We start from the raw sequence: 230,686 nt of genomic DNA, 5'->3' as shown, positions 1-230,686 counted from the left end.
TCACCTTCCAATGGATGGGTGCGCACCAGCTGCAATTCGTCACTGCTCAGCCGGCCGGGCTTGTTGAGGATGGCGCCCGGTATGGCCATTTTGCCGATGTCGTGCAGCAGCCCGGCCATCCCGACGCGCCGAATCACTGCGGTGGACAGCCCCAATTGATTACCCAAGGTAATCATCAACGCACACACGGCGACCGAATGCATGTAGGTGTAGTCGTCGATGCTTTTCAGGCGTGCAAGGCTGATAAAGGCATCGGGATGGCGGGCGATCGAGCTCGAAATGTCGTCCACCAGTGCACTGATGTGTTCAAGCTCCAGGGCCCGGCCCATGCGGACATGGCCGAACATTTCGACAACGGCGGTCTTGGCGCGGCTACAGATTTCCTGTGCGGCGACCAACTCGTCTTGCATGGATGTTTGGATGACTGGGTTAGCTGGCGCAGCCGCCGTGGCAGGCGCGGCCGGCTGAGCACCGCAGCCCAAGGCGCACGGCGCCTCAGACTTTGCGCCGCCCCGCCAAAATGGCTTTTCCTCGCCGTCAGGCGCCTCAAGGTTGAGCTCATTGCACTTCAACATGGTATGCCCTCTGTTGATGTTTTTGTTATGTGTTTCCCATCAGCCTCCTTGGCTTGAATCTTGTTGTTTTGCGCTTCAGATAGGGCTCGCAGCCTTGATACGCGCGACTACGCGGCCTGCCAGGTCATCCGGGCGAAACTTCGCCAGGAAGTCGTCGGCCCCGACTTTCTTGACCATGGCCTGGTTGAAACCGCCCGACAGGGAGGTGTGCAGCACGATATGCAACTTGGCCATGCGCGGGTCGCTGCGGATTTCGGCGGTCAGGGTATAACCGTCCATTTCCGGCATTTCGATGTCTGAAATCATCATCAGGAACTCCTCGTCCGGGTTGCGCCCCTCGTCGAGCATGGCCCGAAGGTAATCCAGCGCCTGGCGCCCATCGTTCAAGGCGACCACCTCGACGCCTACCGTCTCCAGGCAGCGGGTCACCTGTTTACGCGCCACCATCGAGTCGTCCACGGTCAGCACACGCAGGTGCCTGGCCTGCTGGGTGACCGCGTCATCCACCACGCCAATGGATATTTCTTCGGACGAGGGCGAGATTTCCGTCAGCACCTTTTCCACGTCGATGATTTCGACCAGACGATCATCGGCACGTGTAACGGCCGTCAGGTAATTGTTGTCACCGCTGCCCTTGGGGGGCGGATGAATGTCTTCCCAGTTCAAATTGACGATGTGCTCAACCGCATAGACCAGGAAACCCTGAACGCGGTTGTTGTACTCCGTAAGTATAATAAAGGCGCTTTCTTTATCCGTGATGCCGGGCAGCCCTGTTGCCATCGCGAGGTCTAGAATAGGGATACAAGCGCCGCGGATATTGGCAACGCCACAAATGTTGTTATTAGACTTTGGTAGTAGAGATAACTTAGGGCAGCGGATAACTTCCCTGACTTTAAAGACGTTGATGCCATACAGCTGGTGGTCATTGAACCGGAATAGCAATAACTCGAGCCTGTTCTGGCCTACCAGTTGTGTACGGCTGTTAACGGATGCCATTACACCTGCCATACACACCCCTTAATTCTGGTTGGAACAGCGTTGATGTCGTAATGACATTAGCATATGTAGGGGGATGTAAAATATATGTGAAATAAAAATTATCGAGAGGTTTATCGTTAAAGCAATAGCGACGCGGATGATTAGCTATTCAGGCGGATGTTTGAAATTAGTTAGTTGGCTAACTTGCTGGTTTGAGTGTTGATAATGATTAAGATTGGAAACCCGTTTGCGGGGGGCTTGAAGCACTCGACACGGTCGGCCTCGCTGAACGTCAACGACCTGCTCGACAAGAAATATTTCGATGCCATCAAAAGGCCGAGACGCGGAATGCGCCTCGGCCTTTTTGGTTACTGGAATGTTTGCGCGTCTTGAGTGAGTACCAGCACTCGCTCGACCAACAGTTCACCCAGCACGATCAATTGTTGGGCGCCCAGTAACTTGTGACGGTTGGCGCCTTCGAGTTCGAAGGCCAGGTCGGTGGTCATGGCGTTGAGTGAGGCGAGGGTTTCGCTGGCCTGGATCAGCAGGGTTTCGGGGGAGATGTCCTGAGCAAGGGTGAAGAGGGTAGCAGAAGGGGGGTTGGAGGTGATTTTTGTCATGGCTGAAACTCCTTGATTGATGGAGTCGCCAGACATCGCTGCTAAACGAAAAGGGTGGCGACTGAGCGCGGGTTAGCAGACCAGGAATCAAGGAACCCGGCGCACCCGAAAGTGCCCCACGCACAGCCGCCATAACGCGAACCAGCCGACGCGAGAAGCATCGTTGGAACGGAGGGTGGCTTTGCCGGCCTTGATATTAACCGAGCTGCTAAACCCGGTCGCTGATTTTGCAGCGACTGGGGGAGGCTATCCGCGTCAGTCACAGCGCGCCAGTTCATCAAGCGCGCGACATCTTGCGGGAAAATTCCGAAGGCCCGTCCTGCGGTGCCGCCAGCCCCGAGTTGAAAGTGACGACTTCCGAGTTCGCCTAACTTGAGTGCTGTCTTTCTACTGCAACGCCGGTTGTCATGCAGCGCACGTCGTAACTGATAAGGCGAGCGTGCATTGAAGTTCACATGCCCTGGGGTTTTGTGACCCGGCATAATGATTGGAAGACGAACCTGATTGGAGTGCGTCCCTCACTGGAGATAAACCCGGCTTTGGCTTGAGAAGCACAGGCAAGCAGGCGGTTTGGCGACGCTCGCGAACGCTGTCGCCAGTCGGTTAACCTTCAACGTATCTGGACGATGTTTCGGCCTTCGGCTCGCCGAGTATGATGTGTCCGTGGATATCTAACGTAGAAGGTGTCGAACCCACCCGCGCAGCGCCGGCAACGCGAGTGGCTTCACCATGACTCAGCAGTGAACAGGGATGGACATTATCGATGGTCAGCTCAGCCTTGCGGATAGGGTGTGCAGTCAGTGTGCTGTGTATGGCCTCGTTCACGATGGTGACGTCCGAGTTCGCCCCCATTGGTTTGTTGTCGCAGATATCATCCGACCTGGGTCAACCCCCGTCTACCGTCGGGCTGACGGTGACGTTGTACGCATGGATCGGCGCTGCCAGCGGCTTGTTATCCAACTGGCTGAACCGCTGGATTCCGCGCAAGACGCTGCTGATCGCGTTGATGCTGATACTGGCCGTATCCAACGGCCTGGCGGCGTTATCCCCCGAATTTTCGACGTTGCTCGGCGCCCGCGCCGTCGGCGCATTGGCCCATGGTGTGTTCTGGGCAATCGTGGCTGCCACTGCCGCGCATATTGTGCCGCTGCATCGCATGGGGCTAGCCACCTCGATCGTGTTGGGCGGCATAACGATCGCCACGGTCATGGGCGTTCCGTTGATCAATCTGGTGGGTCAATACGATGGCTGGCGCACGGCCTTTGTGTGTCTGGCCTTGATGTGTGTTGCCAGCGCCGGTGCGATAGCACTGGTGCTTCCCAGCATGCAGATTCATTCGCTTGCCAGGGGTGTCGGGTTCGCAGCGGTGCTGCGGCGTAAGGATCTGTTGATCACTTACGTCATTACCGGCCTGACAGCGGCTGCGCATTTTGGTGCCTACACTTTCGTCGAACCGTTTATTGGCCAGATACCTGGGATTACGGCGTACTTGATTGCTGTCTTGCTGTTCGCCTTCGGGGCCGCAGGTTTCCTCGGCAATCTGCTTAGTGCGCTCTTTATTGATCGCTACTTGAGCGCTTTCATTCTGATAGCGTTGATTGCGATGGCATTGGCCTTGGTGACCCTGGGCATTTACGGTCCTCTTCTGGGCATCGCGCCGGTGGTTATCTTGCTGGTGATCTGGGGGGTGGCCATTTCCGCTTTGTTTACTGGCCTGCAGACCTGGGTGTTGAGGATTGCCGGTGATCACACGGTTCCGGCCACGGCAATCCATACCGCTGTACTGAATAGCGCGATCGGGCTGGGTGTGATTATCGGTGGAGGTGCGTTGAATGTGGCCGGATTCAAGGGGGCGATGCTATCGGCCAGCGTGGTTATTGTGCCCGCCATCGTCCTGATGGTTGCCGCAGGCGTTCGCGCTCGGACAGAACCAGTCTTCTCGTGAAGCAGGAGGGGGGGATTTCGTTGGCTAATATCTGCGTTGATAAGGCTTAGGCGGGCAGATTGCATCATCAAAACGGCCACCAGCCTGCAAGTGGCCACCGGCGTGTGCTTAGGGATCATCCGGGCTATTACGACCCTGACTGGAATATCACTGGGAGTACCAAATCGCCTGGAACACTAAAAGCCTCGAAAGCCCTCAATGGCCCCGAAACCCTTGTATTTACTGAATTTCGGGCACAAAAAAAGACGTCCGTGGACGTCTTTAGATGCCGGGGTCATCTGAACCGATTATTGTAACCGTCCGGGCAACACACCTTACCTTTTTGCTGCCTCATAAGTGGGCACCTATATAGCCAGGTTGGCTGGATTAGCTTGAGGCATCACAATGATGCTTAACTCACAGGCGTTATTTACTCGTTTCAGGATTCTGTGAGGCCGTCACCAGCCCATACTCCGATTGTCGTAGCAACGCGGAACACTCATGTGGAACTCATCCACTGGGGTTCACTTGTCGTGGTGGATGCCACAGGCGCATCAGTTATGCATGTCGAACACCCTGACACCTACATATTTGCGCGCTCGACATTGAAGTCTTTTCAAGCGTTACCACTGGTAAGGGATGGGGAGTAGCATCAATTTGGATTCTCTGCGACAGAGCTAACTATTATCTGTGGCAGCCACTCTGGCGAGGATTTTCACGCAATAGCAGTCACCCGGCTGCTTGAAAAAATTTCCAGGTCAGAAACTGACCTACGTTGCGGATGCAATCACCGCTTCAATACGGTGAACACAACCTTCCACTGCTTGGGAGCAACATTTCATCAGAGGCATAACAACTGTTCAGGTAAACATGCGGAATTTCTAGGCTACTGTTTGTTACAGGGACATAACCAAAATTACCTTGATCCGGCCCCCCCCCCTCTCCAAGTAGATATCCGTGAAGGGATTGCGCTGCTTGCAAACCTTCCCTCATACCAGCTTCGGTCTGGAATAGACGGTTGCAGTGCTCCAAACTTCGGCATGCCATTGTCGCGCCCTGCTCTGGGCGCGTCTTGCCACGGGCGAGTCGGGCATCGATAGTGATCACGATAATGCGTTGTCGTCGATTGCTTGCGATGGCTTCCCACCCTGAGGTGGTGTCAGGTAGGGCATCAAAACGGCTGGAGCCTACCCTTGGAAGTAGGCTCCATCTCTCAAAAACGAAAGGTGGCTGTTTAGCTATCCTAAAAGTGTGCCCACCCTAGACTTACTACTTTTTGAAATCTTCTACAATATCGACTTAAGCACGGAACGCGGCGCGGCTTTGGGACAAGGACAAAGTGAAGACCATGCGGTAGCAGACCTCATTCATACTACGGTCGGCTATAGGCGGAATTCATTAACCATACGGTTCAGCTCCACTGCTAACTTCGAAAGCTCAGAGGTGGCTATAGCCGTCTGATTAGATCCGTCAGACGCCTGACTCGACAAATCTCGGATACTAACTAAGCTTCGATCCACTTCTCGAGCTACCTGGGCTTGCTCCTCAGACGCTGTCGCAATCAGGACGTTCCTTTCCGTGATGTCGGCAATGGATTCGGTAATTTCTACCAACGCCGCCCCAGCACCTCGAGCTGTATCAAGTGTTTTTTGCGCTTGTGTATCAGTATTAGTCATTGCAGAAACGGCGGCTCCAGTGCCTTTTTGGATGGTAGTGATCATTTGTTCAATCTCGCTCGTCGAGATTTGTGTCCTGTGCGCCAGAGCCCTGACCTCATCGGCAACCACAGCAAAGCCGCGACCTGCCTCTCCTGCCCGCGCTGCCTCGATTGCAGCGTTGAGTGCCAGCAGATTAGTCTGTTCGGCGATGGCCCTTATGACGTCCAGCACCTTGCTGATGTCGGTAGCCATCACAGCCAGCCTTTGAACCTCGCTTGAAGCGGCCCCGACGCTTGTGACCATTAGCCTGATCGCTTCGACGGTTTCATCAACACGTGCTCGACCTGATACAGCGGCTGAATTCGACCGCGTAGCGGCCTCAGACGCTGCAGAGGCATTCCGAGCGACTTCTTCAACTGCAGCGCTCATTTCGTTGACAGCTGTAGCAGCCATCTCTACTTCATGGCTCTGTTGCTGCATTCCTGTATTGGCATTTTCGGTAACGGCATGCATTTCCTCGGAGGTGGACGCCAGTTGGTTAGACGAGTCAGATATCGATACGAGTGTGGTTCGCAAGCTGCCCTGCATGGCTTTGAGAGCACGCATGAGTCGCGCCACTTCATCAGTGCCTTGTACATCTATAACTTCGCTGAGGTCATTCTTTGCGATCCGCTCAGCGATTGCTAATGACCGATTTACCGGGGCGGTGATGCTTCGGGTGTACATGAAAGCCAGGACGATTGCCGCCAATGTGCTTACAAAGATGAAACCGCCAACGATCAACTTGGTTTGATCGTAAATACGCGTCGCGTTTTCGCCGGCGTTATCCGCCTTAGTATTATTGAGCTCTATCAGCTTCTGGAGAGCTGTGTATACGCGATCCCCTGCACCCTTCATTACCTCGTTGGAAAGGTTGACCGCCTGTTCGAATTTTTCAGCGCTTGTAAGGGCTAGGTACTGATCCTGGGCATCATTATAAACGTCATAGGCTTTCGTCAGTTCCCCGACAAGCTCTTTGCCCGTAGGAGTCACGATTAAAGGCTGGAGTGTCTGGATCAGGTTACGAAAATCCCCTCGAGATTTTTGCAACTCTGCCAGCGATTGAGCCCTGCGCCCAGCAGGCTCAATGGGGTTACGGAGTCTGGAATTATTATTTCTGATGCTTAGAAACTCGCGGTCCATCTTGGCGAACAGCGAAATGCTGGGCACTACGTTATTTTCTACAAATTTCTCAGCATCGTTCAAATTCGATGCTTGTTTGAGAGCAACCAATCCCAACCCAATGATCATCAAACAGAAAAAACCGAAGCTAAGCGCGGAGCGTGGGGCGAGGTTGAGTTTGCGTAGAATCATTTTTGAAGCCTCTTCAAGGTATCACTATGTCGTCAGCTTGCTGGGCCGCTGCAGGCCGTTCGTCGGGTGCGACGCCGACAACAAAGATCAAATAGGGATCTTCAAAGGCCGCGGTAGTGGACTGCCCCCGGCATCGTAGACATCTCCAGCCTATGCTTTGAGCATAGGAGGAAGTTTATGAGCACCCAACGATTCACGCCGGAATTCAAGGCAGAAGCCGTGAGGCAAGTTATTGAACGCGGATACTCCGTTGCGGAAACAGCCGAGCGCCTCGGCGTTTCGACCCACAGCCTCTACAAATGGGTCAAAGCCGTGACGCCTGACAAAACCGAGAAACAGGCCAGCGAGTTGCTCGAAGCCAAAAGCGAGATTTTGCGGCTGCGAGCCCAAATGCGACGCTTGGAAGAAGAGCGCGACATATTAAAAAAAGCAGCGCGGTACTTCGCCAGGGAACCCGAGTGAAATACCGCTTCATGGACGAGCACCGACACATCAATACGCGATCACTACGCTGTGTCGGGTTTTGCGAGTTGCTCGTGCCGGGTTCTATCAATGGCTACACAAGCCTGTTTCTGATCGCGAAAAAGAGAATGGTCGGCTGTTAGGGCTGATCCGCGACTCCTATGCGGCCAGTCGAGGTGTGTATGGCGCACGGAGGGTGTTTGCTGACTTGCGCGAGGCTGGAGAAAGTTGCGGCAAGCACCGTGTCGCGGCACTGATGCGCACCAATAAAATCAAGGCGCTCAGAGGATATAAAGCCCCGCGCGCAATCAAAGGCAGACCATCGATCATTGCCCCCAATCGACTTAACCGGGCCTTCACTGTCGATCCCCCTAATAAGGCTTGGGTGACCGATATCACTTACATCCGAACGTGGCAGGGATGGCTATATCTGGCTGTCGTACTGGATCTCTACGCTCGCAAGGTGGTCGGCTGGTCAATGAAGCCAACGCTAGGCAAGGAGCTGGCGCTGGACGCGCTGCTCATGGCGGTATGGCGCCGTAAACCCAAAACCAGAGTCATCGTGCATTCGGACCAGGGTAGCCAATATGGTAGCGATGACTGGAAACGTTTTTGTCTGGCCAACCACCTCGAGCCGAGTATGAGCCGCCGAGGAAACTGCTGGGAATGCCGTGGCTGAGTCTTTTTTCAGTAGCCCGAAAAAAGAACGCATCCGCAAGAGGATCTACAAAAACCGGGACATGGCCCGTGCCGACGTATTCGATTACATTGAGGCGTTTTACAACCGAACGCGTCGTCACAGTCACCTGGGCGGCGTCAGTCCTGAGGCCTTTGAAAGTGCCTCACTTTGAGGCTGGAAAATGTCTACGGGAGCGGGGGTAGTCCACAAAAAAAGACGTCCGTGGACGTCTTTGTTTGATCATTTGGGCCGGGGTAATCTGAATTGATTCTGTATCGTATTGATTTTTATTGATTATTTTTGGTTAGATTTTCTATTGGAATACCTTATGGAATACCATTCGCGAATCTTTTTAAATTCCTGCCTTTACGTCGACCAAAGCTCAATTCCACAGCTGTACTTCGGATTTCGCCTTTGAGCGGAACCAACGGCTACTGATAGCGATTGCTGGCGCTTGGTTCATTCCTTCACTCGCTCTGGCGAGTCGGCGCGTGCCTTATTGCTGTCGCTTACGGCAAACTGCGCTCGTGCTCCAACTCCTCAACCCAATCCTCGCCATCGGGAGACGCCTCGGCGTAAGCGAGCCTACGATTCTGACGCAGAGTCGTCAGGGAAGCCTGCTTGAATTGTTTACCTGTGCGCACGTCCAGCCTTGGCGACGGCGGCTCAGGGGCTTAATGTGCGCGGAAATTCGCAAACACGGGGCTGACCGTAGCTCAATGAAGGGCTGGAACTTGGATGTAAAAAGTGCTCTGGCCGATTGATGCCAATGCGACATAGAAGGATCCGGCAAATTGTATGAAACCTTCAAAGAACTCGAGGAGCAATCATGACATGGGTCATCCCTGAGGCCACCGCTTACGGCGGCATCCTCTTGAACTCCGGTGGTCAGGTTCTCCTGCGCGAGCCAGCCAATCATTACGATGGGTATGTCTGGACATTCGCCAAAACGCGGCCCCAGGGTGATGAGAAACCGGAGCAAACGGCTCGTCGTGGAGTGCGCGGAGAGGTTGGGCACGATGCGAAGGTTATAGGCGTACTACCAGGTGTCTATAGGGGTGGGACCACGACCAACGCATATTTCTTGATGATTTCCGACCATGGGCATGGTTCGGTCAGTCAAGAGACCCAAAGCATTCGCTGGGCAAGCTACGAAGAAGCACGGGTGTTGATAAAAATGACCACCAACCACGTAGGCCGGCAGCGTGACCTGCAGATACTCGAGGCCACTCAGCGGTGGCTGGAGGTCAATTACAAAGGTGTGATTGCGTTTGAGCAAAGCGGCTCAAGCGGGTGGGTCATCAAAGGAGACTGGATGACCGAGGAAATGCCGGATCGTTTTGTGACCTTGCCCTTGGATTTCTATCTTGGGCCTAAGGACGCTGAGGCGATCCGCAAAGGTTACATTCCGTCTGCGATGGAAGAGAAATGGTTTAGCTATTTTGTGGACAACAAGCTTTACCAGCACCGGAGCTGGACAGGCTTCTTGATTGATAGCATCAGTTTTGTCGAGGAGCGGGGGGGATTGCGCGCGGTGCAGGCGGATGTGAATAGGCAGCGCGAGCAGTACTCACAAACAGACGATGCAGAAGATGTCGCTCGGATTGAACTGATGGTTCGCAAATTGGCTGAGCAGAATCAAAGTTTTCGACACTGATCAAATCGCAGAGGGGCTGGAGGGGATTTGTACAGTAGTCGAAGAGCACACACCCGATAAGCCTATCGGATCTTTCAGGTCAGGGATCCATTGATCGCGTCCGGCTTTACGACGGTCAAGGCTCAGGCTAAGGTGCTGGCATAAGGACATGATTTTCTAACATTTGTCCACGGAAGGTTCCTGTATCAGTCGTAGTGAAACTACCGCCCTTCCTTTCCGACTTTGTTGTGCCCTGAAAAACGCGTGCCGAGCAAGCTGCTGTCATCGATCACCAACGGGATTGGCGATTGACGCATCAATGTGGTTGTTGCATGCGTCCCGAACATCAAAAAATTGCTAAATTGAAGGCGGAAAGTATGGATTTTTCGACGCTGTTGCATCTATGGGGTGCAGCAAGCTCCGAGCAGCTGATCGCGCCAATAACGGTAGTTGGCTTCGTTTTCATTTTGTGCGCTTGGTACTTTGTCCGTTATTTTTGTCCATCTTTCAAACTTAGCAGTCAGCTGAAAAAACTGACTAAACGTGTGCACGGTGTGAAAGCGCTCGCCCCGTCTCAACGGCGCTCTGAATTGGAGCAACTGTTCAATGGAAGCAAGCTGGAGCACTCCTGGCACGAATACGCTGAAACGCTGCACGACCAGTTTGAGTTTCAAGAAGGCGAACAGGTTCTTGTCCGGTCGCGCGCCACCGCCGGAGCCGCGCATTTTTTCTCACCTCAAAGCGTGGTTGATACCCCGCTGGGAACCGAGTTTTATAAACACCTGCCTGGTATTTTGACCGGCATCGGTATTGTCGGAACCTTCTTCGGCTTGATGCTAGGCCTACAGCATTTTGATCCAAGCACCCCTGAGCAGGTAAATGCCAGCGTCGATAAGCTGCTCAAGGACGTGTTGTTTGCGTTCATCGGCTCCTTTATTTCAATCATGGCCTCTATAGCCGTCACGATTACTGAAAAGTGGCGTCTGGGCCAATGCTACAGGCTTCTTGAAGCGTTCAACGAAACCATCGACGGGCTTTTCGACAGCGGTGTCGGTGAAGAATATCTAGCGGAGCTTGTGCGCTCGAGTGCTGAAAGCTCCGTGCAAACCCGTCAGCTCAAGGACAGCCTGGTAACCGATCTGCGGGAAATGCTGCAGAACCTCGTTGATACCCAAGTCCGCGAAAGCCTCAAATTAGCGGATACCTTGTCAACGACCTACCGTGACTCTGGGCAGTTGTTGGCCGATCAGGTAAGCAGTGCGATTGAGAACAGTCTCAAATCCCCCCTTGAAGCTATCGCGGGTGCGGTTCAGGCCGCCAGTGGCGACCAGTCAGGGCAAGTACAGAACCTTCTTCAGGATGTTCTAGTTGCCTTCATGAACAAGCTGGAAGGTACGTTCGGCCAACAGTTCAACGGTCTACACGAACTAATGGGGCAGTCCGTTGCCGCCATGCAGTCGATGCAGCAAGGCTTTTCGACGCTGATCCAAGATATGCGTTCGGCTAGCGAGTCCTCGACCCAAAACAGCTCGACTATGATCGCTCAGTTACTCTCCGATATGCAGGCCGGACAGAACGCCATGCAAGCGGGGATGAACGAGATGCTCGCCAATCTCCAGGCTTCGGTTGCCCGTATCGGCAACGAAGGGGAGGGGGCAGGTGCTCGAATGGCCGAGCAGTTGGAGAAGTTGTTTGCTCAAAGCGAGGCTCGCCAACAGGCAATGGCTGAGAATCTCCAGGCTTTTGTTGAGTCGATCAAGCAGAACATCGGCCAAGGTCAACAGGAAACCATGGCGAAAATTGCGGGCTCCGTTGAGGTGCTGGGTGAGCAACTCTCGGCAGTCTTCAAGCAATTGGAGCACGGCCAGCAGCAGATGGATCAAACCACCCGCGCTGCACAGGCTGACCTGCATCAAGGCACCCGTGACTTGGTGGGCGGTCTTGACGAACAGGTCAAGGCGTTGCTGCAAACAGTGTCAGAGCAACAGAAATCTGCACAGGACACCGTTAAGGCATTGAGTGCCCAAACAGAGCAGCATTTGCAGAGCATGCAGCTAGGCGCAGACAAGATGCGGGCGGCGGCTGAGCGGTTTGAAACGGCCGGACAAAGCGTTGCGCGTGCCAGTGAGTCGACTGCGGGGCTGATGGGCACAGTCCAGGGCGCAGGTACTGAGCTTGCACAGGCATCACGTGAGTTGAACACCGTGGTCGCGGACTATCGAAACAATCGTGAAGCGCTGGCGAAAACTCTCGCGGTCATCGAAGGGGTTGTCGCAAGCGCGCAAGGGGAGGCCAGCGGCCGCAGCCAGTATCTCCAGGACCTGAAGGTGCAAAGCGAGCGGTTGCAGGCGCTTAACCGTGAAGTTTATGAATACCTGGAAAACATCAGTGGTGTGTTGGGTAACGGCTTTAAAGAGTTCGGTGATGGTATGGATCGGACCTTGAGACAAACGCTGGGTAGTCTGGATGCCGAGCTCGATAAAGCAGTCAAGAGCCTCGCTGGCGGTGTAGAAGGGGTCAAGGAAAGTCTCGAAGACTTCGGCGACATCATGGAACGAATCAGGCAGTAACGGAGGCTAGTCGATGTTTGGTAAGCAAATGCCTTCGGCTGCCCGTTCAAAAGACGAGGGAGAGAAGCCTTTCTGGATCTCCTTCGCTGATTTGATGACCGCGATGATGATTCTGTTCCTCGTGGTCATGGTGGCAGCTTTGAGCTCTGTGACGCAGCGTATAAATCAAGCGGAGCAAGGAGAGAAGCAGCGCAGTAAGGACATTAGTCAGATCTGTGAGCATCTGAGCCTTAAGGCGAAGACTGCCAGTAAGACCATCGTGGTGGATTGCAAAGACAACCGGATTAGCTTCGGCGATGCTGGCCGCTTTGGGCATAACCAGTACGCGCTGAGCAACGATGGTCAGTCGGCGCTTCAAGAGGTTGTGCCGATGATTCTGGACGCGGCCAACAGTGAAGTAGGCCGTAAATGGTTCAAACAGGTTGTGATTGAGGGATCGACAGACACTGATGGCTCCTACCTTTATAACCTGCACCTTTCACTGCAACGTTCAGAATGGGTGATGTGCAGTCTGCTCGATAGCCGCAGTCCACTCCAAGTTGGATTGTCGCCAGAGCACCAACAGCAAATCAGGTCGATGTTCCTGGCGGGCGGTGTGTCCTTTAACAATGCGAAGGACACTAAGGAAGAAAGCCGGCGAGTGGAGTTGCGCATGCAGTTCTTTGGCTTGAAGGAAAAAGAAGACAACCTCAAGCCAGAGGTGCCGGTGTTCAATAACACTGATATGGAAAAGTGTCAGTTGGCAATGAACCGATGACCAGCCCAATCGCGCGGCTTTCCGCCGTTATTAGCCAGAGCCTGTCAGCACATCGCACGGGGTCGACGCCTGAGCCGTTGGCGCGATTCTCCCGTCTTGGTGCTGCGGGAATTGATCTTTACGAAAGATTTGAACGCGCTGAAAAGGCCTTGCCGCCACCTCAGGAAAAGCGCCGTGCGGCGATAAGCAAGTTCCGCAATGTACTGCCGCTCAACGCTTCAGAATGGCGCTTGGTTTTCGCCGGTCTCTCGGACAAGAGTGAGCGAGTCGGGCCGATTCTGGACGATGACCAGCTTTTTGACCGAGTGCACAAAGAAATCCATCACCGTATTGAAAAACGAAGGCTGAGCCGCCGGGATTGGTTGGCGCTGTGTTTCAGCTACTTTGGGTACGAGGCCGCCACGCCTGATAAGAACGCCAATTGGTGTCTGTTGCGTGAAGACGTTCAGCTTGGCTTCGACTGCGTTAGAGGTCAGCAAAAGCGCGAGAAGGAATGGGTGCATATCGTCCAGCAACATCAGGAGCTTTTTTCCGAGCAGGCAGGTGCCAGGCTGGGCGACCAGATGTTCAATGGTGAAATCAGCGACCTTTCAGCGTTGCAGACGATTGCGCAGATCCCTGACAGCAGTTGGCTGTGGCGAAGGATCTTTAACGTACTGATCTCTCGTATTTTCATGTTGGATGACGCCGAGTTTTCTCAGCGCTTAGCCGACCTTGTCGACATCGGCCGGCAGCATCCGCGCTACATGAACGATATTCTGAGTGCGTGTCTGTCGCGCTATCACGTAGCTGCTTATCGAGAAAAGCCGTCGTCGCTGCTCAAACAGGTTGCACTCGACAATTGGGGCAGCCCTCAGATCCGTTCCAGGCAAAACAGCTGGCTGCAGTATGTTGAAAAAGATGTCTGTGCAATGGTCGTTGCATGGTTTGCGAAGGAGGACCTTGAGCACTTCTTTAACCTATTGAAGGGAGACTCCGAGGTTGATCAATCGCGTCTGCACTACTGGCTGCGATTTGCCAACCAAATGAGTTACACCCGAATTGTTATGGGGTCGGATGCGTGGAATGACCGCGCGCGGGACTTCGTTCATTTCCGTGAGAAAAACAAAGGGCGCTTGAGCAAGCTAGTAGGCGGCCCTGGGCACAACAATGCTGTAGTCATGCAAATTGGGAATTACTTTTTCGTGGAGTTCTCCGGCACAGGCAATGCCTGCTATGTGTACAAAGCAGATGGTTCGCCATTCAACCCAGACAAATCCCAGCTTGAGCTTACTGCAGAGTTGAAGCAGGCAAATCGTGCGCTGGATCGAATGCGGCATTCACCGGCACCTAGCCGCCCAAACCGTATAGAGGGTTGGCTGAGCAAATTCGATGACTCTCTAGGGAAATTGGGCATTCACGTGCAGGGTCAAACCGGCACGCCCGGGTCATCCAAGCCCATGGCTTTTGAAGACCAAGTCCGCGACGCTCTAAAGTCGGTCAAACACAAAGTCTATGACCAACGCGCGCGCGGCGGCGCGTTTCAGGTCCAGCTTGATGACAATGATCAGTCTGCCGTTGCAGCGCTCCAACGCCTGGGCTTCAAGCCCGTCAATCACCAGCCACTCAGGTTCTGGAGGCAGTAATGCTCAAGCGTTTCCTCAAAGGCATTGGCCTGCAGCCGGATACGGCGGTAGTAAATACTGAGCCTGCTTTTTCCATTGAGGAGCAGGGCATTTGTTATCCCCTGAGCTTGGCGGAGAATGCACAGTCCTGGCCGCTGGCAAGCTATCTGGATCAGTTGGAAGAAGAGGAGTTCGTCTCCCAACTCAGCGATCGCTGGCTGCTGACGTGGGATGAACTCTATCGGCTTCTAGATGAGCCAGAGCACTTAACAAGTCTGCCGCTATTGGGGTTGCCGCCAAAGACAGCTCTCATTCCTCAACTGAGCAGCCAGGGCAGTATTGCCTCCGACGACTTCAAGGTCGCTGTCAGTGGATGGCGTGATCCACAATCCAACTCAAATGTGCAGGTGCAGCGCATGGGCGCCATCGTCCAGCACCACGGAAAAATGGAGATTTTGCCTGAGTCGTGCTGGAAGCTGACCGGCGCGGTACGGCAACTTTACCTGGCTCAACAAAATGAGCCGGGTGAAGTAACCAACCAGATCGGCTGGGCCAGCATCAGGAAGTTGGCACGCAAGGCTGGTGCCGGTATGGATGGCTTCCTGGATAAGACCGTCGTTATCAAACCTGAAAGCCTGCGGCTCAACCCGCGAAAATCGACAGTAGGTAATACGCCTGTTATCGAGCTGGAACCAAGCTTCGAAGGCCAGCCGGCAAACTGGCTTGAAAGTTTCGACGGCGCCAATCAGGTTCAGGATCGATATCGGGTGACTGGTGATGATGGATCGCTGACACACGTGCTGATTGATCCCGAAGTCAAATCTGTATTGGACTATGTGCGCTCGTTGCCCGGGCGTCGGGTCGCTGGGGACGATGCTCTTTCTTTCGTCCGCAACCCTTACAGCGCACTCGGCGAAAGTGCCGCGCAAGTGTTGGATGCCGAGACTTATGAAGACGACCTGGCCGAGGCTGGGATTTTCTTTCATCGCTTTCATCTGGAGCCCAAACTGGATGAAGCGGGACAGCGCATCGAGCAGGTAAATCTGACTCTCGAACCGATCTCGCCAACGCCGCAAGCGCCCATCGAAGTTGAATTCAAAGCGGGCTATGAGCTCGCGCCGTTCGTGCGTGAATTGCAACTGAAGTTAGCCGCTGGAATGCCAGCTGGTTTCTGGCAGGGCTATGAGCTGGAACTCAGCGATTTTGATTTGCGCCAGTTGGCAGGCATCAGCGATCTGCTTAAGCGTTGGCAAAACGAAGCGGCCGGTATTGAGTTCGACTCAGTCCTGGACCTGTCTCTTTACGGCGACCGTGTGACTGGCATCGGGGAAGCGGAAAGAATTACTTCGCCTTTCCTCGTCAAGGAGGCGACCGAGAACTGGTTGCCGAAGGATGTGGCGGCGCTGGGCATTGACGCAGAAATTCTTGGGCGTTGGGATCCATCCGACCGTGCTCAATTTGAAGCGTTTGAGCAGCGGCTGGACGAAGCTCGCGCTGCCGGTGATGAAACGGTCTGTTTGCCAGAGTCCGAAACACCGCTGTCGATTGCCGCCGCCGAGCAACTGTTTAATGCCTGGTCCAAGAAGATCGCCCCTGTCGAGACCGGCCTGGTCCAGCAACAGGAAAAAGTTGGTCGCGCCGTACTGCAAATCGGCCACAACATCGACGAACCGACCTACGTTGAGATTCGCCAAGCAGCATTACGCGCCGCTTTGGATGCAATACCAGAGTTGCCCAGCTTGCTCAAGCCTGAGGCCGTATTGCGTGAGCACCAGCTTCAAGGCGTCGCGTGGTTGCAGCATTTGTTCCGCTTGTCCCCCGCGGACGTGTCAGGTTGCTTGCTCGCTGATGACATGGGGCTTGGGAAAACGATCCAGTTGCTCACCTTCCTTGTCTGGTACCTGGAAAAATATCCACAAGACAAACCGACACTTATCGTCGCCCCAGTTTCGTTGCTTGATAACTGGGAGCGTGAGCTTCATCGGTTCTTCTTCGCTGATGCGCTACCAGTGTTGAAGCTGTATGGCTCAGCCTTGAGTGCAGTGAAGTTCAAGAAGGAAGAAATCCCTGCTGACTTGAAAGCAAAAGGCATCAAGAATTTGCTGCGCCCAGGTTGGGTAGGCGGCGCCCGAATCGTCCTGACGACTTACGAGACACTTCGCGATCAGGAGTTTTCCCTGGCGCGCCAGCAGTGGTCGATCGTCGTGTGCGATGAAGCGCAGAAGCTGAAGAATCCCGCGGCACTGGTGACTCAAGCGATCAAAGCCATTCCTGCAAGATTTCGAGTGGCGTGTACCGGTACGCCTGTCGAGAACACCCTGATCGATCTCTGGTGTCTATTCGACTTCATTCAACCAGGTTTTCTAGGTGGTTTGAACCAGTTCGGTCGCGAGTATCAGCGCCCAATCGAAGCCGCGTTGGAGCGTGACACGGTTGCCCTGGAGCGCCTTCGAGGGCTTATCGATCCGCAGACTTTGCGCCGAACCAAGCAGGACATTGCCAAAGACCTGCCCGCCAAAATCGAAGACACAGCATGCCGTTCACTTAGCATGCATGCCTTGCAACGCAATCTGTACCTGTCCGAAATATCCGCGTACAGCCAGAAGCAGCAGATTGAAGAACAGCTCGATCAAAAGAGCTCCGGCATGCTCGGGTTGCTGCACAAGCTCAAGCTCATTTGTGCTCATCCTTACAGCGTTCAGCCAGACAAGCGATTGCGCGACAACTCGCCGAAGCTGCAGTGGTTGATGCAGACCCTTGAGTCGATCAAAAGAGCTGGAAATGGCGACAAGGTCATTGTCTTTACCGAGTTACGTGATATTCAGCGGGAGTTGCAGCACTCGATCCAGGAGCATTTCGGGTTTCGGGCAACCGTCATCAACGGCGATACCAGTACCAGCAGCCAGAGTGCGAATAGCCGGCAGCGGCTGATCGACCAATTCCAGGAGCTGCCGGGATTCGCAGTCATCATTCTGTCGACCATCGCTGTCGGGTTTGGGGTGAACGTGCAGGCAGCCAACCACGTCATTCACTTCACCCGTTGCTGGAACCCGGCCAAGGAAGATCAAGCAACTGACAGGGCTTATCGGATTGGGCAGGAGAAGGATGTCTATGTGTACTACCCGACGGTTCGTGATGCGCAGATGCCGACGTTCGAAGCGACACTCGATGAGTTGCTGAGTAAGCGGCGGGCGTTGGCGCGGGACATGTTGAGTGGGGCTTCGGATATTCAGGCTTCGGACTTTGAGGCGCTGCTGAAAACACGCTGAGCCCGACTTGCAGGAAAACGTTGCTTGGCGATATGTCAAATATAAGTACAGGTAAGTTCCTGCTCGGGTTTGCAAATAGGCAAAAACCAGCCAAGTGGCGCTTGTCTAGTACAACCTGTGAGCGGATTGCTTACCTGTAGACGTTTGTAGCTGGATTGCTTAGGGTGTGGCCATTCGATATTGCCCTTTCAGGGAACGAAAATGAGTACGTCATTGCAAGATGTTGTCAAAAAATTCGAGCGCAGCTCACCCTTTTCAATTCTTGCCGCAGACTGGCCTACGGCCGTCCGTAATGATTTCGCCGAGTTTGTACTGGCGGTGCATGACTCAGGTCTCGACCTATGGATCATCGCAGATGGCCAGATACGCTTGGGCAACAAGAGCGGTACCCGTGATCGCGCAGAAGCCTGTCTCGCCTGGATAATTGCGCAGAAAAACGGGCCCATCATCAGCTTCTCACGCCTCGTTGCTGGCGCTGACACCCCTTGGGAGGTAGTCGGAAAACCCGTGCTGGCGCGTTTGCAAGCGCCAGGCTTTTTGAAGACATATCCAATTAAGAGCCGTGTTGTCAAATGGCCCAACGAGTACTCGCTTGATCAATCCGAGAATGGAGAGCCGTTCTCAACGGCCTCACCTGTGCCTGGCCAGTTCAACGGGCATGCTCTAACCGTTGAACAAATCGTAAGCGGTCTCGAACAAGCGGGATTTGTTTTGACACCCTTGCCGGGAAACAAAGTATTCCGCCTGATGCATCCAGCGTTGGATGAGCCGATTTATGTCAAGAGGGGGGCAGGTCAATCGACGCGTGCACCGTTGGTGCTGCATCCCATGCATGCTTCAAAGCTTGTCGAATGGTCCGAAATAACCGGTGTCGAGCGTCCAGCGGAGCTTTACTACCACAATAGCAACCTGCGTGGTTTTCCCAAGCGTCTCCATAGCGGCACTACGCCCATAAACTATGGGATTGCTTTTGGCTTTCGTGACACTGCAGCAATGGATGCTCTTGTCCAATCTCTGTTTGGTCACGAGTCCCTTCCTGACGAAGTGCCAGCTATGCCAGCTGCGATGACTATCGATCTGGGTGAGGTAGCTCTGACTGACACAGAGCGAGACGCTTTGATCAAAGCTCGTATCGGTCAAAGCCGTTATCGCGATTCCCTTGTGGCTTATTGGGGCGGTTGCTCAGTAACCGAGTGCTCCATTCCCCAATTGCTGCGTGCCTCGCATATTAAGCCTTGGCGGTCAGCGAACCATGCCGAGCGACTTGATCAGTTCAATGGACTGCTTCTGACCCCTAACCTCGACTTGGCCTTTGATCAAGGCTTGATCAGCTTTGATGACGATGGCGACATTTTGCTGAGCCCTGAAGTAGATGCAGCGACAGCGGCGGCGCTCCATTTGAGCCCTGCATTGAGGTTACGACAGATCGAGCCGCGCCATCGCTCCTATCTGACATGGCACCGTGAAAACCTATTCCGGAATTGATCCGCTCTAACCCGATGTGTGACCACCTCCTAAATTTTCTGCCCTGAATCACCGGATGGCTGGCCATGAACGAACTACTGCATCACCGTGGCTCGCTCTGCGCTTAGCCTAAACGTGCTGTCCCCACTAAACTCCAGAATTGGGTTAAGTTTTTCTTCTGTCACTGCTGTGATCCAGCTGCAATGCTGCCATCGCCGCTCTAGTAGTTCCGCTGTCGCCACACGCGATACGACCTTGTTCGAGGCTATCGGGGTTATCATGTCAGACCGTGGCCGGCACGAAGGTTGAAGCACTCAAGTGGCCTAGTCATCATCCGCAAAATTAACGGCTTAATTCGCCGTACTCGTTCATACGCGATCTGGACAGTGGTAAATCATGAATGCAGTAGAAATTGAGTCCGCTATTTCGGACCTGGCCCTTGAGCCCTTTGACGCGGCGGAGTTTCCGTTTGTCTTCCTAGCTGCTTTTGGCAATAAGGAAACAGCCCTCAAACGCTTGCGTGCTGGCAACAACAACGCTTCCGACGTGTCTGGTGGCGTGCTACTGCGCAGCAACATTCATATCGCCTCATGCGAGTCTGGTAGCGTGGGCGAAACGCTCAAGTCATTGCGCGCCAGCCCGGCCACCACAAAAGCCAAAGCCAAGTTCATCCTTGCCACCGACGGGCAAACGCTGGAGGCCGAAGAGCTAATCACGGGCGAAACCATCACCTGCGACTATCCAGACCTTCCCAACCACTTTGGTTTCCTGCTGCCGTTGGCCGGCATCTCCACCATCAAGGAGATCAAGGACAATCCCATCGACGTGCGCGCCACCAGCCGCCTGAACAAGTTGTACGTCGAGCTACTGAATGAAAACCCAGACTGGGCTAAAGCCGAACGCCGCCATGACATGAACCACTTTATGGCGCGGCTGATTTTCTGCTTCTTTGCCGAAGACACCGATATCTTTGATGGCGATAGCCTGTTCACACGTAGTGTGGAACGCTGGAGCGAGCGCGACGGATCTAACACCAACGAGGTGCTGTCGGAAATCTTCCGTGCCATGAACATCAAACAGGCCGAGCGCGCCACTGCTCAGCGGCGTCTGCCCAGTTGGGCCAACACCTTCCCTTATGTGAATGGCGGGCTGTTCTCTGGTAGCACCGAAGTACCGCGCTTTACGCGAATGGCGCGCACTTACCTGCTGCACGCTGGCAACCTGAACTGGCAAAAAATTAACCCGGATATCTTCGGCAGCATGATCCAGGCGGTGGCCGATGATGAAGAGCGCGGCGCACTGGGCATGCACTACACCAGCGTACCCAATATCCTCAAGGTTCTGAACCCGCTATTCTTGGATGATTTACGTCTGCAACTGGACGCGGCCGGTGACAACAAATCCAAGCTGCTGAACCTTCGCAAGCGTATGGCGCGTATCCGCGTATTTGACCCAGCCTGCGGCTCCGGCAACTTCCTCGTCATCGCTTACAAGCAGATGCGCGAGATCGAGGCAGAGATTAATAGTCGTCGAGGCGAAGCCAACAATAAATCGGAAATCCCTCTGACCAATTTTCGCGGCATCGAGCTGCGCGACTTTCCGGCAGAAATTGCCCGGCTGGCGCTGATCATTGCTGAGTTTCAGTGCGACGTGTTGTATCGCGGTCAGCAGGATGCTCTGGCTGAGTTTTTACCGCTGGACTCACAAAACTGGATTGTTTGCGGCAACGCACTGCGGCTCGACTGGCTAAGCATTTGCCCGCCAACTGGGACCGGAGTGAAAGTGGTGGCCGATGACCTGTTTGGCACGCCACTTAATCAGTCGGAAATCGACTTTGCTAATGAAGGTGGTGAGACTTTCATCTGCGGAAACCCCCCTTATCTTGGAAGCAAATGGCAATCGGAGGAACAGAAGTCTGACCTGGCGGCGGTGTTCGCAGGCCATGGCACAGGATGGAAGACTCTAGATTATGTGGCTGGTTGGTTCATGAAAGCTGCAGGTTATGGGGCAAAAACATCCGCTGCAACGGCATTTGTATCAACAAACTCTATCTGCCAAGGAGTACAGGTTCCAATACTTTGGCCACTTGTATTCGCAACTGGTCATCAGATTGCCTTCGCTTACACATCATTCAAGTGGGCAAATCTGGCCAGCCACAATGCTGGGGTCACGGTAGCAATCGTGGGCATTTCAGGGAATGTAGCGCGGCCAAAAACTCTGTTCACTACTTTGGACAAGAACGAAGTCAGTGCGAAGCAAGTTTACAATATCAACGCTTACCTTGTGCCAGGCCCAGACATCGTTATCCAACCGCTGCGGACATCCATGGCAGGTTGCGCATATATGGATCTGGGCAACATGCCCAAAGACGGCGGGTACCTACTATTTTCAGGGGCTGAAGCCGACGAAGCACTGAGGCGCGAGCCATCCATCGCGAAATATGTCTTCGACTTTGTCGGGTCACAGGAGTTTGTCAAAGGTATCGTTCGAAAATGCCTCTGGATCGAAGATGAGCAGGCAGAGGAAGCCAAGCGCTTGCCATTAGTGGCCGAACGTCTTGAGGGCGTACGCGTAATGCGTTTGGCCAGTGATGCTGAGTCCACACGTGCTTATGCAGATCGCGCGCATCGTTTCAAACAAATTCAGGGGCGCGGACTGACATCGTCAATCGTTGTACCCAAAGTTTCGTCCGAGTCTCGAGGGTATCTCCCAGTAGGCTTGCTAACGGCCCACTCAGTAGTGTCCGACAACGCTTTTGCACTGTATGACGCTCCACTCTGGAACATGGCGCTGATTGCCTCCCGCTTGCACCTGGTCTGGATTGGCACCGTCTGCGGAAAAATGAAAACCGACTTTCGCTATTCGAACACCCTAGGCTGGAACACCTTCCCTGTTCCCTTACTTACCGAACAGAGTAAGGCAGACTTGACCCGTTGCGCCGAGGACATTCTGCTGGCCCGCGAAGCTCATTTTCCAGCCACGATTGCCGACCTGTACGATCCAGACTCCATGCCGGAAAACCTGCGCCACGCACACGAGCGCAACGATGAAGTGCTGGAGCGTATCTATATCGGTCGTCGCTTTAAGAACGACACCGAACGGCTGGAAAAGCTGTTTGACCTCTACACCAAGATGACAGCTGATACAGCGAAGGCCACGCCGAAAAAACCACGAGGAAAGATGGCATGAGCGACACCTCTGCTAGCCTGACAACCCCACCCGAGGGCTACGGCGAGTGGCTGGCCGACCTCAAAAGCCGCATCCACAACGCCCAGCAGCGTGCCACGCTGGCTGTAAACCGCGAACTGGTGTACCTGTACTGGCAGATCGGCAAAGATATTTTGACCCGGCAGGCACAACAGGGCTGGGGCGCCAAGGTGATCGAGAGACTGGCACACGACTTACGTAACGCCTTTCCTGAGATGAAGGGATTTTCCCGTGCCAACCTAATGTATATGCGAGCCTTTGCCGAGGCTTGGCCGGATGCCGCAATTGTCCAACAGGCTGTTGGACAATTGCCCTGGGGGCATAACCTGGTGTTGCTGACCAAGCTGAAAGACCCACAGCAGCGCCTGGCCTATGCCCAGAGCGCGGTTGCGCATGGCTGGTCGCGTAATGTACTGAACATCCATATCGAAACCCGCCTGCTGGAGCGCAGTGGTGCAGCGGTCACTAACTTCGATGTCAGCTTGCCCAAGGCGCAGTCCGACCTTGCCCGCGAGTCGCTGAAAGATCCTTATCGTTTTGACTTCCTAGGTCTGCGCGATGAAGCGCAAGAGCGCGAGATCGAACATGCCTTGGTCAAGCACGTCACCGAGTTTCTGTTGGAACTGGGCGCAGGCTTTGCATTTGTCGGGCGGCAGGTACTGCTGGATGTAGGTGGTGACGAGTTCTTCATCGACTTGCTGTTCTACCACCTCAAGCTGCGCTGCTATGTAGTGATCGAGCTCAAGGCCGGCAGGTTCAAGCCCGAGCACCTAGGCCAGCTTGGGTTTTATATGACGGCTTTGGATCGCCAGGTCAAAGGTGAACACGACACCCCCACCATCGGCCTTTTGCTCTGCAAGAGCAAAAACAAGATCGTGGCCGAATATGCGCTGGGCGATAAGACTCAGCCCATGGGCATTGCCGAGTACAAATTGCTCGAATCGCTGCCTGCCGAATTGCAAACCAGCCTGCCCAGCATTGAACAGATTGAACGTGAACTTGCAGGCGACGGCACCCTCATGGAGGATGAATCACAGTGACTAACACTACCAACCCGACCAACAGCTACACGGTGCCGTCGGTATCCATTGCTACAGCGCACACTGGCGCCTCCAGCAAGGCCAATGAGTTGGGTATGCGTACCATGCAGGAACGTGCCTATGCCAAGCGCGGCGAACAGTACTTGCTGATCAAGTCGCCCCCAGCATCAGGTAAGTCCCGTGCCCTGATGTTTATAGCGCTGGATAAGCTGCATAACCAGGACTTGCAACAGGCAATTGTCGTCGTGCCAGAGCGCTCCATTGGCGGCAGTTTCGCCGATGAGCCGCTGAGCAAGTTTGGTTTTTACTGGGACTGGCAAGTAGCTCCGCAGTGGAACCTATGCAATGCACCAGGCATTGACGAGCCGAGAGTGGCCAAGTCCAAGGTCGAGGCCGTACGCGCTTTCCTGAATAGCCCCGACAAAATATTGGTCTGCACCCATGCCACCTTCCGGTTTGCCGTGGAAGATTTGGGTATCGAAGCTTTCGACAACCGCCTGATCGCCATCGACGAGTTCCACCACGTTTCCGCTAACCCGGACAACAAATTGGGTGGCCAGCTAAGTGCGTTGATCAGCCGCGATAAAGTGCATTTGGTCGCCATGACGGGCTCTTATTTCCGTGGCGACAGCGAAGCCGTGCTGGCGCCGGCGGAAGAAAGCAGGTTTGAGACGGTGACTTACACCTACTACGAACAGCTCAATGGCTACCGCTGGCTCAAGTCGCTGGACATCGGCTACTTCTTCTACACGGGCAAGTATGTGGATGCTGTCGCCAAAGTGCTGGACCCAGTGCTGAAAACCATCGTACATATTCCTCATCCTGCTGCGCGTGAAAGCCTCAAAGACAAGGGGCGTGAGGTCAACGAGATCATGGGTTCGCTGGGCGATTGGCAGGGTGTCGACCCAGTTACCGGCTTCCACCTCATCAAAGCCAAAGATGGTCGCACACTGAAAGTGGCTGACCTGGTGGATGACAGCGACGCGTCTAGGCGCTCCAAAGTGCTCAATGCACTGAAGGACCCTATGCAGAAGAACAACCGAGACAACGTGGATGTGATCATCGCGCTGGGCATGGCGAAGGAAGGCTTCGACTGGATCTGGTGCGAGCATGCGCTGACCATTGGCTACCGTTCGAGCCTGACCGAAATTGTGCAAATCATCGGCCGCGCCACGCGTGATGCTGAGGGCAAGGAGCGCTCGCGCTTCACCAACTTGATAGCTGAGCCTATGGCCGACCAAGCTGCTGTAGCCGAAGCAGTGAATGATATGCTCAAGGCCATTTCCGCCAGCCTGCTGATGGAACAGGTGCTCGCCCCGCGCTATGAGTTCAGTCCGAAAGATACCGGGCCGAAAGACGGTTTTATTTACAACGGTGGCGAGGGCTATCAATCAGGTGGCACCAATCTGGGCGTGAATGAAGCCACAGGCCAGTACCATGTCGAAATCAACGGTCTGACCACGCCGCAAAGCACAGAAGCCTCGCGCATCTGCAAAGAAGATTTGAACGAAGTGGTAACCAGCTTCCTGCAGGACAAAACCGTGCTGGAACGCGGCCTATTCGACAAGGAAAACACCCTACCCGAAGAGCTGACCCAACTGCGCATGGGCAAGATCGTGCGCGAGCGTTACCCCGACTTGAGCGACGTCGACCAGGAAGCAATCCGTCAGCATGCCATCGCGGCCATGAACATTACCCAACAGGCCAAATTGATGTTGGCTCAGACCGATGCCAGCGAGAGTGGCGCCTTACAAGGCAGTACGTCTCTGCTGGACGGCGTGCGCAAATTCGTCAACGTGCGCGAGCTAGACATTGATCTGATCGACCGCATCAACCCTTTTGAAGCCGCCTATGCGGTGCTGGCTAAGGCGATGGATGAAAAATCCCTACGCCAAGTGCAGGCCAGCATTGCAGCCAAGAAGGTGAGCATTCCTGAAAGCGAAGCACGAGACTTAGCAATGCGTGCCCTGCAGTTCAAAAACGAGCGTGGCCGGCTGCCAGACATCAACTCCGCCGATGCCTGGGAGAAACGAATGGCTGAAGGCGTGGTTGCGTTCGCACGTTACCGTGCCCAAGCCAAAGCGGCACAGGGAGAGTCCGCTAATGGCTAAGATGAACGATGACGACCTACTGAATGCGCTAGGGGTAGAAGTACCCTCGCTAAAGACAGCCACTCGAACCCCTCGCGAAGAACGCATCATCGCTGGCTTCGAGGACATTCAGCGCTTCTATCAGACCCATGGCAGCGCCCCACTACATGGTGAAGACCGCGACATCTTTGAGCGCTTGTACGCCGTGCGATTGGATCAGCTTCGCAAGTTACCGGAAGTACAAGCCCTACTGGCAGGCTTGGATAGTCACGGCCTACTGTCAGGTTCTGTGGTAGCCACGGTAAATGTGAATGACCTGGATGAGGACGCCTTGCTCGCCGAGCTGGGCGTCGGCAGTGAGTCCGTCGACCAAGACGACATCACCGTGCTGCGGCATGTACGTTCCAGTGCGGCAATAAAGGCGGCAGAAGAAATTGCCGCCCGGAACCCATGTAAAGACTTCGAGAGATTTAAGCCACTGTTTGACGAGGTGGAAGCAGGCCTCAAGCAAAAACTATGGGTAACCAAGCCCTTTGGCAAGAACGCCAGCATCGAGGTCGGGGACTTCTTCATTCTGAGCGGACTCATTGCCTATGTCGCCGAGGTGGGAGACACCTACAAGACGCCGAATGCGGAGACGAATGGGCGTCTGCGGGTCATCTACTCCAATGAGACAGAAAGCGATCTGCTATTACGATCCTTGCAGCGGGCGCTCTACAAAGACGGTGACGGGCGTGCAGGGTCTCGGATCATCAAGGTAGACTCTGGCCCACTGTTCAGCGACATAACCGAGCCGGACGACATCGAGACTGGCACCATTTATGTGCTACGCAGCCTGTCCAACCATCCCTACGTAGCCGAGCACCGCGAGCTGATCCACAAGATCGGCGTAACCGGTGGCCGAGTGGAAACGCGTATCGCGGCGGCGGCGAAAGATGCCACCTACCTGCTGGCCGATGTGGAAGTGGTCGCAACTTACAAGCTTCACAACCTGAACCGCACCCGGCTGGAAAACATCTTCCACCGCTTGTTCGGCGCAGCGCAGCTGGACTTGACCATCGAAGACCGCTTCGGCCATTCAGTCAAACCTAGGGAGTGGTTCCTGGTGCCGCTGCATGTGATTGATGAAGCGGTTGAGCGCATTCGAGATGGGTCAATTACCGATGTGGTCTACGATCCCCACTCGGCTCGCCTGGTCAGCTAAAGACACTGATGAGGTAAACGATGACTAGATCGATGTCGCGCGCTTGCACGCGACATCGATCTAGTCTGATCCCGAAACTCCTCTGGGCGTCCGCTAAATTGTTCTGCTTACTGCAAGTGGCGCTACTGCCGATGTCAGTATGGTATGCACGATATCTACAGATCCCGGCTTTCATGCCGCCGTTCGTTCTGCTTTACGTTTTCTCTTTCCTGAGCTTTGCCTACGGCTATACGGCCCGACGGACTTATAGGAAGGGGTGTTATTCACTAGATGTCGAAATAGTGGCATTGAATCGCTTTTTAACGAATGATGGCGGTTATGAAAGCGATGCTGCGTGTCTGTGGCAGTAAGTCCAGCTCGTAAGCAAGGGATGCTCCGCAAGCAAGGAGGCACAGATGTGGGCTGATGTCGATACAAAAAGCGATTTTCTGAATTACTCAGAAGTGGCGGATCTGGTTGTGGACGTCATCCGTGATCCGTCCATGCGACCGGTTACCATAGGCGTGTTCGGTTCCTGGGGTACTGGGAAGTCCACGCTGCTCAATCTGATCGAGCATGGACTGAACCCTCCTCGGGGAGCGTCTGAATTCGTCGTCGTTCGTTTTGACGCCTGGTTGTATCAGGGCTTCGATGACTCCCGCGCCGCGCTGATGGAGGTCATCGCCTCCACTCTTATCGACGCTGCCGAAGAAACCAGCTTTCTTCCTGAAGCGAAGAAGCTTTTTGCGCGGGCAAACAAAATGCGAATGCTTGGTCTTATGGTCGAAGGCGGAGCGCTTGCTTTGGGTATGCCAGCTTTCGGTTTTGGTGCGAAAGGGGTGGAGGCTCTGGGGAAGCTCTTTTCCGGTGAAGCGGATCATGACTCGTTAGGAACTCTCAAAGATGAAGGTGGTAAGGCGAAGGACAGCTTTACCGGGCTGCTTGGCCCAGAAAAGCAGCAAACTCCCCCCCAACAGATCGAGGCGTTCCGAAAGGAGTTTTCAAATGTCCTCATCGGTCTCGACAAAACGTTGGTCGTTTTTGTCGACAACTTAGATCGCTGCTTGCCCAAGCAGACGATCCATACCTTGGAGGCTCTGCGTCTATTCCTCTTCATGAACCATACGGCTTTTGTCGTGGCGGCAGATGAGGAGATGGTTCGCCATTCGGTCAGTGAGCATTTCAAAGATCCTGGTGATCGTCATGTGACTGATTACTTGGATAAACTTATTCAAGTGCCTGTTCGTGTGCCAAGGTTAGGCGTTCAGGAGGTTCGGGCGTACCTATTCATGCTGTTTGCCTCGGCCGGTAACAAGGTCCCTGGCGAGCACATCGAGGCCTTGAGAGTCGGGCTTGAAGATAACTTGCGCAAGGCATGGAGAGACGAGCCCATCAGCACAGAGAGGGCCTTAGAGTTGCTGGGCTCTAATGTGCCTGTGGAAGTTGCCGAAGCTTTTCCGATTGCTGATCGAATTGCGCCAATGCTCGCAAGCTCCAGCTCCGTGTTGGGTAACCCCAGAATCGTGAAGCGTATGCTCAACGTCGTTCGAATGAGGGTACGGGTAGCAGCACTGCGTGAAATGCCTGTAAACGAGGCCCTAATCGCCAAGGTAGCTCTTTTTGAGCGTTGCATGGAGGAGAAAGCGGTCGCCCATCTTTACTCGATGATAAATAGTGCTGCCGGCGGCAAACCTGAAGTGTTGGCCGAACTGGAGGGACTACTGGAAGACCCCGTGAAATTTACGGAGGCTTGTCCGGATTTATGGACCAAAGTAGACCTCGTGCGAGATTGGATCAGGCTCGAACCGCAGCTTTCGACTGTAGACCTTCGTCCGGTCGTTTATCTGAGCAGGGAAACCACTCCCTTACGGGTATTGCGCGCAGGTCTTTCTGCTGATGCGGCTGAAGCGCTTGCTGTGCTCAAACGGACGTCCAACACCTCGTCACCTTCTGCAAAAGCTGCTCTACAAACCATATCCGGTGGTGAGCACGCGGCGGTCATGACCCAGTTAATTGAATCGATGCGGTCGCATTCTGAGTGGACAAGCAAGCCAGTCGGCTTCGACGGTGCGCAGTTGCTTGCCGAGAAGTCACCCGAAGCCGGTGCGCTGCTATCGGACTTCATTCACACCGTAATGCCGGACAAAATTCGGCCTTGGCTCAGCAGCAAGCTTAAGGGCGCGAGCTGGTACAAGGAGCGGGAGAAGAAGTAATGGGAACCTCTACGTCAAGCAAAGGGCCTGGGGGTAATTCTCCATTTGTGCCTGGGTGGGTGGACACCGATGGGCAGCAGGTACCCGAGGCTCCTCCGCAGCGATTTAAAGACTTCCGCACAAATCTGGGGAGATTCGTCTCGACAGGAGACGGCGATTACCTTCGCTCTGCGATAAGCAGCTATGCAGGCGGTGCAACCGGTGGCAGTGGCATTGGACCTGCTCGGTTTGGCTCCATGGCCGGAGCCGGTGGAGCCTTATTTGGTGCGATGGCCACATTGAGGGAAGGGCATTCCCCTCTGGGGCTGGATCTCGCTGCGTTGAACGGCCAGGACACGGACATTGCTATCGACATGATCGTGCAGGCGCTTGCCACTGAGGACGGCGATTCTGATCGCGTTCGGGTTGCGATGAACGAGGCGCTTTCTGAATGCCTAGAGGGTTACCAAGAGTTTGATTTCGCGAGCATCACTGACGAGATGCTTGTACAGATGATGCTGGTGTACGTCACCAAATGCGTGTTTGGACAAGTGGTGCTTGATTCGAACGATGCGTTCGCAAAAGCTGAATCACCTGGCCAAGTCGAGCAGGCCGAGAAGGAACTGTACTCTCTCGTTGAATCGGTGACCGACAAGCACATGCGTCCCTTGTTGGGAGGCAGTCTGAAAGCGCTCTCCAGCAAACAAATTGAAAAGATTCAGATGGCCGCCATCCGCGAAGTGTGGAGTGAATGGGAGGCATACCAAGAGTGACAGACCTCATTTTCCATCACGAAGCTGATCAGCTTCGCTCGCAAACGGCTAATGAAATTCCCGTACTGATGTACGGCAGTCGCCCACCGACGCGGGGCACTTGCTCTATAGGGGGGCCAGTTCGCGCTGCAGTGAGGCGTTTGGGTGCTCCGGTCAGTAGAACCGGGTTCGATTTGTTGACTATAGCCATGGCCGTAACAGCCGCAGATACTTTTGTTGATAAAGCAGACGCTGATGATGGTTGGGCCCGGGACCTTCGTTTATTCATCCCCATCGCTGATCCGCAACTTTGGCAGGCCGCGATACCGCTTTTACAGAAGGCTCTGCATTTCTTAAGCGGCGATCTTTGGGAGATCATCCTATTGCCTGATGGACCCAGACAGCTCACGTCTCAGAACCGTGGTCGCATCACCGTTATGGCCGGCCACGATTGCGTCAGTTTGTTCTCGGGGGGGATGGATAGCGGCATTGGAGCGTTGAATTTATTAGCAGAGGGCAGACGCCCATTGTTGATAAGTCATGCATATCGAGGTGACTCGGAAAAGCAAATCATGGTTCGGGATCATCTACCGGTGGAGGTCTCAAGATTCGCTGCGGTGGCAAATCCGGTGTCCTTGACTGGGAGAAAAACCGATGTGCAGATGCGCACTCGAAGCTTCAATTTCCTCGCTTATGGTGCACTGGTTGGGGCCACACTGGCGCAGCTACGAGTCACTGGCACACCAGTAGAACTTTTCGTTCCCGAGAACGGGCTCATTGCGCTGAACCCTCCAATGACTGCTCGCCGCATTGGCGCGTTGAGTACTAGGACGACGCACCCACATTTTTTGGGCCTATTCCAAAAAATTCTGGATACGGTCGGCCTGCCTGTACGAGTCGAGAATCCGTACGCGCTTCAGACGAAGGGAGAGATGCTTTCTAGGTGTTTAGATCAAGCGAACTTGAGGGTCCTAGCATCGGAAACGGTATCGTGTGGTAAGTGGAAGCGGACACACCAGCAGTGTGGTAAGTGCGTCCCGTGCGTCATCCGACGCGCCTCGTTCCACGCTGCCGGAATGACGGACGGCACCGCGTACCATGCCAGAGGAGCGGATCTGACTTCAGTAGTTCGGGATGCGAATGCCAGAGATGATCTGATGGCCATGATCCTGGCAGCCCGCAGATTGCCCGCAGAGGATGTCGCGAAATGGGTGCGTCAATCCGGCCCGCTTCCACTCCACCGCCAGTCTCGTGATTATTTAATAGATGTGGCCAGCAGAGGCATGGGAGAGGTTAGAAACTACCTATGGTCTCTTGGTCTGCTCTGAAGGGAGCTGTAATCTTGAGGTGCCAGATCAGAAATTTTCTGGCCGTTCCCTAATCGCTTCCAGACCAATAGGGCGGTGAGCCGATAGTAATACCGGGTAGCATCGGAATGGTCTTTCAGGTACTGAGTGAGAAACCAGCGCACGTGCTTGATCTGCCAGGTCCAGGGATTGTCTCGCTGCCATCGTTGTTGAATGGCCGCTTGCATGATTCGGGCTTGGCGCAGGTGGCGTTGCTGCGTGGCCGTCGAGCCAGTCAGGACGCCGCTCAGGAACAGCGCCATATCGAAGGGCTTGGTCACGCTCTCCCTCCAATGTAGGCCGAAACCACATCGATCCGGTTATGACCGAGTTCAAGGCTGATCTGTTGGCGCACCTGTTGATCCAGGTCGCGGTCAATGCGATAGCAGTGGCCACCATTGACTGGTGCGGCGTGGCCCGTGAGCTGCTCGTAACGCTCGCAGGCGTAGGCCGCTCGCAGTTCATGGAAACCCTTCAGCCCGTGTTCATGCAGCGTTTGGCGTGCGGGGAGCACGGTCTGATGCAGGAATGCGGCGTAGCTTTCGTCTCGGGCCAGCAAGTTACGGCTGCCGGTCGGCGACGCCTTACGAGCCAGCAGCAGTGCCGCCTTAACCTCTTCATTGGCCACGACCCATCGCGGCGCTGAAGCGCCTGAGCGGCCGCCTTTGGTGCCGTCCTGGATGTTGATGCGGCCTAAGTGTTCGGCTTCGCGGTGCAAGCGTGGCAGGTCAGCCAGGATTGCTTCGCGTAGGCGCATGCCGGTTGCTCGGGCCAACAGGACAATCGCCGCCACCCGCTCGTGTTGCCGTTCGCCAAGCACCTCAAACACTCGCCGCACCTGTTGGCGGTCTTGGCCATCCGGGGCGCGGGTGCGTGCGGTCGAGCGCTTCTGTCCCAACGCCTGGCTCGGGCTGGCGATCCTCACATCTTGATCACCGCGCAGCGCCGCGAGGGTGCGGTTGACGCTGCTCAGGCGGTTCTGCGCGGTGGCGATGCAGAGTTCACCTTGCTGGATCTGCTGGCGCAGGTAAGCGGCGTAGTCTTGTAGTGTGCGTCGATTGATCTGACGCGCATCGTTGTAACCGGGGCCGTCCTCTGACCGACACCAACGCACGAACGCTTGCCAGCGATCGCTATGCGCTTTGACCGTAGCGAAGTGGCCGCCGGCAAACAGATCCTTGAGCGCTTGTGGGCCGGCGTAGCTCAGCTGGCGGCCATAGCCAAAGTTGCGACCCTCACGCCGACCGACCAAGGCCATTGTCATCACCGTTTTCGTTCGTTTGCAGAAAGAGCAGCAGGGCTTTCCAGTGAGGGCTGAGCCTGTCCATCTGCCGCCAGTGTGTCGGGCGGATCAGGAGGGCGTTCTCCTGGTGTTGCAGCAGTGCTCCTTCCTCACGCAGTTGCTCGATCAGTCGGGCGAGGTAGGCAGGGTCCAAGGGTGGTGTGGCGACAGCGGCGACAGTGGCGACAGCCCGCGTCGTTTCTGGCCTGGTGCGTGGCGACAGGGTGGCGACAGCGGCGGCGACACGCCGCGATTCTGGCTGCGGTTGATGTTGCGCCTGGTAGCGGCGCACCGCGTCATTGAGGCGAAACATGGCGGACCTCGAAAGTTTTTCCGTCGCGGCTGCTCAGCCAGCGATGAGTGATCAGTACGACCAATAAAGAGGCGGTATGGTCAGCGCTCTTGCGGGCAAAACGAGGGCCGTTGCGATTGACGTCACGGATGGTGAAGTGGGTCCAGCCTTTCTGCACCAGCCAGCGCAGCAGCCGATCTGCTTCCTCGCGTCGGCTATTGACCGGCTCCTGTTCGGTCAGGCGCTGAATCTCGGCCAGGTAGTAATCCATCAACGTGGAGGCGCGCTGGATGTGTGCTTCGTCCAAGGCACTGGCCTCTTCAACCATGGCCAGTACACCTGCGATGCGCAGCACATTCGCCGCCGCCTTGCTCGCGACAGGCTGGACGCCGGCCAGCTCGCCGAACTCGCCCGACTGGCACTCGATGGTGTCGTGAATATCGATCCAGGCCCGTCGGGCCCGGGGAGTCAGCTCCAGCGTGGTGGGATTGAGTGAGCCATCCTGGTGAAGCAACCAGGGCTTTTGCAGCAGGGCGGTGATCCGCTGCTGGTAGCGCTGGACTTTGGCATCCCGGCTCAAGTCGATCGCCCTATAGAGCCGCTGGCCGGCCAGGCGCTCGGGCCAACTGATCAGACAACGGCCCAGGATGCCTTGGCCATTGATCACCGGGTCTTTGAACAGTTGGTTGGCCAGGTAGGGTTGCAGCATCAGATGCAGGCTGAGGCGGCGGTCATAGGCCCGCAGGCTTTCTCCGGCCATGGAGCGCGCCCGGTCGATCGGGCTGCCATCCCACAGCATCGACAAGGTGGTGATTGCCTTGAGCAGATTCTCTTTGCTCATGGTGCTGCTACCCAAGAATTGGCCACCTTCATCATTGAACAAACCCATGCTGGGCAAGCCATGGCACAGGCTTTTGACCAGGGCCTCGATGGTCGGTTCGGCAATGATCAGTCTTGGCGGTACCGGTTCGGACTGCTCACCGCCTTCCGCCTCCGCGTGTTTCTTTGCGGTTTTGGGCTTGGCCATGATGTTGCTGGCGGCGCGATAGGCTTTGAGCTTTTCCGCATACTGGGTCCACTGCTGTCGTTCCCAGTCGCGCGCCGCCTTCAGTGCCAGATGGTCCACCGCGCTTTTGCGATCACCCGAGGACGCCACCGTCAGTAGGTAAAGGGACAGCGGATAGGTTCGACCGTCGAGTTGGACATTGGCATGACCCTGGCTCACCAGGGCAGTAGTAGCCAGTATCGATTGAGCGGCCATGGCGCAGGGCACGCCGATCACCTCGGCCAGTCGTTCGACCGCAGGGCCCAACAGATCCCCTAGGGCTTCGACCGGGTACGGCAGTGGCGCCTGCTGGTATTCCAGCAAGGGTTGTGGTGGCTCGAACGCTTCACACAGTTGCATCGCCATTCTCCTGAGATGATCGACTTCGTCCTCACTCATCCCGCCACGGTTGCTGAGTGTTATCAGGGATCAAGGTCCCTGCGACCTGTGAGGTTTGTCCACTGACGCGGGACTGGCGGCTCTTTACAACCGAGAGCTTGGGCATCTCATGATCTGGCCTCCTGAACACCGATAGCGGTGGGCGGGTGGAGGCTGCACTGGCTGACGAGACCGGTGCCGCGAGATCCTGAGTCAGGTGAAGGCAGTGATGTGATGACCGGGGCATGCCTGACTGTCAGTCAGGGGCAGTCCATTTCATGGGCTGCGGCACCATCATCGGCATCGCTGTGGCGAGTGAGCATTCGGTGTTTGTCACGCCGATTGTCACGAGGGGGAAAGCCGCAAAGCCCCATGCGAGCGGGGCTGCAGCAATGTGAGATGCGCCCGTCTCTTTAGGGGGCAAAGAGACGGGCAAAAGGTTGGCGCAAGAAATGGCCAAGCGGATAAGTTGCTGCAGAACAGCCAGGAGGGGGCATGAGTTGCCGCAGTGGGCATTCTGGAAGAAGTGGCATCCATCACATCGCTGTGACCGTGCGAGCCGCCGGACGCTAATCGCACTTGGGGAGAACCACCACGATGTGGCGTAGCCTCAAAGGTTCTGGCTACCTGGGTACTGTCGAGGACAGCGCTTGTACGGTCTGGTTTAGCGCTCGTTCTGCTAGCGGTCAACAGTATTTTGGGGGTGACTCTTGCGCCAATCGGTAGCGCTGGAAGACCTTGGTGGCCGGTGGTTTTCCATGGCCGAGTGGTCGTTGGTCGGTTTTTAATGTGAGCCCATGCGAGTGGGAATGCGGAGCCTTCCCGCTCGCGTGGGCTTGGCCGAGAAGTCCCAAGAGAGAGGCTTACAGCGGCGACAGTCGCTACCTCTGTCGCCATGCTGCAGACCAGGTATTACGCAGGTTGTCGCCGGTGTCGCTGCTGTCGCCAAATCAACCTTCACTCCATCTGGGGAGTCATTTTCGGTTACCGGCGGCGTCCGGTGAGCGCTCACCGTATAGGCACGACATTGCAGTTCCTGGTGTCATTGATGGCAGTTGCCGACAGACTGCCCGTTGCTGCTTTTTGGATGTGCTCACTCCACCAAGTCATCATCGTACGTCGGCGCTCAATGTAGTCCGCTCGGTTGTAAGCGCTTCGGACTTCGTCCTTGTCGACATGCACCAGCGCGACTTCGATCTGCTCCGAATCCCAGCCATGCTCGTTCCGGATGGTGCTGGCTATGGCGCTCATGCCGCGGTTGACCGACCGGCCCTCGAAACCCATGCGTTTCAAGGCTATATTGGCGGTTTAGCTATTGCTGCTCTGGCAATCTACGAGTGGAACAGTTGTCAGTCGAATGCCGACAGCTCAAGTCTGAAAGTAGTTTCCCTCTGCGTGTCCTTGAACACTGCAGTAAACGGCGCACCGCCCGGAACCAAAAGCTGGCGTGACTTCAGGCAAAAGGGCAGCACCCATAATCTCAGACCCTTTATTTTAGGGAACTCGAATACTGATAGTGGCCGGTCGAATGCGGCCGTCTTGGGGTAAATCAGCACCACATCCCCCGTACCATTCAGGTAGCTCTGGCCGTAAGCCTGCAACTGGTAGAAGTCGCCTTGCGCGAGGCCGTACTTGCTCGTGCCATTGGCCTTCAGTCCATCCAGCAGTTTCCACTTTGCGTCAAGGACCAGCAGATCCTTGTTGGTATCCCGGATCAAAAGATCTGGCTTTAGACAAAACCAGTTCTGCTCTCGATGGCGAACCATGTGATGACTGCGTGCTTGGGTTTTCAGGACAAGCGGCCGCACCAGTTGTTTCGCGAGATGCTTGGATACAAACGCTTCGAATACTGCCTCCATCGGGAACAGCAGCGACGGAGCATTGTTACCGCCGCTGCCTGTCAGGGGGGACTGCTCGTCTAGGATCAACTTCGCCCAAGCCAACGCATCGCCGTAGTAACCCATGCCCCGATCGAGACGCACCTGCTGGAAATCGATCCGTGGCTGCGCTGATACTGGGACTTCTGCAAACACGAACTCCAACTCACGGGCCAGTTGCTGATGAGCCTGAGACGCCGACAGCATCAGCACTCGTCGCAAGGCGGCGTGTAGCAAGCGGTTTTCCGGGCGATCGATCGAAAACTCGTCGTGCTCTGTAAAGAATCGGTCCGCCCTATATAGGTTTTGCCGCAGATGCGATGCCATCATCAGCTTGCCGCGAAGTGCAAACAGGTTGTCCTGCCGACAGGAGTAGTTGCTGCGCAACCCTCGTTTGACGATGTGCCCCACCGCAAGCAGAAATTCGGCAATAAAAACCTCCAGCAAGGGCATTCGTGCCGCCGATAGCTTGGCGCTGTCTGTTTGAACGTGGCGGAAGCCTTGAAGACAGCAGAGCATCTCGATTAGAAGCTGACGTGCCTCGACCGCACCGCCGCCTATCGCTTTGCCGACCTTGGGCAGCACCTCTATCTGGTAACCGTCCGGTGCACGGATCACTCCGACAAAACTGGTGACCTGAACGACACGATGCCCATGCCGCTGAGTCAGGCGCAGCCATTGCGCACCACTTTCATTGGTGGCCCGCAGGCATTGGCGCTCAAGCCATCCGTATACCTGGTCCGGGATTGTGTGCAAACCCTCGGAAGACGCGTCCCCAGATGTCGCTGCTATCAGTACGTCAAATTCGTAGATCGAGATACCACTCACGCGCCCCCCCACGATTTAGGTCGACAACGTATGGTAGATGCCAATGTAGGCATCCGTATTAGAGAACGCAGCCTCCTGCACAGCGTAATGGCGCTTGGTGGAGTAGCTGTCCATGCCATGGTCGTTGCCGAACAGACGAGCTAAATCGTCCTCCTGATCTTGACCCTCTACAACAAAACATGCGGCGGGGGATTTCTGGTTGTCCGCCAATACAAGACGGATCTTTTGCCAATCCTCAAAAAAGTACTCTTCGAGCAGAGGCAGAATGCGGGTGCTGAACACTTGTTGCAATGCTACAAATCGTTCGTCCCCATCAGGCACCTGCGCCAACGGTGTGAAGTACGCATGGCCGATACAATGGTCTCGGTCGTAGAGCACCTCGATGCGCTGGTTTATGGCATCAAGCATGCGAGGCACATCGACCACCTGCTCGCCCAGGCTGATCCGAAGGCCTGAGAGCGGCGCACCTGGCTCATCGCGAGCGTCCGGCATCACCGACACAAACTCGAACCGGCGACGCAGCGCGGTATCCAGCAACGCAAGGGATCGGTCTGCCGTGTTCATTGTGCCGATAATATCGACATTGGCTGGCACCGAAAAACTTTCGCCGGAATACGGCAAAGCTACAGAAACGGCGTTCACAGCTCCTTCGCGTTTATCAGATTCGATCAAGGTGATCAGCTCGCCAAAGATTTTGCTGATGTTTCCCCGGTTGATCTCGTCAATCACCATCGCGAATTTCTGATCCGGTGCCAATCGCGCCTTCCTGCACAGATCCTTGAAGGCGCCCGCGCGGATCTCGTATTGGATTTCACCGGACTCTGCATCGCCATCGAGAACCGGCCGGAGTCCCTCTACGAACTCTTCGTAACCGTAAGATTGGTGGAAGGTGACGAAACTGTAACGTTTGATGTATTCGGCTGAGGGTGGACCGGCATCGTACTCGTCCACTAGCCTTTTCAGGTCGGCTGCTGCGTCCTCCCAATCCCCAGCAAGTATCCAGGACGAATCTGGTAGCTTGTCGAATACTGCCGGCGCCATTCGTTTGCTCATCTTGACGGTTTTAGATGATTCAATCGTGTGGTACTGCAGAGCGCCCCAAACGGTATTTCGCACATTCTTGTTCGCACTCTTCATGGCAGCAATAGCTTTCATGAAAGGGTGGTCAAGCAGTGTGTCGACACTCGCTTTGCCCCCCAGATGGTAGAGAGCCGCCGCAGCTGCCTCCCACCAGGTAAGGCCCAACGTTTTTTCGCCCACAAACTGATTTTGCCACTCTTCCTTGGATACGGAAGTCATGGCCTGCTCATACTCTCGCTTAAGCAGCTTCGACAACTCGTAGGTCTTCCCCGTGCCGGGCGGACCGTAGTAGATACGATTAATCGGGAACCTTACTACATCAGAATCGACCGTTTCGTCTTCGTCGGAATCATCGCCGTGTTCCACTGGATCGTCACGCAGTTGATCTGGCCAAAGTCCCGGTCTCTCCGTTTCAAGTACTGTCCAGTCGTCGAGGAAGCCACGATCGGCTGAAAGGGCTGCTTCGATCTTCGAGACGAGCTCCTCCGTCAGCGGTTCGCGGTGTAGCTTGGGTAACGCACCCACCTCTCGCGTCCATGAGAGCTTCCGCGTCCGAGTGCCTCGAATGACGCCAAGCACACCGACCGCGCGCTCACTTCCGGGATTTTTGCGGCCAAAGCGCACTTGGACACCTTTGTTCATGTGCCACCAGTCCAGACCAACCATGTGGACAGCCCGCGCTAATCGACAGAACAGCGCCTTGTCGTGTGGCGACCACGAGGCCCGGAAAGTCTGGAATGCAGGTTTACTATCGAAGTGCTTGAGAAGATCCTCGTCACTCAGTGCCATGCCCAGGTTCAGCTTGGCCACCACCTCGTCGTAGCGCAGCTTGAAGCTGCGGATCGCTTCGATACTCCACGAAATGAGCTGGTCCAGCGATTTTTCCAGACCATCGCCGGCGGGCATTTTGGTGACAAAGGGGGATGAGTTGTTATAGGTGCCGCGCAACGCTAAATAGGCTTTTCGCGTCGCATCCGACTCATCTAGTCCCACGGTATCGATCTTGACCACGAAGCCGTCATTGGCATCGATGCCTACGGTGTAGGCCAACTCCTTCGGCGCTTCGGACGAGGGGTAGATTTTTGCCCAATTATAGCCAGCGAAATTATTACCTTGGTTGGTAGGGCGCTTGCGAATCTCCACGCGGCCCATTGGAAACAACTCAGCCTTTAGCTTGTTCGCCCACGTTTCTGTTATCTCATAGGCTTTCTTCAGATCATTGTAGGCCCGGTTTTGTTCGGGGTTTGATTCGTCACGCTTTTGCCCGATCCACTTGTTCAGCAACTCGAAGTGTTCGGTGGTGAAATAGTCCGCCATGGTTCTCAGATCCCTTCGACATCAATTCCGTGTTCAGCCAGCCAAGTCTTTCGCTACGCGAAATCATGTATGGCGCGCTCCACGCGTAAACAGAACGCGGGAGTATGGTACGGCTCGCGCAGATGAGCTACCTCCTGAGCTACCCCGAATTGAGCGATACGTGTCGGTATTAGGATCGCCTTCCAGTGGAAGTACAGACAGTCGTCCTTAGTACAGGAACCCGACGATAATCCAGGTCCTGAACCATCACGCCCGTCGGCGGCACCTCCATCTGCGATTGGCAGTCGCCCACGCGGCTCGATAGCCAGGCCTTCGCACGTGCGCTGTACCATCGGATGAAGTGCTCGCGCACAATGGGTCGCCATCACACTGAGGCATTTTCAGGTCGACAGTGTATTCGCAAAGGCGAGTGCAATTGATGCCTAAACGAGACCTCGAGAAAGTCATCGTTTTCTCTAAGGCGTCATTTTGGCCGCTGGTGCGTTAGGTGGGCCTCATCGTATAGGCACGACGTTGCTGTCCCTGATTTGATTGATCGCAGATGCCGACAGGCTACCCGTTGCCGCCTTCTGAATATGCTCACTCCACCAAGCCATCATTGGGCGTCGGCGCTCAATGTAGTCCGCACGGTTATAGGCACTTCGAACTTCATCCTTGTCGACATGTGCCAGGGCGACTTCGATCAGCTCTGGATCCCAGCCATGCTCGTTCAGGATAGTGCTGGCCATTGAGCGCATGCCGTGGCTGACCAAGCGGTCCTGGAAGCCCATGCGTTTCAACGCCATATTGGCGGTCTGGCTGTTAGCGTGGGTGCGCGGGTTTCTATCTGCCGGGAACACATATTCCCTGTGACCGCTGTGGGACTTGAGAGTCTCCAGTAGCGCGAGTGCCTGGTCGGACAACGGGATGGTGTGCGGCCGACGTTTTTTCATGCGCTCCGGCGGGATGGTCCAGATGCGCTTGTCAAAGTCGATGTCTGCCCATCGGGTAGTCGCCGCTTCAGCAGGGCGGGTCATAGTGTGTAGCTGCCATTCGATCAGGCAGCGGGTCGTCCGCTTGATGCTGGCATTCGCGACTTCCATCATGAGCTCCGGAAGCTCATCAGGTGGTAGCGCTGCCATGTTCTCTTTCTTAGGTTTCTTGAACACCGCTCGAATGCCGCTGAGAGGGTTGGCAAAGATCATTCCGGAATTGACCCCGTAGGTCATGATCTCGTTAAGGCGCTGGCTCACTCGCTTAACTGTCTCGAGGCTGCCTTTGGCCTCAATCGGACGAAGGAGCTTGATGACCATCGGGGCGCTGACTTCCGAGAGAGGCGTTGATTTCATGCTCGGAAAAACATGCAGTGTGAGGGAGCGCCAAATATCTTCGGCATACGCCGGCGTGACGGAATCCTTCTTCAGCTCGAACCAGGCGGTGGCCACGTTCTCGAAGGTGTGTTCCGTTTCCGCTCGTTTGGCTTCCTGCAGCTCATTGCGCTGAGCTTTTGGGTCGATGCCCTGTGCAAGCAGCTGTCTTGCCTCAACGGTTTTCTTCCTCGCTTGCGCAAGAGAAACCTCGGGATAAGAGCCGAATGCCATGTTGATTCGATTCTTGGTGACGGGATGCCGGTAGTTGAAATTCCACTGCATCGAGCGATTGACCCTGACTCGCAGCTGGAGCCCGTCGCCATCCGTGAGGACGTAATCCTTGTTTTTCGGTTTGACCGCCTTGAGCTGGCGGTCGGAGAGGCGGGTAGTTTGAGCGCACATGAGAAGTACTCCATGACACCTTTTGGTATTCCCAAGATTAGCGCCGGGTAGCCGGGAATACCATTGGGAATACCAAACCGTCTGGAACTCAAAAAACCTGGAAAGCCCCCCGTAGCCCTGAAACCCCCGTATTCACTGGATTTCAGGCACAAAAAAAGACGTCCGTGGACGTCTTTAGATGATGAAGTGGTGGAGCCGGGGGGATTTGAACCCCCGTCCGCCAGTACTCCGCTGTCGGTACTACATGCGTAGCCGTTTCTATTAAGTTAACCCTCAGCGACCCGAAGGGCAGGGTGCTTTGGGCGAGTTGTGTAAGTTTTAGCCGCTTCGTCCACAACGTACTGCACGGCGATTCTGTTCTATATGACAATCACTTTGGGTTTACAGACATCCCCTGGTGATTGCTGGACCCGAAGGTACCAGAAGCTCAGGTCTAAGGCTGCTTACGCAGCGATAGCGAATTCCTGGCCGTAGTTTTCGTCATTGGCAACTATAAGTAGTTGCAACAGTGGATTTACGAGTTCTGTTACCAACTCGGCATGCACCTAAAGTTTCGCGACCGGCGTCGAATCCTAAACGGCCCCGTGCTTGTAACTCGTTGTTTCATAGTGAGTGACAAGCCTGTGCAGTGTACGCCAAACGGTCACGGAAGGCCAACCCGAAGGTTGGCCCTATCGTTTATTGGCTGCCTTTGTCGATGTTCTGCAGGTCTTGCAGGGCCTTGGAGGTGATCTCGATGCACTTCTTGTCGTCACCGGCGGCGTGGGCGGCCTTGGCCTGGGAGACGGCTGTGTCTATTTCGCCGCTTTTGCCACTGGCGTCGGTGGCGAGCAGCGCTTTACCGTTGTTGATTTTGTCCAGGTTGATCTTGCACAGATCGGGCTCGCCCGCTGCGAAAACAGGGGAGGCCAGCATCGCAGCGGTAATGAACAAGCCAGCAAGAGCGGAACGCTTCATAGGGTATCTCCTTGCGCAAAAGGGCTCGACGCTGCTGGCGTTCAAGGGCTGCCAGCGACATCACTGATGGGCCTCGTTCGTCGAGGCCTATGCAGATGACTACGCCAGCGCGCAGGGGTTCTGTTTTTTTGCGGGGTTAATGGGCGCGCGCCTGGGTCACGCGATCCACGAGGTACACCAATCCGTGATAATCGATGCCGCCATGCTGGCTTAGGCCGATTTCGCAGGTGCGGCTGGTGGAGATGCCCTCGCTGCAATATTGCACCGCATCCTTGAGGGAGCGCAGCGAGTGGGCGTTGAGTTCCGGCGTGGTGAAACCTTTGTCGCCGGCAAATCCGCAGCAGTGAATGCCTTCCGGGATCACCACGGTTTTGGCACAGCGGCGGGCCAGGTCGATCAGGGCCTGGCTTTCTCCCAGGTGTTGGGTGCTGCAGGTGACGTGTACGGCGATCGGCGCTTCTTGCGGTGTGAAATCGAGACGGTCCATCAGGTGCGTGCGGATGAAACGTACTGGGTCGTAGAGGTCCAGGCGCGTTTCGCCAAGGTCTTGCACCACGCGCAGGGTGCAGGGGCTGGTGTCGCAATAAATCGGGTCCAGGCCGCCGCGGCTGGCATGGAGCAGGGCACCGATCAGTTCCTGGCGTTTGTGTTCTGCCTGTTCGGCGTAGCCTTTGGAAGCGAAAGGCTGGCCGCAGCACAGGTTGTCCTGATTGTCGGGAAACACGACCTGGTAACCGGCTTTTTCCAGCAGTGTCTGGGTTTTTTCGTACAGCGACATCTGCTCTTTATCACCGGCCGCCGGGCCCATGGCGCGTGAGACGCAGGCCGCCAGGTAGACCACCCGTGGCCGCTCATCCGTCACTGCCGGGCTGAAGCGAATGGCTTTTTCCGGTTGTGGCATGGCGTTGCTCCACTGCGGGATCTGCCCCTTGGAGAGCTTGGTCACGGTGGCCGACAGCTTCGCCAGACGAGGTGCCCCCAGCAGCATGCGTGCGCCATTGGCTACATGCAGGGTAAAGCGCGCACCTTGCAGTGCCGTGGCGAAATGGGTGGCCAGCCATTCGGCGGTTTTCGTACGGTCGGCGTCACGGCTTCGCAGTTTTTTCACCAAGTCGCCGGTATTGATTCCTACTGGGCAGCGCTGGGCGCATAGGCCGGTAGCGGCACACGTGTCGATGCCCTGGTAGTGGTAGGCCGCTTCCAATTCGGAGGTGTCGACGCCGGCGCGTTTTTTCGCCTGTATATCTCGCCAGATTACGATGCGCTGGCGAGGGCTCAACGTCAGGCCTTTCGATGGGCATACCGGTTCACAGAAGCCGCACTCAATGCACTTATCCACAAGCTCGTCGGCTGCAGGCAGCGGCTTGAGGTGCTTGAGGTGAATCTGCGGGTCTTCGCTGAGCACCACGTCCGGGTTGAGAATGCCGTTGGGATCGAGCAGGCGTTTGAGTTGCCACATCAGTTGATAGGCGTCGCTACCCCATTCCAGCTCGACGAAGGGTGCCATATTGCGGCCGGTGCCGTGCTCCGCCTTCAGCGAGCCGCCGAACTCCACGGCCACCAATTGCGCGACGTCATCCATGAACGCTTGATAGCGTGTGACTTCTTCTGCGCTGTTGAAGCCTTGGGTGAACACAAAGTGCAGATTACCTTCCAGGGCATGTCCGAAAAGGATGGCTTCGTCGTAGTGATGTTTGTCGAACAGTTCGATCAAGCGGTTCACGCCAATGGCCAGTTGCTCGACCGGGAAGGTGACGTCTTCGATGATCACCGTGGTGCCGGTTTTGCGTACAGCACCAACGGCGGGGAAGGTGTCCTTGCGGATTGCCCACAGGCGGGCGTTTTCCACCGGGTCTTCGGTGAAGTCGACCTGTTTCTCCACCGGGAAACCGGTCAGCGACGCCATGATCAGCGCCAATTGTTCATGCAGCAATGACGAAGATGCGGCGCGGGATTCAATCAGCAGGGCGCAGGCATTTTCTGACAAGTGCTGTACGAATGCAGGCATGCCCGGTTTGTCCTGCACCGAGCGCATGCTGCGTCGGTCCAGCAGCTCTACGGCCGACACCGGTTGGGTTTTCAGTACGGTGACTGCGTTGCAGCAGGTCTCCACATCCGGAAACACAATCAGCGCCGACGCCTTGTTTGGGTGGTCGATCACGGTGTCGTAGGTGACTGCGCTGATAAACCCGAGGGTACCCTCGGAGCCCACCAATAGATGGCTGAGGATATCCAGCGGATCATCAAAATCCACCAAGGCGTTGAGTGACAGTCCGGTGGTATTTTTCAGACGATATTTGTGGCGTATTTTTGCTGCCAATTCGGCGTTTGCCCGCGTCTCACGACCCAGTGTCGCCAGGCGCTCAAGCAGTGCGCTGTGCTGTTCACGAAACGCCGTAACGCTGGTCGCGTCTTCTGTATCGAGGCGACTGCCATCGGCCAGGACCAGACGAATCCCGGCCAGGGTGTGGTAGGTGTTCTGTGCCGTACCGCAGCACATGCCACTGGCGTTGTTGGCGACGATTCCGCCGATCTTGCAGGCATTGATCGACGCCGGGTCTGGGCCGATCTTGCGCCCGAATGGCGCCAGCCAGGCGTTAGCCTGTGCGCCGATTACGCCGGGTTGCAGGCGGATCTGAGTGCCTTGCCCGCGAATCTCGCGGCCGTTCCAATTGTCCCCCAGCACGATCAGCACCGAGTCGCTTATCGCTTGCCCGGACAGGCTGGTGCCGGCCGCGCGGAAAGTCACCGGCACGCGTTCACGCTGGGCCAGTTGCAGCAGCGCCACCACTTCGTCTTCCGACTCGACACGGATCACCAGTTGTGGGACCAATCGGTAAAAACTGGCGTCGGTGCCGAATGCGAGGGTGGACAATGGATCGTCGAAACGCCGATCTTTTGGGATCAACTGTGCGACGTCAGCAAGGAAAGCGGCAGGCAGGCTCATTGGTCCTCCAGGATCAGCACCCCCTGGGCGCCGTATTGACACGATTGCGCGAAGCCGACGCCGAGGTTACCGCTCGGCGTCGGTTATTACCCTATTGCTTGCGGGTTTAGTGCACCAGCATGCCGGTAAACCAGTAAGCCTGGGCCAGGGTAATCAGCCCGACGATCGTGGCGAAGAACAGGCTGTGCTTGAGGGTGAAGCGGAACAGGTCGGACTCCTTGCCCACCAGTCCGGTAGCGGCGCAGGCCACGGCGATCGATTGCGGCGAGATCATTTTGCCGGTCACGCCGCCGCTGGTGTTTGCAGCGACCAGAAGCGTGTCGTTGACGCCGATCTGATGCGCCGTGGTGGCTTGCAACGAGCTGAACAGGGCATTGGACGATGTGTCGGAGCCTGTCAGGAAAACCCCCAGCCAGCCGAGGAAAGGCGAGAAGAACGGGAAGGCTGCGCCGGTGCCGGCCAATACCAGCGCCATGGTCGAAGACATGCCGGAGTAATTGGTGACAAAGGCGAATGCCAGCACCATGCCGATAGACAGGATCGGCCAACGCAACTCGTAGAAGGTCTCTTTTAAAGTGGTAAGACCAATATTGGCGTTGATTTTCAGTACCAGCATCGAGATCAGTGCAGAGAAGAAAATCGCGGTGCCGGTCGCTGAGATCGGGTCCAGCTTGAATATCGCCGGAATCGCAGTCGGGTTGGTCACGATGGGTGCAACCTTGATCACCATTTGATCCAGGTGCGGGATCGCGAAGTTGAATACCCAGCTGTACATCGAGCCGCCTGCGGCGAACATCGCCTTGAACGGTTTGAGGGTCCAGATGGTGACCAGTACGGTGAGGATCAGGAACGGTGACCAGGCCTTGAAAATCTGCCCCAGGCTGTAAGGTGAGGCGACGGTGTTGCGCGGCAGGCCGAAGCCGCCGGCGCTGGCGGTAATCGCTACGTCGGAAGTGGCGCCGGCAATCTGCGCGCCCGCGGTGCGTTTGGGTTGCCAGACTTTCAGGAACAGAGTCAGAGAGATCAGGCTGGCCAGGGCCGAGGTGATGTCCGGCAGTTCCGGGCCGATGAAGTTGGAGGTGAAGTACTGCGTAATGGCAAAGCTCAGGCCCGCGACCAGCGCCGCCGGCCAGGTTTCGCGAACACCACGCAGGCCATCCATCATGAATACCAGCCAGAACGGCACGAACAGCGAGAGCAGCGGTAGCTGGCGACCGGTCATTGCGCCGATCTTGAAAGCATCGATTCCGGTCACTTGCCCTGCCACGATGATTGGAATTCCCAGGGCCCCGAAGGCGACGGGCGCGGTGTTGGCAATCAGGCACAGGCCGGCTGCGTACAATGGGTTAAAGCCCAGGCCTACCAGTAGTGCGGCGGTAATTGCCACGGGCGCGCCGAAACCGGCGGCACCTTCAAGGAATGCGCCGAAGCAGAAACCGATCAACAGCACCTGCAGGCGCTGGTCATCGGTGATCGACAGGACAGAGCTGCGGATGATCTCGAACTGGCCGCTCTTGACGGTGAGTTTGTAGAGAAACACCGCCGCGACAATGATCCAGGCAATAGGCCACAGGCCATAGGCAAAACCGTAACCGGCAGCGGCCAGCGCCATGTCCACCGGCATCTGGAAGGCAAAGATCGCCACCAGTATCGATAACGCCAGGGTGATGCTGCCGGCCACGTGGCCTTTGAGGCGAAACACGGCCAGCGCCAGGAAGAAGAATACGATCGGAATAACGGCGGCCAATGCGGACAGGCCGAGGCTGCCGAGCGGGCTGTAGAGCTGTTGCCAGGTTTGCATATGGGGTGGCCCCTAATTGTTGTTGGTCAGGCACTTCATAGTCGATTTGGATAATTGGTAATACCAATTTACAATCGCTGATGGCTAGGTTAAAAGCCTTCTGAAGATGTGTCAATTTGCCGCTCGCGAAACTTTGGTCGTAGGTCGGTGGACGAGGTGATCTGGCCGGGTGAGTCGAAGCTGTTCTGATAGGTGCTGGAAGGGCGGCGATAGGCCAGAATAGAGGGCCCGGCGAGTGGTCGGGATGATGGAGAGCGAGTTATGGGGTTTGATCAGGTGCGTCAGCGCCGTTTGTCTGACGATATTGTCGAGCAGCTTGAGGGGATGATCCTTGAGGGCACTCTGAAGTCGGGTGAACGCTTGCCGGCCGAGCGCGCTTTGGCTGAGCAGTTTGGTGTGTCGCGTCCGTCATTGCGGGAGGCGATTCAGAAACTCGTGGCCAAGGGCTTGTTGGTGAGCCGTCAGGGTGGGGGCAATTATGTTGCCGAATCACTGGGCTCGACGTTCAGCGATCCGCTGTTGCACCTGTTGGAAAACAATCCCGAGGCCCAGCGTGACCTGCTGGAGTTTCGTCAGACCCTTGAAGCGTCCTGTGCTTATTACGCAGCATTGCGAGCTACTGAGGTCGACCGTGAGCGGCTGACCGCTGCATTCGACGCGCTACAGGATTGCTATACCCGCGTAGATGAAGTGAGCCGAGTCGAGGAGGGTGCTGCGGATGCGAGGTTCCATCTGGCTATCGCGGAGGCCAGTCATAACGCGGTGTTGTTGCACACCATTCGCGGTTTGTTTGACCTGCTCAAGCGTAACGTGGTGACCAACATTGGTGGCATGTATCAGCAGCGTACAGAGACCCGTGACATGCTGATCAGCCAGCACCGGGAACTGTACCTGGCGATTATCGAGGGGCGGGCCGAGCAGGCGAGAGACGTCTCGACACGTCACTTGGAGTACGTGCAGGAAGTGTTGGAGGAAGTGCGTCAGGAGGTTCAGCGCGTGGCGCGTGCGGAACGGCGCAAGGGGATGTAGCCGGGGGGAAGTCCCGAGGCTACATCGTTACAAGGATTATTCTTCCTTGCCCTTGTTACGCACGGCGCGGTGCAGTTCGCGGTTGGAATCGCGTTCGCGCTCTGTATCACGCTTATCGTATTCCTTCTTGCCCTTGCCCAGTGCGATCTCGCACTTGACCAGATGCTTGCTCCAATACCAGGACAGGCAGATACAGGCGTAGCCTTTCTGTTGTACGGCTGCGGCGAGCTTTTCCAGTTCGCGGGCATTGAGCAATAGTTTGCGCGTGCGCACTGGGTCGGCAATCACGTGAGTGCTCGCGGTTGTCAGCGGGGTGATATGACTGCCGAGCAGCCATGCCTCGCCATCCTTGAGCAATACGTAGCTGTCGACCAGTTGCAACTTGCTGGCACGCAGACTCTTTACTTCCCAGCCGGCCAGGACCAGACCAGCCTCGAACCGATGTTCGATGAAGTAATCGTGTCGCGCTTTTTTATTTTGCGCGATGGTCCCTGTGGGGTGTTTCTTTTGTTTAGCCATAGGGGCGGCATTATAGGGAGTTGCGAGCGTGTCGGCTACGGTCAACCTGCGTGCTTGAGCGTGTTGGTCGAATCCCGGACAATACGGGCAGTTCTTTGGTTTTTTTCTTTCGCGGATCCGACTGTTCTTTCGCGATGTTTGCCGCTCAGCTGTGGAAATCACGCACACATGACGACGCATATTCAACGTTCGGCCCTGCTGCCCTATCCGGCGCAGGCGCTCTATGACCTGGTCAACGACGTGGCGCGTTACCCGGAATTTCTGCCTTGGTGTTCAACTGCCGAGGTGCTGGAAAGCAGTGATGAGCATATGGTTGCCAGTGTCGGGGTGGCGAAAGGCGGACTCAGTCAGCACTTCGTTACGCGTAATGTACTGGTGCCGGGCAAGTCCATTGAGATGAATCTGCAGGAAGGGCCGTTTACCCAGCTGCATGGTGTGTGGGTGTTCAAGGCGCTTACCGACAAGGCGTGCAAGATCAGCCTGGACCTGTCGTTTGATTACGCTGGGCCGATTGTGCGGGCGACATTGGGGCCGTTGTTCAATCAGGCTGCCAACACCCTGGTGGATGCATTCTGCCAGCGAGCCAAGCAGCTGCATGGTTGAGATTGAGGTGGTATATGCCGCCGAGGATCGCCAGGTTTTGTTGGCGCTGACGGTGGCTTCGGGAACCAGTTTACGCGCGGCAGTGCAGTTGTCCGGGATGGCGGCGCAGTTTCCTGAGCTGGATCTGGCTGATTGCCCTTTGGGGGTATTCGGTAGGGTCGTTACGGACGCTGAGGTGCGCTCCGTGCAATCGGGCGATCGTATTGAAATCTATCGGCCCTTGCTTGCGGACCCTAAAGAAGTGCGCAGACTGCGTGCGGCCAAGGCGGCGTTGGCAAAGCGGCAGAATCCATAAGCTGGCTGAACGACAGGACAGGTAACAAAAAGCCCGGCATGCCGGGCTTTTTATATGCGCCACAATGTTACTGCGGGCTGGTGTCCAGAGGCTGGGGCGTCGGGACGGGGACCGTTTCGACCCCGTCGACGTCTTTCTGGATCTTGTCGAGCAAGGAGCCTGGCTTGGCTGGTACTTCGGACTTCGGCTTCTCGCTTTCCTGCACAGGTGCAGTCACATTCGTGCCGTTATCGTTGCCGAGCAGTGCTTGATCACGGCTTACGCCTGGCATGAAATCACCCGACAGGCTGACAAGCTGGTCATTGCCATTGAAAATGACGCTGACGCGCTCCTGTTGGCGTTCACCGCCACCAGGTTGCAGGCTATAGAGATAATCCCAACGATCGGCGTGGAAAGTGTCGGTCAGCAGGGGGTTGCCCATAATAAACCGTACTTGCCGTCGGGTCATTCCCGGGCGTAACTGGTCTATCATGTCCTGCGTGACGACATTGCCCTGCTGGATGTCGATTTTGTAAACCCCGGGGAATGAACAACCGGCGAGTGCGAGCAGTCCCACAAGGGTGAAACTGGTTAGCAAGAGCTTGGTGTTTTGCATCGGTGGGCGACTTCCACTATCTTGGCTGGGACAACGTAAACGCCGATCATACCCGTATTAAGAGAAGCTGCGAAGCAGCATCCGCGAGAAAGCTAACCATGGTTGAAAATAGCGAACTACGCAAAGCCGGTCTTAAAGTGACTCTGCCACGAGTCAAGATTCTACAAATGCTCGATTCTGCTGAGCAGCGCCACATGAGTGCCGAGGATGTTTACAAGGCGCTGATGGAGTCTAACGAGGACGTCGGCCTGGCCACGGTTTACCGTGTACTGACCCAGTTTGAAGCCGCAGGGCTGGTGGTTCGTCATAATTTCGACGGCGGTCATGCAGTGTTCGAATTGGCTGACGGTGGTCATCACGATCACATGGTTGACCTGGATACCAATGAGGTTATCGAGTTCACCAGCCCGGCAATCGAAAAGCTCCAGCACGAAATTGCTGAGGAGCATGGATTCGATTTGGTCGACCACAATCTTGTGTTGTACATCCGTAAGAAAAAGTAAAAACGACGCAGAATTGCTCTGCGAAACGATCGAAGGCGACCCTAGGGTCGCCTTCGTGCTTTCTATAATAAGGAAAAGTTCGGCTCAAGCCTTGGCGGCTACGACCATTTTCTTCGCGTGTGCCAAAGACTCTTTGGTCAAGTCGATCCCTCCAAGCATCCGTGCCACTTCTTCCACGCGCTCCGACTTGTTCAGTTTGGATACCGCAGTGTGTGTCGCATCGCTGTTTCTCACCTTGTGCACAAACAAGTGTTGATGCCCTTGAGCCGCCACTTGTGGCAAGTGAGTGACGGTCAGCACCTGGCCGCGATCCCCCAGGCGGCGCAGTAACTGACCAACAATTTCCGCAGTGGGGCCACCGATACCTACGTCTACTTCATCGAACACCAGTGTCGGTACCCGTGAGGTTTGCGCGGTAATCACTTGGATCGCCAGGCTGATTCGCGATAGCTCACCACCAGACGCCACTTTTGCCAGAGCCTTGAGCGGTTGCCCAGGGTTGGCGCTGACCAGTAGCTCTACCTGCTCCAGGCCGTAGGGTTGCAACTCATTGCTGGCGTTGGTGCGCAACTCGATGCTAAAGCGCCCGCCCGGCATGCCCAGGCGCTGAATTTCCTGCTCGACGGCGCCAGCCAGGCTGGTGGCGGCCTGTTGGCGCAGATCGCTCAGTTCGCGGGCCTTCTCCTGATAGTGGCGGGCAAAAGAGCTGAGCTCTTCGCCCAGTCGCTCAATGGATTCGTCATTTGCGTTCAGGGTCTCGATTTCATCCAGCAGTTTCTGCTGCATGGTTGCCACTTCGGTGGGCTGAATTCGATGTTTGCGCGCCAGCGTATAGATGGTGTCCAGGCGCTCTTCTATTTCCTGAAGGCGCGCCGGGTCGGCGTCGAAATGATCAAGAAAGCGATTGAGTTCGCCTACGGCTTCCTCTACCTGGATTTGCGCACTGGTCAGTAGGGTGGTGGCTTCACTCAGTGGGCCTGAGGCGCTGTTAACACTGGATAGTCGGTTGAGGCTGGCCGTGAGCGCATTGAGCACATTGCCGGAATCGCTCTCGCTGCATTGCTCCACCACCTGGCGGCAGATACCCAGTAGGGTTTCGGCGTTGGTGAGGTTCTTGTGTTCCTGTTCCAGTTGTTCCAGCTCGGTTTCGCCAAGACCCAGGCTTTCCAGCTCTTCAAGCTGATAGCTGAGCAATTGGTGGCGGGCGCGTTGCTCGTCGCCGGAATTGGACACTCGCTCCAGCTCCTGCCGGGTCTGGCGCCAGCGCTGGGCAGCCAGTTGTACCTGCCGGGCAAGGTCAGTAGCGCCAGCGTATTCGTCGAGCAGGCGGCGATGGGTGTCGGTTTTGAGCAGGGACTGGTGTTCATGCTGGCTATGGATATCAATCAGCAATTCACCCAGGGCTTTCAGGTCGCCAAGGGGGCAGGGCGTTCCATTGATATAGCCACGTGAGCGCCCTTCGGCGGTGATGACTCGGCGCAGGATGCACGGGCCGTCATTATTTAGGTCGCGCTCGGCCAGCCATGTTTCGGCTTCGGGGATGTCTGCGAGGTCGAAGGTGGCCAGAATGTCGGCCTTGTCTGCGCCGGGGCGCACCACGCCACTGTCTGCACGGTCGCCCAGGGTCAGGCCCAGGGCGTCGAGCATGATCGACTTGCCGGCGCCGGTTTCGCCTGTGATTACGCTCATCCCGCGATCCAGTTCGAGATCCAGATGTTCAACGATGGCGTAGTTGTGTACAGACAGGTGCACGAGCATGACGGCCGCTCCCAGGCTTTAGGTCTGGTTATTTATACAGTGTTTTGTTCTGGGCTGACAATCCTGATGCTTAGCTCAATTTGCTCGGTCACTCAGGTTTTTTAGTGCAAAGGAGAATGATCGGGTCGAAGTTGATCTGGGGCACGCCAAACACTTTTGGTAGCGCCTGCGCCCTTGAACCTGGAAATTGTGGCCCCATATACCGGAACAGAAGCGCGAGTTGAGTTCGCGCATGATTTTGAAAGGAGAAATCTATGGCTGACGAACAGACGCAGGATACGCAAACTCCAGACGCCAATTCGGCTGTCGGTGATGAACTGGCAACTCGTGTGCAAGTGCTCGAAGAGCAGTTGGCCGCTGCGCAGGATCAGTCTTTGCGTGTTGCCGCCGATCTGCAGAACGTCCGCCGTCGTGCCGAGCAGGACGTAGAAAAAGCTCACAAGTTCGGGCTGGAAAAGTTCGCGGGCGACCTGCTGCCAATTATTGACAGTTTGGAACGTGGCCTTGAGTTGTCCAACCCGGATGATGAAAACATCCGCCCGATGCGCGAAGGGATCGAACTGACCCTGAAAATGTTTCAGGACACCCTGAAGCGTTATCAGCTCGAAGCCATTGATCCGCAAGGCGGCGAACCGTTCAGCGCCGAGCATCACCAGGCCATGGCCATGCAAGAAAGCCACGACCTCGAACCCAACAGTGTGTTGAAAGTGTTCCAGAAGGGCTATCAGCTCAACGGTCGCCTGTTGCGCCCGGCAATGGTGGTAGTGAGCAAGGCTCCTGCACCCGTTGCACCTTCTATTGATGAGCAGGCTTGAAATCCGCCGCAAGGCCCCCATTTATAAGTCAAGCGTTTAAGTGCTACCGCAGTTAGCCACCACTGCTGCGGCAACCAAATTCAAGTTTCGGGAGAGTAAATCATGGGCAAAATTATCGGTATTGACCTGGGGACCACCAACTCCTGCGTCTCCGTGCTGGAAAACGGCGTTGCAAAAGTAATCGAAAACGCCGAGGGCGCGCGTACCACGCCGTCGATCATCGCTTACGCCAACGATGGTGAAATCCTCGTTGGTCAGTCGGCCAAGCGCCAGGCTGTGACCAACCCACATAACACCCTGTACGCGGTGAAGCGCCTGATCGGTCGCAAGTTCGACGAAGAAGTCGTACAGAAAGACATCAAGATGGTCCCTTACAAGATCGCCAAGGCTGACAACGGTGACGCCTGGGTTGAAGTAAATGGCCAGAAGATGTCGCCACCGCAAATCTCGGCTGAAATCTTGAAGAAGATGAAGAAGACTGCCGAAGATTACCTGGGTGAGACAGTGACTGAGGCGGTGATCACCGTTCCGGCCTACTTCAACGACAGCCAGCGCCAGGCGACCAAAGACGCCGGCCGCATCGCGGGCCTGGACGTAAAACGTATCATCAACGAACCGACCGCAGCTGCTCTGGCTTACGGTATGGACAAGGCTAAAGGCGATCACACCGTGATCGTTTATGACCTGGGTGGCGGTACGTTCGACGTTTCCGTGATCGAGATCGCCGAAGTGGACGGCGAGCATCAGTTCGAAGTGTTGGCCACCAACGGCGACACCTTCCTGGGTGGCGAGGACTTTGACATTCGTCTGATCGACTACCTTGTTGACGAATTCAAGAAAGAAAGCGGCATGAACCTCAAGGGTGACCCGCTGGCGATGCAGCGCCTGAAAGAAGCTGCTGAAAAAGCCAAGATCGAGCTGTCTTCCGCTCAGTCGACCGACGTTAACCTGCCGTACATCACTGCAGACGCTACCGGTCCTAAGCACTTGAACGTGAAGATTTCTCGCGCCAAGTTGGAAGCGCTGGTCGAAGATCTGGTTCAACGCACTATTGAGCCATGCCGCATTGCGCTGAAAGACTCCGGTATCGACGTTGGTGCGATCAACGACGTGATCCTGGTAGGCGGTCAGACCCGTATGCCGCTGGTTCAGAAGCTGGTTACCGAGTTCTTCGGCAAAGAAGCACGTAAAGACGTGAACCCGGACGAAGCTGTTGCCATGGGTGCTGCCATCCAGGGCGCGGTATTGGCCGGTGACGTGAAAGACGTGTTGCTGCTGGACGTAAGCCCGCTGACCCTGGGTATCGAAACCATGGGTGGCGTGATGACTGCGCTGATCGAGAAAAACACCACGATTCCTACCAAGAAATCCCAGGTGTTCTCGACTGCTGATGACAATCAGGGCGCTGTGACCATTCACGTGCTGCAAGGTGAGCGTAAGCAGGCTGCTCAGAACAAGTCCCTGGGCAAATTCGACCTGGCTGAGATTCCACCAGCACCACGTGGCGTTCCACAAATCGAAGTGACCTTCGACATCGACGCCAACGGCATTCTGCACGTAGGCGCGAAAGACAAGGCTACCGGCAAAGAGCAGAAGATCACCATCAAGGCCAACTCCGGTCTTTCTGATGAAGAAATTCAACAGATGATCCGTGATGCTGAAACCAATGCTGAAGCTGACAAGAAGTTCGAAGAGTTGGCAGGTGCCCGTAACCAGGGTGACGCACTGGTTCACTCGACGCGCAAAATGATCGCTGATGCTGGCGAGAAAGTGACCGCTGAAGAGAAGGCTGCCATCGAAGCTGCTGTGGTTGCCCTGGAGGCCGCTGTTAAAGGCGACGACAAGGCTGCTATTGAAGCCAAGGTTGAAGAGTTGTCGAAAGTTTCCGCGCCAGTGGCTCAGAAAATGTATGCCGAACAGGCTCAGCCTGCTGATGGCGCTGCGCAGAAAGCAGAGCCTGAAGCTAAAGACGATGTTGTCGATGCTGAGTTCGAAGAAGTTACAGACAAGAAGTAAGTTGGTCGCCCGGTTGACCGCTATCAAGCGGTGACTGGTAGGATGTCGCCGCGCGGGAGCTTGCTCCCGCGTTGGCGTGTCTGGGGTATGCGAATTTTTACAGCATGCGACAGCGTTCGGATGTTGGCGGTGTGATCGGGGATGCTCCTGCTTTCCGAGCAATAAATACCGCGTTTTTTGGCCGGATCCCTGGCTAAAAAGTAGTAATGACCAGGATCGTTGAATTGACGTGAGTTGGGTCCGGGCCTGTATTGGGGCTCAACGAGTTTAGCCGGGGTCAGGAGGGTCTGGCTGAACGTCCTTAAGAGTGCAAAGACTTATGGCAAAGCGTGACTATTACGAAGTGTTGGGTGTGGAGCGCGGCTCCAGCGAGGCGGATCTGAAAAAGGCTTACCGTCGCCTGGCAATGAAGCACCACCCGGACCGTAATCCGGATAGCAAAGAATCCGAGGACATGTTCAAAGAGGCCAATGAGGCCTACGAATGCCTGTCTGATCCCAACAAGCGTGCGGCCTACGATCAGTATGGCCACGCCGGTGTCGACCCAAGCATGGGTGGCGGCGGTGCTGGTTTTGGCGGTCAGAACTTCTCCGATATTTTCGGTGATGTATTCAGTGACTTCTTTGGTGGTGGCCGGGGTGGTCAGCGCGGTGGTGCCCAGCGTGGCAGCGACTTGCGTTACACCCTGGAGCTGAACCTGGAAGAAGCTGTACGCGGCACCAGCGTCAATATTCGCGTGCCGACGCTGGTTAACTGCAAGCCGTGTGATGGTTCGGGTGCCAAGAAAGGTTCCTCGCCGATTACCTGCCCGACATGCGGCGGTATCGGCCAGGTCCGTATGCAGCAGGGTTTCTTCTCTGTGCAGCAGACCTGCCCGCGTTGCCATGGGCAGGGCAAGATCATTTCCGATCCGTGCGACTCTTGCCACGGCGAAGGCCGCGTCGAAGAGTACAAGACCCTGGCGGTGAAGGTGCCGGCGGGCGTGGACACCGGAGACCGTATTCGTCTGTCGGGTGAGGGTGAGGCCGGTGCTCAAGGTGGTCCAACGGGCGACCTGTACGTGGTGATCAATGTGCGCGAACACTCGATCTTCCAGCGCGACGGCAAGCACCTGTTCTGTGAAGTGCCGATCAGTTTTGTCGATGCAGCCCTGGGTGGTGAATTGGAGATTCCGACCCTGGACGGTCGGGTCAAGCTCAAGATTCCTGAAGGTACGCAGACCGGTAAGCAGTTCCGTATCCGTGGCAAAGGCGTAGCTCCGGTGCGCGGTGGCGGTGCTGGCGACTTGATGTGTCGTGTGGCCGTGGAGACTCCAGTCAATCTGGGGCGCCGTCAGCGTGAGTTGCTTGAGGAATTCCGCAGTTCGCTGGAGGGCGATGACACGCATTCGCCGAAAACCACTGGCTTTTTCGAAGGCGTGAAGCGCTTCTTCGGCGACCTGTAAGGAAGTGAATATGCGACGTATAGCCGTAATGGGCGCTGCCGGGCGCATGGGCAAGACGTTGGTCGAGGCGGTGCAGCAGCGCTCCCCGGCCTCTGGGCTGACCGCGGCGATTGTTCGTCCCGGTAGCACGTTGATCGGTGCGGATGCGGGTGAGTTGGCTTCGCTGGGGCGTATCGGTGTCTCATTGTCAGGTAACCTGGAGCAGGTGGCTGACGAATTCGATGTGCTGATCGACTTCACCCTGCCGGAGGTGATGCTGAAAAACCTCGCGTTCTGCCGCAAGGCGGGTAAGGCGATGGTGATCGGTACCACGGGTTTGACTGCTCAGCAGAAGCAGTTGTTGGAGGAGGCGGGTAAGGATATTCCCGTCGTCTTCGCTGCCAACTTCAGTGTCGGCGTGAACCTGTCGCTCAAGTTGCTGGACATGGCGGCGCGGGTGTTGGGGGATGAGGCGGATATCGAGATTATCGAGACGCATCACCGTCACAAGATCGATGCGCCGTCGGGTACTGCGCTGCGTATGGGGGAGGCTATTGCCGATGCGCTGGGGCGGGACCTGTCCAAGGTGGCGGTTTACGGTCGCGAAGGGCATACCGGAGCGCGTGCGCGTGAAACCATTGGTTTTGCGACCGTCCGCGGCGGTGATGTCGTGGGTGACCACACGGTATTGTTTGCTACCGAGGGTGAGCGCCTGGAAATCACTCACAAGGCTTCCAGCCGCATGACATTCGCCAAGGGCGCGGTGCGCGCTGCGCTCTGGTTGGAAGGTCGTGAGCCCGGTCTGTACGACATGCGCGATGTGTTGGATCTGCACTAATCAGTAGCTAAAACTGGGCCCCAGGATTATCCTAAGGCCCCGTTTTTACCCGCTAAGCGACGTCCTGTCGCATTCTCCTGCCTTTAAGGCTCATTAGCGGTGGACCAAAAAAGCCTTTTTCTGTAAGCTACAGCTTTAGTGTGTCCACTAAAAGCGCGCAGAATAATTCAGTGAAGAAGCGGGGTGACGTGTCCATACGTCACTCCGCTTTTTTACAACCTGCGATCGCCCTTTCAGGCTTTATTTACGGGAGGTCTTCTTGACTAAGCCAGCCATACTCGCCCTTGCTGATGGCAGCATTTTTCGCGGCGAAGCCATTGGAGCCGACGGTCAAACCGTTGGAGAGGTGGTGTTTAACACCGCCATGACAGGCTATCAGGAAATCCTTACCGATCCTTCCTACGCCCAACAGATCGTTACCCTGACCTATCCGCATATCGGCAACACCGGTACTACGCCGGAAGACGTTGAGTCTGATCGTGTCTGGTCGGCGGGTCTGGTCATTCGTGATCTACCACTGGTTGCGAGCAACTGGCGTAACACGATGTCGCTGTCCGATTACCTGAAAGCCAACAACGTTGTGGCGATCGCCGGTATCGATACGCGCCGCCTGACTCGCATCCTGCGTGAAAAGGGCTCGCAGAACGGCTGTATCATGGTCGGTGACAATGTTTCCGAAGCAGCAGCGATTGCAGCAGCGCAAGGCTTCCCTGGCCTGAAAGGCATGGACCTGGCGAAAGTCGTCAGCACCAAGGAACAGTACGAGTGGCGCTCCACCGTCTGGGACTTGAAGACCGACAGCCACGAAACTATCGAAGCGGCTGACCTGCCGTATCACGTGGTCGCATACGACTACGGCGTCAAGTACAACATCCTGCGTATGCTGGTCGAGCGTGGGTGCCGCGTGACCGTGGTGCCGGCGCAAACCCCAGCCAGCGACGTGCTTGCCCTGCAACCGGACGGTGTATTCCTTTCCAACGGCCCGGGTGACCCGGAGCCTTGCGACTATGCCATCCAGGCCATCAAGGAAGTGCTGGAGACCGAGATTCCGGTGTTCGGTATTTGCCTTGGTCACCAGTTGCTGGCGCTGGCCTCCGGCGCCAAGACCCTGAAAATGGGTCATGGCCATCACGGCGCCAACCACCCTGTGCAGGATCTGGACACTGGTGTTGTGATGATCACCAGCCAGAACCACGGTTTTGCGGTGGATGAAGCGACCTTGCCGAGCAATGTCCGCGCGATTCACAAGTCGTTGTTCGACGGTTCGCTCCAGGGCATCGAGCGTACTGACAAGAGCGCGTTCAGCTTCCAGGGCCATCCTGAAGCAAGCCCGGGCCCGAACGACGTAGCGCCGCTGTTCGACCGTTTCATCAATGAGATGGCCAAGCGACGCTGACTGAGCTGCCTGCGGGCGGCCCCTACCTTGGTGGCCCCCGCAGGCTCTTTGAAGATTGTTCAAGACGGCTTGCCGACTGACCTGCGGATTTGAGTGACAAACCCATGCCAAAACGTACAGACATAAAAAGCATCCTGATTCTCGGCGCTGGCCCGATCGTGATCGGCCAGGCCTGCGAATTCGACTACTCCGGCGCCCAGGCCTGTAAAGCCCTGCGCGAAGAGGGTTACCGCGTCATCCTGGTGAACTCCAACCCGGCCACCATCATGACCGATCCGGACATGGCCGACGCCACCTACATCGAGCCGATCAAGTGGCAGACTGTTGCCAAGATCATCGAGAAAGAGCGTCCAGACGCACTGCTGCCGACCATGGGCGGCCAGACTGCACTGAACTGCGCCTTGGACCTGGAGCGCGAAGGCGTCCTGGAAAAGTTCGGCGTAGAGATGATCGGCGCTAACGCTGACACCATCGACAAGGCTGAAGACCGTTCGCGCTTCGACAAGGCCATGAAGTCCATCGGCCTTGATTGCCCGCGCTCCGGTATCGCCCACAGTATGGAGGAGGCCAACGCAGTTCTCGAAAAGCTGGGCTTCCCGTGCATTATCCGTCCGTCCTTCACCATGGGCGGCACCGGTGGTGGCATTGCTTACAACCGTGAAGAGTTCGAAGAAATCTGCGCGCGTGGCCTGGATCTGTCGCCGACCAAAGAGCTGCTGATCGATGAGTCCCTGATCGGCTGGAAAGAGTATGAGATGGAGGTTGTCCGCGACAAAAAGGACAACTGCATCATCGTCTGCTCCATCGAAAACTTCGACCCGATGGGCGTACACACCGGCGACTCGATCACCGTTGCTCCGGCGCAGACCCTGACGGACAAGGAATACCAGATCATGCGTAACGCCTCGTTGGCGGTATTGCGTGAGATCGGCGTTGAAACCGGTGGTTCCAACGTTCAGTTCGGCATTTGCCCGGACACAGGCCGCATGGTCGTGATCGAGATGAACCCGCGTGTATCGCGTTCTTCGGCGCTGGCATCGAAAGCTACCGGCTTCCCGATTGCGCGTATCGCTGCCAAGCTGGCTATCGGCTACACCTTGGACGAACTGCAAAACGAAATCACGGGCGGCGCGACGCCGGCGTCTTTCGAGCCGTCTATCGACTACGTTGTCACCAAGCTGCCGCGCTTTGCTTTCGAGAAATTCCCAAAAGCCGATGCGCGCCTGACCACCCAGATGAAGTCGGTCGGTGAAGTCATGGCCATCGGCCGGACCTTCCAGGAGTCCCTGCAGAAAGCCCTGCGTGGCCTGGAAGTGGGCGTTTGCGGTCTGGACGAGAAGCTTGACCTGAGCAACCCGGAAAGCATGAGCATCCTCAAGCGCGAGCTGACCGTGCCGGGCGCCGAGCGCATCTGGTACGTGGCCGATGCTTTCCGTGCCGGCATGACCGTCGAAGACATCTTCGGCATGAACATGATCGATCCGTGGTTCCTGGTGCAGATCGAAGATCTGATCAAGGAAGAAGAGAAGGTCAAGACCCTCGGTCTGTCGTCTATCGACCGCGACCTGATGTTCCGCCTCAAGCGCAAAGGCTTCTCCGACCAGCGTCTGGCCAAGCTGCTGGGTGTGACCGAGAAGAACCTGCGCACGCATCGCCACAAGCTGGATATTTTCCCGGTCTACAAGCGCGTTGACACCTGTGCTGCCGAGTTCGCCACCGACACTGCGTACCTGTACTCCACCTACGAGGAAGAGTGCGAAGCTGCGCCGTCGGGCCGCGACAAGATTATCATTCTGGGCGGTGGTCCGAACCGTATCGGCCAGGGCATCGAATTCGATTATTGCTGCGTACACGCCGCCCTTGCGCTTCGCGAAGACGGATACGAGACCATCATGGTCAACTGCAACCCAGAAACTGTTTCCACTGACTACGACACTTCCGACCGTCTGTACTTCGAGCCGGTAACGTTGGAAGACGTGTTGGAAATCTGTCGGGTCGAGAAACCAAAAGGTGTAATCGTCCAGTACGGCGGCCAAACCCCGCTGAAACTGGCGCGTGCCCTTGAGGCCGCCGGTGTGCCAATCATCGGCACCAGCCCTGACGCCATCGACCGTGCCGAAGACCGTGAGCGTTTCCAGCAAATGGTTGAGCGCCTGAACCTGCGTCAGCCACCAAACGCTACCGTGCGCAGCGAAGACGAAGCCATCCGTGCAGCCAGCAAGATCGGCTACCCGCTGGTGGTGCGTCCGTCCTACGTGCTGGGCGGCCGTGCGATGGAAATCGTCTACGAAGAAGAAGAGCTCAAGCGTTACCTGCGTGATGCGGTGAAAGTGTCCAACGATAGCCCGGTGCTGCTGGACCACTTCCTCAACTGCGCCATCGAAATGGACGTGGATGCGGTTTGCGACGGTACCGACGTGGTCATCGGCGCGATCATGCAGCACATCGAACAGGCGGGCGTTCACTCCGGTGACTCCGCATGCTCGCTGCCGCCTTACTCGTTGCCTGCACATATCCAGGACGAGATGCGCGAACAGGTCAAGAAAATGGCCTTGGAGTTGGGTGTTGTCGGCCTGATGAACGTGCAGTTGGCGCTGCAAGGCGAAGACATCTACGTCATTGAAGTCAATCCGCGTGCTTCGCGTACCGTGCCGTTCGTTTCCAAGTGCATCGGCGTGTCCCTGGCCATGATCGCTGCGCGTGTGATGGCGGGTAAGACCCTGAAGGAAATTGGCTTCACCAAGGAAATTATTCCGAACTTCTACAGTGTGAAAGAGGCAGTGTTCCCATTTGCCAAATTCCCTGGTGTGGACCCGATCCTGGGCCCAGAGATGAAGTCCACCGGTGAAGTGATGGGCGTGGGCGATACCTTCGGTGAAGCATTCGCCAAGGCTCAGATGGGCGCCAGCGAAGTGCTGCCGACCGGCGGTACTGCGTTTATCAGCGTGCGTGATGATGATAAGCCGCTGGTTGCAGGCGTGGCCCGTGATCTGATCAACTTGGGCTTTGAAATCGTGGCAACTGCCGGGACGGCCAAGCTGATCGAAGCGGCTGGCCTGAAAGTGCGCCGCGTGAACAAGGTGACGGAAGGCCGTCCGCATGTGGTCGACATGATCAAGAATGACGAAGTCACGCTGATTATCAACACCACCGAAGGTCGCCAGTCGATCGCGGATTCCTACTCCATTCGCCGTAATGCCTTGCAGCACAAGATCTACTGCACCACCACTATTGCTGCTGGCGAAGCTATCTGCGAAGCGCTCAAGTTCGGTCCGGAAAAGACCGTGCGCCGCTTGCAGGATCTACACGCAGGATTGAAGGCATGATCAAATACCCAATGACTGTCCAAGGCGCCAAGGCCCTGGAAGAGGAGCACGCCCATCTGACCAAGGTCGTACGTCCAAAGCTGAGCCAGGACATCGGTACGGCCCGCGAGCTGGGTGACTTGAAGGAAAACGCCGAATACCACGCTGCTCGTGAGCAGCAGGGTATGGTCGAGGCGCGGATCCGTGACATTGAAGGCCGTATGCAGAATGCGGTGATCATCGACGTCACGACTATTCCGCACACTGGCAAGGTGATTTTCGGTACCACCGTGGAGATCGCCAACGTTGAGACTGACGAGAGCGTGGTCTACCACATCGTGGGAGAGGACGAGGCTGACTTCAAGCTCGGCAAAATCTCCGTCGGCTCACCACTCGCCCGTGCCTTGATCGCCAAGGAGGAGGGTGATGTGGTGTCTGTCAAAACGCCCGGCGGTGTGATCGAGTACGAGATTGTTGAAGTTCGTCACGTCTGAAAGGCGACGCCCGCTTCGTGCGGGCGCCATGCTTTGGCAGCTTGCCCAGATGCTTTGGGTGGGTGGCGTGTGGCTATTGCATATTGGTGTATTGCCGGCGCTGGGCCTGATTGGCCTGGCTCCGTTGCTGATCGATGAGATCGATGGATTATTGAGTGCGCTGCTGGTGGGATTCGCGGCGGCGTGCGTAGCGCTTCAGGCGTTGGTGCTGGTCAAGGCTGAAGGCTTGGAGAGTTTGTGGCGGGATATTCGCGGCCAACTGCTGTTGATGGCGCTGTATGCATGTGCAATGTATTGCATTGTGCATGTCTTGCTGCCGGAAGCGTTGCGCTGGCAGCTATTCAGCTATCTTGTGCTAGGGTTCTCCGGCCTGGTGCTGGTTATACAGCCTGCTCCAGGATGGAGTGGCGGGGCGCGCGAAGCACGCCCGTGACCCTTTGTGTTACTTGAAGCGGTGTACGTTCGACAGTTGCTTGTTGACGCTGAAGTTCTTGCGATACAGCAGCGCCATCTTGCCGATGACCTGAACCAGGTCTGCTTTGCCAACCTTGCACAGTTCTGCAATGGCAGCCAGGCGCGCTTCGCGGTCAAGGATGTTGACCTTGATCTTGATCAGTTCGTGATCGCCCAATGCGCGTTCAAGTTCGGCTAACACACCTTCAGTCAAACCGTTGTCTGCCACAATCAGAACTGGTTTCAGATGGTGGCCAATGGATTTGTACTGTTTCTTCTGCTCTTGAGTGAGCGGCATAATCTGACCCCTGCGTCTGATCTTGTAAAAAGCGGCGGCCAGTTTACCCGAGCGAGTCCGGGACCGCCCAGTTAATCACGACCCGTTTTATTTTCGAGGTGGCCCGTGGCCCGTTCCAAAACTAGCCTTAAGTGGCTGCAAGAGCATTTCAACGATCCTTACGTCAAAAAGGCGCAAAAGGATGGCTATCGTTCCCGGGCCAGCTACAAGCTGTTGGAGATCCAGGACAAGGACAAGTTGATTCGCCCAGGCATGAGCGTTATCGATCTTGGTGCGGCCCCTGGTGGCTGGTCCCAGGTGACCAGTCGTCTGATTGGTGGTCAAGGTCGCCTGATCGCTTCCGACATTCTGGAGATGGACAGCATCCCGGACGTGACCTTTGTTCATGGCGATTTTACCCAGGACACCGTGCTCGCGCAGATCCTTGAGGCTGTGGGAAATTCGCAGGTAGACCTTGTGATTTCCGACATGGCCCCCAATATGAGTGGATTACCGGCCGTTGATATGCCCCGGGCCATGTTCCTTTGCGAATTGGCGCTGGATTTGGCGGGTCGGGTGTTGCGTCCCGGTGGCGATTTCCTGGTGAAGGTGTTCCAGGGAGAGGGTTTCGACGAGTACCACAAGAACATCCGCAAGTTGTTCGACAAGGTGCAGACGCGTAAACCTGACTCTTCCCGGGACAGGTCCAGAGAGCAATATCTGCTGTGCCGCGGCTTCCGCGGTGTCGAAGGCGCGGAGAGTGAAGAGCGTTTTTGAGGAATTCGAGGAGGGCGATAGGTTTTTTTATATCGCTTTCGTCACGAAGCTTTACGAATATTGTGTAGTCAAAGTTTCACAAAGGGTTACAGACGGCGCCTGCCAGAGTTGTAGGTAATGTAGTAAGTTAGGCCGGTGAATATCATGCGAAGCGCGCGCCAGTAGCGGAGCTTGCTTCAGAGGGTAGTTAATTGAACGATATGGCAAAGAATCTGATCCTGTGGTTGATCATCGCGGCTGTCCTCGTGACGGTGATGAACAACTTCTCCAGCCCTAACGAGCCGCAGACCCTCAACTATTCCGACTTCATCCAGCAAGTTAAGGATGGCAAGGTCGAGCGCGTAGCGGTTGATGGCTACGTGATCACCGGCAAACGCAACGATGGCGACAGCTTCAAGACCATTCGTCCGGCAATTCAGGACAATGGTCTGATCGGTGACCTGGTGGATAACCACGTGGTTGTCGAAGGCAAGCAGCCTGAGCAGCAGAGCATCTGGACTCAGCTACTGGTGGCAAGCTTCCCGATCCTGGTGATCATTGCCGTGTTCATGTTCTTCATGCGCCAGATGCAGGGCGGTGCGGGAGGCAAGGGCGGGCCGATGAGCTTCGGCAAGAGCAAGGCGCGCCTGCTCTCTGAAGACCAGGTGAAGACCACCCTGGCTGATGTAGCGGGTTGCGATGAAGCCAAGGAAGAAGTCGGCGAGTTGGTTGAGTTCTTGCGCGATCCAGGCAAATTCCAGCGCCTGGGTGGCCGTATTCCTCGCGGCGTGCTGATGGTCGGCCCTCCTGGCACCGGTAAAACCTTGCTGGCCAAGGCGATTGCCGGCGAAGCCAAGGTGCCGTTCTTCACCATTTCCGGTTCTGACTTCGTCGAAATGTTCGTCGGTGTCGGTGCGAGCCGAGTTCGCGATATGTTCGAACAGGCCAAGAAGCATGCGCCATGCATCATCTTCATCGATGAAATCGACGCCGTTGGTCGCCATCGTGGTGCTGGCATGGGCGGTGGTCATGATGAGCGTGAGCAAACCCTCAACCAGTTGCTGGTCGAGATGGATGGTTTCGAGATGAATGACGGCATCATCGTCATCGCGGCAACCAACCGTCCGGACGTGCTCGATCCTGCGCTGTTGCGTCCAGGCCGCTTTGACCGTCAGGTCGTGGTTGGCTTGCCGGACATCCGTGGGCGCGAACAAATCCTGAAAGTGCACATGCGCAAAGTACCGATGGGCGACGACGTTGCACCGGCTGTGATTGCCCGTGGTACCCCGGGGTTCTCGGGCGCTGACTTGGCCAACCTGGTGAACGAGGCTTCGCTGTTTGCAGCCCGTACCGGCAAGCGCATCGTTGAAATGAAAGAGTTCGAGCTGGCGAAAGACAAGATCATGATGGGCGCTGAGCGCAAATCCATGGTCATGTCCGAAAAAGAGAAGCAGAACACTGCGTATCACGAAGCGGGTCACGCCATTGTGGGGCGCGTCGTGCCTGAGCATGATCCGGTCTACAAAGTGTCGATCATTCCTCGTGGTCGCGCATTGGGTGTCACCATGTTCCTGCCGGAAGAGGATCGTTACAGCCTCTCCAAGCGTGCGCTGATCAGTCAGATCTGCTCGCTGTACGGCGGTCGAATCGCTGAAGAGATGACCTTGGGCTTCGACGGTGTGACCACTGGGGCTTCCAACGACATCATGCGCGCCAGCCAGATTGCGCGAAACATGGTGACCAAGTGGGGCCTATCGGAAAAACTCGGTCCTTTGATGTACGCCGAGGAAGAAGGTGAAGTATTCCTGGGTCGTGGCGGCGGCGGTCAAAACGCCAGTTTCTCCGGTGAGACAGCGAAGCTGATCGACTCTGAAGTGCGCAGTATCATTGACCAGTGCTACGGTACGGCCAAGCAGATTCTGACCGATAATCGCGACAAGCTGGATGCAATGGCTGATGCGCTGATGAAGTACGAGACCATCGATGCGGACCAGATCGACGATATTATGGCCGGTCGAACGCCTCGTGAGCCACGCGATTGGGAAGGCGGTTCGGGCACCTCTGGCACTCCGCCAGTGGTTCAGAACGAACGTCCTGAAACCCCAATCGGTGGCCCGGCAGCTGACCATTAAGGTTTGAAATGACTTTTGCTTCGTCCTCCCCCCGGTTGCCTTGCGGCAACCGGGTTCTTGACTTGGCCCATACACATGTTATGGGCATTCTTAATGTAACCCCTGACTCCTTTTCCGATGGTGGCCGCTTCAGCCAGCTTGATGCTGCATTGCGTCACGCAGAAGCCATGGTGGCTGCCGGTGCGACCTTGATTGATGTAGGCGGTGAATCGACGAGGCCTGGTGCTCGTGTTGTTTCCCCTCTGGAGGAGTTGGAGCGCGTGGCGCCGATTGTCGAGCGCATCGCTCGAGAGTTGGATGTGATCATTTCGGTTGATACCTCTACCCCGGCCGTAATGCGTGAGACTGCGCGATTGGGGGCCGGCTTGATCAATGATGTGCGCTCCCTGCGGCGCGACGGCGCTCTGGATGCAGCAGCAGCTACCGGTTTGCCGGTGTGTTTGATGCATATGCTGGGTGAGCCCGGCAATATGCAGGACAGCCCGCACTATGATGACTTGGTTGGTGAGGTGAGTGGTTTTCTCTCCGAGCGGGTTGCCCAATGCGCTGCGGTAGGTATTGCGCCGGAAAGGATCATCCTTGATCCGGGGTTTGGTTTCGCCAAGACCCTGCAACACAATTTGAGTTTGTTCAAACACATGGAGTCCTTGCATGCCCTTGGTCGGCCCCTGTTGGTCGGTGTTTCGCGCAAGAGCATGATAGGGCTGGCATTGAACCGTCCGGTGGGTGAGCGGTTGTACGGCGGTCTTGCACTGGCGGCGCTCGCGGTGACCAAGGGGGCGCGCATCTTGCGTGTGCATGACGTTGCTGAGACCGTGGATGTGGTACGCATGATTGCAGCTGTGGAATCAGCCGAATAAGAATGATGGAGCACTTATGACTAAAAAATACTTTGGCACCGACGGTATCCGTGGTCGGGTCGGCGAGTTTCCGATTACTCCTGATTTCATGCTCAAGCTTGGATGGGCGGCGGGTATGGCGTTCCGCAGCATGGGGGCGTGCCGCATCCTGGTGGGCAAGGACACCCGAATTTCGGGGTACATGTTTGAATCAGCGCTTGAGGCCGGCTTATCCGCCGCAGGCGCCGATGTGATGTTGCTGGGGCCAATGCCGACGCCCGCGATTGCATACCTGACGCGTACCTTTCACGCTGAGGCCGGTATTGTGATCAGTGCTTCGCACAATCCACATGACGACAACGGCATCAAGTTCTTCTCCGGTCAGGGCACCAAGTTGCCGGATGAGATTGAGCTGATGATCGAAGAGCTGTTGGATGCGCCGATGACCGTGGTCGAGTCCAGTAAGCTGGGCAAGGTGTCGCGCATCAATGACGCATCCGGTCGTTATATAGAGTTCTGCAAGAGCAGTGTGCCAACCAGTACCAATTTTGCCGGCCTGAAGATTGTCGTCGACTGCGCCCATGGTGCGACCTACAAAGTCGCGCCAAGCGTATTCAAGGAGCTGGGCGCAGACGTGACAGTGCTTTCGGCTCAGCCCAACGGATTGAACATCAACGAAAACTGCGGCTCCACCCATATGGAGCACTTGCAAGCCGCTGTCCTGGCCGAGCATGCCGACCTCGGGATTGCCTTCGACGGTGACGGCGACCGCGTGCTGATGGTTGACCACACGGGTGCCGTGGTCGATGGCGATGATCTGTTGTTCATCATTGCTCGCGACCTGCATGAACGTAACAAGCTGCAAGGCGGTGTCGTCGGTACGCTGATGAGCAACCTTGGGCTTGAGCTTGCGTTGGCAGACCTGGGTATTCCTTTTGTTCGCGCCAATGTCGGTGACCGGTATGTGATCGCCGAACTGCTGGAGCGTAACTGGCAGGTAGGTGGTGAGAACTCCGGGCACGTGGTGTGCTTCCAGCACACCACCACCGGTGACGCGATTATTGCGGCGTTGCAGGTGCTATTGGCTTTGCGTCGCCGCGAAGAGAGCCTGGCTCAGGCGCGTCAGGCTTTGCGCAAATGCCCGCAAGTATTGCTTAACGTGCGTTTCGCAGGTGGGGAAAACCCGATCGAGCACCCTGCTGTCAAAGAGGCTTGTGAGCGCGCGACCCTGGCAATGGCTGGTCGTGGACGGGTATTGCTGCGCAAGTCTGGCACAGAGCCTTTGGTGCGCGTTATGGTCGAAGGTGATGACGAAATACAGGTTCGCGGCCATGCCGAGGACCTGGCAAAACTGGTAACTGAAGTTTGCGCCTGAATTCGGCTTGCCAGTGATGATGTGGTTGGGTAACATCTGCGCCCACTTTGACCGACGAGGTACAGCATGCGTCGCACTATGGTAGCTGGTAACTGGAAGATGCACGGTACCCGCGCCAGTGTCGCTGAGCTGATCAATGGCCTTCGTCACTTGGCCTTGCCTAGCGGTGTTGATATCGCGGTGTTCCCGCCTTGCTTGCATATCACCCAAGTGGTTGATGGCTTGAAAGGTAAGTCGATTCAGGTCGGCGCGCAGAATTCTGCGGTGGAAGCCATGCAAGGTGCGTTGACCGGTGAGATTGCACCGAGTCAGCTGGTTGATGCGGGTTGTTCCTATGTGCTTGTCGGACACTCCGAGCGTCGTCAGATGATGGGCGAGCGTGATGGGACGCTCAATCGCAAGTTCGCAGCGGCACAGGCTTGTGGCTTGATTCCGGTGTTGTGTATTGGGGAGACCCTTGAGCAGCGTGAATCGGGTAAGACTCTTGAAGTTGTCTCGCGTCAGCTTGGCAGCATCATCGAGGAGCTGGGTGTTGGTGCGTTCGCAAAGGCGGTAATTGCTTACGAGCCGGTCTGGGCCATTGGTACCGGGCTGACTGCTACACCGCAACAGGCGCAGGATGTGCACGCAGCCATCCGCGCTCAGTTAGCGGCAGAGAATTCTGAGGTCGCACAAGGTGTGCGGCTTCTATACGGCGGCAGCGTGAAGGCGGCCAATGCGGTCGAACTGTTCGGCATGCCGGATATCGATGGGGGGCTCATTGGTGGAGCTTCCCTGAATGCAGATGAGTTCGGTGCGATTTGTCGCGCCGCGGGAAACTGAAAAAATGCTGGAAACAGTCGTAGTCGTTTTTCATCTGTTGGCTGCCCTGGGCGTAGTTGCCCTGGTTTTGTTGCAACAGGGTAAAGGTGCGGATGCTGGTGCGTCTTTCGGTGCAGGTGCTTCAAATACTGTGTTCGGAAGCCAAGGTACCTCTACCTTTCTTAGTAAGTTTACTGCTATACTTGCCGCCGGTTTCTTCATAACCAGCTTAGGGTTAGGTTACTTTGCTAAAGAGAAAGCTCATGTGCTGACTCAAGTAGGTTTGCCAAACCCAGCAGTGTTGGAAGTACCAAAAGCAAAACCGGCTTCTGATGATGTCCCGGTGCTTCAAGAGCAAAAGTCGGCTACTCCAGCGACTGATGTACCTCCAGCTCAAGAGCAGAAGTAAGAAGGGTTGTAAGCGCTGTATTGCCGAGGTGGTGGAATTGGTAGACACGCAACCTTGAGGTGGTTGTGCCCATAGGGTGTAGGGGTTCGAGTCCCCTTCTCGGTACCAATTATCAGGAGAGCCCGCTGTTGCGGGCTTTCTTGTAGGTGGAAGGTTACATTGACCCTGTAAGGGATCGGTCGTATACTTCCGCCCCAGCTTTGTCGCGGGGTGGAGCAGTCTGGTAGCTCGTCGGGCTCATAACCCGAAGGTCGTCGGTTCAAATCCGGCCCCCGCAACCAGTTTTAGCGGAGCCCCTTTTAAGGGGCTTTTTGTTAGCTGGACACTTTCAACGCCGCTGTTCGACGGCGTTTCAAGGATGGGCGTTTCGCCCATTTTTTTATTTTGCACAGCATGCACATACATGCACGAGGGGGTTCAGGTGTCGAGCAAGCTAGAAGAGTTGCAGGCCTTGTTGGCCCCGGTGGTCGTGGCCCTAGGCTATGAATGCTGGGGTATTGAGTTTTCGGCTCAAGGTCGCCACTCAATGTTGCGCGTTTATATCGATAAAGAGGGCGGTGTGCTGGTGGACGATTGTGCCATTGTCAGCCGTCAGATCAGCGGTGTTCTGGATGTTGAAGATCCTATCTCCGTTGAATACACCCTCGAAGTTTCCTCGCCAGGCATGGAACGCCCACTGTTCACTATTGATCAGTTTGCAAAATTTGCCGGTGAACAAGTGAAGATCAAGCTGCGATCCCCGTTCGAAGGGCGTCGCAACTTTCAGGGCCTTCTGCGCGGTGTAGAAGAACAGGATGTTGTGGTGCAGGTAGAAGACCATGAGTTCCTGTTGCCGATCGATATGATCGACAAGGCCAACATTATTCCCAGTTTTGACTGAGACGCGGATCCCGCGGATCCAATGGCTTGCGAAAGGCGAGGCGTACGATGAGCAAAGAAGTACTGCTGGTTGTTGAGTCGGTATCCAATGAAAAGGGCGTACCGGCAAACGTGATTTTTGAAGCGCTGGAGCTGGCCCTGGCCACTGCTACCAAAAAGCGTTTTGAAGACGAAGTTGATCTGCGTGTGGAAATCAACCGCCACACTGGTGCCTATGAGACTTTCCGTCGCTGGACGGTCGTTGAAGAGGCCGATCTTGATGATCCGGCCATCGAAACCTGGCCGAGCAAGGTTGCTGAAACGCACCCAGGCGCCCAGGTTGGTGATGTCGTCGAAGAAAAGATCGAATCCATCGAGTTCGGCCGTATCGCTGCACAGACCGCCAAGCAGGTCATCGTGCAGAAGGTTCGTGAAGCCGAGCGCGCTCAAGTCGTTGACGCCTATCGCGAGCGCCTGGGTGAAATCATCTCCGGCACCGTGAAAAAAGTTACCCGCGACAATGTGATCGTCGACCTGGGCAATAACGCCGAAGCGTTGCTGGCCCGCGAAGACATCATCTCTCGCGAAACCTTCCGTGTCGGCGTGCGTTTGCGTGCGCTGCTCAAGGAAATCCGCACCGAGAACCGTGGCCCTCAGTTGATCCTGTCGCGTACTGCGCCGGAAATGCTGATTGAGCTGTTCCGTATCGAGGTGCCGGAAATTGCCGAAGGCCTGATCGAAGTCATGGCTGCGTCCCGCGACCCGGGTTCACGTGCCAAGATCGCGGTCCGCTCCAAGGACAAACGCATCGACCCGCAAGGCGCTTGCATCGGTATGCGCGGTTCGCGCGTCCAGGCAGTGTCGGGCGAACTGGGCGGTGAGCGTGTGGACATCGTCCTATGGGACGATAACCCGGCGCAGTTCGTGATCAATGCCATGTCGCCGGCTGAAGTGGCGGCAATTATCGTTGACGAAGATGCCCATGCAATGGACATCGCCGTTGGCGCAGACAATCTGGCTCAGGCCATTGGTCGTGGTGGTCAGAACGTGCGTCTGGCCAGCCAGTTGACCGGCTGGACCCTGAACGTGATGACCGAATCGGACATCCAGGCTAAGCAGCAAGCTGAAACCGGTGACATCCTGCGCAACTTCATCGACGAGTTGGAAGTCGACGAAGACCTGGCGCAGGTGCTGGTAGATGAAGGCTTTACCAGCCTGGAAGAGATTGCCTACGTACCGTTGGAAGAAATGCTCAACATCGACGGCTTTGACGAAGACACCGTCAACGAGCTTCGCGCTCGGGCCAAGGATCGTTTGTTGACTAAAGCCATCGCTACTGAGGAAAAGCTGGCAGACGCCCATCCGGCCGAAGACCTGCTCTCGCTTGAGGGTATGGACAAGGATTTGGCGATGGAACTGGCGGTGCGCGGCGTAATTACCCGCGAAGACCTGGCCGAGCAGTCTATTGACGATCTGCTCGACATCGACGGCATTGACGATGATCGTGCCGGCAAGTTGATCATGGCCGCCCGAGCCCATTGGTTCGAGTAATTAGGCGCGGCCTGAGGAGAGAAGTGCATGACGCAAGTCACGGTGAAACAACTGGCCGATGAGGTCAAAACACCGGTAGAGCGCCTGTTGCAGCAGATGCGTGAGGCAGGTCTGCCGCACACCGCCGCCGATGAAGGTGTGAGCGATAGTGAGAAGCAGTCTTTGCTGACTCACTTGAAGAGCAGCCACAAGGCGAAAGTGGAAGAACCGCGCAAGATTACATTGCAGCGCAAAACCACCAGCACCCTGCGTGTTGCGGGTAGCAAGAGCATCAGCGTTGAAGTACGTAAGAAGAAAGTCTTCGTACAGCGCAGCCCGGAAGAAATTGAAGCCGAGCGCAAACGCGAACTGGAAGAACGTCGCGCAGTAGAAAATGCTGCACGTCAGAAGGCTGAAGAAGAAGCCAAGCGTCGCGCCGAAGAAGAAGCGCGTCGCCAGCCTGCTGCTGCGCAAACTGCTTCCACTGAAGCAGTCGCCGCGCCTAGCGCTCCTGTAGAGGCTGTGCGTGAGGCTGCTCCGGTTGCCGCTGCACCAGCACCTGCTTCCGACGCCCGCAAGCGCGAGGAACCTCGTCGTCCGGATAAACCACGTGCCGACGATAACAATCGTCGCGGTGGTGGTGGCGATGGCGAGCGTAAAAACGCTCCGCATCGTGCTTCGGTCAAAGAGAAAGCGCCTGCTCCACGCGTTGCCCCACGTACTACCGACGAAGAAAGCGATAGCTTCCGTCGTGGTGGTCGTGGCAAGGCCAAGCTGAAGAAACGCAATGCCCACGGTTTCCAGAGCCCAACCGGCCCTGTCGTGCGTGATGTGCAGATCGGCGAGACCATCACTGTTGGCGACCTTGCCAACCAGATGTCGGTCAAGGCTGCTGAAATCATCAAGTTCATGTTCAAACTGGGTACTCCAGCGACCATCAACCAGGTGCTTGATCAGGAAACTGCTCAACTGGTAGCCGAAGAACTGGGCCACAAAGTGACCCTGGTCAGCGACACCGCCCTGGAAGATTCCCTGGCAGAGTCCCTGAAGTTTGAAGGTGAGACGTTCTCCCGTGCGCCAGTCGTGACCGTAATGGGCCACGTTGACCATGGTAAGACTTCGCTGCTCGACTACATCCGTCGTGCCAAGGTAGCTGCTGGCGAAGCCGGTGGTATCACCCAGCACATCGGTGCGTACCACGTTGAAACCGAGCGCGGCATGGTCACCTTCCTCGACACTCCTGGTCACGCCGCGTTTACCGCAATGCGTGCCCGTGGTGCCAAGGCGACTGACATTGTGATCCTGGTTGTTGCAGCGGACGACGGCGTGATGCCGCAGACTATTGAAGCTGTCCAGCACGCTAAAGCCGCTGGTGTTCCTCTGGTTGTTGCCGTGAACAAGATCGACAAGCCGGGCGCCGATCTCGATCGCATCCGTAGCGAACTGTCGGTTCATGGCGTGACGTCTGAAGAGTGGGGCGGTGACACGCCGTTCGTTTCGGTTTCGGCGAAAGTCGGTACTGGCGTGGACGAACTGCTCGAAGCTGTCCTGCTGCAAGCTGAAGTACTTGAGCTGAAAGCAACCCCGTCGGCCCCAGGTCGTGGTGTTGTGGTTGAGTCGCGTCTCGACAAAGGTCGTGGCCCGGTTGCAACCGTACTGGTTCAAGACGGTACTCTGCGTCAAGGCGATATGGTACTGGTCGGTTCGAACTATGGCCGTGTACGTGCCATGCTCGACGAGAACGGCAAGCCAATCAAGGAAGCTGGTCCTTCCATCCCTGTCGAGATCCTCGGCCTGGACGGTACTCCGGACGCCGGCGACGAGATGAGCGTGCTGTCTGACGAGAAGAAAGCCCGTGAAGTGGCTTTGTTCCGCCAAGGCAAGTTCCGCGAAGTCAAACTGGCTCGCGCTCACGCCGGCAAGCTGGAAAACATCTTCGAGAACATGGGCCAGGCAGAGAAGAAGACGCTTAATATCGTGCTCAAATCTGACGTTCGTGGTTCCCTTGAAGCGTTGAACGGCGCCTTGAATGGCCTGGGTAACGACGAAGTGCAAGTGCGTGTTGTGGGTGGCGGTGTCGGTGGTATCACCGAATCCGACGCCAACCTGGCACTGGCTTCCAACGCTGTACTGTTTGGCTTCAACGTGCGTGCCGATGCTGGCGCTCGCAAGATTGTCGAGCAGGAAGGCTTGGACATGCGTTACTACAACGTCATCTACGACATCATCGAAGACGTCAAGAAAGCCCTCACCGGCATGCTTGGCAGCGACGTCCGCGAGAACATCCTGGGTATCGCCGAAGTACGTGACGTGTTCCGTTCGCCGAAATTCGGTGCGATCGCCGGTTGCATGGTTATCGAAGGTACCGTGTACCGTAACCGTCCAATCCGTGTACTGCGTGAAGACATCGTTATCTTTGAAGGCGAGCTGGAATCCCTGCGCCGCTTCAAGGATGACGCTTCCGAAGTGCGTGCCGGCATGGAATGCGGTATCGGCGTCAAGAGCTACAACGACGTCAAGGCTGGCGACAAGATCGAAGTCTACGAGAAGGTTCAGGTTGCTCGCAGCCTCTAACTCGCGCACTTCCGGAGCCACGCCGTGTGTGGGCATGCAAATGCCCCGCAAAGCGTACGGACTCTAAACGCAACGCCCGGTCTGGCTTTTGTCAGGCCGGGCGTTTGCCGCTTTCAGACCCCATGGGTTTCCACCGTGTGGCAGTAACAGGTAACAAGACATGGCAAAAGAATACAGCCGTACCCAGCGTATCGGCGATCAGATGCAGCGCGAGCTGGCCCAACTGATCCGTCGCGAAGTTAAAGACCCGCGCGTTGGCCTGGTCACCATCACTGCCGTTGAAGTGAGTCGTGACGTGGGTCATGCGAAGATCTTCATCACCGTGATGGGGCAGGACAACAGCGAAGAAATCGCGCAAAGCATCAAGGTGCTTAACTCGGCCGCAGGTTTCCTGCGCATGCAGTTGGCCCGTGAAATGAAGTTGCGCAGCGTTCCCCAGTTGCACTTCCACTACGACGAAAGCGTCGTGCGTGGCGCGCACCTGTCGGCACTGATCGAGCGCGCCGTGGCTGAAGACAGCCAGCACCCATCCACACCTGAAGACGCCAAGGAGTAAGCGGTGGCTCAGGTCAAACGTATCCGTCGCAACGTCAGCGGCATCATTCTGCTCGACAAGCCCATTGGCTTTACCTCCAATGCCGCGTTGCAGAAGGTTCGCTGGTTGCTCAATGCCGAGAAGGCCGGACACACCGGCAGCCTCGATCCTCTGGCCACCGGCGTACTGCCGTTGTGCTTTGGCGAGGCCACCAAGTTCTCGCAATACCTGCTCGATTCCGACAAGGGTTACGAAACCCTGATGCAACTGGGCAAGACCACCACCACGGCAGACGCCGAAGGTGATGTTTTGCAGGTTCGCGACGTGACCGTTGGTCGTGCTGATATCGAAGCTGCTTTACCTGCTTTTCGTGGGCAAATCAGTCAGATACCGCCGATGTACTCAGCTCTCAAGCGTGATGGGCAACCCCTTTACAAGCTGGCACGTGCGGGCGAAGTAGTGGAGCGCGAACCGCGTTCTGTTACTATTGCGCGCTTGGAATTGCTCGCCTGTGAAGGTGACACCGCACGTCTGGCCGTGGACTGCAGCAAAGGCACCTATATCCGTACCCTGGTGGAAGATATTGGTGAACAGCTCGGTTGCGGCGCTTATGTTGCAGAGCTGCGACGCACCCAGGCCGGACCTTTCAGCCTGGCCCAGACGGTCACGCTGGAAGAGTTGGAAGCGGTACACGCTGAAGGCGGCAACGAAGCGGTTGATCGCTTCCTGATGCCATCGGACAGCGGTTTGCTGGATTGGCCATTGCTGCACTTTTCGGAGCACAGCGCGTTCTACTGGCTTAACGGCCAGCCGGTACGCGCCCCGGATGCCCCGAAGTTCGGCATGGTGCGGGTACAGGATCATAACGGTCGCTTTATCGGTATCGGTGAAGTGAGCGAAGACGGGCGCATCGCGCCTCGTCGACTGATTCGGTCAGAATGACCGAACGAGTGTGGCTGTTAACAGGCACGGTCAACACTCATTTTTAGATACAGGGATTTGTCCCTGGCCTGTTGAGACTGCCCTTTGGGTGGTTTCCTGAAAAAAGGATTGCCTCATGGCTCTCGACGTTCAAGAAAAAGCACAAATCGTAGCTGACTATCAGCAAGCTGTTGGTGACACTGGTTCGCCAGAAGTGCAAGTTGCACTGCTGACCCACAACATCAACAAGCTGCAAGGTCACTTCAAGGCCAACGGTAAAGATCACCACTCCCGTCGTGGTCTGATCCGCATGGTAAACCAGCGCCGTAAGCTGCTGGACTACCTGAAAGGCAAGGATCTGGGTCGTTATCAGGCTCTGATCGGTCGCCTGGGTCTGCGTCGCTAATCAGCGATTGCGCTAGAGGTTGGTTGTCTGCCGTGTGTCAGTGGGATTCCCACTGGCCCATGGTAGGCTCCCAGCCTCAAGTTTTATCTGGATACACGTTTTACCCCTGGACAAGAGTTGGGCCGATTCCCGACATTGCCCAAGAATTTCGCAAGAAGACAAGTTCCCCAAGAGCCACAAAGAAGGTAGGACACCGTGAACCCGGTTATCAAAAAATTCCAGTTCGGTCAGTCGACCGTTACCCTCGAGACAGGCCGTATCGCCCGTCAAGCCTCCGGCGCAGTGCTGGTTACCGTTGACGACGACGTTACCGTATTGGTGACCGTTGTTGGCGCCAAGCACGCCGACCCAAGCAAAGGCTTCTTCCCTCTTTCTGTCCACTACCAGGAAAAGACTTACGCTGCCGGTAAGATCCCTGGCGGTTTCTTCAAGCGTGAAGGTCGTCCTTCCGAGAAAGAAACCCTGACTTCCCGACTGATCGACCGTCCGATCCGTCCGCTGTTCCCAGAAGGCTTCATGAACGAAGTGCAGGTTGTCTGCACCGTCGTTTCCACCAGCAAGAAGACCGATCCGGACGTCGCTGCGATGATCGGTACCTCGGCTGCCCTGGCCATCTCCGGTATTCCTTTCGATGGCCCGATCGGCGCAGCCCGCGTTGCTTTCCACGAAAGCACCGGTTACCTGCTGAACCCGACTTACGAGCAACTGAAAGCGTCGAGCCTGGACATGGTCGTTGCCGGTACTTCGGAAGCCGTGTTGATGGTTGAATCGGAAGCCAAAGAGCTGACCGAAGACCAGATGCTGGGCGCCGTACTGTTTGCTCACGACGAGTTCCAGGTTGTGATCAACGCTGTTAAAGAATTGGCTGCCGAAGCTGCCAAGCCTACATGGGCCTGGGCTCCGCAAGCTGAAGCCACCGAACTGCTGGGCGCCATCCGTTCCGAGTTCGGCACAGCGATCTCCGACGCCTACACCATCACCGTCAAGGCCGATCGTTACGCTCGCCTGGGTGAGCTGAAGGACCAGGTTGTTGCCAAGCTGTCCGGCGAAGAAGGCCAGCCTTCTTCCAGCGAAGTCAAAGCAGCCTTCGGTGAGATCGAATACCGCACCGTTCGCGAAAACATCGTTAACGGCAAGCCACGTATCGACGGCCGCGACACTCGCACCGTACGCCCGCTGAACATCGAAGTCGGCGTTCTGCCGAAGACTCACGGTTCGGCACTGTTCACCCGTGGCGAAACCCAAGCCCTGGTCGTCGCGACCCTGGGTACTGCCCGTGACGCACAGTTGCTGGATACCCTGGAAGGCGAGAAAAAAGACCCGTTCATGCTGCACTACAACTTCCCTCCGTTCTCGGTGGGCGAGTGTGGTCGCATGGGTGGTGCTGGTCGTCGCGAAATCGGTCACGGCCGTCTGGCCCGTCGCTCGGTCCAGGCCATGCTGCCTGCTGCTGACGTGTTCCCGTACACCATCCGTGTTGTGTCGGAAATCACCGAGTCCAACGGTTCCAGCTCCATGGCTTCGGTCTGCGGTGCTTCCCTGGCTCTGATGGACGCTGGTGTGCCGATGAAGGCACCGGTGGCCGGTATCGCCATGGGCCTGGTTAAAGAAGGCGAGAAGTTCGCCATCCTGACCGACATCCTGGGTGACGAAGACCACCTGGGCGACATGGACTTCAAAGTAGCCGGTACCGCCAAAGGTGTTACCGCGCTGCAGATGGACATCAAGATCAAGGGCATCACCGAAGAGATCATGGAAATCGCCCTGGGCCAAGCCCTGGAAGCGCGCCTGAACATCCTCGGTCAGATGAACCAGATCATTGGTCAGTCCCGTACCGAACTGTCGGAAAATGCTCCGACCATGATCGCGATGAAAATCGACACCGACAAAATCCGTGATGTTATCGGTAAAGGCGGCGCGACCATTCGTGCGATCTGTGAAGAGACCAAGGCTTCGATCGACATCGAAGACGACGGCTCGATCAAGATCTTCGGCGAAACCAAGGAAGCTGCAGAAGCTGCACGTCAGCGCGTCCTGGGCATCACCGCTGAAGCCGAGATCGGCAAGATCTACGTCGGTAAGGTTGAGCGCATCGTCGACTTCGGCGCATTCGTCAACATCCTGCCAGGCAAAGACGGTCTGGTTCACATCTCCATGCTGAGCGACGCTCGCGTTGAGAAAGTGACCGACATTCTGAAAGAAGGCCAGGAAGTGGAAGTGCTGGTATTGGACGTGGACAACCGCGGCCGTATCAAGCTGTCCATCAAGGACGTAGCAGCAGCCAAGGCTTCGGGCGTTTAATTACCCCAGGCTTCACGCTGAAAAAGAGGACTCTTCGGAGTCCTTTTTTTATGCCTGAAGGAAAATGTCGAAAAATCAGACGCTTAGTAAATCCAAGAAACCGCAACTTGCACGCAGGCACGATCGCCTTCATGCAAATTGCACGATTCCAAAATTAGGAGATTTTTATAAGTGCATGATTTTTAAGAATTTAATATGAGTTCGAGACTTGGCACACTGCCTGCAATAACCCTGTTAACGCTGCAGCATCAAGGTTCACACACTGCAGACTTTCAATAAAACAGGAGTTACTCGTATGAAGAAGTTCGCTCTCGCTACTGCCACCGCTCTGACCCTGGCCATGGGTGCTAACGTGGCCTTTGCTCAGACTTCCCAAGCTCCAATGACCCTGGCGGCTGGTGAGGCCACCAAGGCAAAAGAAAGCGTTTCGGATACTTGGATCACCACCAAAGTTAAATCCGATCTGCTGACTGAAAAAGGCATTCCTGGGTCGGACATCAAGGTTGAGACCAACAAAGGTGTGGTTTCCCTGTCTTCGACCGCAGCCATTTCGGACTCGCAGAAAGAAACTGCCGTAGCGATCACCAAGAAAATCAAAGGTGTAACCGCAGTTTCTGCTGACGGCCTGCTGGCTGGCGGCGCTACCAAGGCAGACAACATCGACAAGACCAAAGGCGCAGCGGCTGACGCCAAAGGCGCAACCTCCGATACCTGGATCACCACCAAAGTCAAAGCTGACCTGGTAACCGAGAAAGGCATTCCTGGTACCGACATCAAAGTCGAAACCAACAAGGGTGTAGTTTCCCTGTCCTCTTCGGTCGCTGTGACTGAGGCACAGAAAACGACCGCGGTGAACATCACCAAGAAAATCAAAGGCGTTAAAGCTGTATCGGCCGATGGCCTGAAAGCAGAGTAACGCTCAAGAACTCGTCTGAACTAGCGGCGGCGGCGAGTGAGTTAGATATCCACTCAATGCACCTCTAATTTTCATGCGACCGACCACACGGATGTGGTCATTACAGGCCCCGGCACTTCTGTGTCGGGGCCTGTTCTATTTGGGGCGGGAAATCAGTGCGGTAGCGGCTTGGCGTTGACGCCTACTCGGCGTCCAGATGCATCTGCGTTATCACCCGACCATCTTTCTCTGCCTGGCCCAGTTGCGCGTCAATGAAGTAAACCCGGTCGTCCTCCAGCTGCGCTTTATCTACCAAGTAGTCCTTGATGGTGCTTGCACGGTCCTGGCCCAACTGGCGCAGCAGCACGTCACTGCCACTCCAGAACCTGATGACGCCCTCTTTCAACTTGGCGGAGCGCTCACTGCTGCTCAGGTCCTTCCATTCTGCGGGAGGCTGCTGTTTCAAGCGGGTACGGTAAATACCTTCGAGCAAGGGTGCTTTTTCGCTCTCAGGGACTTCCAGCAAGGACGCCTGGGCCGGGACTTTCTCGCCCCGGCGCTGCAGCATTTTGTAGTAGTTGTATTGGTATTCCCGCTCCAGCCGCTGGGCCGCCAGGAATGGGCCGTCGCTGCTAGCTGCGGCCGTGCCTTCGATTTCCAGGCGTAGAGTAGGGCGTTCTTTCAGCGCCTTGGCCAAGGTGTTCAGGGCGCCTTCGGCGTCTTTGTTCAACTCGCTGGAGCCCGCCGCGAACGACACGCTGCCCAGGTCCTCCGCTCCGCCTCCGGTGACCAACCCGCCAATAAACTTGAACGGCGCAGTGGCCGCTCGTACCACCAGATTGCGCAGGGTTTGCCACACAATTGGCATCACGCTGAATTGCGGGTTATTCAGGTCGCCGGATACGGGCAGTTCGATGGAGATCTTGCCATCGCTGTCCTTGAGCAAGGCGATTGCCAGACGAATCGGCAAGTCCACGGCATCGGCGCTGTCGACTTTTTCGCCCAGTTGCAATTGCTCGACCACCACTTTGTTCTCAGCCTTCAACTGGCCCTTGGTGATCACGTAGTGCAGGTCAAGGTTGAGGCGGCCCTTGCGGATGCGGAAGCCGGCGAACTTGCCCGAGTAAGGCGTCAGCGTGGTCAACTCGACACGTTTGAAGCTGGTGGCGATGTCCAACGCCGCCATCGGGTCAAACGGGTTCACGCTGCCTTTGATGGTGACCGGTGCATAACGGTCCACCTTGCCCTTGATGTCAACGCTCGCCGGCTTGGCCTGGCGACTGTCGATGGTGCCGATCTGCCCATTGAGCTGTTGGATCGCAGTGGCGAAGTTGGGGGTGAGGCTGAAGTCGGCGAAGTTGGCCGAACCGTCGTTGATCGCAATCTGCCCGATATGGATACCCAGCGGCTTGTCTTTACTCGGGGCAGGTTTGGCTGACGATTTGGCGCCACTGTCGGTTGGCTGCGGGATCAGCAAGTCGTCGACGTTGGTGGTGCGATCATCGTTGATCATGAACCGCGCATACGGTTGCAGAAGGTTGACCTTGTTGATCGTCAGGCTGTCGCCGTGTTGGTAGTTCACACCCTCCAGCACCAGCCGCTGCCATTTGAGGAAATCGCGGGTCTTGAGGGTGTCCAGGGTGTGCAACTGGTCGACCTGCGCGCGGCCGGTGACCTGCAGCGCCAGGGGATCGGTGCTTTTCAGGTTCACGTCGAGGTCGCTGCCAAGCATGCCACTACGCAGTTCCAGACGGATAAACGGGCTGATATAGGACTGTGCGACTCGCAGGTCGATGTCCCTGGTATTGACCTTCAACCTGGCGCTGACCGGGTTGAGGTTGACCGTGCCGGTCGCCTGGATCTTGCCCTGCTTGCCCAGGCCGGTGTCGACCTTCAGGGTAAAGGGGCTCTGGTTGAGGCTGTCGAAGTTCTGCACGTCGATGTTCAACGGGCCCAGCTCCAGCGCTACCGCTGGTTTGGCCTGACGGTCGGCCAAGTGCACTTGGTAGTTACGCAGTTGTACATCCTTGAGCAGCACTTGCCAGGGCTTGCTTGGGGCGACGGGTGCAGGCTTTGGCGAGTCGGCCGTGGCTGGTGCAGTGGCAGGCTCCGGCGCCTTGGCCGGTTTGCTCGGCTGGCTGGCGAACAGTTTTTGCCAGTCCAGTTGCCCATCCGCTTCGCGAGCCGCCCAGGTCTCGAGTTTATTGCTGCGGATCTTGCCGACCACCACCTGCTGTTTGGCCAGGTCCACCGTAGTCTCGCTGACGTCCAAGCGCTCCAGGCGCACCAACGGCCGGCCATCCGGGGCCTTGATGGCGAACGGTGCGATGCTGGCGGCGGTGTTGGTCAGGTTCAGCTGGGTCTCTTTGGCCAGGCTGAACCTGTACTCGGTACTGAAGTTGAGCACGCCGTCTTCCAGCACCAGGGGTAAGGCGTCACGCACGTAAGGCCACCAGGCTTTCATCTTGCCACCGGTGACCTTCAGCGTACCTTCGGAGGTGATTGGCACCAGGCTGAAGTTGCCTTTCCAGTCGATCTGCCCACCTTCAGGGCCGGCGGCCACCAATGTCATGTCCGCATTGTCTTCCGGCAGGGTGCTGAGGTTCTTCAGCTCGAAGTCGAGCGTGTCGTAGAGGAATTCGATAGGTTCGCTGGGGCGCAAGTCTTGAAAATGCACGTAACCGCCGGCCAGCTTGATGCTGTCGACGCGCAGCGGGAACGGTTTGGCGTCGGGGTTAGCAGGGGTAGGCTCGCTCGGTGGCAGCTTGAACAACTGCGCCAGATTCAGCTGGCCTGATTTGTCGAACAACAACTCGGTCTTGGGCTTGTCCAGTTGCACATCAGCCAGGTGCAGGGCGCGGGTCCACAGGCTATCGACCTGCAGGTTGGCGTAAAGCCGTTCGAAACCTACCTGTTCCTTACCGGGCTCGCCGATCTTCAAGCCCCATACCGTTACTTCCAGGCTGAACGGGTTAAGTTCGATCCGTTCGATGCGTGCTGGCACCGTGGCGTAATTGGCCAACTGTTGGTTGGCAATGCGAAGGGCGATGCCAGGCAAAATCAGAAAGCCCAGCAAGCTGTACAACGCGAGGGCAGTCAACAAGGCGCCAGCGGCGCGAATCAATCCTTTGGGCATGGGGCGGCGCCATCTATGTCAAACAGGAGTGCCTTGGAGTATGGCACGGGTTTTCGGTTCCGAAGAACTGGGCCTTTAGGATGCTTCTTACAGTTGAAGTATCAGAGTCTTCAGCGGTGGCTGGTGGTCCTGTGAGGGAAAGTCCGCGCCTGGCGTCATGATTTTCCAGTCCCGCACCGGACGCCCAGCCTTTTGCGCACAACGCAAAACCTGTTCACGCCAATCCTCCAGGCTGACTTTTGCCAGGTTGTTGCAGCAGATCAGCACACCATTGTCGGCTGTAGCGAGCAGTGCAGGCTTGAGCAGGCTCTGGTAGTCACGCAGCAGGTCGACCGTACCGAAGGCACTCTTGGCCCAGGCAGGCGGGTCGAGCAACACCAGGTCATATTGACGCTGCTCCAGGCGCGGGTAGCTCGGCAGTTTCTGCCCGCGACGCTGGGTGATCGGCAGCCCGGCCAGTTGGCGAATCGCCGGGAAGTAATCCGATTGCACGAACTCCATGGTGGGAAGCTGTGGATTGAGCTGACCGTTTTCACGTCCCACCGCCAGGTTGCCCTCGGCGAAGTCCAGGTTGCATACCTCGCGCGCACCACCGGCAGCGGCGCTCAGGCCCACCCCACAGGTGTAGGCAAACAGGTTCAGTACGCTTTTGCCGGCGCTGTGGTCCTTGACCCAGCCGCGCGTATTGCGCAGGTCAAGGAACAGCAGCGGGTCCTGGCCAGCGTGGCGCCCACGTACACGGTAATTGAGGCCCCATTCGTGGCCCACCAGGTCTTCCAGCGCGGCAGGTTCGGCGCGGTATACCGAATCTTCGCGATCGACACGCGAGTTGCCGCGGGAGCGGTCGTTGTATACCAGCAGCAACTCGAGGCCCATGTACTGGTTGATCACTTGGTGCAGGTCCAGCAGGTCGGCGGTCTCCAGCGACTGATGGAAGCTTTGCACCAGTAACTGTGGGCCATAGCGGTCGATGGTCAGGCCGCCGGCGCCTTCCTGGCTGCCATGGAACAGCCGATAGCAGTCGGTGCCCTGGGCGTGCAGCTCGTTGATCAGATCTTGGCGATGATCGAGGGCGGCGCGCAGCGCCTGATTCAAGGGAAACATGGAGCGCGCCTTGCTTAGGTAAATGGGGGAAATAAAGGCGCGGAGTTTAACAGCTATGGCGCGTTGCCTACATCAACCCCATCCGACGGTGTGCACGCTGCACCGAACCATTGCGCATTGCCCAGCGCAACAACGGCGCGCTGCGCTTGACCCCGGCGCGGATCATCTGGCGTTGCAGCGGGCTCTGGTGCTGATCGAGCAGGGTGCTGGCCCAGTCCGGCAGCAGGTCGATCCCGGCTTGCATCATCAAGGCGCCAAATGGCTTGGCCAATGTGCTGGGGGAGGGAGCGTTCAGCAACAGGCGCAGCACTTCGCGACTGCGCTCGTCGCACAGCAATTGCGGGCGGATATTCTCAAGGTAATCGGAAATTTCCTGCCGTGAATGTGGCACATGCTGCGCGCCCAGCCGTTCTGCGACGACGGCGATCTCGCTGTAGTAACGGTCCTGATCACGGCCAGAGAGGTGCGGGTTGCGATAGCGCAAGTGGGCAGCAAGAAAATTGCTCACCTCCGCCACATGCACCCAGGTCAGCAGCTCTGGATCGCTGGCTGCGTAAGGCCTCCCGTCCGGGGCATGGCCAACCACCTGCAGGTGAATGGTGCGCACTTTTTCGATCAGCCAGTCGGCGTCTTTGCGCGAGCCGAACGTGGTGCCGGAAATGAACTGTGAGGTCCGCCGCAAACGCCCAAGCATGTCCTGGCGAAAATTCGAATGGTCCCACACGCCAGCCAGGGCCAATGGGTGCAAGGCTTGCAGCATCAAAGCGCTGATGCCGCCGATGAGCATGCTGCTGAAGTCGCCATGGACTTGCCAGCTGACCGAGTCCGGCCCGAACAGGCCTGGATCGCCCTTGGGGTTTTCCAGGTCCATTTGGCCCAGTGACAAGCCGGTGAGGCTCATTAACTGGGTTTCGATACGGCTGCGGATAAATTCCATGGCGACTCGGGTTTCCTATCGGTTCAGGCGTTTGTCGATCAGGCCGTCGACGACGCTGGGGTCGGCCAGGGTCGAGGTATCTCCCAGGCTGTCCAGTTCATTGCAGGCGATCTTGCGCAAAATCCGACGCATGATCTTACCGGATCGGGTTTTCGGCAAGGCCGGTGCCCATTGGACCAATTCGGGCTTGGCAAAGCTGCCTATTTCCTTGCTGACCAGTTCCAGCAGGTGTTTTTTCAGCGCATCGCTGGGTTCGACGCCATTCATGGGGGTGACGAAGGCATAGATGCCCTGGCCCTTGACGTCGTGGGGGTAGCCCACCACGGCGGCCTCGGCCACCTGGTCATGCAGCACCAGCGCACTTTCTACCTCGGCCGTGCCAATACGATGGCCGGACACGTTGATCACATCGTCGATACGCCCGGTGATCCAGTAGTCGCCGTCTTCATCACGGCGCGCGCCATCACCCGTGAAGTAGTAGCCGGGGTAGGGTTTGAAATAGGTGTCGACCATACGCTGCGGGTCGCCGTACACACTGCGAATCTGCCCCGGCCAGCTGGCCTTGATCGCCAGCACACCGCTGCCTGCGCCACTGATGACCTTGCCTTGTTCATCCAGCAGCACGGGCTGTACGCCAAACATCGGCTGGGTGGCGCAACCTGGTTTGATGCGCTGGGCGCTGACCAACGGGCTGAGCATGATGCCGCCGGTCTCGGTCTGCCACCAGGTATCGACAATAGGGCAGCGCTGTTCGCCCACCGCGTTGAAGTACCAGTCCCAGGCTTCCGGGTTGATCGGCTCACCGACGCTGCCGAGCAGGCGCAGGCTGGCGCGGGAAGTCGTCTCCAGCGGGGCATGGCCCTCGCGCATCAATGCACGCAAGGCGGTGGGGGCGGTATAGAAGATATTCACCTGATGTTTATCGATGACCTGCCAGAAGCGCGAACTGTCCGGGTAGCTCGGCACACCTTCGAACATCAGCGAGGTGGCGCCATTGGCCAGCGGCCCGTACACGATGTAACTATGACCGGTGACCCAGCCCACATCGGCGGTGCACCAGAACACCTCACCGTCGCGGTAATCAAGCACGTACTTGAAGGTCATTGCCGCCTGGAGCAAGTAGCCGCCCGTGGTGTGCAGCACGCCCTTGGGTTTGCCGGTGCTGCCGGAGGTGTAGAGGATAAACAGCGGGTCTTCGGCGTCCATCGGTTCGGGAGGGCAATCGTCGCTCGCCGCATCAAGGGCCTGTTGATACTTGAGGTCGCGGCCTTCGCTCCAGTTCACTTGGGCGCCGGTGCGTTGTACGACCAGCACCGTGCTGACGTTGGGACAACTGGCCAGGGCCTTGTCGACATTCTGTTTCAACGCCACCGGCTTACCACCGCGCACGCCTTCATCGGCAGTGATCACGGTGCGGCAGTCGGCGTCCAGAATGCGGTCGCGCAGGGCGTCCGGTGAGAACCCGCCAAATACCACCGAGTGCACCGCGCCAATCCGTGTGCAAGCCAGCATGGCGTAGGCCGCTTCCGGGATCATCGGCATGTAGATACACACCCGGTCGCCTTTTTTCACACCGCGGCTTTTCAGCACATTGGCCAGGCTGCAGACGTTTTGGTGCAGTTGGCGGTAGGTGATTTTGGAGGATTTTGCAGGATCATCACCTTCCCAGATGAAGGCCGGCTGATCGGCGCGTTGCGCCAGGTGACGGTCGATGCAGTTGTAGCTGACGTTTAACTGGCCACCGGCAAACCATTGGGCGGTACCGGTCTTGATGTCTGACTGCTGGACGGTGTGCCACGGTGTTATCCAGTCGAGAAAGCCCTTGGCCTGTTCGGCCCAGAACGTGTCCGGCTGCTCGACGGATTGGCGATAGAGGCGCTGGTAGTCCTCTTGACTGAGTTGCGCAGCCCTGCGGACGGCATCGGCGGTGGGAAACGTGCTGATATCGAACATGAGCGATCCTTATTCTTGTTTTTGCGACAAGTCATAAAGATGCACCCTGTATGGAGAGGGTTCAAGGCCAACGCCCAAACGGACGTTGGCCTTGCGGTACCTGCATCAGCCGCGGTGACGACCGCGGAAGTAATTGATCAGGCCCTGGGTCGAAGCGTCTTCGGCCAAGGTTTCTTCGGCGCCGGTGAGGCGATTGTATACGCCCTTGCCCAGCTCCTTGCCCAGCTCCACGCCCCATTGGTCGAAGGCATTGATGCCCCAGATCACGCTTTGCACGAACACTTTATGTTCATACATGGCAACCAGGGCGCCCAAGCGACGCGGGCTGATGCGTTCAACCACCAGGGTGTTGCTCGGACGGTTGCCCGGGATCACCTTGTGCGGTGCCAGCTTCTGCACTTCGTCTTCCGGGATGCCCTTGTCGCGCAGCTCGGCTTCGGCTTCGCTGCGGGTCTTGCCGAGCATCAGTGCCTGGCTTTGGGACAGGCAGTTGGCGTACAGCCATTGATGGTGGTCGGACACCGGGTTGAAGCTGACGATCGGCACGATGAAGTCGGCCGGGATCAGTTGGGTACCTTGGTGCAGCAACTGGTGATAAGCATGTTGGCCGTTGCAGCCGACGCCACCCCAGATCACTGGGCCGGTGTCGGTGGACACCGGTTTGCCGTCCTGGCGCACGCTTTTGCCGTTGGATTCCATGTCCAGCTGCTGCAAGTGCTTGGTGATGTTACGCAGGTAGTGGTCGTACGGCAGGATCGCATGGCTCTGCGCACCCCAGAAGTTGCCGTACCACACGCCCAGCAGGCCCAGCAGCACCGGCATGTTCTGTTCGAACGGCGCGTTCTGGAAATGCTGGTCCATGGTGTAGGCACCGGACAGCAGTTCCTTGAAGTTGGACATGCCGATGGCCAGGGCGATTGGCAGGCCGATGGCCGACCACAACGAATAACGGCCACCTACCCAGTCCCACATCGGGAAGATATTTTCTTCGCGGATACCGAAGGCCACGGCTGCCGCGTTGTTGCTCGACACGGCGATAAAGTGGCGGTACAGCTCGGCTTCCGAGCCACCCTGAGCCAGGTACCAGGCGCGGGCGGCCTGGGCGTTTTTCAGGGTTTCCAGGGTGTTGAAGGATTTCGACGAGACGATAAACAGCGTGGTCTCGGCGCGCAGCTTCATGGTCAGTTCGTGGAACTCACTGCCATCGATATTCGCCAGGTAGTGGCAGCGCACGCCTTTATGGGCGTAGGACAGCAGCGCTTCAGAGACCAGCTCCGGGCCGAGGAACGAGCCACCGATGCCGATGTTCACCACGTCGGTGATCGGCTTCTCGGTGTAGCCACGCCACAGGCCGTCGTGGATGCGGCCGACCAGATCGGTGATCTGGTTCAGCACTTTATGCACGTCCGGCATGATGTTCACGCCGTTGACCGACAGCTTGTCGCCCACCGGGCGGCGCAGAGCGGTGTGCAGGGCAGGGCGGCCTTCGGAAGAGTTGACCGGTTCGCCGGCGTACAGTGCGTCGATCGCGCCTTTAAGGTTCACTTCCTTGGCAAGGCCCACCAGCAGGTCGCGGGTTTCGCTGGTGATCAGGTTTTTCGAGTAATCGAGGAAAAGTCCGCAGCTGCTCAAGGTGAATTGGGAAAAGCGCTGGGGATCGGCATTGAACGCTTCGCGCATGCTGAAATCCTGCATGGCTTGGCGATGTTGATTGAGCGCTTGCCAGGCGGGCAGAGCGGTAACGTCATGAGGGGTGCGGTAGTACGCCATCGCTGCGGGTTTCCTTTTATTACGGGGACTGCCTTTAGGACACTTCAAAGCCCGGAACATCCAGTCTTATCTCAAGGATTGGGTTCCAGACAGCGCTAACCATAGCGCAGGGCGATTACATTAAACCTAGCGTGTCGATATGTCTTGGCTTTGTCTGCGCTATGGCCGGTACTTTTTTATACCGGTCACAGCGATCAGGCAATCGGCGGGGTGTTCAGAGAGGTCAGTCGAGGTTCAGATGCAGGTTGTCGATCAGGCGGGTCGTGCCTAGAAAGGCTGCCACCAGAATCACAATATCCCGATCCTCCGCCGTAGCGGTCCGCAGGTGCACGCCCTGGCGCACTTCGAGGTAGTCCAGGCGCAATCCGGCCGCCTCTATCTGCTTCACCTGTTCGGCACGCAGTCTGGCGAAGTCGTGATCACCGCTTTTGATGGCTGCGGCAATCTGGCTGAGGCTGCGGTACAGCACCGGTGCGATCGCACGTTCTTCTTTGCTGAGAAAACCGTTACGCGAGGACAGCGCCAGGCCATCATCGGCGCGTACGGTGGGCTCGCCAATGATCTGGATCGGCATGTTCAGGTCATGGACCATGGCGCGAATCACGGCCAGTTGCTGGTAGTCCTTCTGGCCAAATACAGCCATGTCTGGCTGGACCATGTTGAACAATTTGCTGACCACCGTCGCCACACCTTCGAAATGCCCGGGACGGCTGGCGCCGCACAAACCTTCGGACAACTGCGGGACGCTGACGCGGGTCTGGCCGGTCATGCCGCCGGGGTACATCTCCTCGACGGTCGGCGCGAACAGCAGGTTGCAGCCGGCCTGCAAGAGCTTTTCCTGGTCGGCGGCCAAGGTGCGAGGGTACTTGTCCAGGTCTTCGCCGGCGCCAAATTGCAGCGGGTTGACGAAAATACTCGCAACGACAAAGTCCGCCTGTTGCACAGCCTTGCTGACCAGGCTGGCATGGCCGCTGTGCAGGTTGCCCATGGTGGGCACGAAGCCGATGCGTTTGCCTGCCTTGCGGGCGTGGGCGACGGCGGCTCTGAGTTCGCGTACGGTTTTTACGGTGTTCATGCAGAGAATCCGTGTTCGGCGCCTGGGAAGGTCACGCCTTTGACTTCGGCGACGTAGGCACTCAATGCAGCGTGGATGCTGTCCTGGCCAGTCATGAAGTTCTTCACGAACTTTGGCACGCGGCCCGTAATCGACAGGCCGAGCATGTCGTGCAGCACCAGCACCTGGCCGTCGGTGGCCGAGCCCGCGCCAATGCCGATCACCGGCACCTTAACGGCCTGGGTGATTTCTGCTGCGAGTTCGCTGGGCACGCATTCCAGCAGGATCATCGCAACGCCCGCCTGTTCCAGGGCGATGGCATCGGCACGCATCTGGCGCGCCTGGGCTTCGTTGCGGCCTTGTACCTTGTAGCCACCGAGGATGTTCACGGACTGTGGCGTAAGGCCCATATGTGCACAGACTGGCACGCCGCGTTCAGCCAGCAGGCGAATCGACTCGGCGAGCCATACGGCGCCCTCGACTTTGACCATGTGCGCACCGGCACGCATCAGTTTGCCGGCGTTCAGGAACGTCTGCTCGACGGTGGCGTAATCCATGAAAGGCAGGTCGGCGATGATAAATGCGCCGTCGTTGCCGCGCTTGACACTGGCGGTGTGGTAGGCCAGTTCATCGGTGGTGACGGGCAGGGTGCTGTCATTCCCTTGAAGGACCATGCCCAGTGAATCGCCCACCAGCAACACTTCAACCCCGGCCTGGCAACTGGCGTGGGCGAAGGTGGCGTCATAGCAGGTCAGCATGGTGATTTTTTCACCTTTGAGCTTGAGGCTCTGCAAGGTGGTCAGGGTAATGTCTGGCATGAAAAGGGTCCTCGTTCAGGCGCTTGGAAACAGCGAGTTACGCGCGTGAGTCTTCGTTTATTCAGGCGCACTGTCTTGAGAGCAGTGCTTATAAGGCCTGGATTGCGCCCTTCAGCGCCGGGTTGCCGGCAGCGGGACGCCTATAGTCGTGAGGAGGACACGGGAAGTCAATTGGATGTGTTACCGCATTGTTACGATGGCGGTGTTACCGCTGTTACTGACGCGATTCAGCAACAGGGAGCCGTTCCAGGCCGACAAACGGGCAGGCTTCAAGCAGGGCGCTGAGGCGTTTGCCATCCGGCAACTGCAATGCGGCAGGCGCCAGCTCGGCCAGTGGATACAACACAAACGCACGCAGGTGCATCTGGTAGTGGGGCACCTTCAGGCGCGGCTCGTCGATCAGGCGATCGCCAAACAGCAGAATGTCCAGGTCAAGGGTGCGAGGGCCCCAACGTTCCAGGCGCTCGCGGCCTTGGTCGTTTTCGATGGCTTGCAGCGCATCCAGCAACTCAAGTGGCGCAAGGCTGCTGTCCAGGGCGGCAACCGCATTGGTGTAGCGCGGTTGGCCCGGGAGCAGGGAATCACTTTGGTAAAAGGCGGACACACCCGCGACGCAGGTGTCTGGCAATTGCGCCAGCGCTTCGATAGCGCTGCGCAATTGCTGGTCCGGGGCCGCCAGGTTGCTCCCCATGCCGATGTAGATGCGTTCCACGTTTATTCGCCCGCAGCGCCAGAGGCATCCGCCGCACTGCGTTTGCGCTTGGTGCCGCTGCGACGACGCTTTTTCGGACCAGCCCCTTCGCCGTCACCCTTGCTGCCGAGGTCGCGAATCATGTCGCGGCGTTGGCTGTCATTGGCATCCTGATAGTCGGTCCACCATTCGCCCAGGCCGTCGGTCTGCTCACCGGCGCTTTCGCGCAGCAGCAGGAAGTCGTAACCGGCGCGGAAGCGTGGGTTGTCCAGCAGCAGGTCGGCGCGCTTGCCGCTGCGGCGGGGCAGGCGTTCCTGCATGTCCCAGATCTCGCGGATCGGCAGGGTGAAACGTTTCGGGATAGCGATGCGCTGGCACTGTTCGGCGATCAGCTCGTGAGCGGCTTCCTGCATGGCCGGGATAGGCGGCATGCCACGGTCCTGCAGGCGCAGTACGCGTTTGGGCAGGGCCGGCCACAACAGGGCGGCAAACAGGAAGGCCGGTGTTACCGGTTTGTTCTGCTTGATGCGCAGGTCGGTGTTGATCAGCGCTTCGCTGATCAACGTGTGGGTATAGGTTGGGTTGTGTTCCAGTGCTTCGGCACTGGCCGGGAACAGTGGGTCGAACAACTGCAGGTCGACCAGCATTTCGAACGTGTCGGCGGCGTAGCCCGAGAGGAACAGCTTGAGCACTTCTTCGAACAGACGCGCGGATGGGATTTCCCGCAGCATCGGTGCCAGCTCGCGTATCGGTGCGGCGGTGTGTTTCTCGATACCGAAGTTGAGCTTGGCGGCGAAGCGCACGGCTCGCAGCATGCGCACCGGATCTTCCTGATAGCGCTGCGTCGGGTCGCCGATCAGGCGGATCAGGTTATTGCGGATGTCGTGTACGCCATTGGCGTAATCGAGGATGCGTTCGCTGACCGGATCGTAATAGAGGGCATTAATGGTGAAGTCGCGGCGCTGCGCGTCCTCTTCCAGGGTGCCGTAGACGTTGTCGCGCAGGATGCGCCCGCTCTCGTTGCGGGAAGACTGATTGGTGTCTTCCTCTTCATCGTTTTGCGGATGGCCGGCACGGAAGGTCGCGACCTCGATGATTTCGCGACCAAAGTGGATGTGCACCAGCTTGAAGCGGCGGCCGATGATTCGCGCATTGCGAAACTCGGCACGCACTTGCTCAGGCGTGGCGCTGGTGGCGACGTCGAAATCCTTGGGCGTGATATTGAGCAGCATGTCGCGTACACAACCACCTACCAGGTAGGCCTGGTAACCGGCGTTCTGCAACCGTTCGACGATATTCACCGCATAACGGCTGAATTGAGCGCGCTGCAACGAATGCTGGCTGCCGTTGAGCACTTCAGGCGTGCTGCGTTTGTGTTGCGTACGACGCAAGGGAGAACGGAATGACTGGAACAACTTCTTCAGCATGGGATGCACTGTTTGAAGGAATGTTCGGCCATAACGAAGAATGACCGCATGATGGGCGGGGATTCTAGCATTTAGTCAGGGGATGGTGTAGGAACAAGCTTCGGCGTTGCACCATAAGCCTTAAATCGTCAAATCCTGGAAACTACAAGGGGAGCCGAAGCTCCCCCAGAAGTAGTTGCATGCTCTATTTTTATTATTGGTTTCGGGCTTCTTGTTTTTGTTGATCGCCCTCGCCATGAAGCTTCACCTTCATGACACTCCCAATCGGGAGTTAAGAGCAAACGGATTGCTTTGGTCGCTGTGTTGCTGATCTACGATCCAACCAGTTCAGGCTCTGCCTTAGGGCAGTTTTTGTTGTTCTCGGCCTGGTTGCGGGGCAAGCCCCAAATGCAACGCCTCTCCAAAAGAATCAGTTAGCTGCGCCTCCGCCGTGTTGTTTTTGTTATGCGTGAGTCGATTCGTTTTATTTTTATTGTCTTGTACAAAGCTTGTTATTGTTTTTGTACTAAGCATATAGCAGGGTGCGTGCCAACTTTTGCTCCGCCCAGTAAAACCGGGGGTTTGAGGTGGTTTTGGGTTTTTGACGGGCGAAAAAAAGCCGGGGCTTCGTTACCGTAAGCCCCGGCTTTTGTTACGCGAAATATCCGCGGTAACAGTTTTTTCACATCTGAGGGTGTTACCTCTTGGGGGCCCGCCCTCAGCTTTCGCTGGCAACCCCGGTCTTGCGCCGTGGAATGCCCAGGCGCTGGCGGCGTTCCCACAGGCACTTACGGCTCACGCCCAGCTTGCGGGCCAGCTCGGTCTCGGTCATGTGGTCCTGATGCTCAAGGACGAAATGCTGGAAGTAGTCTTCCAGTGACAAATCTTCCGTCGGCTCATGGCTGGTATTGCTACCGCCGCCCGGTGTCGGGGCCAGGCCGATGAAGTCGTCATCCTCCAAGTCGCTGAGTTCGATATCGATACCCAGCAGTTCGGCAGAAATTTCCGGGCTCTCCGACAGGATCACCGCACGTTCGACCGCATTCTCCAGTTCTCGCACGTTACCCGGCCACGAGTAATGCCGAATCGCCTGCTCGGCGTCGGGCGCGAACGTCAGGTCGGTACGGTTGATACGTGCACTCTGGCGCAGCAGGAATGCGTTGGCGATCTCATTCACGTCGGCGCCGCGCTCACGCAGGGCCGGCAGCTTGAGGGCAATTACGTGCAGACGGTAATACAAGTCTTCACGGAACTGGCCGATCTTGGCCAGGCTCTTGAGGTCGCGGTGGGTTGCCGCGATCAAGCGCACGTCGACCTTCTGCGATTGGACTGAACCCACGCGGCGAATTTCGCCTTCCTGGAGCACGCGCAGCAATCGTGCCTGTGCTTCCAGTGGGAGTTCGCCGATCTCATCAAGAAACAGCGTACCGCCGTCCGCCGCTTCCACCAGGCCCGCCCGCCCGGCACTGGCGCCGGTAAACGCGCCTTTCTCGTGGCCGAACAATTCGGACTCAATCAGGGATTCGGGGATCGCTGCGCAGTTCACCGAAATCATCGGTGCCTTGGCGCGCTTGGACAAATTGTGCAGGGCGCGGGCCACCAGTTCTTTACCGGTGCCTGACTCGCCCTGGATCAATACATTGGAGTCGGTCGGCGCGACTTTACGGATCTTGCTGTACAAATCCTGCATTGGCGGGCAGGAGCCGATGATGCCGATCTCGCCGTTACTATTGTCGACACCCGGTTTGTCGGCGCCGTTGGTCGCTTTGCCGGCGGGACGTTGTTCGGCCTGCACGCTGATGGCTGACTGGCGATCACGCAGGATGCGGGCCACGGCCTGGAGCATTTCATCGTGGTCGAAAGGCTTGGCGATGTAGTCCACCGCGCCCATCTTCATGGAGTCCACCGCCGAGCGCAGGCTGGCGTAGCTGGTCATGATCAGCACCGGAGTGCCCTGGCCAAGCTTGATCAACTCGGTGCCCGGCGCGCCAGGCAGGCGCAGGTCGCTGACAATCAGGTCGAACGTGGGGATGCTGAAACGCTCTTGTGCTTCCTGCACCGAGCCGGCTTCGCTGACCTGGTACTGATTACGTTCAAGCAGGCGACGCAAGGCAGAGCGGATAATGGTTTCGTCTTCGACGATCAAAATGTGCGGCATTGATTCAATTCTCTCGACGGTCTCAGTTCACAGCGGACGTCGCTTCGACATGACGCGGCAGGGTCACCCGAATACGGGTGCCGCGTTGGCTTTCGGTGTCAGCCGGGCTGTCGATGGTGATTTGTCCATAATGCTCTTCAACGATGGAATAGACCAGTGCAAGGCCCAGACCGGTGCCTTCACCTGGGTCCTTGGTGGTGAAGAAGGGTTCGAACAATCGGTCCATGATGTTCTGTGGGATGCCGCTGCCTTCATCTTCGACGATCAGATCGACGGTATGCTCGAAAGCCTCGGTCTTGACGCGTACTGCGCCACCGGCCGGGGTTGCATCGCGGGCGTTGGACAGCAGGTTGATCAGCACTTGGGCCAGGCGTTGTGAGTCGCCGTCGACCCAATGGTCGGGGTCGCACAAGTTGAAGAACTGTACTTCGAAATTGCGCCGGTTCAAGGCGAGCAGCCCAATGGCATCCTGGGCCACTTCGGCCAGGCACACGGCCTCATCCAGATTCTGATGGCCGCCGGCGTGGGCAAAGCTCATCAGCGACTGCACGATGCGCGAGACGCGCTTGGTCTGTTCGAGGATCTGCCCGCTGATTTCGATGATTTCGCCGTCCTCCTCCCGCTCTTCCCGCAGGTTCTGCGCAAGGCACGCGATACCGGTGATCGGGTTGCCGATTTCGTGGGCCACGCCCGCTGCCAAGCGACCAATGCTGGCCAGGCGCTCGGAGTGCACCAGCTTGTCTTCGAGCATCTGGGTTTCAGTCAGGTCTTCGACCAGCAGCACCAGGCCGCTGTTACCGGGTGCCAGCGGTTCATCGATCGCGGCTTTGTGCAGGTTGAGCCAGCGCGTCTGGCCGTCGAGGGCCAGGTGTTGCTTGTGCAAATGCTCGTCGGGCAAATTGATAAAACCCTGGAGCAGTTCTTTCCACGGATCGCCCAGGGTATTCAGGCGCGAGCCCACCACCCGTTGCGCGGCGATGCCGGTGAGTTCTTCCATGGCCTTGTTCCACATCAGGATTTCCTGATCCTTGGCCAGGGAACACACGCCCATCGGCAGTTCCTGCAGGGTCTGGCGATGGTAACGGCGCAAGGCGTCGAGTTCGGCCGCCAGGCCGGTGAGGCGTGAGTGGTAATCCTCCAGCCGGCTTTCGATGAAATGGATGTCCTCGGTGACGTAGTTTTCGCCGCCGGCCTTGTAGGGCAGAAAGGTTTCCACCATGTCCTGGGACACACTGGGGCCCATCAGGCCGGACAGGTTGGCCTCGATGCGGTCGCGCAGGCGACGCAGCGCATACGGGCGGCGCTCGTCGAAGGGCAGGTATAGATCGCGCAGCGCCTGCTCGACTTCCTTCTGAGCCGCCTTGGCGCCGAGGGGTTTGGCCAGCTGTGTGGCGAATTCCTGGGGCGAGGCCGCGTGCAGTTCGCGGCGTTGCGGTCGACGCACGTTATCCACCGCGCACGCCTCGGCGGCGCTGGTCTCTTCTGCGCTGGCATTGGTGAACAGTGAGATCAGGGTGAACATCAGTACGTTGGCGGCGAGCGAGGCAATCGCGGCCATGTGCCAACTGGTGTCGTCCAGCACGTAGATCATGTTCAGCAGCGGAATATAGAAACCCTGCAGGTTGCCGACCAACGGCAGCAGCATCGTGACGATCCATACCAGGATCCCGGCCAGCAGCCCGGCGATAAACCCACGGCGATTGGCGGTCGGCCAGTACAGCACCGACAACACTCCCGGCAGGAATTGCAAGGTGGCGACAAAGGCGACGATGCCCAGGTTGGCCAGGTCTTGCCCGGCGCCGAGCAGCAGGTAGAACCCGTAGCCGGCCGTGATGATCGCGACGATCAATGCGCGTCGCGTCCATTTCAGCCAGCGGTAGATATTGCCTTCGGCGGGCGGCTGGTACAGCGGTAGCACCAGGTGATTGAGGGCCATGCCCGAAAGGGCCAGCGTCGTGACGATAATCAGCCCGCTGGCAGCAGATAAGCCGCCGACGTAAGCCAGCAGCGCCAACGCTGGGCTATTGGCGGCGATACCGATACCCAGGGTGAAATACTCGGGATTGGTGGTAGCTCCCAGTTTCAGGCCGGCCCACAGGATCAGCGGCACCGCGAGGCTCATCAGCAGCAGGAACAGCGGCAAGCCCCAACTGGCGCTGACCAGCGAGCGCGGGTTGAGGTTCTCGGTGAAGGTCATGTGGTACATGTGCGGCATTACGATCGCCGAGGCGAAGAACACCAGCAACAGCGTGCGCCATGGGCCTTCCTGCAACGGGGTGTGCAGGGCGGCGAGGGCGGTCTGGTTTTGCAGCAGCCACAGTTCCAGCTGTTGCGGGCCGTCGAACACGCCATAGAGCGCGTAGAGGCCAACGCCGCCGATGGCGATCAGCTTGATCACCGACTCGAACGCTATCGCAAATACCAGCCCTTCGTGTTTCTCGCGGGTGGCGATATGGCGTGACCCGAAGAAGATCGTGAACAGTGAGATCAGCGCGCAGAAGGCCAGGGCGACGCGGTGTTGCACGGGCTCGCGGGTCAGGATGCTGATGGAGTCGGCCACTGCCTGGATTTGCAGGGCCAGCAGGGGCAGCACGCCGATCAGCATGAAAATGGTGGTCAGTGCGCCGGCCCAGGTGCTGCGAAAGCGAAAGGCAAACAGGTCGGCCAGGGACGACAGTTGGTAGGTGCGGGTGATTTTCAGGATCGGATACAGCAATACCGGCGCCAGCAGAAAGGCGCCGGACACGCCAAGGTAGCTGGAGAGGAAGCCATAACCATACTGGTAGGCCAGGCCCACCGTGCCATAAAACGCCCAGGCACTGGCGTAGACGCCCAAGGACAAGGTGTAGGTCAACGGATGGCGAATGATCGCCCGCGGAATCATTCCGCGCTCACTGATCCAGGCAACGCCGAACAGTGCAGCCAGGTAGGCAGCGCTGATCAGCAGCATCTGGGTGAGGCTAAAGCTCATCGGCATCTTTTTGGCTCTGCAGGATGAAGGTCACGACGATCAGGATCAGCCACAGCAAATAGGGGCGATACCAGGCGCCCGTGGCGTCGATCCACCAATCCATGATGGCGGGGGAAAACAGGTAGATCCCGACGACCAGCAGCAGGACCAATCGATAGATGTACATGTTGGCCTTTGATTGAGAGTGCGGTAATGCAACGGTTTTCTGTAGGAGCGAGCTTGCTCGCGAAGGGCGCTAACCTAAACGCGTACATCCTGGATAAACGTGTTGCCTGGGAGTTTTTCGCGAGCAAGCTCGCTCCTACGCGATGGTAACGGATGGCTGGCAGGCTGCAAGCGCCTTCAGCTTAATTGCGCTTCGGCCAGCGTCAGTGTGCGCGGGATCTTGCTGGCATCCCAGTGCACAATGCCCCAATCCAGCAACTCCCGTGGGCTGGCATGAAGCAGTTCGTCGCCAGGCTGCTGGCCAAGGGCGCGCAGGGCTCTCAATAGCAACGGCGTGGCCTGGTCGGGATTCAGCGGCGGGGAGCGATAGGATTTGCCCAGCTTGTTACCGTCCGGCTGGACGATCAACGGTACGTGCAGGTAGCGCGGTTGGCGCAGGCCCAGCAATTCCTGCAGGTACAGCTGGCGTGGCGTGGAGTCGAGCAGGTCGGCGCCGCGCACGATATCGGTAACCCCTTGCCAGGCATCGTCGAGCACCACGGCCAGTTGGTAGGCGTAAAGGCCATCGCGGCGACGGATGACGAAGTCGCCGACATCACGGCCCAGGTGTTGCCGGAATTCTCCTTGTACACGGTCAGTAAAGTGGTACTCCAACTCGGGGACACGCAGGCGGATGGCGGCGTCCTGCTGGTCGTGGCCAGCATTGCGGCACAGGCCTGGGTAAATCCCGTCGTAGGGCTCCAGTTGTTTACGTGAACAGGTGCAGGCGTAGGCCAGGCCGTGGTTGAACATATCGTTCAGTACTTTGGCGTAGGCGTCATGCCGCTCGCTTTGTCGGACCAGTTCGCCATCCCACTCAAAACCGTAGCTCTCCAGGGCATGCAGGATTGCCGCCTGGGCGCCGGGCTCTTCGCGGGGAGGGTCAAGGTCTTCCATGCGCATCAGCCAGCGGCCATGGTTGGCGCGGGCGTCGAGGTAGGAGGCGAGGGCGGCGACCAGGGAACCGAAGTGCAGATGGCCGCTGGGCGTTGGGGCGAAACGTCCGATATAGGTAGAGGCAGTCATGGGCCGGATACTACTGGAAAATCGGTAAATCCCAGAAACAAAAATGGGGCGTTTGCACGCCCCATTCGTTCAGCTCGGCAGGATTACTTGCCGACCTGTTTTTCCTTGATTTCAGCCAAGGTCTTGCAGTCTACGCAGAGGTCCGCGGTTGGGCGGGCTTCCAGGCGACGGATGCCAATCTCGACACCGCAGGATTCGCACCAGCCGTATTCTTCGTCTTCGATCAGTTGCAGCGTCTTGTCGATTTTCTTGATCAGTTTGCGCTCGCGATCACGGGCGCGCAGTTCGAGGGCGAATTCCTCTTCCTGGCTGGCACGGTCTGCCGGGTCAGGGAAGTTGGCGGCTTCATCCTTCATATGGTCAACCGTGCGGTCGACTTCCTGCATCAAGTCCTGCTTCCACTGCTTCAGGATTTTGGAGAAGTGCTCGCGCATGGGCTTGCCCATGTATTCCTCACCCTTCGATTCAACGTAGGGTTGGAAGCCGCTGATGCTCTGTTGCTTTGCTTGGGTGGACATGAATAGACCGCCTCTCACTCTTCTAATCCATTGCGCAGGATTGCAACGTCACCGACACCTGCCGGCCCTGCGGCTGCAAGCGGGCGAACTTACCAGATAGATTCAGGGCGCGCCACTCCCGGTTGTCGAGGCCCGTCACGCAGGGGTTGCAAACTGCAGTAGCCCGCTGTGGCTGGGTATGCATCGTCTCGAATGTTGATTTTAGTCGTTTTGCAAGCGCTTGCCGGGTTCATCTTGGACGGCCAGGCAGGCAATAGAGCATGTTTTACCGCGAGGGTTCGGTAGAATCCTGATTTTGTCCTCACCGTTAAGGAAGGCTAATGGCTCAGCCCTACAGTGCGCGCAGTCGCGCCATCGAACCTTTTCATGTCATGGCGTTGCTGGCGCGAGCCAATGAGCTGCAAGCATCAGGCCATGATGTGATCCACCTGGAGATCGGCGAGCCTGATTTCACCACCGCCGAGCCGATCATCCAGGCCGGCCAGGCGGCGTTGGCCAATGGCAAGACCCGTTATACCGCGGCCCGTGGCCTGCCGGAATTGCGTGAAGCCATCAGTGGTTTCTACCAGCAGCGCTACGGTTTGAACGTGGACCCCGAGCGTATTCTGATAACGCCTGGTGGCTCTGGCGCCTTGTTGTTGGCCAGCAGCCTGCTGGTGGATCCAGGCAAGCATTGGCTGCTGGCAGACCCAGGTTACCCGTGTAACCGGCACTTCCTGCGACTGGTGGAAGGCGCCGCGCAACTGGTGCCGGTAGGCCCTGAGGTGCGTTATCAACTGACCGCTGACCTGGTGGCCAAACACTGGGATCAGGACAGCGTGGGCGCATTGGTTGCCTCCCCGGCGAATCCCACCGGCACGATCCTTACGCGCGATGAATTAGCCGGGCTTTCCGATGCAATCAAGGTGCGTAACGGCCATCTGGTGGTGGACGAGATCTATCACGGCCTGACCTACGGCACTGACGCCGCCAGCGTGCTGGAGGTCGACGATGAGGCCTTCGTCCTGAATAGTTTTTCGAAGTATTTCGGCATGACCGGCTGGCGCTTGGGTTGGCTGGTCGCGCCGCCCGCTGCGGTCGGCGAACTCGAGAAGCTGGCGCAAAACCTCTATATCAGCGCGCCCAGCATGGCCCAGTATGCGGCGCTCGCCTGCTTTACCCCGCAAACCCTGAGTATTCTGGAGGAGCGCCGTGCCGAATTTGGCCGTCGTCGCGACTTCCTGCTGCCTGCCTTGCGCGAGTTGGGCTTCGGGATTGCCGTAGAGCCGGAAGGGGCGTTCTATTTGTATGCCGATATCAGTGCGTTCGGCGGAGATGCCTTCGCGTTTTGTCGTCATTTCCTTGAAACCGAGCATGTCGCATTTACACCCGGTCTGGATTTTGGTCGCTATCAAGCGGGCCATCATGTGCGCTTTGCCTACACGCAAAACCTTGAGCGACTCCAGGAGGCGGTGGAACGAATCCAGCGTGGCCTAAGGAGCTGGCAAGGCTGATGCGCTTTCATCCTCCCCTCGAAGAAGGCCGACTGATTCGCCGCTATAAGCGCTTTCTCACCGATATCGAAACCGTTACCGGCGAGTTGTTGACTATTCACTGCCCAAACACCGGTTCGATGCTCAACTGCATGGTGGAAGGCGGGCAGGTCTGGTTCAGCCGCTCCAATGATCCCAAGCGCAAGTTGCCCGGCACCTGGGAAATTGCCGAAACGCCTCAGGGCCGCTTGGCGTGCGTTAACACGGCACGCGCCAATCAGTTGGTCGAGGAGGCTTTACGCGCTGGCGTGATCACGGAACTCAACGGTTTCACCGCGTTGAAGCGTGAAGTGCCCTACGGCCAGGAAAAAAGCCGTATCGACTTTCGCCTGGAATATCCGGACGGCGCGGCTTATGTGGAAGTCAAAAGCGTCACGCTGGGGTTTGATGGCACCAGGGTTGCCGCCTTCCCCGATGCCGTGACCCAGCGTGGCGCCAAGCACCTGCGGGAGCTGGCGCATCTGGCGCGTGAAGGGGTGCGGGCGGTGCAGTTGTATTGCGTCAACCTCTCGGGGATTGACGCTGTGCGCCCAGCGCTGGAAATCGATGCCGCCTATGGTGCGGCCTTGCGCGAGGCTAAAGCTGCCGGGGTGGAAGTGTTGGCATATGGGGTGTGCGTGACGTCCCAGGAGATTTGCGTGGATCGTCGGTTAGACGTGCTGCTCGACTAGAGATCCACCCACAGGCCTTGCTCGTCCTCGCGACCGTGCAGGGCCTTGAGGCTTTTACCTGCGCATGGGCCGGCAATGCACTCGCCGCTTTCGATCAGGAACAGCGCGCCGTGGGTGGCGCATTGGATCAGGCTGGCGCTGTCGTCAAGGAACTGGTCGGGTCGCCATTCCAGTGGGATGCCGCGATGTGGGCAGCGGTTGATATAGAAGTAGGCGATGCCGTCCCGGCGTACCGCCAGCAGCGGCGTGCCATCAATCGTAAAACCGAGGCTGCTGTTGGGCGCGAGCGTGTCCGAGGGGCAGAGAAACTTCATTTCAATCCTTAAGTGCCTTGACGTTCAAATGCAAACAATTATCAAATGCCGGCTTCGCCCGTTAGCTGACTGGGTGCTCAGTTCGATGCCCGGCAGGGGTTATCTGTCACATCGACGGGTGCTCGAAAGGCCCTGCCCTTGGAAGGAAACCCTGTTATGCGCCTGAGTGCCAGCGCTATTGCGCTTGTTGTCGGACTGCTGGTCAACCCTGGGGCGCAAGCCTCTGAACTGCCACAACGCTGGGTGAGTGCCGGTGGGGCGCTGTCGGAATGGGTCACGGCGTTGGGTGGTGAGCCGAAGTTGGTTGGCGTGGACACCACCAGCCAGCATCCTGAATCGCTCAAGGCGTTGCCCAGTATCGGCTATCAGCGGCAATTGTCGGCCGAAGGCATTCTCAGCCTTCGCCCACAGGTGCTGGTGGGTACTGAAGAGATGGGGCCGCCGCCGGTGCTGGCGCAGATTCGCAGTGCAGGTGTCCAGGTCGAAATGTTCTCGGCGCAGCCGGATTTGCCGACCTTGAAGGGTAATCTTTAGCACTTGGGTAAGTTGCTGGGAGATGAGGCTAAGGCCAGTGAATTGTTTACCGGATATGAACAGGCGCTTGATCAGCAGAAAAGCTGGGTGGCCAAGGCACGGGCCTCGCAGAAAGCACCTGGCGTGTTGATGCTGATCGGTCATGCTGGCGGCAAGCCGCTGATTGCCGGTAAGGACACGGCGGGCGATTGGGTGTTGCAGCAGGCCGGCGGGCGTAACCTGGCCACGCACAGCGGTTACAAGCCGTTTTCGGTGGAGTCGTTGGCGGGGTTGAGCCCGGATGTGCTGGTATTTGCCGACCGCGCCCTGACGGGGGACGCGGCGCGCGCGGCGTTGTTCAAGGAGAATCCGATCCTGGCTTCGACGCCGGCGGCCAAGCGTGGCCGCGTTTTCGAGCTTGACCCGACCCTGTTGGTTGGTGGGCTCGGGCCGCGTCTGCCGCAAAGTCTTGTGAAGCTCTCGGCCGGCTTTTATCCGTCACAGGCTAAACCCGGCCCATGACCACTTTGGTTAAACCGAAAACGCTGTTCATCGGCCTGGCGCTGTTATGTCTGTTGGCGACCTGGCTCTCGTTGGCACTGGGGCCGGTGAGCTTGCCGCTGCTGGATACGCTCAAGGCGGCATTGCGCTTGATGGGCGTGCCGATAGAGGCGCAAGGCCTGGAACAGGCTGAGTTGATCCTGGGGCAGATTCGTTTGCCGCGTACGTTGCTCGGTTTGGCGGTTGGCGGCGTATTGGCATTGTCGGGCGTGGCCATGCAAGGGTTGTTTCGTAACCCCTTGGCCGATCCGGGGTTGGTGGGGGTTTCCAGCGGGGCGGCACTGGGGGCGGCAATCGCCATTGTCGGGGGGGTGTTTTTCGGTGGGTTACCGGATGCCTTCGGGCCTTATCTGCTGTCGCTATGCGCGTTTCTGGGCGGGCTGGGCGTGACCGCGCTGGTCTATCGACTGGGGCGGCGTAACGGTCAGACCAATGTGGCTACGATGCTGCTCGCCGGTATCGCCCTTACTGCGCTGGCAAGCTCGGCGGTGGGCCTGTTCACCTACCTGGCAGACGACGCCACCCTGCGTACCCTGACGTTCTGGAACCTTGGCAGTCTCAACGGCGCGAGCTATTCGCGGTTATGGCCTTTATTGCTGGTCAGTGTCGGTGTGGCGCTCTGGCTGCCGCGCCGGGCCAAGGCGCTGAATGCGCTGTTGCTCGGCGAATCGGAGGCCAGTCACCTGGGCATTGATGTTGAAGGGCTCAAGCGCGAGTTGGTGTTCTGTACTGCATTAGGGGTAGGCGCTGCGGTGGCAGCGGCGGGCATGATCGGTTTTGTCGGGCTGGTGGTGCCGCATCTGGTCAGGTTGCTGGCCGGGCCTGATCACCGCGTGCTGTTGCCGGCCTCGATATTGGCGGGCGCGAGTTTGTTGCTGTTTGCCGATTTGGTCGCGCGACTGGCCTTGGCGCCGGCAGAACTGCCGATTGGTATCGTGACTGCATTTATTGGTGCGCCATTTTTTCTTTACCTGTTGTTGCGGGGGCGTGCCTGATGCTGCGTGTTGAAGACCTGCAGATCCGGCGTGGCCACAAGGTCGTGCTGGCGGATGTCACTCTGGAGTTGCTGCCGGGGGAAGTGCTCGGTGTGCTGGGCCCTAACGGCGCAGGCAAGAGTACGTTGCTGGGGGCTTTGTGCGGTGAGTTACACCCCGATCAGGGCAGGGTGTGGCTGGGTCAGCAGGCGTTGAAAGACTGGAGCGGGCCGCAGCGCGCGCAGCGGCTGGCGGTGTTGCCACAAACCTCGACCCTGGACTTCGCGTTCCGTGTCGAAGAGGTGGTCGGCATGGGCCGTTTGCCCCATCAGACGGGGCGTGTGCGCGATGATGAAATTATCCACGCAGCCTTGCAGGCGGCGGATGTCGCACACCTGAATGGTCGCAGTTACTTGGCGCTTTCGGGCGGCGAGCGTCAACGTGTGCACTTGGCGCGGGTGCTGGCGCAACTATGGCCGGGTGAGGCGGGGCAGACATTACTGCTGGATGAGCCGACATCGATGCTGGACCCCCTGCATCAACACACGACCCTGCAAGCGATTCGCACCTTTGCCGATCGTGGTGCGGCGGTGCTGGTGATCCTCCATGACCTGAACCTGGCAGCGCGCTACTGTGATCGCATTTTGCTGTTGGAGCAGGGGCGTCCCCACGCGTTGGATACACCTGCGCAGGTGCTGCGGCCCGAGCCAATTAAAGCCGTATTTAGTTTGGAAGTATTGGTACAGCCGCACCCGGAGCGTGGACATCCGTTAATCATTGCACGCTGAGGCGTGCTTTTTCACAGGCAAAAAAAGACCCGGCAAAAGCCGGGTCAAATAACCGTGATTAGCCTGATGAGGAGATAATCTGAGAGTCCGAACCAATGGTCTTTCAGTTATCGGCTGATCTCGCGACCAGTTGTGATAATCATAACGATTCTCATTTGAGAGTCAACAATTGTTTTTGAATGATCTTCTGTTTTTCTCAAACGTCCGTTTGAAGTGTGCATAACCATTGGGTCTTGCAGGACGATCTAGTTCTTCTGACGAGCTGAAATAGCATCCAGCTGGCGGTTCAACGCTTCCTTACGCTCGACCGGGATGTCGTTCCAGTGCACGTCCATCAGTGCCCCTTCGATCGCATAAAGCAAAACTTTTGATGCGCGGAACCCACGAGTCCTTACGGCTCGATAGGCATCGACCGCTCCCAGGCGACGCAAGTCGGATGCACTGTGGATGCCCACCGCATGCAGCCACTGCGCTGACGTCTTGCCAAGGTTTTTCAGGTGTTGCAGCTCATCGTTCATCAAGCCTCCTTGCGACGGCCGAATGGTGCGGTGGGTATCGTAACCAGGCAAGCCTGAACAGGAGTGTAGCGCTCAGTAGGAAAAGCGTGGTTCTTTGGTCCGAAGCGGCCCAAAAGCTTATAAGAATGGCGCGGGAATTTTGACGGCAGGCAGGAGGGAAGTGCCCGCTACGCGTTGCGCGTAGTCGGGCTTGAGTTGAGTGTTACTTGGTGCGGTAGCGCAGGCGCGTGCCGAAATTGACCGACATGAGAATCTCATCGGCGGTCAATTCAGGCGGGAAGTAGGTACCCGAAATCTGCGCATGGGCGAGGCTGGCGCCTTCCAGGGAGCAGTTGCGCAAATCCAGGCCGCGCAAGTCGGTGGAGCGGAAATACGCGTCGGTGAAGTCCACGCCGGCCGCGTTCAGGTCGCGCAAGTCCAGACCACGGAAGTCGCCGCCGCGCATGTCGATAATGCCGTCTGCTGGGCGTGCCTGATTGAAACCACGAATATCGTCTTTATGCAGGAGTGCGTAGAGCGGTGTATCTAGAAGCTTGGGCTGACTCATGAAAACGACTCCTGTTGGATTTATGACGCCATTATAGTGCCACTATTTCTTGGGCGTGCGTCCAAGTAGACGACACGACCAAGAAATTTTTCTTACAGGCCTGGCAGGCGCTGGCGAATTTGTGCGACTAGCGCATCGAGGGTTCCGCTTTGATTGGTCTCGACGCGTTTACTCAGTAACAGTTCTTCGGCGGTCAGTGGGTCACGGTTGGCCTGCTGTTCTTCGATAACGGTCAGCGTCGCGTCGGACGGATCGTTTTTGTCGGCCTGACGTTGCGCCAACCAACTGGTGATAACGGCTTGTGGCGCGTTGCAGTCCAGGATCAGGAACGGCGCGCCCGTGGCTTCGGCCACCTTGGCTGCTGCGTCGCGTTGTTCGCGTTTGAGGAAGGTGGCATCCAGTACTACCGGGAAGCCGGCACGCAGCACGGTATCCGCGATGTCATTCAAGCGAGCGTAGGTCCTGGCGCTGGCGTCGGCCGCATAGATGCCGGCCTGTGGCGTGTTTTCGACCTGCTGCTCGCCGAACATGCGCTTGCGCTCCACGTCCGAGCGCAGGCGTACAGCGCCCAATGCTTCCACCAGGCGCATGGCAACGTGGCTTTTGCCGACTGCCGAGACACCGTGGGTAATTGCCAGGAAACGCGATGGAATGGTGCTGTAGCTTTCCGCCAGGTTGGCGTAGTTGCGGTATTGACGCAGGGTCGTGGCGCGTTGCACCGGGCTTGCCTCGCTCGGCATGCTGAACAGCGCCACCTTGGCACGTACCAGGGCGCGGTAGGCTTTATAGAAGTTCAGCACTTCAAGGCCCTGATAGTCACCGGTCAGTTCCAGGTACTGGCTGATAAAGCGGCGGGCCAAGGACTTGAGGCCGCGGTCTTCCAGGTCCATGGCCAGGAAAGCGGTGTCGGCGTACACATCGGTGAAGCGAAACGGTTCGTTGAACTCAATGCAGTCGAAGATCACCACCTTGCCGTCAATCAAGGTGGCGTTGCCGAGGTGGATGTCACCGTGGCACTCGCGGGTGAAACCGTCGAGCTTGCGCTGTGCCAGCAGCGGTTTCAGGCGCTCGAAACTGCTTTCGGCCCAGGCTTGCAGGGCTTCCAGTTGAATCAGGTCGGCCTTGTCGCTGAGGAATGGACGGATCTGGTCGAAGTTCTGCCGTACCGGCGCCATCACTTCGTCCGGGGTGCCGGCTGCATGGTCTTGCGGCACTTTTGGCGCGGTGAGGTGAAAATGCGCGATCTGCGTGGCCATTTCATCGATGTGCGTGGCGGTCAGTTCGCCATTGGCTTGCAGGGTGCTGAGCAGTTGGCTTTGCGGGAACTGACGCATCTTCAGCGCGTATTCGATCACCGGGCCGTCGCCACCCAATTGCGGGGCGTCGGCAGTGCCGGTAATCGGCAACACTTCCAGATACAGATCCGTTGTCAGGCGCTGGTTGAGGCGCAGTTCTTCGTTGCAGAAGTGCCCGCGTTTTTCCAGGTCGGTGAAGTCCAGAAACCCGAAGTTCATCGGTTTTTTCAATTTATAGGCGTAGGGGCCGGTCAAGATGACCCATGAAATATGCGTTTCGATGACCTGGAACGCTTCAACCGGATGAGGGTACAAAGCCGGGTTTTGCAGGGCTGCGATCAGTGACTGGCTCACGGGCGATCCTTCAGAGTCGGGGGGGAATCATGGCGCGCATTATGGCTGCTACGGGCGGTCATGCAAACCGCTGTCCGGCTCATGTTGATCCTCAATAAAGTGCGTATAATCCGCCGCCATGACTCGATCCCGATCTCCCCGTTCCCGTAAAAAACCTCCTTCCCGCGGCCTGCGCACGTGGCTTGGCTGGGCGCTCAAGCTCGGCCTGGTAGGGCTTGTGGTGCTCGCCGGCTTTGCGGTGTACCTCGACGCTGTGGTCCAGGAGAAATTCTCCGGCAAGCGCTGGACTATCCCGGCCAAGGTGTATGCACGCCCGCTGGAATTATTCACCGGCCAGAAGCTGAGCAAGGATGACTTCCTCACCGAACTCGACGCCCTGGGCTATCGACGCGAACCCGTGAGCAATGGCCCGGGAGCTGCGGCGGTCAGCGGGAATACCGTCGACCTCAATACTCGCGGTTTTCAGTTCTATGAAGGCCTGGAAAAAGCCCAGCCGGTGCGTGTGCGCTTCTCCGGCGACTATGTAGCCGAGCTGTCGTCCCTCAACGGCTCGAAGTTGCCGGTCGTACGCCTTGAACCGCTGATGATCGGCGGGATTTACCCGAAGAATCTTGAAGATCGCATCCTGATCAAGCTTGATCAGGTACCGCCGTATCTACTGGAAACGTTGGTGGCTGTGGAGGACCGCGACTTTTATAGTCACTGGGGCGTTTCGCCGAAGTCGATTGCCCGTGCCATCTGGGTGAATACTTCCGGCGGCAAGATGACCCAGGGCGGCAGTACGCTGACCCAGCAGTTGGTGAAGAACTTCTACCTGACCAACGAGCGCAGCCTGACCCGCAAGCTCACCGAAGCCATGATGGCGATGCTGCTTGAGCTGCACTACAGCAAGCAGGAAATCCTTGAGGCGTACCTCAACGAGGTATTCGTCGGCCAGGATGGGCAACGCGCCGTGCACGGTTTCGGTTTGGCCAGCCAGTTCTTCTTCGGCCAACCGCTGTCCGAGTTGAAGTTGCATCAAGTCGCCTTGTTGGTAGGCATGGTCAAGGGGCCTTCCTATTACAACCCGCGTCGCAATCCGGAGCGTGCGCTGGAGCGCCGTAACCTGGTGCTCGATGTGCTTGAACAGCAAGGCGTTGCCACGGCGGAGCAAGTTGCCGCGGCGAAGAAAATGCCACTGGGTGTGACAACCCGCGGGAAGTTGGCGGACAGTTCGTTCCCAGGCTTTATCGATCTGGTAAAGCGCCAGTTGCGTGAAGACTACCGCGACGAAGACTTGACCGAAGAAGGCCTGCGGATCTTCACCAGCTTCGACCCGATTCTGCAGATGAAGGCAGAAGCATCGGTCAACGACACCTTCAAGCGCCTGACGGGCCGTAAGGGCGCCGATGAAGTAGAAGCCGCAATGGTGGTGACCAACCCGGAAACCGGTGAAGTCCAGGCCATGATCGGCAGTCGCCAGGCCAGCTTTGCCGGTTTCAATCGCGCACTGGATGCCGTGCGGCCGATCGGCTCGCTGGTCAAGCCGGCGGTCTACCTGACGGCGCTGGAAAAGCCGAGCAAATACACCCTCACCAGTTGGCTGTCGGATGACCCGCTGTCGGTCAAAGGGGGCGACGGCCAGGTTTGGACGCCGCAGAACTTTGATCGCCGCTCCCACGGCACGGTGTTCCTGTATCAGGGCTTGGCGCACTCCTACAACATTTCCACGTCTCGGCTCGGCTTGGAGGTTGGCGTGCCGAATGTCCTCAAGACACTGGCTCGTCTGGGCATCACCCGCGAATTCCCGGCCTTCCCATCGATCCTGCTCGGCGCCGGCGCCATGACGCCGATCGAAGTGGCGACGATGTACCAGACCCTGGCCAACGGTGGCTTCAATACGCCGATGCGCGGGATCCGCAGTGTACTGACGGCCGAGGGTGAGCCGCTCAAGCGCTATCCGTTCCAGATTCAGCAACGTTTCGATGCAGGCTCCATCTATCTGATCCAGAACGCCATGCAGCGCGTGATGCGTGAAGGTACCGGTAGCTCGGTCTATAAGGTTTTGCCTTCCAACCTGACACTGGCGGGTAAGACCGGTACCAGTAACGACTCGCGTGACAGCTGGTTCGCAGGTTTCGGCCAGGATGTGCTCGCAGTGGTGTGGCTGGGTCGTGACGACAATGGCAAGACGCCGTTCACCGGTGCCACCGGCGCGCTGCAAGTCTGGACCAGTTTCATGCGCAAGGCCGATCCGCTGCCGTTGAACATGCCGCAGCCGGATAACATCGTGCAGGCCTGGATTGATCCGCATACCGGCCAGGGCTCCGATGCCAACTGTCCGGGCGCGGTGCAGATGCCGTATATTCGCGGCAGCGAACCACCACCCGGTGCTGCGTGCGGTGGCGGTGCCCCTGCAGATGCGGAATCGGTGATGGATTGGGTCAAGGGCTGGATGAATTAAGCAAAGAGGGTTTCAAGTGAACAAGTGGTGGATTCCAGCTATTACAGCTCTGGCTTTGCTCGGCGGTTGCTCCAGCGTGCAGCGCGGCTCTATTCCGGTTGTGGATTCGAGCACAGCTGTCTCCAATAATGACCGGATCTCGGCCAATGGCGGTTTCCGCCAAACCGTGACCAACCGTCCGGCCCAGGCCAGGCCTCAGGCCGTGCCACAGGATTCGGGTGTGGTAGTGATGGTGCCGGGCGGCGGTGCTGCTACCGCGGCGCCAATCAGTGCCGAGCCTTGGACGCCTGGGCCAAGCACCTCCGGGCCGATCGATTCCGCGCCAATGCAGACCGCGCCGATCAACCAGGGCACCTACAACATGCCGTCGACGCCGAGTGGCATTCCATCGTCCTCCAGCGCTGGCGGCTTGTCAGCCGACGAGCAATTGGATGGTCCGGTGCTGGCGTTGCTGACCACTGCCCAGCAACAGCAGGCGGGTGGTGACTTGAATGGTGCGTCCTCCAGCCTTGAGCGTGCGCAACGTGTTGCTCCGCGCGAGCCGCAAGTGCTGTATCGCCTTGCCCAGGTACGCATGGCCCAGGGCGATGCGCCGCAGGCCGAACAATTCGCTCGTCGTGGTCTCACGCTGGCCAGCGGTCGTCCTGACCTGCAAGCCAGCCTGTGGGCCTTGATTGGTGATGCGCGCGCCGCACAAGGTGACGCTGCCGGCGCTGCCCAGGCTCGGCAAAAAGCCAAGGTCAGCCTCTGATGGATGCACGGTTTCCAGCGATTGCCGAACAGTTATTGCTGATTGAGCGCGAATTACGCGTGCAGGGCTGGTGGGATGAAGTGCCCCCCAGCGCCGAGGCGCTCGGCAGCGTCGAGCCGTTTGCGGTAGACACACTGGACTTCCACCAGTGGTTGCAATGGATCTTCCTGGTGCGCATGAAACAGATCCTCGAACAGGACCTGCCGCTGCCGAATGCTTCAGGCATTCTCGAAATGGCCGAGATGGTTTATGCCGATCGGCCGCGAGAGAGCCTGGGCTTGCGTAATGCGCTGAAAAAGTTCGACCAACTGATCGTCGACGCTCGTTAATTGCCTGGCTGCCGGTTTTTCCGGCAGTCTTGCGCACATTTCTACCGCTTCACGACATTCAGGCGAGTTTTATCCCTCCTCAAAGCCCTTTCTTCTACGTTCTCATGCGCTTAGTTGGAAAAAAGCGCAATTATTGCTTGACTTGAGAGGCCTGAAACAGAAGAATCCAAAGTCCGCTGTATCGGGACTGCCAGAAGCAGGCCCGCTCAGCAGATCATGAGGCGCACATCCGCGCCGACCTGTTACACCCGCAACGCGTTACCTCGCGCTGGGTGGGAAAAGCCCGCAACACTTGGGACGATCCCAATACTTGCTCAGTCAGTGCTGACGTAGTCGGCGACCACCGTCGCTCATGCTCTGTTGAGAAGTAAACCTATTAAGACCCGTCGGTTTTTAACGGACGGTATTCTGGCGTTTTAGAGGTGAACAACGTGGAGCTTTTATCTGGCGGTGAGATGCTCGTCCGCTTTTTGCGTGACGAAGGCGTCGACTATATCTACGGGTACCCAGGTGGTGCTCTGCTGCATGTTTACGACGCACTGTTCAAGGAACCGGCTGTTACCCACATCCTGGTTCGCCACGAACAAGCCGCGACCCATATGGCTGACGGTTATGCCCGTGCCACCGGTAAAGCCGGTGTGGTACTGGTAACGTCCGGCCCAGGCGCAACCAATGCCATTACTGGCATCGCGACTGCTTATATGGACTCCATCCCGATGGTGATCATTTCCGGCCAGGTGCCAAGCACCATGGTGGGGACCGATGCGTTCCAGGAAACCGACATGATCGGTATCTCCAGGCCGATCGTGAAACACAGCTTCATGATCAAGCATGCGTCGGAAATCCCGGACGTCATGAAAAAGGCCTTCTACCTCGCACAGTCCGGTCGCCCGGGACCTGTCGTGGTCGATATCCCGAAAGACATGACCAACCCGGCTGAGAAATTCGAATACGTCTTTCCCAAGAAAGCCAAGCTGCGCTCTTACAGCCCGGCCGTTCGCGGGCACTCGGGGCAAATCCGCAAGGCGGCAGAGATGCTCCTGGCGGCCAAGCGTCCAGTGCTGTACTCGGGTGGTGGCGTGATCCTGGGTGGCGGTTCTGCACCGCTGACCGAGCTGGCCAAACTGCTCAACCTGCCGGTAACCAACACCCTGATGGGCCTTGGCGCCTTCCCGGGTACGGACCGTCAGTTCGTGGGTATGCTGGGCATGCATGGCAGCTACACCGCCAACCTGACCATGCACCACGCCGACGTGATCCTGGCAGTGGGCGCGCGTTTTGATGATCGCGTGATCAATGGCGCGAGCAAATTCTGCCCTAATGCCAAGATCATCCATATCGACATCGACCCGGCGTCCATCTCCAAGACCATCAAGGCCGACGTGCCGATCGTAGGTCCTGTGGAAAGTGTATTGACCGAGATGGTCGCTGCGCTCAAGGACATCGGCGAAACGCCGAACAAGGAATCCGTTGCCAGCTGGTGGAAGCAGATCGACGAATGGCGCGGTGATCGCGGCCTGTTCCCTTACGACAAGGGCGATGGCAGCATCATCAAGCCACAAACCGTGATCGAAACCCTCTGCGAAGTGACCAAGGGCGACGCCTTTGTGACCTCCGATGTCGGCCAGCACCAGATGTTTGCCGCGCAGTACTACAAGTTCGACAAGCCTAACCGCTGGATCAACTCCGGTGGCCTGGGCACGATGGGCTTTGGTTTCCCAGCAGCCATGGGTGTGAAACTGAGTTTCCCGGACTCTGACGTTGCGTGCGTCACCGGGGAAGGCAGCATTCAGATGAACATCCAGGAACTGTCGACATGCCTGCAGTACGGTCTTCCTGTGAAGATTGTCTGCTTGAACAACGGCGTGCTGGGCATGGTTCGTCAGTGGCAGGACATGAGCTACGGTAGCCGTCACTCCCATTCCTACATGGAATCGTTGCCGGATTTCATCAAGTTGGTTGAAGCCTATGGCCACGTTGGCATTCGCATCACCGATCTGAAAGATCTGAAACCGAAGATGGAAGAAGCGTTCGCCATGAAGGACCGCCTGGTGTTCCTCGATATTCAGGTCGATACCAGCGAGCACGTCTACCCGATGCAGATCAAAGACGGCTCTATGCGCGATATGTGGCTGAACAAGACGGAGCGTACTTAATCATGCGGCACATTATCTCCCTGCTTCTGGAGAACGAACCCGGCGCTCTGTCTCGTGTTGTCGGCCTGTTTTCGCAACGCAACTACAACATCGAAAGCCTGACCGTGGCGCCGACCGAAGACCCGACTTTGTCGCGCCTGACGTTGACCACCGTGGGCCACGATGAGGTGATCGAGCAGATCACCAAGAACCTCAACAAGCTGATCGAAGTGGTCAAGCTGGTCGACCTGTCGGAGAGTGCCCACATCGAGCGCGAGCTGATGTTGGTTAAAGTCAAGGCCACGGGTGCCCAGCGTGCCGAGATCAAGCGCACTACCGATATTTATCGCGGGCAGATCGTCGATGTGAGCGCCAGCGTTTATACCGTTCAGCTGACCGGTACGAGCGACAAACTGGACAGCTTCATCCAGTCGATCGGGACGGCCTCGATTCTGGAAACGGTACGCAGTGGTGTCACCGGGATTGCCCGTGGCGACAAAGTACTCAGCATCTAACCCAAATTAGCGAATGGCCTTACGGCCTGGATATATAGAGGAACCTCATGAAAGTTTACTACGATAAAGATTGTGACCTGTCGATCATCCAGGGCAAGAAAGTCGCCATCATCGGCTACGGCTCCCAGGGTCACGCGCAAGCTTGCAACCTGAAAGACTCCGGCGTTGACGTGACTGTTGGCCTGCGTAAAGGCTCGGCCACCGTTGCCAAGGCTGAAGCCCACGGCCTGAAAGTGACTGACGTTGCTTCCGCTGTTGCTGCTGCCGACCTGGTCATGATCCTGACCCCGGACGAGTTCCAGTCCGCGCTGTACAAGAACGAAATCGAGCCGAACATCAAGAAGGGCGCCACCCTGGCGTTCTCCCACGGCTTCGCGATCCACTACAACCAGGTTGTGCCGCGCGCTGACCTCGACGTGATCATGATCGCGCCGAAAGCACCGGGCCATACCGTACGTTCCGAGTTCGTCAAAGGCGGCGGTATCCCTGACCTGATCGCGATCTACCAGGATGCTTCGGGCAACGCCAAGAACGTTGCGCTGTCTTACGCTGCTGGCGTAGGTGGCGGTCGTACCGGCATCATCGAAACCACCTTCAAGGACGAGACCGAAACCGACTTGTTCGGCGAGCAAGCCGTTCTGTGCGGCGGTACCGTTGAGCTGGTTAAAGCCGGTTTCGAAACCCTGGTTGAAGCTGGCTACGCGCCGGAAATGGCCTACTTCGAATGCCTGCACGAACTGAAACTGATCGTTGACCTCATGTACGAAGGCGGTATCGCCAACATGAACTACTCGATCTCCAACAACGCCGAATACGGCGAGTACGTGACTGGCCCGGAAGTGATCAACGCCGAGTCCCGCCAGGCTATGCGCAACGCCCTGAAACGTATTCAGGATGGCGAATACGCCAAAATGTTCATCAGCGAAGGTGCTACCGGCTACCCTTCGATGACCGCCAAGCGTCGTAACAACGCTGCTCACGGTATCGAAGTCATCGGTGAGCAACTGCGCTCCATGATGCCGTGGATCGGTGCCAACAAGATCGTCGACAAAGCCAAAAACTAAGTCGTACGTATCAACAGAAAACGCGGCTTAGGCCGCGTTTTTTCGTTTGGGGAGCGGGTTCTGGTATAAAGCTGCATCGTTTGCGGGCGAACAGTCGCCGCAAGTATTGGTCGAATTTTTTTCACACCGTTGCAAGGTAAAGTCCATGAGCGAACGTCCCGAAGAGCCAAACCAGGCTTCTGACGCCGAAAGCCTGCTGCCGATCGATGAACATGTCGAAGAAGGGCATGACGCTGAAGGCCGCAAGGTCCGGCATCGTGGCATCTATTTGCTGCCCAATCTGTTCACTACGGCAAACTTGTTTGCCGGGTTCTATTCCATCATCAACTCAATGAGTGCCCAAAGCGCCCTGGCGGCCGGTGATGCGGCGAGCGCCAGCAAATATTTCGGCTTTGCTGCCATCGCAATTTTCGTGGCCATGGTGCTGGATGGCCTTGATGGTCGTGTGGCGCGCATGACCAACACCCAAAGCGCTTTCGGTGCCGAGTATGACTCGCTGTCGGACATGGTTGCCTTTGGTGTTGCGCCTGCACTGCTGGCCTTCGCCTGGGCGCTCGGTGATATGGGTAAGGTTGGCTGGATGGTCGCCTTCATCTATGTCGCGGGTGCAGCGTTGCGTCTGGCTCGCTTCAATACCCAGGTGGGTACTGCTGATAAACGTTACTTCATTGGCCTGGCCAGTCCGGCAGCGGCGGGTGTGGTGGCGGGTATCGTCTGGGCGTTCAGCGACTACGGCATCCAGGGTTCGAAAATGTCGTTCCTGGTGGCGTTGATGGTTGCTGCGGCCGGTATGCTGATGGTCAGCAATATCAAGTACAACAGCTTCAAGGAGCTTGATCTCAAAGGGCGTGTACCTTTCGTGGCGATCCTGGCAGTGGTACTGGTGTTTGCGGTGGTCTTCAGTGACCCCCCTCGGATTCTGCTATTGGCCTTCCTGGTCTACGCCGCTTCGGGGCCGATTCAGTACTTGCTGCATATGCGTCGGGACAAAACGTTGCCTTAATGTAATTTCCCCCATACTCCGCAGTCTATTGGTGCATCAGTTCTCCAATGCTGCGGAGTTGCCATGTTAATCAAATTGCCCAAAGCGTCCGATTGCCAAGAATCGGATGTCACGCCTGAATCCTTCTACCTTTCTCGCCGTAGCTTGCTCGGTGGTGCGCTTGCCGGCATCGCTGCCAGCAGCCTGCCGCGTTGGGCCGGTGCCGAAGATGCCGCGCGTTATCCCGATGTTGAGCCTGGCAAGGCGCCTAATTGGTTTGCCGAAAAATTACCGGAAACGAAATGGCAGGCGGTGACGGTCAAGGATGAGTCCATCACCCCGTTCAAGGACGCAACCCACTACAACAACTTCTATGAGTTCGGTACAGACAAGGGCGATCCTGCGAAAAATGCAGGCTCACTCAAGACCGAGCCTTGGAGTGTGGTGATTGATGGTGAGGTCGCAAAGCCGGGGCGTTATGCCCTTGAAGACTTCATGAAGCCTTATCAGCTAGAAGAGCGGATCTACCGTTTGCGCTGTGTCGAGGCGTGGTCGATGGTCATTCCGTGGATGGGTTTTCCGATCTCTGCCTTGCTCAAGCAGGTTGAGCCGACCTCCAAGGCCAAATACATCCGCTTTGAAACCCTCCAAGATGCCAAGAGTATGCCTGGGCAGCGTTCGAGTTTTGGCTTGATCGACTGGCCTTATGTCGAAGGGCTGCGTCTGGATGAAGCGATGAACCCGTTGGCGATTCTTGCCGTTGGCATGTATGGGCGCGAGTTGCCCAATCAGAACGGTGCACCCTTACGTCTGGTCGTGCCTTGGAAGTACGGTTTCAAGAGCGTGAAATCCATCGTGCGTATCAGCCTTGTAAGCGAGCAGCCCAAAACTACTTGGCAGAGTATCGCGGCGGATGAATATGGCTTCTATGCGAATGTGAACCCCACGGTGGATCATCCCCGCTGGACCCAGGCGCGGGAGCGTCGTCTGCCAAGTGGCCTGTTCAGTCCCAATGTGCGTGAGACGCAGATGTTCAATGGCTACTCGGATGAGGTTGCCTCTTTATATGCAGACCTTGATCTGCGGAAGAACTACTGATGCGTCACCCCATCTGGCGCGTTGGCGTTTTTATAGCTGCGGCAGTGTGGCCGTTGTTATGGCTATATGAGGCGTGGAGTTTTGCCTTGGGGCCGGATCCGGGCAAGGTGCTGGTTGACCGGCTTGGCTTGGGCACTTTGTTCCTCTTGCTGATTACCCTCGGCATGACGCCGTTGCAGAAACTGAGCGGTTGGGCGGGGTGGATCGCAGTGCGCCGGCAGCTTGGATTGTGGTGCTTTGTTTATGTAGTGCTGCATTTAGCGGCTTACTGTGTGTTTGTCCTGGGGCTGGATTGGTCGCAATTGGGTGTGGAGCTGCGTAAGCGGCCCTACATTATTGTGGGGGCGCTAGGGTTTTTGTCTTTGTTGGTGTTGGCGGTCACGTCTAATCGCTATAGCCAGCGCCGACTGGGTAGTCGTTGGAAGAAGCTGCATCGCCTGGTGTATGTAATTCTTGGGCTTGGTTTGCTGCATATGTTGTGGATCGTGCGGGCTGATCTGAAAGAATGGGCTATCTATGCTTCTATAGGTGCGCTGCTTCTGGTGTTGCGTGTACCGCCAGTAGCGCGCCGAATCCCCCGACTTATTACTAAAAAAGCACCGTCTGCAACAAAAGCGTAATTAACGCTTGACCGCAGATCCTGGAAGTCTATAATTCGCCCCACTTCCGGTGCAGTCGAAACGTAAAACTCCTTGGTAAACAAAGAGTTATGCAGGATTAGGCGGCGAGTTGCTTCAGTTCATCGAAGCCCAGAAGGAGTTGATAGAGTCGTGTTGTTTGGCGCTATTAACGATTCGATCTTCTCGGTCGAAAGCGGAGAAAAAGAGGTGTTGACAGCAGCGTGTAACGCTGTAGAATCCGCCTCCCGCTAACGAGAGATCGAAAGCGCAAGTGGTTGAAGTTGTTGAAGAAATCTTCGAAAGCTTCTGAAAATAATCACTTGACAGCAAATGAGGCTGCTGTAGAATGCGCGCCTCGGTTGAGACGAAAGCTCTTAACCAACCGCTCTTTAACAACTGAATCAAGCAATTCGTGTGGGTGCTTGTGGGGTCAGACTGATAGTCAACAAGATTATCAGCATCACAAGTTACTCCGCGAGAAATCAAAGAATAACCAACGATTGCTGAGCCAAGTTTAGGGTTTCTTAAAAACCCAAAGATGTTTGAACTGAAGAGTTTGATCATGGCTCAGATTGAACGCTGGCGGCAGGCCTAACACATGCAAGTCGAGCGGTAGAGAGAAGCTTGCTTCTCTTGAGAGCGGCGGACGGGTGAGTAATGCCTAGGAATCTGCCTGGTAGTGGGGGATAACGTTCGGAAACGGACGCTAATACCGCATACGTCCTACGGGAGAAAGCAGGGGACCTTCGGGCCTTGCGCTATCAGATGAGCCTAGGTCGGATTAGCTAGTTGGTGGGGTAATGGCTCACCAAGGCGACGATCCGTAACTGGTCTGAGAGGATGATCAGTCACACTGGAACTGAGACACGGTCCAGACTCCTACGGGAGGCAGCAGTGGGGAATATTGGACAATGGGCGAAAGCCTGATCCAGCCATGCCGCGTGTGTGAAGAAGGTCTTCGGATTGTAAAGCACTTTAAGTTGGGAGGAAGGGCCATTACCTAATACGTGATGGTTTTGACGTTACCGACAGAATAAGCACCGGCTAACTCTGTGCCAGCAGCCGCGGTAATACAGAGGGTGCAAGCGTTAATCGGAATTACTGGGCGTAAAGCGCGCGTAGGTGGTTTGTTAAGTTGGATGTGAAATCCCCGGGCTCAACCTGGGAACTGCATTCAAAACTGACTGACTAGAGTATGGTAGAGGGTGGTGGAATTTCCTGTGTAGCGGTGAAATGCGTAGATATAGGAAGGAACACCAGTGGCGAAGGCGACCACCTGGACTGATACTGACACTGAGGTGCGAAAGCGTGGGGAGCAAACAGGATTAGATACCCTGGTAGTCCACGCCGTAAACGATGTCAACTAGCCGTTGGGAGCCTTGAGCTCTTAGTGGCGCAGCTAACGCATTAAGTTGACCGCCTGGGGAGTACGGCCGCAAGGTTAAAACTCAAATGAATTGACGGGGGCCCGCACAAGCGGTGGAGCATGTGGTTTAATTCGAAGCAACGCGAAGAACCTTACCAGGCCTTGACATCCAATGAACTTTCTAGAGATAGATTGGTGCCTTCGGGAACATTGAGACAGGTGCTGCATGGCTGTCGTCAGCTCGTGTCGTGAGATGTTGGGTTAAGTCCCGTAACGAGCGCAACCCTTGTCCTTAGTTACCAGCACGTTATGGTGGGCACTCTAAGGAGACTGCCGGTGACAAACCGGAGGAAGGTGGGGATGACGTCAAGTCATCATGGCCCTTACGGCCTGGGCTACACACGTGCTACAATGGTCGGTACAGAGGGTTGCCAAGCCGCGAGGTGGAGCTAATCCCAGAAAACCGATCGTAGTCCGGATCGCAGTCTGCAACTCGACTGCGTGAAGTCGGAATCGCTAGTAATCGCGAATCAGAATGTCGCGGTGAATACGTTCCCGGGCCTTGTACACACCGCCCGTCACACCATGGGAGTGGGTTGCACCAGAAGTAGCTAGTCTAACCTTCGGGAGGACGGTTACCACGGTGTGATTCATGACTGGGGTGAAGTCGTAACAAGGTAGCCGTAGGGGAACCTGCGGCTGGATCACCTCCTTAATCGACGACATCAGCTGCTCCATAAGTTCCCACACGAATTGCTTGATTCATTGAAGAAGACGATAAAGAAGCAGCCCGAAATTGGGTCTGTAGCTCAGTTGGTTAGAGCGCACCCCTGATAAGGGTGAGGTCGGCAGTTCGAATCTGCCCAGACCCACCAATTTTGTGTGGGAAACGCCTGTAGAAATACGGGGCCATAGCTCAGCTGGGAGAGCGCCTGCCTTGCACGCAGGAGGTCAACGGTTCGATCCCGTTTGGCTCCACCACTACTGCTTCTACGTTATGAAAGCTTAGAAATGAGCATTCCATCCGTGTGATGGTGAATGTTGATTTCTAGTCTTTGATTAGATCGTTCTTTAAAAATTTGGGTATGTGATAGAAAGATAGACTGAACGTTACTTTCACTGGTAACGGATCAGGCTAAGGTAAAATTTGTGAGTTGCTCTTAATTGAGTATTATCGAATTTTCGGCGAATGTCGTCTTCACAGTATAACCAGATTGCTTGGGGTTATATGGTCAAGTGAAGAAGCGCATACGGTGGATGCCTTGGCAGTCAGAGGCGATGAAAGACGTGGTAGCCTGCGAAAAGCTTCGGGGAGTCGGCAAACAGACTTTGATCCGGAGATGTCTGAATGGGGGAACCCAGCCATCATAAGATGGTTATCTTGTACTGAATACATAGGTGCAAGAGGCGAACCAGGGGAACTGAAACATCTAAGTACCCTGAGGAAAAGAAATCAACCGAGATTCCCTTAGTAGTGGCGAGCGAACGGGGACTAGCCCTTAAGTGGCTTTGAGATTAGCGGAACGCTCTGGAAAGTGCGGCCATAGTGGGTGATAGCCCTGTACGCGAAAATCTCTTAGTCATGAAATCGAGTAGGACGGAGCACGAGAAACTTTGTCTGAATATGGGGGGACCATCCTCCAAGGCTAAATACTACTGACTGACCGATAGTGAACTAGTACCGTGAGGGAAAGGCGAAAAGAACCCCGGAGAGGGGAGTGAAATAGATCCTGAAACCGTATGCGTACAAGCAGTGGGAGCCCACTTTGTTGGGTGACTGCGTACCTTTTGTATAATGGGTCAGCGACTTATTTTCAGTGGCGAGCTTAACCGAATAGGGGAGGCGTAGCGAAAGCGAGTCTTAATAGGGCGTCTAGTCGCTGGGAATAGACCCGAAACCGGGCGATCTATCCATGGGCAGGTTGAAGGTTGGGTAACACTAACTGGAGGACCGAACCGACTACCGTTGAAAAGTTAGCGGATGACCTGTGGATCGGAGTGAAAGGCTAATCAAGCTCGGAGATAGCTGGTTCTCCTCGAAAGCTATTTAGGTAGCGCCTCATGTATCACTGTAGGGGGTAGAGCACTGTTTCGGCTAGGGGGTCATCCCGACTTACCAAACCGATGCAAACTCCGAATACCTACAAGTGCCGAGCATGGGAGACACACGGCGGGTGCTAACGTCCGTCGTGAAAAGGGAAACAACCCAGACCGTCAGCTAAGGTCCCAAAGTTATGGTTAAGTGGGAAACGATGTGGGAAGGCTTAGACAGCTAGGAGGTTGGCTTAGAAGCAGCCACCCTTTAAAGAAAGCGTAATAGCTCACTAGTCGAGTCGGCCTGCGCGGAAGATGTAACGGGGCTCAAACCATACACCGAAGCTACGGGTATCACGTAAGTGATGCGGTAGAGGAGCGTTCTGTAAGCCTGTGAAGGTGAGTTGAGAAGCTTGCTGGAGGTATCAGAAGTGCGAATGCTGACATGAGTAACGATAATGGGTGTGAAAAACACCCACGCCGAAAGACCAAGGTTTCCTGCGCAACGTTAATCGACGCAGGGTTAGTCGGTCCCTAAGGCGAGGCTGAAAAGCGTAGTCGATGGAAAACAGGTTAATATTCCTGTACTTCTGGTTATTGCGATGGAGGGACGGAGAAGGCTAGGCCAGCTTGGCGTTGGTTGTCCAAGTTTAAGGTGGTAGGCTGGAATCTTAGGTAAATCCGGGATTCTAAGGCCGAGAGCTGATGACGAGTTAACTTTTAGTTAACGAAGTGGTTGATGCCATGCTTCCAAGAAAAGCTTCTAAGCTTCAGGTAACCAGGAACCGTACCCCAAACCGACACAGGTGGTTGGGTAGAGAATACCAAGGCGCTTGAGAGAACTCGGGTGAAGGAACTAGGCAAAATGGCACCGTAACTTCGGGAGAAGGTGCGCCGGTGAGGGTGAAGGACTTGCTCCGTAAGCTCATGCCGGTCGAAGATACCAGGCCGCTGCGACTGTTTATTAAAAACACAGCACTCTGCAAACACGAAAGTGGACGTATAGGGTGTGACGCCTGCCCGGTGCCGGAAGGTTAATTGATGGGGTTAGCTAACGCGAAGCTCTTGATCGAAGCCCCGGTAAACGGCGGCCGTAACTATAACGGTCCTAAGGTAGCGAAATTCCTTGTCGGGTAAGTTCCGACCTGCACGAATGGCGTAACGATGGCGGCGCTGTCTCCACCCGAGACTCAGTGAAATTGAAATCGCTGTGAAGATGCAGTGTATCCGCGGCTAGACGGAAAGACCCCGTGAACCTTTACTATAGCTTTGCACTGGACTTTGAATTTGCTTGTGTAGGATAGGTGGGAGGCTTTGAAGCGTGGACGCCAGTCTGCGTGGAGCCAACCTTGAAATACCACCCTGGCAACTTTGAGGTTCTAACTCAGGTCCGTTATCCGGATCGAGGACAGTGTATGGTGGGTAGTTTGACTGGGGCGGTCTCCTCCTAAAGAGTAACGGAGGAGTACGAAGGTGCGCTCAGACCGGTCGGAAATCGGTCGTAGAGTATAAAGGCAAAAGCGCGCTTGACTGCGAGACAGACACGTCGAGCAGGTACGAAAGTAGGTCTTAGTGATCCGGTGGTTCTGTATGGAAGGGCCATCGCTCAACGGATAAAAGGTACTCCGGGGATAACAGGCTGATACCGCCCAAGAGTTCATATCGACGGCGGTGTTTGGCACCTCGATGTCGGCTCATCACATCCTGGGGCTGAAGCCGGTCCCAAGGGTATGGCTGTTCGCCATTTAAAGTGGTACGCGAGCTGGGTTTAGAACGTCGTGAGACAGTTCGGTCCCTATCTGCCGTGGACGTTTGAGATTTGAGAGGGGCTGCTCCTAGTACGAGAGGACCGGAGTGGACGAACCTCTGGTGTTCCGGTTGTCACGCCAGTGGCATTGCCGGGTAGCTATGTTCGGAATAGATAACCGCTGAAAGCATCTAAGCGGGAAACTAGCCTCAAGATGAGATCTCACTGGGACCTTGAGTCCCCTGAAGGGCCGTCGAAGACTACGACGTTGATAGGTTGGGTGTGTAAGCGCTGTGAGGCGTTGAGCTAACCAATACTAATTGCCCGTGAGGCTTGACCATATAACACCCAAGCAATTTGAGTCGAAAGGCCAGATTGCGGTGTGTGAAGACGCAATGAACCGAAAGTTCGATGCTCACAAAACACCGATAGCTGTCACATACCCAATTTGCTGAAGCGAGGCCAACTGGTCACGACTCAGTACCCGAATTTCTTGACGACCATAGAGCATTGGAACCACCTGATCCCATCCCGAACTCAGTAGTGAAACGATGCATCGCCGATGGTAGTGTGGGGTTTCCCCATGTGAGAGTAGGTCATCGTCAAGATTAAATTCCGAAACCCCATTTGCGAAAGCAGATGGGGTTTTGTTTTGGTCGATCGAAAAGTGCGAAGAGGCGCCTCGGGGTGGCCTTCAGTGCTAAAGTCCATGCCCTCGATTTTGCTTTTCCCAAGGAAGCCGTTATGCCGGATGCGACGTCCCTCAGCGCTGGATTCATGGTGGTTCACGGCAACCGCTTGGACGAACTGCGCAGCCTGGTGGTGAGTTGGATGCGCCGTTATCCCCTGGCGCCCCTGGAAAACGAAATCGCCCTGGTACAAAGCAACGGCATTGCCCAGTGGCTCAAACTGGCCTTGGCTGAAGACCCGGAAGACGACGATATGGGTGGCTGCGGAATCGCCGCAGCCATTGATGTACAGCTCCCCGGCAGCTTCATGTGGCAGCTCTATCGCATGGTCCTGGGACGTGACGAAATCCCTCCAAAATCCCTGCTCGATAAAGCCCCGCTCACTTGGCGCCTGATGCGCCTGCTCCCGGAACTCATCGATCAACAGCACTTCGAGCCGTTGCAGCGCTTCTTGACCCACGACTCTGACCTGCGCAAACGCTACCAACTGGCGGAACGCCTGGCGGACCTGTTCGACCAATACCAGGTTTACCGCGCTGACTGGCTGGAAGACTGGGCTGCCGGTCGCCACCAATTGCGCAACGGCCGAGGCGAGCCCAAGCCCCTCAACCCTGCCAACTGCTGGCAAGCCGAGTTATGGCGTGCGCTGTTGTTGGACGTAGGTGAAGAAGGCATGGCCGAAAGCCGCGCCGGCGTGCACCAGCGTTTCATCGAACGTATCAATGCGCTTGAGCAAGCACCAAAGGGGCTACCTTCTCGGGTGATTGTCTTCGGGATCTCTTCCTTGCCCGCCCAAGCGCTCGAAGCGCTGGCCGGCCTCGCCCGTTTCAGTCAAGTCCTGCTGTGCGTGCACAACCCGTGTCGCCACCATTGGTCCGACATCGTGGCCGACAAAGACCTGCTGCGTAACGAATACAAACGCCAGGCGCGCAAAGCCGGCATGCCCGTGACCATCGACCCACAAACCCTGCACCAACACGCCCATCCGCTGTTGGCCGCCTGGGGCAAACAAGGTCGCGACTACATCAGCCTGCTGGACAGTTACGACGATCCCAACAGCTACCGCGCGGCTTTCCGCGATGGTCGAATCGACCTGTTCAGCGACAGCGAACCCACCACACTGCTTAACCAACTCCAGGACGATATCCTCGAACTGCGCCCACTCAACGAGACTCGCGAACTATGGCCCGCTGTCGATTTAGAGCGTGATACATCCATCCGCTTCCACATTGCCCACAGCGCTCAACGCGAAGTGGAGATTCTCCACGACCAACTGCTCCAACGCTTCGGCGCCGACCCCACGCTTCGCCCAAGGGACATCATCGTCATGGTCCCCGACGTCGACAGCTATGCGCCGCATATCCGCGCGGTATTCGGTCAACTGGACAGAATCGATCCCCGCTTCATCCCCTTCACCCTGACCGATCAAGGCCAGCGCGGCCGAGATCCCCTGCTGATCGCCGTCGAACACCTGCTCAAACTCCCCGATAGCCGCTTTCCCGTCAGCGAGATTCTCGACCTGCTGGACGTCCCGGCCTTGCGCGAACGCTTCGCTATCAAGGAGCGCGATTTGCCTACGCTGCATCGCTGGATTGAAGGCGCCGGTATCCGTTGGGGGCTCAACGCCGAGCAACGCGCGGGGCTCGGCTTGCCGAGTAAGCTGGAACAAAACAGCTGGCGATTTGGCCTTCGCCGTATGCTTCTAGGCTATGCCGTCGGAACCGGTGCAGCCTGCGAAGGCATTGAGCCTTACGACGAAATCGGCGGACTTGATGCGGCCTTGATCGGCCCGCTGGTCGCTTTACTCGATGCGCTCAGCGATGCCCATCAAGCGCTGTCACAACCCGCAGCGCCCCACGAATGGGGCGAACGTCTGCAACGCCTGATGCAACTCTTCTTCCTACCCAGCAGCGAGCACGACGACTACCTGTTGGGTCAGCTCGAGCAACTCAGGGAAACCTGGTTGGAAACCTGCGAGTCCGTCGGCCTGCAGGATGAGTTACCGCTTACCGTAGTCCGCGAAGCCTGGCTGGCCGGCCTGGACCAAGGCCGTCTGTCCCAGCGCTTCCTCGCCGGAGCTGTCAATTTCTGCACCCTGATGCCCATGCGCGCCATCCCCTTCAAACTCGTCTGCCTGCTCGGCATGAACGACGGCGACTACCCACGCGCCCAACCACCGCTGGATTTCGACCTGATGGGCAGCGACTACCGTCCCGGCGACCGTTCGCGCCGCGAAGACGACCGTTACCTGCTGCTCGAAGCCCTGCTGTCCGCCCGCGACCAGCTCTATATAAGCTGGGTCGGCCGTAGCATCCGCGATAACAGCGAGCGCCCGGCCTCTGTACTCATCGGCCAACTGCGGGACCATATCGCCAGCGGCTGGCACAACGCACAGGAAACACCGCTGCTGGACGCGATGACCCAGGAACACCCGCTCCAACCCTTCAGCGCCCGCTACTTCCACGAAGGTGATCCGCTGTTCAGCTACGCCCGCGAATGGCAGTTACTCCACGCCGCCCCGGATGCCGTTACACAGGAAGACCAACTGGCGCAGCACCAACAGGAGGAGCCCCTGAGCCTCGGCCAGTTACAGGATTTCCTGCGCAACCCGGTCAAACACTTCTTCAGCCAGCGTCTGAAAGTGTTCTTCGAAGCCGCCGAAGTGCCCTTGGCCGATGAAGAACCCTTCGTGCTTGACGCGCTGCAACGCTACAGCCTGAGCGATAGTCTGTTGAACGCTGCGCTGTCCCAACCCGAGCACCTCGACCAGGCCCTCAACGCCCAGGCCCTGCGGTTGCAAGGCAGTGGCCTGTTGCCGATGGTCGGTTTCGGCGAGTGTCTGCGCAACGAACTCATTGAGCCCCTGCCTGATTTGTTGCAACGCTACCAGCACTTGCTGGCTCTCTGGCCAACGCCACACACCGCTGCAGAACCGATCAGTTTCGAGCATCAAGGTATAGCGCTGGAAGGCTGGATCAGCGGCCTGCATCGCCGCAGTGACGGTGGATTGCTAAGTGTCACCACCATCCCCAATAGCATCGGCTCGATCAAAACACGCAAATGGCATCGCCTGATACGTCCTTGGGTCAATCATGTGGTGGCCTGCGCCTGCGGCCTGTCGTTGAGCACAGGGCTGGTGGCCAGCGACGATACGTTGCTACTGGCCCCGCTGGATAAGCCCATCGCCCGGGAAATCCTCGGCAACCTGCTGCTGGCCTGGCACAGCGGCATGAGAGAACCGCTCCCGGTAGCCGTCAAGACCGCTTTCGCCTGGCTCAGCCAAACCGATCCGGTCAAAGCCCACGCAGCCGCGAGCAAAGCCTATGAAGGCGACGGCCTGACCACCGATGGCGAGCGCCGCGAAACCCCGGCGCTCACCCGACAGTTCCCCGATTACGCCGCCCTGGTCGCCAGCGAAGAGTTCGAAGGCTGGTGCGAAACCTTGTATCGACCGCTCATCAACGCCCCATGGCGATCACTCACAGGCGAGGAGGCCGGCGCATGAGCAGCAAACCCTTGGCCCTGGCCTTCCCGTTGAATGGCAGCCAGCTGATTGAAGCCAGCGCCGGCACCGGCAAAACCTTCACCATCTCCGCCTTGTACCTGCGTCTGGTCCTGGGCCACGGTGGCGATGAGTCCGGTTTCGGGCGTGAACTGCTGCCGCCGCAAATCCTCGTGGTCACCTTTACCGATGCCGCGACCAAAGAGCTGCGTGAGCGCATCCGCATTCGCCTGGCCGAAGCCGCGCGTTTCTTCCGCGAGGAGATTGAACAGCCCGACGCGCTGATCGCCGACCTGCGTGCGCAATACCTCCCCGAGCAATGGCCCGCCTGCGCCAACCGCCTGGACATCGCTGCCCAGTGGATGGATGAAGCGGCGGTTTCCACAATTCACAGTTGGTGCCAGCGCATGCTGCGCGAACACGCGTTCGACAGCGGCAGCCTGTTCACCCAGACCCTGGAAACCGACCACAGCGACCTGCTGGGCGAAGTGTTGCGCGATTACTGGCGGTTGTTCTGCTACCCCATGCATGACGATGCACTCAACTGGGTGCGCAGCAACTGGGGTGGCCCCGCGGCGTTGATGCCACGCGTGCGCGCACTGTTCGGCAGCGAACGGTCGCCGGATGAAACCCGCGAACCCGCCGAGTTGATCAACGCTTGCCTGCAAGAACGCCGTGAAGCGTTGATAAACATCAAGGCTCCCTGGCAACAATGGGCCGCCGAGTTACGCGAAATCTGCCTGCAAGCGGTGGCCGCCAAAGCCGTCGACGGCCGCAAGATGCAAGCGCGTTACTTCGAGCCCTGGTTCGAAAAGATCAGCGCCTGGGCCGCTGACGAAACCCTGGAGCAGTTGGACATCGGCACCGGCTTCACCCGCCTCACTCCCGACGGCATGGCCGAAGCCTGGAAGGGCGACCCGCCGCAACACCCGGGCATCGACGCCATGGCCGGCCTTAAAGCCGCCCTCGACGCGCTGCCAACCCCCGACGCTGCCGTGTTGCAACACGCCGCCGGTTGGGTGGGTAAGCGCTTCGAAGAAGAAAAACGCCGTCGTGCCGAAATGGGCTTTGACGACATGCTGATTCGCCTCAACGCAGCCCTGCAAGCCGATGGCGGCGAGCGCCTGGCCAGTGTGATCCGCGAGCAGTTCCCGGTGGCCCTGATCGACGAGTTCCAGGACACCGACCCGGTGCAATACAGCATCTTCGACAGCATCTACCGCATTGAAGAGAACCACCTCGACAGCGGCCTGTTCCTGATCGGTGACCCCAAGCAAGCGATCTACGCCTTCCGTGGCGCCGATATCTACACCTACTTGCGCGCGCGTAAATCCACGATCGGCCGTCACCACACCCTGGGTACCAACTTCCGTTCCAGCCATGCGATGGTCGAGGCAGTGAACCATGTGTTCCAGCGGGCGGAAACGGGTCGGGGCGCGTTCCTGTTCCGGGAGTCGAATGGCGACAACCCGGTGCCGTTCCACCCGGTGCTGTCACAAGGCCGCAAGGAAAGACTGCAGGTCGACGGCCAAACGTTGCCGGCGATGAACCTTTGGCACCTGGCCACCGACCAGCCGGTTTCCAACGCGGTGTACCGTCAGCAACTGGCTGGCGCCTGTGCCTCGCAGATTGTCGAGTTGCTCAACGGCGGGCAGCAAGGTACGGCTGGTTTCCTGCAACCGGACGACAGCTTCAAAGGCGTACTGCCGTCGGACATCGCCATCCTCGTGCGCGACGGCAAGGAAGCCCAAGCCGTGCGCGCCGAGTTGGCCGCCCGTGGCGTGCGTAGCGTGTACCTGTCGGACAAGGACTCTGTCTTCGCCGCCCAGGAAGCCCACGATCTGCTCGCCTGGCTCAAGGCCTGTGCCGAGCCGGATGTCGAGCGGCCGCTACGGGCTGCCCTGGCTTGCGTCACCTTGAACCTGTCACTGCCGGAACTGGAGCGTCTGAACCAGGACGAACTGGCGTGGGAAAGCCGCGTGATGCAGTTCCGTGGCTACCGCGCGATCTGGCGCACCCAAGGCGTGCTGCCGATGCTGCGTCGCCTGCTGCACGACTTCAAACTGCCGCAAACCCTGATCGCCCGCAGCGACGGCGAACGTGTGCTGACCAACCTGTTGCACCTCAGCGAGTTGTTGCAACAAGCCGCGTCGGAACTGGACGGTGAACAGGCGTTGATCCGCCACCTGGCCGAACACCTCGCGTTGTCCGGTCAAGCCGGTGAAGAGCAAATCCTGCGCCTGGAAAGTGATGAGCAACTGGTCAAGGTCGTGACCATTCACAAATCCAAGGGCCTGGAATACGACCTGGTCTTTCTGCCTTTCATCTGCTCGGCCAAGCCGGTCGACGGCAGTCGCCTGCCGCTGCATTACCACGATGAACACGGCAAATCCCACGTCAGCCTGCGCCCGACCGCCGAGTTGATCGCCCAGGCCGACGATGAGCGCCTGGCCGAAGACCTGCGTTTGTTCTACGTGGCCCTGACCCGCGCCAAACACGCCTGCTGGCTCGGCGTTGCCGACCTCAAGCGCGGCAACAGCAACAGCTCGGTATTGCACCTGTCGGCGCTGGGTTACTTGCTCGGCGCGGGTGCTTCGTTGAGCGAATCCGCCGGCCTCGCGCGTTGGCTGCTGGATCTGCAGGATGGCTGCCCGGCCATCCACTACGTCCCTGTGCCCGACGCCCAAGACACCCTGTTTCACCCGCCGCGCAACACCGCCAACTTGCTCGCGCCCTTGTTACCTAAACGCAAGGCCGCCGAGAACTGGTGGATCGCGTCCTACAGTGCCTTGCGCATTGGCGACAGCATGAGCGTCGCCCACCTCGAAGCGCCCGAAAGCCCACAGGCGCAAAAGCTGTTCGATGACGAACGCCTCGATCCCGACGCACCGCGTGAAGTGGCAGCGTCCGGCGCAGACATTCACCGTTTCCCACGTGGTCCGAACCCCGGCACCTTCCTTCACGGTCTACTGGAGTGGGCCGGGGAAGAAGGCTTCAACGTGACCTCGCAAGCGATCGAACAAGCCGTAGGCGCGCGCTGCAATCGCCGTAACTGGGAAGGCTGGATCGTCACCCTCAGCGAGTGGCTGGGCCATCTGCTGCACACGCCGCTGCCGGTGGATAACGACCAGCTCGCCCTGAGCAGCTTGCAGCACTACCAGATCGAAATGGAGTTCTGGTTCGCCAGTCATAAAGTCGACGTGCTCGCCCTCGACAAGCTGGTGTGCCAGTACACCCACAACGGTGTGTCCCGTGTCTCTGCCGAACCGGTGCTGCTCAACGGCATGTTCAAGGGTTTTATCGACCTGACCTTCGAACACGATGGCCGCTACTACGTGGCTGACTACAAATCCAACTGGCTCGGCCCTGACGATTCGGCCTACACCCAAGACGCCATGGAACAGTCGATCCTCGAGCATCGGTACGACCTGCAATACGTGCTTTACCTGCTCGCGCTGCATCGTCAACTCAAGGCACGCCTGCCGGACTACGACTACGACCGTCATGTCGGCGGCGCGCTGTACCTGTTCCTGCGCGGCACCCAGGCTGTCAGCCGAGGGGCGTTTTTCACCCGGCCTCCACGGGAGCTGATCGAAAGCCTGGACCTGCTGTTCCAGGGCAAGCCCATCCCGCCCAAGGCTGAGCCCGCCTGGGAACAAGGAGTGTTGTTATGAGCCTGTCGCCGTTACCGCTTGAGGCGCTAGCTCCCTTGAGCCGCGCCGCCGACCTGGTGCACCTGCTGGAGCGTTGGGTTGAGCGTGGTTGGCTACGGGCGTTGGACAAGGCCTTCGTGGGCTTCCTGCACGAACTCGATCCGCAGGCCGACCCTTTGGCGTTACTGGCGGCGGCGCTGACCAGCCATCAACTGGGCCACGGCCATGTGTGCCTGGACCTGTTCGAAACCCTCAAAGCGCCGGATTTTGCCCTGTCCTTGCCGCCCGAAGGCGACCTGCAAACCGGCGCCATGCTGCTGCCGTCGCAATTGCTCGACGGCCTCGACGGTGCCCATTGGTGTCATGTACTGGCCGCCAGCCCGTTGGTCGCCCTGGCGGTGGACGGCAGCGAATCGGCACACAGTCGTCCCTTGGTACTGTCGGGCAAACGCCTGTACCTGCGCCGCTACTGGACCTACGAACGGCGCATCGACACTGCCCTGCGCCTGCGTCTCGCCACCCAGGAAAGCGTCGCCGCCGATTTACCCCAGCGCTTGAATAGCTTGTTTGACCAGCCGGCGCCCGATGGCGTGATCGACTGGCAGAAACTCGCCTGCGCCCTGGCCACCCGCGGTGCATTCAGCATCGTCACCGGCGGCCCCGGCACCGGCAAGACCACCACTGTGGTGCGCCTGCTCGCGCTGTTGCAGGCGCCGGCCGTAGAGTCCGGCAGCCCGTTGCGCATCCGCTTGGCCGCGCCGACCGGTAAAGCCGCCGCGCGTTTGACCGAATCCATCAGCCAGCAAGTACTGTCGCTGACAGTGCCGCAAAGTGTGAAGGAAAAGATCCCGACCCAGGTCACCACGGTTCACCGCCTGCTGGGCAGCCGTCCGGGCACTCGGCACTTCCGCCATCACCTTGGCAATCCGTTGCCCCTGGATGTGCTGGTGGTGGACGAAGCCTCGATGATCGATCTGGAAATGATGGCTAACCTGCTGGACGCATTACCGCCCCATGCCCGCTTGGTGTTGCTGGGCGACAAGGACCAACTCGCCTCGGTAGAGGCCGGCGCCGTACTCGGTGATTTGTGCCGCGACGCCGAAGCCGGCTGGTACAGCCCCCACACCCGCCAATGGCTGCAAACCGTCAGCGGCGAAGACCTCAGCGCCAGTGGCCTGCACGAAGACCTCGAGGGCAGCCATCCCCTGGCGCAGCAAGTGGTGATGCTGCGCTATTCGCGCCGGTTCGGCGAAGGCAGCGGCATCGGCCAACTGGCGCGCTGGGTCAACCAGCAAAACGCCGACGAGGCGCGCAAGCTGCTGGCCGCGCGCAGCCACAGTGACCTGTTCTGCCTTAGCCTCAAAGGCGAGCACGACCACGCCCTGGAGCGCCTGGTGCTGGACGGGCAGGGCGACGGCGCCCAGGGTTATCGCTATTACCTCAACCTGCTGCACAGCGCGCGGCCCGCCGTCGACACCCCGCGTGACGACCCCGCCTGGACCCACTGGGCCCAACAACTGCTGCAAGCCTTTGATGCGTTCCAACTGCTCTGCGCCGTGCGCAAGGGCCCTTGGGGTGTGGAAGGGCTGAACCTGCGCATCACGGCCGCCTTGCGCAAAGTGCGGCTGATCGAGGGGGACGAGCAATGGTACGAAGGCCGCCCGGTGTTGATGACCCGCAACGATTACGGCCTGGGCTTGATGAACGGCGACATCGGCATTGCCCTCAAACTGCCTGAAAGTGATGGCGGGCCCCAGGTGTTGCGCGTTGCTTTCCCACGTAACGATGGCCAGGGTGGCGTGCGATTTGTACTGCCCAGCCGTCTCAATGATGTGGAAACCGTGTACGCCATGACCGTGCACAAATCCCAGGGTTCGGAGTTCACCCACACTGCACTGATCCTGCCGGACGCGCTGAACCCGGTGCTCACCAAAGAGTTGATCTACACCGGCATCACTCGCGCCAAGCGCTGGTTCAGCCTGATCGAACCCCGTGGCGGCGTGTTTGAAGAGGCCGTGCGACGCAAGGTCAAACGCTTGAGTGGGTTGATGCTGGAGTTGGGTCAGGAGTCAGAACTATCTGATGCTGTGCTATCGTTGCGGCATCACCCCGAAAACACCTGAGAGTATCGCTGCATGAACGTGGCCGTCTCGCCCACAGGGCGTAGTTTGAGCTGGAGACGCCTGCTGCTGGTGGCGGTTCTATGCCTGCTGGCGCCCCGCGTATTTGCCGAGGCTCCGGGCCCGGCTGACCAGCGCGCCCAGGCGGTCACCCAGGTGGTACTCGGTATCCTCAGCTATGCCCGCTGGCCAGTAGAGCCTGAGCAACTGCGCCTGTGCATCGTCGGCCCGACCCAATACACCGACGACCTGATCAAAGGCACCATCCAGGCCACCGGCCGTCCGGTCGTGGTGCGGCGCCTGCTGGCCGACCATCCCGATATCGTCAACGCCTGCGACGCCGTGTACATCGGCAAACTCAGCAATGACGAACGCAGCCGCCTGTTTGCCTCATTGATCGGCCACCCGGTGCTCAGCATCAGCGAAGGCGGCGACCAGTGCACCGTGGGCAGCCTGTTCTGCCTGCAGGTGGGGGATGAGCAAGTGTCGTTTGAGGTCAACCTCGACTCGGTGGCGCGCAGCGGCGTGCGCATTCATCCCAGCGTGTTGCAACTGTCCCGGCGCCGGGCGCCCGCCTCATGAAAGCGGTGAACGTACGACCTACCCTGCGTTCCGTCATCGGCCGAGGGCACATGATCCTGGCGCTGGTGGCGGTGACCCTGGCCAGTGTGTCCCTGACCCTGCTCGGCGTGTTGGCGCTACGGGTCTACGCCGAACACAACCTGCACCTGATCGCCCGCTCCATCAACTACACCGTGGAAGCAGCGGTGGTGTTCAATGACAGCGCCGCAGCCACCGAAGCTCTCAGCCTTATCGCTTCAACCGAGGAAGTCGCCGAGGCCGAAGTATTCGATGCCAATGGCAAGCTGTTGTCGTATTGGACGCGCCCGGAAACCGGGATGCTGTCGCGGGTAGAACTGGAACTGGCGCACGCCTTGCTCGAACAGCCCATCATCCAGCCGATCCTCCACCAGGGGCGCACCATCGGCAGCATTCACCTGACCGGCCACGGCGGTAGCCTGCTGCGCTTCCTGCTCAGCGGCCTGGCGGGGATCCTGATCTGCACCGTCGTCAGTGCCTGGGTCGCCCTGCACCTGGCCCGCCGCCTGTTGACCGGCATCACCGGGCCGCTGCAAAGCCTCGCCGCCGTGGCCCACGCCGCCCGCAGCGATCGCGACTTCGATCGCCGCGTGCCGCCGGCCCGCATCGCCGAACTCGACAGCCTGGGCAGCGACTTCAATGCCTTGCTCGGCGAGATGCAAGCCTGGCAAAACCACCTGCAAAGCGAAAACGAAACCCTCGCCCACAAGGCCAACCACGACAGCCTTACCGGTCTGCCCAACCGCGCATACTTCGAAGGCCGCCTGATTCGCGCGCTGCGCAGCGCGGCCAAAGCCAAGGAACAGGTAGCCGTGCTGTATCTCGACAGCGACCGTTTCAAAGAGATCAATGACAGCTTCGGTCATGCCGCAGGTGATGCCGTGCTGGTGGCCGTCGCCGAGCGCGTGCGTGCGCAATTGCGTGAAGATGACCTGGTGGCGCGCCTGGGCGGTGACGAGTTCGCCATCCTGCTGGCGCCGCTGCACAAGGTGGAAGACGCCCAGCGCATCGCCGACAAAATCATCGCCAGCATGGACATGCCGATTGCGGTGCCTGGCGACACCCAAGTGTTGACCTCCCTCAGTATTGGTATCGCCCTCTACCCCGAGCATGGCGTCACACCTGGCACCTTGCTCAATGCCGCTGATGCGGCGATGTACCAGGCCAAGCGTTTGTCCTCGGGCGGCCAGCAAACGGCGGAGCCGGAGAGCCCCGTCGTCAATGTTCAACACAGGAGCTGATTCCTTGTTCTCGACCGTGCGTTTTATGTTTATCACCCTGCTGGTGGCACTGCTCGCCCTTGGCGGCTGCCAGACGGCGCCCCCCAAAGGCCTGACCCCGGCGCAAGTCGCCGTCCTCAAGCAACAGGGCTTCGAGCTTACCGATGACGGCTGGGCGTTCGGCCTGTCCGGTAAAGTGCTGTTTGGCAGTGACGTCGAAACCCTTAACCAACCCAGCACCGACATCGTCCAACGCATCGGCAAGGCCCTGCTGGGCGTAGGCATCGAGCGTGTACGCGTCGACGGCCACACCGACGCCTCGGGCAAAGAGACCTACAACCAGCAACTGTCCCTGCGCCGCGCGAAAAGCGTGGCGACGGTGCTGCAAGGCGTGGGCATGAAAGAAGACAACATCCAGCTGCGTGGGCTGGGCAGCAGTAAACCGGTGGCCACCAACGACACAGCGGAAGGGCGGACCGAGAATCGACGGGTGGCGATTGTGGTGATTGCCGACTGAGCCGGCAGGCCGATTTCAATCTGAAATCCAATCAAAATGTGGGAGGGGGCTTGCCCTCGATAGCAGTGTGTCAGCCAGTCCATCTGGTTCTGTCACTCCGCTATCGGGGGCAAGCACCCTCCCACATTTGAACGATGTTCGCTTAACTGCCCGGCGTCATCGCCTGCGTCAAGTCACCCACCACGGCCTTGCCCATCTCTCAGAAACACCGCGCAGCCCAGCCCTTTAATCCGCAAACCGAATCTCCCTTGTCTCCCCCATCAACAACCCCTGGTTCTGCTCCGTCACCTCGCGGATGTAATCCCACAACAACGTAATCCGCTTCAACTTCCTCAGATCCTCACGGCAATACATCCAAAACTGACGAGTGATTGAAATCTGCTCCCCCAGCACCGGCAGTAACCGTGGATCCTGCGCCGCCAGAAAGCACGGCAAGATCGCCATCGACCGCCCTTGCTGCGCCGCCACGTATTGCGCAATCACGCTGGTACTGCGCAGGCTGGCGCTGGCGCCGGGCACGACGTTGGCCAGGTACAGCAGCTCCGAACTGAAGGCCAAATCATCCACATAGCTGATAAACGGATGCTCGGCCAAATCGGCCGGGCGATGGATGGGCGGGTGTTGGTCGAGGTATTCCTGGGTCGCGTACAGCTGCAGTTTGTAGTCGCACAGTTTGCAACACACGTAGGGCCCGTGTTCCGGGCGTTCCAGGGCGATGACGATGTCGGCTTCGCGCTTGGACAGGCTGATGAAGTGGGGCAGGGGCAGGATGTCGACCGAGATGGCCGGGTAGGTGTCGACGAAGTGGCTCAACTGCGGGGTGACGAAGAAGCTGCCGAAGCCTTCGGTGCAGCCCATGCGCACATGGCCGGACAGCGCCACGCCGGAGCCGGACACCTGCTCGCAGGCCATGTGCAGGGTGCTTTCAATGGACTCGGCATACCCCAGCAAACGCTGGCCTTCGGGGGTGAGGACGAAGCCGTTGGTCCGGGATTTTTCGAACAGCAGGGTACCGAGCGACACTTCCAATGAGCTGATGCGCCGCGACACGGTGGTGTAGTCCACCGCCAGGCGCTTGGCCGCGACGCTGGCCTTGCGGGTGCGGGCCACTTCCAGGAAAAACTTCAGGTCATCCCAGTTCAGGGAACCCAGCGATGTGATGTTTTTTTGCATATTGGACCGGCTTTTATGTGCGTTCTTATTAGAGATTTGCACATCTATACTCCAAAAACAGTCCGAACGCCTCATTTCTCAAGGCGGTTTACGCGCCTTGTCTCTGCATAAATATAAGAGTTGGAGACCACATGAACGCATCTGCCGATATTTCCGTGCAACAGGTCAAGTTGCTGATCAATGGTGAGTGGGTCGAGTCCAAGACCACCCATTGGCAAGACATCGTCAACCCCGCCACCCAGCAAGTGCTGGCCAAAGTCCCGTTCGCCACGGCCGATGAAGTCAATGCTGCCATCGACGCCGCCCATCAAGCCTTCCAGACCTGGAAGTTGACGCCGATCGGCGCGCGCATGCGCATCATGCTCAAGCTGCAAGCCTTGATCCGCGAGCACTCCAAGCGCATCGCGGTGGTTCTCAGCGCCGAGCAGGGCAAGACCATTGCCGATGCCGAGGGCGATATTTTCCGTGGCCTGGAAGTGGTGGAGCACGCCTGTTCCATCGGCACCCTGCAAATGGGTGAGTTCGCCGAGAACGTCGCCGGTGGTGTTGATACCTACACCCTGCGCCAACCCATCGGTGTGTGTGCCGGCATTACCCCGTTCAACTTCCCGGCGATGATTCCGCTGTGGATGTTCCCGATGGCCATCGCCTGCGGTAACACCTTCGTCCTCAAGCCGTCCGAACAAGACCCGCTGTCGACCCTGCTGCTGGTGGAGCTGGCGCTGGAAGCGGGCGTACCGGCGGGTGTGCTCAACGTGGTGCACGGCGGCAAGGATGTGGTGGATGCGCTGTGCACCCATAAAGACATCAAGGCCGTGTCCTTCGTCGGCTCGACCGCTGTCGGTACTCACGTCTACGACTTGGCGGGCAAGCACGGCAAGCGCGTGCAGTCGATGATGGGCGCCAAGAACCACGCCGTGGTGCTGCCGGATGCGAACCGCGAACACACCCTCAATGCCCTGGTCGGTGCCGGTTTCGGCGCGGCGGGCCAGCGTTGCATGGCCACCTCGGTGGTGGTGCTGGTGGGCGCGGCCAAGCAATGGCTGCCGGATCTGAAAGCGCTGGCGCAAAAGCTCAAGGTCAACGCCGGTAGCGAAGCGGGCACGGATGTCGGCCCGGTGATCTCCAAGCGCGCCAAGGCCCGCATCCTGGAACTGATCGAAAGCGGCGTGAAAGAAGGCGCCAAGCTCGAGCTGGATGGCCGCGACATCCAGGTGCCGGGCTTCGAGCAAGGCAACTTCGTCGGCCCGACCCTGTTCTCGGGTGTGACAACCGATATGCAGATCTACACCCAGGAAATCTTCGGACCGGTGCTGGTGGTGCTGGAAGTCGACACCCTCGACCAGGCCATTGCGCTGGTCAACGCCAACCCCTTCGGCAACGGCACCGGCCTGTTTACCCAGAGCGGTGCGGCGGCGCGTAAATTCCAGAGCGAAATCGATGTGGGCCAGGTCGGCATCAACATCCCGATCCCGGTGCCGGTGCCGTTCTTCAGCTTCACCGGTTCCCGTGGCTCCAAGCTCGGCGACCTCGGCCCGTACGGCAAGCAAGTGGTGCAGTTCTACACCCAGACCAAAACCGTCACCAGCCGCTGGTTTGACGACGACACGGTCAACGATGGCGTCAACACCACCATCAACCTGCGCTGATTCGGGAGACGACCATGAAAATTGCATTTATCGGCTTGGGCAACATGGGCGCGCCCATGGCCCGCAACCTGATCAAGGCCGGCCATGCGCTGAACCTGTTCGACCTGAACCAGACGGTGCTCAAGGAACTCGCCGAACTGGGCGGCCGCATCAGCGACTCGCCGCGTGACGCTGCCCAAGGCGCCGAGCTGGTGATTACCATGCTGCCGGCCGCCGCCCATGTGCGCAGTGTCTGGCTGAATGAAGACGGTGTATTGGCCGGGATCGGCAACGGCGTACCTGCGGTGGATTGCAGCACCATCGATCCGCAGACCGCGCGCGATGTCGCCGCTGCTGCCGCCAAGCAAGGCGTGGTGATGGCCGATGCACCGGTCTCCGGCGGCACGGGCGGCGCCCAGGCGGGCACCCTGACCTTCATGGTCGGCGCCCCCCCGGAACTGTTCGCCACCCTGCAACCGGTGCTGGCGCAGATGGGCCGCAACATCGTGCATTGCGGCGATGTGGGCACCGGGCAAATCGCCAAGATCTGCAACAACCTGCTGTTGGGCATCAGCATGGTCGGCGTCAGCGAAGCCATGGCCTTGGGGGACGCGCTGGGCATCGACACCCAGGTGCTGGCCGGCATTATCAACAGCTCCACCGGGCGCTGCTGGAGTTCCGACACCTACAACCCCTGGCCGGGCGTGATCGAAACCGCGCCGTCGTCCCGTGGTTATACCGGCGGGTTCGGCGCCGATTTGATGCTCAAGGACCTGGGCCTGGCCACCGAGGCCGCTCGCCAGGCCAAGCAACCGGTGATCCTCGGTGCCGTGGCCCAGCAGTTATACCAATCGATGAGTCAGCGTGGGGAAGGGGGCAAGGACTTCTCGGCGATTATCAACAGCTATCGCAAACCCAAATAACCTTGTCTTGTAATGGAGGCTTACTGTGGCGATCGGGCTGGCCCCGCTCGCCACAACAACGTCAAATTGCCCGCTTTGGAAGCGACTCAAGCAAACACAAAATACTTACGCACCGTCTCAACCACTTCCCATGTCCCCTTCATCCCCGGTTCCACCACGAAAATATCCCCAGCGCGCAGATGGATCGGCTCCATCCCCTCAGGGGTGATCACGCAGTAGCCTTCCTGGAAATGGCAGTACTCCCACTTCACGTATTCCACGTACCACTTGCCCGGGGTGCAGATCCAGGTGCCCATGATCTTGCTGCCGTCTTCGCTGGTGTAGGCGTTGAGGTTGACGGTGTGCGGGTCGCCTTCGAGCTTTTCCCATTTGCAGGCATCCAGGACCGGCAGGGGATGGGTGTCGCGCAATACGGTGATGGGCTTGGACATGATGACTCCGAGGCAGGGAATGGAAAGATGCACCCTAAGGCCTTGGGCGTTGCGCCAGTGGTCTGAACTCGACATCGGGATGCCCAGAAGCGCAGGTGAATGCGACTCCTCTGGCCGTGTGCAGTCAATGTGGGAGGGGGCTTGCCCCCGATGGCGGAGGGTCAGTGGACACATAAGTGACTGACACACAGCTATCGGGGGCAAGCCCCCTCCCACATTAATCCTTGGTGGGAGCTCCACTGTGGCCAGGCAATACTTCTGAGCGTAAATAGGCCATTTCCTCGCAGTAAGTGCGAAAGATTTCCCGCTTTACGCAGGAATTCGCAAGAAAATTCACGTCTGGCCCTCGTATCATTCACCCCAGTAACCGCCGAGAGCCTTTAAATGAACCCAATAAAAACGTGGTGGGACATCAGCCCGCCCTTGAGCACGGCGACCCCGACCTGGCCGGGCGATACGCCGTTCCAGGAAGAGCGTGTGTGGCAGTTCGGCCCGGAGTGCCCGGTGAATGTCGGGCGCATTACCTTGTCGCCGCACACCGGCGCCCATGTGGATGCGCCGCTGCATTACAGCGCGGACGGTGCACCGATTGGCGAGGTGTCGCTGGACGTGTACATGGGCCCGTGCCGGGTGCTGCATTGCCTGGACAGCGGCGCGCTGGTACAGCCGCATCAGTTGGAAGGGCGTGTGGATAACTTGCCCGAGCGCGTGCTGTTGCGTACTTATCCACAAGCACCGCTGACCGAATGGGATTCGAACTTCACCGCCATCGCCCCGCAGACCATTGAACGGCTGGCCAGCCTGGGGGTGCGCCTGATCGGTATCGACACGCCCTCCCTGGACCCGCAACAGTCCAAGACCATGGATGCCCACAACGCCGTGGCGCGGCATGGCATGGCGATCCTCGAAGGCATCGTGCTCGACGACGTACCGGAGGGCGACTACGAACTGATCGCCCTGCCGCTGCGTTTCGCCAACCTGGACGCCAGCCCGGTCCGTGCCATTCTCCGTCCGCTCAAGGAGCCCTCGCGATGAGCCAATGTCCTTTCTCTGCCGACTACCAGCCACCGGAAGAATGGCATAACGCCGAACTGAATTTTTCCGAGTCCATGAGCTATGGCGACTACCTGGACTTGGGCAAAGTCCTCAGCGCCCAGCATCCGCTGTCGCCGGACCACAACGAAATGCTCTTCATCATCCAGCACCAGACCTCCGAGCTGTGGATGAAACTGATGCTCCACGAACTCAAGGCCGCCCGCGAACACGTGCGCCTGGGCGAATTGCCGCCGGCGTTCAAGATGCTGGCGCGGGTCTCGCGGATCTTCGATCAACTGGTGCACGCCTGGGCCGTGCTGGCGACCATGACGCCGTCGGAATACAAGGCGATTCGCCCGTTCCTGGGGCAGTCGTCCGGGTTCCAGTCGTTCCAGTACCGCGAGATCGAATTTATCCTCGGCAACAAGAGCGCGGCGCTGCTGCGGCCCCATGCCCATCGGCCTGAGTTGTTGCAGGCGTTGCAGGTCGCGATTGCCACGCCGTCGCTGTATGACGAAGCGGTGAACCTGATGGCCAAGGCGGGCCTGGCGATTGACCCCAAGCGCGCCGAGCGCGACCCGACGGCGGCGACCGTTCACGATGAGTCGGTGGAGGCGGCGTGGCGCGAGGTGTATCGCGACCCGAGCCGGTATTGGGACTTGTACCAGTTGGCCGAGAAGTTTATCGACCTGGAGGATTCGTTCCGCCAATGGCGCTTCCGGCATGTGACCACGGTGGAGCGGATTATCGGCTTCCAACCCGGCACCGGCGGCACCGAGGGCGTGGGTTACCTGCGCAAGATGCTCGACACCGTGCTGTTCCCCGAGCTGTGGCGAGTGCGCTCCACGCTGTAAACGCAATCAAATGTGGGAGGGGGCTTGCCCCCGATGGCGGAGGGTCAGTGGACACATAAGTGACTGACACACTGCTATCGGGGGGCAAGCCCCCTCCCACATGGATATTACTGCGCAGCGGCGACCGCTTTCGTCTTACTCACTCGCAACCGGTAGGCCACATAGATAATCCCCACCCAAACCGGCATCGCATACACCGACTCGCGAATGCCCGGGATCGCCAGCATCACGCTGATGATCATCAGCATGAACGCCAGGCACAGGTAGTTGCTGAACGGGAACCAGAAGGTCTTGAACGACGGCGTCACGCCTTGCTCGCCCATGGCTTTGCGGAACTTGATATGGGTGATGCTGATCAGCGCCCAGTTGATCATCAGCGAGGCAACCACCAGCGCAAACAGCAACTCCAGCGCACTCTTCGGCGCCACGTAGTTGACCACCACGCACAGCATCGTCACCAACGCCGAGATCGCCAGGGCCCGCAGTGGTACGCCTTGCTTGTTGAGCTTCATCAGCGCTTTTGGCGCATCACCTTGCTCGGCCAGGCCGAACAGCATGCGGCTGTTGCAGTACACGCCGCTGTTGTACACCGACAGTGCCGCGGTCAGCACCACGAAGTTGAGGATGTGCGCGGCGGTGTCGTTGCCGATCAGCGAGAAGATCTGCACAAACGGGCTGCCGCTGTAGGCATCGCCCGACGCGTCGAGGGTTTGCAGGAGTTGATCCCAGGGGTACAGCGACAGCAGCACGGTCAATGCGCCGACGTAGAAAATCAGGATCCGGTACACCACCTGGTTGATCGCTTTCGGAATCACCTTGCGTGGCTCGCTGGCCTCCGCAGCGGTGATACCTACCAGCTCCAGGCCGCCGAACGAGAACATGATGAAGGCCATGGACATCAACAGCCCCATGCCGCCATTCGGGAAGAACCCGCCGTGGCTCCACAGGTTGCTGATGGACGCTTGCGGGCCGCCGGTGCCGCTGAACAGCAGGTAGCAGCCGAGCACGATCATGCCGACAATCGCCACCACCTTGATGATCGCAAACCAGAACTCGGTCTCACCAAAGAATTTAACGTTCAGGGTGTTGATCAGGTTCACCGCGACAAAGAACACCAGTGCGCTGACCCAGGTCGGGATCTCCGGCCACCAGAACTGGATGTACTTGCCCACGGCGGTCAGCTCGGCCATGCCCACCAGCACGTAGAGTACCCAGTAATTCCAGCCGGCCAGGAAGCCCGCGTAACCGCCCCAGTATTTGTGGGCGAAGTGGCTGAACGAGCCGGCCACCGGTTCTTCGACGATCATCTCGCCGAGCTGGCGCATGATCAGGAACGCGATGAAACCGGCAATCGCGTAGCCCAGGATCATCGACGGCCCTGCCGACTTGAGTACCCCGGCCGAACCGAGGAACAGCCCCGTGCCAATCGCCCCGCCCAAGGCGATCAACTGAATATGCCGGTTCTTCAGGCCACGCTTGAGGCCTACCGGGTTAACCATGTCATCCGCCATTAACGTTCCCTTCTACTTGTTTTTCTCGGGGTAGAACCCCTCAGAAGTGCTGAGGCGTCAGATATTACTCTGCGTAAACTTTTCGTAATACAGCTGAACGCCATCAAGTGCCTGATCCGCCAGCCATTGTTGGATGGATTCGACCATCGGAGGGGGGCCGCACACGTACATATCCGCCAATCCGTCGCGCAATTCGGCCAGGTCGAAATGGTCGGTGAGGTAGCCGCGCTTGCCGGGCCACTCGGGCGACGGTGCGCTCAGCACTTCGGTGTAGCGAAAACCGGGGATTTTTGAGGCGTATTGATGGATACGCTGCGCTTCGCATAAATCCTCAGCCCCGCGCACGCCGTAATACAGGTGCACCGGCTGCTCGCAGCCCGTGGCGGCCAGTTCATCGAGCATGCCGAGCAAGGCTGACAATCCGGTGCCGCCGGCCACCAGCACCAACGGTTTGCTGACATGACGCAGGTAGAACGCACCCAGCGGCGCCTCGATCAGCAACGCATCGCCGACGTGGCAACGGTCACGCAGGTAGTTGCTCATCACCCCATCCGGCAGGAGGCGGATCAGAAACTGCAGCTGATTGCCCGGCAGGTTGGCGAAAGAGTAGGAGCGCCAACCGTCCGTGCCGGGCACCGAGATTCGCGCATATTGGCCCGGTAGAAAATCCAGCGACGCGTCCAACCGCACCGTCAAGATCGCCGTACTGGCCGACACCTGCTGCACCTCGCTCACCGTGCCGCGCACCTGCACCGGCCCCGGCGCATTGCACAGGCTTGAATCAAAGTCGAAGTAGAACGCCGCGTCGGACTTCACTCGGGTCTGGCAACTGAGCATCTTGCGCTGTTGCAGGTCGAGGCTGGAGAGGGCTTCCTCGTCCACATAGTCCTGGGTGTAATCCCCCGACTCGCACCGGCCCTGGCAGGTGCCGCACACGCCTTCGCGGCAATCCAGGGGGATCTTGATGCCATTGCGCAGTGCCGCATCCAACAGGATTTCATTCGCGCCCACCGGGAAAAACAGCGTCTTGCCGTCGGCAAAACTGAAGGCCACTTTGTGATTCATGTAGGGGCTCCGCATATTGATGACGTGCGCACAACCTGTGGCAAGCCCGCTCGCCACAAAGGCGTGTTCATAGGTGATAGAAATCCAGCACCGAATTGATGGTGTCGTTAAGCAGCAGCGCATGCTTGCGGGTGATCAGCCAGCTGTCGCCATGGGGCTTGAGGCGATAGGTGGCATGTCCGTAGAACTGCTCCGACGTCGCCAGCCGATAGAACAGCGTGTGCCAGTTCAACCGGACCTCCAACGTGCCATCCGCCCGCTCGGCGATGCGCACGTTGTTGATCAGGTGCAAGGTGCGCGGCATCGGTGTGGCAGACGCCGCTTTGCCGGTGCGCAGGCGGAACACGCGGTCTTCCAGGCCCGAACGGTTGGCGTAATAGATTAGTGACATCTCACGCTTGGGGTCGCGGGTGTAGACGTGCTCCGAGTCCCATTGCGGCAGGTGAAATTCGCTCTGCGGGTCGAACAACTGCACATAGGCGTCCCAGTCCTGGGCGTCGCACAGCTCGGATTTACGGTAGAAAAACTGCTCGATCCGGTACTGCAATGGCGCATTCATCATTTCACCTCCCGCAGTTTCAGCGCTTGTTGATCCAGGCCCTGGAGCAGGAACTGCTGCCAGTTGCGGTGCTGGTTGACGTACAGGCCTTCATGGGTGAACTCGGTGCCGGTCATGGCCGGTTGGATGCCGATGGCCTCGCTGTTCGGCGTTGGCCCGGTTTCCCAGCGATGGCTGCCGCGTGAGATATCGCTCCAGCGTTCCAGGCGGCCTTGGAAACCACGCTGGGCTTCGCGAAACTCCACGAGGTCGTCCGGCGTGCCCATGCCCGAGACGTTGAAGAAGTCCTCGAACTGGCGAATACGGTTTTCGCGGTCGGCGTCGGATTCGCCTTTCACCCCCAGGCACTGGCTGATGATCTCGGTCTTGTTCCACGCCACCGGGCGGATGATGCGCAACTGCGAGCTGATCTGGTCGAGGAAGAACAGGCTCGGATAGATGTTCAGGTTGCGCAGGCGGTGCATCATCCACTCGGCCTTCTGCTGGCCGTGCTCTTGCACCAGGCGCGGCATGATGGTGGCGTAGCCGGAACGCACGCTGGGGTTGGGCATGTCGCTGAACAACACGCTGTGGCCATTGTTGAAGGCGAACCAACCGTCATCGGTGTTGGCGTCGCCGGCGCCGAGCTTGCTGTAGTCCAGGGTGCTGGCGGACCCGGTGCCGTTCTCGGTATTCACCTGCTGGCGATGCTGCACCGTGGCCACGTAGTTGTAGTGCACGGTGCTGACGTGATACCCGTCCAGGCCATTTTCGTTTTGCAGTTTCCAGTTGCCGTCGTAGGTGTAGGCAGACTTGCCCGGCAGCACCTCCAACTCACCGGTGGCAGACTGCGCGACCATCATGTCGAAGAACACTTTGGCGTCGCCGAGGAAGTCTTCCAGGCTGTCACGGCCGTTCACATCCAGGCTGATGAAGACAAAGCCCTTGTAGCTGTCGATGCGCGCCTTTTTCAGGCCGCGTGTCGCCTTGTCGAAACCTTCCGGATATTCCCCCGGCGCCTTGACCTTCACCAGCCGGCCATCGCTCTTGTAGCACCAGGCGTGGAACGGGCAGGTGAAGGTCGACTGGTTGCCCTTGCCGACCCGGGTGAGGGTGGTGCCGCGATGCTGGCAGGCGTTGACCAGCGCATTGAGCCGGCCCTCGCCATCGCGGGTGATGATCATCGGCTGGCGCCCGGCACGCATCGTCACGAAGTCGTGATGATTGGCCAGTTCGCTTTCGTGGCAGGCGTAGATCCAGTTCTTCTCGAAGATCAGCTCCATCTCCAGGTCGAACAGCTCGGGCTCGGTAAACATGTCGCGGGCGATCCGGAACACTGCGTCTGCCGGACGAAAATCCAGGCAGCTTTCGATAAAGCTTTTCCATTGCTCGACGCTTCTTGCACCACTCATGGGAGGCACCTTTTGATCATGGCTAAAAACAGGTGAGCCATTAAGAGGCTGCGACAAGGTGGCGGGCTATCCACTTAATGGGGGAAGGTGGGCCGCAAAGTTGGGCAGCAAATACCCACGGCGGTGCGGGGCGGTGACGCGACGCGCTACCGTCTGGCGAGGCAAGGGGCGTCAACACCTGCGGTTTATCCACATAGTTGGCGGTTGCTATCCACCCGGTTGCAATCGGGCCGGCGTGGCGTAGAACTTGCTGTGGAACCACAACGACGCGCCGCCAGAGCGCGCAACAGCCTAACCGCCGTGGGTGCACCCTGATGAGTAGCCAGACACGCGATATTCATATTCAACGCTTCGACCTCGAAGGCGCCCGCAGCTGGATGTCCGGCATTTGCGGGCCGCACCGCCTGGCGACGAGCACGCCCGAGCGCCTGCGTTTTCATCACAGTGCCAACGTGTTCAAGTCCCGCGCCACCACCCTGGGGGTGATCGAATACGGCACCGACGTGACCATCGATATCGAAGACGCCGAGCACTTCAGCAGCTACAGCGTGAGCCTGCCGCTGGTGGGCGAACAGGCGTTGAGCAAGAACGGTGAGTGCCTGGGTTCCAACCGCGATCAGGGCGTGATCATCGCGCCCAACGAGCACCAGGTGCTGGCGATTTCCGGTGACTGCCGCAAGTTGCAGGTGGTGATCACGCGGGCGGCGATGAGCGAATCGCTGGAAGGCTTGCTGCAACGGCCTATCGAAGCGCCGCTGCAATTTGAACCGGTGATGGATGCGGTGGAGGGCGCTTCGGCGTCGTGGTGGCGCATGGCGCGTTATTTCATCGCCGAGCTGGAAGGCAGCAGTGAGTTGTATGAGCAGGCGGCGTTTACCCGTGACCTGGAAAGCTCGCTGATCAAGGGCCTGATCCTCGCCCAGCCGAACAACTACTCGGAAGAACTGCGCGCCGTACTGGGGGTGAAACTGCCCCATTACCTGATCCGTGCGCGCCAATACATTCACGCCAACGCCCGCGAGGCGCTGCACCTCGAAGACCTGGAAGCCGCCGCCGGCGTGTCGCGGTTCAAGCTGTTCGATGCGTTTCGCAAGTACTTCGCCCTGTCGCCCATGGCCTACCTGAAGAAGCATCGGCTGAATGCAGTGCGCCAGGAAATCCTTGAGCACGGTTCAATCCGCACCATCTCCGAGATCGCCCTGGGCTGGGGCTTTACCCACCTGGGGCGGTTCTCGGCGGAGTATCGAAAACTGTTCGATGAGTCACCCAGCCAGACGTTGCAGCGCAAGCGTATGCGCAGTACTTGAGCCTGATGAAGATCAACATGTGGGAGGGTTTCAGATCAGTTCTTCAACCAACTGCAAGCAATGACCAAGCCCTGGCGACTGATCATTCACCCGTCGGCTCAGAATAATCGGCGAGGTCGCCGTCGCTTCTACAACCGGCGTGTAGCCAATATCCGCGCGATGCAGCACCTGCACCGATGCCGGCACCAGCGTCACGCCCATGCCCGCACCGACCAGGCCGATGGCGGTCTGCAGTTCGTTGGTCCACTGCGCCACCTTGAGGCTCAGGCCGTGGGCGTCGAACAGCGCGATCACATGGTCGGCATAGCTGGGGCGCGGGTTGCCGGGGTAGAGCACAAACGGCTCGGCGGCCAGTTGGGCGAGGGTCGCGGGGGCGGCCAACAAGGGGTGGCCGGCGGGCAGCACGGCGACCAACCGATCCTCCACCAGCACGCGCTGGACGATGGCCGGGTCGTCGATACGAATGCGCCCGAAACCCACATCGATACGCCCGGCCTTGAGCGCCTCGACCTGCTGCAAGGTGGTCATTTCCGACAACCCCAACTCCAGCTCCAACGCCTCATGGTTGCGCAGCCGCCGAATCAATTCCGGCAGCACGCCATACAAGGTCGACGGGGCAAACCCGATGCCCAGCCAGGTCTTCTCGCCCTGGCCGATGCGTCGCGTGTTGTCGCAGACTTTGTTCAACTGTTCGAGCAATACATTGGCGTGTTCATAGAAAAACCGCCCGGCCTCGGTCAGCCGCAGCGGTCGGCCACGCTCCAGCAGAATCACACCCAATTCCTCTTCCAATTGCTGGATCTGCCGGCTCAACGGCGGCTGGGCGATGTGCAGGCGTTCGGCGGCACGGGTGAAGTTGAGGGTCTGCCCCAACACCTGGAAGTAGCGCAGATGACGCAGTTCCATAACGGCTCCTTTCATACCTTTAGGGTATTGCTTGAGACTAATTCTATATTGGAGGCCAGGAAAAATGCGGCACAGAATCGACGTAAATCTATAAAGAACCCAACGGGTATTGCCATGCCGATTTGCGCCATCGAGTCGATCGAGACCATTATCGTCGACCTTCCCACCCTTCGCCCGCACAAACTGGCGATGCACACCATGCAAAACCAGACCCTGGTGATCATCCGCGTGCGCTGCGCCGACGGCATCGAAGGCATCGGTGAATCCACCACCATCGGTGGCCTGAGCTACGGTAACGAGAGCCCCGACAGCATCAAGGTCAACATCGACCGTCACTTCGCGCCACTGCTGATCGGCCTGGACGCCAGCAATATCAACGCGGCCATGTTGCGCCTGGAGCGCAGCATTCGCGGCAACACTTTTGCCAAATCCGGTATCGAAAGCGCCTTGCTCGACGCCCACGGCAAGCGCCTGAACCTGCCCGTCAGCGAACTGCTCGGTGGGCGTGTGCGCGATGCGTTGCCGGTGGCCTGGACCCTTGCCAGCGGCAATACCGCCCAGGACATTGCCGAGGCCGAAAAGATGCTCGACCTGCGCCGCCACCGCATCTTCAAGTTGAAGATCGGTGCCGGTGAAGTTGGCCATGACCTGGCCCATGTCATCGCGATCAAAAAGGCCCTGGGCGAGCGTGCCAGCGTGCGCGTCGACGTCAACCAGGCCTGGGACGAGGCCGTGGCCCTGCGTGCGTGCAAGGTGCTCGGCGACAACGGCATCGACCTGATCGAGCAGCCGATCTCGCGCAATAACCGTGGGGGCATGGCCCGGCTCAACCTGTCGAGCCCGGCGCCGATCATGGCTGACGAATCCATCGAGTGTGTCGAAGATGCCTTCAACCTGGCCCGCGAAGGCGCGGCCTCGGTGTTCGCCCTGAAGATCGCCAAGAACGGCGGACCCCGCGCGGTATTGCGCACCGCTGCGATTGCCGAGGCAGCCGGTATCGGCCTGTACGGCGGCACGATGCTGGAAGGGGGGATCGGCACCCTGGCGTCGGCGCATGCCTTCCTTACGCTGGACAAACTGGCGTGGGGCACCGAGTTGTTCGGCCCGCTGTTGCTGACCGAAGACATCCTTACCGAGCCGCCGCTGTACCGCGACTTCCAGCTGCATGTCTCCCATTTGCCGGGCCTGGGCCTGGCCATCGATGAAGAGCGTCTGGCGTTCTTCCGTCGTGACAAACACTAAGAGGCGCCGCCATGTTGTTCCACGTAAAAATGACCGTGAACCTGCCCGTCGACATGAACCCCGAGCGCGCCGCCAGCCTCAAGGCCGACGAAAAAGCCCTGGCTCGACGTTTACAAGAGCAAGGCAAATGGCGCCACTTGTGGCGCATCGCCGGGCTCTACGCCAACTACAGCGTGTTCGACGTCGACAGTGTGCAAGAACTGCATGACCTGCTGATGCAACTGCCGCTTTACCCCTACATGGCCATCGAAGTGAACGCCTTGTGCCGGCACCCTTCGTCGATTCATGCGGACGACCGCTAGGCCGGTTTTCACCCTGATAACTACAAGATGAGGAATGCACCATGTCCATCCGACTGTCCCAGACTGCCCATGCCCAACAGTTTCTCGAAGAAGCCAGCGGCAACCTCACTGACGGCGGCAACCCGCGCACCAAGGCGCTGATCTACCGGATCCTGCGCGATACGGTAAACATTATCGAAGACCTGGAAGTGACCCCGGAAGAGTTCTGGAAGGCGGTCAACTACCTCAATGAATTGGGCAAGAACCAGGAGGCCGGACTGCTCGCCGCCGGGCTCGGCCTGGAGCATTACCTGGACATGCTGATGGACGCCGCCGATGAGGAAGCCGGCAAATCCGGCGGTACCCCGCGCACCATCGAAGGCCCGCTGTATGTGGCCGGCGCGCCGCTGTCGAAGTACGAGGCGCGGCTGGACGATGGCAAGGACGAGGCGGTGCCGCTGTTTATGCGCGGGCAAGTGCGCGACACCGAGGGCAAGCCGTTGACGGGGGCGATTGTCGATGTGTGGCAGGCCAATACCGGTGGCACCTATTCGTGGTTCGACCCGACGCAGTCCGAATTCAATCTGCGCCGCCGCATCGAGACCGACGCCCAGGGCAACTACCGCTTTCGCAGCATCGTGCCCTCGGGATACGGCTGCCCGCCGACCGGGCCGACCCAGCAGTTGCTCGATCAACTGGGGCGTCACGGCCAGCGGCCGGCGCATATCCACTTCTTCATCTCGGCGCCGGGGTATCGGCACCTGACCACGCAGATCAACCTGTCGGATGACCCGTACCTGCATGATGATTTTGCCTACGCGACGCGGGATGAGTTGATTGCCGAGATTCGCTTCAGCGACGATCCGCAACTGGCGCGGGAGTTTGGCGTGGAAGGGCGGTTTGCGCAGATTGATTTTGACTTTGAGTTGCAGACCGCGGCAGCGCCGGTAGAGCAAAAACGCATGCAGCGGGTTCGTGCGCTGGAGGATTGATCAACACGGTCAAAAATGTGGGAGGGGGCAAGTCGAATCGTCGCACCGCCCCTCCCACATTCGAGCGATGGTGCTGCTCCTATTTGCGTACAACCAGATCAAGCACCTCATCCCGATCCTTGATCTTCTGCAACACAATCTCCGAGCGGATATCCATCACCCCCGCCGTGCGGTTCAGGTGGTTCACGATAAAGTCCGAAAAGTGCTTGAGGTTGCGCGCCTGCACGCGCAGTACATAGTTGCTGGCGCCGGTGATCACGTAGGCGCTGGCCACTTCCGGCCAGCCCTGCACCTTCTTGATAAACGTCTCATGCCAATCCTCCACATCCTGGCGCAATGACAGGTGGACGATGGCCTCCAGTTCAATTCCCAGTTGCTCGGCATTCAACACCGCGCGGTAGCCGCTGATAATCCCTTCGCTTTCCAGCAGGCGTAAACGGCGCAGGCAGGCAGAGGGCGATAACGCGACTTTTTCCGCCAGTTCCTGGTTGCTGATACGGCCATCCTGTTGCAGGAAATGCAGGATGCGAAGGTCGGTGGCGTCGAGAATCATGATTAGAATAAATCCGCGTATTTTCGGTTATTAGTCGAATTTCCTACAGCTTAATTAGCCTGTTACCCACCACTTTGCACGAAAATTCTCTAAATCTTCGTTCATTATTTGCTGCATCCTCACTTATAAAAAACAGGACAGCCCATGACCCCTCGCAGCCATTGCCAAGCCCTTGACACCCAGGACCCGCTGGCGCCGCTACGTCACCAGTTCGCCTTGCCCCGGGACGTTATCTACCTGGACGGCAACTCCCTCGGCGCGCGTCCAGTGGCGGCGCTGGAGCGGGCGCAGGCGGTCATCGTGCAAGAGTGGGGCAATGGCTTGATCCGCAGTTGGAACAGCGCCGGCTGGGCCGACTTGTCCCAGCGCCTGGGCAACCGCCTGGCACCGCTGATTGGTGCGCGCGACGGTGAGGTGGTGATTACCGACACCACCTCGATCAACCTGTTCAAGGTACTCAGTGCCGCCTTGAGCGTGCAGCGTCGACGGGAGCCTGCGCGCAAGGTGATCGTCAGCGAAGCGAGCAACTTCCCCACCGATTTGTACATCGCCCAGGGCCTTGCCGAGTTGCTGCAACAGGGCTATTCCCTGCGCCTGGTCAACAGCCCGGATGAACTGCCCGAGGCCATCGACGGGGATGTGGCGGTGGTGATGCTTACCCACGTCAACTACAAGACCGGCTACATGTACGACATGCAGGCGCTCACTGCCTTGAGCCATGAATGCGGCGCGCTGAGCATCTGGGACCTGGCGCATTCGGCGGGCGCGGTGCCGATCGACCTGCATGGGGCCGGTGCAGACTATGCGATTGGCTGCACCTACAAATACCTCAATGGCGGCCCGGGCTCCCAGGCGTTCGTATGGGTCAGCCCGACTCTGGTGGACCTGGTGCACCAGCCGCTGTCGGGCTGGTTCGGGCATACCCGGCAGTTCGCCATGGAATCCAGCTACGCGCCGAGCGCCGGCATCGCCCGCTACCTGTGCGGCACCCAGCCGATCACTTCGCTGGCGATGGTGGAATGCGGCCTGGAGATTTTTGAACAGACCGACATGGCCAGCCTGCGCAGCAAGTCCCTGGCGTTGACCGACCTGTTTATCGAGCTGGTTGAAAGCCGCTGTGCCGCCCATGACCTCGTGTTGATCACGCCGCGTGAACACGTCCGGCGTGGCAGCCATGTGAGCTTCGAACACCCTGAGGGATATGCGGTGATCCAGGCCCTGATCGCCCGGGGTGTGATCGGTGATTACCGCGAGCCGCGCATCATGCGCTTTGGGTTTACGCCGCTGTACACGAGCTTTACCGAGGTGTGGGATGCGGTGGAAATCCTCGGTGAGATTCTCGATAACAACACTTGGGACCAGCCGCAATTCAAGGTTCGCCAGAGCGTCACCTGAAGATAATGCAGATCAAAATGTGGGAGGGGGCTTGCCCCCGATAACAGTGTGTCAGTCGCCGGATTTGCAGGTTGATACACCGCCATCGGGGGCAAGCCCCCTCCCACAGGGGACCTGTGACAACCGTTAGATAGTGCAACCACAATAATAAAGGGGCACACCACGTGACCACGCCAGACAACGGCTTTGCCGAGATCACCCACCGCGAACTGGGCCTGAGGCGCCAGCTCACTTCCGGCCAGATGAGCATGATCGCTATCGGTGGCGCCATCGGCACCGGGCTGTTCATGGGCAGCGCCTATGCCATCGGCTATGCCGGGCCCAGCGTGCTGGTGAGCTACGCGATCGGCGCGTTGATTACCTTGTTGCTGATGGGCTGCCTGGCGGAGATGACGGTGGCCCACTCCACCTCGGGGTCTTTTGGCGCCTATGCCGAGTTCTACATCAGCCCGCTGGCCGGGTTCCTGGTGCGTTATGCCTACTGGGCGGCGATTGTGCTGGCGGTGGGCGCCGAGGTCACGGCGGTGGCGATGTACATGAAGTACTGGTTCGCCAACGTGCCGGAGTGGGTGTGGATCGTATCGTTTTCCAGCGTGCTCATCCTGCTCAACGCCATCAGCGTCAAGACGTTCGGCCACTTCGAATACTGGTTTTCGACGATCAAGATCAGCGCCATCGTCGGCTTCATCATCCTTGCGGTGTACGTGGTGTTCGGCTCCGGCAACCCGGACTATGGCGTGCAGCACTACACGGCCCACGATGGCTTCTTCCCCCATGGCCTGAGCGGCATGTGGATAGCGGTGATCGTGTCGATCTTCAGCTACTTGAGCGTCGAGATGATCGCCGTGGCCGCCGGTGAAGCGGCGGACCCGGAGCAGGCCGTGAAGAAAGCCTTTCGCGCGACCATCGTGCGGCTGGTGGTGTTTTACCTGCTGACCCTGGCGCTGATGCTCGCCATCGTGCCGTGGAACCAGGCCGGCCAGACCCAGAGCCCGTTCGTCACGGTGATGCAGACCATCGGCATTCCCGGCGCCACCGGGGTGATGAATTTCGTGATCCTGATCGCGGCGTTGTCGGCGATGAACAGCCAGCTCTACATCACCACGCGCATGATGTTCAGCCTGTCCCGCGCCGGCTTTGCGCCCAAGTCCATGGGCGCGTTGAGCAAGAGCGGCATTCCGCTGAATGCCTTGCTGTTGTCCAGCTCGGGCATCGCCCTGGCGACGCTGTTGAACGTGGTGTACCCGCAAAGCTCGTTCACCCTGATGATGGCGATCTCGATGTTTGGGGCGATCTTCACCTGGTTCATGATCTTCCTCACGCACCTGTTCTTCCGGCGCTATCGCCAGCGTCATGGCGGCGCGAAGCTGTCGTTCCAGTTGCGCCTGTTTCCCTACAGCACGTTACTGGGCCTGGTACTGATGGGGGCGGTGATGATTACCACGTACTTCACCGAGGCGTTCAAGATGACCCTGGTGTTTGGCGTGCCGTTCCTGCTGATCCTGTCGGCGGTGTATTACGGGTTTTTCCGCAAGGGTAGGGCCAAGGCGTCGAACAAGGCCCTGGCGTAACCCGGCAAGTGTTCGAACGAGCGCGCGCATAACAGCAGCGTTCGCCGAGCCCACTCTTCCTGCAACGGTTGGGCGGTGAAGGGGTGTGGCGCTGGCCAGCGCGCCAACGCCGCCTGGGGCACGATGCCCAGGCCGGCGCCGCGCGCGACCATGCGCATCAGCCCGTCAAAACCCTCGGCGCGGATGCGCGTCTGCACACGAAAGCCCGCGTGCAGTGCCTGTTCTTCCAGGTACACCGAGAGTGCGCTGGCGGCGCCCAAGCCCACGAAGTCGAATTGCAGGCTGTCGACAAAACTCACCTTGCCGCCTGCCAGGGGATGGTCGCGCGGCATGATCAGCACCAGTGGGTCGTCGCGAAACGGCAGGGTCTGCAAGCCGTGGGTGTCCACGGCGTCGGAGATGATCCCCAGCTCCGCCGTACCCTGGCGCAAGGCCTGGGTAATGCGCAGGCTGGGCAATTCCTGCAGGTCGATATCGAGGTTGGGGTGTTCGCGCAGAAAGTCCGCGAGCAGTTCCGGCAGGTATTCGCTGAGTGCGGTGGTGTTGCACAGCAGGCGCACCTGGCCTTTGACGCCGCTGGCGTATTCCGCGAGGTCCTGTTGCAGGTGATCGGCTTGTTGCAACAACAGGCGAGCGTGACGGGCCAAGGCCTTTCCCGCCGGAGTGGGGGTGACGCCTCGACGCCCTCGGTCGAGAAACTCGATGCCCAACGAGGCTTCCATCGCCCGGATGCGTGCGCTGGCGGCGGCCAGGGATAAATGGCTGCGGGCCGCGCCGGCGGTGATATTGCCGGTGTCGAGGATGTGCAGGTAGAGGCGCAGGTCGATCAGGTCAAAGTGCATGGCTGGTTGCTCGGGTGACTGGACTGGCATCGTCAGCCTCACGCAAAACAAGAGGCTGCCTCAGTATATGGTGAATTTTAGAACCCATCGAAAAGTCGCACACTCGGCCCATGAATACCTTCCTCGCGTTTTACCAGAACCTCGGCCCCGCCCTTACCTTGCTGGTGATCGGCACCTTTCTATTGGCCGGTACGGTCAAGGGCGTCATCGGCCTGGGCCTGCCCACCGTAGCCATGGGCATGCTCGGCCTGGCTATGCTGCCGGCGCAGGCTGCGGCGTTGCTGATCATTCCTTCGACGGTCACCAACCTGTGGCAATTGGCATTCGGCGGGCACCTGAGTGCTTTGCTCAAGCGGCTATGGCCGATGTTGTTGCTGATTTTCCTCGGCACCGGGCTGGGCACGTTGTGGCTGGGGATGGACGGCGGGCAATGGGTGGTGCGCGCACTGGGCGCGGCGTTGCTGGTGTATGCACTGAGCGGACTGTTCCTGCCCACGTTCAAGGTCAAGGCCCAAACCGAGCGCTGGCTTGGCCCGTTGTGCGGGCTGATCACCGGCATCATCACTTCGGCCACCGGTGTGTTTGTGATTCCGGCCGTGCCGTACCTGCAGGCGCTGGGTTTGAACCGCGATCAACTGGTGCAGGCGTTGGGGCTGTCGTTCACCGTGTCGACCCTGGCGCTGGCCGCCGGTTTGGCCTGGCGCGGCACGTTGGGCGGTGGCGAAATCAATGCATCGTTGCTGGCGCTGGTGCCGGCGCTGCTGGGCATGTGGCTAGGTCAGGTGGTGCGCCAGCGCATCAGTGCGGTGCTGTTCAAGCGGGTGTTTTTTATCGGCATGGCACTGCTGGGCGGGCATCTGCTGATCAGTGGTTGAGGGCGCAGCGGTGTAAGCTGCTGTGAACCGATAACGAGGACCGCCCGTGAAAGCCCGATCCGATGAGCTACAGATCTTCGTCAGCGTGATTGAGTGCGGCTCAATTTCCGCGGCGGCGGAGCAGGTCGGGCAGACGCCGTCGGCGGTCAGTCGCACCCTGTCGCGCCTGGAAGCCAAGCTTGAAACCACACTGATCAACCGCACCACGCGGCGCATGGACCTGACCGAGGAGGGCAAGTACTTCTTCGAGCAGGCCAAGCTGATCCTGGCGCAGATGGACGCGCTGGAAGAGCGCCTGTCGTCACGCCAGAAAAACCCCGCCGGGCGGCTGCGCATCAATGCCGCCGTGCCGTTCATGCTGCATGGGATCGTGCCCTATATCGCAGAATTTCGCCGTTTGTACCCGCAGATCCAGCTGGAGTTGAACAGCGATGACCTGATCATCGACCTGCTGGAGCAGAGCACCGATATTGCGATTCGCATCGGTGCCCTGGCCGACTCCACCCTGCATGCGCGCTCCCTCGGCTGGTCGCCGCTGCATATCCTCGCCAGCCCCGACTACCTCAAGCAGTACGGCACGCCGACGACGGTCGCCGAGTTGGCTGACCACACCTTGCTGGGCTTTACCCAGACCGAAACCCTCAACCATTGGCCGCTGCGCCATGTGGAAGGCGACCGCTGGCTGATCCAGCCCAGCGTGGCCGCGTCCAGTGGTGAAACCCTGCGCCAGCTGGCGTTGGAAGGGCAGGGCATTTGCTGCCTGTCGAACTTCATGACTGTCGAAGACATCAATGCCGGACGCCTGGTGCCGGTTCTGGAGGCGTTCAACAGCGGGTATCGCCAACCGATCCACGCGGTGTTCTACCGCAACTCGCAATTGGCGCTGCGCATCCAGTGCTTCCTGGACTTTATCCAGGCCAAGCTGGCGCGGTATGCCTGCTGATTCGTGACCGTCACGCAAGAGTGAATTGGGCGGTACGGGCTTATTCGTCAGGGATGAGTCCGTAACAATGGACCCATCACTTACCCCGTCAGGAGCACTCTCCATGAACGTATTCATTACCGGCGCAGCCGGTTTTATCGGCGGTTCCATCGCCACTGGCCTGGTCAAGGCCGGTCACACGGTTACCGGCCTGGTACGCAGCGCCGAGCAAGCCGCTGAAATGACCGCCCTGGGCATCAACCCGGTGATCGGCACCCTCGATGATGCCGCTGTGTTGACCGAGCAAGCGCAGAAAGCCGATGCGGTGATCAATGCCGCGAGCAGCGACCATCGTGCCGCGGTTGAAACCCTGCTGGCCGCGCTGAAAGGCTCGAACAAGCCATTCCTGCACACCAGCGGCTCAAGCATCGTGGGTGATGCCTCGGGCGGTAAGGCCAGCGATGTCATCTACTTCGAAGACAGCCTGCCGGAGCCGACCGTCGACAAGGCGGCCCGCGTGGCCATCGACAACCTGGTCCTGGCAGCGGCCAAAGACGGGGTGAATTCGGCGGTGATCTGCAACACCCTGATCTACGGCCACAGCCTTGGCGTGAAGCGCGACAGCGTGCAACTGCCGCGCTTGCTCAAGCAGGCACGCAAGAGCGGTGTGGTGCGCCATGTCGGCACCGGGCAGAACATCTGGTCCAACGTGCACATTGACGACGTGGTGGCGCTGTACCTGCTGGCACTGACCAGGAACGTGCCGGGCACTTTCTACTTTGTGGAAAGCGGCGAGGCCTCGTTTATCGACATGACCACGGCTATCGCCCACGCCCTGAACCTGGGCCAGCCACAGGATTGGCCATTGGCCGAGGCTGAAGCCGAGTGGGGCTATGAAATGGCCAACTATGGCCTGGGCTCCAACAGCCGCGTGCGTGGCAAGCATGCCCGCGAGTTGCTGGGCTGGGTGCCGAAGCGTACGTCGGTGGTGGAGTGGATTCGCGACGAGATGGTGTGATGTTCGCTTGAAACCCAGGTGCTGCTATCGGGAGCAAGCCCCCTCCCACATTTGACTGAGTTCCAACGCTGGAATGCAGTCAAGTGTGGGAGGGGCGGTGGGACGATTCGACTTGCCCCCGATTGGGGCCACTCGATCTTTCAGACTGGCCCCACCGGGCTCAATTCCGTACCATTCCCCGCCTTATCCCCCGCAATGCCCTGGTACCTCATGAACCTCACCCGTCTGCGCGCCGATGCCTTGGCCGGCCTCACCACGTCCTTTGCGCTGCTGCCCGAATGCATCGCCTTTGCCCTGGTGGCTCACCTTAACCCGCTGATGGGGCTCTACGGCGCCTTTATCATTTGCACCCTTACCGCCTTGTTCGGCGGCCGGCCCGGCATGGTGTCCGGGGCGGCAGGCTCGATGGCGGTGGTGATCGTCGCGCTGGTGGTGCAGCACGGCGTGGAATACCTGCTCTCCACGGTGCTGCTGGGCGGGCTGATCATGGTCGCGTTCGGCGTGTTGCGCCTGGGCAAGCTGGTGCGCATGGTGCCGCACCCGGTGATGCTGGGGTTCGTCAACGGCCTGGCGATCATCATTGCCCTGGCCCAGTTGGAGCATTTCAAGAGCGGTGAAAACTGGCTCAGCGGTACGCCGTTGTACGTGATGACCGGCCTGGTGCTGGTGACCATGGCCATCGTCTACCTGCTGCCGCGCATCACCCGTGCGGTGCCGCCGGCCCTGGTGGCGATCCTTGGCGTGGGCCTGGCCGTGTACCTGCTCGACCTGCCGACCCGTACCCTCGGCGACATGGCCCACATCGCCGGCGGCCTGCCGACCTTCGCGCTGCCGCAGATCCCCTGGACCCTGGAAACCCTCGGCATCATCGCCCCCTATGCATTCCTGATGGCCATGGTCGGCCTGCTGGAAACCCTGCTGACCCTGAACCTCACCGACGAAATCACCGAGACCCGTGGCTACCCCGACCGCGAAAGCGTGGCCTTGGGCGCGGCGAATATGCTCTCGGGCCTGTTCGGCGGCATGGGCGGTTGCGCAATGATCGGGCAAACCGTGATCAACCTCAGCTCCGGCGGGCGCGGGCGTTTCTCCGGGGTGTTCGCCGGGGTGATGATCCTGCTGTTTATTTTGTTTCTGTCACCGCTGATCGAGCGGATCCCGCTGGCGGCGCTGGTCGGGGTGATGTTTGTGGTGTCGCAGCAGACCTTCGCCTGGGCGTCCCTGCGGGTGATCAACAAGGTGCCGCTCAATGATGTGCTGGTGATTATCGCGGTGACCGTGATCACGGTGTTCACCGACCTGGCCACCGCCGTGCTGTGCGGCATCGTGATCGCAGCACTGAACTTTGCCTGGCAACAGGCCCGTGAGCTGTATGCCGATGAGCATCTGGAAGCGGATGGCAGCAAGCTCTATCGCCTGCACGGCACCTTGTTCTTTGCCTCGACTACGCCGTTCCTGAACCAGTTCGATCCGGCCAACGACCCCGCCCAGGTGACGTTGGATTGCCGTCACCTGAGCTTTGTCGACTACTCGGCGATTGCCGCGCTGATGACCCTGCGCGAGCGCTACAGCAAGGCTGGCAAGCATCTGCGGGTGCTGCATTTGTCTGAGCGCTGCAAGCAGTTGCTCAAGCGTGCCAAGGTTCACCACGACTGATTTTTACGGCCCGACCAGGTCTTCCAATTCCTGGGCGCGGGTCTGCGTCATGTCCAGCACGCAGCCGGTGCCGTTGACCTGGTCGATGGTGCCGCCGGTGGCGGAGCCGGCGAAGGCGCAATTGGCGTCACGGTATTTGATCCACAGGCGCTGCAGGTCCTGCAGTTGCTGTTTGCGAGTGCCTTCCTGGGCGGCGAGGGCGGTTTTGTAGGCTTTGTTCAAGCGCGCGTCTTGCCCCTTGGTTTCCTTGACGTTGCAACTGACCATGTCGGCAGTGGTATTGGCGCCGTCCATGCATTTTTTCAGCGCCGGGTTGTCGGCGGCAGCGGCAGTGCCGCACACGGCGAGAAGCAGGGCGCCGGTGGCGAGTGTCGTACGAATCATGCTCGATTTTCCTGGCATCAGTGGGTGTGCATTCTATGACTCAAGGGTGTTCGTCGAGTTTCCAGCCTTCTCTGATCTTGATGTAAGAACATCCCTCGAATTTTCATACACGGCCCTTGGGCTTATCCCAACGCGACAGCGCTTATCCGTAAGCGAAAGTTACTTTCATACAGTTTGAAAATACGCCTCGGTAATGATTTATGAGTTTCACAACCCATTCGACGTGACCCTTTCCGAGGAGTACCGCATGGCCGCATCACCGGGCTTCGGGCTGTTGGCATACGCTGCCATCGCCATCATTGCTTTGATCGTGCTGATCGCACGTTACCGGCTCAACCCGTTTATCGTCATCACCCTGGTGTCCATCGGCCTGGCGCTGATGGCCGGGATGCCGGCAGACACCATCATGGGTTCCTACGAGGCCGGCGTCGGCAAAACCCTGGGGCATATCGCCCTGGTGGTGGCGCTGGGCACCATGCTCGGCAAGATGATGGCCGAGTCCGGTGGCGCCGAGCAGGTGGCGCGTACGCTGATCAACCGTTTCGGCGAACGGAATGCCCATTGGGCCATGGTGTGCATCGCGTTCCTGGTGGGGCTGCCGCTGTTTTTCGAAGTGGGCTTTGTGCTGCTGGTGCCGATCGCCTTTACCGTGGCGCGGCGCGTGGGGGTGTCGATCCTGATGGTCGGCCTGCCGATGGTCGCCGGCCTGTCGGTGGTGCATGCGTTGGTGCCGCCACACCCGGCGGCGATGATGGCCGTGCTGGCGTATAACGCGTCGGTGGGGCAGACCGTGCTTTATGCGATCCTCATCGGTATTCCGACGGCGATCATTGCCGGCCCGCTGTACGCCAAATTCATCGTGCCGCGTATTCACCTGCCGGCGGAAAATCCGCTGGAACGCCAGTTTATCGAGCGTGAACCTCGCGAGCGTTTGCCGAGCTTTACACTGACCATGGGCACTATCCTGTTGCCGGTGGTGCTGATGATGATCGGTGGCTGGGCCAACGTGATTTCCACACCGGGTACGGGCTTCAACCAGTTCCTGCTGTTTATCGGTAACTCGGTGATCGCGCTGCTGGTGGCGACCCTGGTGAGTTTCTGGACCCTGGGCCTGGCGCAGGGCTTCAACCGTGAGTCGATCCTCAAGTTCACCAATGAATGCCTGGCGCCGACCGCGAGCATCACCTTGCTGGTGGGCGCGGGTGGCGGTTTGAACCGGATATTGGTGGACGCTGGCGTTACCAACGAAATTCTAGGCCTGGCGCATGCCTTCCACCTGTCACCGCTGGTGATGGGCTGGCTATTCGCTGCGTTGATGCGGATTGCGACGGGCTCAGCCACGGTGGCCATGACCACGGCTTCGGGCGTGGTGGCCCCGGTCGCCCTGGGCCTGGGTTATCCACACCCGGAATTGCTGGTGCTGGCCACTGGCGCGGGTTCGGTGATCTTTTCCCACGTTAACGACGGCGGCTTCTGGCTGATCAAGGAATACTTCAATATGACGGTGATCCAGACCTTCAAGACCTGGACCGTATTGGAGACGCTGATCTCTGTGGTTGCCTTCGGTCTGACGTACGGTCTGTCCTGTATTTTGTAACCCGGAGCCTCCATGGACATCCTCTACCAGATCCGCGCCCGCCAGGATTCCTTCAGCGCCGGCGAAGGGCGTATCGCCAGGCTGATGCTGGAGGATGTGGGCTTTGCCGCCTCGGCCAGTCTGGAAGAGCTGTCCCAACGGGCCGAGGTCAGTACCGCCACCTTGTCGCGCTTTGCCCGCAGTGTCGGTTGCCGGGACTTGCGCGATCTGCGCCTGCAACTGGCCCAGGCCAGCGGCGTCGGCAGCCGCTTCCTGGACCCGGCGGGGTTGCCTGAACAGTCGGCGTTTCATCGGCAGATTCTCGGCGACATCGAAGCGACGTTGCGCCAGCACTTGTCCGGTTTCAACCAGGCCAGTTTTGTCGATGCGGTCAACCTGCTGGGTAAGGCGCGGATGATCCACGCGTTTGGCATGGGCGGGCCATCGAGCTTGTGCAGCGATGAATTGCAGGTGCGCCTGGTACGCCTGGGCTATCCGATTGCCGCCAGCCACGACCCGGTGATGATGCGCGTCACGGCTGCAACCCTGGGGCCGGAACACGCACTGATCGTCTGCTCGCTCACCGGCCTCACCCCCGAGTTGCTCGATGTGGTGGCGCTGGCACGCAACTACGACGCACGCATCGTCGCCATCACTCTGGCCGACTCACCCCTGGCGCAGTTGGCGGATGTGCTGCTGCCGCTGCAACCGGCGGAAACCAGTTTTATCTACAAACCCACGGCGGCGCGTTACGGCATGCTGCTGGCCATCGACCTGCTCGCCACCGAACTGGCCCTGGCCCTGCCCGACGACAACCAGGAACGCCTGCGCCGGATCAAGCTGGCCCTCGACGATTATCGCGGCGGCCCTGACAGCCTGCCGCTTGGAGATTGATATGACGTACGACACGCTGATTCGCCAGGCGCTGATCATCGATGGCAGCAACACCCCGGGTTATGTCGCCGATGTGGGGCTGCGTGACGGGCGCATCGAGACGATCGGCGACCTGTCGACGGCGGCGGCCGTGCATGAAATCGATGCGACAGGCCGTGTGCTGGCGCCGGGCTTTATCGACGTGCACACCCACGACGACACGGTGGTCATCCGCCAGCCGCAGATGCTGCCCAAGCTCAGCCAGGGTGTGACCACGGTGATTGTCGGCAACTGTGGCATCAGCGCCTCACCGGTGAGTTTGCGCAGCGATCCGCCGGACCCGATGAACTTGTTGGGCAGCGCTGCGGCGTTTGTTTATCCCCGTTTCAGCGACTATCGCAGCGCCGTTGAACGTGCTCATCCAGCGGTCAATGTCGCAGCATTGATCGGCCACACGGCGCTGCGCAGTAATCACATGGACGATCTGCATCGCACCGCCACACCGGATGAAATCGCCGCCATGCGTGTGCAGTTGCACGAGAGTCTCGAGGCCGGCGCCCTCGGTTTATCCACAGGCCTGGCCTACGCCAGCGCGTTCAATGCCGAGACCGATGAGGTGCTGCAACTGAGTGAAGAACTCACGGCCTTCGGTGCGGTGTACACCACCCATTTGCGCAGCGAATTCGAACCGGTGCTGGAGGCGATGGACGAGGCTTTTCTGATCGGCCGGCACTCACAGGTACCGGTGATTATTTCCCACCTCAAATGTGCGGGAGCGGGGAACTGGGGGCGTAGTCCGCAGCTGTTGGCAGCGTTGGAATCGGCGGCGAAAACCCACCCGGTGGGGTGTGATTGTTATCCCTATGCGGCCAGTTCTTCTACCCTGGACCTCAAGCAGGTGACCGACGCGTTTCGTATCACGATCACCTGGTCGACGCCGCACCCTGAAGTGGGGGGGCGCGACTTGCAGGACATTGCCGGCGAATGGGACGTCTCCCTCATGGACGCCGCCCGTCGTCTGCAGCCTGCGGGGGCGGTGTACTACGGGATGGATGAAGCGGATGTGCGACGTATCCTCGCGCATCCGTTGTCGATGGTGGGGTCGGATGGCTTGCCTGAAGATCCGTTTCCGCATCCTCGCTTATGGGGCGCGTTCCCACGGGTGCTGGGGCATTTCAGCCGGGATGTCGGCTTGTTCCCGTTGCACACCGCCGTGCACAAGATGACCGGCTTGTCGGCAGCGCGTTTTGGGTTATCCGAGCGGGGCGAAATTCGCGAAGGGCACTGGGCCGACCTGGTGTTGTTCGACCCTGTGCGGGTGCACGATGTGGCGGACTTCAATGAACCACAGCGGACAGCGCAAGGCATTGATGGCGTGTGGGTCAACGGCGTGTTGAGCTACAGTGATGGCCAGGCGAACGGTCAGCGACCGGGGCGGTTCCTGGCGCGCAGTGGGGATTTGCGTGGTGGGTTTTCGACCCTATAGTGGGCGCTTTCATACACGGAGCGATTGTCATGCACTTAGGAAAAGTCACCCCCATCCTGCGGATTTTCGATGAGGCCAAGGCGCTGGAATTCTACGTCGACTTCCTGGGCTTCAAGGTCGATTGGCAGCACCGCTTCGAGGCGAATTATCCACTGTATCTGCAGGTGTCGCTGGGCGATTGCGTGCTGCACCTGTCCGAGCATCATGGCGACGCTTCTCCGGGCACGGCGATGCGGATCCAGGCGCAAGGGGTGGATGCGTACCAGCAGCAGTTGCTGGGCAAGGATTACCGTTACGCCAAGCCTGGGGTTGAGGAAACGCCTTGGGGATCGCGGGAGATGAGCATCAAGGATCCGTTTGGGAATCGCGTGGTGTTTGTTGAGGAAGGCGAGGGCTGAGCGGCAAATTGCAGGCAATAAAAAACCGCCTTGGTAGGCGGTTTTTTGTTGCAACCCAGTTAGTGGCTGGAGTTGCATTCTTACAGGAAGCGCTGACCCGCCTAAGGGATACTAATGCCGGTTATCGTCTCGCGCAAGGCTTGACGAGGGGCGTTGCTTTTTATCTGTCGACTTTATTTCTATTTAGAGTTGGTGGCAAAAATTTGCAACATATCAGTTGATCTTTCCAGCAGGTTTATCGTCGCCTGTCACACCTTTGATTCGGATGTTGATTAGTATCACCCCCGTTCCAAGTATGTCGTTTTGTAGGTGGCTGGGTATGCGCGCGGAATTATGGACCGAACGCCACGGGCTGGTAATCCGTGCCGGATTCATGCGGGAGGAACCAAAGCCCGGCCGCCTCACAGGAAGCGTTGACCCGCATCCAAAGGCTCACGTGTTCCGGTAAGTGTGCTGGAGGTAAGGCCCTACTCACGGAGGGCCGAGTATGTCTAAGTTTGCACGACGTACATGGAACCTCGTAGTGAATGCCGTACGTGTTTATCACGTGTGGACATTCCTGCGGGACAGCTTCGATGACCTGTAAGGTCTGAGAAGTGGAGCCGCTTCGGTTAATACCGAAGCGGCTTTTTGATTTCTTAAACCCGGAAGTGACTGACCATCTGCTGCAACTGGCTACCCAAACGCGCCAGTTCCACGCTCGATTTTGCCGTCTCATCGCTCGCGGTGGCGGTCTGCTCGGACACATCACGCACATTCACGATGCTGCGGCTGATCTCTTCGGCCACGGTGCTTTGCTGTTCGGCGGCGGCGGCGATCTGCTGGTTCATCGACTGGATGTTCGACACCGTGCGGGTGATGTTTTCCAGTGACACACCGGCCTTGCGCGTCAGTTCGACACTGCTGTCGGTGAGGCTGCGGCTGTTGTTCATTACGTTGGCAACTTGCTGGGTGCCGTTCTGCAAACCGGCGACCAGGCCTTCGATTTCCTCGGTGGACTTCTGCGTGCGCTGGGCCAGGCCACGCACTTCGTCGGCGACCACGGCAAAGCCGCGACCGGCTTCACCGGCACGCGCCGCTTCGATCGCTGCGTTGAGCGCGAGCAGGTTGGTCTGTTCGGCAACGGCCTTGATCACGTCCATCACGCTGCCGATCTTGTTGCTCTCTTGTTGCAGGTGCGCCATGGCATCGGTGGAACGTTCCACTTCGGCGGCCAGGCGTTCGATCTGGGCGATGGCCTCAGCCACCACTTTGTCGCCTGCGCGGGCTTGGCCGTCAGCATCGGCGGCGGCCAGAGAGGCTTGCTCGGCGTTGCGTGCGACTTCCTGCACGGTGGCGGTCATTTCGTGCATCGCCGTGGCGACCTGATCGGTCTCGATTTTCTGGCTGTTCACGCCGGCGCTGGTCTGCTCGGTGACGGCCGACAACTCTTCGGCGGCGCTGGCGATCTGGGTCACCCCGTCGCGAATCCCGCTGATCAATTCACGCAGGGTCGTGCCCATGCGCTGAATCCCTTGTTGCAATACGCCCAGCTCATCGCGACGGGTGACTTGGATATTGTGGCTCAGGTCGCCGGAGGCAATGCGCTCCACCACGGCCAGGGTGTCCTGGATCGGGCGGGTGATCTGCCGGGTAATCACCCAGGCAGCAATGATGCCGACCAACAGTGCGAGCAAGGTGCTGATCAATTGCAGGCTACGGGCTTGGGTACTTTCGGCGTCACGACGGCTCAGCTGGATGTCGTAGAGCTTGTCGCTGATGGTGACGATGTCGGTACCCTGAGTGGTCATTTCAGCACGGGCGGCGACAATATTGGCGTTGGCGGCCTTGTAGTTCTGCACGGCGCTGCGATAGGCGCCAAGGGCGGTTTCCAACGAGGTCAGTGCGCTTTGCTGGCTGGCGCCGAAGGCGGCGCTGAGATCTTTCAAGCCACTGATGGCTTTTTCGATTTGTGCGGCAGCGCGGGCTTCGGTATCCGGGTTGACGTTACCGGTGTAGCCACGTACTTCATAGCGGGCCAACTGGAACTGCATCTTGGCGTCGGCCACGGCCTGGAACTGTGCAAGGTGCTCCGCGCTGTCGGGCATTTGCTTCACACTGGCTTCCAGCGCGTCGATTTGGGCGTTGGCGATATCGGCCTTGTCGCCCATCATTTGGCGAGAGGTATTACCGTTACGGTAAGCCTCGCGCATTTTGTTCAGGGATTGCTGATAAGCCGTGATGATGGCTTTCTGCTCGTTGAGCAGCTTGACGTTTTCCGGGCTCTTGAAGCTGTCCAGGAGTTTCTGTTGCTGCGCAGCAAAGGCGTCCAGGTTGGTCTGTACGTTTTGTGCCACGGCTTCGTCGCCGTTGGCCAGCATGTATTGCAGACGCACGATACGCAGTTTGGTCAGTGAGGCATTGAGCTGGGTGATGTCGCTCATCCAGTTACTGCGGTCGATCAGACCGCCCAGGCTGGTCCAGCCGGTGAGGGCCAGGATCGAGGTGAGGACCAGTACCAGGCCGAAGCCCAGGCCCAGTTTGAGGTTGACGCTGATGTTACCGAACCAGCTGTTCATCTAATGCTCCGCAAAGGTGATGTCTGTCTGCTGGACGGTGTTGTTATTTGAGCCAGCCAAAGTGTGTAGGGCTGTATCGGCGACGGGCTGTGAATCTGAAGTGCTTTTATTGCGCGTGCGACGAAGGGTCGCGATCCCCGTGCCGCGCCAGCGTGGAGGGCTCATCACGAGCAGGTCTTGTGTGCTAGTCTGCTGGCCCTTTTAGTTCTGGGCGGCGCGCAAAACACTGTTTCCAGTGCTGCCCTACAGCGGAGCCTCTTCATGTCCGAAGTTAATCTGTCCACCGACGAAACCCGCGTCAGCTACGGTATCGGCCGTCAGTTGGGCGACCAACTGCGCGACAACCCACCGCCGGGTGTGAGCCTGGACGCGATCCTGGCTGGCCTGACCGACGCATTCGCCGGTAAACCAAGCCGTGTTGACCAAGAGCAAATGGCCGCCAGCTTCAAGGTCATCCGCGAAATCATGCAAGCCGAAGCCGCTGCCAAGGCTGAAGCGGCTGCAGGCGCTGGCCTGGCTTTCCTGGCTGAAAACGCCAAGCGTGATGGCATCACCACCCTGGCTTCCGGCCTGCAATTTGAAGTGCTGACCGCCGGTGACGGCGCCAAGCCGACCCGTGAAGACCAGGTTCGTACCCACTACCACGGCACCTTGATCGACGGCACTGTGTTCGACAGCTCCTACGAGCGTGGCCAGCCTGCAGAATTCCCGGTGGGCGGCGTGATCGCCGGCTGGACCGAAGCCCTGCAACTGATGAATGCCGGCAGCAAATGGCGCCTGTACGTGCCGAGCGAGTTGGCTTACGGCGCTCAAGGCGTTGGCAGCATTCCGCCGCACAGCGTGCTGGTATTTGACGTCGAACTGCTCGACGTTCTGTAAGACCTGCTTTTGATTACCTGTAGGAGCGAGCTTGCTCGCGAAAAACGTCAACGATGACGCGGGCATCCTGGATGAGCGCGTTGTTTATGCGGTCTTCGCGAGCAAGCTCGCTCCTACAGTGTTTTGCTGGTTTTCTCATGGATGGAACTTGCCACTGAGCTCCGTGGCCGGGCGCAACGCTCGGGCATAGCAGAACAGAAACAGATTGCGCACAACCTCCTTCAGTACTCCAGGTTCACTCGAACTCAGGCCGTTGACGTCCAGGTCGCCCTGGTCCTGCAGCTCATTCAACGCTTCTTCTTCGAGCACAGCACAGACTTCACCGGTTTCCCGATGGAGGATGCGTAGGTAAGGGTGTGGGCGGTCGAGCCAGGCATCTATCAAATAAGTCATGGTTGTATCTCCTTGATGGGTTTCAATGAGAATAATTCTTATTCGTAGAATAGCAAGTGCCTATTGGCAGTTTCCTGGTTTTTCTGTGTGGATATTGAGAGGGGTCAACGGGAAGGGCAAAACGCCATCCCGCGCGGGCGCGGGATGGATGCAGCAGGTTCAGACTTTGCGCACGAATTCGGACTTGAGTTTCATCGGGCCGATACCGTCGATCTTGCAATCGATATCGTGGTCGCCGTCGCACAGGCGGATGTTCTTGACCTTGGTGCCGACCTTCACGACCAGGGACGTACCCTTGACCTTGAGGTCTTTGATCACGGTGATGGTGTCGCCGTCCTGCAGGACGTTGCCCACAGAGTCTTTCTTCACGGTTTCATCGCCGGCCACTTCGGCCTCGCCATTGGCGGACCACTCATGGGCGCATTCCGGGCAGATCAGCTGGGCGCCGTCTTCGTAGGTGTATTCGGAATTGCATTTCGGGCAGGGTGGCAACGTGCTCACTAAAGCTCCTTAACGGTCAGGATGGCTAAAAGTCGCACATTATATAGGGATTTGTGGTCTTGCAGGTTGTATCAAATCCGAATGTGGGAGGGGCAAGCCCCCATCCCACATTGGTATGCGTTTGCAGGTAGGACCTAGTGCGTCCGCGCGACCGCAAATTCACTCAGCTCAACCAGGGCATCCCGGTACTCGCTGACCGGAAGGGCTTCCAGGCACTTGATCGCACGGGCCACGTAGTCACGTGCCAGTTGCGCGGTATAGTCCAGCGAGCCCGAGGCTTCCACAGCCTCACGGATGCTTTCCAGGTCCTCGATCCCGCCTTTCTGGATCGCCTTGCGCACCAGGGCCGCCTGTTCCGGCGTGCCTTCGCGCATGGTGTAGATCAGCGGCAAGGTCGGTTTGCCTTCGGCCAGGTCGTCGCCGACGTTCTTGCCCAGGGTCTCTGCATCGCCGCGGTAGTCGAGCAGGTCGTCCACCAGTTGGAACGCCACGCCCAGATGGTCGCCAAAGGTACGCAGGGCTTCGGCCTGTTCGGCGGTCGCGCCACAGAGCGCGGCGGCACTGTGTGTGGAGGCTTCGAAGAGCATCGCGGTCTTACCGCGAATCACTTCCATATAGGTTTCTTCGGTGGTGCTGGCGTCGCGGACCTTGGACAGCTGCAGCACTTCGCCTTCAGCGATGATGCGCGTGGCCTGGGAAAGAATCTTCATCACCGGCATCGAGCCCAGCTCGACCATCATTTCGAACGAGCGCGAGTACAGGAAGTCGCCGACCAGCACGCTCGGGGCATTGCCCCACATCGCATTGGCGGTCTCGCGGCCACGGCGCATGCCGGACATGTCGACCACGTCGTCATGCAGCAGGGTGGCGGTGTGCAGGAATTCGATGGTGGCAGCCAGCAGGCGCAGGTCATCGCCTTCGCGGCCCAGGGCCTTGCCACACAGCAGCACTAATAAAGGACGCAGGCGTTTACCGCCTGCCGACGTAATGTAGTCGCCAATTTTTGAGACCAGCGGCACCTTAGACGTCAGCTGCTGCTTGATGATGCCGTCGACGGCGCTAAAATCGTCCGCGACCGCGCGGTAGAAAGCTTGGGGTTGCATCAGCGACAGTCGCTCCAGAAGGGTTGCGCGGCATGCTAGGACCCTGACCCCGTAGTGTCAAGGCGCGATAGACAGCCACTTGCAACACCCATTTACCTTGCGTACAATCGCGCACCCTGAACTTCCTGGGCAGCACCTGCCTTACGCAATTGCATTCGGGACGTCCATCCCATGCAGCCATGCCAGCCAATACCTCTTCTTATAAAGCGCTGGGTGAGCAGGATTATCGGAGAAATACCATGTCGTACGCAGTAATTGTTACTGGTGGCAAGCAATACAAGGTCGCCCCAGGTGAATACCTGAAGATCGAAAAACTGGAAATCGCTACCGGCGAATCCGTTACCTTTGATCGCGTTCTGTTGGTCGCCAATGGCGATGACGTGAACATCGGCGCTCCAGTTGTTGCTGGCGCTACCGTTGTGGCTGAAGTGATCTCCCAAGGTCGTCACGATAAAGTCCGCATCATCAAGTTCCGTCGTCGTAAGCACCACATGAAGCGTATGGGCCACCGCCAGTGGTACACCGAGATCAAAATCACCGGTATTCAGGCTTAATTTCAGCCTAATTCCTCACTAGGAGAATTGACTCATGGCACACAAAAAAGCTGGTGGTAGTACCCGTAACGGTCGCGACTCAGAAGCCAAACGCCTTGGCGTGAAGATGTATGGCGGCCAGAAAATCATTCCGGGCAACATCATCGTGCGTCAGCGCGGCACCCAATTCCACGCCGGTTACGGTGTTGGCATGGGTAAAGATCACACCCTCTTCGCGAAAATCGAAGGCGTGATCAAGTTTGAAGTAAAAGGCGCGTTCAACCGCCGTTACGTGAGCGTTGTCGCCGCTTAATTGCGCGATCGCTGGAAAAGCCCTGTCTTGCGACGGGGCTTTTTCGTTTGTGGAGTGAGTCTCTTGCAAAGCTGTTTGTAATGGGCTCGAGCAGCTGGATTTGCGGCTGTTGATTGAGGTCGCTGCGCTCATTTTTGCAAGAGTCTTATGTCTTGGTTTCTTAAGCTCGTCCGTGCGGCGAGAGGCGTTTTGTTATGAAGTTCGTTGATGAAGTTTCCATCCGAGTAAAAGCAGGCGACGGCGGTAACGGTTGCATGAGTTTCCGTCGCGAAAAATTCATCGAAAACGGTGGCCCCAACGGCGGTGACGGCGGTGACGGCGGTTCCATCTACATGATGGCCGACGAAAACCTCAACACCCTGGTCGACTACCGTTACACCCGGCACTTCGATGCCGAGCGTGGCTCCAACGGCGGCAGCACCGACTGCACCGGTAAAAAAGGCGAAGACCTGGTACTGCGTGTACCGGTCGGCACCACGATCATCGACTCCGCGACCCAGGAAGTGATCGGCGACCTGACCAAGGCCGGCCAGAAGCTGATGGTTGTGCAGGGCGGCTGGCACGGTCTGGGTAACACCCGATTCAAGTCCAGTACCAACCGTGCGCCGCGCCAGACCACGCCGGGCAAGCCGGGCGAGCAGCGCGACCTGAAGCTGGAAATGAAAGTACTGGCTGACGTGGGCCTGCTGGGCCTGCCGAACGCCGGCAAGAGTACCTTCATCCGCTCGGTATCGGCCGCCAAGCCGAAAGTCGCCGACTACCCGTTCACCACCCTGGTGCCAAACCTGGGCGTGGTCAGCGTCGACCGCTGGAAAAGCTTCGTGATCGCCGACATTCCCGGCCTGATCGAAGGCGCTTCCGACGGCGCAGGCCTGGGGATTCGCTTCCTCAAGCATTTGTCCCGTACCCGTTTGCTGCTGCACCTCGTCGACATGGCGCCATTGGATGACACCAGTGCACCGGACGCCGCCGAAGTGATCGTCAGCGAGCTGACCAAGTTCAGCCCGGCCCTGGCCGAGCGTGATCGCTGGTTGGTGCTGAACAAGTGCGACCAGATCCTCGAGGAAGAGCACGAGGAGCGCGTCAAGGAAATCGTCGATCGCCTGGAATGGACGGGTCCTGTCTACGTGATCTCGGCCATCGCCAAAGAAGGCACCGAGCGCCTGACCCGCGACATCATGCGCTACCTGGAAGACCGCGCCGACCGCCTGGCGGCCGACCCGGTATTCAAGGCCGAACTCGCCGAACTCGACCAGCAGATCGAAGACGAAGCCCGTGCCCAGTTGCAAGCCCTGGACGACCAGCGTGCCCTGCGCCGCAGCGGCGTGAAGTCGGTCCATGACATCGGCGACGATGATTGGGACGAAGAAGACGTGGATGATGAAGACGGTCCGGAAATCATTTACGTGCGCGACTGATCCGTTGCGATAAACTTGAACGCCGCTCCCAGGAGCGGCGTTTTGGTATCCGGGTATAACGTTATGGGCGGCGCTGGGTCGCGCGGCCCTCAATCTAAGGTTGAAGATGATGCGGAGCAAAGTGACAGGTGCGCAGCGCTGGGTCGTAAAGATCGGAAGTGCGCTGCTGACGGCAGACGGCAAAGGCCTGGATCGCGCAGCCATGAGCGTCTGGGTCGAGCAGATGGTGGCCTTGCATGAGGCGGGCGTGGAGTTGGTGCTGGTGTCGTCCGGGGCGGTTGCCGCCGGGATGAGCCGCCTCGGTTGGACCGCGCGACCCAGCGCGATGCACGAACTGCAAGCCGCCGCCGCCATCGGTCAGATGGGCCTGGTGCAAGCCTGGGAATCCAGCTTTGCCGAGCACGGCCGTCATACGGCGCAGATCCTGCTGACCCACGATGACCTGTCCGACCGTAAGCGCTACCTAAACGCCCGCAGTACTTTGCGTGCGCTGGTGGAGCTCAAGGTCATCCCGGTGATCAACGAGAATGACACCGTGGTCACCGACGAAATCCGTTTCGGCGACAACGACACCCTGGCCGCGCTGGTGGCCAACCTGGTGGAGGCCGACCTGCTGGTGATCCTCACCGACCGCGACGGCATGTTCGACGCCGACCCACGCAACAACCCCGATGCCCAACTGATCTACGAAGCGCGCGCCGATGATCCGGCGCTCGACGCCGTGGCCGGCAGCGTTGGCGGTGCCCTGGGCCGTGGCGGCATGCAGACCAAGCTGCGCGCAGCACGCTTGGCCGCACGTTCCGGGGCTCACACCATCATCGTCGGTGGGCGCCTGGAGCGTGTGCTGGATCGCCTCAAGGCCGGTGAGCGCATCGGTACGTTGCTGTCGCCCGAGCGCGGCATGCTCGCGGCGCGCAAGCAATGGCTGGCCGGGCACCTGCAAACCCGTGGCACCCTGGTGCTCGACGATGGCGCGGTGTCGGCGTTGTCCCAAGGCAACAAGAGCCTGCTGCCGGTGGGCGTCAAGTTGGTGCAGGGCAGCTTTCGCCGTGGCGAGATGGTTGTGTGCGTAGCGCCCGACGGTCGTGAGATCGCCCGCGGCCTGGCCAACTACAGTGCCCTGGAAGCGCAGAAAATCATTGGACAATCGTCTGACGCGATTGTCGGACTATTGGGTTACATGGCAGAACCGGAACTGGTTCATCGCGATAACCTGATCCTGGTCTAAACAAAGGGAATACACGATGCGCGTGATGAAGGGATTGCTCGGCCTGCTGCTGGCCATGCCGCTGCTGGCTTCGGCCGAAGAAATTGGCCAGGTGTCGACGGTGTTCAAGTTTGTCGGCCCCAACGACCGAATTGTGGTCGAAGCGTTCGATGACCCCAAGGTCGACGGCGTGACCTGCTACTTGTCGCGCGCCAAGACCGGCGGCGTGAAAGGCGGCCTGGGCCTGGCCGAAGACCGTGCTGAAGCATCTATCGCTTGCCGTCAGGTCGGCCCGATCCGCTTCAAGGGCGAACTCAAGGACGGCGACGAAGTGTTCAAGGAGCGCACCTCGCTGGTGTTCAAGACCATGCAGGTGGTGCGCTTCCTCGACAAGAAGCGCAATACCCTGGTGTACCTGGTCTACAGCGACCGCTTGATCGAAGGCAGCCCGCAGAATGCGGTGACGGCGATTCCTATTCTGCCGTGGCCGACCGCTCAGTAATTCGCAGGCGGATTTTGCAATCGGCGTCTATGATTGCAGGCTTGCGGGTTGTAATCTCGAAGCGCCGCAACGCAAAGTACATGGAAAATCTGGAGTTCGTCATGAGTGCTTTCCACGACCTGAAACTCAAAGCTTTGGACGGACAAGAGCTGCCGTTGGCGCCCTTCAAGGGGCACGTTGTGCTGGTGGTCAATGTCGCCTCCAAATGTGGCTTGACCCCGCAGTACGCGGCGTTGGAAAACCTTTATCAGCAGTACAAGGACCAGGGATTTACCGTGCTTGGCCTGCCGTGCAACCAGTTTGCAGGCCAGGAACCGGGCACCGAGGAAGAAATCCGCGAGTTCTGCAGCCTGAACTACGGCGTGACCTTCCCCCTGGGCAGCAAACTCGATGTGAACGGTCCTGAGCGTCACCAACTGTACCGTTTGCTGGCGGGCGAGGGCGCGGAGTTTCCTGGGGATATCACCTGGAATTTCGAGAAATTCCTGCTGGGCAAGGATGGCCGGGTCCTCGCGCGATTCTCGCCGCGCACTGCACCGGATGATCCGACGGTCGTCCAGGCCATCGAAAAAGCCCTGAGTTGAACACCTGCCGGTGCAGCTTCAAGTTCTAAGCTTGAAGCTGCAAGTAGAAGCACAAAGGGTCCTCTTGCAGCTTTAAACTTGCAGCTAGCCGCTACCTTCATACCCCTTAATCACCCAAATCAATAGTGCTATTCAGCACGCTGCACTCCCCCATATTATCCACATCATAAACCTCGTCTTCCGTGGAGTGCTCCCATGCCTGTCCAAGCCTTGTTCAAACCGTTCCAGCTCGGTGCACTGCAGCTGTCGACCCGTGTGGTCATGGCGCCGATGACCCGTTCGTTTTCCCCGGGTGGCGTGCCGAATTCCAAGGTCATCGAGTACTACCGCCGCCGAGCCGCTGCCGGCGTGGGCCTGATCATCACCGAAGGCACCGTGGTCGGTCACCCGGCCTCCAACGGCTACCCGAATGTCCCGCATTTCTACGGCGAGGCGGCGCTGGCCGGCTGGAAGAAGGTCGTCGATGCCGTGCACGCCGAAGGTGGCAAGATTGTTCCGCAGCTCTGGCACGTGGGCAGTGTGCGCCGCATCGGTACCGAGCCTGACGCCAGTGTGCCGGCCTACGGCCCGATGGAAAAACTCAAGGATGGCAACGTGGTGGTCCACGGCATGACCTCCCAGGACATCAAGGAGGTGATCGCCGCTTTCGCCCAAGCAGCCAAGGATGCCCAGCGCATCGGCATGGACGGCGTGGAAATCCATGGCGCCCATGGCTATCTGGTCGACCAGTTCTTCTGGGAAGGCAGCAACCAGCGCACTGACGAATACGGTGGCAGCCTGGCCAATCGCTCACGCTTCGCCATCGAACTGATCCAGGCTACCCGCGCCGCTGTCGGCCCGGACTTTCCGATCATCTTGCGTTTCTCCCAGTGGAAACAGCAGGATTACACCGCGCGCCTGGTACACACCCCTGAAGCATTGGGTGAATTTCTCAAGCCGCTGTCTGACGCGGGTGTGGATATTTTCCACTGCTCCACCCGTCGTTTCTGGGAGCCGGAATTCGAAGGTTCCGACCTCAACCTGGCGGGCTGGACCCGTCAGCTCACCGGTAAACCGACCATCACTGTGGGCAGCGTCGGCCTGGATGGCGAGTTCCTGCAGTTCATGGTCAACACCGACAAGGTCGCGCAGCCGGCCAGTCTGGAAAAGCTGCTGGAGCGCCTGAACAACGACGAGTTCGACCTGGTGGCGGTGGGCCGTGCGCTGCTGGTGGACCCGGACTGGGCGGTGAAGGTACGTGACGGCCGTGAAGGCGACATTCTGCCGTTCAGTCGTGAGGCGTTGACGACCCTGGTGTAAGCGGCGCCAGGACGGGCACCGGTTGCCCGTCCTCGCACACACCGCGTAACTGGCGCTCGAATTGCTCGATAATCGCCGGCCAGCCCTGGCGACTGGCATGCTGGCGAGCATTCAGTCGGGCCCTGCGCAAGGTCTCGCGCTCTTCCAGCAGCCAGGTAGCAGCATCGCAAAATGCGTTTTCATCTCCCGGCATGGCCAGCACGCCGTTGTAGCCATGGCGGATATGCTGGGTGGCAGCGGCCTGGTCGTACGCCACGACTCCCAGGCCCGACGCCATCGCTTCCAGCACCACATTGCCGAATGTTTCGGTCAGGCTGGGGAACAGGAACAAATCCCCTGAGGCGTAATGCCGCGCCAGTTCTTCGCCGCGCTGGGTGCCGCAGAACACCGCGTCGGGCAGGTCGCGCTCGAGCATCGGGCGTTGCGGGCCATCACCGACGATGATCAGCTTCAGCCGACGTTGTGGATAAGTCGCCTGCAGCGCATCAAAGCATCGCTTGAGCAGCCCGAGGTTTTTCTCCTGCGCCAGGCGTCCCACGTGCAGCACGGCAATATCGTCGTTTTCCAGGCCCCAGCTTTCGCGTAACGCATTGTCACGCTTGGCCGGGTGGAATAATTGGCTGTCCACTCCCCGCGCCAGCATCCCCAGGCGCTCGAAATGCCGACGCTCCAGTTCCAGCCGTTGGCTTGCGCTGGGCACCAGGGTCAAGGTCGAACGGTTATGAAACCAACGCAGGTAGTGCGTGACCACGCGGCTTAACAGGCTCAAGCCGTACTGGTTGGAGTATTGCTGGAAATTGGTGTGAAAACCGCTGACCACACTGATCCCCAGGCGCCGTGCCGCCCGCAGCGCCGACAGTCCCAGTGGGCCCTCAGTGGCGATGTACAGCACGTCGGGGCGCTGGCGTGTCCAGCGGCGCAGCAACTTGTGCATCGACGACTGGCCCCATTGCAGGCCTGGGTAACCCGGCAGTGGCCAGCCACGGCAAAGCAGCAAGCCATCATCGCTGGGCCGGCTTGCATCGGCGCCCTGGCGCGGGCGTACCAGTTCGACTTGATGGCCACGCGCGCGCAAACCTTCGCACAGGCGGCCAAGGGTATTGGCCACCCCGTTGATCTCTGGCGGGAAGGTTTCGGTGATCAGGGTGATGTGAAGCGAAGCTGTCGTCATGACCCACAGTGTCGCTATGGGCCATGTCGCCATTGTGTCATGCAGATGATGGATTTATGACTTGGCCACTTTCGACGTCGCCATGGCCTCGGCGCCCTGTTCGCGCACCCAGAACAACGTCGCCCCGGCCACTGCCGCCGGCATCATCAGCAGGTTGACCACCGGCACCAGCAGTACCAGGTAGACAATGCCGCCGAAGCTCATGCTCTGCCAGCGCTTCTGGCGCAGCCAGGCGAGCATTTCGTTCCAGCCCAGCTTGTGGTTGTCGGCCGGGTAGTCGATGTATTGGATCGCCATCATCCACACGCCGAACAGCAACCACAGCGGCGCGGCGATCAGGTTGACCACCGGAATGAACGACAGGATAAACAGGCCGATGGCCCGAGGCAGGAAGTAGCCCAGCTTGCGCATTTCCCGGGCCAGGGTACGCGGGACCATTTCAATCAGCTCGCCCCAACTGAATGCCGGGAAGTCATCAGTGCCACGTACCACCACTTCCACTTTCTCGGAGAGAAAGCCGTTGAACGGTGCCGCGATGATATTGGCGAGCATGGTGAAAGTGAAAAACACCATCAGCACCACCAGCACCACAAACAGCGGCCATAGCAGGTAATTCAGAAAACTCAGCCAGCCGGGCAGGGTCGGCATCAAGTGGTCGACCCACAGGCTGAACTGATGGCCGGCAAAATAGATCAAGCCGACGAACAGCACCAGGTTGATCGCCAGCGGCAGCAGCACAAACAGGCGCAGGCCGGGGCTCAGCACCAGTCTGAGGCCTTCGCGCAGGTATTGCGGGCCGGAAAGGGCAGGGGCGGGCATGGAGAACTCCGAGCAGGATGACGAACGCGCCGACCTTACCGGCTTTGCCTTCAAGGCGAAAGCGTGGTCGGTGTGACGACATCAACGGTAACAAAGGCGTCGATTAATCGGCCTGACTGCATAGAGACCACCTATGAGCTGGATTGTTATTCCGTATTTCCTTAATCTTGCCCCCCTCGATACGCTGCACCCATTATTTTTCAGGGCCTGCGAGTTAAAGCCTTCCCCAAGTGCTTCGTGGTCCCTTTTTTATTCCAGCCGTCTTGTAGTCCGGGCGGTCGATAGGAGTGAGTCATGTCTGATACCCGTCATTCGCGAGTGATTATTCTCGGTTCCGGCCCTGCCGGTTACAGCGCTGCCGTCTACGCTGCCCGGGCCAACCTCAAGCCGCTGCTGATCACCGGCATGCAGGCGGGCGGTCAGTTGACCACCACCACTGAAGTCGACAACTGGCCGGGTGATGTCCACGGCCTGACCGGTCCGGTGCTGATGGAGCGCATGAAAGAACACGCCGAGCGCTTTGAAACCGAGATCGTGTTTGATCACATCAACAAGGTCGACTTCTCCAAGAAGCCTTACAGCCTGACCGGCGACAGCGGCGTCTACACCTGTGACGCGCTGATCATCGCCACCGGCGCCAGTGCTCGCTACCTGGGCCTGCCATCGGAAGAAGCATTCATGGGCAAAGGCGTTTCCGCTTGCGCCACCTGTGACGGTTTCTTCTACCGCAACAAGCCGGTCGCCGTGGTCGGTGGTGGCAACACTGCCGTGGAAGAGGCGCTGTACCTGGCCAACATCGCCAGCACCGTGACCCTGGTTCACCGCCGCGAGACTTTCCGCGCCGAGAAGATCCTGATCGACAAGCTCCACGCCCGTGTGGCTGAAGGCAAGATCATCCTCAAGCTCAACGCCACCCTGGATGAAGTCCTGGGCGATAACATGGGCGTGACCGGTGCTCGCCTGAAAAACAACGACGGCAGCTTCGACGAGCTGAAAGTCGACGGCGTGTTCATCGCCATCGGCCATACCCCGAATACCTCGTTGTTCGAAGGCGTGCTGGAAGCCAAAGACGGTTACCTGGTGGTGCAAGGCGGCCGTGAAGGCAACGCTACCGCGACCAACATCGAAGGCATCTTCGCTGCTGGCGACGTGGCCGACCACGTCTACCGCCAGGCCATCACTTCGGCCGGCGCCGGTTGCATGGCGGCCCTGGACGCCGAGCGTTACCTCGACGGTTTGAAGGACGCTTCCTTCTAAATTGTTGAAATAAAAAAACCGGCTGCGAGGCCGGTTTTTTTATGCGTGCAATTTAACTGACTCAGGATTTGCGAGTCAGTGGCTGGGCGGTGAATGTCACACCGGCCAACCCATGGGCAATCAATGCCCGAATATTGCCATGGTCACTGCCCTCAGGCGTCGCCACCACCGAGCGGTAATGCTCACCAAACGCCAGCAGCGTTTCCTGGTCGCTCAAGCCTTCCAGCAACGCCAAGCCCAGGGTCTTGCACGAACCTTCGTTCTGTCCGGCTGCGTTTTCCACATCGCCATTGGTGAAAGCTTGCGGCTGGTAATCGTAACCGGCAGCGACAAACGCCAGGGTGTCGGCAAAAACATGCGTGCCGCTGTTGAGGCTGGCGCGCAGGGTGTTCAAATCAGTCATGGGTTTTTCCTTTGGCAAACGCCGCCTGCTGCTCGGCGCTGGCTTCTTGCTGGTATTGGGCTTTCCACTCGGCGTACGGCATGCCGTACACCACTTCGCGGGCGTCATCGAGGCTCAGCTCGATCTGGCGCTCGTCGGCCTCGGCCTTGTACCACTTGGACAGGCAGTTGCGGCAGAAGCCGGCGAGGTTCATCAGGTCAATGTTCTGCACATCCTTGCGGCTGTCCAGATGCGCCACCAGCCGGCGGAAGGCGGCGGCTTCGAGTTCGAGGCGTTGTTGATCGTTCATAGGGCTCACTGACAATTCAGGGGTTAGCGGCTGGCCGCCAGGGTAATCGACACCGACTCGGCAAAGCGCAGCGCATGGGGCTTATCCACTTCGACTTCGGCGTACAGCACCGATTCGTTGCTCATCACCAGGTCCAGCAGTTCCTGGGTCAGGCGCTCCAGCAAGGCAAAGCGGTTGCCTTCCACGTGGGCGATGATGGCCTTGGTGATGGTGCGGTAGTTCAGCGCGTGGTCGATGTCGTTGTCGCGCACGGCTTCCTGGGCGGCATACAGGATGGTCAGGTTGATCAGCACATCCTGCTTGTTGAGGATTTCGTCTTCATTGATACCGATGAAGGTGCGCAGGCACAGGTCCTTGACCCGGATGCGCGCCATGCCTGGTTGAAGTTGTGGCATTGCTACTTGCTCCGTCCAATCAGTTGCAGGAACTCCATGCGCGTGGTGTTCGACTCGCGGAACGCGCCGAGCATCACCGAGGTGTTCATGGTTGAATTCTGTTTTTCCACGCCGCGCATCATCATGCACATGTGCTTGGCTTCGATCACCACGGCCACACCGGCCGCCTGAGTCACTTCCTGGATGGCGTCGGCGATTTGCCGGGTGAGGTTTTCCTGGATCTGCAGGCGCCGGGCGAACATGTCGACGATGCGCGCCAGCTTCGACAGGCCCAGCACCTTGCCCGTCGGAATATAGGCCACGTGAGCCTTGCCGATAAAGGGCAGCAGGTGATGCTCGCACAGCGAATACAGCTCGATGTCCTTGAGGATCACCATCTCGTCATTGTCGGAGGCGAACAGTGCGCCGTTGACGATTTCCTCGAGGTTCTGCTCATAGCCATGACACAGGTACTGCATGGCCTTGGCGGCGCGCTTGGGGGTGTCGAGCAGGCCTTCGCGTTCCGGGTCTTCGCCCAGGCCCTTGAGGATCTCGCGGTAATGGTGGGGCAGGGATAAGGTCATGCAACATCCTCACAAGCGGCTTACTTGATATGCCGCCCGCCGTTGACGGTCAGGGTGGTCCCGGTGACATAGGGGTTGTCCAGCAGGTAACGCACGCTCTGGTAAATCACCTCCGGCCCGGGTTCGATGCCCAGTGCCGATTTGGCCAAGACCTTGACGCGGTAGGCCGCGTCGTCGCCTTCGTTGAACATCACCATCGCCGGGGCGATGCCGTTGACCTTGATCAGCGGCGCGAACTGCGCGGCAAACGACAGCGTGAGGCTCTCGAGCCCCGCCTTGGTGGCACAGTAGGCGATGTGCTGGCGGCTGCCCTTGCGCACCACGTCATCGCTGATATGCACGATGTCGGCAGGTGTCGAGCGTTGCAGCAAGGGTGAACAATGCAGGTTGATCAGGTACGGCGCAAGCATGTGCACGCTGAACATATCGCGAAAGGCGCGGCTTTCTTCGCCCGGCGCCTCTGCGACCCACGCCGAAGCATTGTGGATGATCGCACGCAGGCTTTGGGTGTGGGTGTTCAGTTCAGCGATAAACGCCAGAATCCCCGCCTCAGTGGAGAAGTCGGCAAACACGCCGACCGCGCCACGCTCGCGCAGGGCCTGCACGCCGGGGCGTTCGCTGCGATAGCTGAAAATTACCGATTGGCCCTCGTCCAGCAGGCGTTCGGCGCAATGCAGGCCGACGCGCTGGCCGGCGCCGGTGATCAGGATCGGGGCGTTCGTTGCAGTCATGGGAGGCTCGCGTCGCTGGCAGGCGCAAATCATACCAGCGACGGGCCGCCCCTGTACTCACGCCGCCGCTTCGGAGGCCTTGCGGGGGGCAGGCGCTGGGTGCAGCCAGTTCGCCAGCAGGTGGGTCGACAGCGGAATGAACCAGTACACCATCAAGGGCGTGAGTGCCATTGTGCTGACCAGCACACGTGGCCCCAGCTCGAGTTCACTGAGCAGCGGCCCCAGGACGAAGTTGAACAGCAGCGACACCGGAAAAAACGCCAGCCAGATCGCCACCGCCTGCTTCCAGCGTGGCGGACGGGCGCCCGATGCGCCAAACCAGCCATCGATGCCCCGTACACGGTGCTCGGACGGGTCGGCGAATAAATCGCTCCCACGGCTCAACCACGCACTGCGTGAGGCGGAAAACTCCCAGGCGTGCAGGGTTTTCTCATCGGCGAAGCGGAAAATGATCTGGAATTCATCGTCATTGGGCGGTGGGGCCAGCACGCCGGAACCCAGATAGCCGGGGAAATCGGTGGCCAATTGCTCGCCTTCGCGCAGCCAGGCCATCAGTTCTTCATAGCGCCCTTTGGCCACGCGGCGCGCAACCATCAAGGTGACGGGAGAGGTAGACATTGTGTATCTCCAAATGTACGGGTGCGCTGAACCGGGTAGGTGGCGCACAGACGACGCTGCGGGGGTGTTGCAGCGACGTGTAAAAAGCAGGCAAGGATTATTCCTGTTTTACCCGAATACACCAGCGACATTGGTCCGAAAAGCGGGAAACTTGAAAAAGACAGGTGTAAAGGCGTTAAATGAGCGCCCAGTTAACGTTGGTTTTTTGGTCTAAAATGCCCGTGATTACTGCTCCGCTTGATAGTGTTTCGCATCTGGATCTCACCGCTTCCGATGAGCTGTTTCCGATTCGTGAAGTCTCGAGATTGACAGGCGTCAACCCGGTCACCTTGCGTGCCTGGGAACGTCGTTATGGGCTGATACAGCCCACGCGCACTGAAAGTGGGCATCGCCTCTATTCCAAGGTCGATATACAGACAGTCCATCGTGTTCTCGATTGGATTGAGCGCGGCGTGGCCGTGAGCAAAGTGGGCAAGATTCTCGCTCGTGACGATCAGCAGGCCGAAGCCGTTCGTGCACAGTGCGATGCCGTCGAGGAAAGTGAATGGCCGCAGTGGCAGGCGCGGTTGATGCAGGTCATCAGCGACTTCGACGACCGTCAACTGGAACGTTTGTATGGGCAGGTTCTGGCTACCTACCCACTCGATGTGGTGTTCCAGGACATTCTGATGCCCCTGTGGAATGAGCTGTTGCGTCATCAGGGGCGTTTCGGCCAGGCCAGCGAATGGTTGTTCTTCGACAACTTCCTGCGAGTACGTGCCTTGGAGCGCCTGCAATTGGCGTGCGCTTCACCCGTGCCGCGGGTATTGCTGGCGGCCATGGCGGGTGAGTGCCGTAAGTTGGAGTTGCTGGTGGCGGCGCTCCTGATGAGCAGAGATGACCTGGCCGTGAAAGTGCTGGGCATGGGGCAGCCGGTTGACGAGTTGACGCTGGTCTGCGAGAAAACTCACCCACAGGCCCTGATCCTCTTCTCCAATTACTCGCATAACCATGATCTTGCCGGGCGCTTGAACCGCTTGGCGTTGACCCTGGATTGCCCGCTGCTTCTTGCGGGTGCGGCTTCGGATCTTGCCCAGGACGACCTGGCCGGCACGTCCATCGGCTGCCTGGGCAATGAAGGTCGCCTGATGCGGCGGCGCTTGCAACAGTTTCTCAGCGGCGGGCTGGATACCTGATTTCAGGCATGCATGTGCGGATGGGCCAGGCGGTGCTGGTGCAGGATGAACTGACGCAGGCGCTCGGTTTCATCCACGTCGCTTTGGCTCAAGCGATAAGCAAACAAGCCCCGTGCCGTTTCCCGCTCGAACGCGCCGCGCAGCGCGATGCGTTCGTAGCCCGATGGGCTGAACCACAGGGAAAAGGTTTTCGGCGGCTTGATCCGGCCGCGAATTTCCACCAGTACACCCTTGAATGACACCTCATGCACCCACAGGGCGCCGGCATTGCCCCGGATGTTCTCGAGGGCCACCGGCGTTTCAAGCGCCAGGCGCCACGGGCGTATCATCGGGCCGTCTTCGAAAATACTCGGCACGCCCAAACGCAGATGCATTGCATTGAACTCATCCTCCACCAGATGCAGAGGGAAGGTCAGTTGCTGGTTGTTGAACTGCGCCTGGATGGTGAGATGGTCGTGGGCGGCCAGGCGGGTGAGCAAGTCGCGAATCTGTGCACCGCCGTTGACGGTCAGGCTCGACGAAGCATCCCGCAGGTTGAGTTGCGGGTTGTGTTGCATATTCTGAATGAAATCCAGCTCATCCTGGGTCAGAAGCGCATTGCGTCGCATCGTGCTTGCTCAATAGAGGGGTATTAAAATGCCATTATCCGCTCTTATGCCTGCACTTTCTAAATTTTGTTTAATCCATTTGTCGCTTTGAGCGCTGCCAGTTCGGCCTTGACCTGCGCCAGTTCGCCTTCCAACTGCGCGACACGCTGCTGGGCCTTGACCTGGAGCGTGACGTCCTTTTGTACACCGACGAAATACGTCTGTTTGTCCGCCGCGTTATAAACCGTTGAAAGCGACAGTTCGTTCCAGAAGTGGCTGCCGTCCTTGCGGTAATTACGCAGGATTTCCCGGCAGGCACCGTCGTTCTCCAACGCTTCGCGGATGGCTATCAGGGCCGGCTGGTCGCGGTCGCCTGACTGCAGGAAGCGGCAATCCTGATAGAGGATTTCGTCGAGGGTGTAGCCGGTCAGCCGTTCGAATGCGGGGTTTACGTAGATCAGCGGCTTGTCCTTGCCTTCTCTTTCAGCGACGACGATGCCGTCGTTGGAAGCGTTGATCACCATGTGCATCAGCTTGGCGTTAATCATTGCGCGGTCCATGGCTTTGGGTTGGAGTTGCCAGTTTAAGACATGCCTTGAATCTTGCACGGCGGGCGCTGAAATATTTGCGCCAGCTGCTAATATCCCAGGCTTTCGCTCAACTACAGGATCAGATTGATGAAAGTCGCCATCCTTTCCGGCTCGGTGTACGGCACGGCTGAAGAAGTCGCTCGCCACGCCGCCGACATCCTCAACAAGGCCGGCTTCGAGGCCTGGCACAACCCCCGTGCGACCTTGGCAGATGTACAAGCCTTCAGTCCGCAAGCCTTTCTGGCGGTGACCTCCACCACCGGCATGGGTGAATTGCCCGACAACCTGCAACCCCTGTATTCAACCATTCGCGACCAACTGCCCGCCGCCTGGCGTGGTCTGCCCGGCGCGGTGATCGGCCTGGGCGACGCCAGCTACGGCGATACCTTCTGCGGCGGCGGCGAGCAAATGCGCGAGCTGTTCGGCGAGTTGGGTGTGCGTGAAGTGCTGCCGATGCTGCGCCTGGACGCCAGCGAAAGTGTCACTCCGGAAACCGACGCAGAGCCGTGGCTGGCCGAGCTGGTCACTGCACTGCGCGCTTGACCGGGAATTCGCGTAACAACGCCAGCCAGGCCTGGGCGGCTTTCGATAGATAGGCGCCCTCACGCCAGATAAAGGCAATGTCCCAGCGCAGGTAATCGGGAGCCTTCAACGTCAGGCGCACCACGCCAGGTCGCACCAGCCCACGGGCGACCACGCTGGGTAGCAGCACCACGCCTTGGCCGGCGGCCACCAACGCGGCGAGGAAATCTGCCTGGCCACTGCGGCCGATTTCCTTCGGGGTAAAGCCCAACTGCTGACACGCCTGCATCAGACGATCATTGAGCACAAAACTGCGCTGGTACATCAGGAACGGCGTGTCAGCCAATTCTTCAAGGCGTACCTGGGCGTTGTCTGCCAGAGGGTGGTCAATCGGCAGCAGTGCATCCAGTGGTTCATCGCAAAAGGCTTGCCAGGCAAACGCCGGGTCATTGGGCTTCAAGCTGCCCCCCACTTCCAGCTCACCGCTCAGGATCGCCTGTTCGATATTGCGGCTGCCGCCCTCCAGCAACTGGATGGTGACGTTCGGGTAGCGTCGGCGATACTCGGCAAACAACCCGGCGAACAGCGTGTCGCCCGCCAGCAATGGCAGGCCCAGGCGCAGTTCACCGCGGGTGAGGTGGTGCATATCGTCCAGTTCGCTGAGCAATTCGGACTGCAAGCGCAGCATGGCTTCGGCGCGTTGCAACACGACTTGACCAGCGGCGGTCAGACGGATCTGCGAGCCGATACGGTCGAGCAGCGGCGTGCCCAGGCTTTGCTCCAATTGTGCGACCTGCTTGCTGACGGCGGACTGGCTGATATGCAGGGTTTTCCCCGCCTGGGTAAACCCGCCTCGGTGGATCACTTCGACAAAGCTGCGCAGCTGTTTGAATTCCATAGTCATGATTCCAGTTTGGAATAGTTGGCAGTCTAACAATTCGCTATGGGGATGGAAGGCAGCTCTCTAAAATGGAGGCTTGCGAGGACCCAAAGCCCATGAAACGTTTTCCCTTCAAACACCTTGCCCGTTTGCTGACTGAACTGGTCGTGCTGCTCGCGATTTATCTGCTGGGCACCCAGTTGGCGGTTTGGCTGGCCTTGCCCATCCCCGGTGGCGTCGTGGGCCTGGGCCTGCTGCTGGCAACGTTCGCCAGTGGCCTGGTCAAGCCGGCGGCGCTGCAATTGGGCGCCGGGGTGTTGATGGCCGAGATGCTGCTGTTCTTCATCCCGGCCCTGATGAGCCTGCTCGATTACGGCGGCCTGCTGCGCAACGACGGCTGGCGCATCCTGTTGGTGATCGGCTTCAGCACGCTGGCGGTGATGCTGGTCACGGCGTTTACGGTGGAAGCCGTGTGCCGCTGGAGATTGCGCCATGAAGCTTGAACTGATGCCGGTGTTCTGGCTCGCCTTGACCCTGGGCGCCTACGTGTTCAGCCGCTGGATCTACCGGCGGACCGGGCGCTACCTGCTGTCGCCGCTGATCCTGGTACCTGCGCTGTTGTTGGCGGTGGCCGTGCCGATGCACACCGCCTATGCCGAATACGCCACCGACACCCACTGGCTGATGCTGGTGTTGGGCCCGGTCACTGTGGCGTTTGCCGTGCCGATCTGGCAGCAGCGCCGCTTGCTGGCGCGGCACTGGCCGGCGTTGCTGCTGGGCATGGTGGCGGGCAGCGTGGCATCGATCGCGACCTCGTTCGGCCTGGCGAAGGCACTGGCGCTGGACAGTTCGGTGACGATGTCGCTGGTGCCGCGCTCGATCACCACACCGTTCGCCATGCCGGTGTCTTCCGACCTTGGTGGCGTGCCGGAGTTGACGGCGGTGTTTGTGATGTTCACCGGTGTGTTTGGCGCCATGCTCGGTGGTGTATTGCTCAAATGGCTGCCGCTGCGTACGCCCCTGGCTCGTGGCGCGTTGTTTGGCGTGGGGGCCCACGGTGCGGGTGTCAGCCGGGCTCATGAAGTGGGCGGCGAAGAGGGCTCGGTCGCCGGCCTGGTGATGGTGTTGACGGGGTTGCTCAACCTGTTCGCCGTGCCTTTTCTGGCGGCGCTTCTCTGACGCGCTTTAAACAAACTTCAACTATTCTCTGAGCTGACCCGCTCGGTCATCAAGCTGGCTGCCAAGGCAACTACGGCAGGCATGAGGTCTGACTAGACTGGCCCATCACACAAAAAAATAACAATAAGACAGTGCGCCAAGGAGGTCGTTGCCGTGAGCCTAGCCCCCGTTCTATCGCCGCAGAATGTCAAAGACCAGGTCAGCGCTGCCGAATGGCAGATCCGCGTCGACCTCGCGGCCTGCTATCGCCTGGTGGCGCTGCATGGCTGGGATGATCTGATCTTCACCCATATCTCGGCCAAGGTGCCGGGCACCGATGATTTCCTGATCAACCCCTATGGGCTGATGTTCCACGAGATCACCGCGTCCAGCCTGGTCAAGGTCGATCAGGCCGGCAACAAACTGATGGACAGCCCCTACGAAATCAATCCGGCGGGCTACACCATCCACAGTGCCATCCATGAAGTTCGCCACGATGTGACGTGCGTGCTGCACACCCATACTGCCGCGGGTGTCGCCGTCGCTGCGCAGAAGCAGGGCGTGTTGCCCATCAGCCAGCAATCGCTATTCGTGCTGTCGAGCCTGGCCTATCACGCCTACGAAGGCGTGGCCTTGAACCACGAAGAAAAAGCCCGCTTGCAGGCCGACCTCGGTGATAACAATTTCCTGATGCTGCACAACCATGGCCTGCTGACCTGCGGCAGTACCATCGCCGACACCTTCCTGATGATGTTCATCTTCCAGCGCGCCTGCGAAATCCAAGTGCTGGCGCAAAACGGTGGGGCTGAATTGATCTCCATCGGGCCGCAAATTCTTGCCGGGGCCAAGACAATGGTGGCGACTGTTACAAAGAGCGCCCAAGGCATGGGGGGCGCGCTGGCCTGGCCGGCCTTGCTGCGCAAATTGGATCTGCAAGACCCTGGGTATAACAGTTGATGCCACTCGCCGAGATCCCGCTCAGAGCCTGGCGCAAGCGTGGTCAGGATTTCGTCTTTCGCGGCCGTACCATTCGCTATTGGGTGGCCGGGCAGGGCGAACCGCTGCTGCTGATCCATGGCTTCCCCACGGCCAGTTGGGACTGGCATTACCTGTGGCAACCCCTGGCCCAGCGCAATCTGGTGATCGCCTGCGACATGCTCGGCTTCGGTGACTCGGCCAAGCCGCTGGACCACGATTATTGCCTGCTGGAACAGGCGGACTTGCAACAGGCCTTGCTCGAACACTTGCGGGTGGAGCAGCCGGTGCATGTGTTGGCCCATGACTACGGTGACAGCGTTGCCCAGGAACTCCTGGCCCGGCACTACGAGGGCCGGTTTGAGATGGCCAGTTGTGTGTTCCTCAATGGCGGGTTATTCCCCGAAACCCATCGCCTGGCCCTGGTGCAAAAACTCTTGCTCAGCCCCCTGGGCTGGATGATCGGCCGTGCCTTCGGGCGCAGCGCTTTGTCTGACAGCTTCGGCCAGATATTCGGCCCCGACACCCGCCCCAGTGAAAGTGCCCTGGATGACTTCTGGAGCCTGATCAACGGCAACGACGGCACGCGCATCCTGCACAAACTGATCGCTTACGTCCCCCAGCGCCGTCGCCTGCGTGATCGCTGGGTCGGCGCGATGCAGCGCGGCGAGGTGCCGTTGCGGGTGATCGACGGCGAAGTTGACCCGATCTCCGGCGCGCATATGGTCGAGCGTTACCAGCAATTGGTGCCCCACGCCGACACGGTGTTGCTGGCCAATATCGGCCACTACCCGCAGATCGAGGCACCGGTACAGGTGCTCAAGCACTACCAGGCGTTTCGTGATCGGGTCGCGCGGCCGGCCTCGCGAGTGGCCTATTCCTGATCCCGAATCCTTTTCTGTAGGCGCGAGCTTGCTCGCGAAAATCGTCAACGATAACGTGGGAATCCTGACACCACGCGGCGCTTTGGGATTTTTCGCGAGCAAGCTCGCTCCTACAGAGAGACGAGTCATCATCCCCCAGCCTTATCGAGCACCATTCAGCCCCAGCCGTATTTATTGTGACCGCAGGCGCGTTGCCGGACACTCGAGCCATTCCCATTGTCGCCATCGGAGTTCGGTATGAGTGAGTCAGTGCAGTTTCAGGATAAGGTCGTGATCGTCACCGGTGCCGGCGGCGGATTGGGCCGGGCCCATGCGCTGCTGTTCGCCAGACACGGGGCCAAGGTACTGGTCAACGATCTCGGCGGTTCCACCCAGGGCGAGGGCGCCAATGCGTCCGCTGCCGACCGGGTCGTGGCGGAGATTCGCGAGGCGGGCGGTATCGCCGAGGCCAACCATGACTCTGTCACCGACGGTGACAAGATCGTCCAGAACGCCCTCGACGTCTTCGGCCGCATCGACGTGGTGGTCAACAACGCCGGCATCCTGCGCGACAAAACCTTCCACAAAATGGACGACGCCGACTGGGACCTGGTTTACCGGGTGCATGTCGAAGGTGCCTACAAAGTCACCCGCGCCGCCTGGCCCCACCTGCGTGAGCAAGGCTACGGCCGGGTGATCTTCACCGCGTCCACCTCGGGCATCTACGGCAACTTCGGCCAGTCCAACTACGGCATGGCCAAGCTTGGGCTGTACGGCCTGACCCGCACCCTGGCCCTGGAAGGGCGCAAGAACAACATCCTGGTCAATGCCATCGCCCCCACCGGCGCCACACGCATGACCGAAGGCCTGATCCCGCCGCAAGTGTTCGAGCGCCTCAAGCCGGAATTGGTCAGCCCGCTGGTGGTGTACCTGGGCAGCGAAGCGTGCCAGGAAACTTCAGGGCTGTTCGAGGTGGGTGGCGGCTGGATCGGCAAGACCCGCTGGGAGCGCAGCCTGGGCGTAGGCTTTGACCCAGAGGCCGGGTTCTCTCCAGACGATGTGGCGGCACATTGGGCGCAGATCTGCGACTTCGAAGGCGCAGCCCATCCCAAGGACAATATCGAAGCGTTAAAGGAAATGATGGCGAACTTGCAGAAGTACAGCCTGTGATCGTTGCTTGAAAAAGATTGAATCCCACGGGGCGCTGATGGCGCCCCGTTTTATTTCAGGCAAAAAAAAGCCGCGGCAAACGCAGCGGCTGAAGTAAGACGTTGGATCAAGGAGCGACAAATCAACGTCAGTGAACACGGGTAACAGACTGAAAAAACACTTCAATCTATTCAAGATCGGCTTTTCTCCCGAGAGCGGAAGCGGGCGGTTTGCCCTGAAAGCCAGGCAAGAATAGTCGCTTGTAACAAAATGAGTAATAGCTGTTCAGGACAAGGACTGTTACCGATATGGCAACAGTCGCCCACGTCGCCATCCATTCTCTTGATAACCCACCATCCACCCGGTCCATGCCCTCGCCCAGACCCAGGCCAGAGCGGCCTGTAATCCTTTCGAGCGACAACACGAATCCCTCCTTGGTGCGCTTATCGCTCCTGATGCGCGGCAGTAGGGTGGGGCCTTCTGTCACTCACCGGGGAAGACGCATGACAAAAACAATAATGCGCGCCATCTTCACGCCACAGGCGCTGGCCGCTGCGGTTGCGTTGGGTTGCTGTGCCCAGGCACAGGCTGTTTCCTTCAACATTGGCGAGATCGAAGGGCAATTCGACTCCTCGCTGTCGGTCGGCTCGAGCTGGGGCATGCGCGATGCCGATAAAAAACTCGTGGGCACCGTCAATGGCGGCACGGGCCAGGCTTCCACGGGAGATGACGGGCGTCTCAACTTCAAGAAGGGCGAGACCTTTTCCAAGATCTTCAAGGGCCTGCACGACCTGGAACTGAAGTACGGCGACACCGGTGTGTTCGTGCGTGGCAAGTATTGGTACGACTTCGAACTCAAGGACGAAGACCGCGAGTTCAAGCAGATCAGCGACCACAACCGCAAGGAAGGCGCCAAATCCAGCGGTGCGCAGATCCTCGATGCGTTCGTCTACCACAACTACTCCCTGGGCGACCTGCCGGGCACCGTGCGCGCCGGTAAGCAGGTGGTCAGTTGGGGCGAAAGTACCTTCATCGGCAACTCCATCAACAGCATCAACCCGATTGACGTGTCGGCATTCCGCCGTCCGGGTGCCGAGATCAAGGAAGGGCTGATTCCGGTCAACATGCTGTTCGCGTCCCAGAGCCTGACCAACCAACTGACCGTGGAAGGCTTCTACCAGCTGGAGTGGGACCAGACGGTGCTGGATAACTGCGGCACTTTCTTTGGCGGTGACGTGGCGGCAGATGGCTGCACCGGCAACTACACGGTGGGTAGCCCGGCGATTGCGCCGTTGCAACCGATTGCAGCGGCTCGCGGCCAAGGCTTTGTGGTGACCCGCGAAGGTGTGGTGGTGCAGCGTGCCGGTGACCGCGATGCACGGGACTCCGGCCAATTCGGTGCAGCCTTGCGCTGGCTGGGCGATGACACGGAGTACGGCCTGTACTTCATGAACTACCACAGCCGCACGCCGACCGTGGGCACGATTACCGCCAACACCAATCTGGCGACCATCGGTGGTATCGCGGCGGCTGCCCCGGCCGGCTTCGGTTCGGCCCTGGCCCAGAGCACCATGCTCGGCCGTGGCCAGTACTACCTCGACTACCCGGAAGACATCCGCCTGTTCGGCGCCAGCTTCTCCACCACCTTGCCCACCGGCACGGCGTGGACCGGTGAGATCAGCTACCGTCCGAATGCACCGGTGCAGCTCAATACCACTGACTTGACCCTGGCCCTGATCAACCCGATTGCGGGCAATGCCGCATCGCCGATTCGTTCCTCTTTCGGCGCCGACAACAAAGGCTACCGCCGCAAGGAAATCACCCAGATCCAGAGCACCATGACCCAGTTCTTCGACCAGGTGCTGGGCGCTGAACGCCTGACCCTGGTAGGCGAAGCGGCGGTGGTCCACGTCGCCGGCCTGGAAGACAAATCCAAACTGCGTTACGGCCGCGACTCGGTGTACGGCGCCTACGGTTTCCAGGGTGACACCGACGGCTTCGTCACCTCCACGTCCTGGGGCTACCGCGCGCGGGCGATCCTCGACTACAACAATGCGATTGCCGGGGTGAACCTCAAGCCCAACCTGTCCTGGTCCCATGACGTGGCCGGCTACGGGCCCAACGGTATCTTCAACAAAGGCGCCAAGGCCCTCAGCGTCGGCGTCGATGCGGACTACCGCAGCACCTACACCGCCAGCCTCAGTTACACCGACTTCTTTGGTGGCGACTACAACACCCTGACCGACCGCGACTTCCTCGCCCTCAGCTTCGGCGTGAACTTCTGATTTGGCTTAAAGAAGGACAAGAATCCATGCGTAAGACAATTGCAGTGTTGGCCCTCAGCCTGTTGGCCTCCCACGTGATGGCGGCGGTGTCGCCGGAAGAGGCGGCCAAGCTGGGCACTACTCTGACCCCGGTCGGCGCTGAAAAGGCTGGCAACGCCGATGGCTCGATCCCGGCGTGGACCGGTGGCATCCCGAAAAACGCCGGCGCGGTGGACAGCAAGGGCTTCCTCGCCGACCCGTTCGCCAGTGAAAAGCCGCTGTTCGTGATCACCGCGGCCACAGTCGACAAGTACAAAGACAAACTCTCCGACGGCCAGGTGGCGATGTTCAAGCGTTACCCCGAGACCTACAAGATCCCGGTGTACCCGAGCCACCGTACGGTCAACCTGCCACCGGATATCTACGAGTCGATCAAGCGCAGCGCGCTGAACGTCAAGACGATCAACGACGGTAACGGCCTGGAAAACTTCACCGGTAACCGTTACTACGCCTTCCCGATTCCGAAGAATGGCGTGGAGGTGCTGTGGAACCACATCACCCGTTATCACGGCGGCAACCTGCGCCGCATCATTACCCAGGCCACCCCGCAGACCAATGGCAGCTACACGCCGATCCGCTTCGAGGAGGAAGTGGCGGTGCCTCAGGCGATTCCCGATATCGACCAGGCCAAGGCGGCCAACGTGCTGAGCTATTTCAAGCAATCGGTGACCGCCCCGGCGCGCCTGGCGGGTAACGTGCTGCTGGTGCACGAAACCCTCGACCAGGTGAAGGAACCGCGCCTGGCCTGGATCTACAACGCCGGCCAGCGCCGCGTGCGCCGCGCGCCGCAAGTGTCCTATGACGGCCCGGGCACCGCGTCCGACGGCCTGCGCACCACCGACAACTTCGACATGTTCTCCGGCGCCCCCGACCGCTATGACTGGAAGCTGGTGGGCAAGAAAGAGATGTACATCCCCTACAACAGCTACAAGCTCGATTCGCCGTCGCTCAAATACGACGACATCATCAAGGCCGGTCACATCAACCAGGACCTGACCCGTTACGAACTGCACCGCGTGTGGGAAGTGGTCGGCACGGTCAAGCCGAGCGAGCGGCACATCTACGCCAAGCGCCATATGTACATCGACGAAGACAGCTGGCAAGTCGCGCTGGTGGATCACTACGACGGTCGTGGCCAACTGTGGCGCGTCGCCGAAGGTCATTCGCAGTTCTACTACGACCACCAGGTGCCGGCCTACACCGTCGAGACCTTGTACGACATCATTGCCGGGCGCTATATCGCACTGGGCATGAAGAACGAGGAGAAGAGCAGCTTCGTGTTCGGCTTTGCGGCCAAGGCAGCGGACTACACCCCGGCGGCGTTGAGGGCTGAAGGCGTACGCTGATCCCAATATGAAATGCAGTCAAATGTGGGAGGGGGCTTGCCCCCGATGGCGGTGTATCAGTCAACCAATCCAGTGACTGACAGTCCCTCATCGGGGGCAAGCCCCCTCCCACAGTGGGTTTTGTACACATGGGGTTTTGTGCATGGCCTTCAATCACCCTGCTGAATACTTCTTCAATAACCACCCGCCACAGGACTAGGGTAAGCACCAGGTTGCATAACAATAAAAAAGCAGGATGCAGCAATGACTGCCATGACACGCTGCCTGGACCGTCCTGGATTCATGCCACGGCTGTCCGCTCACCATCTGCTGCGCCCCCGCCTGGCCGAGCCCTTGCTGACGGCCCCGGCCAGGGTCAAATTACTCTGCGCCCCCGGCGGCAGTGGCAAGAGCGCGCTGCTCGCCGAATGTGCGTTGCAGGCGCCTGCGGGTTGCCAGGTGTACTGGTTGCCGCTTAATGGCGCGACCCTCAGCCCCCTCGACCTGTGCCTGCGGCTCGCGCAAAACCTGGGCCTGACGTTTACCGATGAAACCACCTTGCTGCTCGACCTCAGCCGCTGGCAGGCCTCGGCATGGCTGTTCCTCGATGATTTTTGCCGCTTGCCAACGCCCGACACCGACGCCTTGCTCGACCGTCTGCTCACCGCCAGTAGCCCGGCCCTGACTTGGTGGCTGGGCGCGCGGCGGCGACCGGCGTGCAACTGGCCGCGCCTGCTGCTCGACGATGAGTTGCTCGAATGTGGCGCAGAACTGGCCTTCAACCCTGCGGAAATCCAGCAACTGCTCAGCCATGCGCCCGGGCATTCGGTCGACAGCGTGCTGCAGTTCAGCGCCGGCTGGTGCGCGGGTGTGCGCATCGCGCTGCTGGGCGATGGGCACCCCGACAAGACCTTGCTCGACTACCTGCAACACGAGCTGTTCAGCACACTGCCGCCGGAACTGGCGGAGGCCTGGCGCGTACTGGCTCATCTGCCGCGCTTCAACACCGGCCTGTGCGAGCACTTGTTCGGCGCGGGTGACGGTGACCAGTACCTGAGGGATTTGCAGGTGCTCGGCGCCTTTATCCAACCGTGGGAGGACACCGGCTGGCTGCAGGTTTTTCCGCCCCTGGCGCGCCTGATGCAGGACGAGCCCTGGCCGGCCAAACGCTCCTGGCATCGACGCGCCTGCCAATGGTTCTGCGCCGAACAGGACTGGCAGGCCGCTTTCGAACAGGCGCTGCTGGCCGAAGAATATGAAATGGCGGTGAGCCTGTTGCAGCACTTCAGCTTCGAGGACCTGTTCCGCCAGCAGAATGCCGTCTTGCTGTTGCACCTGCATGAGCAGCATGGCGATGAATTGATGCTCGGCTCGGCGCAACTGGTGGGGCTGGTGACGGCGGCGTTGCTGTTTGCCGGGCGCTTCGAACAGGCGGCGGTGTGCATCGATCAACTGGCCCGGTTTGCCCCGCAACCGACGGCGGCGCAACAGCGGTATTTATTGGCGCGCTGGCAGGCGCAATGGGGCTGGTTGCTGCACCTGGGCGGCGATGCCGAGGGCTCGCGCCTGCATTTTCTTGAGGCGCTGCAAGCCTTGCCCGACAGCGCGTGGACCTCGCGGCTGATGTGCCTGTCGGGCCTGACCCAGCAAGCCTTGTTGCGCGGCGAACTGGACGTGGCCCAAGGCCTGAACCGCGAAGCGCTGTGCCTGGCGCGCGCCCATGGTTCGTTACTGTTGGAGGCGCTGCTTGAGCTGGATCACGCTCAATTACTGGAACAGCGCGGTGCGCCGTACAGGGCTCAGAGCCTGCTGGAAAATGTACAAGCCATATTGCTTGAACAGCGGCTCAAGGCCGGTCCCTTGGTGGGGCGTATTGCCTTGCGACGCGGGCACCTGGCCTTGCGCCAAGGCCAGGACAGCCTGGCCGCCGAGTGTTTCGACACGGGCTTGAAGATGTGCCTGCACAGCCAGGACAAGCGCGTGCTCTACGGCTTTCTCGGCCTGGCGCTGTTGGCTGCCAACCGTGGCGATTACGCCCAGGCCTTTATCCAGTTGCGTGAGGCCGAGCGGCTGATGCAGCAACGCCAGGTTCCGGACACGGTGTACCGCGCGGTGCTGCTGTTGGTCAGCGGGCACTTTTGGTTGCAGCAGGGGCGCGCCGAATTGACCGTGGAGGCGGTGCGTCGCGTGCTGCGCCATTTTCGTGGGCCCCAGGGCAAGCAGGCGCCGCCGGCCACCCTGGAACTGATCCCGCGTCTTGAATACCTGTTGGTGCTGGCGGAGGTGAAACTGGGCTGCGCCGATCAACCGGTGGAACGGCTCAACGCCTTGCTGCAAGCCACCCATCAGCGCGGCATGCTTTGCCTGGAAATCGAACTGCACCTGGTGCTGGGCGAAGTCGCCTGGCAGCTGGGGGATCCGGCCTCGGCGCGCCGCTCGCTGCAAGCCGGCCTGGAACTGGCCGGGCGTTGCCAGGTTCAACAAGCGATTCGCGAACTGCGTTTGCGTGCGCCGGGATTGCTGAGTGAGCTGGGCCTGGAGCCTCAGGCATCAACCCCCGGCATGGTGGAAAACCCCTTGAGCCAGCGCGAACTGGAAGTGCTGCAACTGATCGCCCTGGGCAGTTCCAACCTCGAGATCGCCGACCGCCTGTTTATCTCCCTGCACACCGTCAAGACCCACGCGCGGCGCATTCACAGCAAACTCGGTGTAGAGCGGCGCACCCAGGCGGTGGCCAAGGCCAAGACCTTGGGCTTGATGGTTTAGATGAACGCCTGACGGTATTCGCCGGGCGTGGCGCCCATGGCCTGGCGGAAGCGATGGGTAAAGTGGCTGGCGCTGGAAAAACCGCACAGCAAGGCAATCTCGCCCAACGGCAGGGCGCCGCCACGCAGCAGGTTTTGCGCGCGGGTCAGCCGGCGCGCCAGCAGGTACTGATGGGGCGGCAGGCCGAAACTCTGGCGAAACATCCGTGCGAAATGGTACTCCGACAACGTACATAACCCAGCCAGTTGCCCAAGGCTGATGGGGTCTTCCAGGTGCTGGTCGATGTAGTCCACCAGCAACCGTCGTTGGTAGGCGGCCAGCCCGCCTTTTAAACGCAGGCCTTCGCGGGCGCCCACTTGGCTGAGCAGGGTGTGGCTGAGCATTTCATGGGCGAGGCTGCTGGTGAGCAGGCGTTCGGCGGGCTCGTGCCAATTGAGGGCGATCAACTGGTGGAAGCGTCGGGCCAGGCGCTGGTCTTCCAGGAAGGTACTTTCCCGCAGTTCCAGCGTGCGCGGTTCGCGGTCAAGCAGGGTAACGCAGCCCAGGGCAAATTGTTGCGGGCTGAAATACACGTGGGCCAGGCGGATTTCACCGTTGATCACCCAGGCCGATTGGTGCTCGGCAGGCAGGATGCACAGCTTGTCCGGGCCACCCTTGGTGCCCGGTTGGTCCCGCCGAAACGTGCCGGTGCCGCCACCGACATAGCAGGACAAGGTGTGATGGCTGGGCGCCTGGTAGTCCTGGGAATCGTGATGGTTGCTCCACAAGGCCGCGGACAAGCCGTCACCGAGCTCGGCGCAGGCTTCCAGGCGTGCGTTGGGCGAGCGGTTAAGGGCTTGGAAGACTTGCAGGGATTCCAGGTCTGACATGGTGTGTTCTCCGACGCCTTGCATCCTACTCCGCGATACGGGCGCTGTGATCCCATCGCCCGACAAAAGCGCAAGATTGTGCAAGAGCCTTGCCCGGGTTGAAGGCGACACTGTGGCTCAATCGATGGAGCCCGCTATGAACCTTTCCCTGTATCTACTCACCGTGCTGATCTGGGGCACCACTTGGATCGCCCTTAAATGGCAACTGGGCGTGGTGGCGATTCCCGTGTCCATCGTCTACCGCTTCGGCCTGGCGGCGCTGGTGTTGTTTGCGTTGCTGCTGGTCAGTCGCAAGTTGCAGGTGATGAACCGGCGCGGGCACCTGATCTGTGTGGCCCAGGGGCTGTGCCTGTTCTGCGTCAACTTCATGTGTTTTCTCACGGCCAGCCAGTGGATCCCCAGCGGCCTGGTGGCGGTGGTGTTTTCTACGGCCACGCTGTGGAATGCGCTGAACGCCCGGGTGTTTTTCGGCCAGCGGGTGGCGCGCACGGTGTTGATGGGCGGCGGCCTCGGGTTGGCGGGCTTGGGCTTGCTGTTCTGGCCGGAACTGGTGGGGCACACCGCCAGCCCGCAGACCTTGCTGGGTTTGGGGTTGGCGTTGCTGGGGACGATGTGTTTCTCGGCGGGCAATATGCTGTCGAGTCTGCAGCAGAAGGCCGGTTTGAGGCCGCTGACCACGAATGCCTGGGGCATGTTGTATGGATCCTTGATGCTGGCGACCTACTGCGTGGTGCGTGGCATTCCGTTTGAGATGGACTGGAGCGCACGGTACATCGGTGCGCTGTGGTACCTGGTTATTCCGGGGTCGGTGATTGGGTTTACCGCTTACCTGACGTTGGTAGGGCGCATGGGGCCGGAGCGTGCGGCGTATTGCACGGTGCTGTTCCCGGTGGTGGCGCTGAATGTGTCGGCGTTTGCCGAAGGCTACCAGTGGACCGCGCCGGCGTTGGCGGGGTTGGTGCTGGTGATGCTGGGGAATGTGTTGGTGTTTCGTAAGCCTAAGGTGGCTCAGCCGGTGAATCCGATCCTTCAGGCAAAGCAGGTCTAGTGTGGAAGGGGGCAAGTCCCCTCGCACATTTCCTGCATTTCTCACAGTTGACTGAGTTGGCCTTGCTATCTCATACCGAGGCGTTTGGCCATTCGGCCCAGGTTGGCGCGGTCCAGGCCCAGTTCGCGGGCGGCGCCGGCCCAGTTGTGCTGGTGGCGCTCCAGGCAGGCGTTGATCACTTGGCGCTGGTAGTGCTCGGTGGCCTGGCGCAGGTCACCGGTGACGGCAAGGGCGGCTTCTGTCGGTGCTTCGATCACCGGGGCGCTGACATCGGGCAAGTCCAGGTCCTGGGCACTCAGGCTCAGAATCTTTGGACGCTCGCGACAGTTACCCAGTGCCTTCAATGCACTGCGCCCGATCAAATGTTCCAGCTCCCGCACATTGCCCGGCCAGTTATAGGCCAGCAGCGCCGCTTGGGCATCGCTGGTCAGGCGCAGGCTGCCCAGGCCCATGCGTGAGCGGTTCTGCTCCAGGAAGAAGCCGGCCAGCAGCAACACATCACGTCCGCGCTCGCGCAGGGCCGGCACTTGCAGCGGGTACACGCTCAGGCGATGGTAGAAGTCGGCGCGGTAGCGGCCGTTGCGCACCTCGTCGGCGAGGTCGCGGTTGGTGGCGGCGATCAGGCGCACGTCCACCTGATGTTCCTTGTCCGAGCCCAGGCGCTGCAATTGGCCACTTTGCAGCACCCGCAGCAGCTTGGCCTGCACGCTCAGCGACAGCTCGCCCACTTCATCCAGAAATAACGTGCCGCCATTCGCCAGCTCGAACTTGCCGCGCCGTTCATTCAGCGCGCCGGTAAAGGCGCCGCGTACATGGCCGAACAACTCGCTTTCCACCAGGGTTTCCGGCAGGGCCGCACAGTTGAGGCTGATCAAGGGTTTATCTGCCCGGGACGACGCCGCGTGAATGGCCTGGGCCACCAGTTCCTTGCCCACCCCGGTTTCGCCGGTGATCAGCACCGTGAGGTCGCTGCCACCCACCAGCTTGATTTCATCCACCAGGCGCTTGTGGGTTTTACTCTGGCCGATCATTTCCTTGTGCTGCTGGCCGCTGGCCTGGCGGTAGATCTCGGCGCGCTGGTGTTCGTCTTCGGCCCGCAACGCCAGGCGTTCGATACGTTCGGCCACGTTGACGGTGGCGGCGGCGAGGCTGGCGAAGGCTTGCAAGGCTTCCAGTTCCACGCGTTCGAAGCGCTCGGTATCGAGGGCATCCAGGGTCAGCAGGCCCCAGGGCTGGTCGTCGACGAACAGTGGGCAGCCCATGCAGTCGTGCACTTGCAGATGACCGTGCAAGCCATCGACCAGGCCGTCGTAGGGATCGGGCAATTCGCTGTCACTGTCAAAGCGTGTGGGCCCAGGGCTGCTGAGCAGCACGGCGAAGCGCGGGTGTTCGCTGACCTTGAAGCGGCGGCCCAGAGTGTCTGCACTCAGGCCATCCACTGCCAGCGGTACCAGCGATTCGCCGTCCAGGCGCAACAGTGCGGCCGCATCACACGGCAACAGGGCGCGCATGGCTTGCAGCAGGCGTCGATAGCGTTCGCCTTCGGGCAGTTCCCGCGACAGGTCGGCGACCAGCGGCAGCAGGGTGGTGAGCAGCGAGTGTGCAGTCATAATGACTCCTTGTAGTCCTTGTGACTATAAAGTGTAGGAGGTCATACTGACTACATATTATTCAACTCGTTGAAATTAAAGGATTTATTAGTTGGCATGAATACTGAGTAGCTAAGGGTAATCAGTAAAGAAGCCCAGGAGGCTCCCATGCTTAGTGCCCAAGACCGTGCCATCGTTAAATCCACTGTGCCCCTGCTGGAAAGCGGCGGTGAAGCGCTGATCACCCATTTCTACCGCATGATGCTCTCCGAGTACCCTGAGGTTCGCCCGCTGTTCAACCAGGCCCACCAGGCCAGCGGTGACCAGCCCCGCGCCCTGGCCAATGGCGTATTGATGTACGCGCGGCATATCGACCAGCTCGACCAACTGGGCGACTTGGTGGCGAAGATCATCAACAAGCACGTGGCCCTGCAGATCCTGCCGGAGCATTACCCGATTGTGGGCGCTTGCCTGCTGCGGGCGATTTCCGAGGTGCTGGGCAGCGAGATCGCCACCCCTGAGGTGATGAGTGCCTGGGGCGCCGCGTACGGCCAACTGGCAGACATCCTGATCGGCGCCGAAGCCGCCATCTACGCAGAGAAAGCCCAGACCCCCGGCGGCTGGCGCGGTGCGCGGGCGTTTACCGTGGTCAAGCGTGTGGAAGAGAGCGCCGAGATTACCTCCTTCTATTTCGCGCCGGTGGACAACGGGGCGATCCTCGCTGCCGCGCCGGGCCAATACATCGGCATGAAGCTGGTGCTCGACGGTGAGGAAGTGCGCCGCAACTATTCATTGTCGGCGTTGAGTGATGCGGGTCAGTACCGCATCAGCGTCAAGCGCGAGGCCGGCGGGCGGGTTTCCAACTACCTGCATGACCAGTTGCAGGTCGGTGCGACGATTGACCTGTTTCCGCCGTCGGGCGAGTTCACTCTGGCGGCCAGCGATAAACCGCTGGTGCTGATCAGCGGCGGGGTAGGGATCACCCCAACCTTGCCGATGCTGGAAGCGGCACTGGCCACCGAGCGTCCGGTGCACTTTATCCACTGCGCGCGCAATGGCGGGGTGCATGCGTTCCGTGATTGGGTGGATGCACTGGCGGCCAAGCACCCGCAGCTCAAGCGCTTCTATTGCTATGCCGAGGACGACGGCGTGAGCCCGGCGGCGGATACAGTCGGCCTGCTGAGCCAGGAGCAACTGGCGGCGTGGTTGCCGGAGCAACGTGACCTGGACGCGTACTTCCTCGGCCCTAAAGGTTTCATGGCGGCGATCAAGCGCCACCTCAAGGCCCTCGGTGTACCGGAAAAACAAAGCCGCTACGAATTCTTCGGCCCGGCTGCGGCGTTGGAGTAACACGGTCAAAAATGCGGGAGGGGGCTTGCCCCCTCCCACATTTGGATCTCTGTTCTTCCCGATTAATCCCCTGTTAACCCCTCTCTGTTTAAACCACTCTCTGTGTGTAAACTTGCGGCCATTGGCACAACCAAACAAAGGGATACGGGGATGAGTGACGAATTGCGTTTAGGCAGGGAGCGGCGCTTTCTGGTGTTGCTGGGCATCATCTGCCTGGCACTGATCGGTGGTGCGTTGTACATGCAGGTGGTGTTGGGCGAGGCGCCGTGCCCGTTGTGCATCCTGCAGCGCTACGCCTTGCTGCTGATTGCGATCTTTGCGTTCATTGGCGCGGCCATGCGCAGCAAAGGTGCTATCACGCTGTTCGAAGGCCTGGTGGTACTCAGCGCCCTCGGTGGGGTGGCCGCAGCCGGCCACCATGTGTACACCCAGTTCTTCCCGCAGGTCAGTTGCGGCATCGATGTGCTGCAACCTATCGTCGACGACCTACCCCTGGCCAAGGTTTTCCCGCTGGGCTTCCAGGTCGATGGTTTCTGCAGCACCCCATACCCGCCTGTGCTCGGCTTGTCCCTGGCGCAATGGGCGCTGGTGGCGTTCGTGCTGACGGTCATCCTGGTGCCCCTGGGTATCTATCGTAATCGCCAGCGCAAGGCCTGAATCCATCAGCAAAACGCCCCGGTCCTTCTTCAAGGAAGGCCGGGGCGTTTTGCATGTAGGGTTTTGTGAACAGAACGTGACGCCGGACAATTTTGGGTGCGCGCAATGTGCGACATGTTGTCACACGGAAGCCGCCGCAGGACGTTTCTGACCTGCCAAACCAGCGCTTAAATTTGCAAGAAACCTCCAAGATGTGCTGTCAGTTCGTGGTTTGGGTGACAGCGCGTACCTCACGCCGTACAAGGCTTTGAGTGATGTCCGAATGCCTTGTTTTCTGGGGGGTTGGTTAGGTTTTGCAGGCCCTTACGGGGTGTAAGGGCCGTGACGGTTTGCCCTATAACACGGCAATTTTTGTGGTTTTTGTTGGGAATCGAACGCGATAAGATCGCGAACCTTTGCAATATTGGTGAAGGATTATTGCTGTAATCGATAAAAATTATTTCTTTATAAGACATGGTTTATACATCGCCAGCTAACTACAATCGCCCGCACTGAATGTCCGGTGCTGCTCAATCTTTGAGCACTGGAGCGGTCGAGGGGCAGATGGACGGCTCTGTGCGACCCCAAGGTTCCGGCAGCCTTTCAACTATCCGCACCAAAGGGAATTGGTCTGTAACAAGGCCTTTAACCACGAAATCGAATAAGAACTCACCGCAGGCTCGTGAAGCGTACCTATATGACGTGACGGGCAGGCTCTTATTCAATCGAAGAGAAATGCCAACCCTTGGCAGGGTGAAGTGTTGGCGATCAAAACCCAACTGCATTGCGCAAGCTGCTTTAGAGGTCGTGAGATGAGTAAAAACAGGTACCCCCGATTACTAGGCTTTTTGCCGCTGCTTGGCATGATGTTAATGCTGGGAGGCTGCAAGTGGACCTTGATGGACCCGAAAGGACAGATCGGTCTGGATCAACGAAACCTGATCATCACTGCCACCCTGCTGATGCTGTTGGTCGTGGTGCCTGTGATCATCATGACCTTCGCCTTCGCCTGGAAATACCGCGCGTCGAACACCAGCGCGACCTACGCGCCGAAGTGGTCGCACTCCACCAAGATTGAAATCGCGGTGTGGCTGGTTCCGATCCTCATCATCATCGCCCTGGGTTACATCACCTATAAGTCGACCCACGAGCTGGACCCGTACCGTCCGCTGGAGTCCGACGTCAAGCCGATCAACATCGAAGTGGTCGCGCTGGACTGGAAGTGGCTGTTCATCTACCCGGACCTGGGTATCGCCACGGTTAACCAGATCCGTTTCCCGGAGAACACCCCGCTTAACTTCCGGATCACCTCCGACGCCGTGATGAACTCGTTCTTCATCCCAGCCCTGGGCGGTCAGATCTACGCGATGGCCGGCATGCAGACACGCCTGCACCTGATCGCCAACGAAAAAGCTGAAATGGAAGGCATCTCCGCGAACTACAGCGGCGCTGGCTTCACCGGCATGAAATTCAAAGCGATCTCGACGAGCCAGGAAGATTTCAACGCCTGGGTAGCCGAAGTCAAGGCCGCACCTAAACAGCTTGATCAAGCTGAATACGATGCCCTGACCAAACCAAGCCAGAACAACCCAGTCGCCCTGTATTCCGCGTATGAGCCGAACCTGTTTCAGAAAATCGTCGACAAGTACGAAGGTATGAAACCAGGCAAGCCGGTCAAGCACGAGAAGAAAGAAGTGGCCGCGGTTGAAGGTTCTGACACGGGCTCGCATTCAACTGCTGGGGCAGAGGAGTAAACGATGTTTGGTAAATTAAGTTGGGATGCGGTCCCGTTCCACGAGCCGATTGTGATGATTACCATCGCCATGATCGCGCTGGGTGGTCTGGCACTGTTTGCAGCAATCACTTATTTCAAGAAGTGGACCTACCTGTGGACCGAGTGGCTGACGTCGGTCGACCACAAGAAAATCGGCGTGATGTACATCATCGTTGCCATGGTCATGCTGCTGCGCGGTTTTGCCGACGCCATCATGATGCGTACCCAGTTGGCCATGGCCACCGAAGGTTCGCCTGGCTACCTGCCGCCTGAACACTATGACCAGATCTTCACCGCTCACGGTGTGATCATGATCATCTTCATGGCGATGCCTTTCTTCACCGGCCTGATGAACCTTGCGGTGCCGCTGCAGATCGGTGCGCGTGACGTTGCCTACCCGTTCCTGAACTCCCTGAGCTTCTGGCTGCTGGTTTCCGGCGTGGTGCTGATCAACGTGTCCCTGGGCGTCGGCGAATTCGCCAAGACCGGTTGGGTTGCGTATCCGCCATTGTCTGGCTTGCAATACAGCCCTGGCGTGGGTGTGGACTACTACATCTGGGCGCTACAGTTATCAGGACTCGGGACGACGCTGACGGGGGTCAACTTCCTGGCCACCGTCCTGAAAATGCGCGCCCCTGGCATGAAACTGATGGACATGCCGATCTTCACCTGGACCTGCACCTGGGCAAACGTCCTGATCGTGGCTTCGTTCCCGATCCTGGCCGCTACCATGGCGCTGCTGTCGCTTGACCGTTACCTGGATTTCCACATTTTCACCAATGAACTTGGTGGCAATCCAATGATGTACGTGAACCTGTTCTGGGCATGGGGTCACCCTGAGGTGTACATCCTGATCCTGCCGGCGTTCGGTATCTTCTCCGAAGTGATCTCGACCTTTACCGGCAAGCGCCTGTTCGGTCACCACTCGATGGTTTACGCATCGGGCGCAATCTCTGTACTGGGCTTCATGGTGTGGCTGCACCACTTCTTCACCATGGGTTCGGGGGCCAGCGTCAACGCCTTCTTCGGCCTGGCGACGATGCTGATTTCCATCCCGACGGGGGTGAAGCTATTCAACTGGCTGTTCACCATCTACCACGGTCGTCTGCGCATGACCAGCCAGGTCCTGTGGACCCTGGGCTTCATGGTGACCTTCGCCATCGGCGGCATGACTGGCGTACTGCTGGCCATCCCGGGTGCTGACTTCGTACTGCACAACAGCCTGTTCGTGATCGCTCACTTCCACAACGTGATCATCGGTGGTGCTGTATTCGGCTATATCGCTGGTTTCAGCTTCTACTTCCCGAAAGCGTTCGGCTTCAAGCTGCACGAAGGCTGGGGCAAGGCTGCATTCTGGTTCTGGATCTCGGGCTTCTTCGTCGCGTTCATGCCGCTCTATGCACTGGGCTTCATGGGCATGACCCGTCGTCTGAACGCCACCACCAACCCTGAGTGGGTACCGTACCTGTACGTCGCCATGTTCGGTGCAATCATGATCGCCGTGGGCATCGCCTGCCAGTTGATCCAGCTGTACGTGAGCATCCGTGACCGTAAGCAGAACGCTTGCGAATCCGGCGACCCATGGAATGGCCACACCCTGGAATGGTCGACCTCGTCGCCACCACCGTTCTACAACTTCGCGGTGATCCCGACTGCGAACACCATCGATGCGTTCACCGAAGCCAAGGAAGACGGTACTGCGTACCAGCAACCTAAGCACTACGAACCGATCCACATGCCAAGCAACACCGCCACTGGCGTGGTGATGGGTGCGCTGTTGACCGTGTTCGGTTTCGCGATGATCTGGCACATCTGGTGGCTGGCAATCGTGAGCCTGGTGGGCACCATCGGCTACTTCATTGTCCACGCAGCACGTGATGATCAAGGCTACATGGTGCCGGTCGAAACGATCGAGCGCATCGAAGCCGAGCAGCACGCTCGCCTGGTCGCCGAGAAGAAAATCCCGGCCAACCGTGTAGAAACCTCGTTGGAACAGGCTTAAACCATGTCGAACTTAGTGACCAATGCTGGACACGCCCATGTCGATGACCATGGGCATGATGACCATCACCACGACTCGGGGCCGATGACCGTTTTCGGTTTCTGGCTCTACCTGATGACCGACTGCATCTTGTTTGCGTCGATCTTCGCGGTGTACGCGGTACTGGTAAACAACGTTGCGGGTGGCCCGTCGGGCCACGACATCTTCGAACTGCCTTACGTGCTCGGCGAAACCGCCTTGCTGTTGTTCAGTTCGATCACCTACGGCTTCGCCATGTTGGCCTTCTATAAGGGCAACAAGAAAGGCGTCCTGAGCTGGTTGGCACTGACCTTCCTGTTCGGCCTGGGCTTCATCGGCATGGAGATCAACGAGTTCCACCTGCTGATCTCCGAAGGCTACGGCCCGCACCGTTCCGGCTTCCTGTCGGCGTTCTTCACGCTGGTAGGCACCCACGGTCTGCACGTAACTGCCGGCCTGCTGTGGATGGCGGTGATGATGTATCAGGTCAATAAACACGGCCTGACCAACACCAACAAGACTCGCCTGAGCTGCCTGAGCCTGTTCTGGCACTTCCTGGACGTGGTCTGGATCTGCGTCTTCACCGTTGTTTACCTGATGGGGACTCTGTAATGGCTAATGCACACTCCCATGACCATGACAGCCATGATGCGAGCCACGGCAGCGTTAAGTCGTACGCCATCGGCTTCATCCTGTCGGTAATCCTGACGCTCATCCCGTTCGGTCTGGTGATGTACCCGACCCTGCCGAAGTCGATCACTTTGATGATCGTGCTGGCGTTCGCGGTGATTCAGGTTCTGGTTCACCTGGTGTATTTCCTGCACCTGGATCGCTCTAAAGAGCAGCGCGATAACGTGGTTGCGTTCGTGTTCGCAGGCATAGTAATCCTGCTGCTGGTTGGCCTGTCGATATGGATCATGTTCAGCATCCATACGTTCATGATGGCGAAGTGAGGTAAGACCCGATGTCGCTTAAGCACTTTATCCAAATCACCAAACCGGGGATCATTTTCGGTAACGTGCTTTCTGTGGCGGGCGGTTTCTTCCTGGCCTCCAAGGGACATGTCGATCTGGCCATCTTCCTGGCTGCGATGATCGGTACGTCCCTGGTGGTGGCTTCCGGCTGTGTCTTCAACAACTGCATCGACCGTGACATCGACATCAAGATGGAGCGCACCAAGAATCGCGTGCTGGTCCAGGGCCTTATCTCCCTGAAACTGGCGCTGATTTTCGCGACCGTCCTGGGTGTTGCCGGTGTGGCGCTGTTGTACCAGGTGGCCAACCCGCTGGCGGCGTTGTTTGCCGTGATCGGTTTTGTCATCTACGTCGGCCTCTACAGCCTGTACCTCAAGCGCAAGTCGGTTCACGGCACGCTGGTGGGCAGTCTGTCGGGGGCGATGCCGCCGGTGATTGGTTATGTGGCTGTGACCAATAGCTTCGACATGGCTGCACTGGTGCTGCTGGTGATGTTCAGCCTGTGGCAGATGCCGCATTCCTACGCCATCGCGATCTTCCGCTTCAACGACTACCTGGCTGCTTCGATTCCGGTCCTGCCGGTCAAGCGTGGCATCCAGGTCGCCAAGAAACACATCCTGCTCTACATCCTGGCCTTCCTCGTGGCGACCTTGATGTTGACCTTCAGTGGCTACGCCGGCATGAGCTACCTTGCCGTCGCCGCGGCCATGGGCATGTACTGGTTGTACATGGCCTGGACCGGCTACAAGGCGGTGGACGACACCGTTTGGGCGCGCAAGCTGTTCGTGTTCTCGATCTTCACCATCACCGCGCTCAGCGTGATGATGTCCCTGGATTTCCAAGTACCGAAAGAGCTGTTGCTGACCTACGCACACTGAGTGTTCGAGTAGTAAAAAGGCCCCGCCTTCGAAAGAAGCGCGGGGTTTTTTATTGAGTGAGCTTTAAACTACGACCCAACCCTACCCCGGCAGGAAGCAAGTGATGAGTAAAAAAGCCGTTATGGTGTTCAGTGGCGGTCAGGATTCGACGACCTGTCTGATCCAGGCGCTGCCGCTGTATGACGAAGTGCACTGCATCACCTTCGATTACGGTCAGCGTCATGTGGCGGAAATCGAAGTCGCCCAGCAACTGGCCAAGCAACTGGGGGCCACCGTTCACAAAGTGATGGACGTGTCCCTGCTCAACGAACTGGCGATCAGCAGCCTGACCCGCGACAACATCCCGGTGCCGACCGTGAACAGCTCCGGCGAAAGCCTGCCGAGCACCTTCGTGCCGGGCCGCAATATTCTGTTTTTAACCCTGGCGGCTATCTACGCGTATCAGGTCAAGGCCGAGACGGTGATCACCGGCGTGTGTGAAACCGACTTTTCCGGCTACCCCGATTGCCGCGATGAGTTCGTCAAAGCCTTGAACCAGGCCCTCAAGCTGGGCATGGAGTACGACGTGCGCCTGGAAACCCCGTTGATGTGGCTGAACAAGGCTGAGACCTGGGCACTGGCGGATTACCACCAGCAACTGGACCTGGTCCGCGAGCAGACCCTGACCTGCTACAACGGCGTTATCGGCACCGGCTGTGGCGAATGTGATGCGTGCAACCTGCGTGCACGTGGCTTGAATGACTACCTGCAGAACAAAGCAGCGGTCATGGAGGGCCTGAAGCGGAAGTTACAGCTGAACTAACCCCAATACGTAGCAGGCACCAGAAAAAGCCCCGTCTTCGCAAGTCGTACGGGGCTTTTTCATGGCGGCTCGGTTAAATCATTTATCCGTTGTCTCGTCATACCCTTCTATACGAGCTGTGCGAATACATCACCTACAAGGAGTAGTCACCATGGTCAGCGTTAGTCGTCGATCCCTTCTCGCCCTTGGCGCCGCCCTGCCTTTGCTCGGTCGCCTGGATTGGGCGGTCGCCGCACCAGCGCCGACCGACGCTGACAAGGTACTGCTTAACTACAACGAAAGCCCCTACGGGCCTTCGACGGCGGCCCGCGAAGCGATGCAGCGCGGTATCGCGACAGCCGGGCGGTATCCGTACAAACACATGTACGCCTTGGCCGGCTTGTTTGCCCAGCAGCACGGGATTGCCGAAGAGCAGGTGGCGGTGTTTGCCGGCTCCATGGCTGCGCTGCGCTACGCGGTGCTGGCGTTCACCAGCGAAACCCGTGGCCTGGTGATGGCCACGCCGTCCTACGAAGTACCGCGCCAGGCCGCCGAGTCTCGTAAGGCGCCGGTGCGCGAAGTGGGCCTTAACGCCGACCACGCCCACGACGTCCCCGCCATGCTCGCCGCCGATCCCCAGGCGGGGATGCTCTATGTATGCAATCCCAACAATCCGACTGGCACCATCACCTCCACTGAGGCTATTCGCCAGGCGCTGACGAACAAACCCAAGGGCAGCGTATTGGTGGTGGACGAGGCCTACATCGACTTCGCCGACAGCCCAAGTGTGGTGAGCTGGGTCAAGGAGCATGACGACCTGTTGGTATTGCGCACCTTCTCGAAAATCTACGGCATGGCCGGCGCCCGCCTGGGCCTGGCGATCGGCCACCCGGCACTGCTGGAACGGCTGGCGGTGTTCGGCGGTGACAATGTGCCGGCAGGTTCATCCTTGCTCGGCGGACTCGCCAGCCTGGAAGATGTGAAGCTGCTGCCACAACGCAAGGCGCTCAATGCCCAGTTGCGCGATGAAACAATCACCTGGCTCAAGGGCCGTGGCTTCACCTGCACGGCTTCCCAGGCCAACTGCTTCATGATCGACGTGAAGCAACCGGCCGAGCAGGTCATCGAGAAACTTGCCACGCAAGGCGTACTGATCGGGCGGGTGTGGAAAAACTGGCCGCAGTGGGTGCGCGTGACGGTGGGGAGCAAGCGGGAGATGGAGCGGTTTCGCGAGGTGTTTGCGGCGACGGTCTAGCGCCGATGTGGGAGGGGATTGCTCCCTCCCGCATTCAGTTCAGTGGTATCACTGTTGCGCGATGCTGTAACCCTCAAACGCCGTCTGCTGTTGCAGCGCAGTAATCACGCTCTTGCGGCTCAGCGGCTGCTCGACGCCCGCGTTATCCACAAAGCTTTCAACCTCCAGCTCGGCTTCATCGCCTTCGCCTACAAAGCTGAAACCCAGGAACTCGAACGCCTCACGGTCGACGTTCAACCGCGAGCGCGGCGTGCGCAGCGGCAGGGTGACGCTGATGCCGTCCTTGCTGATCACAAACACTTCGGCTTCTTTCTTGGGGCGAGCTGCCTTGCCTTTGCCGGCGCTTGGGTTGCTGATGGCCTGGTGAGACTGGTTCAGCACTTTGAGGGCCAGCCCATAGACCAGCTCCTGAAACTGCGGATCATCCTTGAAGCTCGACAGGATGCGGCTGATGGAGAACTTGCTGCTCAGGTCTTCAAGGGCGATGTTGTCAGCGGCTTCGGCGTCCTTGAGCTGCTTGAGCTGGCCCATCAGGTCGTAGGCCTTGTCGTCGTCGAAAGCGTCGTGGGCCTGGCGGATGGCGACGCGCAGTTCGCGGATCTGGTCGCTTTCCTTGGAGGTGTGAAAGGCGTCCAGCACCATCTCGCTGATGATCTTGGCGGCTGGCACATGCTGTGAAAGATTGATGGCGTTTTCGTACTCAGCCTTGGCGTGCAAGGCGACTACGGATTCTTCGGCGGATTGTTCGGTGTAAGAATCGGACATTGAAATTTCACTACTTCAGTAAACGGGAGACAAAAAAGCGTCGCGCATTTTCAGCGGGGAGGGAGGTCAGGTCAAGGCAGCACAATGCCCTTATCGCGGAGCAAGGCTGCCGACCGGCGGAGGCGGGGGGTTAAACCAACTGCTTCAGGCACGCCTGGAGAATATCCAGTCCTTCTTCCATTACCGCAGCCTCAATGGTCAGCGGTGCCAACAGGCGGATGATGTGCCGCGACTTGCCGCTGGGCATCAACAGCAACCCGGCGTCTCGCGCCAGGCTCAGCAATTGGGTCAGTTGCCGGGGCGCGGGCGTGCCGTCGGCGTTGGTCAGTTCGATGCCGCGCATGGCACCGACGCCGGTCAGGCGGCCCAGGTACGGCGACAGGTGCTGCGAACGCCAGGCTTCATAGCGGCTGACGATCGCTGCTTCCTGCCGCGAGCCCCAGGCCTGCAAATGTTCATCGGTCATTGCATCGAGTGTGGCCAGCGCCGCTGCGCAGGCGATGGGGTTGCCGGAGTACGTCCCGCCCAACCCGCCTTTGGGCAGGTTATCCATCAATGCCTTGCGCCCGACCACCGCACCCAGCGGTACGCCGCCGGCGATGCTTTTGCCCAGCAGGATCAAATCCGGTTCGATGCCCAGGCGTGAGAAGGCGAAACGCTGGCCGGTGCGACCGAAGCCGGATTGGATTTCATCGGCAATCAGCAGAATGTTTTTCTCATCGCACAAGCGCCGCAACGCCTGGGCGAACTCGATATCCAGGGCGAGGAAACCGGCTTCGCCCTGCACCGGCTCGATGATGAAACAGGCGACGTCATTGACGTCGATTTCCACGCTGAACAGGCGGTCCATGGCTTTCAGCGCTTCAGCGCAGCTCACGCCGTTATCGGCGCTGGGATAGGGCAGGTGATACACCGGGCCGGGCAGTACGCCGACCTTTTGTTTGTAGGGCGCCACCTTGCCATTGAGGTTGAGGGTGGCCAGGGTGCGGCCGTGGAAGGCACCGTCAAAGGCGATCACCGCCGTGCGGCCGGTGGCACCGCGGACGATCTTCAAGGCATTTTCTGCAGCTTCTGCGCCGCTGTTGGTGAGCATGCCGCTGACGGGGTAGTCCACCGGGATAAACCCGGTCAGGCGATCCATCAGTTCGATGTAGGGTGTGTGAGGCGCCGCGTTGAATGCATAGTGGGTCAACTTCGTCGCCTGCTCACGAATCGCCGCCACCACACCCGGGTGGCAATGGCCAAGGTTGAGCACGCCGATCCCGCCGACAAAATCGATATAGCGTTTGCCCGTGGTGTCCCAGACCTCGGCGTTCCTGCCATGGCTGAGGCTGATGGGATGAACGATGGAAATCGACTGGCTGATGGTTTCGCGGCTCATGAATCTCGGACTCGGCAATGGCGGGCGTGTTTTTATCTAAGCCGTGGACCAGGCCCTGCCGCAAACGAAATAAAGTCGCCGGGTCATTCCAAATCGGAAGAGCTGTTGCCAAAAGCTCGTTTTTGGCAACGTCGTAGCCCCGTCGATGCTACGTCGACACCCCATCCTTGCCCGCCGCCTTGGCGCGATACAACGCCTGATCAGCACGTGCCATAAGGGCGGCGGGGGACTCATTCATACGGCGCTCGGCCACACCCAGGCTCAGGGTGACGTGGAGGTTGCTGCGCGTCGGAATCTTGCGCATCGTCTGGCAGATGTTTTCGGCCAGTGCCGTGGCGGTTTCCAGCGAGCTTTTGGGCAGCACCACCATGAACTCATCGCCACCCCAGCGGGCCAGCAGGTCGCCTTGGCGAAGGCAGCTTTCGAGGCATTCCACTACCTGCAAAAGGGTTTGGTCTCCCACGCCGTGACCATGTTGGTCATTGATCGGCTTGAAATCATCGATATCCATCGCGATCAATGACAGTGGCAGGCGAAAACGCTGGGCGCGGTCGCACTCCTCCAGCAGGACTTTTTCCAGGCGGTAGCGGTTGGCAACGAGGGTCAAGGCATCCCGTTCGGCCAGGGAGCGGTTTTCGTCCAACTGCAATTGCAACTGCTGATTGACCCGTGACAACTCGCGCGTGCGCTCGGCCACCAGCGCCTCAAGGGATTGGTTGCGCCGCTCCAACTGTTCGACGGAGCACTTGCGTGTATGAATATCGCGATGGGCGCCGACCATCCGCGCCACCGAGCCATCGGCGTTACGTGCAATCACGTAGCCCCGGTCTTCGATCCACAGGTAGCTGCCATCTTTTTTGCGGCAACGGTACTCGATTTGATAATGGGGGGCGCGACGGTTGATGTAGTCATCAAACAGCGTCATCACTTGGGGGTAGTCTTCCGGGTGGATGACGGTCTCCCAGGTGAACACGCTGTTTTCCAGGGAGTGGCGGGGGTAGCCCAGCATCTCGTACCAACCCGGGTTGCGGTAGACGAAACCGGTATTGGCGTTCCAGTCCCAGATTCCGTCGCTGACCAGCTCCAGTACGGTATGCAGCATGTCGGCGTTGAGGTGAGAGAAATCACTCTCCAGGTTGCTGCCGTCGGAGATATCGTCCATCTGCGCGCTCCTTGCTTGGGCTGGCCATATTGATGCCGATACTCCGTGGCTGGGGCTACTGTACAACGGGGCTTGTGCGCTTTGAATAGGGCGGATGGCCGGTTATAGAAGGGTGGCAATAGGCTATTGTTTCGGCGCCATCATCCTCGTCCGAGCTTTCCCATCCGCGTTGTGCTGGTAAATCGTTTCCGGCTGGCCGTGTTCATTGAAAAACACCTGGCCAATCCCCGCCGAATTCCACAGCCGCTCACCCGCTTCGGCATGCTCCGGAATATGCGGCACCACCTGCATGGTGCGGCGGCGAGTGAACCAGTTGAGCGGCGACCGCGGCGAGTACAGCCAGCGGTTGAGGCGGTCGAACCATTCCAGCAATCGCGCTGGGAATTCATTCTTGATGCCGCTGCTGGTGATCTGCCAGATCCTGGGGCCGGCGTTGCGATGGCGGATCAGCACTTCATAGACGAACGAGTAGTGCACGTCGCCCGAGAGGATCACGTAGTTACCGGGTGTACGCGAGTGTCGGAAGATGTTGAGGATCACCTGGGCCGCGCCGCGATGGGCCATCCAGTTTTCCGCGTCCACCAGCAAGGGGTGGCCGCACCAACTGAAGATTTTCTGCACAGTCTCGATCAGCTTGACGCCAAAGATCGGCGCGGGGGAGACGATGATGGCCGAAGGGTGGTCGAGCAGTTCCTGTTGCAGTTCGCTCAAGGCTTCCCAGTCCAGCAGGCCGGACGGTTGCTTGAGGGTGAATTCGCTGCGCCAGCGCCGGGTGCGGGTGTCGAGTACCACCAGGGCCGGGGTGGTGGGCAGCACGTAGTGCCACTGCTGGAACTTCAGCAGCGCCGCGAGTAAATCATCCTGTGCCTGGGCGTCCAAGTGATCGTTCTGCGCTTGGGTGGCCAGTGCCTGGGTGTGGCCCACCAACTCATCAAAGGCGTCCGGGTTATTACCCCAGCCCTGGCACAACAGGTACGCAAGCAGGGCGTTACCGATGATGCGTTTGGAGAACGGATGGCCGTAGGCGGTTTCTTCCCATTGCGCGCTGAGGTTCCAGTCGTCGGTAATGTCGTGATCGTCGAAGATCATCAACGTGGACAGATGGGCGAATACCCGCGCCACGCCCGGCAAGCCATCGCGAAATTTATCCACCTGCACCTGTTCGCGGGCATAGCGCGCAGCTTCATCGGCGTTCAGTTGCGGTGGCTGTACGGTGATCAGTGACCAGGGGGTAGGTGACCACACCAGCAGGTACATCGCCATGACCTCGGCGAACGTCACCAGGTGATTGTCGGCGGTGCTGCTGGTGAAAATCGGCTTTTTCACGCCGCCAAAAAAACGTTCGCGCAGGGTCTCATTGCTGTCCAGCGCAGGTAGCAGATCCGCGCGGTTGTAGTAGCTGGCGTGATGCCCGTAGAGGCTGGTGCTGTCGTCTACCACGGCGCCTTCCAGGTATTCATCGAACAGGCCCAGACGCGCAATCAGCCCATGGATCGCGCGCAACATAGGGCCGGCCACATCGTCGGCGTACACCTGGTCGCCGCTCATCATCAACAACGCTGGGCGGTCGGCCGGGGTCTGCGCATCGGCCAGCAAGCGATCGACGCAGAGCAGGCCTTCGTCGGCACTGTGGTGGGGTTTGCGGCACGAGCCGTGTACCAGTTGATGGATATGGCTGTGCAGTACGAAACTTGGGCAGTGCGTGTCGGCATAGAGCAGGTGCGGTGCCCACTCGGCAATGCCGGCGTCGTCGACCAGCAGGTCATAGTAGATGACCATGTCCTGGGGCAGTGCCTCGTCCAACCGTACATCAATCAGATGGATAAACGCCTGGCGCCCAACTGGCACGATCTGGCACCGGTCCTGGCCCAGCGGTATAGCCAGGTTCTGTTCGGCACAGTGCAGCTTCAGGGTCAGGGGCAATGGTCGGCTTCCCACCAGCCACAGTACCAGGCGCCGGGGTTCCAGGCGCCGCAGCAGAGGTCCGGCGAGTACGGCAGGCAAGGTGTCTGGGTGTGGCATGCAGTAAAAGGCTCCGGCCAGGATTGAACCGGCAAGGTTAGCGCAACGGATGTCAGTGTTTTGTTAAGGCGGGGCGGTATGCAAAAAAGAAGAGGGGCAGCGCGCTGCCCCTCTTCCTGCGGTTTAGAGCAGGTTCCCCTTGCCCAGGCTGTCCAGGCCGCCGCTGCCGTGTCGCCTGCGCGATGAACCGTCGGACGCTTGAGGTTCCAGTTGCGATTGAGGGGTTTCAAGGCTGCGCTTCTTGCGTTGCAGAACTGTGTCGTCCTGCGGCGCAATGGGGAGGTAAGCGGGGAGCGGTGTGGCGTTGATAGGGCTGAGCATGGAAGTGTCCTTCTATCTATTAGTCGAGTGTGACTTCGCCCCTGGGAGCGAAGTGCAGCCAAACTTATAGAGCAGGGCGCAGGCGAGCTATAAACGCCCTGCTGCAAGATATGACGGCCTTTGGCAACCCGCCTCAGAAGTCATCAGCGGCGCCTTTCGCGCAACCCTCAGTCGCGGAAGAGGTCGCGCCTTCCTTGCCGTCCAGCACAAAAGCCGCACGATTTTGCGCCACTACATTACGTAATGCGCTGTAGTAATCCGGCAATTTTTCCAAACTGTCGGTGAGCGGCAACAGCGATGCACGGGTGTCCACTGTGCCACCCACCAGGCTGATGGTGCCCAGGGTCTGCACGGTGTCACTGTCTCCCAGTGGCGAGACCAGGAAACTCAAGACCTTGCCCGCCGCATCGCGGCTGTTGCTGGTGCCCAGCAGTGGCAATTCCACAATCGGCCCGTTACCGATGCCCCACACGCCGAATGTCTGGCCGAAGTCGGCGGTATGGCGCGGGATACCCAGTCGGTCCGACACGTCGAACAGCCCCACCACCCCCACCGTCGTGTTCAATGCAAAACGCCCCAGGGTATTCACCGAGCGCCGAGGGTTGCCTTGCAACAGGTCGTTGATAAACACCTTCGGCTCGCTGAAGTTGCTTGCGAAGTTATGCACACCCTGCTGGAAAAAATCCGGCAGGTAGCGGTAGCCGCGCGCTACCGGCGCCAGGGCGTAGTCATCCACCGTCCGGTTGAAGGCAAACACCTCGCGATTGACCGGTTCGGCCGGGTCGTACACCGGGTAATTCACCTGTGCGCACTGGGTGGTGACGCCCGAGGGCGCCGGGCTTGCGCAGCCGGTGAGGTACGACACGGTCAACAACAGCACGACCTGGCGAGCCAGGTGCTGGGGATAGGTCAGCGAGCGCATAAGCACGGTCTCCACAAAAGGGAGGCCGATGCTGGCAGTCGTCCCTTGCGCAAAGATGTCTGGTTTATTGCGGTGCTGACGCTTTATTGCATGATTGAAATATATGACGGGCTGCGTCGAATGGTTTTAGATGGCGCATCGAAAACACCCAGTGATGCCCGCCCGTGAGCAACCTTTTGATCGTGGACGATGACCTTGAAGTCCTCGCGCTGCTGAAGAAATTCTTTATGCAACATGGCTATGCGGTCGAGACCGTCGCCGGTGGCACCGACCTGTGGGCCGCCATGGAGCGCCAGCCCGCCGACCTGATCATCCTTGACCTGATGCTGCCGGGAGAGAACGGCTTGCTGCTGTGCCAGCGCCTGCGCCAGCAGTACGCCACGCCGGTGATCATGCTCACCGCGATGGGTGAGCTCAGCGACCGCGTGGTAGGCCTGGAAATGGGCGCCGACGACTACCTGAGCAAGCCCTTCGATGCCCGCGAATTACTGGCCCGGGTGCGTGCCGTATTGCGTCGGGCAGGCGAGAGCCGGCCAGTGTTGGGCGAGTCTGCCCGTCCCTTGATTCGCTTTGCGGGCTGGCAGCTGGACGTTACGCGCCGTGAACTGCGCTCCCCCGACCAGGTGATGATCCCGCTGTCGTCCGGCGAGTTCGACTTGCTGTTGGTGTTCGTCGAGCACCCCCAGCGCGTGCTGACCCGCGAACAACTGCTGAACCTGGCGCGGGGCCATAGCCATGACGCATTCGACCGCAGCATCGACGTGCAGGTCAGCCGCCTGCGGCGCAAGTTGGAATTCGATACCAAGCGCCCAGCGATGATTCGCACCGTGCGCAATGGCGGTTACCAATTCACTGCCAGCGTGACCCGTTCATGAGCCGCCGTCCGCGTGACACCGTAGCGCGCTGGATTGCCCTGACCATCCTGGTTGCGATGTTTACCGCGCTGGTGCTCAACGCCTTGTTCGTACAATTGGCGGGCGTGTGGGCACGCCCCCCATTGACTGAAATCGGCTTGCTGGAAAAGATCGCCGTGGTGGTGCGCGCAGTCGAGGCGTCGGAGCCGGCCCAGCGAGCACACCTGGCGCAGGTGATGGGCGATGAGTCCTTCAGCGTGAGGTGGGTAGCGCAGCGCGCGGCCTTTGATTTGCCCGTGCTGGACGACCCGGACTTCGATTCCGGGGAGCAAGCGTTCAAACACCTGCTTCAGGGACCGACCCGGCCCATGGAAGCCTACGAACCCTCCGACTGGCCGGGCGGCAATGGTCACTATGTGCTCCTGATGCAACTGGCCGATCAATCCTGGCTGATGTTCAGCGCCCGTGCCCGCAGTTGGGGCTTGGACGAAGGGGCACGCAGCGTGATCGTGGTACTGCTGGTGCTGATCTCCACCGCGCTGGTCACCTTGGTCGCGACCCGCCGCCTGGCTCGCCCCCTGCAACACTTCGCCCAGGGGGCGCGGCGCTTTGGCGCTGACTTCCGCGCGCCGCCCATCGAACCGGTCGGCCCTCACGAAATCCGCCAGGCCATTCTCGCCTTCAACGGCATGCAGGCGCAGTTGCGGCACTTCATCCAGGACCGCACGCAAATGCTTGCGGCGATCTCCCACGACCTGCGCGCGCCCCTGACCCGCCTGCGCCTGCGCGGCGAATTCATCGAAGATGCCGACCAGCAACGCCGGCTGTTCAACGATGTCGATGAAATGCAGGCCATGATCAACACTGCCCTGGAATTCTTCCGCGACGACGCTCGCCTGGAACAGGCCACCCAACTGGACCTGGCGGAACTGTTACAAACCCTGATCGATGACTACCGCGACCAGGCGATTGAACTCGCTTTTAGCGGCCCACCACGGCTGGTGTACTTCGGCCGGCCCCTGGGCCTCAAGCGCGTGATGACCAACCTGATGGACAACGCCATTCACTACGGCGTGGCGCCACAAATCGAGTTGCAGCAATGGGCCGGGGAGGTGGTGATTCGAGTCATGGACCGTGGGCCAGGCATACCCGCCGAGTATCGTGAACAGGTGTTCCTGCCGTTCTACCGACTGGAAGGTTCACGCAACAAAAGCACTGGCGGCGTTGGGTTGGGGCTGTCTACCGCCCGCGCGATTGTGCTGGAACACGGCGGCACGCTCACCCTGTCGGAGCGCCAGGGGGGTGGGTTGGAGGCGGTAGTGGTGTTGCCGGTGTAACCGGCGCTCATGGTGGCGAGTCTCGGTCAGGGATGGGAGTCCTCAATCATCTTCGGCACCGTAAACCGGAACTCACTGCCACGCCCCAGTTCACTTTCAGCAACGATCTTGCCGCCATGGGCCTGGACAATCCCCTGGGTGATATACAGCCCCAGGCCAGTGCCGGTGGGGTTGTTTTCAGCCTGGGTCCAGTAACGATCAAACACATGCGGTAACTGCTCAGGCGCAATACCTTCGCCTGAGTCACGCACCGAAAACACGATCTCTTCACTATTGCTCATCGCACTGATGCCGATGTGGCCCTGGCGCGGGGTGAACTTGATGGCATTGCCGATCAGGTTCGACAACACCTGGAACAGACGCTCCGGATCGCCGTTGATCTGCAGGCCCGGCTCGGCGTTGAATGACAGGTCGATGCCTTTTTCCATCGCCAGCGGCGCGAGCAGGGCATAGGCCTCTTCGAACATTTGGCTGACGTCCAATACCACCGGTTTGACGACATAGCGCCCGGCCTCGATTTTCGAGGTGTCGAGCAAATCTTCCAGCAATATGTTCATACGCCCGGCGGCCTGTTGCATGGTGTCGATGGCCGAGGAAATCCGCCGCGAGGTGTGCGGGCCGTCGGAGCTGAAGGCTTTTTGCATCATGCCGCAGAGCATCGATATGACGGTCATCGGGTTGCGCAAGTCGTGGGACACCACCGCCACCAGGTCATCGCGGGCACGCACGGCTTGTTGCTCGCGCAGCACCTGGCGTGCCAAGTCGTTTTCCAGGGCCGAGCGGCGCAGGTCATTGGCTGCGAACAGGTCGCCGTGGCTCCACTTGGTAGAGATACCGGCCATTTCCACTTTCCAGATTTCAAACGAAGTGCGTGGGCGAAGACGCAGGCCGGCGTTGGAGTTTTCCAGGGACAGCGGCTTGTTCGGGTTGCCGCTCCAGTTGATGTTCTCTTTCACTTCCGGGCGGAACCACAGCACGCCGTTATCCACAGGCTTTGGCAGGCTCATTGCCAGGACACCACTGGCCACTTGTTGAAACTCGGCGGCTGGCGGGTAGACCGCCACCAGGTTATGGCTGGAAAACACCGGCTCGCCGCTGTCTTGCAGCCACTTGTGCAATGCAAGGATCTGCGCCGGTTCCGGGCAGTTGCCATAGCGGTGCATTTGCTTGTCTTCGATGATCGCCACGCCGCCGGACAAGGTCAGGTCCATCAGCAACTGGCCTTGTTGGGCCAGGCCGTCGAACACGTTTTCTTCCGAGGCCTTCATCGCTTGATCAAGCTTGGCCAAGGCCTCGATTTTCTCTTCACGCTGACGGCTCAGGTCCAGGGCTTCCATGGCGCTGATCTGCAATGACAACACCTGGCCGATGGTCTGGCAGGTGATGCGCAAGTCATTGGGCACCAACAGTGGTTCACGGTTGCCGCAACTGATCAGGCCCCAGAGTTTGTCGCCCTTCATCAGCGAAATGCTCATGGACGACAACACGCCCATGTTCTGCATGTACTGGCAGTGAATCGGCGACACGCTGCGCAGGGTGGCGAAGCTCAAATCCAGCGGCTCACCGGTATCCGGGCGCAGCTTGGGCAGCAGTGGCACCGGCTCGTAGGCAGCATTCGGAATGATGCGCAGCCAGTTGGTGCGATACAGCTCGCGGGCCTGCTCCGGGATGTCGGACGCGGGGAAGAAGAGGCCGTTGAACAACTCCATGGACGGTGCCGACGCTTCGGCGATCACCTGACCATGGCCTTCCTCTTCGAAGCGATAGATCAACACCCGGTCGTAACCGGTCATGGCCTGGATTTCAGTCACGCTGATTTCGTACAGCGCTTGCAGGGTTTTCGCTGATTGCAGACGTTGCAGCATCTTGCCCAAGTCACTGCTGCGACCCTTCAGCGCCCGTGGCCGGAAGTCCTTGAGCCGCGGCTCGAACTCCAGCACCAGCACATCCTGATGGCGGTGTAACAGGCCTTCGAACTCGGCGCCGTTGAACGTGACATGCAGCGGCGGCGCATCGACAAAACTGTTGTGTTCCGCCATGACCTGCACGGCCTGGGCATGCTCGGCACCCACCAGCGTGTGCAGCGGCTGACCCAGCAACGACTCGGGGGCGCGGTTGAACAAAGCTGCGATGTTGGCACTGACTTGAATGATGTTCAGGTCGGGTTCCGACAGTGTCAGCAGCACGCCGTGGGGTTGGATCGCCCCCGGAAAGCGGATGGGCTCGTCGGCACAGTTGGCAAGCAGCTCTTCAAAGTCTTCGGGTTTCATAGCAGTACCTCCTGGCTGTCGAGCCATTGCTCAAAGCAGCTGAATGTCGAACGTGCCGCGTTCACCGCACGCTGTTTGGCTGGCGCGTCCAGCGGCAGGCGGCCAAGATAGTAGAGAAAATCCTTCCAGCGCCGACCGGTCTCGACACCGTATACATCGAGGAACGCACCGCCGTTATCGGCGTCCAGGTCCAGGCGCAGGGCCATTTCCCGGCGCAATACCTGGCCGCCCAAGGTTGCGCCTTCCAGCACATACAAGGCGCCGAGGCAGGCAGCGGGGGTGTCGAAAGAGGGCAGTTGCACACAGTGTGGCAAGGCGTTGACTGCGCGGGCATCCAGGCCAAGGGCGTGAAGATCGTCTAACAGGGTCGGTGTTTTCACACGCAGCGCCTGGTCGAAGCCTTCGGGGATGAAGTCGCAGCCGTACAGCGCCGCTTCCATCGGCCCATAAAACCCGTAATACGCCTGGATCAAGCGCTGGTACCAGCCGGCATCCAGGTGCTCGGAAAAAAACGGCAGGCGTTTTTCCAGCGCTACGTGCAATAGGCCAGTGCCTGCGCGCAACGCTTCCAGCAATGAGGGCGTACCACCATCATGGGCCTGTGAATGCATTCAATGAGCTCGAACTGTGGGCCTTTCGGCCATGAATGACGCGTTAAAAAAGGCGACGATTCTACACAACACGTAAGCATCAGCTGAACGCACAAAGCGAAAAGGCTGACCAGTGGATCAGAAAAGTCGCTCCCTGCTTCATTAAGTGACCATAAGGCCAGCTGTGAAGTTCGGCATAAATGATATCGCGACGCTATCAATGCATGGACGACCCCTGCTGGGTCAACGCGGTTTGCACGCACTCAAGTAGATGTTCGGTGCTCCACGGCTTGGGCAGGAACCGCACGGAGCCTCCCAATTGCTCCGCGAGTCTGGCGTTTCCCGAGGTGAGCAATACCGGCACCGACGGCCAGCGGTGTGCAACTACCCGGCTGAGGTCATAACCGTTGAGCAACCCCGGCATCTGCACATCGCTGACAATCAAATCCACCGGGTCATCGCCACGCTCCAGGTAAATCATCCCTTCATCGGCCGAAGGGAAAGACGTCACCGTCGCGCCGAAATCCTCCAGTACATCCACCATCAACGACCGAATAATCTCGTCGTCTTCCAATACCAAAATCGATGGCTGAGCCATGATCCTTACTCCACCATCAGGGTTCAGTAGGGTGGAGTGGAATAGGGTCGGATAGGTTCTATTGGATGTGCATGGGGCGATGGGTGGTCGATTCGAGGGTCTAGGTTGCGCATTTGCGCGGTGGTACGGCACGATACCGGCGCTCTGCAACCAGGATCTGCCCGCACCCCACGGGCCCTCGCACAAGGTCGTCAACCGTGAACGTTTCCGCCGCCCCCTTGATCGACCCGAACCTGGGTAACCGCATGATCAAAGTCGACCACGCCGGTGAGCATGGCGCGATCTGTATCTACAGTGGCCAGCTGTTTATGGCGCGGTTGTTCGCCCCCGGCATGGTGGGGGAGCTCCAGGAGTTCCTCGCCCACGAGCGCCGCCACCGCGCCGTGTTTCAGGCCGAGTTGCAACGGCGAGGCTACCGACGCTGCCGCAGCTACTGGCTGTGTGGCCTTGGCGGGCTGGTGCTGGGCCTGCTCACCGGGGTGTGCGGGCGCAAGGCTATCGTCGCCACCACCGTGGCGGTGGAAAGCGTGGTGCTCAAGCACCTGGCTCATCAACTTCACGCTTTACGCGACATAGACCCGCTGGCCGTGGCGGCCATTGCCTCCATCGTCGAAGAAGAACAACACCACCACGATCACTCGGCAGCGCAGATTGATGTTCGCGACCCTTGGTTTCGTGCGCTTACGCCGGTGGTTACGGCGTGGACCGAAGCGGTGATCTGGATGGGCATGCGCTCCTGACAAACAGGCATAATCGCCGGCAACGCCCGATGTGGAGTCACCCATGAAGTACGTCCTACTGACCCTCGCGCTCATCCTCAACACCGGCACGGCCAATGCGGCCGGCGATGCCGATGCCGAGGCCGGCGCCAAGCTCTTCAGCAAGACCTGCGGCGGCTGCCACAGCGTCGGCGAAGGCGCGCGCGGTGGCTTTGGCCCGGAGCTCAATGGCATCATCGGCCGACCCGCCGGTACCACCGCCGACTATCAATATTCGGACGCGATGAAAAACTCCGGCGTGGTCTGGACCCGCGACAAGCTGGCGGCCTATATCGAAGCGCCAAAAAAGGTGGTGAGTGGTACGCGCATGATTTTCTGGGGCATCAGCGACCCGGAAAAAATCGACAACATCCTGGCGTACCTTGAGACGTTCCAGCCCAAGTAATCACTCACGCACATTCCTGAACAGCATCAACCGCGCACTTTCATGCAGCCCACGGGTCAGCGCCCGCAGGCGCTGGAATTCCTCGGGATGCTGCGCGGCCACATCGTCACGCGGGGTGAGTGATGCCAGGTCATGCAAGGTCGGAGAGCTGCCGTCGTGTTGCATCTGCAGCAGGAAGTCCTGGGTCACGCCGCCGATGATCGGGAAGGTGCCCTCGCGCAACACCAGCGGCACCACGCGTTCGCCCTCGGGCGCCGGTTGCTGGATGTCCCGGCCCATCGCGCCATTGCGAAACGGTACGCCCGCCATGCCGGCCACGGTGGGCAGCAGGTCGGCCAGGCCCACCGCTTCTTCGATCACCCGGGGCTCAAGGCCGGGGGCGTGGATCAACAGCGGCACGTTGTTACTTTCCAGGCCCAGCTGTTCGAAGGCCGGCGCCATGTGCGGGATCTGGCTGATGCGGGTGTTGTGGTCACCGAAGAACACAAAAATGCTGTTGTCGTAGTAGCCGCCGGCCTTGGCGATGTCCATCAGCCGGCCGATGTTGTAGTCCAGCAGGCGCACGGCGTTGTACTGCTCGACACTGCGGGAACCCGCGGCCTGGGCCTGTTCCAGCGTCACGTCGCTGAGCTGGAAGCCATCGTTGTGCTTGGGGATGGTGAAGGGACGATGGTTGCCGGAGGTTTGCAGATAGGCGAAGAACGGCTGGTCCTTGGGCACCGCGCTTAACAGCCCGTCAGCTTCCTTGAACAGGTCCAGGTCTGAAATCCCCCACACGTCCACCCGTGGCGATTGCCAGTCGCTCTCCTCGAACAGTTGCACATCGTTGATGCTCTGGCGGATCAGTGCATTGATATTCGCCCAGCCGGCGTTGCCGCCGATCATGTAGAACTTCTGGTAGCCCTCGAATGCATTGATCAACGTGTGTTGCCGCGTGATTATCGGATTGCGCGTGGCGGTCTCCTGGCGGGTGACGTCGGGCACACCGGTGATGCTGGCCCATACGGTTTTGGCTGTGCCGGTGACGGGGACGTAGAAGTGTTTGAAGAACCAGCTTTGCGTCGCCAGTTTATCCAGGTTCGGCGTGGGGTTGAGCGGGTTGCCATAGGCACCCACGGCGCTGGTGCCGAGGGATTCGAGCATCACGAAAATCACGTTGGGCGGGCGCTCGCCGGCCAGTCGATAGGGCTGTACGCCTTGTTCGCGGATGAAGTTCAGGGACTGGGCATCGGGCTGGGCCACGCCCAGGTACTGGGCGACGTGCGGGTAATACTCGCGAACCTGGGCTTCATCGAACTGCGATTGGCCGACCTTGAGCGTGTCGTACAAAAACAGCACCGGGTTCAGGCCCACGGCGGCCAGTTGGCTGTTGCCGGAAAAGAACGCATCGCTCCAGCGCAGGGGTACCGGGTTTTCCAGGTTGAGGTGGGCGACTCGGCCGAGCAGGGCCAGCAGTACCGCGACAACGCCCACCACACTCACCACCGTCAGTGCCGGCTTGCTGATAGCGGCGGGCGCTCGATCCAGGGTCAACCGCTCCAGGCAGACCAACGCCCAGACCCAAAGCGCCACCGCCGCGAGCCAGCTGGCGGTTATCCACAGCACTGGGTAGGTTTCCCACACCATCTGTTGGGAAATCTGCGCGTCTTGCAGGTAGCGCAGCACCGTCGCATTGATACGCACGCCGAGGTAGGCGTAGTGGCCGAAGTCGATGATGTACACCAGCCCCACCACTGCCAGTGCGATGACCAGATAACCGCGCGCCAGCCAGCGCAGGGCCGGCAGGGTGGTGAGGTTCCAGCGCGGCAACCATGCCACCACGGCCAGCGGCAGCAGGATCAACACCGCCAGGCGCAGGTCGAAACGCAGGCCGATACCCAGGGTTTCCAATAGCGCCGGAGTGTTCAAGTCAAGGCCGGAAAAACCCAGCACAAACACCAGCCGCAACGCAGCCAGCAACACAAACACCAACCCGATCGCGCCCACGCCGTAGCGCAGGCGGCGTGATTGCAACGCACTCATCATTGACCCCTGTGCCATTTCAAAAGAGGGCGCCAGGCGGCGCTGATCAGCAGTCCCGCGCCGGCGATCAGGCAGTAACCGGTCAGCAACGGGTCGACCAGATAATCCCAGTAGTTTTCCGACGCCTTGAGCCGTAACGCAAAAGCCAACGTGCCCATCGCCAACATCCACACCGCCAGCGTATTACGCCGCCACAACATCAACAGTGCGGCCGCCGCCGCCAGGACGATCATCGGCCGCGGGTTGTAGCCCCAACGGTACGGGTCGAAGTAGGTCAGGCCCAACGTGGCCGGATACAACACCAGGCTCAACAGGCCAAACAGCAGCAACATCTGTACCTGATGCCGGCGAGCAAGCGGCTGCACGACGCCTAGACGGCTGAGCACGACCCAGGCCAACAACACCAATGTGCTGATCGCCAGGTCATCGGTAAAACTGCGCACATACGCCGCCAGCGGCAGCTCGTTGACCGGGATAAAACTGACCGCCGCCAGCGCCGGCAGCAGCCATGGCCGCCAGGGTGCGGTAAACCTGAGCGTGCTTAACAGCACAAACCCCAGCAGCACAAAACTCAAATGGGCCTGCCACAGAGAAACCATCACAGACGCTCCGCCAGCCAGGCTTCGTTGAAGCTGACATGTTTGATAAAGGTGTTATTCCACGAGTACACCAAGTGGTACATGCCGTCCGGGCTGCGGCTGAAGTACGGGTACTCGTATTCGAAATCGCAGCCCCGGGGTTTGCACACGCGGTAGTCGAGGTTGCTGAGAAAGCGCTGTTCCAGCGGCAGGCGTTTGGCGCCGCTGGAGGCGCGGAAGCCTTCGCCGATGATTTCTTTATAGGCCTCGGGGGAGAAGGGTTGGCCGAGCGGGTCGGGTGATTCATCCAGTTGCGCCACGGTGCGCCATTCGCTGAGCTGGGCGTCGGTGCCGTAGAGACTGAGCTTGAAGCGGCCATCCTGCAGGTCGTTGAGGGCCACGAGTAACCCGTCATCTACCGTGCCCACCGCCGCCAACGACGAATTGGGGTTGGCCGGTTCCAGCGGGTACGGCTCGCTCCAGGTTTGCCCGGCGTCTTCGGTGCGGCTGGCCAGGACGCGGTGGTGGGTGTCGCCGGCGTAGCGCAACATCGCCACCGCGCGCTTGCCATCCAGCGGCACGATGGTCGGTTGCAGGGAGTTCTTGCCGCGGCTGATGCGGAATTTATCGATCACCGCGCCGTCGGCGCTCAAGTACAGGTACTCGGCAAACTTGCCCATGAACTCGTGGTACACCGGCAGGCCGATGGAGCCGTCGGCGTGGAACACCGGCGCTGCGCGCACCAGCGTACTGATGTTGAAAAACGGAGAGGTCACCAATTGCCGGGGCGCCGACCAGTTGGTGCCGAGGTCATCCGATACCATCAGGTTGATCGCACTGGTGGCCCAGCCGCCGACCGACACCGAGACATAAAACATCCACAGGCGTTTATCCGGCCCCAGGGCGATCACCGGGTTGCCGAGTTTGCGGATATAGCGCTGGGTGCCGTCGCGGGTGCTTTCCCGCGTGGCCAGCACCTGCTCGGTGCCCCATTCGCCGCTGCGCGCATCGAAGCGTGCGGTGCGCACCTGCACATCGGCGGCGCCTTCACGGGAACCGGCAAACCACACGGCGATCAGGTCGCCACCGGGCAGGGCGGTAACAGAGGATGAATGCACAAAGTCAGTGAGCTGCGAAGACACAAAACGGCTGGTGTACTGTGGCGCCGCCGCCACCTTCATGGTGTTCGGCGCCACTTGGGCAAAGGGGGCCAGCACATGGGGCGGGTGGCTTAGCCACGCGGCCACGAAGACGGCGAGCAGGCTGCAGATCAGTAAGGCGGAGCGCATAGAGGACCTGTCGAGAAAAGGATTACTGCGCACGTTCATCCGGCAGGCGCTTCCTGCGACCGGTGAGCATGGATAACGGCAGGTTGTCCCGCACCTGGATACTTTCAAACACCGCGGCCAGCACATGGATGCACACCAGGCCCAGCAGCACATTAGCGGCGGTCTCATGGATTTGCAGGGGCCAATCGGCGCCCCACAGGGCATCCACTTCCTGCATCAAAAAGCCGCTGATGCCGATGACCAGCAACGCCAGCAACATCAACAGCATCACCAGCGCACCGATGGGCGAATGGCCCAGGCGATGCTGCGGGCGGCGGTTGAGCAGCGAGCGCAGATGGGTTTTCAAGCGTTTCGGGGTCGGCCAGAAGTCCGCCCAGCGTGCGCTGCGCGGCCCGATGAATCCCCACACCGTTCGTACCAGCAGCCAGGCCATGGCGTAATAGCCCAGCCAGACATGCCAGTCATCGCCCGCTTCGTTAAAGAAGTAATTGGCGACAAAGACCCCGGCGATCGACAGATGAAACAGCCTTACCAACGGGTCCCACAGGCGCAGGGATTCGCCTGGCATCAGCCTTTGATCTCAGTCTTCACGGCCTTGCCGGTCACCGGATCGTGGTAGATCTCGACCTTGCGCTTGTCCTTGTCGAAACCGTAGATCTCGTAGCAGTTGCCGTCGGTGACCTTGAACTTGCTGATCTCGTAGCCTTCGGCCTTGAGCTTGTCCTGGAAGGCTTTTTCGTCTTGCCATTGCGAGCGTTCGGCGGTGGTGCATTGCGGACCGGCAACGGCCAGGGGGCTGGCGATAATCAGGGACAGCAGGAGAATTTTGCGCATGGAAAAGCTCTCAGCAGATGTGGGAGATTTCACAATGCAAAATCAACCTTAGCGCAACCTTAGTTGGCAACGCGCGGTAACATCTTTGCCGAAATAGCCTCGGCCAGAACCCGGCATGATGCCGCCGATTCCTACAGAGACTTTGCTATGCGCCTACTCCTTGTCGAAGATGATCGTGCCCTTGGCCAAGGGATTCGCGTGGCATTGGGCGTTGAAGGCTACACCCTGGATTGGCTGCAGGATGGCGTTGCGGCCCTGTATGCCCTGCGCACGGAAAGCTTCGATCTGTTGCTGCTCGACCTCGGCCTGCCGCGCCTCGATGGTCTGGATTTGTTGCAGCAACTGCGCGCCGAGCAGCACGACCTGCCGGTGTTGATCCTCACTGCCCGCGACGGCACCGCCGAGCGCATCGCCGGTCTGGACGCCGGTGCCGACGACTACCTGGTCAAACCCTTCGATGTGGAAGAACTCAAGGCCCGCGTGCGCGCCTTGTTGCGCCGCAGTCAGGGCCGCGCGCAACCGATGCTGGAACATGCCGGCGTCAGCCTCGATCCGGCTACTCAGCAAGTGCGGTATCTGGACGAGGACATCATCGTCACCCCCATGGAATACCAACTGCTGCACCAACTGATGGTACGCCCCGGCAAAGTGGTGACCCGCGAGCGCCTGTCCCGCGCGTTGTATGGCTGGCAGGACCGGGTCGAGAGCAACACCTTGGAAGTGTTGATCCACAACCTGCGTAAAAAGTTATCGACCGAGCTGATCCGCACCGTGCGCGGTGTTGGCTATGTACTGGCGCTTAAACCATGACCTCCGTGCGTGCACGCATCCTCATCCCTGTCCTGGTGCTGATCCTGTTGGGCGACGCCCTGATCAGCTGGCTGGTATTGCGCGACAGCCACCACGAAATCGAGGAAGTCTACGACGCCCAACTCGCCCAAAGCGCGCGCCTGTTGCAAGGCGTATTGCGCCAGCGCGACCCTGGCGAAGCCGACTGGGACCGCCTGTACCAGGCCTTCGATCAGGCGATGAGCCGTGTCGGCGAGGACGGTGTCGCCCACCCTTATGAAACGCGTTTGACCTTCCAGGTGTGGCGCAGCGACGGCCAATTACTCGTACGCTCCGCCGAAGCGCCAGTGTTGGCCGCACCGCCGGCTACCCTCGGCTCCCACGACATCCTGGACAACGGCAACGACTGGTGCGCCTTTCTCCTTGCCGACCCGCAACAGGGCCTGCTGATCTGGGTGGGCGAGCGCGACGATATTCGTCAGGACGTGATCCAGCGCATCATGCGCCACACCCTCTGGCCCACCTTGATCGGCGTGCCGCTGCTCACTGTATTGATCTGGCTGGTGATCGGCTGGGGCCTCAAGCCCTTGCGCGCCATGGCCTTGTCGATTCGCGGGCGTAACTCCGACACCTTGCAACCGCTGCACCTCAAGCCGCTGCCCAGCGACTTGGAGCCGATGCAAACCGCGCTCAACCGCCTGTTGGTGCAAGTGGACGACCTGTTGGAACGCGAGCGCCGCTTCATCGCCGACGCCGCCCACGAACTGCGCACACCCCTGGCAATCCTGCGCATCCACGCGCAAAACGCCCAAAGTGCCAGCACCGAGGCCCAGCGGCGCGAAGCGTTGGACTTCCTGGTCAACGGCGTCGACCGCGCCACCCGCATTGGCAGCCAACTGCTGACCATGGCGCGCATCGAACCGCAGTTGAACAACCCCAAGCGCAGCCGCGTACAACTCACCGAATTGGTGCGCGAAGAACTCGCCGAACTGACACCGCTGGCCATGGAAAAAGGCGTGGAGTTGGTGCTGGAAGGGGATGAAGACTGCTGGATCGAAACAGAGCCGGTAGCACTGGCCATCGCCCTGCAAAACCTGGTGACCAATGCACTCAACTTCTCCCCGCCGGGCAGCGAAGTGAAAGTGGTGATTGGTGCCCATTGCCTCAGCGTGGAGGACCAGGGGCCGGGCATTGATGAGGCGGAAATGGGGCGTTTGTTCGAGCGGTTTTACAGCCGTGGCAATGCCAATGGCGCAGGGCTGGGGCTGGCAATTGTGGAGATGATCGTGGGCAAGATCGGTAGCCGGCTGGCGCTGCATAACCGGGAGCAGGGCGGGTTGTGCGCGCGTTTGGTGTTTAACGAGGCCTGAAGCGAACACTGCTCAAATGTGGGAGCTGTCGAGCCCCTGCATCGCGGTCGCTCCACTGCGGAACATTTTGTTTAATCACTGGTCCAGTCTTCATGATCTGTCACCCCGATAAGGACATCCTCCCGTGAAGCGAATCGCACTGCTCTCCCTCGCCCTGGCCCTGTGCGCCTGCCAATCCAACCAACGCGACTCATCCCCCAGCCTGCTCAAGGATGGTATTCAACTGCGCCAGAAAACCGTGACCGTCGATGCTGAGCACGCCAAAGTCATCATGAAAGCCTATGGCGGCACCGCTCCCGTCGAGTTCTCGATACGCCGCGAAGGCGACCCCGATGAACGCATGGAAACCCTGGGCACGGTGATGGATACAGGTGAAGGCCGCGTCTTCAACTGGATTGCAAAGCTCAACCAGACCGTAGCCAGCGCGGGGTTCAAGCGCTTCCCGCAGTTGGAAATCCAGGCAGATCCTGGCAAGAAGCTGACCGTCGCCAGTTCGTCCACCGACTCACGCCCTGGCATCTACGCCATTTGCGGGCCTCTGTTAAGTAGCTTCCAGCCTGAAAAGGGCAAGGTGTATCTGGTGGAGTTCCAGTTCAAACCTTCGTCGTGTGCGCAGCAGGTGTTTGATATTACGGATCCGGCGAATCGGGTTCTGATTGTGGGGGAGGGGAGTGAGGCGAAAGAGGGCTAGGTGGACGGCCGAACAAATGCGGATGCTGCGCCTGGAAGGGCCTGAAGGTTTGATACTTCCAGCGCTCTCCGTCAGGGTCTTCATCGGTCGTGCTGACTTCGCCGGGTGATGCGGGTTTGCCGGAAGTACTCGTAGTCGAAGGGTTGGGTGTGGCCGAGATAGCGGGCTTTGTCGGTGTAGACACAACATGTCTGGGACCATGTTGCATGCAACAACCCAGCACTCAGGGTCTTCGTCTGATCGTGCTTCAACCAGGTGGCCTGCAACCTTGATCAACTGCTGAGCGCAATGCGCCAGAATTTTTGGTGTGGTTTGATTACCTTCCACAAGATTTCGTGACGAACACAAGAAAGTCCGCTCGCAGCCGGCATTGCCGTGGCAGATTAATCGGGCTCGGTTCAACAGCGTGGATGACGATCAGTCAGCGTCATCGGTGATCCCCTGAAGCATGCCCGCCGATCAAGTCAGCAGGTGCTTGGAGATCAGGCGGGAGATTTCGACAATCGAGGTCTTGCCGGTGAACTCAAATTTCACTTTTCCCAGCGACGAAAAGTAAATCTCCAGTTCCGAATCCAGGTCAAACGTCCCGGACGTTTCCACCGAGTACGCGACGATGTTTTTGTACGGTAGCGAGGTGAAGTCCTTCTTGCTGCCGGTGATGCCTTGCACGTTCACCGCGATGATGCGTTTGGTGGTGAATACCACGCCGTCGCGCATGGCTTTGTAGGCGTCGACGACTTCTTCGCCGTCCAGCAGCAGGGCTGCGACGCGTTCGGCGTATTCGTTGTTTTGTTTGAGTTTGAAGAAGCCTTTGTTGTTGAAGTCGATCATGTGACGGTCCTTGTGGTGAGTCGGTTATTGGATGGCTTTAAGGTAGTCCTTCAGTGTCACGAGCGGTGGGTTGAGTTCCTCCAGCGTGCTGACTTGCTGTACGTCGCTAGACAACCACTGCAACTCACGTCCCAGCACCGTATCGGCCCCACCCAAAGCGGTCAGCGCCTGCACCACACACTCATCTATCTTCATCAGAATTCCCGGCAGATCCCCCTGCCGCACCAGCAACCCAAATACCTCCCGTTCATACCCATCCATC

At 58.8% G+C, this 230,686-nt stretch carries 192 protein-coding genes, 4 tRNA genes, 3 rRNA genes, 1 other RNA gene and 9 pseudogenes (2 of these 209 only partly in view); 124 read left to right on the top strand and 85 right to left on the bottom strand.

The genetic code is table 11. The annotated features are described in order from the left end of the window. The 3 genes from ACHPFG_RS27240 to ACHPFG_RS27230 all read right to left on the bottom strand — a co-directional run. Positions 1-575 carry the 5' portion of an HD domain-containing phosphohydrolase gene (locus ACHPFG_RS27240; protein ID WP_431700952.1) on the bottom strand. 541 nt of this gene lie to the left of the window's left edge, so only the first 575 of its 1,116 coding nucleotides appear in the window; the start codon lies at positions 573-575; the stop codon falls past the left edge of the window. 75 nt (positions 576-650) lie between these two features. After that, positions 651-1,583 (bottom strand): chemotaxis protein CheV, encoded by a 933-nt coding sequence (locus tag ACHPFG_RS27235; protein WP_145336607.1) that lies wholly within the window; start codon positions 1,581-1,583, stop codon positions 651-653. 338 nt (positions 1,584-1,921) lie between these two features. Beyond that, positions 1,922-2,173 carry a DUF6124 family protein gene (locus ACHPFG_RS27230; RefSeq protein WP_431700950.1) on the bottom strand — a complete coding sequence of 84 codons (252 nt, stop codon included), beginning with the start codon at positions 2,171-2,173 and terminating at the stop codon, positions 1,922-1,924. An 811-nt stretch (positions 2,174-2,984) separates the two neighbouring features. Here ACHPFG_RS27230 and ACHPFG_RS27225 point away from each other — a divergent pair. Continuing rightward, on the top strand, positions 2,985-4,118 hold the full coding sequence (locus ACHPFG_RS27225) for an MFS transporter (RefSeq protein WP_431700948.1): 1,134 nt from the start codon (positions 2,985-2,987) through the stop codon (positions 4,116-4,118). A 428-nt stretch (positions 4,119-4,546) separates the two neighbouring features. Then, positions 4,547-5,197: pseudogene (locus tag ACHPFG_RS27220) on the top strand (asparaginase). Between the two features lie 282 nt (positions 5,198-5,479). On the opposite strand, the pseudogene ACHPFG_RS27215 reads toward ACHPFG_RS27220, so the two are convergent. Together ACHPFG_RS27215 and ACHPFG_RS27210 are read right to left on the bottom strand one after the other, a co-directional pair. Beyond that, positions 5,480-6,079: pseudogene (locus tag ACHPFG_RS27215) on the bottom strand (methyl-accepting chemotaxis protein); the annotation flags it as partial. 306 nt (positions 6,080-6,385) lie between these two features. Then, positions 6,386-7,045, bottom strand: a pseudogene (locus tag ACHPFG_RS27210) (MCP four helix bundle domain-containing protein); the annotation flags it as partial. 240 nt (positions 7,046-7,285) lie between these two features. Here ACHPFG_RS27210 and ACHPFG_RS27205 point away from each other — a divergent pair. The 14 genes and pseudogenes from ACHPFG_RS27205 (at position 7,286) to qatC (ending at position 31,341) form a co-directional block, all read left to right on the top strand. Then, positions 7,286-8,421: pseudogene (locus ACHPFG_RS27205) on the top strand (IS3 family transposase). 657 nt (positions 8,422-9,078) lie between these two features. After that, entirely contained in the window at positions 9,079-9,906 is an 828-nt protein-coding gene (locus ACHPFG_RS27200; RefSeq protein WP_431700947.1) for an NUDIX hydrolase, read from the top strand. Between the two features lie 356 nt (positions 9,907-10,262). Continuing rightward, complete coding sequence (gene zorA1, locus ACHPFG_RS27195; RefSeq protein WP_431703528.1) at positions 10,263-12,455, top strand: type I Zorya anti-phage system protein ZorA1; 2,193 nt, start codon at positions 10,263-10,265, stop codon at positions 12,453-12,455. A gap of 13 nt (positions 12,456-12,468) precedes the next feature. Further along, complete coding sequence (zorB1, locus tag ACHPFG_RS27190; RefSeq protein WP_154863532.1) at positions 12,469-13,212, top strand: type I Zorya anti-phage system protein ZorB1; 744 nt, start codon at positions 12,469-12,471, stop codon at positions 13,210-13,212. Further along, complete coding sequence (gene zorC / locus ACHPFG_RS27185; protein WP_431700945.1) at positions 13,209-14,837, top strand: type I Zorya anti-phage system protein ZorC; 1,629 nt, start codon at positions 13,209-13,211, stop codon at positions 14,835-14,837. Before zorB1 ends, zorC begins: the two co-directional genes overlap by 4 nt. After that, positions 14,837-18,085, top strand: coding sequence for a type I Zorya anti-phage system protein ZorD (gene zorD, locus ACHPFG_RS27180; RefSeq protein ID WP_431700943.1), 3,249 nt, complete (start codon positions 14,837-14,839; stop codon positions 18,083-18,085). Before zorC ends, zorD begins: the two co-directional genes overlap by 1 nt. Positions 18,086-18,286: 201 nt before the next feature. Continuing rightward, entirely contained in the window at positions 18,287-19,570 is a 1,284-nt protein-coding gene (locus tag ACHPFG_RS27175) for an HNH endonuclease (protein WP_431700941.1), read from the top strand. Between the two features lie 375 nt (positions 19,571-19,945). Beyond that, a complete protein-coding gene (locus ACHPFG_RS27170) occupies positions 19,946-22,738 on the top strand; it encodes a class I SAM-dependent DNA methyltransferase (protein ID WP_431700939.1) in 2,793 nt (930 codons plus the stop codon). After that, positions 22,735-23,796, top strand: a complete 1,062-nt coding sequence (locus tag ACHPFG_RS27165; RefSeq protein WP_431700937.1) for a PDDEXK nuclease domain-containing protein — start codon at positions 22,735-22,737, stop codon at positions 23,794-23,796. The genes ACHPFG_RS27170 and ACHPFG_RS27165 overlap by 4 nt, the downstream gene beginning before the upstream one ends. Further along, positions 23,793-25,907, top strand: coding sequence for a DEAD/DEAH box helicase (locus ACHPFG_RS27160; RefSeq protein WP_431700935.1), 2,115 nt, complete (start codon positions 23,793-23,795; stop codon positions 25,905-25,907). Before ACHPFG_RS27165 ends, ACHPFG_RS27160 begins: the two co-directional genes overlap by 4 nt. After that, positions 25,900-27,090: a GIY-YIG nuclease family protein gene (locus tag ACHPFG_RS27155; RefSeq protein WP_431700934.1), complete on the top strand. Its 1,191-nt coding sequence runs from the start codon at positions 25,900-25,902 to the stop codon at positions 27,088-27,090. The genes ACHPFG_RS27160 and ACHPFG_RS27155 overlap by 8 nt, the downstream gene beginning before the upstream one ends. A gap of 395 nt (positions 27,091-27,485) precedes the next feature. Next, positions 27,486-29,282, top strand: coding sequence for a KAP family P-loop NTPase fold protein (locus ACHPFG_RS27150; RefSeq protein WP_192230235.1), 1,797 nt, complete (start codon positions 27,486-27,488; stop codon positions 29,280-29,282). A gap of 236 nt (positions 29,283-29,518) precedes the next feature. Beyond that, complete coding sequence (locus ACHPFG_RS27145; protein WP_083294002.1) at positions 29,519-30,034, top strand: hypothetical protein; 516 nt, start codon at positions 29,519-29,521, stop codon at positions 30,032-30,034. A 188-nt stretch (positions 30,035-30,222) separates the two neighbouring features. Further along, entirely contained in the window at positions 30,223-31,341 is a 1,119-nt protein-coding gene (gene qatC, locus ACHPFG_RS27140) for a Qat anti-phage system QueC-like protein QatC (RefSeq protein WP_318652996.1), read from the top strand. Here the strand turns inward: qatC and ACHPFG_RS27135 are convergent. The 13 genes and pseudogenes from ACHPFG_RS27135 to ACHPFG_RS27075 all read right to left on the bottom strand — a co-directional run bounded on the left by ACHPFG_RS27135 (position 31,314) and on the right by ACHPFG_RS27075 (position 46,914). After that, positions 31,314-31,640, bottom strand: coding sequence for a hypothetical protein (locus ACHPFG_RS27135; protein ID WP_192230245.1), 327 nt, complete (start codon positions 31,638-31,640; stop codon positions 31,314-31,316). The two genes, qatC and ACHPFG_RS27135, sit on opposite strands and share 28 nt — an antisense overlap. After that, positions 31,637-32,617, bottom strand: a complete 981-nt coding sequence (locus ACHPFG_RS27130) for an integrase domain-containing protein (RefSeq protein ID WP_192230251.1) — start codon at positions 32,615-32,617, stop codon at positions 31,637-31,639. The genes ACHPFG_RS27135 and ACHPFG_RS27130 overlap by 4 nt, the downstream gene beginning before the upstream one ends. Next, a complete protein-coding gene (locus ACHPFG_RS27125) occupies positions 32,595-32,954 on the bottom strand; it encodes a hypothetical protein (protein WP_192230247.1) in 360 nt (119 codons plus the stop codon). Before ACHPFG_RS27125 ends, ACHPFG_RS27130 begins: the two co-directional genes overlap by 23 nt. Further along, entirely contained in the window at positions 32,938-34,338 is a 1,401-nt protein-coding gene (locus tag ACHPFG_RS27120) for a YfjI family protein (protein ID WP_192230249.1), read from the bottom strand. Before ACHPFG_RS27120 ends, ACHPFG_RS27125 begins: the two co-directional genes overlap by 17 nt. Positions 34,339-35,364: 1,026 nt before the next feature. Continuing rightward, a pseudogene (locus ACHPFG_RS27115) lies at positions 35,365-35,664 on the bottom strand (integrase); the annotation flags it as partial. Positions 35,665-35,705: 41 nt separating this feature from the next. After that, positions 35,706-37,061, bottom strand: coding sequence for an McrC family protein (locus ACHPFG_RS27110; protein WP_431700930.1), 1,356 nt, complete (start codon positions 37,059-37,061; stop codon positions 35,706-35,708). 15 nt (positions 37,062-37,076) lie between these two features. After that, complete coding sequence (locus ACHPFG_RS27105; protein WP_431700929.1) at positions 37,077-39,458, bottom strand: McrB family protein; 2,382 nt, start codon at positions 39,456-39,458, stop codon at positions 37,077-37,079. A 53-nt stretch (positions 39,459-39,511) separates the two neighbouring features. Continuing rightward, a complete protein-coding gene (locus ACHPFG_RS27100) occupies positions 39,512-39,790 on the bottom strand; it encodes a YgjP-like metallopeptidase domain-containing protein (protein WP_431700927.1) in 279 nt (92 codons plus the stop codon). 162 nt (positions 39,791-39,952) lie between these two features. Further along, positions 39,953-41,209 (bottom strand): integrase domain-containing protein, encoded by a 1,257-nt coding sequence (locus tag ACHPFG_RS27095; RefSeq protein WP_431700925.1) that lies wholly within the window; start codon positions 41,207-41,209, stop codon positions 39,953-39,955. A gap of 187 nt (positions 41,210-41,396) precedes the next feature. Next, positions 41,397-41,793: a transfer-messenger RNA gene (gene ssrA / locus ACHPFG_RS27090) on the bottom strand. 94 nt (positions 41,794-41,887) lie between these two features. Continuing rightward, the gene (locus ACHPFG_RS27085; protein ID WP_431700923.1) at positions 41,888-42,166 is read right to left on the bottom strand and encodes a hypothetical protein; all 279 of its coding nucleotides are present in this window, start codon (positions 42,164-42,166) and stop codon (positions 41,888-41,890) included. A gap of 136 nt (positions 42,167-42,302) precedes the next feature. After that, complete coding sequence (locus ACHPFG_RS27080) at positions 42,303-45,113, bottom strand: FAD-binding and (Fe-S)-binding domain-containing protein (protein WP_431700921.1); 2,811 nt, start codon at positions 45,111-45,113, stop codon at positions 42,303-42,305. 106 nt (positions 45,114-45,219) lie between these two features. After that, on the bottom strand, positions 45,220-46,914 hold the full coding sequence (locus ACHPFG_RS27075) for a lactate permease LctP family transporter (RefSeq protein WP_431700920.1): 1,695 nt from the start codon (positions 46,912-46,914) through the stop codon (positions 45,220-45,222). Positions 46,915-47,175: 261 nt separating this feature from the next. Here ACHPFG_RS27075 and ACHPFG_RS27070 point away from each other — a divergent pair, with 261 nt between their 5' ends. Then, complete coding sequence (locus ACHPFG_RS27070; RefSeq protein WP_431700919.1) at positions 47,176-47,943, top strand: FCD domain-containing protein; 768 nt, start codon at positions 47,176-47,178, stop codon at positions 47,941-47,943. Between the two features lie 36 nt (positions 47,944-47,979). Here ACHPFG_RS27070 and smpB read toward each other — a convergent pair whose 3' ends face one another. Continuing rightward, positions 47,980-48,462 carry an SsrA-binding protein SmpB gene (gene smpB, locus ACHPFG_RS27065; RefSeq protein WP_003176160.1) on the bottom strand — a complete coding sequence of 161 codons (483 nt, stop codon included), beginning with the start codon at positions 48,460-48,462 and terminating at the stop codon, positions 47,980-47,982. A 168-nt stretch (positions 48,463-48,630) separates the two neighbouring features. Between smpB and ACHPFG_RS27060 the strand changes: the two genes are divergently transcribed. Beyond that, the gene (locus tag ACHPFG_RS27060) at positions 48,631-49,065 is read left to right on the top strand and encodes a type II toxin-antitoxin system RatA family toxin (RefSeq protein ID WP_005791512.1); all 435 of its coding nucleotides are present in this window, start codon (positions 48,631-48,633) and stop codon (positions 49,063-49,065) included. Further along, entirely contained in the window at positions 49,058-49,360 is a 303-nt protein-coding gene (locus ACHPFG_RS27055; RefSeq protein ID WP_431700916.1) for an RnfH family protein, read from the top strand. Before ACHPFG_RS27060 ends, ACHPFG_RS27055 begins: the two co-directional genes overlap by 8 nt. A 67-nt stretch (positions 49,361-49,427) precedes the next feature. Here ACHPFG_RS27055 and ACHPFG_RS27050 read toward each other — a convergent pair whose 3' ends face one another. Further along, a complete protein-coding gene (locus ACHPFG_RS27050; protein WP_431700914.1) occupies positions 49,428-49,955 on the bottom strand; it encodes an outer membrane protein assembly factor BamE in 528 nt (175 codons plus the stop codon). Between the two features lie 98 nt (positions 49,956-50,053). On the opposite strand from ACHPFG_RS27050, the gene fur reads away from it, so the two are divergent. Next, complete coding sequence (gene fur, locus ACHPFG_RS27045) at positions 50,054-50,458, top strand: ferric iron uptake transcriptional regulator (protein ID WP_010562662.1); 405 nt, start codon at positions 50,054-50,056, stop codon at positions 50,456-50,458. A gap of 84 nt (positions 50,459-50,542) precedes the next feature. Here the strand turns inward: fur and recN are convergent, their stop codons facing one another. Beyond that, positions 50,543-52,216: a DNA repair protein RecN gene (recN, locus tag ACHPFG_RS27040; RefSeq protein WP_431700913.1), complete on the bottom strand. Its 1,674-nt coding sequence runs from the start codon at positions 52,214-52,216 to the stop codon at positions 50,543-50,545. A 254-nt stretch (positions 52,217-52,470) separates the two neighbouring features. Here recN and grpE point away from each other — a divergent pair, with 254 nt between their 5' ends. The 8 genes from grpE (at position 52,471) to ACHPFG_RS27000 (ending at position 62,936) form a co-directional block, all read left to right on the top strand. Further along, entirely contained in the window at positions 52,471-53,031 is a 561-nt protein-coding gene (gene grpE / locus ACHPFG_RS27035) for a nucleotide exchange factor GrpE (RefSeq protein ID WP_053137824.1), read from the top strand. Between the two features lie 102 nt (positions 53,032-53,133). Next, entirely contained in the window at positions 53,134-55,047 is a 1,914-nt protein-coding gene (dnaK, locus tag ACHPFG_RS27030) for a molecular chaperone DnaK (RefSeq protein ID WP_053137821.1), read from the top strand. 319 nt (positions 55,048-55,366) lie between these two features. Next, positions 55,367-56,491, top strand: coding sequence for a molecular chaperone DnaJ (dnaJ, locus tag ACHPFG_RS27025; protein WP_145336563.1), 1,125 nt, complete (start codon positions 55,367-55,369; stop codon positions 56,489-56,491). Positions 56,492-56,501: 10 nt separating this feature from the next. Next, positions 56,502-57,308 (top strand): 4-hydroxy-tetrahydrodipicolinate reductase, encoded by an 807-nt coding sequence (gene dapB, locus ACHPFG_RS27020; RefSeq protein ID WP_431700911.1) that lies wholly within the window; start codon positions 56,502-56,504, stop codon positions 57,306-57,308. 259 nt (positions 57,309-57,567) lie between these two features. Next, complete coding sequence (gene carA / locus ACHPFG_RS27015; protein WP_339543225.1) at positions 57,568-58,704, top strand: glutamine-hydrolyzing carbamoyl-phosphate synthase small subunit; 1,137 nt, start codon at positions 57,568-57,570, stop codon at positions 58,702-58,704. 104 nt (positions 58,705-58,808) lie between these two features. Beyond that, complete coding sequence (gene carB, locus ACHPFG_RS27010; RefSeq protein ID WP_259244747.1) at positions 58,809-62,030, top strand: carbamoyl-phosphate synthase large subunit; 3,222 nt, start codon at positions 58,809-58,811, stop codon at positions 62,028-62,030. Further along, positions 62,027-62,503, top strand: coding sequence for a transcription elongation factor GreA (gene greA, locus ACHPFG_RS27005; protein WP_090399746.1), 477 nt, complete (start codon positions 62,027-62,029; stop codon positions 62,501-62,503). The genes carB and greA overlap by 4 nt, the downstream gene beginning before the upstream one ends. 28 nt (positions 62,504-62,531) lie before the next feature. Further along, complete coding sequence (locus tag ACHPFG_RS27000) at positions 62,532-62,936, top strand: MFS transporter (protein ID WP_145336814.1); 405 nt, start codon at positions 62,532-62,534, stop codon at positions 62,934-62,936. Between the two features lie 9 nt (positions 62,937-62,945). Here the strand turns inward: ACHPFG_RS27000 and ACHPFG_RS26995 are convergent, their stop codons facing one another. Beyond that, positions 62,946-63,254, bottom strand: a complete 309-nt coding sequence (locus tag ACHPFG_RS26995; protein ID WP_017139256.1) for a YhbY family RNA-binding protein — start codon at positions 63,252-63,254, stop codon at positions 62,946-62,948. Between the two features lie 105 nt (positions 63,255-63,359). Between ACHPFG_RS26995 and rlmE the strand changes: the two genes are divergently transcribed. The 16 genes from rlmE to ACHPFG_RS26915 all read left to right on the top strand — a co-directional run bounded on the left by rlmE (position 63,360) and on the right by ACHPFG_RS26915 (position 79,586). Continuing rightward, positions 63,360-64,010 carry a 23S rRNA (uridine(2552)-2'-O)-methyltransferase RlmE gene (gene rlmE / locus ACHPFG_RS26990; protein WP_105523285.1) on the top strand — a complete coding sequence of 217 codons (651 nt, stop codon included), beginning with the start codon at positions 63,360-63,362 and terminating at the stop codon, positions 64,008-64,010. Between the two features lie 200 nt (positions 64,011-64,210). Beyond that, positions 64,211-66,121: an ATP-dependent zinc metalloprotease FtsH gene (gene ftsH, locus ACHPFG_RS26985; RefSeq protein ID WP_010562674.1), complete on the top strand. Its 1,911-nt coding sequence runs from the start codon at positions 64,211-64,213 to the stop codon at positions 66,119-66,121. Positions 66,122-66,129: 8 nt separating this feature from the next. Then, positions 66,130-66,981 carry a dihydropteroate synthase gene (gene folP / locus ACHPFG_RS26980; protein WP_431700909.1) on the top strand — a complete coding sequence of 284 codons (852 nt, stop codon included), beginning with the start codon at positions 66,130-66,132 and terminating at the stop codon, positions 66,979-66,981. A gap of 16 nt (positions 66,982-66,997) precedes the next feature. Then, positions 66,998-68,335, top strand: coding sequence for a phosphoglucosamine mutase (gene glmM, locus ACHPFG_RS26975; protein ID WP_431700907.1), 1,338 nt, complete (start codon positions 66,998-67,000; stop codon positions 68,333-68,335). Between the two features lie 66 nt (positions 68,336-68,401). After that, the gene (gene tpiA / locus ACHPFG_RS26970) at positions 68,402-69,157 is read left to right on the top strand and encodes a triose-phosphate isomerase (protein WP_015885920.1); all 756 of its coding nucleotides are present in this window, start codon (positions 68,402-68,404) and stop codon (positions 69,155-69,157) included. Between the two features lie 4 nt (positions 69,158-69,161). Beyond that, entirely contained in the window at positions 69,162-69,545 is a 384-nt protein-coding gene (gene secG, locus ACHPFG_RS26965; protein ID WP_083207073.1) for a preprotein translocase subunit SecG, read from the top strand. Between the two features lie 22 nt (positions 69,546-69,567). Next, positions 69,568-69,653 (top strand) — tRNA-Leu (locus ACHPFG_RS26960). 96 nt (positions 69,654-69,749) lie between these two features. Continuing rightward, a tRNA-Met gene (locus ACHPFG_RS26955) sits at positions 69,750-69,826 on the top strand. 140 nt (positions 69,827-69,966) lie between these two features. After that, positions 69,967-70,425 carry a ribosome maturation factor RimP gene (gene rimP, locus ACHPFG_RS26950; RefSeq protein ID WP_003235029.1) on the top strand — a complete coding sequence of 153 codons (459 nt, stop codon included), beginning with the start codon at positions 69,967-69,969 and terminating at the stop codon, positions 70,423-70,425. 47 nt (positions 70,426-70,472) lie between these two features. Next, positions 70,473-71,954 carry a transcription termination factor NusA gene (gene nusA / locus ACHPFG_RS26945; protein ID WP_003212187.1) on the top strand — a complete coding sequence of 494 codons (1,482 nt, stop codon included), beginning with the start codon at positions 70,473-70,475 and terminating at the stop codon, positions 71,952-71,954. Positions 71,955-71,981: 27 nt separating this feature from the next. Then, positions 71,982-74,507 carry a translation initiation factor IF-2 gene (gene infB, locus ACHPFG_RS26940; protein WP_431700905.1) on the top strand — a complete coding sequence of 842 codons (2,526 nt, stop codon included), beginning with the start codon at positions 71,982-71,984 and terminating at the stop codon, positions 74,505-74,507. 160 nt (positions 74,508-74,667) lie between these two features. Beyond that, on the top strand, positions 74,668-75,063 hold the full coding sequence (rbfA, locus tag ACHPFG_RS26935) for a 30S ribosome-binding factor RbfA (protein WP_003176137.1): 396 nt from the start codon (positions 74,668-74,670) through the stop codon (positions 75,061-75,063). A 3-nt stretch (positions 75,064-75,066) separates the two neighbouring features. Then, positions 75,067-75,984, top strand: a complete 918-nt coding sequence (gene truB / locus ACHPFG_RS26930) for a tRNA pseudouridine(55) synthase TruB (protein WP_027605370.1) — start codon at positions 75,067-75,069, stop codon at positions 75,982-75,984. Positions 75,985-76,099: 115 nt separating this feature from the next. Next, complete coding sequence (gene rpsO / locus ACHPFG_RS26925) at positions 76,100-76,369, top strand: 30S ribosomal protein S15 (protein ID WP_003176135.1); 270 nt, start codon at positions 76,100-76,102, stop codon at positions 76,367-76,369. A gap of 195 nt (positions 76,370-76,564) precedes the next feature. Beyond that, positions 76,565-78,670, top strand: coding sequence for a polyribonucleotide nucleotidyltransferase (pnp, locus tag ACHPFG_RS26920; RefSeq protein WP_027605371.1), 2,106 nt, complete (start codon positions 76,565-76,567; stop codon positions 78,668-78,670). A gap of 295 nt (positions 78,671-78,965) precedes the next feature. Next, positions 78,966-79,586 carry a BON domain-containing protein gene (locus ACHPFG_RS26915; protein ID WP_131699407.1) on the top strand — a complete coding sequence of 207 codons (621 nt, stop codon included), beginning with the start codon at positions 78,966-78,968 and terminating at the stop codon, positions 79,584-79,586. Positions 79,587-79,767: 181 nt separating this feature from the next. Here ACHPFG_RS26915 and ACHPFG_RS26910 read toward each other — a convergent pair whose 3' ends face one another. The 14 genes from ACHPFG_RS26910 to dksA form a co-directional block, all read right to left on the bottom strand. Then, the gene (locus ACHPFG_RS26910) at positions 79,768-82,701 is read right to left on the bottom strand and encodes a DUF748 domain-containing protein (protein WP_431700904.1); all 2,934 of its coding nucleotides are present in this window, start codon (positions 82,699-82,701) and stop codon (positions 79,768-79,770) included. 87 nt (positions 82,702-82,788) lie between these two features. Next, on the bottom strand, positions 82,789-83,805 hold the full coding sequence (locus ACHPFG_RS26905) for a class I SAM-dependent rRNA methyltransferase (protein ID WP_431700903.1): 1,017 nt from the start codon (positions 83,803-83,805) through the stop codon (positions 82,789-82,791). A 67-nt stretch (positions 83,806-83,872) separates the two neighbouring features. Further along, on the bottom strand, positions 83,873-84,742 hold the full coding sequence (locus ACHPFG_RS26900; protein ID WP_431700901.1) for an oxygenase MpaB family protein: 870 nt from the start codon (positions 84,740-84,742) through the stop codon (positions 83,873-83,875). 15 nt (positions 84,743-84,757) lie between these two features. After that, entirely contained in the window at positions 84,758-86,695 is a 1,938-nt protein-coding gene (gene acs / locus ACHPFG_RS26895) for an acetate--CoA ligase (RefSeq protein ID WP_431700900.1), read from the bottom strand. A 105-nt stretch (positions 86,696-86,800) separates the two neighbouring features. Then, complete coding sequence (gene pgi, locus ACHPFG_RS26890; RefSeq protein ID WP_090399768.1) at positions 86,801-88,465, bottom strand: glucose-6-phosphate isomerase; 1,665 nt, start codon at positions 88,463-88,465, stop codon at positions 86,801-86,803. Positions 88,466-88,688: 223 nt separating this feature from the next. Continuing rightward, complete coding sequence (gene panC, locus ACHPFG_RS26885; RefSeq protein ID WP_431700899.1) at positions 88,689-89,540, bottom strand: pantoate--beta-alanine ligase; 852 nt, start codon at positions 89,538-89,540, stop codon at positions 88,689-88,691. After that, the gene (gene panB, locus ACHPFG_RS26880; protein ID WP_145336547.1) at positions 89,537-90,337 is read right to left on the bottom strand and encodes a 3-methyl-2-oxobutanoate hydroxymethyltransferase; all 801 of its coding nucleotides are present in this window, start codon (positions 90,335-90,337) and stop codon (positions 89,537-89,539) included. The genes panC and panB overlap by 4 nt, the downstream gene beginning before the upstream one ends. 214 nt (positions 90,338-90,551) lie before the next feature. Next, a complete protein-coding gene (gene folK / locus ACHPFG_RS26875) occupies positions 90,552-91,049 on the bottom strand; it encodes a 2-amino-4-hydroxy-6-hydroxymethyldihydropteridine diphosphokinase (RefSeq protein ID WP_131699414.1) in 498 nt (165 codons plus the stop codon). A gap of 2 nt (positions 91,050-91,051) precedes the next feature. Next, a complete protein-coding gene (locus ACHPFG_RS26870) occupies positions 91,052-92,455 on the bottom strand; it encodes a polynucleotide adenylyltransferase PcnB (RefSeq protein WP_431700898.1) in 1,404 nt (467 codons plus the stop codon). Between the two features lie 697 nt (positions 92,456-93,152). After that, a complete protein-coding gene (locus ACHPFG_RS26865; RefSeq protein ID WP_131699416.1) occupies positions 93,153-94,592 on the bottom strand; it encodes a sigma-54-dependent transcriptional regulator in 1,440 nt (479 codons plus the stop codon). Between the two features lie 22 nt (positions 94,593-94,614). Beyond that, on the bottom strand, positions 94,615-97,569 hold the full coding sequence (locus ACHPFG_RS26860; protein WP_167656473.1) for a sensor histidine kinase: 2,955 nt from the start codon (positions 97,567-97,569) through the stop codon (positions 94,615-94,617). Further along, complete coding sequence (locus tag ACHPFG_RS26855; protein ID WP_003176118.1) at positions 97,553-97,729, bottom strand: hypothetical protein; 177 nt, start codon at positions 97,727-97,729, stop codon at positions 97,553-97,555. The genes ACHPFG_RS26860 and ACHPFG_RS26855 overlap by 17 nt, the downstream gene beginning before the upstream one ends. Before the next feature lie 176 nt (positions 97,730-97,905). Then, entirely contained in the window at positions 97,906-98,793 is an 888-nt protein-coding gene (gluQRS, locus tag ACHPFG_RS26850; protein ID WP_431700897.1) for a tRNA glutamyl-Q(34) synthetase GluQRS, read from the bottom strand. Between the two features lie 83 nt (positions 98,794-98,876). Next, positions 98,877-99,311, bottom strand: a complete 435-nt coding sequence (dksA, locus tag ACHPFG_RS26845; protein WP_005791430.1) for an RNA polymerase-binding protein DksA — start codon at positions 99,309-99,311, stop codon at positions 98,877-98,879. Between the two features lie 320 nt (positions 99,312-99,631). Here dksA and ACHPFG_RS26840 point away from each other — a divergent pair, with 320 nt between their 5' ends. Together ACHPFG_RS26840 and sfsA are read left to right on the top strand one after the other, a co-directional pair. Further along, positions 99,632-100,804 (top strand): pyridoxal phosphate-dependent aminotransferase, encoded by a 1,173-nt coding sequence (locus ACHPFG_RS26840; RefSeq protein WP_131699419.1) that lies wholly within the window; start codon positions 99,632-99,634, stop codon positions 100,802-100,804. Beyond that, positions 100,804-101,514, top strand: coding sequence for a DNA/RNA nuclease SfsA (gene sfsA, locus ACHPFG_RS26835; protein WP_339451511.1), 711 nt, complete (start codon positions 100,804-100,806; stop codon positions 101,512-101,514). The genes ACHPFG_RS26840 and sfsA overlap by 1 nt, the downstream gene beginning before the upstream one ends. Here the strand turns inward: sfsA and ACHPFG_RS26830 are convergent. Then, complete coding sequence (locus tag ACHPFG_RS26830; RefSeq protein ID WP_431700895.1) at positions 101,511-101,828, bottom strand: Rieske (2Fe-2S) protein; 318 nt, start codon at positions 101,826-101,828, stop codon at positions 101,511-101,513. The two genes, sfsA and ACHPFG_RS26830, sit on opposite strands and share 4 nt — an antisense overlap. Positions 101,829-101,984: 156 nt before the next feature. Here ACHPFG_RS26830 and ACHPFG_RS26825 point away from each other — a divergent pair. From ACHPFG_RS26825 to ACHPFG_RS26815, 3 genes and pseudogenes are all read left to right on the top strand, one after another. Next, positions 101,985-102,863: pseudogene (locus ACHPFG_RS26825) on the top strand (heme/hemin ABC transporter substrate-binding protein). 50 nt (positions 102,864-102,913) lie between these two features. Next, a complete protein-coding gene (locus tag ACHPFG_RS26820) occupies positions 102,914-103,897 on the top strand; it encodes a FecCD family ABC transporter permease (protein ID WP_431703527.1) in 984 nt (327 codons plus the stop codon). Continuing rightward, positions 103,897-104,664: a heme ABC transporter ATP-binding protein gene (locus ACHPFG_RS26815; RefSeq protein ID WP_431700893.1), complete on the top strand. Its 768-nt coding sequence runs from the start codon at positions 103,897-103,899 to the stop codon at positions 104,662-104,664. The genes ACHPFG_RS26820 and ACHPFG_RS26815 overlap by 1 nt, the downstream gene beginning before the upstream one ends. Before the next feature lie 245 nt (positions 104,665-104,909). On the opposite strand, the gene ACHPFG_RS26810 is transcribed toward ACHPFG_RS26815, so the two are convergent. The 3 genes from ACHPFG_RS26810 to ACHPFG_RS26800 all read right to left on the bottom strand — a co-directional run bounded on the left by ACHPFG_RS26810 (position 104,910) and on the right by ACHPFG_RS26800 (position 107,378). After that, the gene (locus ACHPFG_RS26810; protein ID WP_105698742.1) at positions 104,910-105,182 is read right to left on the bottom strand and encodes a TfoX/Sxy family protein; all 273 of its coding nucleotides are present in this window, start codon (positions 105,180-105,182) and stop codon (positions 104,910-104,912) included. 202 nt (positions 105,183-105,384) lie between these two features. Continuing rightward, positions 105,385-105,729, bottom strand: a complete 345-nt coding sequence (locus tag ACHPFG_RS26805; protein WP_131699425.1) for a pentapeptide repeat-containing protein — start codon at positions 105,727-105,729, stop codon at positions 105,385-105,387. Between the two features lie 92 nt (positions 105,730-105,821). Then, a complete protein-coding gene (locus ACHPFG_RS26800; protein WP_431700891.1) occupies positions 105,822-107,378 on the bottom strand; it encodes an AAA family ATPase in 1,557 nt (518 codons plus the stop codon). Between the two features lie 118 nt (positions 107,379-107,496). On the opposite strand from ACHPFG_RS26800, the gene mrcB reads away from it, so the two are divergent. From mrcB to ACHPFG_RS26700, 20 genes are all read left to right on the top strand, one after another. Beyond that, positions 107,497-109,821, top strand: coding sequence for a penicillin-binding protein 1B (mrcB, locus tag ACHPFG_RS26795; RefSeq protein ID WP_431700890.1), 2,325 nt, complete (start codon positions 107,497-107,499; stop codon positions 109,819-109,821). Between the two features lie 16 nt (positions 109,822-109,837). Then, positions 109,838-110,572: a tetratricopeptide repeat protein gene (locus ACHPFG_RS26790; protein WP_431700888.1), complete on the top strand. Its 735-nt coding sequence runs from the start codon at positions 109,838-109,840 to the stop codon at positions 110,570-110,572. Beyond that, positions 110,572-110,901, top strand: coding sequence for a YqcC family protein (locus ACHPFG_RS26785; protein ID WP_431700886.1), 330 nt, complete (start codon positions 110,572-110,574; stop codon positions 110,899-110,901). Before ACHPFG_RS26790 ends, ACHPFG_RS26785 begins: the two co-directional genes overlap by 1 nt. A 431-nt stretch (positions 110,902-111,332) precedes the next feature. After that, a complete protein-coding gene (locus tag ACHPFG_RS26780; protein ID WP_065925350.1) occupies positions 111,333-113,057 on the top strand; it encodes an acetolactate synthase 3 large subunit in 1,725 nt (574 codons plus the stop codon). A 2-nt stretch (positions 113,058-113,059) separates the two neighbouring features. After that, positions 113,060-113,551, top strand: a complete 492-nt coding sequence (gene ilvN / locus ACHPFG_RS26775) for an acetolactate synthase small subunit (protein WP_003176102.1) — start codon at positions 113,060-113,062, stop codon at positions 113,549-113,551. 47 nt (positions 113,552-113,598) lie between these two features. Beyond that, positions 113,599-114,615, top strand: coding sequence for a ketol-acid reductoisomerase (gene ilvC / locus ACHPFG_RS26770; protein ID WP_003176099.1), 1,017 nt, complete (start codon positions 113,599-113,601; stop codon positions 114,613-114,615). Between the two features lie 145 nt (positions 114,616-114,760). Beyond that, positions 114,761-115,618 (top strand): CDP-diacylglycerol--serine O-phosphatidyltransferase, encoded by an 858-nt coding sequence (pssA, locus tag ACHPFG_RS26765; RefSeq protein WP_053137711.1) that lies wholly within the window; start codon positions 114,761-114,763, stop codon positions 115,616-115,618. A gap of 63 nt (positions 115,619-115,681) precedes the next feature. After that, positions 115,682-116,695, top strand: coding sequence for a protein-methionine-sulfoxide reductase catalytic subunit MsrP (msrP, locus tag ACHPFG_RS26760; RefSeq protein WP_431700884.1), 1,014 nt, complete (start codon positions 115,682-115,684; stop codon positions 116,693-116,695). Continuing rightward, entirely contained in the window at positions 116,695-117,315 is a 621-nt protein-coding gene (gene msrQ / locus ACHPFG_RS26755) for a protein-methionine-sulfoxide reductase heme-binding subunit MsrQ (protein ID WP_431700883.1), read from the top strand. Before msrP ends, msrQ begins: the two co-directional genes overlap by 1 nt. Positions 117,316-117,859: 544 nt before the next feature. After that, a 16S ribosomal RNA gene (locus tag ACHPFG_RS26750) occupies positions 117,860-119,396 on the top strand. Between the two features lie 83 nt (positions 119,397-119,479). Further along, positions 119,480-119,556 (top strand) — tRNA-Ile (locus ACHPFG_RS26745). 30 nt (positions 119,557-119,586) lie between these two features. Next, positions 119,587-119,662, top strand: a tRNA-Ala gene (locus tag ACHPFG_RS26740). 249 nt (positions 119,663-119,911) lie between these two features. After that, a 23S ribosomal RNA gene (locus ACHPFG_RS26735) occupies positions 119,912-122,803 on the top strand. 151 nt (positions 122,804-122,954) lie between these two features. After that, positions 122,955-123,070 (top strand): 5S ribosomal RNA (gene rrf, locus ACHPFG_RS26730). Together the 16S, 23S and 5S rRNA genes with 2 tRNA genes alongside form the textbook arrangement of a ribosomal RNA operon. Positions 123,071-123,206: 136 nt before the next feature. Next, the gene (recC, locus tag ACHPFG_RS26725; protein WP_431700882.1) at positions 123,207-126,656 is read left to right on the top strand and encodes an exodeoxyribonuclease V subunit gamma; all 3,450 of its coding nucleotides are present in this window, start codon (positions 123,207-123,209) and stop codon (positions 126,654-126,656) included. Next, entirely contained in the window at positions 126,653-130,327 is a 3,675-nt protein-coding gene (recB, locus tag ACHPFG_RS26720; RefSeq protein WP_431700881.1) for an exodeoxyribonuclease V subunit beta, read from the top strand. The genes recC and recB overlap by 4 nt, the downstream gene beginning before the upstream one ends. Continuing rightward, the gene (gene recD, locus ACHPFG_RS26715; protein WP_431700880.1) at positions 130,324-132,429 is read left to right on the top strand and encodes an exodeoxyribonuclease V subunit alpha; all 2,106 of its coding nucleotides are present in this window, start codon (positions 130,324-130,326) and stop codon (positions 132,427-132,429) included. The genes recB and recD overlap by 4 nt, the downstream gene beginning before the upstream one ends. Before the next feature lie 12 nt (positions 132,430-132,441). Then, positions 132,442-133,008, top strand: a complete 567-nt coding sequence (locus ACHPFG_RS26710) for a YfiR family protein (RefSeq protein ID WP_184746598.1) — start codon at positions 132,442-132,444, stop codon at positions 133,006-133,008. Beyond that, positions 133,005-134,267: a diguanylate cyclase domain-containing protein gene (locus ACHPFG_RS26705; protein WP_431700878.1), complete on the top strand. Its 1,263-nt coding sequence runs from the start codon at positions 133,005-133,007 to the stop codon at positions 134,265-134,267. Before ACHPFG_RS26710 ends, ACHPFG_RS26705 begins: the two co-directional genes overlap by 4 nt. Positions 134,268-134,271: 4 nt before the next feature. Further along, positions 134,272-134,763, top strand: coding sequence for an OmpA family protein (locus ACHPFG_RS26700; protein WP_431700877.1), 492 nt, complete (start codon positions 134,272-134,274; stop codon positions 134,761-134,763). A 225-nt stretch (positions 134,764-134,988) separates the two neighbouring features. On the opposite strand, the gene ACHPFG_RS26695 is transcribed toward ACHPFG_RS26700, so the two are convergent. After that, the gene (locus tag ACHPFG_RS26695; protein WP_431700876.1) at positions 134,989-135,936 is read right to left on the bottom strand and encodes a LysR family transcriptional regulator; all 948 of its coding nucleotides are present in this window, start codon (positions 135,934-135,936) and stop codon (positions 134,989-134,991) included. A 131-nt stretch (positions 135,937-136,067) separates the two neighbouring features. Here ACHPFG_RS26695 and ACHPFG_RS26690 point away from each other — a divergent pair, with 131 nt between their 5' ends. Together ACHPFG_RS26690 and mmsB are read left to right on the top strand one after the other, a co-directional pair. Further along, entirely contained in the window at positions 136,068-137,585 is a 1,518-nt protein-coding gene (locus ACHPFG_RS26690) for a CoA-acylating methylmalonate-semialdehyde dehydrogenase (protein ID WP_131700223.1), read from the top strand. A 14-nt stretch (positions 137,586-137,599) separates the two neighbouring features. After that, positions 137,600-138,487: a 3-hydroxyisobutyrate dehydrogenase gene (gene mmsB / locus ACHPFG_RS26685; protein WP_431700875.1), complete on the top strand. Its 888-nt coding sequence runs from the start codon at positions 137,600-137,602 to the stop codon at positions 138,485-138,487. 86 nt (positions 138,488-138,573) lie between these two features. Here mmsB and ACHPFG_RS26680 read toward each other — a convergent pair whose 3' ends face one another. After that, positions 138,574-138,918, bottom strand: a complete 345-nt coding sequence (locus ACHPFG_RS26680) for a cupin domain-containing protein (RefSeq protein ID WP_003230905.1) — start codon at positions 138,916-138,918, stop codon at positions 138,574-138,576. A gap of 384 nt (positions 138,919-139,302) precedes the next feature. Here ACHPFG_RS26680 and kynB point away from each other — a divergent pair, with 384 nt between their 5' ends. Together kynB and kynA are read left to right on the top strand one after the other, a co-directional pair. Continuing rightward, positions 139,303-139,953, top strand: coding sequence for an arylformamidase (gene kynB, locus ACHPFG_RS26675; protein WP_167656697.1), 651 nt, complete (start codon positions 139,303-139,305; stop codon positions 139,951-139,953). Next, a complete protein-coding gene (gene kynA, locus ACHPFG_RS26670) occupies positions 139,950-140,807 on the top strand; it encodes a tryptophan 2,3-dioxygenase (RefSeq protein ID WP_131700226.1) in 858 nt (285 codons plus the stop codon). Before kynB ends, kynA begins: the two co-directional genes overlap by 4 nt. A gap of 107 nt (positions 140,808-140,914) precedes the next feature. Here kynA and ACHPFG_RS26665 read toward each other — a convergent pair whose 3' ends face one another. The 4 genes from ACHPFG_RS26665 to antA form a co-directional block, all read right to left on the bottom strand. Further along, positions 140,915-142,318, bottom strand: coding sequence for an amino acid permease (locus ACHPFG_RS26665; protein WP_431700874.1), 1,404 nt, complete (start codon positions 142,316-142,318; stop codon positions 140,915-140,917). A gap of 57 nt (positions 142,319-142,375) precedes the next feature. Then, positions 142,376-143,383 carry an anthranilate 1,2-dioxygenase electron transfer component AntC gene (antC, locus tag ACHPFG_RS26660; protein ID WP_145338521.1) on the bottom strand — a complete coding sequence of 336 codons (1,008 nt, stop codon included), beginning with the start codon at positions 143,381-143,383 and terminating at the stop codon, positions 142,376-142,378. A 67-nt stretch (positions 143,384-143,450) separates the two neighbouring features. Further along, a complete protein-coding gene (gene antB, locus ACHPFG_RS26655; RefSeq protein ID WP_431700872.1) occupies positions 143,451-143,942 on the bottom strand; it encodes an anthranilate 1,2-dioxygenase small subunit in 492 nt (163 codons plus the stop codon). Next, positions 143,942-145,333: an anthranilate 1,2-dioxygenase large subunit gene (antA, locus tag ACHPFG_RS26650; RefSeq protein ID WP_131700229.1), complete on the bottom strand. Its 1,392-nt coding sequence runs from the start codon at positions 145,331-145,333 to the stop codon at positions 143,942-143,944. Before antA ends, antB begins: the two co-directional genes overlap by 1 nt. Before the next feature lie 314 nt (positions 145,334-145,647). On the opposite strand from antA, the gene ACHPFG_RS26645 reads away from it, so the two are divergent. Continuing rightward, positions 145,648-146,640, top strand: a complete 993-nt coding sequence (locus ACHPFG_RS26645; RefSeq protein ID WP_431700871.1) for a helix-turn-helix domain-containing protein — start codon at positions 145,648-145,650, stop codon at positions 146,638-146,640. Positions 146,641-146,670: 30 nt separating this feature from the next. Here ACHPFG_RS26645 and ACHPFG_RS26640 read toward each other — a convergent pair whose 3' ends face one another. Then, positions 146,671-147,546 carry a LysR family transcriptional regulator gene (locus ACHPFG_RS26640; RefSeq protein ID WP_431700870.1) on the bottom strand — a complete coding sequence of 292 codons (876 nt, stop codon included), beginning with the start codon at positions 147,544-147,546 and terminating at the stop codon, positions 146,671-146,673. A 114-nt stretch (positions 147,547-147,660) separates the two neighbouring features. On the opposite strand from ACHPFG_RS26640, the gene ACHPFG_RS26635 reads away from it, so the two are divergent. Genes ACHPFG_RS26635 through catA form a run of 3 tightly spaced genes read left to right on the top strand, consistent with a single transcriptional unit; the run spans position 147,661 to position 150,061 of the window. Next, on the top strand, positions 147,661-148,788 hold the full coding sequence (locus ACHPFG_RS26635; protein WP_431700869.1) for a muconate cycloisomerase family protein: 1,128 nt from the start codon (positions 147,661-147,663) through the stop codon (positions 148,786-148,788). An 11-nt stretch (positions 148,789-148,799) separates the two neighbouring features. Further along, a complete protein-coding gene (catC, locus tag ACHPFG_RS26630) occupies positions 148,800-149,090 on the top strand; it encodes a muconolactone Delta-isomerase (protein ID WP_131700233.1) in 291 nt (96 codons plus the stop codon). 41 nt (positions 149,091-149,131) lie between these two features. Further along, positions 149,132-150,061, top strand: coding sequence for a catechol 1,2-dioxygenase (gene catA, locus ACHPFG_RS26625; protein ID WP_431700868.1), 930 nt, complete (start codon positions 149,132-149,134; stop codon positions 150,059-150,061). Between the two features lie 79 nt (positions 150,062-150,140). Here catA and ACHPFG_RS26620 read toward each other — a convergent pair whose 3' ends face one another. Then, on the bottom strand, positions 150,141-150,614 hold the full coding sequence (locus ACHPFG_RS26620) for an Lrp/AsnC family transcriptional regulator (protein WP_431700866.1): 474 nt from the start codon (positions 150,612-150,614) through the stop codon (positions 150,141-150,143). A gap of 144 nt (positions 150,615-150,758) precedes the next feature. On the opposite strand from ACHPFG_RS26620, the gene kynU reads away from it, so the two are divergent. After that, positions 150,759-152,009, top strand: coding sequence for a kynureninase (gene kynU / locus ACHPFG_RS26615; protein ID WP_431700865.1), 1,251 nt, complete (start codon positions 150,759-150,761; stop codon positions 152,007-152,009). A gap of 164 nt (positions 152,010-152,173) precedes the next feature. Beyond that, positions 152,174-153,580 carry an amino acid permease gene (locus ACHPFG_RS26610; RefSeq protein ID WP_431700864.1) on the top strand — a complete coding sequence of 469 codons (1,407 nt, stop codon included), beginning with the start codon at positions 152,174-152,176 and terminating at the stop codon, positions 153,578-153,580. On the opposite strand, the gene ACHPFG_RS26605 is transcribed toward ACHPFG_RS26610, so the two are convergent. Beyond that, positions 153,526-154,422, bottom strand: coding sequence for a LysR substrate-binding domain-containing protein (locus ACHPFG_RS26605; RefSeq protein ID WP_431703526.1), 897 nt, complete (start codon positions 154,420-154,422; stop codon positions 153,526-153,528). The genes ACHPFG_RS26610 and ACHPFG_RS26605 overlap by 55 nt on opposite strands. Before the next feature lie 110 nt (positions 154,423-154,532). On the opposite strand from ACHPFG_RS26605, the gene ACHPFG_RS26600 reads away from it, so the two are divergent. The 4 genes from ACHPFG_RS26600 (at position 154,533) to ACHPFG_RS26585 (ending at position 158,893) form a co-directional block, all read left to right on the top strand. After that, the gene (locus tag ACHPFG_RS26600; protein ID WP_145338517.1) at positions 154,533-155,297 is read left to right on the top strand and encodes a sulfite exporter TauE/SafE family protein; all 765 of its coding nucleotides are present in this window, start codon (positions 154,533-154,535) and stop codon (positions 155,295-155,297) included. Between the two features lie 46 nt (positions 155,298-155,343). After that, positions 155,344-156,240: a LysR substrate-binding domain-containing protein gene (locus ACHPFG_RS26595; protein ID WP_431700863.1), complete on the top strand. Its 897-nt coding sequence runs from the start codon at positions 155,344-155,346 to the stop codon at positions 156,238-156,240. A 103-nt stretch (positions 156,241-156,343) separates the two neighbouring features. Beyond that, positions 156,344-157,237: an NAD-dependent epimerase/dehydratase family protein gene (locus ACHPFG_RS26590; RefSeq protein WP_431700862.1), complete on the top strand. Its 894-nt coding sequence runs from the start codon at positions 156,344-156,346 to the stop codon at positions 157,235-157,237. Positions 157,238-157,447: 210 nt separating this feature from the next. Beyond that, positions 157,448-158,893: a SulP family inorganic anion transporter gene (locus ACHPFG_RS26585; protein WP_431700860.1), complete on the top strand. Its 1,446-nt coding sequence runs from the start codon at positions 157,448-157,450 to the stop codon at positions 158,891-158,893. A gap of 3 nt (positions 158,894-158,896) precedes the next feature. Here ACHPFG_RS26585 and ACHPFG_RS26580 read toward each other — a convergent pair whose 3' ends face one another. Next, on the bottom strand, positions 158,897-159,277 hold the full coding sequence (locus ACHPFG_RS26580) for a lysozyme inhibitor LprI family protein (protein WP_431700859.1): 381 nt from the start codon (positions 159,275-159,277) through the stop codon (positions 158,897-158,899). A 247-nt stretch (positions 159,278-159,524) separates the two neighbouring features. On the opposite strand from ACHPFG_RS26580, the gene ACHPFG_RS26575 reads away from it, so the two are divergent. The 4 genes from ACHPFG_RS26575 to ACHPFG_RS26560 are packed head-to-tail and all read left to right on the top strand — an operon-like array spanning position 159,525 to position 163,610. Continuing rightward, positions 159,525-160,874: a gluconate:H+ symporter gene (locus ACHPFG_RS26575; RefSeq protein ID WP_431700858.1), complete on the top strand. Its 1,350-nt coding sequence runs from the start codon at positions 159,525-159,527 to the stop codon at positions 160,872-160,874. A 12-nt stretch (positions 160,875-160,886) separates the two neighbouring features. Continuing rightward, positions 160,887-161,747, top strand: coding sequence for a MurR/RpiR family transcriptional regulator (locus tag ACHPFG_RS26570; RefSeq protein ID WP_065925967.1), 861 nt, complete (start codon positions 160,887-160,889; stop codon positions 161,745-161,747). A 1-nt stretch (position 161,748) separates the two neighbouring features. Then, positions 161,749-163,212 (top strand): N-acyl-D-amino-acid deacylase family protein, encoded by a 1,464-nt coding sequence (locus ACHPFG_RS26565; protein ID WP_431700857.1) that lies wholly within the window; start codon positions 161,749-161,751, stop codon positions 163,210-163,212. A 29-nt stretch (positions 163,213-163,241) separates the two neighbouring features. Beyond that, positions 163,242-163,610: a glyoxalase superfamily protein gene (locus ACHPFG_RS26560; protein ID WP_431700856.1), complete on the top strand. Its 369-nt coding sequence runs from the start codon at positions 163,242-163,244 to the stop codon at positions 163,608-163,610. Positions 163,611-164,248: 638 nt separating this feature from the next. Here the strand turns inward: ACHPFG_RS26560 and ACHPFG_RS26555 are convergent. Together ACHPFG_RS26555 and ACHPFG_RS26550 are read right to left on the bottom strand one after the other, a co-directional pair. Beyond that, positions 164,249-165,112, bottom strand: a complete 864-nt coding sequence (locus ACHPFG_RS26555; protein ID WP_431703525.1) for a methyl-accepting chemotaxis protein — start codon at positions 165,110-165,112, stop codon at positions 164,249-164,251. Continuing rightward, a pseudogene (locus ACHPFG_RS26550) lies at positions 165,104-166,033 on the bottom strand (methyl-accepting chemotaxis protein); the annotation flags it as partial. The gene ACHPFG_RS26555 and the pseudogene ACHPFG_RS26550, both read right to left, overlap by 9 nt. 396 nt (positions 166,034-166,429) lie before the next feature. Between ACHPFG_RS26550 and ACHPFG_RS26545 the strand changes: the two are divergent. Next, entirely contained in the window at positions 166,430-167,047 is a 618-nt protein-coding gene (locus ACHPFG_RS26545; protein ID WP_003176055.1) for an FKBP-type peptidyl-prolyl cis-trans isomerase, read from the top strand. Between the two features lie 135 nt (positions 167,048-167,182). On the opposite strand, the gene ACHPFG_RS26540 is transcribed toward ACHPFG_RS26545, so the two are convergent. The 3 genes from ACHPFG_RS26540 to ACHPFG_RS26530 form a co-directional block, all read right to left on the bottom strand. Next, complete coding sequence (locus ACHPFG_RS26540) at positions 167,183-167,440, bottom strand: PA4570 family protein (RefSeq protein ID WP_057724031.1); 258 nt, start codon at positions 167,438-167,440, stop codon at positions 167,183-167,185. A gap of 159 nt (positions 167,441-167,599) precedes the next feature. After that, on the bottom strand, positions 167,600-167,941 hold the full coding sequence (locus ACHPFG_RS26535) for a zinc ribbon domain-containing protein YjdM (protein ID WP_003230858.1): 342 nt from the start codon (positions 167,939-167,941) through the stop codon (positions 167,600-167,602). A gap of 134 nt (positions 167,942-168,075) precedes the next feature. After that, positions 168,076-169,044, bottom strand: a complete 969-nt coding sequence (locus tag ACHPFG_RS26530) for a polyprenyl synthetase family protein (RefSeq protein ID WP_431700854.1) — start codon at positions 169,042-169,044, stop codon at positions 168,076-168,078. 239 nt (positions 169,045-169,283) lie between these two features. Between ACHPFG_RS26530 and rplU the strand changes: the two genes are divergently transcribed. From rplU to ACHPFG_RS26495, 7 genes are all read left to right on the top strand, one after another. Continuing rightward, the gene (rplU, locus tag ACHPFG_RS26525) at positions 169,284-169,598 is read left to right on the top strand and encodes a 50S ribosomal protein L21 (protein WP_003176051.1); all 315 of its coding nucleotides are present in this window, start codon (positions 169,284-169,286) and stop codon (positions 169,596-169,598) included. 34 nt (positions 169,599-169,632) lie between these two features. Next, positions 169,633-169,890 (top strand): 50S ribosomal protein L27, encoded by a 258-nt coding sequence (gene rpmA, locus ACHPFG_RS26520; protein ID WP_003176049.1) that lies wholly within the window; start codon positions 169,633-169,635, stop codon positions 169,888-169,890. A gap of 194 nt (positions 169,891-170,084) precedes the next feature. Further along, positions 170,085-171,308, top strand: coding sequence for an Obg family GTPase CgtA (cgtA, locus tag ACHPFG_RS26515; protein WP_015885843.1), 1,224 nt, complete (start codon positions 170,085-170,087; stop codon positions 171,306-171,308). A gap of 109 nt (positions 171,309-171,417) precedes the next feature. Continuing rightward, the gene (gene proB, locus ACHPFG_RS26510; RefSeq protein WP_026013771.1) at positions 171,418-172,536 is read left to right on the top strand and encodes a glutamate 5-kinase; all 1,119 of its coding nucleotides are present in this window, start codon (positions 171,418-171,420) and stop codon (positions 172,534-172,536) included. Positions 172,537-172,552: 16 nt separating this feature from the next. Beyond that, positions 172,553-173,017 carry a CreA family protein gene (locus tag ACHPFG_RS26505; RefSeq protein WP_015885841.1) on the top strand — a complete coding sequence of 155 codons (465 nt, stop codon included), beginning with the start codon at positions 172,553-172,555 and terminating at the stop codon, positions 173,015-173,017. Between the two features lie 101 nt (positions 173,018-173,118). Continuing rightward, a complete protein-coding gene (locus ACHPFG_RS26500) occupies positions 173,119-173,601 on the top strand; it encodes a glutathione peroxidase (protein WP_027607649.1) in 483 nt (160 codons plus the stop codon). A gap of 195 nt (positions 173,602-173,796) precedes the next feature. Next, positions 173,797-174,900: an NADH:flavin oxidoreductase gene (locus ACHPFG_RS26495; RefSeq protein WP_167656682.1), complete on the top strand. Its 1,104-nt coding sequence runs from the start codon at positions 173,797-173,799 to the stop codon at positions 174,898-174,900. On the opposite strand, the gene ACHPFG_RS26490 is transcribed toward ACHPFG_RS26495, so the two are convergent. Beyond that, entirely contained in the window at positions 174,869-176,071 is a 1,203-nt protein-coding gene (locus ACHPFG_RS26490; RefSeq protein WP_431700853.1) for a glycosyltransferase family 4 protein, read from the bottom strand. The genes ACHPFG_RS26495 and ACHPFG_RS26490 overlap by 32 nt on opposite strands. A gap of 54 nt (positions 176,072-176,125) precedes the next feature. Beyond that, entirely contained in the window at positions 176,126-176,890 is a 765-nt protein-coding gene (gene cysZ, locus ACHPFG_RS26485; RefSeq protein WP_339543166.1) for a sulfate transporter CysZ, read from the bottom strand. Positions 176,891-177,184: 294 nt separating this feature from the next. Between cysZ and trxB the strand changes: the two genes are divergently transcribed. Next, the gene (gene trxB / locus ACHPFG_RS26480; protein WP_003194076.1) at positions 177,185-178,147 is read left to right on the top strand and encodes a thioredoxin-disulfide reductase; all 963 of its coding nucleotides are present in this window, start codon (positions 177,185-177,187) and stop codon (positions 178,145-178,147) included. A 61-nt stretch (positions 178,148-178,208) separates the two neighbouring features. On the opposite strand, the gene ACHPFG_RS26475 is transcribed toward trxB, so the two are convergent. Genes ACHPFG_RS26475 through ACHPFG_RS26450 form a run of 6 tightly spaced genes read right to left on the bottom strand, consistent with a single transcriptional unit; the run spans position 178,209 to position 181,146 of the window. Further along, on the bottom strand, positions 178,209-178,550 hold the full coding sequence (locus ACHPFG_RS26475; protein ID WP_431700851.1) for a HopJ type III effector protein: 342 nt from the start codon (positions 178,548-178,550) through the stop codon (positions 178,209-178,211). Further along, a complete protein-coding gene (locus ACHPFG_RS26470) occupies positions 178,543-178,839 on the bottom strand; it encodes a DUF1244 domain-containing protein (protein ID WP_027607644.1) in 297 nt (98 codons plus the stop codon). The genes ACHPFG_RS26475 and ACHPFG_RS26470 overlap by 8 nt, the downstream gene beginning before the upstream one ends. Positions 178,840-178,862: 23 nt before the next feature. Further along, positions 178,863-179,234 (bottom strand): dihydroneopterin triphosphate 2'-epimerase, encoded by a 372-nt coding sequence (gene folX, locus ACHPFG_RS26465; RefSeq protein WP_003194073.1) that lies wholly within the window; start codon positions 179,232-179,234, stop codon positions 178,863-178,865. Positions 179,235-179,236: 2 nt separating this feature from the next. Continuing rightward, positions 179,237-179,797, bottom strand: coding sequence for a GTP cyclohydrolase I FolE (folE, locus tag ACHPFG_RS26460; RefSeq protein WP_024077360.1), 561 nt, complete (start codon positions 179,795-179,797; stop codon positions 179,237-179,239). Between the two features lie 20 nt (positions 179,798-179,817). Continuing rightward, positions 179,818-180,528, bottom strand: coding sequence for a dihydromonapterin reductase (gene folM / locus ACHPFG_RS26455; RefSeq protein WP_431700850.1), 711 nt, complete (start codon positions 180,526-180,528; stop codon positions 179,818-179,820). Between the two features lie 57 nt (positions 180,529-180,585). Next, positions 180,586-181,146, bottom strand: a complete 561-nt coding sequence (locus ACHPFG_RS26450) for an antibiotic biosynthesis monooxygenase (protein WP_431700849.1) — start codon at positions 181,144-181,146, stop codon at positions 180,586-180,588. A gap of 215 nt (positions 181,147-181,361) precedes the next feature. Here ACHPFG_RS26450 and ACHPFG_RS26445 point away from each other — a divergent pair, with 215 nt between their 5' ends. Next, positions 181,362-182,321, top strand: coding sequence for a MerR family transcriptional regulator (locus tag ACHPFG_RS26445; RefSeq protein WP_431700848.1), 960 nt, complete (start codon positions 181,362-181,364; stop codon positions 182,319-182,321). Positions 182,322-182,323: 2 nt separating this feature from the next. Here the strand turns inward: ACHPFG_RS26445 and ACHPFG_RS26440 are convergent, their stop codons facing one another. Both ACHPFG_RS26440 and ACHPFG_RS26435 read right to left on the bottom strand, forming a co-directional pair. Further along, on the bottom strand, positions 182,324-182,929 hold the full coding sequence (locus tag ACHPFG_RS26440) for a hypothetical protein (protein WP_131700254.1): 606 nt from the start codon (positions 182,927-182,929) through the stop codon (positions 182,324-182,326). 59 nt (positions 182,930-182,988) lie between these two features. Beyond that, entirely contained in the window at positions 182,989-183,456 is a 468-nt protein-coding gene (locus tag ACHPFG_RS26435; protein ID WP_431700847.1) for a PAS domain-containing protein, read from the bottom strand. A 129-nt stretch (positions 183,457-183,585) separates the two neighbouring features. Here ACHPFG_RS26435 and ACHPFG_RS26430 point away from each other — a divergent pair, with 129 nt between their 5' ends. Beyond that, a complete protein-coding gene (locus ACHPFG_RS26430; protein WP_431700845.1) occupies positions 183,586-184,041 on the top strand; it encodes a flavodoxin in 456 nt (151 codons plus the stop codon). Here ACHPFG_RS26430 and ACHPFG_RS26425 read toward each other — a convergent pair. Further along, the gene (locus tag ACHPFG_RS26425) at positions 184,022-184,918 is read right to left on the bottom strand and encodes a LysR family transcriptional regulator (RefSeq protein ID WP_431700844.1); all 897 of its coding nucleotides are present in this window, start codon (positions 184,916-184,918) and stop codon (positions 184,022-184,024) included. The two genes, ACHPFG_RS26430 and ACHPFG_RS26425, sit on opposite strands and share 20 nt — an antisense overlap. Before the next feature lie 98 nt (positions 184,919-185,016). On the opposite strand from ACHPFG_RS26425, the gene ACHPFG_RS26420 reads away from it, so the two are divergent. The 9 genes and pseudogenes from ACHPFG_RS26420 (at position 185,017) to ACHPFG_RS26380 (ending at position 195,460) form a co-directional block, all read left to right on the top strand. Then, positions 185,017-185,403 (top strand): CidA/LrgA family protein, encoded by a 387-nt coding sequence (locus ACHPFG_RS26420; protein WP_131700258.1) that lies wholly within the window; start codon positions 185,017-185,019, stop codon positions 185,401-185,403. Further along, positions 185,393-186,079: an LrgB family protein gene (locus tag ACHPFG_RS26415; protein WP_431700842.1), complete on the top strand. Its 687-nt coding sequence runs from the start codon at positions 185,393-185,395 to the stop codon at positions 186,077-186,079. The genes ACHPFG_RS26420 and ACHPFG_RS26415 overlap by 11 nt, the downstream gene beginning before the upstream one ends. Positions 186,080-186,232: 153 nt before the next feature. Next, positions 186,233-187,015, top strand: a complete 783-nt coding sequence (locus ACHPFG_RS26410) for a class II aldolase/adducin family protein (RefSeq protein ID WP_259244776.1) — start codon at positions 186,233-186,235, stop codon at positions 187,013-187,015. After that, on the top strand, positions 187,015-187,917 hold the full coding sequence (locus tag ACHPFG_RS26405; RefSeq protein ID WP_339543163.1) for an alpha/beta fold hydrolase: 903 nt from the start codon (positions 187,015-187,017) through the stop codon (positions 187,915-187,917). Before ACHPFG_RS26410 ends, ACHPFG_RS26405 begins: the two co-directional genes overlap by 1 nt. Before the next feature lie 28 nt (positions 187,918-187,945). Continuing rightward, positions 187,946-188,059 (top strand): annotated as a pseudogene (locus tag ACHPFG_RS26400) (outer membrane lipoprotein carrier protein LolA); the annotation flags it as partial. Positions 188,060-188,154: 95 nt separating this feature from the next. After that, complete coding sequence (locus ACHPFG_RS26395) at positions 188,155-189,066, top strand: SDR family oxidoreductase (protein ID WP_431700841.1); 912 nt, start codon at positions 188,155-188,157, stop codon at positions 189,064-189,066. 482 nt (positions 189,067-189,548) lie between these two features. Continuing rightward, entirely contained in the window at positions 189,549-191,330 is a 1,782-nt protein-coding gene (locus ACHPFG_RS26390) for a DUF1302 domain-containing protein (RefSeq protein WP_431700840.1), read from the top strand. A 26-nt stretch (positions 191,331-191,356) separates the two neighbouring features. Next, on the top strand, positions 191,357-192,715 hold the full coding sequence (locus ACHPFG_RS26385) for a DUF1329 domain-containing protein (RefSeq protein WP_431700838.1): 1,359 nt from the start codon (positions 191,357-191,359) through the stop codon (positions 192,713-192,715). A 243-nt stretch (positions 192,716-192,958) separates the two neighbouring features. Beyond that, positions 192,959-195,460 (top strand): LuxR C-terminal-related transcriptional regulator, encoded by a 2,502-nt coding sequence (locus ACHPFG_RS26380; RefSeq protein ID WP_431700837.1) that lies wholly within the window; start codon positions 192,959-192,961, stop codon positions 195,458-195,460. Here the strand turns inward: ACHPFG_RS26380 and ACHPFG_RS26375 are convergent. Beyond that, positions 195,457-196,329, bottom strand: coding sequence for a helix-turn-helix domain-containing protein (locus ACHPFG_RS26375; RefSeq protein ID WP_167656678.1), 873 nt, complete (start codon positions 196,327-196,329; stop codon positions 195,457-195,459). The two genes, ACHPFG_RS26380 and ACHPFG_RS26375, sit on opposite strands and share 4 nt — an antisense overlap. Before the next feature lie 136 nt (positions 196,330-196,465). Here ACHPFG_RS26375 and ACHPFG_RS26370 point away from each other — a divergent pair, with 136 nt between their 5' ends. Beyond that, positions 196,466-197,377 carry a DMT family transporter gene (locus tag ACHPFG_RS26370; RefSeq protein WP_431700836.1) on the top strand — a complete coding sequence of 304 codons (912 nt, stop codon included), beginning with the start codon at positions 196,466-196,468 and terminating at the stop codon, positions 197,375-197,377. Between the two features lie 65 nt (positions 197,378-197,442). On the opposite strand, the gene norR is transcribed toward ACHPFG_RS26370, so the two are convergent. Continuing rightward, positions 197,443-198,987 (bottom strand): nitric oxide reductase transcriptional regulator NorR, encoded by a 1,545-nt coding sequence (gene norR / locus ACHPFG_RS26365; protein WP_131700268.1) that lies wholly within the window; start codon positions 198,985-198,987, stop codon positions 197,443-197,445. Positions 198,988-199,134: 147 nt separating this feature from the next. On the opposite strand from norR, the gene hmpA reads away from it, so the two are divergent. The 9 genes from hmpA (at position 199,135) to ACHPFG_RS26320 (ending at position 208,634) form a co-directional block, all read left to right on the top strand. Then, the gene (hmpA, locus tag ACHPFG_RS26360) at positions 199,135-200,316 is read left to right on the top strand and encodes an NO-inducible flavohemoprotein (RefSeq protein ID WP_431700835.1); all 1,182 of its coding nucleotides are present in this window, start codon (positions 199,135-199,137) and stop codon (positions 200,314-200,316) included. Between the two features lie 150 nt (positions 200,317-200,466). After that, positions 200,467-200,973, top strand: a complete 507-nt coding sequence (locus ACHPFG_RS26355) for a disulfide bond formation protein B (protein ID WP_131700270.1) — start codon at positions 200,467-200,469, stop codon at positions 200,971-200,973. 791 nt (positions 200,974-201,764) lie between these two features. Beyond that, the gene (cyoA, locus tag ACHPFG_RS26350; protein ID WP_027607622.1) at positions 201,765-202,706 is read left to right on the top strand and encodes a ubiquinol oxidase subunit II; all 942 of its coding nucleotides are present in this window, start codon (positions 201,765-201,767) and stop codon (positions 202,704-202,706) included. 3 nt (positions 202,707-202,709) lie between these two features. Further along, positions 202,710-204,728 (top strand): cytochrome o ubiquinol oxidase subunit I, encoded by a 2,019-nt coding sequence (cyoB, locus tag ACHPFG_RS26345; RefSeq protein ID WP_167656676.1) that lies wholly within the window; start codon positions 202,710-202,712, stop codon positions 204,726-204,728. A gap of 3 nt (positions 204,729-204,731) precedes the next feature. Continuing rightward, entirely contained in the window at positions 204,732-205,358 is a 627-nt protein-coding gene (locus ACHPFG_RS26340) for a cytochrome o ubiquinol oxidase subunit III (protein WP_010206435.1), read from the top strand. Further along, positions 205,358-205,699, top strand: a complete 342-nt coding sequence (cyoD, locus tag ACHPFG_RS26335; protein WP_065925996.1) for a cytochrome o ubiquinol oxidase subunit IV — start codon at positions 205,358-205,360, stop codon at positions 205,697-205,699. Before ACHPFG_RS26340 ends, cyoD begins: the two co-directional genes overlap by 1 nt. Positions 205,700-205,710: 11 nt before the next feature. Continuing rightward, positions 205,711-206,598: a heme o synthase gene (gene cyoE, locus ACHPFG_RS26330; RefSeq protein ID WP_027607620.1), complete on the top strand. Its 888-nt coding sequence runs from the start codon at positions 205,711-205,713 to the stop codon at positions 206,596-206,598. Between the two features lie 103 nt (positions 206,599-206,701). Then, positions 206,702-207,400 carry a 7-cyano-7-deazaguanine synthase QueC gene (queC, locus tag ACHPFG_RS26325; RefSeq protein WP_431700834.1) on the top strand — a complete coding sequence of 233 codons (699 nt, stop codon included), beginning with the start codon at positions 206,702-206,704 and terminating at the stop codon, positions 207,398-207,400. Between the two features lie 151 nt (positions 207,401-207,551). Beyond that, complete coding sequence (locus ACHPFG_RS26320; RefSeq protein ID WP_431700833.1) at positions 207,552-208,634, top strand: pyridoxal phosphate-dependent aminotransferase; 1,083 nt, start codon at positions 207,552-207,554, stop codon at positions 208,632-208,634. A gap of 48 nt (positions 208,635-208,682) precedes the next feature. Here the strand turns inward: ACHPFG_RS26320 and ACHPFG_RS26315 are convergent, their stop codons facing one another. The 6 genes from ACHPFG_RS26315 to ACHPFG_RS26290 form a co-directional block, all read right to left on the bottom strand. Continuing rightward, on the bottom strand, positions 208,683-209,399 hold the full coding sequence (locus ACHPFG_RS26315; protein ID WP_131700276.1) for a hypothetical protein: 717 nt from the start codon (positions 209,397-209,399) through the stop codon (positions 208,683-208,685). A 130-nt stretch (positions 209,400-209,529) separates the two neighbouring features. Next, entirely contained in the window at positions 209,530-210,780 is a 1,251-nt protein-coding gene (locus ACHPFG_RS26310; protein WP_431700831.1) for a 2-aminoadipate transaminase, read from the bottom strand. Positions 210,781-210,928: 148 nt separating this feature from the next. Continuing rightward, positions 210,929-211,942 carry a diguanylate cyclase domain-containing protein gene (locus ACHPFG_RS26305; RefSeq protein ID WP_431700830.1) on the bottom strand — a complete coding sequence of 338 codons (1,014 nt, stop codon included), beginning with the start codon at positions 211,940-211,942 and terminating at the stop codon, positions 210,929-210,931. A gap of 123 nt (positions 211,943-212,065) precedes the next feature. Then, positions 212,066-213,964 carry an alkaline phosphatase D family protein gene (locus tag ACHPFG_RS26300; protein WP_431700829.1) on the bottom strand — a complete coding sequence of 633 codons (1,899 nt, stop codon included), beginning with the start codon at positions 213,962-213,964 and terminating at the stop codon, positions 212,066-212,068. Between the two features lie 123 nt (positions 213,965-214,087). Beyond that, a complete protein-coding gene (locus tag ACHPFG_RS26295; RefSeq protein WP_431700828.1) occupies positions 214,088-214,285 on the bottom strand; it encodes a hypothetical protein in 198 nt (65 codons plus the stop codon). Between the two features lie 133 nt (positions 214,286-214,418). Further along, on the bottom strand, positions 214,419-215,207 hold the full coding sequence (locus ACHPFG_RS26290) for an MlaA family lipoprotein (RefSeq protein WP_431700827.1): 789 nt from the start codon (positions 215,205-215,207) through the stop codon (positions 214,419-214,421). Between the two features lie 164 nt (positions 215,208-215,371). On the opposite strand from ACHPFG_RS26290, the gene ACHPFG_RS26285 reads away from it, so the two are divergent. Next, on the top strand, positions 215,372-216,082 hold the full coding sequence (locus ACHPFG_RS26285) for a response regulator (protein WP_431700826.1): 711 nt from the start codon (positions 215,372-215,374) through the stop codon (positions 216,080-216,082). After that, positions 216,079-217,398 carry a sensor histidine kinase gene (locus ACHPFG_RS26280; protein WP_431700825.1) on the top strand — a complete coding sequence of 440 codons (1,320 nt, stop codon included), beginning with the start codon at positions 216,079-216,081 and terminating at the stop codon, positions 217,396-217,398. The genes ACHPFG_RS26285 and ACHPFG_RS26280 overlap by 4 nt, the downstream gene beginning before the upstream one ends. A 26-nt stretch (positions 217,399-217,424) precedes the next feature. On the opposite strand, the gene ACHPFG_RS26275 is transcribed toward ACHPFG_RS26280, so the two are convergent. The 3 genes from ACHPFG_RS26275 to ACHPFG_RS26265 form a co-directional block, all read right to left on the bottom strand. Beyond that, entirely contained in the window at positions 217,425-219,668 is a 2,244-nt protein-coding gene (locus ACHPFG_RS26275; RefSeq protein WP_431700824.1) for an ATP-binding protein, read from the bottom strand. Beyond that, positions 219,665-220,279, bottom strand: coding sequence for a biliverdin-producing heme oxygenase (locus ACHPFG_RS26270; RefSeq protein WP_431700823.1), 615 nt, complete (start codon positions 220,277-220,279; stop codon positions 219,665-219,667). The genes ACHPFG_RS26275 and ACHPFG_RS26270 overlap by 4 nt, the downstream gene beginning before the upstream one ends. Before the next feature lie 196 nt (positions 220,280-220,475). After that, positions 220,476-220,856: a response regulator gene (locus ACHPFG_RS26265; protein WP_131700283.1), complete on the bottom strand. Its 381-nt coding sequence runs from the start codon at positions 220,854-220,856 to the stop codon at positions 220,476-220,478. 197 nt (positions 220,857-221,053) lie between these two features. Here ACHPFG_RS26265 and ACHPFG_RS26260 point away from each other — a divergent pair, with 197 nt between their 5' ends. Both ACHPFG_RS26260 and ACHPFG_RS26255 read left to right on the top strand, forming a co-directional pair. Further along, the gene (locus ACHPFG_RS26260) at positions 221,054-221,596 is read left to right on the top strand and encodes a demethoxyubiquinone hydroxylase family protein (RefSeq protein WP_431700822.1); all 543 of its coding nucleotides are present in this window, start codon (positions 221,054-221,056) and stop codon (positions 221,594-221,596) included. 43 nt (positions 221,597-221,639) lie between these two features. Then, positions 221,640-222,020, top strand: coding sequence for a c-type cytochrome (locus tag ACHPFG_RS26255; protein WP_431700821.1), 381 nt, complete (start codon positions 221,640-221,642; stop codon positions 222,018-222,020). Here the strand turns inward: ACHPFG_RS26255 and ACHPFG_RS26250 are convergent, their stop codons facing one another. Genes ACHPFG_RS26250 through ACHPFG_RS26230 form a run of 5 tightly spaced genes read right to left on the bottom strand, consistent with a single transcriptional unit; the run spans position 222,021 to position 226,743 of the window. Then, complete coding sequence (locus ACHPFG_RS26250) at positions 222,021-224,042, bottom strand: LTA synthase family protein (protein ID WP_431700820.1); 2,022 nt, start codon at positions 224,040-224,042, stop codon at positions 222,021-222,023. Then, positions 224,042-224,641, bottom strand: coding sequence for a hypothetical protein (locus ACHPFG_RS26245; RefSeq protein WP_431700819.1), 600 nt, complete (start codon positions 224,639-224,641; stop codon positions 224,042-224,044). Before ACHPFG_RS26245 ends, ACHPFG_RS26250 begins: the two co-directional genes overlap by 1 nt. Continuing rightward, on the bottom strand, positions 224,641-225,909 hold the full coding sequence (locus ACHPFG_RS26240) for a sialidase family protein (RefSeq protein ID WP_431700818.1): 1,269 nt from the start codon (positions 225,907-225,909) through the stop codon (positions 224,641-224,643). The genes ACHPFG_RS26245 and ACHPFG_RS26240 overlap by 1 nt, the downstream gene beginning before the upstream one ends. A 22-nt stretch (positions 225,910-225,931) precedes the next feature. Next, on the bottom strand, positions 225,932-226,477 hold the full coding sequence (locus ACHPFG_RS26235) for a cytochrome b/b6 domain-containing protein (RefSeq protein WP_431700817.1): 546 nt from the start codon (positions 226,475-226,477) through the stop codon (positions 225,932-225,934). Next, positions 226,477-226,743, bottom strand: coding sequence for a PepSY domain-containing protein (locus ACHPFG_RS26230; protein WP_048722823.1), 267 nt, complete (start codon positions 226,741-226,743; stop codon positions 226,477-226,479). The genes ACHPFG_RS26235 and ACHPFG_RS26230 overlap by 1 nt, the downstream gene beginning before the upstream one ends. Positions 226,744-226,890: 147 nt before the next feature. Between ACHPFG_RS26230 and ACHPFG_RS26225 the strand changes: the two genes are divergently transcribed. The 3 genes from ACHPFG_RS26225 (at position 226,891) to ACHPFG_RS26215 (ending at position 229,593) form a co-directional block, all read left to right on the top strand. Continuing rightward, a complete protein-coding gene (locus tag ACHPFG_RS26225; RefSeq protein WP_431700816.1) occupies positions 226,891-227,553 on the top strand; it encodes a response regulator in 663 nt (220 codons plus the stop codon). Continuing rightward, positions 227,550-228,902, top strand: coding sequence for an ATP-binding protein (locus ACHPFG_RS26220; protein ID WP_431700815.1), 1,353 nt, complete (start codon positions 227,550-227,552; stop codon positions 228,900-228,902). Before ACHPFG_RS26225 ends, ACHPFG_RS26220 begins: the two co-directional genes overlap by 4 nt. Before the next feature lie 124 nt (positions 228,903-229,026). Then, complete coding sequence (locus ACHPFG_RS26215) at positions 229,027-229,593, top strand: hypothetical protein (protein WP_340054258.1); 567 nt, start codon at positions 229,027-229,029, stop codon at positions 229,591-229,593. 246 nt (positions 229,594-229,839) lie between these two features. Here the strand turns inward: ACHPFG_RS26215 and ACHPFG_RS26210 are convergent. From ACHPFG_RS26210 to ACHPFG_RS26200, 3 genes and pseudogenes are all read right to left on the bottom strand, one after another. Further along, positions 229,840-229,920, bottom strand: a pseudogene (locus ACHPFG_RS26210) (DUF3916 domain-containing protein); the annotation flags it as partial. A gap of 132 nt (positions 229,921-230,052) precedes the next feature. After that, entirely contained in the window at positions 230,053-230,424 is a 372-nt protein-coding gene (locus tag ACHPFG_RS26205; RefSeq protein ID WP_032885644.1) for a PH domain-containing protein, read from the bottom strand. 24 nt (positions 230,425-230,448) lie between these two features. Next, positions 230,449-230,686, bottom strand: partial view of a hypothetical protein gene (locus ACHPFG_RS26200; RefSeq protein WP_431700814.1) — the 3' portion only. It continues 92 nt past the right edge of the window; the window shows 238 of its 330 coding nt (coding positions 93-330); its start codon lies beyond the right edge, outside the window; the stop codon is at positions 230,449-230,451.

The sequence above is a fragment of the Pseudomonas sp. BR20 genome (assembly GCF_050780135.1).
In the GTDB taxonomy this organism is placed as follows: Bacteria; Pseudomonadota; Gammaproteobacteria; order Pseudomonadales; family Pseudomonadaceae; genus Aquipseudomonas.
Note: the sequence above shows the minus strand (reverse complement) of the source record. Positions and strands in the feature narration are given on the sequence as shown.

Excerpts from the sequence above, each read along its gene's own strand:
- ACHPFG_RS26305 (WP_431700830.1), bottom strand. The coding sequence starts at position 211,942 with ATGGACGATATCTCCGACGGCAGCAACCTGGAGAGTGATTTCTCTCAC.
- ACHPFG_RS26500 (WP_027607649.1), top strand. The coding sequence starts at position 173,119 with ATGAGTGCTTTCCACGACCTGAAACTCAAAGCTTTGGACGGACAAGAG.
- qatC (WP_318652996.1), top strand. The coding sequence starts at position 30,223 with ATGGCCGTAACAGCCGCAGATACTTTTGTTGATAAAGCAGACGCTGAT.
- dapB (WP_431700911.1), top strand. The coding sequence starts at position 56,502 with ATGCGACGTATAGCCGTAATGGGCGCTGCCGGGCGCATGGGCAAGACG.
- recB (WP_431700881.1), top strand. The coding sequence starts at position 126,653 with ATGAGCAGCAAACCCTTGGCCCTGGCCTTCCCGTTGAATGGCAGCCAG.
- ACHPFG_RS26390 (WP_431700840.1), top strand. The coding sequence starts at position 189,549 with ATGACAAAAACAATAATGCGCGCCATCTTCACGCCACAGGCGCTGGCC.
- catC (WP_131700233.1), top strand. The coding sequence starts at position 148,800 with ATGTTGTTCCACGTAAAAATGACCGTGAACCTGCCCGTCGACATGAAC.
- ACHPFG_RS26470 (WP_027607644.1), bottom strand. The coding sequence starts at position 178,839 with ATGAACGATCAACAACGCCTCGAACTCGAAGCCGCCGCCTTCCGCCGG.
- ACHPFG_RS27230 (WP_431700950.1), bottom strand. The coding sequence starts at position 2,173 with ATGACAAAAATCACCTCCAACCCCCCTTCTGCTACCCTCTTCACCCTT.
- ACHPFG_RS27125 (WP_192230247.1), bottom strand. The coding sequence starts at position 32,954 with ATGTTTCGCCTCAATGACGCGGTGCGCCGCTACCAGGCGCAACATCAA.
- ACHPFG_RS26505 (WP_015885841.1), top strand. The coding sequence starts at position 172,553 with ATGCGCGTGATGAAGGGATTGCTCGGCCTGCTGCTGGCCATGCCGCTG.
- cyoE (WP_027607620.1), top strand. The coding sequence starts at position 205,711 with ATGTCGCTTAAGCACTTTATCCAAATCACCAAACCGGGGATCATTTTC.
- ACHPFG_RS27055 (WP_431700916.1), top strand. The coding sequence starts at position 49,058 with ATGGTTGAGATTGAGGTGGTATATGCCGCCGAGGATCGCCAGGTTTTG.
- pgi (WP_090399768.1), bottom strand. The coding sequence starts at position 88,465 with ATGGCGTACTACCGCACCCCTCATGACGTTACCGCTCTGCCCGCCTGG.
- acs (WP_431700900.1), bottom strand. The coding sequence starts at position 86,695 with ATGTTCGATATCAGCACGTTTCCCACCGCCGATGCCGTCCGCAGGGCT.
- rbfA (WP_003176137.1), top strand. The coding sequence starts at position 74,668 with ATGGCAAAAGAATACAGCCGTACCCAGCGTATCGGCGATCAGATGCAG.
- recC (WP_431700882.1), top strand. The coding sequence starts at position 123,207 with ATGCCGGATGCGACGTCCCTCAGCGCTGGATTCATGGTGGTTCACGGC.
- antB (WP_431700872.1), bottom strand. The coding sequence starts at position 143,942 with ATGAATGCGCCATTGCAGTACCGGATCGAGCAGTTTTTCTACCGTAAA.
- ACHPFG_RS26265 (WP_131700283.1), bottom strand. The coding sequence starts at position 220,856 with ATGGCTCAGCCATCGATTTTGGTATTGGAAGACGACGAGATTATTCGG.
- ACHPFG_RS27080 (WP_431700921.1), bottom strand. The coding sequence starts at position 45,113 with ATGAGCCTGCCTGCCGCTTTCCTTGCTGACGTCGCACAGTTGATCCCA.
- ACHPFG_RS26575 (WP_431700858.1), top strand. The coding sequence starts at position 159,525 with ATGGCCGCATCACCGGGCTTCGGGCTGTTGGCATACGCTGCCATCGCC.
- ACHPFG_RS26900 (WP_431700901.1), bottom strand. The coding sequence starts at position 84,742 with ATGGAATTTATCCGCAGCCGTATCGAAACCCAGTTAATGAGCCTCACC.
- ACHPFG_RS26240 (WP_431700818.1), bottom strand. The coding sequence starts at position 225,909 with ATGCGCTCCGCCTTACTGATCTGCAGCCTGCTCGCCGTCTTCGTGGCC.
- greA (WP_090399746.1), top strand. The coding sequence starts at position 62,027 with ATGATCAAATACCCAATGACTGTCCAAGGCGCCAAGGCCCTGGAAGAG.
- ACHPFG_RS27100 (WP_431700927.1), bottom strand. The coding sequence starts at position 39,790 with ATGGTACAGCGCACGTGCGAAGGCCTGGCTATCGAGCCGCGTGGGCGA.
- panC (WP_431700899.1), bottom strand. The coding sequence starts at position 89,540 with ATGAACACCGTAAAAACCGTACGCGAACTCAGAGCCGCCGTCGCCCAC.
- ACHPFG_RS26380 (WP_431700837.1), top strand. The coding sequence starts at position 192,959 with ATGACTGCCATGACACGCTGCCTGGACCGTCCTGGATTCATGCCACGG.
- ACHPFG_RS26815 (WP_431700893.1), top strand. The coding sequence starts at position 103,897 with ATGCTGCGTGTTGAAGACCTGCAGATCCGGCGTGGCCACAAGGTCGTG.
- ACHPFG_RS27145 (WP_083294002.1), top strand. The coding sequence starts at position 29,519 with ATGGCCGGAGCCGGTGGAGCCTTATTTGGTGCGATGGCCACATTGAGG.
- folE (WP_024077360.1), bottom strand. The coding sequence starts at position 179,797 with ATGACCTTATCCCTGCCCCACCATTACCGCGAGATCCTCAAGGGCCTG.
- tpiA (WP_015885920.1), top strand. The coding sequence starts at position 68,402 with ATGCGTCGCACTATGGTAGCTGGTAACTGGAAGATGCACGGTACCCGC.
- ACHPFG_RS26415 (WP_431700842.1), top strand. The coding sequence starts at position 185,393 with ATGAAGCTTGAACTGATGCCGGTGTTCTGGCTCGCCTTGACCCTGGGC.
- smpB (WP_003176160.1), bottom strand. The coding sequence starts at position 48,462 with ATGGCTAAACAAAAGAAACACCCCACAGGGACCATCGCGCAAAATAAA.
- ACHPFG_RS26865 (WP_131699416.1), bottom strand. The coding sequence starts at position 94,592 with ATGCCGCACATTTTGATCGTCGAAGACGAAACCATTATCCGCTCTGCC.
- cyoD (WP_065925996.1), top strand. The coding sequence starts at position 205,358 with ATGGCTAATGCACACTCCCATGACCATGACAGCCATGATGCGAGCCAC.
- grpE (WP_053137824.1), top strand. The coding sequence starts at position 52,471 with ATGGCTGACGAACAGACGCAGGATACGCAAACTCCAGACGCCAATTCG.
- ACHPFG_RS26600 (WP_145338517.1), top strand. The coding sequence starts at position 154,533 with ATGAATACCTTCCTCGCGTTTTACCAGAACCTCGGCCCCGCCCTTACC.
- dnaJ (WP_145336563.1), top strand. The coding sequence starts at position 55,367 with ATGGCAAAGCGTGACTATTACGAAGTGTTGGGTGTGGAGCGCGGCTCC.
- ACHPFG_RS26635 (WP_431700869.1), top strand. The coding sequence starts at position 147,661 with ATGCCGATTTGCGCCATCGAGTCGATCGAGACCATTATCGTCGACCTT.
- recN (WP_431700913.1), bottom strand. The coding sequence starts at position 52,216 with ATGCTCGTGCACCTGTCTGTACACAACTACGCCATCGTTGAACATCTG.
- ACHPFG_RS26310 (WP_431700831.1), bottom strand. The coding sequence starts at position 210,780 with ATGAGCCGCGAAACCATCAGCCAGTCGATTTCCATCGTTCATCCCATC.
- zorD (WP_431700943.1), top strand. The coding sequence starts at position 14,837 with ATGCTCAAGCGTTTCCTCAAAGGCATTGGCCTGCAGCCGGATACGGCG.
- ACHPFG_RS26385 (WP_431700838.1), top strand. The coding sequence starts at position 191,357 with ATGCGTAAGACAATTGCAGTGTTGGCCCTCAGCCTGTTGGCCTCCCAC.
- cyoB (WP_167656676.1), top strand. The coding sequence starts at position 202,710 with ATGTTTGGTAAATTAAGTTGGGATGCGGTCCCGTTCCACGAGCCGATT.
- ACHPFG_RS26620 (WP_431700866.1), bottom strand. The coding sequence starts at position 150,614 with ATGATTCTCGACGCCACCGACCTTCGCATCCTGCATTTCCTGCAACAG.
- kynU (WP_431700865.1), top strand. The coding sequence starts at position 150,759 with ATGACCCCTCGCAGCCATTGCCAAGCCCTTGACACCCAGGACCCGCTG.
- ACHPFG_RS26445 (WP_431700848.1), top strand. The coding sequence starts at position 181,362 with ATGCCCGTGATTACTGCTCCGCTTGATAGTGTTTCGCATCTGGATCTC.
- ACHPFG_RS27095 (WP_431700925.1), bottom strand. The coding sequence starts at position 41,209 with ATGTGCGCTCAAACTACCCGCCTCTCCGACCGCCAGCTCAAGGCGGTC.
- msrP (WP_431700884.1), top strand. The coding sequence starts at position 115,682 with ATGTTAATCAAATTGCCCAAAGCGTCCGATTGCCAAGAATCGGATGTC.
- ACHPFG_RS26495 (WP_167656682.1), top strand. The coding sequence starts at position 173,797 with ATGCCTGTCCAAGCCTTGTTCAAACCGTTCCAGCTCGGTGCACTGCAG.
- ACHPFG_RS26995 (WP_017139256.1), bottom strand. The coding sequence starts at position 63,254 with ATGCCGCTCACTCAAGAGCAGAAGAAACAGTACAAATCCATTGGCCAC.
- ACHPFG_RS26230 (WP_048722823.1), bottom strand. The coding sequence starts at position 226,743 with ATGCGCAAAATTCTCCTGCTGTCCCTGATTATCGCCAGCCCCCTGGCC.
- ACHPFG_RS26320 (WP_431700833.1), top strand. The coding sequence starts at position 207,552 with ATGGTCAGCGTTAGTCGTCGATCCCTTCTCGCCCTTGGCGCCGCCCTG.
- zorA1 (WP_431703528.1), top strand. The coding sequence starts at position 10,263 with ATGGATTTTTCGACGCTGTTGCATCTATGGGGTGCAGCAAGCTCCGAG.
- ACHPFG_RS27000 (WP_145336814.1), top strand. The coding sequence starts at position 62,532 with ATGCTTTGGCAGCTTGCCCAGATGCTTTGGGTGGGTGGCGTGTGGCTA.
- norR (WP_131700268.1), bottom strand. The coding sequence starts at position 198,987 with ATGACTGCACACTCGCTGCTCACCACCCTGCTGCCGCTGGTCGCCGAC.
- ACHPFG_RS26680 (WP_003230905.1), bottom strand. The coding sequence starts at position 138,918 with ATGTCCAAGCCCATCACCGTATTGCGCGACACCCATCCCCTGCCGGTC.
- ACHPFG_RS26805 (WP_131699425.1), bottom strand. The coding sequence starts at position 105,729 with ATGAGTCAGCCCAAGCTTCTAGATACACCGCTCTACGCACTCCTGCAT.
- ACHPFG_RS26785 (WP_431700886.1), top strand. The coding sequence starts at position 110,572 with ATGGATGCACGGTTTCCAGCGATTGCCGAACAGTTATTGCTGATTGAG.
- ACHPFG_RS26705 (WP_431700878.1), top strand. The coding sequence starts at position 133,005 with ATGAAAGCGGTGAACGTACGACCTACCCTGCGTTCCGTCATCGGCCGA.
- antC (WP_145338521.1), bottom strand. The coding sequence starts at position 143,383 with ATGAATCACAAAGTGGCCTTCAGTTTTGCCGACGGCAAGACGCTGTTT.
- ACHPFG_RS27235 (WP_145336607.1), bottom strand. The coding sequence starts at position 1,583 with ATGGCAGGTGTAATGGCATCCGTTAACAGCCGTACACAACTGGTAGGC.
- ACHPFG_RS26435 (WP_431700847.1), bottom strand. The coding sequence starts at position 183,456 with ATGATTAACGCCAAGCTGATGCACATGGTGATCAACGCTTCCAACGAC.
- antA (WP_131700229.1), bottom strand. The coding sequence starts at position 145,333 with ATGAGTGGTGCAAGAAGCGTCGAGCAATGGAAAAGCTTTATCGAAAGC.
- ACHPFG_RS26645 (WP_431700871.1), top strand. The coding sequence starts at position 145,648 with ATGAGTAGCCAGACACGCGATATTCATATTCAACGCTTCGACCTCGAA.
- proB (WP_026013771.1), top strand. The coding sequence starts at position 171,418 with ATGCGGAGCAAAGTGACAGGTGCGCAGCGCTGGGTCGTAAAGATCGGA.
- ACHPFG_RS26605 (WP_431703526.1), bottom strand. The coding sequence starts at position 154,422 with ATGCACTTTGACCTGATCGACCTGCGCCTCTACCTGCACATCCTCGAC.
- ACHPFG_RS26840 (WP_131699419.1), top strand. The coding sequence starts at position 99,632 with ATGGCTCAGCCCTACAGTGCGCGCAGTCGCGCCATCGAACCTTTTCAT.
- panB (WP_145336547.1), bottom strand. The coding sequence starts at position 90,337 with ATGCCAGACATTACCCTGACCACCTTGCAGAGCCTCAAGCTCAAAGGT.
- ACHPFG_RS26565 (WP_431700857.1), top strand. The coding sequence starts at position 161,749 with ATGACGTACGACACGCTGATTCGCCAGGCGCTGATCATCGATGGCAGC.
- ACHPFG_RS27165 (WP_431700937.1), top strand. The coding sequence starts at position 22,735 with ATGAGCGACACCTCTGCTAGCCTGACAACCCCACCCGAGGGCTACGGC.
- ACHPFG_RS27085 (WP_431700923.1), bottom strand. The coding sequence starts at position 42,166 with ATGAAGCGTTCCGCTCTTGCTGGCTTGTTCATTACCGCTGCGATGCTG.
- ACHPFG_RS26690 (WP_131700223.1), top strand. The coding sequence starts at position 136,068 with ATGAACGCATCTGCCGATATTTCCGTGCAACAGGTCAAGTTGCTGATC.
- rpmA (WP_003176049.1), top strand. The coding sequence starts at position 169,633 with ATGGCACACAAAAAAGCTGGTGGTAGTACCCGTAACGGTCGCGACTCA.
- rpsO (WP_003176135.1), top strand. The coding sequence starts at position 76,100 with ATGGCTCTCGACGTTCAAGAAAAAGCACAAATCGTAGCTGACTATCAG.
- ACHPFG_RS26395 (WP_431700841.1), top strand. The coding sequence starts at position 188,155 with ATGAGTGAGTCAGTGCAGTTTCAGGATAAGGTCGTGATCGTCACCGGT.
- carB (WP_259244747.1), top strand. The coding sequence starts at position 58,809 with ATGCCAAAACGTACAGACATAAAAAGCATCCTGATTCTCGGCGCTGGC.
- ACHPFG_RS27155 (WP_431700934.1), top strand. The coding sequence starts at position 25,900 with ATGGCTAAGATGAACGATGACGACCTACTGAATGCGCTAGGGGTAGAA.
- ACHPFG_RS26220 (WP_431700815.1), top strand. The coding sequence starts at position 227,550 with ATGACCTCCGTGCGTGCACGCATCCTCATCCCTGTCCTGGTGCTGATC.
- ACHPFG_RS26280 (WP_431700825.1), top strand. The coding sequence starts at position 216,079 with ATGAGCCGCCGTCCGCGTGACACCGTAGCGCGCTGGATTGCCCTGACC.
- ACHPFG_RS26665 (WP_431700874.1), bottom strand. The coding sequence starts at position 142,318 with ATGGCGGATGACATGGTTAACCCGGTAGGCCTCAAGCGTGGCCTGAAG.
- ACHPFG_RS26475 (WP_431700851.1), bottom strand. The coding sequence starts at position 178,550 with ATGACTGATTTGAACACCCTGCGCGCCAGCCTCAACAGCGGCACGCAT.
- ACHPFG_RS26375 (WP_167656678.1), bottom strand. The coding sequence starts at position 196,329 with ATGTCAGACCTGGAATCCCTGCAAGTCTTCCAAGCCCTTAACCGCTCG.
- fur (WP_010562662.1), top strand. The coding sequence starts at position 50,054 with ATGGTTGAAAATAGCGAACTACGCAAAGCCGGTCTTAAAGTGACTCTG.
- ACHPFG_RS26585 (WP_431700860.1), top strand. The coding sequence starts at position 157,448 with ATGAACCTCACCCGTCTGCGCGCCGATGCCTTGGCCGGCCTCACCACG.
- ACHPFG_RS26250 (WP_431700820.1), bottom strand. The coding sequence starts at position 224,042 with ATGAGTGCGTTGCAATCACGCCGCCTGCGCTACGGCGTGGGCGCGATC.
- ACHPFG_RS27060 (WP_005791512.1), top strand. The coding sequence starts at position 48,631 with ATGACGACGCATATTCAACGTTCGGCCCTGCTGCCCTATCCGGCGCAG.
- ACHPFG_RS26830 (WP_431700895.1), bottom strand. The coding sequence starts at position 101,828 with ATGAAGTTTCTCTGCCCCTCGGACACGCTCGCGCCCAACAGCAGCCTC.
- ACHPFG_RS26915 (WP_131699407.1), top strand. The coding sequence starts at position 78,966 with ATGAAGAAGTTCGCTCTCGCTACTGCCACCGCTCTGACCCTGGCCATG.
- folX (WP_003194073.1), bottom strand. The coding sequence starts at position 179,234 with ATGCCACAACTTCAACCAGGCATGGCGCGCATCCGGGTCAAGGACCTG.
- ACHPFG_RS26450 (WP_431700849.1), bottom strand. The coding sequence starts at position 181,146 with ATGTCTACCTCTCCCGTCACCTTGATGGTTGCGCGCCGCGTGGCCAAA.
- ACHPFG_RS26545 (WP_003176055.1), top strand. The coding sequence starts at position 166,430 with ATGTCCGAAGTTAATCTGTCCACCGACGAAACCCGCGTCAGCTACGGT.
- ACHPFG_RS26580 (WP_431700859.1), bottom strand. The coding sequence starts at position 159,277 with ATGATTCGTACGACACTCGCCACCGGCGCCCTGCTTCTCGCCGTGTGC.
- queC (WP_431700834.1), top strand. The coding sequence starts at position 206,702 with ATGAGTAAAAAAGCCGTTATGGTGTTCAGTGGCGGTCAGGATTCGACG.
- ACHPFG_RS27120 (WP_192230249.1), bottom strand. The coding sequence starts at position 34,338 with ATGCAACTGTGTGAAGCGTTCGAGCCACCACAACCCTTGCTGGAATAC.
- ACHPFG_RS26810 (WP_105698742.1), bottom strand. The coding sequence starts at position 105,182 with ATGAACGATGAGCTGCAACACCTGAAAAACCTTGGCAAGACGTCAGCG.
- ilvC (WP_003176099.1), top strand. The coding sequence starts at position 113,599 with ATGAAAGTTTACTACGATAAAGATTGTGACCTGTCGATCATCCAGGGC.
- recD (WP_431700880.1), top strand. The coding sequence starts at position 130,324 with ATGAGCCTGTCGCCGTTACCGCTTGAGGCGCTAGCTCCCTTGAGCCGC.
- cgtA (WP_015885843.1), top strand. The coding sequence starts at position 170,085 with ATGAAGTTCGTTGATGAAGTTTCCATCCGAGTAAAAGCAGGCGACGGC.
- ACHPFG_RS26275 (WP_431700824.1), bottom strand. The coding sequence starts at position 219,668 with ATGAAACCCGAAGACTTTGAAGAGCTGCTTGCCAACTGTGCCGACGAG.
- ACHPFG_RS26425 (WP_431700844.1), bottom strand. The coding sequence starts at position 184,918 with ATGGAATTCAAACAGCTGCGCAGCTTTGTCGAAGTGATCCACCGAGGC.
- ACHPFG_RS26235 (WP_431700817.1), bottom strand. The coding sequence starts at position 226,477 with ATGCCAGGCGAATCCCTGCGCCTGTGGGACCCGTTGGTAAGGCTGTTT.
- sfsA (WP_339451511.1), top strand. The coding sequence starts at position 100,804 with ATGCGCTTTCATCCTCCCCTCGAAGAAGGCCGACTGATTCGCCGCTAT.
- ilvN (WP_003176102.1), top strand. The coding sequence starts at position 113,060 with ATGCGGCACATTATCTCCCTGCTTCTGGAGAACGAACCCGGCGCTCTG.
- zorC (WP_431700945.1), top strand. The coding sequence starts at position 13,209 with ATGACCAGCCCAATCGCGCGGCTTTCCGCCGTTATTAGCCAGAGCCTG.
- ACHPFG_RS26490 (WP_431700853.1), bottom strand. The coding sequence starts at position 176,071 with ATGACGACAGCTTCGCTTCACATCACCCTGATCACCGAAACCTTCCCG.
- nusA (WP_003212187.1), top strand. The coding sequence starts at position 70,473 with ATGAGCAAAGAAGTACTGCTGGTTGTTGAGTCGGTATCCAATGAAAAG.
- ACHPFG_RS27150 (WP_192230235.1), top strand. The coding sequence starts at position 27,486 with ATGTGGGCTGATGTCGATACAAAAAGCGATTTTCTGAATTACTCAGAA.
- ACHPFG_RS26570 (WP_065925967.1), top strand. The coding sequence starts at position 160,887 with ATGGACATCCTCTACCAGATCCGCGCCCGCCAGGATTCCTTCAGCGCC.
- mrcB (WP_431700890.1), top strand. The coding sequence starts at position 107,497 with ATGACTCGATCCCGATCTCCCCGTTCCCGTAAAAAACCTCCTTCCCGC.
- ACHPFG_RS26355 (WP_131700270.1), top strand. The coding sequence starts at position 200,467 with ATGAGTGACGAATTGCGTTTAGGCAGGGAGCGGCGCTTTCTGGTGTTG.
- rplU (WP_003176051.1), top strand. The coding sequence starts at position 169,284 with ATGTCGTACGCAGTAATTGTTACTGGTGGCAAGCAATACAAGGTCGCC.
- mmsB (WP_431700875.1), top strand. The coding sequence starts at position 137,600 with ATGAAAATTGCATTTATCGGCTTGGGCAACATGGGCGCGCCCATGGCC.
- glmM (WP_431700907.1), top strand. The coding sequence starts at position 66,998 with ATGACTAAAAAATACTTTGGCACCGACGGTATCCGTGGTCGGGTCGGC.
- ACHPFG_RS26540 (WP_057724031.1), bottom strand. The coding sequence starts at position 167,440 with ATGACTTATTTGATAGATGCCTGGCTCGACCGCCCACACCCTTACCTA.
- ACHPFG_RS26205 (WP_032885644.1), bottom strand. The coding sequence starts at position 230,424 with ATGATCGACTTCAACAACAAAGGCTTCTTCAAACTCAAACAAAACAAC.
- ACHPFG_RS26440 (WP_131700254.1), bottom strand. The coding sequence starts at position 182,929 with ATGCGACGCAATGCGCTTCTGACCCAGGATGAGCTGGATTTCATTCAG.
- ACHPFG_RS26420 (WP_131700258.1), top strand. The coding sequence starts at position 185,017 with ATGAAACGTTTTCCCTTCAAACACCTTGCCCGTTTGCTGACTGAACTG.
- secG (WP_083207073.1), top strand. The coding sequence starts at position 69,162 with ATGCTGGAAACAGTCGTAGTCGTTTTTCATCTGTTGGCTGCCCTGGGC.
- dnaK (WP_053137821.1), top strand. The coding sequence starts at position 53,134 with ATGGGCAAAATTATCGGTATTGACCTGGGGACCACCAACTCCTGCGTC.
- kynB (WP_167656697.1), top strand. The coding sequence starts at position 139,303 with ATGAACCCAATAAAAACGTGGTGGGACATCAGCCCGCCCTTGAGCACG.
- ACHPFG_RS26430 (WP_431700845.1), top strand. The coding sequence starts at position 183,586 with ATGAAAGTCGCCATCCTTTCCGGCTCGGTGTACGGCACGGCTGAAGAA.
- ACHPFG_RS27075 (WP_431700920.1), bottom strand. The coding sequence starts at position 46,914 with ATGCAAACCTGGCAACAGCTCTACAGCCCGCTCGGCAGCCTCGGCCTG.
- ACHPFG_RS26245 (WP_431700819.1), bottom strand. The coding sequence starts at position 224,641 with ATGGTTTCTCTGTGGCAGGCCCATTTGAGTTTTGTGCTGCTGGGGTTT.
- dksA (WP_005791430.1), bottom strand. The coding sequence starts at position 99,311 with ATGTCCACCCAAGCAAAGCAACAGAGCATCAGCGGCTTCCAACCCTAC.
- folM (WP_431700850.1), bottom strand. The coding sequence starts at position 180,528 with ATGACTGCAACGAACGCCCCGATCCTGATCACCGGCGCCGGCCAGCGC.
- ACHPFG_RS27170 (WP_431700939.1), top strand. The coding sequence starts at position 19,946 with ATGAATGCAGTAGAAATTGAGTCCGCTATTTCGGACCTGGCCCTTGAG.
- ACHPFG_RS26710 (WP_184746598.1), top strand. The coding sequence starts at position 132,442 with ATGAACGTGGCCGTCTCGCCCACAGGGCGTAGTTTGAGCTGGAGACGC.
- ACHPFG_RS26870 (WP_431700898.1), bottom strand. The coding sequence starts at position 92,455 with ATGCTGAAGAAGTTGTTCCAGTCATTCCGTTCTCCCTTGCGTCGTACG.
- ACHPFG_RS27050 (WP_431700914.1), bottom strand. The coding sequence starts at position 49,955 with ATGCAAAACACCAAGCTCTTGCTAACCAGTTTCACCCTTGTGGGACTG.
- infB (WP_431700905.1), top strand. The coding sequence starts at position 71,982 with ATGACGCAAGTCACGGTGAAACAACTGGCCGATGAGGTCAAAACACCG.
- kynA (WP_131700226.1), top strand. The coding sequence starts at position 139,950 with ATGAGCCAATGTCCTTTCTCTGCCGACTACCAGCCACCGGAAGAATGG.
- pssA (WP_053137711.1), top strand. The coding sequence starts at position 114,761 with ATGAGCGAACGTCCCGAAGAGCCAAACCAGGCTTCTGACGCCGAAAGC.
- ACHPFG_RS27175 (WP_431700941.1), top strand. The coding sequence starts at position 18,287 with ATGAGTACGTCATTGCAAGATGTTGTCAAAAAATTCGAGCGCAGCTCA.
- ACHPFG_RS26855 (WP_003176118.1), bottom strand. The coding sequence starts at position 97,729 with ATGTACATCTATCGATTGGTCCTGCTGCTGGTCGTCGGGATCTACCTG.
- ACHPFG_RS27105 (WP_431700929.1), bottom strand. The coding sequence starts at position 39,458 with ATGGCGGACTATTTCACCACCGAACACTTCGAGTTGCTGAACAAGTGG.
- ACHPFG_RS26225 (WP_431700816.1), top strand. The coding sequence starts at position 226,891 with ATGCGCCTACTCCTTGTCGAAGATGATCGTGCCCTTGGCCAAGGGATT.
- ACHPFG_RS26295 (WP_431700828.1), bottom strand. The coding sequence starts at position 214,285 with ATGCTCAGCCCTATCAACGCCACACCGCTCCCCGCTTACCTCCCCATT.
- ACHPFG_RS26255 (WP_431700821.1), top strand. The coding sequence starts at position 221,640 with ATGAAGTACGTCCTACTGACCCTCGCGCTCATCCTCAACACCGGCACG.
- ACHPFG_RS27225 (WP_431700948.1), top strand. The coding sequence starts at position 2,985 with ATGGCCTCGTTCACGATGGTGACGTCCGAGTTCGCCCCCATTGGTTTG.
- ACHPFG_RS27130 (WP_192230251.1), bottom strand. The coding sequence starts at position 32,617 with ATGGCCTTGGTCGGTCGGCGTGAGGGTCGCAACTTTGGCTATGGCCGC.
- ACHPFG_RS26640 (WP_431700870.1), bottom strand. The coding sequence starts at position 147,546 with ATGGAACTGCGTCATCTGCGCTACTTCCAGGTGTTGGGGCAGACCCTC.
- trxB (WP_003194076.1), top strand. The coding sequence starts at position 177,185 with ATGTCTGATACCCGTCATTCGCGAGTGATTATTCTCGGTTCCGGCCCT.
- zorB1 (WP_154863532.1), top strand. The coding sequence starts at position 12,469 with ATGTTTGGTAAGCAAATGCCTTCGGCTGCCCGTTCAAAAGACGAGGGA.
- cysZ (WP_339543166.1), bottom strand. The coding sequence starts at position 176,890 with ATGCCCGCCCCTGCCCTTTCCGGCCCGCAATACCTGCGCGAAGGCCTC.
- ACHPFG_RS26860 (WP_167656473.1), bottom strand. The coding sequence starts at position 97,569 with ATGCCGATGAGCTTTAGCCTCACCCAGATGCTGCTGATCAGCGCTGCC.
- ACHPFG_RS26590 (WP_431700862.1), top strand. The coding sequence starts at position 156,344 with ATGAACGTATTCATTACCGGCGCAGCCGGTTTTATCGGCGGTTCCATC.
- ACHPFG_RS26530 (WP_431700854.1), bottom strand. The coding sequence starts at position 169,044 with ATGCAACCCCAAGCTTTCTACCGCGCGGTCGCGGACGATTTTAGCGCC.
- ACHPFG_RS27070 (WP_431700919.1), top strand. The coding sequence starts at position 47,176 with ATGGGGTTTGATCAGGTGCGTCAGCGCCGTTTGTCTGACGATATTGTC.
- ACHPFG_RS26555 (WP_431703525.1), bottom strand. The coding sequence starts at position 165,112 with ATGGGCACGACCCTGCGTGAATTGATCAGCGGGATTCGCGACGGGGTG.
- folP (WP_431700909.1), top strand. The coding sequence starts at position 66,130 with ATGACTTTTGCTTCGTCCTCCCCCCGGTTGCCTTGCGGCAACCGGGTT.
- gluQRS (WP_431700897.1), bottom strand. The coding sequence starts at position 98,793 with ATGACTGCCTCTACCTATATCGGACGTTTCGCCCCAACGCCCAGCGGC.
- ACHPFG_RS26340 (WP_010206435.1), top strand. The coding sequence starts at position 204,732 with ATGTCGAACTTAGTGACCAATGCTGGACACGCCCATGTCGATGACCAT.
- cyoA (WP_027607622.1), top strand. The coding sequence starts at position 201,765 with ATGAGTAAAAACAGGTACCCCCGATTACTAGGCTTTTTGCCGCTGCTT.
- ACHPFG_RS26270 (WP_431700823.1), bottom strand. The coding sequence starts at position 220,279 with ATGCATTCACAGGCCCATGATGGTGGTACGCCCTCATTGCTGGAAGCG.
- ACHPFG_RS26905 (WP_431700903.1), bottom strand. The coding sequence starts at position 83,805 with ATGTTTCCCTTGAATCAGGCGCTGCGCGCCGCCCTCGATCATCGCCAA.
- ACHPFG_RS26290 (WP_431700827.1), bottom strand. The coding sequence starts at position 215,207 with ATGCGCTCGCTGACCTATCCCCAGCACCTGGCTCGCCAGGTCGTGCTG.
- hmpA (WP_431700835.1), top strand. The coding sequence starts at position 199,135 with ATGCTTAGTGCCCAAGACCGTGCCATCGTTAAATCCACTGTGCCCCTG.
- ftsH (WP_010562674.1), top strand. The coding sequence starts at position 64,211 with ATGGCAAAGAATCTGATCCTGTGGTTGATCATCGCGGCTGTCCTCGTG.
- ACHPFG_RS26560 (WP_431700856.1), top strand. The coding sequence starts at position 163,242 with ATGCACTTAGGAAAAGTCACCCCCATCCTGCGGATTTTCGATGAGGCC.
- ACHPFG_RS26405 (WP_339543163.1), top strand. The coding sequence starts at position 187,015 with ATGCCACTCGCCGAGATCCCGCTCAGAGCCTGGCGCAAGCGTGGTCAG.
- ACHPFG_RS26300 (WP_431700829.1), bottom strand. The coding sequence starts at position 213,964 with ATGCCACACCCAGACACCTTGCCTGCCGTACTCGCCGGACCTCTGCTG.
- ACHPFG_RS26695 (WP_431700876.1), bottom strand. The coding sequence starts at position 135,936 with ATGCAAAAAAACATCACATCGCTGGGTTCCCTGAACTGGGATGACCTG.
- ACHPFG_RS26315 (WP_131700276.1), bottom strand. The coding sequence starts at position 209,399 with ATGTCCGATTCTTACACCGAACAATCCGCCGAAGAATCCGTAGTCGCC.
- ACHPFG_RS26370 (WP_431700836.1), top strand. The coding sequence starts at position 196,466 with ATGAACCTTTCCCTGTATCTACTCACCGTGCTGATCTGGGGCACCACT.
- msrQ (WP_431700883.1), top strand. The coding sequence starts at position 116,695 with ATGCGTCACCCCATCTGGCGCGTTGGCGTTTTTATAGCTGCGGCAGTG.
- catA (WP_431700868.1), top strand. The coding sequence starts at position 149,132 with ATGTCCATCCGACTGTCCCAGACTGCCCATGCCCAACAGTTTCTCGAA.
- ACHPFG_RS26910 (WP_431700904.1), bottom strand. The coding sequence starts at position 82,701 with ATGCCCAAAGGATTGATTCGCGCCGCTGGCGCCTTGTTGACTGCCCTC.
- ACHPFG_RS27200 (WP_431700947.1), top strand. The coding sequence starts at position 9,079 with ATGACATGGGTCATCCCTGAGGCCACCGCTTACGGCGGCATCCTCTTG.